The 230,686-nt window shown below is 47.1% G+C and carries 235 protein-coding genes, 3 tRNA genes and 2 other RNA genes (2 of these 240 only partly in view); 21 read left to right on the top strand and 219 right to left on the bottom strand.

Going from position 1 to position 230,686, the window contains the following annotated elements; all coding sequences use genetic code 11:
• The 3 genes from H8Z76_RS00270 to gpr form a co-directional block, all read right to left on the bottom strand.
• Positions 1-495: the beginning of an iron-containing alcohol dehydrogenase gene (locus H8Z76_RS00270; protein WP_147619111.1), read on the bottom strand. The gene continues 723 nt to the left of window position 1, outside the view; the window shows 495 of its 1,218 coding nt (coding positions 1-495); the start codon lies at positions 493-495; its stop codon lies beyond the left edge, outside the window.
• A gap of 89 nt (positions 496-584) precedes the next feature.
• Complete coding sequence (gene spoIIP, locus H8Z76_RS00275) at positions 585-1,856, bottom strand: stage II sporulation protein P (RefSeq protein ID WP_243240367.1); 1,272 nt, start codon at positions 1,854-1,856, stop codon at positions 585-587.
• A 59-nt stretch (positions 1,857-1,915) separates the two neighbouring features.
• Positions 1,916-2,875: a GPR endopeptidase gene (gpr, locus tag H8Z76_RS00280; protein WP_147619112.1), complete on the bottom strand. Its 960-nt coding sequence runs from the start codon at positions 2,873-2,875 to the stop codon at positions 1,916-1,918.
• Between the two features lie 190 nt (positions 2,876-3,065).
• On the opposite strand from gpr, the gene rpsT reads away from it, so the two are divergent.
• Positions 3,066-3,329: a 30S ribosomal protein S20 gene (gene rpsT / locus H8Z76_RS00285; protein ID WP_022516031.1), complete on the top strand. Its 264-nt coding sequence runs from the start codon at positions 3,066-3,068 to the stop codon at positions 3,327-3,329.
• 108 nt (positions 3,330-3,437) lie between these two features.
• Here the strand turns inward: rpsT and holA are convergent, their stop codons facing one another.
• From holA to argC, 12 genes are all read right to left on the bottom strand, one after another.
• Positions 3,438-4,424 (bottom strand): DNA polymerase III subunit delta, encoded by a 987-nt coding sequence (holA, locus tag H8Z76_RS00290; RefSeq protein WP_022516030.1) that lies wholly within the window; start codon positions 4,422-4,424, stop codon positions 3,438-3,440.
• A gap of 5 nt (positions 4,425-4,429) precedes the next feature.
• On the bottom strand, positions 4,430-6,727 hold the full coding sequence (locus H8Z76_RS00295; RefSeq protein WP_186981330.1) for a DNA internalization-related competence protein ComEC/Rec2: 2,298 nt from the start codon (positions 6,725-6,727) through the stop codon (positions 4,430-4,432).
• Positions 6,728-6,776: 49 nt separating this feature from the next.
• A complete protein-coding gene (locus tag H8Z76_RS00300) occupies positions 6,777-7,718 on the bottom strand; it encodes a GerMN domain-containing protein (RefSeq protein ID WP_147619116.1) in 942 nt (313 codons plus the stop codon).
• A 12-nt stretch (positions 7,719-7,730) separates the two neighbouring features.
• Positions 7,731-9,158 (bottom strand): sensor histidine kinase, encoded by a 1,428-nt coding sequence (locus tag H8Z76_RS00305; RefSeq protein ID WP_186981331.1) that lies wholly within the window; start codon positions 9,156-9,158, stop codon positions 7,731-7,733.
• 18 nt (positions 9,159-9,176) lie between these two features.
• Positions 9,177-9,866, bottom strand: a complete 690-nt coding sequence (locus H8Z76_RS00310) for a response regulator transcription factor (protein WP_022516026.1) — start codon at positions 9,864-9,866, stop codon at positions 9,177-9,179.
• Between the two features lie 9 nt (positions 9,867-9,875).
• Positions 9,876-10,502, bottom strand: a complete 627-nt coding sequence (locus H8Z76_RS00315) for a helix-hairpin-helix domain-containing protein (RefSeq protein WP_186981332.1) — start codon at positions 10,500-10,502, stop codon at positions 9,876-9,878.
• Positions 10,503-10,612: 110 nt separating this feature from the next.
• Positions 10,613-11,797, bottom strand: a complete 1,185-nt coding sequence (locus H8Z76_RS00320) for a type 2 periplasmic-binding domain-containing protein (protein WP_186981333.1) — start codon at positions 11,795-11,797, stop codon at positions 10,613-10,615.
• Between the two features lie 29 nt (positions 11,798-11,826).
• Positions 11,827-13,023, bottom strand: coding sequence for an aspartate aminotransferase family protein (locus tag H8Z76_RS00325; RefSeq protein ID WP_022516023.1), 1,197 nt, complete (start codon positions 13,021-13,023; stop codon positions 11,827-11,829).
• Entirely contained in the window at positions 13,016-13,915 is a 900-nt protein-coding gene (gene argB / locus H8Z76_RS00330; RefSeq protein WP_022516022.1) for an acetylglutamate kinase, read from the bottom strand. The genes H8Z76_RS00325 and argB overlap by 8 nt, the downstream gene beginning before the upstream one ends.
• 73 nt (positions 13,916-13,988) lie before the next feature.
• The gene (argJ, locus tag H8Z76_RS00335; protein WP_186981334.1) at positions 13,989-15,212 is read right to left on the bottom strand and encodes a bifunctional glutamate N-acetyltransferase/amino-acid acetyltransferase ArgJ; all 1,224 of its coding nucleotides are present in this window, start codon (positions 15,210-15,212) and stop codon (positions 13,989-13,991) included.
• 16 nt (positions 15,213-15,228) lie between these two features.
• A complete protein-coding gene (locus H8Z76_RS00340; protein WP_022516020.1) occupies positions 15,229-15,690 on the bottom strand; it encodes a GNAT family N-acetyltransferase in 462 nt (153 codons plus the stop codon).
• A gap of 30 nt (positions 15,691-15,720) precedes the next feature.
• Positions 15,721-16,776, bottom strand: coding sequence for an N-acetyl-gamma-glutamyl-phosphate reductase (argC, locus tag H8Z76_RS00345; protein WP_022516019.1), 1,056 nt, complete (start codon positions 16,774-16,776; stop codon positions 15,721-15,723).
• A 262-nt stretch (positions 16,777-17,038) separates the two neighbouring features.
• On the opposite strand from argC, the gene H8Z76_RS00350 reads away from it, so the two are divergent.
• Positions 17,039-18,265: an argininosuccinate synthase gene (locus tag H8Z76_RS00350; RefSeq protein WP_022516018.1), complete on the top strand. Its 1,227-nt coding sequence runs from the start codon at positions 17,039-17,041 to the stop codon at positions 18,263-18,265.
• 98 nt (positions 18,266-18,363) lie between these two features.
• On the opposite strand, the gene H8Z76_RS00355 is transcribed toward H8Z76_RS00350, so the two are convergent.
• The 8 genes from H8Z76_RS00355 to H8Z76_RS00390 form a co-directional block, all read right to left on the bottom strand.
• The gene (locus H8Z76_RS00355) at positions 18,364-19,539 is read right to left on the bottom strand and encodes a hypothetical protein (protein WP_022516017.1); all 1,176 of its coding nucleotides are present in this window, start codon (positions 19,537-19,539) and stop codon (positions 18,364-18,366) included.
• An 84-nt stretch (positions 19,540-19,623) separates the two neighbouring features.
• Positions 19,624-20,322, bottom strand: a complete 699-nt coding sequence (locus H8Z76_RS00360) for a hypothetical protein (RefSeq protein WP_186981335.1) — start codon at positions 20,320-20,322, stop codon at positions 19,624-19,626.
• Positions 20,323-20,404: 82 nt separating this feature from the next.
• Positions 20,405-21,826, bottom strand: coding sequence for a MocR-like pyridoxine biosynthesis transcription factor PdxR (gene pdxR, locus H8Z76_RS00365; RefSeq protein WP_186981336.1), 1,422 nt, complete (start codon positions 21,824-21,826; stop codon positions 20,405-20,407).
• A gap of 16 nt (positions 21,827-21,842) precedes the next feature.
• Positions 21,843-22,715 carry a DUF2225 domain-containing protein gene (locus tag H8Z76_RS00370; protein WP_186981337.1) on the bottom strand — a complete coding sequence of 291 codons (873 nt, stop codon included), beginning with the start codon at positions 22,713-22,715 and terminating at the stop codon, positions 21,843-21,845.
• A gap of 21 nt (positions 22,716-22,736) precedes the next feature.
• Positions 22,737-24,410, bottom strand: coding sequence for a glutamine--tRNA ligase/YqeY domain fusion protein (locus H8Z76_RS00375; RefSeq protein WP_022516013.1), 1,674 nt, complete (start codon positions 24,408-24,410; stop codon positions 22,737-22,739).
• Positions 24,411-24,501: 91 nt separating this feature from the next.
• Positions 24,502-25,476, bottom strand: coding sequence for an N-acetylmuramoyl-L-alanine amidase family protein (locus tag H8Z76_RS00380; RefSeq protein ID WP_022516012.1), 975 nt, complete (start codon positions 25,474-25,476; stop codon positions 24,502-24,504).
• A gap of 154 nt (positions 25,477-25,630) precedes the next feature.
• On the bottom strand, positions 25,631-26,542 hold the full coding sequence (locus H8Z76_RS00385; protein ID WP_186981338.1) for a rhomboid family intramembrane serine protease: 912 nt from the start codon (positions 26,540-26,542) through the stop codon (positions 25,631-25,633).
• 142 nt (positions 26,543-26,684) lie between these two features.
• The gene (locus H8Z76_RS00390; RefSeq protein ID WP_243240369.1) at positions 26,685-27,161 is read right to left on the bottom strand and encodes a LysM peptidoglycan-binding domain-containing protein; all 477 of its coding nucleotides are present in this window, start codon (positions 27,159-27,161) and stop codon (positions 26,685-26,687) included.
• A gap of 201 nt (positions 27,162-27,362) precedes the next feature.
• On the opposite strand from H8Z76_RS00390, the gene H8Z76_RS00395 reads away from it, so the two are divergent.
• A complete protein-coding gene (locus H8Z76_RS00395) occupies positions 27,363-31,619 on the top strand; it encodes a 2-hydroxyacyl-CoA dehydratase (RefSeq protein WP_186981339.1) in 4,257 nt (1,418 codons plus the stop codon).
• A 226-nt stretch (positions 31,620-31,845) separates the two neighbouring features.
• Positions 31,846-33,927: a molecular chaperone HtpG gene (gene htpG / locus H8Z76_RS00400; protein ID WP_186981340.1), complete on the top strand. Its 2,082-nt coding sequence runs from the start codon at positions 31,846-31,848 to the stop codon at positions 33,925-33,927.
• 57 nt (positions 33,928-33,984) lie between these two features.
• Here the strand turns inward: htpG and H8Z76_RS00405 are convergent, their stop codons facing one another.
• The 17 genes from H8Z76_RS00405 to H8Z76_RS00485 all read right to left on the bottom strand — a co-directional run bounded on the left by H8Z76_RS00405 (position 33,985) and on the right by H8Z76_RS00485 (position 56,170).
• The gene (locus H8Z76_RS00405; protein WP_243240371.1) at positions 33,985-34,971 is read right to left on the bottom strand and encodes a peptidylprolyl isomerase; all 987 of its coding nucleotides are present in this window, start codon (positions 34,969-34,971) and stop codon (positions 33,985-33,987) included.
• 21 nt (positions 34,972-34,992) lie between these two features.
• Positions 34,993-36,396 (bottom strand): NAD(P)/FAD-dependent oxidoreductase, encoded by a 1,404-nt coding sequence (locus H8Z76_RS00410; RefSeq protein ID WP_022516006.1) that lies wholly within the window; start codon positions 36,394-36,396, stop codon positions 34,993-34,995.
• A 32-nt stretch (positions 36,397-36,428) separates the two neighbouring features.
• Positions 36,429-36,689 (bottom strand): glyoxalase, encoded by a 261-nt coding sequence (locus H8Z76_RS00415; RefSeq protein WP_186981341.1) that lies wholly within the window; start codon positions 36,687-36,689, stop codon positions 36,429-36,431.
• 51 nt (positions 36,690-36,740) lie between these two features.
• Positions 36,741-37,331, bottom strand: a complete 591-nt coding sequence (locus H8Z76_RS00420; protein ID WP_186981342.1) for a Maf family protein — start codon at positions 37,329-37,331, stop codon at positions 36,741-36,743.
• A gap of 21 nt (positions 37,332-37,352) precedes the next feature.
• Positions 37,353-40,958 (bottom strand): helicase-exonuclease AddAB subunit AddA, encoded by a 3,606-nt coding sequence (gene addA / locus H8Z76_RS00425; protein WP_186981343.1) that lies wholly within the window; start codon positions 40,956-40,958, stop codon positions 37,353-37,355.
• Complete coding sequence (gene addB / locus H8Z76_RS00430; protein ID WP_186981344.1) at positions 40,918-44,364, bottom strand: helicase-exonuclease AddAB subunit AddB; 3,447 nt, start codon at positions 44,362-44,364, stop codon at positions 40,918-40,920. Before addB ends, addA begins: the two co-directional genes overlap by 41 nt.
• A gap of 15 nt (positions 44,365-44,379) precedes the next feature.
• Positions 44,380-45,201: an SGNH/GDSL hydrolase family protein gene (locus tag H8Z76_RS00435; protein WP_186981345.1), complete on the bottom strand. Its 822-nt coding sequence runs from the start codon at positions 45,199-45,201 to the stop codon at positions 44,380-44,382.
• A gap of 103 nt (positions 45,202-45,304) precedes the next feature.
• A complete protein-coding gene (locus H8Z76_RS00440) occupies positions 45,305-46,624 on the bottom strand; it encodes a sensor histidine kinase (protein WP_022516000.1) in 1,320 nt (439 codons plus the stop codon).
• Positions 46,625-46,628: 4 nt separating this feature from the next.
• Positions 46,629-47,300: a response regulator transcription factor gene (locus tag H8Z76_RS00445; protein ID WP_186981346.1), complete on the bottom strand. Its 672-nt coding sequence runs from the start codon at positions 47,298-47,300 to the stop codon at positions 46,629-46,631.
• Between the two features lie 11 nt (positions 47,301-47,311).
• Complete coding sequence (locus tag H8Z76_RS00450; protein ID WP_022515998.1) at positions 47,312-49,078, bottom strand: Na/Pi cotransporter family protein; 1,767 nt, start codon at positions 49,076-49,078, stop codon at positions 47,312-47,314.
• Positions 49,079-49,224: 146 nt separating this feature from the next.
• Positions 49,225-49,899 (bottom strand): phosphate signaling complex protein PhoU, encoded by a 675-nt coding sequence (gene phoU / locus H8Z76_RS00455; RefSeq protein WP_022515997.1) that lies wholly within the window; start codon positions 49,897-49,899, stop codon positions 49,225-49,227.
• 27 nt (positions 49,900-49,926) lie between these two features.
• On the bottom strand, positions 49,927-50,679 hold the full coding sequence (gene pstB, locus H8Z76_RS00460) for a phosphate ABC transporter ATP-binding protein PstB (RefSeq protein ID WP_147619130.1): 753 nt from the start codon (positions 50,677-50,679) through the stop codon (positions 49,927-49,929).
• Between the two features lie 36 nt (positions 50,680-50,715).
• On the bottom strand, positions 50,716-51,579 hold the full coding sequence (gene pstA, locus H8Z76_RS00465) for a phosphate ABC transporter permease PstA (RefSeq protein WP_186981347.1): 864 nt from the start codon (positions 51,577-51,579) through the stop codon (positions 50,716-50,718).
• On the bottom strand, positions 51,580-52,431 hold the full coding sequence (gene pstC / locus H8Z76_RS00470; protein WP_022515994.1) for a phosphate ABC transporter permease subunit PstC: 852 nt from the start codon (positions 52,429-52,431) through the stop codon (positions 51,580-51,582).
• Between the two features lie 107 nt (positions 52,432-52,538).
• Positions 52,539-53,462 carry a substrate-binding domain-containing protein gene (locus H8Z76_RS00475; protein ID WP_186981348.1) on the bottom strand — a complete coding sequence of 308 codons (924 nt, stop codon included), beginning with the start codon at positions 53,460-53,462 and terminating at the stop codon, positions 52,539-52,541.
• 188 nt (positions 53,463-53,650) lie between these two features.
• Positions 53,651-55,441, bottom strand: coding sequence for a HAMP domain-containing methyl-accepting chemotaxis protein (locus H8Z76_RS00480; protein ID WP_186981349.1), 1,791 nt, complete (start codon positions 55,439-55,441; stop codon positions 53,651-53,653).
• A 108-nt stretch (positions 55,442-55,549) separates the two neighbouring features.
• Positions 55,550-56,170 carry a ribonuclease H1 domain-containing protein gene (locus H8Z76_RS00485; protein WP_022515990.1) on the bottom strand — a complete coding sequence of 207 codons (621 nt, stop codon included), beginning with the start codon at positions 56,168-56,170 and terminating at the stop codon, positions 55,550-55,552.
• A gap of 150 nt (positions 56,171-56,320) precedes the next feature.
• Between H8Z76_RS00485 and H8Z76_RS00490 the strand changes: the two genes are divergently transcribed.
• Complete coding sequence (locus H8Z76_RS00490) at positions 56,321-56,929, top strand: hypothetical protein (protein WP_022515989.1); 609 nt, start codon at positions 56,321-56,323, stop codon at positions 56,927-56,929.
• Between the two features lie 69 nt (positions 56,930-56,998).
• On the opposite strand, the gene H8Z76_RS00495 is transcribed toward H8Z76_RS00490, so the two are convergent.
• The 62 genes from H8Z76_RS00495 to rho all read right to left on the bottom strand — a co-directional run bounded on the left by H8Z76_RS00495 (position 56,999) and on the right by rho (position 101,321).
• Positions 56,999-57,421 (bottom strand): hypothetical protein, encoded by a 423-nt coding sequence (locus H8Z76_RS00495; protein WP_186981350.1) that lies wholly within the window; start codon positions 57,419-57,421, stop codon positions 56,999-57,001.
• Positions 57,422-57,582: 161 nt separating this feature from the next.
• Complete coding sequence (locus tag H8Z76_RS00500; RefSeq protein WP_186981351.1) at positions 57,583-58,353, bottom strand: hypothetical protein; 771 nt, start codon at positions 58,351-58,353, stop codon at positions 57,583-57,585.
• A gap of 2 nt (positions 58,354-58,355) precedes the next feature.
• Positions 58,356-59,234, bottom strand: a complete 879-nt coding sequence (locus tag H8Z76_RS00505) for an ABC transporter ATP-binding protein (RefSeq protein ID WP_147618005.1) — start codon at positions 59,232-59,234, stop codon at positions 58,356-58,358.
• A gap of 202 nt (positions 59,235-59,436) precedes the next feature.
• A complete protein-coding gene (locus tag H8Z76_RS00510; protein WP_147618003.1) occupies positions 59,437-60,831 on the bottom strand; it encodes a sensor histidine kinase in 1,395 nt (464 codons plus the stop codon).
• Positions 60,821-61,510, bottom strand: a complete 690-nt coding sequence (locus H8Z76_RS00515; RefSeq protein ID WP_186981573.1) for a response regulator transcription factor — start codon at positions 61,508-61,510, stop codon at positions 60,821-60,823. Before H8Z76_RS00515 ends, H8Z76_RS00510 begins: the two co-directional genes overlap by 11 nt.
• A gap of 290 nt (positions 61,511-61,800) precedes the next feature.
• Complete coding sequence (gene prfA, locus H8Z76_RS00520) at positions 61,801-62,874, bottom strand: peptide chain release factor 1 (RefSeq protein WP_022515987.1); 1,074 nt, start codon at positions 62,872-62,874, stop codon at positions 61,801-61,803.
• A complete protein-coding gene (gene prmC, locus H8Z76_RS00525) occupies positions 62,867-63,706 on the bottom strand; it encodes a peptide chain release factor N(5)-glutamine methyltransferase (RefSeq protein ID WP_186981352.1) in 840 nt (279 codons plus the stop codon). Before prmC ends, prfA begins: the two co-directional genes overlap by 8 nt.
• Positions 63,703-64,650: a DUF1385 domain-containing protein gene (locus H8Z76_RS00530; RefSeq protein ID WP_186981353.1), complete on the bottom strand. Its 948-nt coding sequence runs from the start codon at positions 64,648-64,650 to the stop codon at positions 63,703-63,705. The genes prmC and H8Z76_RS00530 overlap by 4 nt, the downstream gene beginning before the upstream one ends.
• Positions 64,651-64,730: 80 nt before the next feature.
• Positions 64,731-64,931, bottom strand: coding sequence for a 50S ribosomal protein L31 (rpmE, locus tag H8Z76_RS00535; RefSeq protein ID WP_022515984.1), 201 nt, complete (start codon positions 64,929-64,931; stop codon positions 64,731-64,733).
• 255 nt (positions 64,932-65,186) lie between these two features.
• Positions 65,187-66,248 (bottom strand): IS30 family transposase, encoded by a 1,062-nt coding sequence (locus H8Z76_RS00540; RefSeq protein ID WP_186981354.1) that lies wholly within the window; start codon positions 66,246-66,248, stop codon positions 65,187-65,189.
• Between the two features lie 89 nt (positions 66,249-66,337).
• Positions 66,338-67,021, bottom strand: a complete 684-nt coding sequence (locus H8Z76_RS00545; protein WP_227069880.1) for a hypothetical protein — start codon at positions 67,019-67,021, stop codon at positions 66,338-66,340.
• A 21-nt stretch (positions 67,022-67,042) separates the two neighbouring features.
• Positions 67,043-67,240, bottom strand: coding sequence for a helix-turn-helix domain-containing protein (locus tag H8Z76_RS00550; RefSeq protein WP_002591290.1), 198 nt, complete (start codon positions 67,238-67,240; stop codon positions 67,043-67,045).
• A gap of 464 nt (positions 67,241-67,704) precedes the next feature.
• Positions 67,705-69,114: a phage tail tip lysozyme gene (locus tag H8Z76_RS00555; RefSeq protein ID WP_055056208.1), complete on the bottom strand. Its 1,410-nt coding sequence runs from the start codon at positions 69,112-69,114 to the stop codon at positions 67,705-67,707.
• 78 nt (positions 69,115-69,192) lie between these two features.
• Positions 69,193-69,675, bottom strand: coding sequence for a phage holin family protein (locus tag H8Z76_RS00560; RefSeq protein WP_002591287.1), 483 nt, complete (start codon positions 69,673-69,675; stop codon positions 69,193-69,195).
• A 2-nt stretch (positions 69,676-69,677) separates the two neighbouring features.
• Positions 69,678-69,857: a hypothetical protein gene (locus H8Z76_RS00565; protein ID WP_117553022.1), complete on the bottom strand. Its 180-nt coding sequence runs from the start codon at positions 69,855-69,857 to the stop codon at positions 69,678-69,680.
• Positions 69,858-69,881: 24 nt separating this feature from the next.
• Positions 69,882-70,943, bottom strand: a complete 1,062-nt coding sequence (locus H8Z76_RS00570; RefSeq protein ID WP_021870670.1) for a reverse transcriptase/maturase family protein — start codon at positions 70,941-70,943, stop codon at positions 69,882-69,884.
• Between the two features lie 326 nt (positions 70,944-71,269).
• Positions 71,270-71,626: a diversity-generating retroelement protein Avd gene (avd, locus tag H8Z76_RS00575; protein ID WP_002591284.1), complete on the bottom strand. Its 357-nt coding sequence runs from the start codon at positions 71,624-71,626 to the stop codon at positions 71,270-71,272.
• A 40-nt stretch (positions 71,627-71,666) separates the two neighbouring features.
• A complete protein-coding gene (locus tag H8Z76_RS00580; protein ID WP_186981355.1) occupies positions 71,667-72,809 on the bottom strand; it encodes a phage major tropism determinant in 1,143 nt (380 codons plus the stop codon).
• Entirely contained in the window at positions 72,802-73,239 is a 438-nt protein-coding gene (locus H8Z76_RS00585) for a hypothetical protein (RefSeq protein WP_055056154.1), read from the bottom strand. Before H8Z76_RS00585 ends, H8Z76_RS00580 begins: the two co-directional genes overlap by 8 nt.
• 14 nt (positions 73,240-73,253) lie before the next feature.
• Positions 73,254-74,390 carry a hypothetical protein gene (locus H8Z76_RS00590; protein WP_118652734.1) on the bottom strand — a complete coding sequence of 379 codons (1,137 nt, stop codon included), beginning with the start codon at positions 74,388-74,390 and terminating at the stop codon, positions 73,254-73,256.
• 5 nt (positions 74,391-74,395) lie between these two features.
• Complete coding sequence (locus H8Z76_RS00595) at positions 74,396-75,550, bottom strand: siphovirus ReqiPepy6 Gp37-like family protein (RefSeq protein ID WP_186981356.1); 1,155 nt, start codon at positions 75,548-75,550, stop codon at positions 74,396-74,398.
• A gap of 4 nt (positions 75,551-75,554) precedes the next feature.
• Positions 75,555-76,442 (bottom strand): phage tail family protein, encoded by an 888-nt coding sequence (locus H8Z76_RS00600; protein ID WP_003023324.1) that lies wholly within the window; start codon positions 76,440-76,442, stop codon positions 75,555-75,557.
• A gap of 3 nt (positions 76,443-76,445) precedes the next feature.
• Positions 76,446-79,577, bottom strand: a complete 3,132-nt coding sequence (locus H8Z76_RS00605; RefSeq protein WP_186981357.1) for a phage tail protein — start codon at positions 79,575-79,577, stop codon at positions 76,446-76,448.
• 205 nt (positions 79,578-79,782) lie between these two features.
• Positions 79,783-80,187, bottom strand: coding sequence for a hypothetical protein (locus H8Z76_RS00610; RefSeq protein ID WP_009297822.1), 405 nt, complete (start codon positions 80,185-80,187; stop codon positions 79,783-79,785).
• A gap of 49 nt (positions 80,188-80,236) precedes the next feature.
• A complete protein-coding gene (locus H8Z76_RS00615) occupies positions 80,237-80,800 on the bottom strand; it encodes a major tail protein (protein ID WP_002591275.1) in 564 nt (187 codons plus the stop codon).
• A 7-nt stretch (positions 80,801-80,807) separates the two neighbouring features.
• Positions 80,808-81,134, bottom strand: coding sequence for a hypothetical protein (locus tag H8Z76_RS00620; RefSeq protein ID WP_002591274.1), 327 nt, complete (start codon positions 81,132-81,134; stop codon positions 80,808-80,810).
• A complete protein-coding gene (locus tag H8Z76_RS00625) occupies positions 81,131-81,562 on the bottom strand; it encodes a hypothetical protein (protein ID WP_002591273.1) in 432 nt (143 codons plus the stop codon). Before H8Z76_RS00625 ends, H8Z76_RS00620 begins: the two co-directional genes overlap by 4 nt.
• Positions 81,563-81,564: 2 nt before the next feature.
• Entirely contained in the window at positions 81,565-81,903 is a 339-nt protein-coding gene (locus tag H8Z76_RS00630) for a hypothetical protein (RefSeq protein ID WP_227129905.1), read from the bottom strand.
• On the bottom strand, positions 81,893-82,228 hold the full coding sequence (locus H8Z76_RS00635) for a phage head-tail connector protein (RefSeq protein ID WP_118652724.1): 336 nt from the start codon (positions 82,226-82,228) through the stop codon (positions 81,893-81,895). Before H8Z76_RS00635 ends, H8Z76_RS00630 begins: the two co-directional genes overlap by 11 nt.
• Positions 82,229-82,245: 17 nt before the next feature.
• On the bottom strand, positions 82,246-82,626 hold the full coding sequence (locus H8Z76_RS00640; RefSeq protein ID WP_021904695.1) for a hypothetical protein: 381 nt from the start codon (positions 82,624-82,626) through the stop codon (positions 82,246-82,248).
• A gap of 52 nt (positions 82,627-82,678) precedes the next feature.
• Entirely contained in the window at positions 82,679-83,911 is a 1,233-nt protein-coding gene (locus H8Z76_RS00645; protein ID WP_009297817.1) for a phage major capsid protein, read from the bottom strand.
• A 28-nt stretch (positions 83,912-83,939) separates the two neighbouring features.
• Positions 83,940-84,536: an HK97 family phage prohead protease gene (locus H8Z76_RS00650; protein WP_021904694.1), complete on the bottom strand. Its 597-nt coding sequence runs from the start codon at positions 84,534-84,536 to the stop codon at positions 83,940-83,942.
• On the bottom strand, positions 84,526-85,806 hold the full coding sequence (locus H8Z76_RS00655) for a phage portal protein (RefSeq protein ID WP_186981358.1): 1,281 nt from the start codon (positions 85,804-85,806) through the stop codon (positions 84,526-84,528). Before H8Z76_RS00655 ends, H8Z76_RS00650 begins: the two co-directional genes overlap by 11 nt.
• Before the next feature lie 17 nt (positions 85,807-85,823).
• On the bottom strand, positions 85,824-87,479 hold the full coding sequence (locus H8Z76_RS00660; protein ID WP_002591266.1) for a terminase large subunit: 1,656 nt from the start codon (positions 87,477-87,479) through the stop codon (positions 85,824-85,826).
• Positions 87,480-87,485: 6 nt separating this feature from the next.
• Entirely contained in the window at positions 87,486-87,839 is a 354-nt protein-coding gene (locus H8Z76_RS00665; RefSeq protein ID WP_174805388.1) for a hypothetical protein, read from the bottom strand.
• Between the two features lie 105 nt (positions 87,840-87,944).
• Positions 87,945-88,244, bottom strand: coding sequence for an HNH endonuclease (locus H8Z76_RS00670; RefSeq protein WP_002591264.1), 300 nt, complete (start codon positions 88,242-88,244; stop codon positions 87,945-87,947).
• A 175-nt stretch (positions 88,245-88,419) separates the two neighbouring features.
• Positions 88,420-88,839: a hypothetical protein gene (locus H8Z76_RS00675; RefSeq protein ID WP_186981359.1), complete on the bottom strand. Its 420-nt coding sequence runs from the start codon at positions 88,837-88,839 to the stop codon at positions 88,420-88,422.
• Entirely contained in the window at positions 88,840-89,406 is a 567-nt protein-coding gene (locus H8Z76_RS00680; RefSeq protein ID WP_009297812.1) for a sigma-70 family RNA polymerase sigma factor, read from the bottom strand.
• A gap of 20 nt (positions 89,407-89,426) precedes the next feature.
• Complete coding sequence (locus tag H8Z76_RS00685; RefSeq protein WP_186981360.1) at positions 89,427-89,822, bottom strand: single-stranded DNA-binding protein; 396 nt, start codon at positions 89,820-89,822, stop codon at positions 89,427-89,429.
• A gap of 80 nt (positions 89,823-89,902) precedes the next feature.
• A complete protein-coding gene (locus H8Z76_RS13510) occupies positions 89,903-90,079 on the bottom strand; it encodes a hypothetical protein (RefSeq protein WP_243240373.1) in 177 nt (58 codons plus the stop codon).
• Between the two features lie 4 nt (positions 90,080-90,083).
• Positions 90,084-90,365 carry a hypothetical protein gene (locus tag H8Z76_RS00695; protein ID WP_009297809.1) on the bottom strand — a complete coding sequence of 94 codons (282 nt, stop codon included), beginning with the start codon at positions 90,363-90,365 and terminating at the stop codon, positions 90,084-90,086.
• Entirely contained in the window at positions 90,358-90,591 is a 234-nt protein-coding gene (locus H8Z76_RS00700; protein WP_021904690.1) for a hypothetical protein, read from the bottom strand. Before H8Z76_RS00700 ends, H8Z76_RS00695 begins: the two co-directional genes overlap by 8 nt.
• The gene (locus H8Z76_RS00705; RefSeq protein WP_186981362.1) at positions 90,584-91,852 is read right to left on the bottom strand and encodes a ParB/RepB/Spo0J family partition protein; all 1,269 of its coding nucleotides are present in this window, start codon (positions 91,850-91,852) and stop codon (positions 90,584-90,586) included. The genes H8Z76_RS00700 and H8Z76_RS00705 overlap by 8 nt, the downstream gene beginning before the upstream one ends.
• Before the next feature lie 384 nt (positions 91,853-92,236).
• On the bottom strand, positions 92,237-93,040 hold the full coding sequence (locus H8Z76_RS00710; RefSeq protein ID WP_138343658.1) for a ParA family protein: 804 nt from the start codon (positions 93,038-93,040) through the stop codon (positions 92,237-92,239).
• A gap of 27 nt (positions 93,041-93,067) precedes the next feature.
• On the bottom strand, positions 93,068-93,478 hold the full coding sequence (locus H8Z76_RS00715; RefSeq protein WP_003023388.1) for a VRR-NUC domain-containing protein: 411 nt from the start codon (positions 93,476-93,478) through the stop codon (positions 93,068-93,070).
• Positions 93,479-93,693: 215 nt separating this feature from the next.
• Positions 93,694-93,867, bottom strand: a complete 174-nt coding sequence (locus tag H8Z76_RS00720; protein WP_003023394.1) for a hypothetical protein — start codon at positions 93,865-93,867, stop codon at positions 93,694-93,696.
• 1 nt (position 93,868) lies between these two features.
• Positions 93,869-94,636 carry a rolling circle replication-associated protein gene (locus H8Z76_RS00725; RefSeq protein ID WP_022279754.1) on the bottom strand — a complete coding sequence of 256 codons (768 nt, stop codon included), beginning with the start codon at positions 94,634-94,636 and terminating at the stop codon, positions 93,869-93,871.
• Between the two features lie 171 nt (positions 94,637-94,807).
• Positions 94,808-95,314 (bottom strand): DUF7768 domain-containing protein, encoded by a 507-nt coding sequence (locus H8Z76_RS00730; RefSeq protein WP_186981363.1) that lies wholly within the window; start codon positions 95,312-95,314, stop codon positions 94,808-94,810.
• On the bottom strand, positions 95,311-95,631 hold the full coding sequence (locus H8Z76_RS00735) for a hypothetical protein (RefSeq protein WP_002591249.1): 321 nt from the start codon (positions 95,629-95,631) through the stop codon (positions 95,311-95,313). Before H8Z76_RS00735 ends, H8Z76_RS00730 begins: the two co-directional genes overlap by 4 nt.
• Positions 95,621-95,875: a hypothetical protein gene (locus H8Z76_RS00740; RefSeq protein ID WP_055056138.1), complete on the bottom strand. Its 255-nt coding sequence runs from the start codon at positions 95,873-95,875 to the stop codon at positions 95,621-95,623. Before H8Z76_RS00740 ends, H8Z76_RS00735 begins: the two co-directional genes overlap by 11 nt.
• Entirely contained in the window at positions 95,865-96,593 is a 729-nt protein-coding gene (locus H8Z76_RS00745) for a single-stranded DNA-binding protein (protein ID WP_055056137.1), read from the bottom strand. The genes H8Z76_RS00740 and H8Z76_RS00745 overlap by 11 nt, the downstream gene beginning before the upstream one ends.
• 20 nt (positions 96,594-96,613) lie before the next feature.
• Complete coding sequence (locus H8Z76_RS00750; RefSeq protein WP_002591246.1) at positions 96,614-96,913, bottom strand: hypothetical protein; 300 nt, start codon at positions 96,911-96,913, stop codon at positions 96,614-96,616.
• 12 nt (positions 96,914-96,925) lie between these two features.
• A complete protein-coding gene (locus tag H8Z76_RS00755) occupies positions 96,926-97,267 on the bottom strand; it encodes a hypothetical protein (RefSeq protein WP_002591245.1) in 342 nt (113 codons plus the stop codon).
• 5 nt (positions 97,268-97,272) lie between these two features.
• Positions 97,273-97,515 carry a defense against restriction DarA-related protein gene (locus tag H8Z76_RS00760; protein WP_002591244.1) on the bottom strand — a complete coding sequence of 81 codons (243 nt, stop codon included), beginning with the start codon at positions 97,513-97,515 and terminating at the stop codon, positions 97,273-97,275.
• Positions 97,512-97,871, bottom strand: a complete 360-nt coding sequence (locus tag H8Z76_RS00765; RefSeq protein ID WP_117469145.1) for a hypothetical protein — start codon at positions 97,869-97,871, stop codon at positions 97,512-97,514. Before H8Z76_RS00765 ends, H8Z76_RS00760 begins: the two co-directional genes overlap by 4 nt.
• On the bottom strand, positions 97,852-98,130 hold the full coding sequence (locus H8Z76_RS00770; protein WP_186981364.1) for a hypothetical protein: 279 nt from the start codon (positions 98,128-98,130) through the stop codon (positions 97,852-97,854). The genes H8Z76_RS00765 and H8Z76_RS00770 overlap by 20 nt, the downstream gene beginning before the upstream one ends.
• Entirely contained in the window at positions 98,131-98,580 is a 450-nt protein-coding gene (locus H8Z76_RS00775; RefSeq protein WP_055214515.1) for an XF1762 family protein, read from the bottom strand.
• Entirely contained in the window at positions 98,581-98,892 is a 312-nt protein-coding gene (locus H8Z76_RS00780) for a hypothetical protein (RefSeq protein WP_242856350.1), read from the bottom strand. It lies immediately after the preceding gene.
• 235 nt (positions 98,893-99,127) lie between these two features.
• Positions 99,128-99,200 (bottom strand) — tRNA-Ile (locus tag H8Z76_RS00785).
• A 19-nt stretch (positions 99,201-99,219) separates the two neighbouring features.
• Positions 99,220-99,609, bottom strand: coding sequence for a hypothetical protein (locus H8Z76_RS00790; protein ID WP_002591240.1), 390 nt, complete (start codon positions 99,607-99,609; stop codon positions 99,220-99,222).
• A 29-nt stretch (positions 99,610-99,638) separates the two neighbouring features.
• The gene (locus H8Z76_RS00795; protein ID WP_002591239.1) at positions 99,639-99,833 is read right to left on the bottom strand and encodes a helix-turn-helix domain-containing protein; all 195 of its coding nucleotides are present in this window, start codon (positions 99,831-99,833) and stop codon (positions 99,639-99,641) included.
• Positions 99,834-99,989: 156 nt separating this feature from the next.
• A complete protein-coding gene (gene rho, locus H8Z76_RS00800; RefSeq protein ID WP_186981365.1) occupies positions 99,990-101,321 on the bottom strand; it encodes a transcription termination factor Rho in 1,332 nt (443 codons plus the stop codon).
• Positions 101,322-101,557: 236 nt separating this feature from the next.
• On the opposite strand from rho, the gene H8Z76_RS00805 reads away from it, so the two are divergent.
• The 3 genes from H8Z76_RS00805 to H8Z76_RS00815 are packed head-to-tail and all read left to right on the top strand — an operon-like array spanning position 101,558 to position 104,191.
• Positions 101,558-102,712, top strand: a complete 1,155-nt coding sequence (locus H8Z76_RS00805) for an NAD(P)-dependent malic enzyme (RefSeq protein ID WP_186981366.1) — start codon at positions 101,558-101,560, stop codon at positions 102,710-102,712.
• Position 102,713: 1 nt separating this feature from the next.
• The gene (locus H8Z76_RS00810; RefSeq protein WP_147617998.1) at positions 102,714-103,658 is read left to right on the top strand and encodes a TIGR01212 family radical SAM protein; all 945 of its coding nucleotides are present in this window, start codon (positions 102,714-102,716) and stop codon (positions 103,656-103,658) included.
• A gap of 17 nt (positions 103,659-103,675) precedes the next feature.
• Entirely contained in the window at positions 103,676-104,191 is a 516-nt protein-coding gene (locus tag H8Z76_RS00815; RefSeq protein WP_022515980.1) for a DUF4364 family protein, read from the top strand.
• Positions 104,192-104,193: 2 nt separating this feature from the next.
• Here the strand turns inward: H8Z76_RS00815 and H8Z76_RS00820 are convergent, their stop codons facing one another.
• The 5 genes from H8Z76_RS00820 to nifJ all read right to left on the bottom strand — a co-directional run bounded on the left by H8Z76_RS00820 (position 104,194) and on the right by nifJ (position 111,759).
• Positions 104,194-104,778: a flavin reductase family protein gene (locus H8Z76_RS00820; protein ID WP_022515979.1), complete on the bottom strand. Its 585-nt coding sequence runs from the start codon at positions 104,776-104,778 to the stop codon at positions 104,194-104,196.
• A gap of 13 nt (positions 104,779-104,791) precedes the next feature.
• Positions 104,792-105,676, bottom strand: a complete 885-nt coding sequence (locus tag H8Z76_RS00825; protein ID WP_186981367.1) for a DMT family transporter — start codon at positions 105,674-105,676, stop codon at positions 104,792-104,794.
• 12 nt (positions 105,677-105,688) lie between these two features.
• Positions 105,689-107,332 (bottom strand): putative manganese-dependent inorganic diphosphatase, encoded by a 1,644-nt coding sequence (locus H8Z76_RS00830; protein ID WP_186981368.1) that lies wholly within the window; start codon positions 107,330-107,332, stop codon positions 105,689-105,691.
• A 94-nt stretch (positions 107,333-107,426) separates the two neighbouring features.
• Positions 107,427-108,086, bottom strand: a complete 660-nt coding sequence (locus tag H8Z76_RS00835) for a coiled-coil domain-containing protein (protein WP_186981369.1) — start codon at positions 108,084-108,086, stop codon at positions 107,427-107,429.
• A gap of 127 nt (positions 108,087-108,213) precedes the next feature.
• Complete coding sequence (gene nifJ, locus H8Z76_RS00840) at positions 108,214-111,759, bottom strand: pyruvate:ferredoxin (flavodoxin) oxidoreductase (RefSeq protein WP_147617996.1); 3,546 nt, start codon at positions 111,757-111,759, stop codon at positions 108,214-108,216.
• A gap of 230 nt (positions 111,760-111,989) precedes the next feature.
• On the opposite strand from nifJ, the gene H8Z76_RS00845 reads away from it, so the two are divergent.
• A complete protein-coding gene (locus H8Z76_RS00845; RefSeq protein ID WP_022514868.1) occupies positions 111,990-113,630 on the top strand; it encodes an ABC-F family ATP-binding cassette domain-containing protein in 1,641 nt (546 codons plus the stop codon).
• A gap of 159 nt (positions 113,631-113,789) precedes the next feature.
• Here H8Z76_RS00845 and H8Z76_RS00850 read toward each other — a convergent pair whose 3' ends face one another.
• From H8Z76_RS00850 to H8Z76_RS00915, 14 genes are all read right to left on the bottom strand, one after another.
• Positions 113,790-114,581: a hypothetical protein gene (locus H8Z76_RS00850; protein WP_243240374.1), complete on the bottom strand. Its 792-nt coding sequence runs from the start codon at positions 114,579-114,581 to the stop codon at positions 113,790-113,792.
• A 386-nt stretch (positions 114,582-114,967) separates the two neighbouring features.
• Positions 114,968-115,645: a uracil-DNA glycosylase gene (locus tag H8Z76_RS00855; RefSeq protein WP_186981370.1), complete on the bottom strand. Its 678-nt coding sequence runs from the start codon at positions 115,643-115,645 to the stop codon at positions 114,968-114,970.
• A gap of 79 nt (positions 115,646-115,724) precedes the next feature.
• Positions 115,725-116,486: an imidazole glycerol phosphate synthase subunit HisF gene (gene hisF, locus H8Z76_RS00860; RefSeq protein ID WP_022514871.1), complete on the bottom strand. Its 762-nt coding sequence runs from the start codon at positions 116,484-116,486 to the stop codon at positions 115,725-115,727.
• Positions 116,486-117,106 carry an imidazole glycerol phosphate synthase subunit HisH gene (gene hisH / locus H8Z76_RS00865; protein ID WP_022514872.1) on the bottom strand — a complete coding sequence of 207 codons (621 nt, stop codon included), beginning with the start codon at positions 117,104-117,106 and terminating at the stop codon, positions 116,486-116,488. Before hisH ends, hisF begins: the two co-directional genes overlap by 1 nt.
• An 8-nt stretch (positions 117,107-117,114) precedes the next feature.
• Positions 117,115-118,701, bottom strand: a complete 1,587-nt coding sequence (locus tag H8Z76_RS00870) for a hypothetical protein (RefSeq protein WP_147617992.1) — start codon at positions 118,699-118,701, stop codon at positions 117,115-117,117.
• Positions 118,702-118,784: 83 nt separating this feature from the next.
• Positions 118,785-119,693: a chemotaxis protein gene (locus H8Z76_RS00875; RefSeq protein ID WP_022514874.1), complete on the bottom strand. Its 909-nt coding sequence runs from the start codon at positions 119,691-119,693 to the stop codon at positions 118,785-118,787.
• A 106-nt stretch (positions 119,694-119,799) separates the two neighbouring features.
• Positions 119,800-120,525, bottom strand: coding sequence for a DUF4352 domain-containing protein (locus H8Z76_RS00880; RefSeq protein WP_186981371.1), 726 nt, complete (start codon positions 120,523-120,525; stop codon positions 119,800-119,802).
• A 71-nt stretch (positions 120,526-120,596) separates the two neighbouring features.
• Positions 120,597-122,093 carry a sensor histidine kinase gene (locus H8Z76_RS00885; protein WP_186981372.1) on the bottom strand — a complete coding sequence of 499 codons (1,497 nt, stop codon included), beginning with the start codon at positions 122,091-122,093 and terminating at the stop codon, positions 120,597-120,599.
• A gap of 34 nt (positions 122,094-122,127) precedes the next feature.
• Positions 122,128-122,811 (bottom strand): response regulator transcription factor, encoded by a 684-nt coding sequence (locus H8Z76_RS00890; RefSeq protein ID WP_022514877.1) that lies wholly within the window; start codon positions 122,809-122,811, stop codon positions 122,128-122,130.
• Between the two features lie 59 nt (positions 122,812-122,870).
• Entirely contained in the window at positions 122,871-123,392 is a 522-nt protein-coding gene (locus H8Z76_RS00895) for a hypothetical protein (protein ID WP_186981373.1), read from the bottom strand.
• Positions 123,383-123,904 carry an anaerobic ribonucleoside-triphosphate reductase activating protein gene (gene nrdG / locus H8Z76_RS00900; RefSeq protein ID WP_186981374.1) on the bottom strand — a complete coding sequence of 174 codons (522 nt, stop codon included), beginning with the start codon at positions 123,902-123,904 and terminating at the stop codon, positions 123,383-123,385. The genes H8Z76_RS00895 and nrdG overlap by 10 nt, the downstream gene beginning before the upstream one ends.
• 81 nt (positions 123,905-123,985) lie before the next feature.
• Positions 123,986-126,148, bottom strand: a complete 2,163-nt coding sequence (gene nrdD / locus H8Z76_RS00905) for an anaerobic ribonucleoside-triphosphate reductase (RefSeq protein ID WP_186981375.1) — start codon at positions 126,146-126,148, stop codon at positions 123,986-123,988.
• A gap of 23 nt (positions 126,149-126,171) precedes the next feature.
• Complete coding sequence (locus H8Z76_RS00910) at positions 126,172-126,639, bottom strand: C-GCAxxG-C-C family protein (RefSeq protein ID WP_022515249.1); 468 nt, start codon at positions 126,637-126,639, stop codon at positions 126,172-126,174.
• A gap of 21 nt (positions 126,640-126,660) precedes the next feature.
• Positions 126,661-127,752 carry an HD-GYP domain-containing protein gene (locus H8Z76_RS00915; RefSeq protein WP_022515248.1) on the bottom strand — a complete coding sequence of 364 codons (1,092 nt, stop codon included), beginning with the start codon at positions 127,750-127,752 and terminating at the stop codon, positions 126,661-126,663.
• 258 nt (positions 127,753-128,010) lie between these two features.
• Between H8Z76_RS00915 and H8Z76_RS00920 the strand changes: the two genes are divergently transcribed.
• A complete protein-coding gene (locus tag H8Z76_RS00920; protein ID WP_022515247.1) occupies positions 128,011-128,163 on the top strand; it encodes a hypothetical protein in 153 nt (50 codons plus the stop codon).
• Positions 128,164-128,234: 71 nt separating this feature from the next.
• Here the strand turns inward: H8Z76_RS00920 and H8Z76_RS00925 are convergent, their stop codons facing one another.
• From H8Z76_RS00925 to gap, 19 genes are all read right to left on the bottom strand, one after another.
• Positions 128,235-128,966 carry a glycerophosphodiester phosphodiesterase gene (locus H8Z76_RS00925; RefSeq protein ID WP_186981376.1) on the bottom strand — a complete coding sequence of 244 codons (732 nt, stop codon included), beginning with the start codon at positions 128,964-128,966 and terminating at the stop codon, positions 128,235-128,237.
• A 116-nt stretch (positions 128,967-129,082) separates the two neighbouring features.
• Positions 129,083-129,280, bottom strand: a complete 198-nt coding sequence (locus tag H8Z76_RS00930; RefSeq protein ID WP_022515245.1) for a helix-turn-helix domain-containing protein — start codon at positions 129,278-129,280, stop codon at positions 129,083-129,085.
• Positions 129,281-129,344: 64 nt separating this feature from the next.
• Positions 129,345-129,740: an NUDIX hydrolase gene (locus tag H8Z76_RS00935; protein WP_186981377.1), complete on the bottom strand. Its 396-nt coding sequence runs from the start codon at positions 129,738-129,740 to the stop codon at positions 129,345-129,347.
• A 201-nt stretch (positions 129,741-129,941) separates the two neighbouring features.
• Positions 129,942-130,291: a transfer-messenger RNA gene (gene ssrA, locus H8Z76_RS00940) on the bottom strand.
• 99 nt (positions 130,292-130,390) lie between these two features.
• Complete coding sequence (gene smpB, locus H8Z76_RS00945; protein ID WP_022515243.1) at positions 130,391-130,858, bottom strand: SsrA-binding protein SmpB; 468 nt, start codon at positions 130,856-130,858, stop codon at positions 130,391-130,393.
• 12 nt (positions 130,859-130,870) lie between these two features.
• Positions 130,871-132,991, bottom strand: coding sequence for a ribonuclease R (rnr, locus tag H8Z76_RS00950; RefSeq protein WP_186981378.1), 2,121 nt, complete (start codon positions 132,989-132,991; stop codon positions 130,871-130,873).
• A 57-nt stretch (positions 132,992-133,048) separates the two neighbouring features.
• A complete protein-coding gene (gene secG, locus H8Z76_RS00955; RefSeq protein ID WP_022515241.1) occupies positions 133,049-133,288 on the bottom strand; it encodes a preprotein translocase subunit SecG in 240 nt (79 codons plus the stop codon).
• A gap of 70 nt (positions 133,289-133,358) precedes the next feature.
• Positions 133,359-133,823 carry a threonine/serine exporter family protein gene (locus H8Z76_RS00960; RefSeq protein ID WP_022515240.1) on the bottom strand — a complete coding sequence of 155 codons (465 nt, stop codon included), beginning with the start codon at positions 133,821-133,823 and terminating at the stop codon, positions 133,359-133,361.
• On the bottom strand, positions 133,820-134,605 hold the full coding sequence (locus H8Z76_RS00965) for a threonine/serine exporter family protein (RefSeq protein WP_022515239.1): 786 nt from the start codon (positions 134,603-134,605) through the stop codon (positions 133,820-133,822). The genes H8Z76_RS00960 and H8Z76_RS00965 overlap by 4 nt, the downstream gene beginning before the upstream one ends.
• Before the next feature lie 18 nt (positions 134,606-134,623).
• Positions 134,624-136,387 (bottom strand): M3 family oligoendopeptidase, encoded by a 1,764-nt coding sequence (locus H8Z76_RS00970; RefSeq protein ID WP_186981379.1) that lies wholly within the window; start codon positions 136,385-136,387, stop codon positions 134,624-134,626.
• A 75-nt stretch (positions 136,388-136,462) separates the two neighbouring features.
• Entirely contained in the window at positions 136,463-137,737 is a 1,275-nt protein-coding gene (eno, locus tag H8Z76_RS00975) for a phosphopyruvate hydratase (RefSeq protein WP_186981380.1), read from the bottom strand.
• A gap of 152 nt (positions 137,738-137,889) precedes the next feature.
• Positions 137,890-139,344 carry an adenylosuccinate lyase gene (purB, locus tag H8Z76_RS00980; RefSeq protein WP_186981381.1) on the bottom strand — a complete coding sequence of 485 codons (1,455 nt, stop codon included), beginning with the start codon at positions 139,342-139,344 and terminating at the stop codon, positions 137,890-137,892.
• 32 nt (positions 139,345-139,376) lie between these two features.
• Entirely contained in the window at positions 139,377-140,828 is a 1,452-nt protein-coding gene (gene purF, locus H8Z76_RS00985; RefSeq protein WP_147617982.1) for an amidophosphoribosyltransferase, read from the bottom strand.
• 11 nt (positions 140,829-140,839) lie between these two features.
• Entirely contained in the window at positions 140,840-141,724 is an 885-nt protein-coding gene (locus tag H8Z76_RS00990) for a phosphoribosylaminoimidazolesuccinocarboxamide synthase (RefSeq protein WP_022515235.1), read from the bottom strand.
• A gap of 246 nt (positions 141,725-141,970) precedes the next feature.
• On the bottom strand, positions 141,971-142,204 hold the full coding sequence (locus H8Z76_RS00995; protein ID WP_022515234.1) for a hypothetical protein: 234 nt from the start codon (positions 142,202-142,204) through the stop codon (positions 141,971-141,973).
• Positions 142,205-142,226: 22 nt separating this feature from the next.
• Positions 142,227-143,768: a 2,3-bisphosphoglycerate-independent phosphoglycerate mutase gene (gene gpmI / locus H8Z76_RS01000; RefSeq protein ID WP_186981382.1), complete on the bottom strand. Its 1,542-nt coding sequence runs from the start codon at positions 143,766-143,768 to the stop codon at positions 142,227-142,229.
• Between the two features lie 205 nt (positions 143,769-143,973).
• Positions 143,974-144,723: a triose-phosphate isomerase gene (gene tpiA / locus H8Z76_RS01005; RefSeq protein WP_186981383.1), complete on the bottom strand. Its 750-nt coding sequence runs from the start codon at positions 144,721-144,723 to the stop codon at positions 143,974-143,976.
• A gap of 92 nt (positions 144,724-144,815) precedes the next feature.
• Entirely contained in the window at positions 144,816-146,027 is a 1,212-nt protein-coding gene (locus H8Z76_RS01010; RefSeq protein WP_022515231.1) for a phosphoglycerate kinase, read from the bottom strand.
• 159 nt (positions 146,028-146,186) lie between these two features.
• Complete coding sequence (gene gap, locus H8Z76_RS01015) at positions 146,187-147,203, bottom strand: type I glyceraldehyde-3-phosphate dehydrogenase (protein WP_147617980.1); 1,017 nt, start codon at positions 147,201-147,203, stop codon at positions 146,187-146,189.
• A 410-nt stretch (positions 147,204-147,613) separates the two neighbouring features.
• Here gap and H8Z76_RS01020 point away from each other — a divergent pair, with 410 nt between their 5' ends.
• Positions 147,614-148,417, top strand: coding sequence for a histidinol-phosphatase HisJ family protein (locus tag H8Z76_RS01020; RefSeq protein ID WP_186981384.1), 804 nt, complete (start codon positions 147,614-147,616; stop codon positions 148,415-148,417).
• A 47-nt stretch (positions 148,418-148,464) separates the two neighbouring features.
• On the opposite strand, the gene nifS is transcribed toward H8Z76_RS01020, so the two are convergent.
• Positions 148,465-149,646, bottom strand: coding sequence for a cysteine desulfurase NifS (gene nifS, locus H8Z76_RS01025; protein ID WP_147617978.1), 1,182 nt, complete (start codon positions 149,644-149,646; stop codon positions 148,465-148,467).
• Between the two features lie 100 nt (positions 149,647-149,746).
• On the opposite strand from nifS, the gene H8Z76_RS01030 reads away from it, so the two are divergent.
• Positions 149,747-151,081, top strand: coding sequence for a putative polysaccharide biosynthesis protein (locus H8Z76_RS01030; RefSeq protein ID WP_186981385.1), 1,335 nt, complete (start codon positions 149,747-149,749; stop codon positions 151,079-151,081).
• Between the two features lie 26 nt (positions 151,082-151,107).
• Here H8Z76_RS01030 and efp read toward each other — a convergent pair whose 3' ends face one another.
• The 19 genes from efp to priA all read right to left on the bottom strand — a co-directional run bounded on the left by efp (position 151,108) and on the right by priA (position 167,696).
• Positions 151,108-151,665: an elongation factor P gene (gene efp, locus H8Z76_RS01035; RefSeq protein ID WP_022515226.1), complete on the bottom strand. Its 558-nt coding sequence runs from the start codon at positions 151,663-151,665 to the stop codon at positions 151,108-151,110.
• Positions 151,666-151,762: 97 nt separating this feature from the next.
• Positions 151,763-152,203 (bottom strand): ribose 5-phosphate isomerase B, encoded by a 441-nt coding sequence (gene rpiB / locus H8Z76_RS01040; RefSeq protein WP_186981386.1) that lies wholly within the window; start codon positions 152,201-152,203, stop codon positions 151,763-151,765.
• A complete protein-coding gene (locus tag H8Z76_RS01045) occupies positions 152,200-152,718 on the bottom strand; it encodes a YqeG family HAD IIIA-type phosphatase (protein ID WP_022515224.1) in 519 nt (172 codons plus the stop codon). Before H8Z76_RS01045 ends, rpiB begins: the two co-directional genes overlap by 4 nt.
• Positions 152,719-152,731: 13 nt before the next feature.
• Positions 152,732-153,274, bottom strand: a complete 543-nt coding sequence (locus tag H8Z76_RS01050; RefSeq protein ID WP_186981387.1) for an isochorismatase family protein — start codon at positions 153,272-153,274, stop codon at positions 152,732-152,734.
• A gap of 51 nt (positions 153,275-153,325) precedes the next feature.
• The gene (locus H8Z76_RS01055; RefSeq protein WP_022515222.1) at positions 153,326-153,733 is read right to left on the bottom strand and encodes a hypothetical protein; all 408 of its coding nucleotides are present in this window, start codon (positions 153,731-153,733) and stop codon (positions 153,326-153,328) included.
• A gap of 36 nt (positions 153,734-153,769) precedes the next feature.
• Complete coding sequence (gene nrdR / locus H8Z76_RS01060) at positions 153,770-154,222, bottom strand: transcriptional regulator NrdR (protein WP_147617975.1); 453 nt, start codon at positions 154,220-154,222, stop codon at positions 153,770-153,772.
• A 109-nt stretch (positions 154,223-154,331) separates the two neighbouring features.
• On the bottom strand, positions 154,332-154,586 hold the full coding sequence (locus H8Z76_RS01065; RefSeq protein ID WP_186981388.1) for a YlmC/YmxH family sporulation protein: 255 nt from the start codon (positions 154,584-154,586) through the stop codon (positions 154,332-154,334).
• A 42-nt stretch (positions 154,587-154,628) separates the two neighbouring features.
• Positions 154,629-155,729, bottom strand: a complete 1,101-nt coding sequence (ychF, locus tag H8Z76_RS01070) for a redox-regulated ATPase YchF (protein ID WP_186981389.1) — start codon at positions 155,727-155,729, stop codon at positions 154,629-154,631.
• A gap of 70 nt (positions 155,730-155,799) precedes the next feature.
• Positions 155,800-156,447, bottom strand: coding sequence for a thiamine diphosphokinase (locus H8Z76_RS01075; protein WP_022515214.1), 648 nt, complete (start codon positions 156,445-156,447; stop codon positions 155,800-155,802).
• Between the two features lie 2 nt (positions 156,448-156,449).
• Positions 156,450-157,106, bottom strand: a complete 657-nt coding sequence (rpe, locus tag H8Z76_RS01080) for a ribulose-phosphate 3-epimerase (RefSeq protein WP_022515213.1) — start codon at positions 157,104-157,106, stop codon at positions 156,450-156,452.
• A gap of 21 nt (positions 157,107-157,127) precedes the next feature.
• Positions 157,128-158,006, bottom strand: a complete 879-nt coding sequence (gene rsgA / locus H8Z76_RS01085) for a ribosome small subunit-dependent GTPase A (protein ID WP_186981390.1) — start codon at positions 158,004-158,006, stop codon at positions 157,128-157,130.
• An 8-nt stretch (positions 158,007-158,014) separates the two neighbouring features.
• A complete protein-coding gene (gene pknB, locus H8Z76_RS01090) occupies positions 158,015-160,153 on the bottom strand; it encodes a Stk1 family PASTA domain-containing Ser/Thr kinase (RefSeq protein ID WP_186981391.1) in 2,139 nt (712 codons plus the stop codon).
• Positions 160,147-160,890 (bottom strand): Stp1/IreP family PP2C-type Ser/Thr phosphatase, encoded by a 744-nt coding sequence (locus H8Z76_RS01095; protein WP_022515210.1) that lies wholly within the window; start codon positions 160,888-160,890, stop codon positions 160,147-160,149. Before H8Z76_RS01095 ends, pknB begins: the two co-directional genes overlap by 7 nt.
• Before the next feature lie 8 nt (positions 160,891-160,898).
• Positions 160,899-161,933, bottom strand: a complete 1,035-nt coding sequence (gene rlmN, locus H8Z76_RS01100) for a 23S rRNA (adenine(2503)-C(2))-methyltransferase RlmN (RefSeq protein ID WP_147617973.1) — start codon at positions 161,931-161,933, stop codon at positions 160,899-160,901.
• Between the two features lie 3 nt (positions 161,934-161,936).
• Positions 161,937-163,259, bottom strand: coding sequence for a 16S rRNA (cytosine(967)-C(5))-methyltransferase RsmB (gene rsmB, locus H8Z76_RS01105; protein ID WP_186981392.1), 1,323 nt, complete (start codon positions 163,257-163,259; stop codon positions 161,937-161,939).
• Entirely contained in the window at positions 163,252-163,968 is a 717-nt protein-coding gene (locus H8Z76_RS01110) for a zinc metallopeptidase (protein WP_186981393.1), read from the bottom strand. Before H8Z76_RS01110 ends, rsmB begins: the two co-directional genes overlap by 8 nt.
• A gap of 12 nt (positions 163,969-163,980) precedes the next feature.
• Positions 163,981-164,910: a methionyl-tRNA formyltransferase gene (gene fmt / locus H8Z76_RS01115; RefSeq protein ID WP_022515206.1), complete on the bottom strand. Its 930-nt coding sequence runs from the start codon at positions 164,908-164,910 to the stop codon at positions 163,981-163,983.
• Positions 164,911-164,930: 20 nt separating this feature from the next.
• Positions 164,931-165,413, bottom strand: a complete 483-nt coding sequence (gene def, locus H8Z76_RS01120; protein WP_022515205.1) for a peptide deformylase — start codon at positions 165,411-165,413, stop codon at positions 164,931-164,933.
• Between the two features lie 51 nt (positions 165,414-165,464).
• Entirely contained in the window at positions 165,465-167,696 is a 2,232-nt protein-coding gene (gene priA / locus H8Z76_RS01125) for a replication restart helicase PriA (RefSeq protein WP_186981394.1), read from the bottom strand.
• Between the two features lie 88 nt (positions 167,697-167,784).
• On the opposite strand from priA, the gene H8Z76_RS01130 reads away from it, so the two are divergent.
• On the top strand, positions 167,785-168,183 hold the full coding sequence (locus H8Z76_RS01130) for a putative ABC transporter permease (RefSeq protein WP_147617972.1): 399 nt from the start codon (positions 167,785-167,787) through the stop codon (positions 168,181-168,183).
• Between the two features lie 3 nt (positions 168,184-168,186).
• On the opposite strand, the gene H8Z76_RS01135 is transcribed toward H8Z76_RS01130, so the two are convergent.
• Positions 168,187-168,591, bottom strand: coding sequence for a PH domain-containing protein (locus tag H8Z76_RS01135; protein WP_022515202.1), 405 nt, complete (start codon positions 168,589-168,591; stop codon positions 168,187-168,189).
• Between the two features lie 125 nt (positions 168,592-168,716).
• On the opposite strand from H8Z76_RS01135, the gene pyrB reads away from it, so the two are divergent.
• Both pyrB and H8Z76_RS01145 read left to right on the top strand, forming a co-directional pair.
• The gene (pyrB, locus tag H8Z76_RS01140) at positions 168,717-169,637 is read left to right on the top strand and encodes an aspartate carbamoyltransferase (RefSeq protein ID WP_022515201.1); all 921 of its coding nucleotides are present in this window, start codon (positions 168,717-168,719) and stop codon (positions 169,635-169,637) included.
• Between the two features lie 37 nt (positions 169,638-169,674).
• Positions 169,675-170,103, top strand: coding sequence for an aspartate carbamoyltransferase regulatory subunit (locus H8Z76_RS01145; RefSeq protein ID WP_022515200.1), 429 nt, complete (start codon positions 169,675-169,677; stop codon positions 170,101-170,103).
• Positions 170,104-170,130: 27 nt separating this feature from the next.
• On the opposite strand, the gene H8Z76_RS01150 is transcribed toward H8Z76_RS01145, so the two are convergent.
• The 14 genes from H8Z76_RS01150 to H8Z76_RS01215 form a co-directional block, all read right to left on the bottom strand.
• Positions 170,131-170,778, bottom strand: a complete 648-nt coding sequence (locus H8Z76_RS01150; RefSeq protein ID WP_147617971.1) for a DnaJ domain-containing protein — start codon at positions 170,776-170,778, stop codon at positions 170,131-170,133.
• Entirely contained in the window at positions 170,756-171,622 is an 867-nt protein-coding gene (locus tag H8Z76_RS01155) for a DUF5685 family protein (RefSeq protein WP_022515198.1), read from the bottom strand. The genes H8Z76_RS01150 and H8Z76_RS01155 overlap by 23 nt, the downstream gene beginning before the upstream one ends.
• A 25-nt stretch (positions 171,623-171,647) precedes the next feature.
• Complete coding sequence (locus H8Z76_RS01160; RefSeq protein ID WP_147617970.1) at positions 171,648-172,049, bottom strand: hypothetical protein; 402 nt, start codon at positions 172,047-172,049, stop codon at positions 171,648-171,650.
• Positions 172,050-172,197: 148 nt separating this feature from the next.
• Positions 172,198-172,543: RNase P RNA component class A (rnpB, locus tag H8Z76_RS01165), an RNA gene on the bottom strand.
• 66 nt (positions 172,544-172,609) lie between these two features.
• Complete coding sequence (locus tag H8Z76_RS01170) at positions 172,610-174,271, bottom strand: hypothetical protein (protein WP_330594914.1); 1,662 nt, start codon at positions 174,269-174,271, stop codon at positions 172,610-172,612.
• Between the two features lie 12 nt (positions 174,272-174,283).
• Complete coding sequence (locus H8Z76_RS01175; protein WP_022515291.1) at positions 174,284-175,066, bottom strand: Nif3-like dinuclear metal center hexameric protein; 783 nt, start codon at positions 175,064-175,066, stop codon at positions 174,284-174,286.
• Positions 175,063-175,773: a tRNA (adenine(22)-N(1))-methyltransferase gene (locus tag H8Z76_RS01180; protein WP_022515292.1), complete on the bottom strand. Its 711-nt coding sequence runs from the start codon at positions 175,771-175,773 to the stop codon at positions 175,063-175,065. Before H8Z76_RS01180 ends, H8Z76_RS01175 begins: the two co-directional genes overlap by 4 nt.
• A 4-nt stretch (positions 175,774-175,777) precedes the next feature.
• The gene (gene rpoD, locus H8Z76_RS01185; protein WP_022515293.1) at positions 175,778-177,064 is read right to left on the bottom strand and encodes an RNA polymerase sigma factor RpoD; all 1,287 of its coding nucleotides are present in this window, start codon (positions 177,062-177,064) and stop codon (positions 175,778-175,780) included.
• A 53-nt stretch (positions 177,065-177,117) separates the two neighbouring features.
• On the bottom strand, positions 177,118-178,896 hold the full coding sequence (gene dnaG, locus H8Z76_RS01190; protein ID WP_186981395.1) for a DNA primase: 1,779 nt from the start codon (positions 178,894-178,896) through the stop codon (positions 177,118-177,120).
• Positions 178,897-178,914: 18 nt separating this feature from the next.
• Complete coding sequence (locus tag H8Z76_RS01195) at positions 178,915-179,922, bottom strand: deoxyguanosinetriphosphate triphosphohydrolase (protein ID WP_186981396.1); 1,008 nt, start codon at positions 179,920-179,922, stop codon at positions 178,915-178,917.
• Positions 179,923-180,100: 178 nt separating this feature from the next.
• A complete protein-coding gene (locus tag H8Z76_RS01200) occupies positions 180,101-181,567 on the bottom strand; it encodes a methyl-accepting chemotaxis protein (RefSeq protein ID WP_186981397.1) in 1,467 nt (488 codons plus the stop codon).
• Positions 181,568-181,655: 88 nt separating this feature from the next.
• Positions 181,656-182,054: a DUF6198 family protein gene (locus H8Z76_RS01205; protein WP_186981398.1), complete on the bottom strand. Its 399-nt coding sequence runs from the start codon at positions 182,052-182,054 to the stop codon at positions 181,656-181,658.
• Between the two features lie 42 nt (positions 182,055-182,096).
• Positions 182,097-182,708: a GNAT family N-acetyltransferase gene (locus H8Z76_RS01210; RefSeq protein WP_186981399.1), complete on the bottom strand. Its 612-nt coding sequence runs from the start codon at positions 182,706-182,708 to the stop codon at positions 182,097-182,099.
• A gap of 71 nt (positions 182,709-182,779) precedes the next feature.
• Positions 182,780-182,863 (bottom strand) — tRNA-Leu (locus H8Z76_RS01215).
• Positions 182,864-183,042: 179 nt separating this feature from the next.
• Here H8Z76_RS01215 and H8Z76_RS01220 point away from each other — a divergent pair.
• Positions 183,043-183,127, top strand: a tRNA-Leu gene (locus tag H8Z76_RS01220).
• Between the two features lie 88 nt (positions 183,128-183,215).
• On the top strand, positions 183,216-183,734 hold the full coding sequence (locus H8Z76_RS01225; protein WP_022515298.1) for a DUF202 domain-containing protein: 519 nt from the start codon (positions 183,216-183,218) through the stop codon (positions 183,732-183,734).
• On the opposite strand, the gene H8Z76_RS01230 is transcribed toward H8Z76_RS01225, so the two are convergent.
• From H8Z76_RS01230 to H8Z76_RS01285, 12 genes are all read right to left on the bottom strand, one after another.
• Positions 183,735-184,385, bottom strand: a complete 651-nt coding sequence (locus tag H8Z76_RS01230; protein ID WP_186981400.1) for an endonuclease III domain-containing protein — start codon at positions 184,383-184,385, stop codon at positions 183,735-183,737.
• 69 nt (positions 184,386-184,454) lie between these two features.
• Entirely contained in the window at positions 184,455-185,420 is a 966-nt protein-coding gene (locus H8Z76_RS01235; protein WP_186981401.1) for a carbohydrate kinase family protein, read from the bottom strand.
• 18 nt (positions 185,421-185,438) lie between these two features.
• Positions 185,439-186,857: a glycoside hydrolase family 32 protein gene (locus H8Z76_RS01240; RefSeq protein ID WP_186981402.1), complete on the bottom strand. Its 1,419-nt coding sequence runs from the start codon at positions 186,855-186,857 to the stop codon at positions 185,439-185,441.
• A gap of 15 nt (positions 186,858-186,872) precedes the next feature.
• Entirely contained in the window at positions 186,873-188,762 is a 1,890-nt protein-coding gene (locus tag H8Z76_RS01245) for a PTS beta-glucoside transporter subunit IIBCA (protein WP_186981403.1), read from the bottom strand.
• 254 nt (positions 188,763-189,016) lie between these two features.
• The gene (locus H8Z76_RS01250) at positions 189,017-189,997 is read right to left on the bottom strand and encodes a LacI family DNA-binding transcriptional regulator (protein ID WP_186981404.1); all 981 of its coding nucleotides are present in this window, start codon (positions 189,995-189,997) and stop codon (positions 189,017-189,019) included.
• An 89-nt stretch (positions 189,998-190,086) separates the two neighbouring features.
• Entirely contained in the window at positions 190,087-190,821 is a 735-nt protein-coding gene (locus H8Z76_RS01255; protein WP_186981405.1) for an ATP-binding protein, read from the bottom strand.
• An 87-nt stretch (positions 190,822-190,908) separates the two neighbouring features.
• Entirely contained in the window at positions 190,909-191,595 is a 687-nt protein-coding gene (locus H8Z76_RS01260) for a Crp/Fnr family transcriptional regulator (protein WP_186981406.1), read from the bottom strand.
• On the bottom strand, positions 191,576-192,769 hold the full coding sequence (locus tag H8Z76_RS01265; RefSeq protein WP_186981407.1) for an MFS transporter: 1,194 nt from the start codon (positions 192,767-192,769) through the stop codon (positions 191,576-191,578). Before H8Z76_RS01265 ends, H8Z76_RS01260 begins: the two co-directional genes overlap by 20 nt.
• Complete coding sequence (locus tag H8Z76_RS01270; RefSeq protein WP_186981408.1) at positions 192,759-193,166, bottom strand: hypothetical protein; 408 nt, start codon at positions 193,164-193,166, stop codon at positions 192,759-192,761. The genes H8Z76_RS01265 and H8Z76_RS01270 overlap by 11 nt, the downstream gene beginning before the upstream one ends.
• 12 nt (positions 193,167-193,178) lie before the next feature.
• Positions 193,179-193,763, bottom strand: coding sequence for a type 1 glutamine amidotransferase family protein (locus tag H8Z76_RS01275; RefSeq protein WP_022516437.1), 585 nt, complete (start codon positions 193,761-193,763; stop codon positions 193,179-193,181).
• Positions 193,760-194,677 (bottom strand): helix-turn-helix transcriptional regulator, encoded by a 918-nt coding sequence (locus tag H8Z76_RS01280; protein WP_186981409.1) that lies wholly within the window; start codon positions 194,675-194,677, stop codon positions 193,760-193,762. Before H8Z76_RS01280 ends, H8Z76_RS01275 begins: the two co-directional genes overlap by 4 nt.
• A 104-nt stretch (positions 194,678-194,781) precedes the next feature.
• Positions 194,782-195,327, bottom strand: a complete 546-nt coding sequence (locus H8Z76_RS01285) for a ferritin-like domain-containing protein (RefSeq protein WP_022516439.1) — start codon at positions 195,325-195,327, stop codon at positions 194,782-194,784.
• Between the two features lie 118 nt (positions 195,328-195,445).
• On the opposite strand from H8Z76_RS01285, the gene H8Z76_RS01290 reads away from it, so the two are divergent.
• The gene (locus H8Z76_RS01290; protein WP_022516440.1) at positions 195,446-196,297 is read left to right on the top strand and encodes a patatin-like phospholipase family protein; all 852 of its coding nucleotides are present in this window, start codon (positions 195,446-195,448) and stop codon (positions 196,295-196,297) included.
• Between the two features lie 197 nt (positions 196,298-196,494).
• On the opposite strand, the gene H8Z76_RS13515 is transcribed toward H8Z76_RS01290, so the two are convergent.
• The 12 genes from H8Z76_RS13515 to H8Z76_RS01350 form a co-directional block, all read right to left on the bottom strand.
• Complete coding sequence (locus H8Z76_RS13515) at positions 196,495-197,436, bottom strand: BRO family protein (protein WP_243240375.1); 942 nt, start codon at positions 197,434-197,436, stop codon at positions 196,495-196,497.
• A gap of 44 nt (positions 197,437-197,480) precedes the next feature.
• A complete protein-coding gene (locus tag H8Z76_RS01300) occupies positions 197,481-197,774 on the bottom strand; it encodes a helix-turn-helix domain-containing protein (protein WP_186981410.1) in 294 nt (97 codons plus the stop codon).
• Positions 197,775-198,063: 289 nt separating this feature from the next.
• A complete protein-coding gene (gene rlmD, locus H8Z76_RS01305) occupies positions 198,064-199,494 on the bottom strand; it encodes a 23S rRNA (uracil(1939)-C(5))-methyltransferase RlmD (RefSeq protein WP_186981411.1) in 1,431 nt (476 codons plus the stop codon).
• A gap of 250 nt (positions 199,495-199,744) precedes the next feature.
• On the bottom strand, positions 199,745-200,506 hold the full coding sequence (locus H8Z76_RS01310; RefSeq protein WP_022516445.1) for an amino acid ABC transporter ATP-binding protein: 762 nt from the start codon (positions 200,504-200,506) through the stop codon (positions 199,745-199,747).
• Between the two features lie 11 nt (positions 200,507-200,517).
• A complete protein-coding gene (locus tag H8Z76_RS13520) occupies positions 200,518-201,168 on the bottom strand; it encodes an amino acid ABC transporter permease (protein ID WP_186981412.1) in 651 nt (216 codons plus the stop codon).
• Between the two features lie 24 nt (positions 201,169-201,192).
• Positions 201,193-202,095, bottom strand: a complete 903-nt coding sequence (locus tag H8Z76_RS13525; RefSeq protein ID WP_186981413.1) for a transporter substrate-binding domain-containing protein — start codon at positions 202,093-202,095, stop codon at positions 201,193-201,195.
• An 81-nt stretch (positions 202,096-202,176) separates the two neighbouring features.
• Complete coding sequence (locus tag H8Z76_RS01325; protein WP_186981414.1) at positions 202,177-203,547, bottom strand: MATE family efflux transporter; 1,371 nt, start codon at positions 203,545-203,547, stop codon at positions 202,177-202,179.
• On the bottom strand, positions 203,547-204,722 hold the full coding sequence (locus H8Z76_RS01330) for a DUF4317 domain-containing protein (RefSeq protein WP_186981415.1): 1,176 nt from the start codon (positions 204,720-204,722) through the stop codon (positions 203,547-203,549). Before H8Z76_RS01330 ends, H8Z76_RS01325 begins: the two co-directional genes overlap by 1 nt.
• A gap of 41 nt (positions 204,723-204,763) precedes the next feature.
• Positions 204,764-205,609 carry a deoxyribonuclease IV gene (locus H8Z76_RS01335; protein ID WP_186981416.1) on the bottom strand — a complete coding sequence of 282 codons (846 nt, stop codon included), beginning with the start codon at positions 205,607-205,609 and terminating at the stop codon, positions 204,764-204,766.
• Between the two features lie 169 nt (positions 205,610-205,778).
• Positions 205,779-206,210 carry a flavodoxin gene (locus tag H8Z76_RS01340; protein WP_186981417.1) on the bottom strand — a complete coding sequence of 144 codons (432 nt, stop codon included), beginning with the start codon at positions 206,208-206,210 and terminating at the stop codon, positions 205,779-205,781.
• Positions 206,211-206,222: 12 nt separating this feature from the next.
• Complete coding sequence (locus H8Z76_RS01345) at positions 206,223-206,843, bottom strand: DUF3793 family protein (RefSeq protein ID WP_186981418.1); 621 nt, start codon at positions 206,841-206,843, stop codon at positions 206,223-206,225.
• Positions 206,844-206,946: 103 nt separating this feature from the next.
• Positions 206,947-207,777 (bottom strand): ATP-binding protein, encoded by an 831-nt coding sequence (locus H8Z76_RS01350; protein ID WP_186981419.1) that lies wholly within the window; start codon positions 207,775-207,777, stop codon positions 206,947-206,949.
• A gap of 1,199 nt (positions 207,778-208,976) precedes the next feature.
• Here H8Z76_RS01350 and H8Z76_RS01355 point away from each other — a divergent pair.
• Entirely contained in the window at positions 208,977-209,843 is an 867-nt protein-coding gene (locus H8Z76_RS01355; protein ID WP_186981420.1) for an alpha/beta fold hydrolase, read from the top strand.
• A gap of 69 nt (positions 209,844-209,912) precedes the next feature.
• A complete protein-coding gene (locus tag H8Z76_RS01360) occupies positions 209,913-210,356 on the top strand; it encodes a GNAT family N-acetyltransferase (protein WP_186981421.1) in 444 nt (147 codons plus the stop codon).
• Positions 210,357-210,512: 156 nt separating this feature from the next.
• On the opposite strand, the gene H8Z76_RS01365 is transcribed toward H8Z76_RS01360, so the two are convergent.
• From H8Z76_RS01365 to H8Z76_RS01420, 12 genes are all read right to left on the bottom strand, one after another.
• The gene (locus tag H8Z76_RS01365; RefSeq protein WP_186981422.1) at positions 210,513-211,298 is read right to left on the bottom strand and encodes a sporulation initiation factor Spo0A C-terminal domain-containing protein; all 786 of its coding nucleotides are present in this window, start codon (positions 211,296-211,298) and stop codon (positions 210,513-210,515) included.
• A gap of 130 nt (positions 211,299-211,428) precedes the next feature.
• Positions 211,429-212,760: a serpin family protein gene (locus tag H8Z76_RS01370; protein WP_186981423.1), complete on the bottom strand. Its 1,332-nt coding sequence runs from the start codon at positions 212,758-212,760 to the stop codon at positions 211,429-211,431.
• Positions 212,761-212,867: 107 nt separating this feature from the next.
• Positions 212,868-214,946, bottom strand: coding sequence for a heavy metal translocating P-type ATPase (locus H8Z76_RS01375; RefSeq protein ID WP_186981424.1), 2,079 nt, complete (start codon positions 214,944-214,946; stop codon positions 212,868-212,870).
• Positions 214,947-215,020: 74 nt separating this feature from the next.
• Complete coding sequence (locus H8Z76_RS01380) at positions 215,021-215,326, bottom strand: DUF6110 family protein (RefSeq protein ID WP_186981425.1); 306 nt, start codon at positions 215,324-215,326, stop codon at positions 215,021-215,023.
• Positions 215,327-215,452: 126 nt separating this feature from the next.
• Positions 215,453-215,665 (bottom strand): hypothetical protein, encoded by a 213-nt coding sequence (locus tag H8Z76_RS01385; protein ID WP_186981426.1) that lies wholly within the window; start codon positions 215,663-215,665, stop codon positions 215,453-215,455.
• 22 nt (positions 215,666-215,687) lie between these two features.
• Positions 215,688-216,473, bottom strand: a complete 786-nt coding sequence (locus tag H8Z76_RS01390) for a ZIP family metal transporter (RefSeq protein WP_186981427.1) — start codon at positions 216,471-216,473, stop codon at positions 215,688-215,690.
• Positions 216,474-216,622: 149 nt separating this feature from the next.
• Positions 216,623-216,817, bottom strand: a complete 195-nt coding sequence (locus H8Z76_RS01395; protein ID WP_147617931.1) for a hypothetical protein — start codon at positions 216,815-216,817, stop codon at positions 216,623-216,625.
• Between the two features lie 110 nt (positions 216,818-216,927).
• Positions 216,928-217,290, bottom strand: coding sequence for an ArsR/SmtB family transcription factor (locus H8Z76_RS01400; protein ID WP_022516037.1), 363 nt, complete (start codon positions 217,288-217,290; stop codon positions 216,928-216,930).
• Positions 217,291-217,382: 92 nt separating this feature from the next.
• Positions 217,383-219,251, bottom strand: coding sequence for a heavy metal translocating P-type ATPase (locus tag H8Z76_RS01405; protein ID WP_147617929.1), 1,869 nt, complete (start codon positions 219,249-219,251; stop codon positions 217,383-217,385).
• Positions 219,252-219,300: 49 nt separating this feature from the next.
• Positions 219,301-219,519, bottom strand: a complete 219-nt coding sequence (locus H8Z76_RS01410) for a cation transporter (RefSeq protein ID WP_022516035.1) — start codon at positions 219,517-219,519, stop codon at positions 219,301-219,303.
• Between the two features lie 117 nt (positions 219,520-219,636).
• Positions 219,637-221,904: an ABC transporter permease gene (locus H8Z76_RS01415; RefSeq protein ID WP_186981428.1), complete on the bottom strand. Its 2,268-nt coding sequence runs from the start codon at positions 221,902-221,904 to the stop codon at positions 219,637-219,639.
• A gap of 13 nt (positions 221,905-221,917) precedes the next feature.
• Positions 221,918-222,616 (bottom strand): ABC transporter ATP-binding protein, encoded by a 699-nt coding sequence (locus H8Z76_RS01420; protein WP_022516512.1) that lies wholly within the window; start codon positions 222,614-222,616, stop codon positions 221,918-221,920.
• Between the two features lie 154 nt (positions 222,617-222,770).
• Between H8Z76_RS01420 and H8Z76_RS01425 the strand changes: the two genes are divergently transcribed.
• Positions 222,771-223,271, top strand: coding sequence for an NUDIX hydrolase (locus H8Z76_RS01425; protein WP_147617926.1), 501 nt, complete (start codon positions 222,771-222,773; stop codon positions 223,269-223,271).
• Between the two features lie 103 nt (positions 223,272-223,374).
• On the opposite strand, the gene eno (H8Z76_RS01430) is transcribed toward H8Z76_RS01425, so the two are convergent.
• The 8 genes from eno (H8Z76_RS01430) to pflB form a co-directional block, all read right to left on the bottom strand.
• The gene (eno, locus tag H8Z76_RS01430) at positions 223,375-224,673 is read right to left on the bottom strand and encodes a phosphopyruvate hydratase (RefSeq protein WP_022516510.1); all 1,299 of its coding nucleotides are present in this window, start codon (positions 224,671-224,673) and stop codon (positions 223,375-223,377) included.
• Between the two features lie 186 nt (positions 224,674-224,859).
• On the bottom strand, positions 224,860-225,216 hold the full coding sequence (locus tag H8Z76_RS01435) for a nitrous oxide-stimulated promoter family protein (RefSeq protein WP_147617925.1): 357 nt from the start codon (positions 225,214-225,216) through the stop codon (positions 224,860-224,862).
• Entirely contained in the window at positions 225,216-226,871 is a 1,656-nt protein-coding gene (locus tag H8Z76_RS01440) for an amino acid ABC transporter ATP-binding/permease protein (RefSeq protein ID WP_186981429.1), read from the bottom strand. The genes H8Z76_RS01435 and H8Z76_RS01440 overlap by 1 nt, the downstream gene beginning before the upstream one ends.
• The gene (locus tag H8Z76_RS01445) at positions 226,868-228,610 is read right to left on the bottom strand and encodes an ABC transporter ATP-binding protein/permease (protein ID WP_186981430.1); all 1,743 of its coding nucleotides are present in this window, start codon (positions 228,608-228,610) and stop codon (positions 226,868-226,870) included. Before H8Z76_RS01445 ends, H8Z76_RS01440 begins: the two co-directional genes overlap by 4 nt.
• 81 nt (positions 228,611-228,691) lie before the next feature.
• On the bottom strand, positions 228,692-228,928 hold the full coding sequence (locus H8Z76_RS01450) for a hypothetical protein (RefSeq protein WP_022515512.1): 237 nt from the start codon (positions 228,926-228,928) through the stop codon (positions 228,692-228,694).
• Positions 228,929-229,063: 135 nt separating this feature from the next.
• Complete coding sequence (locus H8Z76_RS01455; protein ID WP_186981431.1) at positions 229,064-229,312, bottom strand: heavy-metal-associated domain-containing protein; 249 nt, start codon at positions 229,310-229,312, stop codon at positions 229,064-229,066.
• Positions 229,313-229,341: 29 nt separating this feature from the next.
• A complete protein-coding gene (pflA, locus tag H8Z76_RS01460) occupies positions 229,342-230,100 on the bottom strand; it encodes a pyruvate formate-lyase-activating protein (protein WP_022515510.1) in 759 nt (252 codons plus the stop codon).
• Between the two features lie 31 nt (positions 230,101-230,131).
• A protein-coding gene (pflB, locus tag H8Z76_RS01465) for a formate C-acetyltransferase (RefSeq protein ID WP_022515509.1) crosses the window boundary here: on the bottom strand, positions 230,132-230,686 show its 3' portion. It continues 1,698 nt past the right edge of the window; the window shows 555 of its 2,253 coding nt (coding positions 1,699-2,253); the start codon falls outside the window, past its right edge; the stop codon is at positions 230,132-230,134.

Below are 230,686 nucleotides of genomic sequence, written 5' to 3' on the forward strand. Positions count from 1 at the left end.
CTCAAAATCCGCGATCGGATATTTGATTCCTTTTTCATAATCCGTGATAATGGAAAACGCGGTAACTTCCGTTGCCGTTCCAGACGTGGATGAGATTGCGCAGAAGTGTGCTTTCTGGCGCAGTTTCGGAAGCCCGAACACCTTGCACATATCCTCAAATGTCACATCCGGATACTCATATTTGATCCACATTGCTTTTGCTGCGTCGATCGGAGATCCGCCGCCCATCGCAACGATCCAGTCCGGCTGAAATTCCTGCATGACTGCCGCGCCCTTCATAACCGTATCCACAGACGGATCCGGCTCAATGCCTTCAAACAGCTTTACTTCCATACCTGCTTCTTCCAGATATTTCTGCGCTTTTTCAAGGAATCCGAAACGCTTCATCGATCCCCCGCCTACACAGATGATCGCTCTTTTTCCCTCGAAAGTCTTTAACGCCTCAAGCGCGCCTTTTCCGTGGTACAGATCTCTTGGTAATGTAAATCTTGCCATAATAAAAATCCTCCTTCTCCCAGCTTTTTTCTTATTTTCTGGATAAGTCCAGAATAACACATTCCCCATGGAAAAGGAACCGCTTTCCTCTAATTTCCAGTCAGTACACGGTATAAAATATCCGCAAGCGGTTCCATTGCGCTCATCGCCTCATCCACGGTATTCGTCTGCGCCCCGACCTCGACTAAAAGTGTCTTCGGACAGTAATGCATATTATAACGGTATCCCTTCAGATAGATTGACCGCGAGAATCCCGGATAATACTGTTTCGCCTTCAACTGCATCTGCAGCGAGAACGCCAGATTGTCCGAAAGATTCGGGTTGTAGAGGTAGGGGATATCCCCCGTTGCCGTGGTACGGCTTAACCCGTTAAAAAACATGATCGATGCCATCTGCTTTCCATTGACATCCGCAACCAGCCTTGTCGTGTCCGCAACCCCATCACGGTGCAGATCGATCACGACCTCAATGCCCGGATTTTCCGCAAGGATCTGCTCTAACGCCGGCCCCGCCTTCGCATAGGCATGATCTCTGTCATTCACATCGTATTCACCAGTATGATGAAGCACCGAAAGCCCATAGCGCTCCTGTAAAAGTTCGGTCAGATAATTGCCCACTCCGACCACTGTGGTGTTCGGATCCCCCGGCACGGAATCCGCATATCCCTCCTGGGAATGGGTATGGTAGATCAGTATCTGCGGCTGTCCGGTCGGTGCGGCCAACCTCATATCGCGCGCCAGAAGTTCCGATGCGTTTAACTGCTCCCCGGTAATTGTCGTTGTTTTATCTACAACATAAAAATTATGTATTAAATAATCAAAATCATTCAGTTTATCAAGCGGGATATCCGTTTTCGGCGCCTGACTCACCTGAAACTCCACGGTAGTCTGGCTGTTTGCCGCATTCTCCGCAGCCGTTGCCGTCCCGCTGCATCCTCCCGCACCTGCCGTCACGCCGGCTCCCCCATTTTCTTCGTTTAATGCGGTGCCATCTGCCGCATCCGGCTCATCCGAGGCCTCCATGGCAACGATCTCTTCATAGGAAAAATGACTTTCCACCTGCGTTTCATATCCATCTGCCGTATCTATGTATTCCGTAAGCGGAAACGGACGCCCGGAAAGCTCAAGCAATACCTGCGCCGCCGTCTTTTCCGTTCCGTCCTGTTCCATAATATAGCCGATCTGCATCGCGTACTGCCTGGCTGTCTGATGAAACAGCACGCGTTTCCCCTCACTTAGCGCCTGCTCAAAAAGAGTTTGATTCATCCCCTGATCTTTTATATGAAAGCACAAAAATACCATAAAAATCAGAACAGCTGCCGAAGCAAGCTGTCCCATCTTCTTTGTCCTGTCTTTTTGCATGCATCCTGATTCCCCTTTGTCTATCCGAAAATACTATATTATATGCATTCGATTTCTTCTTATGACATGCCCCCGTGTTTTTGGAACGCAAGATTTAACCCCTCCGACAGTGTCAGGCTGATCTGCCGGATCGACTCATCAATGTCCTTTGGTGTCACAAACATCGCATTCAGGGACGGCGAAAGCAGTTCCCGGAAAAGCGCATGTTTCTCGGACTCCTCCAGCGCATTTAAGGAATGTCCGATCCGTTTTAAGTGCTCCGCCTGCGTCATTGCCCCGATCAGACTGCTCATGGTGTCACTCACGATCGTTGCCGCATCGACCACCGTGGGCACTCCGATTGCGATCACCGGTACCCCGATGCTTTCTCTGTTGATCCCGTTTCTGTGGTTTCCGACACCGGATCCCGGATTGATCCCAGCATCTGTGATCTGTATGGTGCGGTTTAAGCGCTTTACACTCCGCGCCGCAAGCGCATCGATCACAAAAATGCAGTCCGGTTTTGTCTCTTTAGCCACCCCCTGCACGATCTCAAGGCTTTCCATACCGGTCTGTGCCATCACGCCCGGCACGATCCCGCTGATCTGGTTTGTGTGTTCCTCCCCTAGCGCGTATGTGCCAAATTCCCGGATCATATGGCGGGTGACAAACAGCTGATCTACCACATTCGGGCCCAACGCATCGGGTGTCACCTCACGGTTTCCAAGTCCCACGACCAAAAGCGACATGTCTTTTTGCTCCAGCGGCACCAGCTCCCGGATGATACGCGCAAGTTCCACTGAAATTTCCTTATGATACTCCTCATCCTCCTCCATCATATTCGGCGCCTCTAACGTGACATACGTTCCTTTTGGTTTTCCCATGCTTTTTGCCCCGTTTTCGGTCTCGATCACGACTTTTGAGATCAGCATGTCCTTTCCTGCTCTCTTTTCCTCCAACACAACACCTTTTATCTCGACGTTGTCTTCCTCAAATTTTTCTCTTGCCTCCAGCGCAAGGTCTGTTCTTATCTCGTACATCTTTTCACCACCTGTATTTTTTGCATATCAATCATCTGTATTTCTATTTTTTACAAAAAAAAACGAAAATATGTATTGACAGATCCTCTTACGAAAGCTACAATATCATAGTATGTTTATATCAGATCGTCCGTGTCCGGCTCTGATATAAGAAAATGATTTTATTTCACAATAATTGGAGGTGTACAGGTTGGCTAACATCAAATCTGCAAAGAAAAGAATTTTAGTAAATGAGACAAAGGCTGCCAGAAATAAGGCAATCAGATCCAGAGTTAAAACATCCATCAAGAAGGTTGAAGCTGCTGTAACAGCAAACGATAAGGCTGCTGCTCAGGCTGCTCTGATCGAAGCAATCGCTGAAATCAACAAGGCTGCTTCCAAGGGTGTATATCATAAAAACAATTCTTCCAGAAAGATTTCCCGTTTAACAAAAGCTGTTAACAAGATCGCTTAATCTGGGATGAACATATGGCAAAAGGCAAATGCTGCTGCTTTTTGCATCGGAATATCTGAATGAAAAAGAAACATCAGTACCGTCATACTGATGTTTCTTTTTTTGTTGTCATGCCATCGTCCCGCTGTACCGGATCAAAAACGTCTCCACTGCCAGCTGGTCTGTCATGCGCCCGGTCTTGGTATCCTCCTCCGCACGCACGCCATCTTCCAGTGCCGCCCGAAGTTCTTTCATCGAAAAGCTTTTCGCCTGCACCAGATTTCTCCTCACCGCGAACTCCGGTATTCCGGCTTTCGACGCGATCGATTTATTATCAAACCCAAGTCTGCGCAGATCTTTCACCTGCATCAGAATATGAAACTGCCTTGTGATCAGAAACAGGATCCGCATGGGCGGTTCCTTCAGTGCCAGCAGATCATAATATAAAGAAAGTGCCTTTTTCTGATTTTTTTCAGCAATGGCATTTACCATCTCAAAGATCTTGCTGGTCGTCTGTCCCACACAGACCGCTTCCACATCCGCAGCCTCGATCACATCTTTTCCCATCGTGTAACAGATCAGCTTTTCCAGCTCTCTGTCAATGTTTTCCATATCTGTTCCGGTACGGCTCAAAAATAGCTGCATGACCGGGGTGGTGATATTGCGTTTTTCCTTTTTTAACCGGCCCAGGATCCAGCGGATCAGGATCTCATCCGTCTGCTTTTTAAATTCCACAACGCTCCCTGTCTTCTGCGCCGCCTTATACATCTTTGAACGCTTATCAATTTCCTCTTCCACAAAAACAAGGCAGGTACTCTCCGGCAGTTCCGGAAGATACGCTGCCAGCTCCTCACAGGAATTTTTAAAAAAGCCGCTGTTCTCGATCAAGATCAGTCTTCGATCCGCGAAAAACGGAAGCGTTTCCGCCAGGTCGATAATGGCTTTGGGATTGGTATCCTTTCCCTCAAATGATGAAAAATTCATCGTATCATCCGAAGCGACCAACGCCTGCTTCAACTTCCGTTTATACTGATGCTTTAAGTATGCTTCCTCCCCAAATAACAGATATACCCTCTTAAATTGTCCGCTTTTAATATCTTCATCAATCGTTTTCATAAAATTTATTTTAGCACAGGATACACTTTTTCTTCAAGCGGCTTTCCATAGTTTTGTACCGCAAAGCCCTCTTTCGTCTTCCTTATTCGGATCCGCCCGCCTTTCATGGTGTAGCAGATCTCTGACGCATACGCTTCCATGTGTGCCACCGCGTCCTTTCCCGGATGTCCGTACCTGTTATTCGCGCCGCACGAAACTACACAGACTTCCGGTGAGAGCACCTTTAAAAAGTCTTCTGAATTGGAATAATTTGAGCCATGATGTGCCGCCTTATAAAAAAACAGCTCCGGCAGCTTTGTTTTCTCTGTAAGCCATTCTTCTTCTGCCTTTGAAATATCACCGGTAAAAAGACCACGGAACCCTTCTGTCTCATACAATAACACCATCGAACCGGCATTGGCATCCTCCACCGGATAATCTGCGGTTGGAAAAATACAGGTGATCCGGTCATTTTTCGTCCGCAGACTCTCCTTTGCTTTTAAATAGCATATCATAATTCCGTTTCTTTCAATCTCTTCCTCCAATTTTTCAAGGGAAGCATCCCGGTATCCATATTCCGGAAACACAACAGTCCCGATCGGGTAATCCAGCTGCAGGATCTCTTCCAGCCCATTGATATGATCTGCATCCGTATGGCTGACGAACCAGTAATCGATCCGCCTCACGCCTTTCGCTTTTAAAAACGGCAGGATCCGGTATGTGCCAACGCCGGACACACTGCTGCTGCCGCCATCGAAAAACATTGATATGCCATCGCTCGTGCAAAGATAAATGCCATCTCCCTGTCCGACATCCAAAACATCGATCTCCATCTGCTTTTTATGAGGAAAAAGCAGGATCCCAACGAGCAGCACCATGCCGCCACCCAGACACAGCCGTTTCCGCATCCCGGTACTTTTTTGTCCTTCTGTCCGCTTCCCTGCAGAAAAGAGCAGCACTGCAAGCAGGCCGTAATAAACGATCAGCCGCGCTCTCCCCGGACTTCCCGTGATCCATTGCGCACATGGAAGCGCCAGAAAGGCGCCACACACTTTTTCATAGAATAACAGTAAAAGATCGGGCAGCCACAGAATCAAATGCGCAAGCCTGGGCACTGCGGTACCAAGGATCCCGCCGATCAGTCCGCATCCCAACACGACTCCCATAAACGGAAGCAGGATCAGATTGATCCATACCGCATAGACCGGGATCTCATAATAAAAACTGCATACAAGCGGAAGCGTCATAAGCTGGATCCCTGCGCTGGTCAAAATATTTTTTAGCAGTGCATGTTCCGGCAAAAATCCGGCTGCCAATGCCTTTCCAGCGACAACTACACCCGTGACCGCCGCAAATGAGAACAAAAATCCGGGGTAAAAAAGCAGAAACGGATTTCCGCCAAGCAACAGCACCCCGGCTGCCGCAAGCGCCGTAAGCGAATCGTAGCTTCTCCCCATGCCATCCGCCGCAAGCAGGAAAAGAAACATCAAAAACGCCCGCCTGGCAGATACATCAAAGCCACTCATATACGCAAAACAAAATACCAGACTTCCCGCAAAAAGCCCTGCTCCACGATAGGTTCCACCCCGTTTTTTTAGGAAGCGGTAAGACGTCAGCCCGATGACCGACAAGTGCAGACCCGAAACACAGAGCACATGCGAGAGCCCGGACTTCTGATACATGGTTTTTATCTCTGAATCCAGCTGCGACTTGTCCCCGAGCACCATCCCCATCATCACACCGGCATTCTGCGGCGACATTTCTTTTTGATAGACACTCTTTAAGCGCTCCGCGAGTGCAAAAAGTTTCTCCGCAAACCAGTTCGTTTCTCCATAGATTCCAAGCAGCTTTGCCTGTTTTACCTTAAAATCAATCTGCTTTGCCCGGTAATAGGCCTTTTCATTAAAATTTCCTTCATTGCGCGCCTCCGAGAGCGGATACAGCACGCCTTTTACTACAATGGTTTTCCCGATCGGATACTGACCGGTGTCGAAATATACTAAGATATGATTACAAGAATAATTGACTGATTTCACCTGAAAGATACAATCTTTCAGATAGAGGACTGTCTGATCGTCTGTTACTTCTTTTCTGTAGATCCTGCCCTGACACGCCACAGGCTGCTTTTCCCCGATATACGCCTGATACGCCGCTATTTTGGTAAGCTCTCTGTCTGTCACCCGCATACCGGTAAGAAGCATCGCAAGAAACGCGCCACCCTGGATCAGCATGCGGGCAAACCGCCGTTTTCGGATCAGTTCAAAAGAAGCCATCACAGACAGGATCCCTGCCGCAAGCAGGATGTATTTTTCTTTTGTAAGCATATAACCCACTCCAAATACAAAGCCTGCCGCCGCCTGACACAATGGCCGTCTATTCAGTTTCGGTCTCCTCCTCCTTCTCTCCGGTGAGATAATCCAGATTCCGGTCGTACAGCGTATCAAACGCGTAATCATCCCGGTACTTTCCCTTGGTATCTCCGTTTACCGCTATCTGCACTTTACTGACGTAAGAAAGTTCCGAAAGGGAATCCACGATCGAATAGATGACCACCGGTTCTTTGATCTCATAATTCTGATTCAGAAATCCCTCATCAAAATTGACATAGCAGACACCATCCACTGTGGAAACACTGACTAACTTGGTTCCCTGCGGGATCGCAGACTGCTCTCCCTCCTCAAGCGGGCCCTCAAGCAGCCGCTCCACGACCAGTTTCTCCATGGAAATATTGCTGCTGTAATGCACTTTCTGTGTTTCACGCACAAGACCGTCTCCCGCCATATTCGCAAAATACAGCGTGATCGTTGCTTCCTGGATGGAATTGATCTGCTCACCCGGATTTTCCACAAAACTGTCATTGGTCATGACTCCGACTACATTTCCGTTTTTATCGGTGAGCGGTGCCCCATCCACATAAAAAGACACGCAGGAAATATCCTTTAACTGTGTCACCGTGCGGACTACCGCCGCCCTGCACAAGACCTCCGTCATGGCATCCATATGCAGATAATTTCCATCAAATCCGATCGACAGCTGCTCCCCGGACAACTCATACTCTGTCACCGTCACATCCGCCGGTATCGTCCGTTTGACATCGACTGCCCCGGTATCCTCCTGCAGCGCGGCAATCAGTTCCCTCATCTGCCCTTCACTGTCCTGCGCCTGCATTTCATAGTCCCGTCCTACAATCTTGGTTCCGTCTTTATTGATATAATAGATCTGATAACCGTTCTGCTGCTCCGCGTTCTCTCCCTTTCTGCCGCATCCGCAGAGTAAGAGAAGAAAGAGCAAAAACAATAATCCTGTCTTTTTCACATTTTTCTCCCTTTATGCAATGTAATTTAACGGAAGTCTGACATTAAAGATTGTTCCCTCTCCGACCGTACTGAATACTTTGATCGCTCCACGGTGCATCAGGATCGCATTCTGCGTGATCGCAAGTCCCAGTCCTGTTCCACCGATCTCTCTCGAATGGGATTTATCCACCCGGTAAAAACGTTCGTAAATATGTTCTAAGGATTCCTCCGGAATTCCGATCCCGGAATCCGATACCTTCAAATAACAGAACTGATGATCCGCATTGAGTGATACATGTACCCATCCGTCCGGTTTATTATACTTGATCCCGTTTTCAATAAGATTGGTGATCGCAAGTGTGATCTTGACCTCATCGACCTCGGCAGTTACCGGCCGGAAACTCTCAAGCACCAGATCCACATGCTGCTTCTCCGCGATCGGACGCAGCCGCTTTAAGATCTGCTCCAAGAGCTCATTCATATTGACCTGGGATATGTTTAAATCTGCCGCCGATTTATCCATTTTGACCAGCGAAAGCAGATCATTGATGATCTTGGTCTCCCGCTCGATCTCACCACCGATATCCTGCATAAATTCCCGATACAGCTCGATCGGCACATCTTCCTGCCCGTTTAATGAATCCGCAAGTACCTTCATCGAAGTCAGCGGTGTCTTTAATTCATGGGAGACATTGGATACGAACTCCTGTCTGGAATCGTCAAGCACCTTCATCCGCGCAGTCAGTTCGTTAAACTTGGTCGATATCTCCTGCGTTTCCGAAAAATCATCCACTTTAAGGTCACTGCTGCCATATCCGGTCTGGATCTCCTCGATGGATTTTGATATCTTAAGAAACGGTCTGGTCAGACATCCTGCCAGAAATACCGCTACTGCCAGGATCACCAGCGCGCTGATCACCTGTATCGTCAGAATACTGGTCTTTAAATAATCCAGGTTGGAAAGAATGCTGTCCGTTGACACACTTACAAGCATCACACCGACCACATCCTTGGTCCCGGCATCCGTAAGCGGGATCGTCATCTCGATATAACGGTTTTCCGAATCGTAGTTCGACATTTCCTTTCCGTAAAAACTCTGCATGACTTCCTCGGAAATGATCGTCTTATCCTGATCCAATCCATAGGTATCCTTCACGATCCGGAACGTATCATCGATCAGGATCACTCTGCCGTCATAGATCGTAGAAAGCTGGTCTAACTGCGCATTGATCACTTCCGATGTACTGTTGTGCAGATAATCGTCTGCCACCACGCGGTTCGCCAAAATCTTTGCCTGACTTAAAATATCAATGCTCCGGTTGGAAACCGCCTTTTTTTCATAGGCCTGAAGCATTCCCGCCCGAAGCAGGATCCCCGGCAGAATGCCAAAAAGCAGAAACAGTATGATAAGCCGGAACTTCAGGCTTTTAAAAAATGTCACAATCTTTTTCTTCGTCATCTTCTGGTTCCTCTGCCATTATCCCTGATAATAATAGCCTACGCCCCATTTGGTGTGTACATATTTCGGTTCACTCGGATTTTTTTCAATCTTTTCACGCAGTCTGCGCACATGCACGTCCACCGTTCGCACATCGCCCGGATACTCATATCCCCAGACAATGTTCAAAAGATTTTCTCTGCTGTACACTTTGCCCGGATTCATCACAAGCAGCTCTAAAAGGTCGAACTCTTTTGCGGTCAGATTGATCTCTTTTCCAAGGATAAAAAGCCGTCTGCTCTCACCGTCTAATTTCAGGTCTCCGCTTTCTATGACTTTTACCGCTTCTTCCTTTTCGCGCTTTCCGGATGTTCTGCGCATGATCGCCTTGATACGCGCCTTGACCTCAAGGATATTAAACGGTTTTGTGATATAGTCATCGGCACCGTAATCCAGTCCGAGGATCTTATCCATATCGTCTCCCTTTGCGGTCAGCATTACGATCGGCACATCCGAGAATCCCCGGATCTGCTGGCACACCTCAAACCCGTCCATCTTGGGGAGCATGATGTCCAGAAGGATCATATCATACTGATTCTCCGTTGCCAGCTTTAGCGCTTCCTCACCGTCATACGCACATTCCACTTCCATTCCGTCCTGTTCCAGACTGAACCGGATTCCCTTCACGATCAATTTTTCGTCATCTACTACAAGAACTTTCTTCGCCATTTTCCCACCTCAGTTGACTGCGATACTGTCTTTGATTTTTGAAAAGACACCTTCTTTGATGCCCTCTATTTTTTTGATATCTTCTATCGAAGAAAAACCGCCGTTTTTCTCCCGGTATGCAATGATACTGTCCGCTTTCGTTTCTCCGATCCCGGGCAGCGTCATAAGCTGTGTCTTTGTCGCAGTGTTGAGATCAACACGCCCGTCTGCCGTATCGCTCTTTTGCGTGTCATCTTTCTGTACCTGCTCATTCTGCATTTCTTCTTCCGTCAGAACAACGATCATCTGTCCGTCGTGTATCTCTTCCGCCTGATTCAGGCTCTCGTATGCCGCGTTTTCCTGCATACCGCCTGCCGCCGCGACCGCCTCACAGATCCGGCTCCCGCCAGGAAGCACATAGACTCCCGGTGTGACAACCGCACCGCATACATACACGGCGCATTCTGTATCCTGCTCCGCTTTCTCCTGCCCGGTATCCTGCCCCATGCTTTGTTCCACGCGCTCAGCCGCTTCTGTTTCTTCCTCCGTGGAGAGATATACTTTCTCTGTTTTTCCGCATCCGGTGATCACCATCAGCCACAGCGAGATCACGATCCAGACCGTTTTCTTTTTTCTTCTGCACTCTTTTGTTTGCATAAACATTGCTCCTTCATAATCTTATTTATGAAAGAGTTCCTCAATGTCCGACTATCCTATATTCTAACGAAATTTTGCCGTTATGACAAGTACATGTTTCTTAAATATTCCTAAACCGGCGCTCCATTCCAGACCGCTGTCATCCTGTTTTTCAGTTCCCGCAGAAAATCTTCCACATCCATCGTATTTGGAATCGATACCGAATTCTCATATGCATTATAAATGATACGGCTCGTTTCATCGGTGATCACGCTTCCCTTTACCGGGACATGCCCCGTCTGCGCTTCAAAATCTCCCATTGCCTCCGTCGTAACATAAGACGCGAAATCCGCCGCCTTTTTTTCTTTTTCCGTAAACGCATTGACCACAAGAAGTTCTGTGTAGGAACCGCCGCGCATGGAAAGCGTATCATTCATGGCAGGCAGTGCCGCCACCTGACAGGTATCACCATTTACCGCTCCAAGATCCCAGGAATCAATGATCGCGGAGAGTGTGGCACCGGAATTAAAATCGTCCAGCACCTGTTTTCTTGTCATCGTTTCCGTGTCCAGATCGATGGTCTCCGTCAGTCCGCCGAAAAAGGCAAGTTCCTCTGCGTAACGCGCTTCGTCTGTCGTCACGGAAAGCTTTCCCATATCGTTTTCGTCAAACGAAAAGCTTTCCCCGACAAACGGGAAATCATAAAATTCATCCGCCACATTCCACTCGATCAGATTTCCGGCGATCAGACCGAGTTCGTCATTCTGCGCCATCGCAAAAATCTGTTCCACGCTTGCCGGTGCCGTGGCAAAGACATCGGAACGGTATACAAAAACCGGTGTGTGGAAAGTAAGCGGGTATGCATACATTTTTCCACCACAAGAAGATGCAGTCACTGCATTTCCCGCGTCATCCGCGCGAAACACATCTGCATCTTCATTTTCTGCCGCCAGTCCATATAAGTACGCTTTTCCAAGAGAATCATTCTGAATCATGTAGATGTCGGGATATCCCGCGTCATCCATTGAGGTCTGGTAAATACTCTCCACAAATCCCAGACTGTCCTTTAAGACCACATCTACCGCAATGCCGCTCTCTTCATAATACTTTTTCGCACAGTCATACAGATAACCGGTCATGCTATCGTCCGTATACCATAACGTAAGTTCCGGCTGTGCCTGTTCATACTCCGCCGTCTCTTTTTCTTCCTGCGGTGCGGACGCCTTTTCCCCGTCCGCCACCGCAATGCCCGCCATACCGGCAAGGCAGATCAAAAGCACGGTTACAGAAAGCAGTTTCTTATTCTGTTTTTCCATCCTATTTCTCTCTTCTCATCTGTTTTTTTTTATTTCATCTTCTGAAAAACCTTCTCCAGTTTTTCCACCATCTCATCGACATGTTCTTTTTCAATAATGAGCGGCGGTACGATACGAAGTACATCGCTTCCTGCCGTAATAAGGATCAGTCCCTCTTCCAGCGCCTTTGCAGACACCTGTCCGACCGGTTTTTCGCAGACGATTCCCTGCATCAGTCCCATTCCACGGCGTGCCGTTAAAAAGTCATATTTTTCCACAAGTTCATCCAGGCGTTTTTCCAGATATGGTGCGATCTCCTTTACATGCTCGGTCAGATGCTCTTTTTCCATGAGTTCGAGCACCTTATCAACTGCCGCACCGACAAAAGGATTTCCACCGTAAGTTGTTCCGTGGTCTCCAGGTACCAGAGACTTCTCGGCAACACGCTCTGTCATTAAAAACGCTCCGACCGGCACACCACAACCAAGCGCCTTCGCGCTCGTCATGATATCCGGTTTCACCCCGTAATGCTGCCATGCGAACATCTCACCGCTGCGTGCCATACCGCACTGGATCTCGTCTAAGATCAGAAGGATGTCATGCTCATCGCAGAGTTTGCGCACACCTTTCATAAACTCTTCTGTTGCCGGATAGATTCCGCCCTCACCCTGGATCGTCTCAAAAAGGATCGCGCAGGTATTTTCATTGATCTGTGCTTCCACGCTGGAAAGGTCATTAAATGTCGCATATTTTACGCCCGGCATCAACGGCTCAAACGGCTCTCTGTAGTGCGCGTTTCCGGTCACAGACAGTGCTCCGATCGTTCTTCCGTGGAAAGAATGTTCCATCGCAATGATCTCATGACCCGCATGACCGTCTCTTGTATAAGCATATTTTTTTGCGGATTTGATAGCTCCCTCGATCGCCTCCGCGCCGCTGTTGGTAAAGAACACGCGATCCATGCCGGATGCCTTTAACACACGCTCTGCCGCATGGATGATCGGCACATTATAGTAGAGATTTGAAGTATGCATCAGCTTGTCGATCTGTGCCTTTAACGCGTCATTATATTCCTTCTTTCCGTAACCGAACGCCTGCACCGCGATCCCGGCTGCAAAATCAAGATATTTTTTTCCGTCCGTGTCATAGAGGTACACGCCCTCGCCCTTATCCAGCACGATCTGATAACGATTATAGGTATGTAACAGTTCTTTTTCCGCTTCGTCAATATATCCCTGTTTACTCATGATAGAATTTCGTCTCCTTATCTCCTAAAATGGCTGTTCCGATTCCTCTGTTTGTAAAGATTTCAAGCAGCAGACAGTGCGCAATACGTCCGTCTAAAATATGCACTCTGGATACTCCGTTTTCGATGGCATCGATACAGTTGTTTAACTTTGGAAGCATACCGCCGCCGATGTAGCCGTCCTCGATCAGCTTGCGCGCATCGGAAACCGGAAGCTCCGAGATCAGGGTATCCTTATCCTCCGGATCTTTGTATACACCCTCAATATCGGTAAGAAATGCCAGTTTTTCTGCTTTTACCGCTCTTGCGATCGCACATGCCGCGTCATCCGCATTGATGTTATAGGTATTGAATTCATCATCCATACCGACCGGGCATACGATCGGAAGGAAATCTTTCTCCAGCAGATCATAGAGGATCTTCGGATTGACTTCCTTTACGTCTCCGACAAATCCGATGTCCTGTCCGTTTGAAAGCTTTTTGTCTACCTTTAACAGTCCGCCGTCCTTGCCGCTGATACCGATCGCATTGACCCCTAAGGATTCTACCATCTGCACCAGAGACTTATTGACCTTGCCAAGTACCATCTCCGCGATCTCCATCGTTGCCGCATCGGTCTTTCTGAGTCCGTTGACAAATTCCGGTTCCATGCCGACCTTGCCGACCCATTTGCTGATCTCCTTGCCGCCGCCGTGAACGATGATCGGCTTAAATCCAACTAACTTTAAAAGTGTCACGTCCTGAATGACATTCTTTTTTAATTCTTCATCCACCATGGCACTTCCGCCATATTTTACTACAATGATCTTCCGGTTGAACCGCTGGATATACGGCAGTGCCTCGATCAGGACTTCCGCTTTTTCCATGATTTCTTTCATATTCTTTTCTTCCAACTTTACATCCTCCGTTGTTATCTGTTCCCCTTATTTTTCTGTGTTTCTGTCTGCTGTCGTTCCGACCCGCTTTTTAAGAACGGTAATCCGCATTGATCTTGACATAATCATAAGTCAGATCACAGCCCCATGCTGTCGCGGACGCATCGCCCATTTTGATATCTGCCGTTGCGGTCACTGCCTCTGCGGAGAGGATCTTTGTCGCCTCTTCCTCGGAATAGTCCAGAGCCACACCGTTTTCAATGATCTTGATCTCACCGTTTTTGCTGCTAAAATACAGATCGACTTTTTCCGGATCGAATACCGCGCCGGAGTAGCCCATTGCACAGAGGATCCTGCCCCAGTTCGCGTCATGTCCGTAGATTGCCGCCTTGGTAAGATTCGATGTAATAACCGATTTGCTAAGCACCTTTGCCTGCTCTTTGTCCTTCGCATGAATGACTTTCACTTCAAAGAGCGCGGTCGCGCCCTCTCCGTCTCCTGCCATCTGCTTTGCCAGTGTAGTGTTGACAAAATTTAATGCCTCCGCAAATTTGCGGTAATCCTCGTTTTTCTCCGAAATCTCAGCATTTCCCGCTTCCCCGTTTGCAAGAAGCAGGCAGGTATCATTTGTCGAAGTATCGCCGTCCACCGAGATCATGTTATAGGTATCTTTTACATCCTCGCTCAGCGCTTCCTGCAGCAGTTCTTTTGTGATCGCCGCATCTGTGGTCACAAAACTCAACATCGTACACATATTCGGATGGATCATTCCGGAGCCTTTGCACATGCCGCCGATCGTAACGGTCTTTCCGCCCAGCTCAATCTCAACTGCCACTTCTTTTTCATGTGTATCGGTCGTCATGATCGCAAGGGAAGCCTGGTGTCCCGCTTCGTTTGCATCCGAAAGTTCCGGGACCATTGCGGACACGCCGTCTTTGATGCGTTCCATCGGAAGCTGCATTCCGATCACCCCGGTAGATGCCACTAACACGCTGTCCGCCGGAATTTTCAATAGCTCTGCCGCATGATCCGCGGTCTGGCTGCAGTAATCCATGCCTTCCTGTCCGGTACAGGCGTTTGCGATCCCGGCATTCACCACAACCGCATGTGCGCACGCGCTCTCCGCCACGATCTTCTGATCCCACTTGACCGGCGCTGCCTTTACGATATTGGTTGTAAAGGTACCCGCCGCCTTACACGGTGTCTTTGAAAAAATAAGCGCCATATCTTTTCTGTCTTTATATTTGATCCCTGCTGCCGTAGATGCAGCGCAAAATCCTTTTGCTGCGGTAACTCCGCCACTGATCTGCTTCATATGATAAAGCTCCCTTCTACTTGTTAAAATTGGTGATATTTTCCTCATTCAATGTAAAATCGTAATAATTCAAATCCTCACGGAACGTCCAGCCCACACTCTTCCAGAAGCAGTTTCCGATCTCATTATCCTTAAACGCGATCAGGCAGACTTTATTGATCTTTTCTGCCTTGAGTGCACGCATCGCTGCCACTGCCATCGTCTTTCCGATCCCGTGCTTCCGGTACGCTTCCGCCACACAGACATGATAGAAGCATCCTCTTCTTCCGTCATGTCCGCAGAGGATCGATCCCACGATCTTTCCGTCTGCCTCTGCCACGATACTTGTCGTCGGGTTTCTTTTGATAAAACGTTCCACACCTTCTTTGGAATCATCGATCGTACGGATCCCAAATCCCTTGATCGTCATCCATAATTTATGTACCTCCGGGAAATCATCGATCGTCATTTCCCGGATCTCAAACTGCGGTTCTCCCATGTTATAAGACCTCTTTATCTTTTTATTTTTTTACGGGAACATCGGTACCAGATCGATACCTTCTGCCTCATCAAATCCAAACAGCAGATTCATGTTCTGTACTGCCTGTCCGGCTGCTCCCTTGACCAGATTATCAAGCGCTCCCATCATGACCACGCGTCCGGTTCTTTCGTCTACTTTGAAATTCACATCCACATAGTTGCTGCCTTCGACCCATTTCGTCTCCGGGCAGACACCATCCGGCAGAACTCGGACAAATTTTTCTTTCTTATAATATTTTTCATAGGCAGCGCGCAGATCCTCTGCTGTCGGCATCGTTCCATCCGCCTTTGGCACCAGAGACGCGTACTCTGTCGCAAGTATGCCACGGTTCATCGGTGCAAGATGCGGGGTAAATGTAACCGTAATATTTTTGCCCGCCGCATAGCCTAACTGCTCTTCGATCTCCGGCGTATGTCTGTGCGTTGTAACACCGTATGCTTTCATATTTTCATTGACCTCACAGTACAGATTCGGCACCTTTGCGCCTCTGCCGGCTCCGGAAGTACCGCTCTTTGCGTCGATGATCAGCGTATTCGGATCGATCAGCCCTTCCTTCACAAGCGGATATGCCGTTAAGATCGAGCAGGTCGTATAGCAGCCCGGATTTGCTACCAGTCTTGCTTTTTTCACCTGATCCCTGTTGACCTCACACAGTCCATAGACTGCCTCTTCAATAAACTGTGGACTCTTGTGCTCTAACTTATACCATTTCTCATAAACCGAAACATCTTTGATCCGGTAATCCGCGCTCAGGTCGATGATCTTTACCTTATTTAATATCTCCTCTGTGAGGATGCCTGCCAGATAGCCCTGCGGTGTCGCTGTAAAGATCACATCCACCGCGTCCGCGAGCTTTTCGATATTGTCATCCAGACATTTGTCTTCTACCAGTTCGAACATGTTCTGATATACTTCCGCATATTTTTTATCGATATAACTTCTTGAACCGTACCATTTTATTTCTACATCTCTATGTCTTAAAAGGATTCTGACCAGTTCGCCTCCCGCATATCCGGTTGCTCCTATAATTCCGACTTTTACCATATCAAACTTCCTCCTGTCATATGTTTCATAAAAAACCATTCTTTTCTATTTTAGCACAAATTCCTTATTCTTCTACCCTGTTTCCGTGATTTTTCATGTACTCTTTTTGATATTGCATAATTATACATTCATTTCTGTTTTTATGCAAGTCTTTTATGAATTTTTATTTATAATGTGTGTATATTTTTTCGCTTGCTTTTTTACAGATTATGGGGTATATTATTGCTAACGGTATGAAAAACCAACGAAAGGATGAATAAAAATGAAAGAAAAAGTTGTATTAGCCTATTCAGGCGGATTGGATACCACGGCGATCATCCCGTGGTTAAAAGAAAATTACGATTACGACGTCATCTGCTGCTGCGTAGACTGCGGACAGGGCGAAGAACTGGACGGACTGGAAGAAAGAGCAAAATTATCCGGTGCTTCCAAATTATATATTGAAGATATTGTAGATGAGTTCTGTGATGACTACATCGTTCCATGTGTACAGGCAGACGCTGTATACGAAAACAAATATCTGCTCGGTACTTCCATGGCACGTCCTGGCATCGCAAAAAAATTAGTAGAGATTGCCAGAAAAGAAGGCGCAGTTGCGATCTGCCACGGCGCTACCGGAAAAGGAAATGACCAGATCCGTTTCGAGCTTGCGATCAAGGCACTTGCTCCGGATGTAAAGATCATCGCTCCCTGGAGAAATGACAAATGGAACATGCAGTCCCGTGAAGATGAGATCGCATACTGCAAGGCACATGGCATCGATCTTCCGTTCTCCGCAGATTCCAGCTACAGCCGTGACCGTAACCTGTGGCACATCAGCCATGAAGGTCTTGAGCTTGAGGATCCGTCCTTAGAGCCAAACTACGATCATCTTCTGGTTCTTGGTGTTTCCCCGGAAAAAGCTCCGGATGAAGGCGAATATGTGACCATGACCTTTGAAGCCGGTGTTCCGACTTCCGTAAACGGCAAAAAGATGAAAGTTTCCGACATCATCCGTGAACTTAACACACTCGGCGGCAAACACGGAATCGGCATCATCGACATCGTGGAAAACCGTGTTGTCGGCATGAAATCCCGTGGTGTCTATGAAACTCCTGGCGGAACGATCCTGATGGAAGCACACAGACAGCTCGAAGAACTCGTTCTTGACCGTGATACCATGAACGCGAAAAAAGATATGGGCAACAAGATGGCTCAGCTCGTTTACGAAGGAAAATGGTTCACTCCGCTGCGCGAGGCAGTTCAGGCATTCGTAGAATCCACACAGAAATATGTGACCGGTGAAGTAAAATTCAAACTTTACAAAGGAAATATCATCAAAGCCGGCACTACTTCTCCGTATTCTTTATACAGTGAATCTCTCGCAAGCTTCACAACCGGAGATCTGTACGACCACCACGACGCAGAAGGCTTTATCACCTTATTCGGACTTCCGTTAAAAGTTCGTGCCATGAAGATGTTAGAGCTTGACAAAACAAATAAGAAATAAATATCCGGCATATCGTCATTAAAAAAAGTTCCTGCAGAATGTTCTGCGGGAACTTTTTTAATGAATCAAATCTACCTGATCGCTGACAGGTACAGCAATTACTGAACCGGGAACTGTCCCAGGTAATGTCCGTCCGTTTCATCCATGTTATAGTAATAAACGCCATCGGAGATCAGTCCTCTTGCTACCATACCATTCCACTGATAAAATACGACTCTTCCGTAAGGATCATAGCCCCATCCGTTGTTGACCAGTGTTCCATCCCAGTTTGCACAGCCATAGTCCTGTCCGTTTGCGAACTGGAACCAGCCTCCGTCTTCCATCTTGCCATTTGCATTCAGATAATACGGATGATCGTTCATAAAAGTGATCTGATCTTTGTACAGATATCCGTTGGAATCAAAATAGCAGGTGTAGCCTACACTTTCGCTGTACTGGAAGTTTGTAAACACTTCATGTCCATAGACATCCAGATAAATGATATGGATTCCGTCCGGATGATAGGTCAGACGATCCGCCATCGGCGTTCCGTCTGCCTGTAAATAATAAGTATAGCTTCCGTCAAAGAAAAACGCGTCTGTCACTGTTTTTCCGTTTAATACATAAGTATTGCCATTCCATGTTCCACCATTGTCTTTTATGCTGTAGAACGGAACCTGACGTCCGCCGCCATTGCCTACCGTAATATTCCATTTTGACAGATCCGCTGTCGGCCAGCTTGTCTTTGTTGATGCATCTTTTACATAGGAATACTTCGCTTCCGTCTGTGTGTCCAGCATCTGGATCGCGTACAGTTTCCATGTCTCTGCGGTTGCATCGGACGGGATCGTCATTTTGATCGTCCAGACACCGGTAGAGGAATCGTATGTGGATGTATTTCCGTTTTTTGCATCCCAGGTACCGGTATGTGTCTGGAATTTCTTCTCCACACCGTCTTTCGTATGGTAAATATAGTAAAAATGCAGTCTTGCTGTGTTGGCAGTCTTACAGGTGATGGTGATCGCATCCCCGGGATTTGCCGTATTCGCGCTCATACTGATCGAAGACAGATCGATGGTTCCCTGACCTGCTGTCGTGCTGGATGCCCCGTCAAGATCTTCCTCTGTTTCTAATATTTCCGCTTCCTCTGCTACTGCTGCATCCGCTTCATCCCCGGATGCGTCTGTAACTTCCGCCTGCGCCTGGGCAGCCGGCTGTTCTGCTGCATATACTGTCGTTCCGGCTGCGCAAAGCATTGTGGATGCCAACAGCATGCATAACAATTTTTTTCTCATTCTCCCTGTTCTCCTTTTTTGATTTGCATATAGTACTGCAAATACTATTTTAAGGATACCTGTCCTGACTGTCAACTACAGTTTTTACTGATAATATCCCAGCAGATGTCCGTCTGCCTGTAAGTAATAAGTATAATTTCCATCAAAGAAGAACGCATCTGTGATCGTCTTGCCGTTCAATACATAATGCTGTCCATTCCACTTACCGCCTTTTTCCAGCATATTATAATGCGGGACTACACGTCCGCCGGATGCCGGTGTGCTCGGTGAAACTGCCGCGCCGCCTACAGAAACATTACAGCAGGAAAGATCTGCCTGTCCAATCTCCGGTATCACAGCTGTATTCCATAGATAGGAATCCTCATTATAGCCGTCAAACATCTGAACCGTTTCAAGACGCCATACGCCAGCCGGCGCATTCGCCGGAACATGGATATTTGCACTCCAGTATCCTCCGTTATTTACCGTATCTTCCGATTTTGACTGATAAGTTTCCTCAGAACCGTCTGCCCCTGTATAACTGTAATAGAATACGACATCCACTGCATTGGGTGCTGAGCATCCCACCGTAAAGGTTCCGCCCGGATTTACCGTCTGTGTATTGACACCGAGCGTATTTAAGTCCACATATGCCTGTCCGGTAAATCCGTCCAGTTCCTGTGCCTCTTCCTCCATCTGGATCAGTTCCGCTCCTCTGTCCTGTGTCTCTGCCGCCGATACGGTAGTTCCCATAGACACTACCATCATTGCCATCAGCATAAATCCTACTACTTTTCTTTTCATTCCTCACTTTTTCTTAATTGACTGCCTCTTTTTTCGCAATCTGAATATAATACCCCTTTCCTTCCGGAAAGGTTCCAGATTTTTATATTTTTTTATTTTTTTCTTCGATCTGTTTTATCACATCCGTAATACACCTGACGCTCTCTTTCATCTCGTCCTCCGGCAGACTGCCATATCCGATCAAAAGCGTCGGCCATCCCCGTCCTTCCCTCTTTCCGATATAATTTGCGGAAAGTCCGTACAGACGGATGCCATGCGCTTTCCCGGTCTCGACCAGTTCTTCCTCCGATGCCTTCGTCTCAACCTCTACCAGAAAATGCAATCCCGCATTGTCCCCGTAAATCTTATGTACCCAAGTCTGCTTTTTTAATTCCTGGCTCATTCGGTCATGTTTGGCTCTGTATATTCCACGCATCCGGTTCAAATGCCGTTCAAAATATCCTTCCCGCATAAAGCGCGCCAGAACTTCCTGCTGTACCTTTGCAACCGTTGACGCGTAAAATCCACAGTTCTCATGATATTTTTTTAACAGACGTTTTGGCAGTACCATGTAACTGATTCGAAGCGCCGGCGCGATACTTTTGGAAAAGGTTCCAAGGTAGATCACACTTCCCGTCTTGTCATTTCCCTGCAAAGACGGGATCGGCTTTCCCTTATACCGGAATTCACTGTCATGATCGTCTTCTATGATATAGCGTTCGGGATGCGCCGCCGCCCAGCCGAGCAATTCCATCCTGCGCTTTAACGGCATAACGATACCGAGCGGATACTGGTGTGACGGCATGGTATAAACGATATCCGGCTCATGCTTCTGCACTTCCTGAAACGAGATCCCGTCTTTATCCATCGGAACGCCAAACACCGTGTAATGCATATTGCAAAACGTGCGGTATGCCTGCAGATAGGTCGGATTTTCCATGACAACCTTCTGATCCGGTCCTAAGATCTGCGCAAGCAAAAGCAGAAGGTACTCATTTCCGGCACCGATCACCACCTGTCCCAGCTCACAGTTGACCCCCCTCGCCTGATGCAGATAACGGGTCACCTCCCGGCGCAGTGCTTCCTCTCCGGACGCATTTCCTGCCCGGAACAGCTTTTCTTCCTCTAAGAGAACATTTTTATTTATCTTCCGCCACGCATTGTAGGGAAAGTATTTTAGATCCACCATATAAGGGGAAAAATCGTAACGATATTCTTTTTTTTCTTCCACCGCAACGGGTTCCGCTTCCTCACTGCTTCCAGCTTTATAAATATCCATAATATCGCAGACATAATAACCGCTGCACGGCCGCGTCTCCACATATCCCTCTGACACGAGCTGTTCGTACGCAAGTTCTACCGTACTGCGGCTCACCGAGAGATTTCCCGCCAATAAACGAGTAGACGGTAATTTTTCTCCCTGAGAAATCTTACCGTCTGCTATCTCATTTCTTATGTATTCATAAATCTGTTCATACAGTGCTCGCTTCCCATCGGGTTTTAACTCCATCATTATCTCGATCATGGGAACACCTGTCTTTTTATTTTACGGATTTATCCTTATGGATTGCTGCTACTACTTTCTCTTTCATATCAAGTGCCTTGTCCTTGATCTTGCGGTTGGCAGAAGCAGAAGTGATGACATTCGCAAGGCATTTGGATGCCACATCATACTGTTTAAAGTGGAACGCCATGCATGCAAGTAAGTAATCCACCGTACTCTGATCCATGCCGCACATCGGGAACATCTCTGTAGCAACCGCTTTCATAAAGCCTTCATACGCCTGTTTGTAAAATGCTTCCTCTTCCTGTGCGCACGCAGCTTTTTTTGCCTTGTTTTCCGGTGTATCCTCGGTAAGGCTTTCCTTCTGTGCGCGGAGCAGCCAGGAGATCACCAGACAGTTGTACGCTTTCTCACTGGTCTTTCCTTTTTTCGCGATCGCATTGAACAGGGAAAGCTTGTGCATTGCAACTGCGGTGTCATAATCATACGGCGCGGTCTCGCTTTCTTCCTTCTGCGGTTCTGCCTTGTAATTCTCGCAGATCTTTTCCTTTACCAGTTTTACCTGTCCGGCAGGAAGATGCTCAAAATAATTGTTGAGTGCCGTATAGCCGCAGAACGGGCAGGAAGTCACATTGTATTTTAAAGTATCGATATACTGAAAACGCGGGCGAAGGTCACGATCCGGCTCCTCGCGCTTTACACGTCCGTTCTTTACCATCTTACGCTTAAATACCTTGTCACAAACCGCGCAGCGCACTGCTTTTGCAAGTAAGAAGCTGTCCTCGGCCGGCACTTCCGCTTCCTTTGACACTTCTCCGCCTGCTCCTTTTTTCTTTTCTTCATCTGCGAAGAGATCCATCTCTCCATCTGTTTTTAAACCAAATTTTTCCAAACCTGAAAATAAGTTCATCTTCCCGTTCCCTCCAAATCTCTATTTTGTCTGTGTCGGCAGCTTATAAGAACTCTTAAGGGAAACGATACGGTTAAATACGAGCGCATCCTCTTTTGAATCCTTTGCGTCCACGCAGAAATATCCCTGACGTACAAACTGAAAACTGTCATAAGCTTTCGCGTCTGCCAGTGCCGGTTCTACATAACATTCTTTTAAAATCGTCAGCGAATTCGGGTTTAAATTCAAACTTCCGTCCTCATTATACACCCCAAGCTCTTCGTCGACAATATTTTCATACAAACGGATCTCTGCTTTTTTTGCATACGGAGCCGGAACCCAGTGGATCGTTCCCTTTACTTTTCTGCCATCCGGGCTGTTTCCACCCTTGGATGCCGGATCATAGGTACAGTGGATCTCAACCACTTTTCCGTTTTCATCCTTTTTATAATCCACACATTTTACGAAATACGCCTGCATCAGACGCACCTCATTTCCAGGGAACATGCGGAAATATTTTTTGGGCGGATCTTCCATAAAATCTTCTCTGTCAATATAAAGTTCGCGGCAGAACGGAACCGTGTGTGTTCCGAGTGCTTCGTTTTCCATGTTATTGACTACGGTCAGTTCTTCGACCTGTCCCTCCGGATAATTGTCGATGATGACTTTGATTGGATCAAGCACCGCCATCATACGGGCACGCTTTAATTTCAGATCTTCACGGATGCAGTATTCGAGCATCGCGTAATCCGTCACGGAATTTGCCTTTGAAATACCGCAGAGTTCCACAAACTGCTTGATGGATTCCGGGGTAAAACCTCTTCTGCGCAGTGCGGCGATCGAAACCAGACGCGGGTCATCCCATCCGTCTACGATCCCCTCTTCTACCAGTTTTTTGATGTAGCGCTTTCCGGTAACCACATTTTTTAAATACAGTTTTGCAAACTCGATCTGTTTTGGCGGATTTTCAAATTCCAGTTCGCGTACCACCCAGTCATAAAGCGGTCTGTGATCCTCAAATTCCAGGGTACAGATGGAATGTGTGATCCCCTCGATCGCATCTTCGATCGGATGTGCGAAATCATACATCGGATAGATACACCACTTGTCTCCGGTTCTGTGATGTGTCATATGCGCAACACGGTAGATGACCGGATCACGCATGTTGATATTCGGGGATGACATATCGATCCTTGCGCGAAGTACTTTCGTTCCGTCTTCGAATTTTCCGTTTTTCATATCCTCAAACAGCGCAAGGTTCTCTTCCACGCTCCGTCCCACCGACGGGTCTTCTTTTCCAGGCTCTGTCAGTGTACCACGGTACTCACGGATCTCATCCGCAGTCAGGTCTGACACATACGCCTTGCCCTTGCGGATCAGCTTTACCGCGCACTCGTACATCTGGTCGAAATAATCGGATGCGAAAAACAGTCTGTCCTCCCAGTCCGCGCCGAGCCATTTGATGTCTTCCTTGATCGCTTCCACGAATTCGTTTTTTTCCTTGGTCGGATTCGTATCGTCAAAACGCATGTTAAATTTTCCGCCGTATTCCTGCGCCAGTCCGTAATTTAAAAGGATGGACTTCGCATGTCCGATATGAAGGTAGCCGTTTGGCTCCGGCGGGAATCTAGTATGAACGGTCTTACAGTGACCCTCTTCTAAATCTTTATCAATGATCTGTTCAATGAAATTTCTGGAAACTGTTTCGTTTTCCATTGTATCTTCCTCCTGCTAAACTTACTCTATCACAATATTCTTATTATAAGGAAAATAATTTTGAAAAGCAACTGATAACTGCTAAAATCTTCTAATTATTTTCCGCGAAATAAGCGTCTATTCCATTCGCGATCCCGGCCGCGATCTTCGCCTGATAATCCGCTGTCGCCATACGCGTATCCTCTGCCGGATTGGTCATATATCCCATCTCGACGATCGTAACCGGAACCTGGCACCAGTTGATCCCGCTCATCGAATCTGTCTCCCAGACATACTCCTTTTTGCATCCGGTCGATGCCACCAGCGCATCCAGCACATGGGAGGAAAGACTTTTGCTCTTTGCGTAAAGGGAAGCATTGTACGGATTGGAGGATGTCTGGCAGATTGTCATCGCCCCGTTCGCATCCGCGTTTTCCGAACCGTTCGCGTGTATGCGCACAAACGCGTCCGCTCCCGCATTGTTTGCCACTGCCGCACGCTCGCTGTTGCTGATGTTTACATCATTGGACGTGCGCACCATGATAACGCGATAGCCCCGTCCTTCCAGCTCCGTCTGTAATTTTAATGCCACTTCAAGATTCAGCTCATACTCCGTCATTCCTGTGGTCGTCCCTGTCGTTCCACCGGCAACTTTCGCTTTCATCTCCGATGCCCCGGGTCCGACCGGCTCTTTTTCATTATTGCCCTTTGCCTGATGTCCCGCATCGATCACGACCAGCTTTCCTGCGGTACTCTGCTGCGCGTCCGCTGTCTCCTCGCTCTGCGGCTGTTCTTCCGCCGCCTGGGTCTCAGTCTCTTCTGTCTCCTCTGCCGCCGGATTTCCCTGAGCCTCCGTACTTTCCATTGTTTCCGTTTCTTCCGGAATTTCAGTGCCTGCGGTCTCCTCCGTCATTTCTTCCGGCATCTCCACTGCCTCCGTCTCCGTTTCTAATTCCACACCGGTTTCTGTTTCCCGGATCACCGCTTCTGTCGTTTCCGCTGCCGGCTCTGTCTTCTGTCCACATCCCGCGCAGCCGATAAGCATTCCCGTAATCAGAAGTAAGATCCCTGCCTGTTTTCTTTTCATGTTCTTCCCTCTCTCTTTCTTTTTACCTGCTCTCTATTTTATCAGTCCGGGCGCCATCTGTAAACAGAGACGGAATGCACTTTCCTCTGCCGCTTTTCCGCCGTTATAGCAAAACAGGCAGCTCCCTGCCCGGGAACCGCCTGTATCTGCTCCTTTAACTTCTGTGTACATGTTTATGCGTAAACAGATGATCCTGACAATATTCGTAATTTCCTTCACATTTGGAGCAGAAACGGAACTCCAGATTCGGATCGTCCAGTTCTGTTCTGCCGCAGATCGCGCATTTGTGCTTCGAGATCTTTGCCCCGCGTCTGCTCTCCCCGGTACTTGCCCGGTATGCCCTGCGCCGGTGTACCTCATGCGGCGTGTAACGCTGCAGATTTTTGGTAGACAGATAAAAGATCAGGAAGTTTAACAGGGATAAGAGGATCGTCACTAACATGATGATCGTCACCCACCATGCCATTGCCGTTCCAAGCACCGCATGGATACTGGCAAAGGTACGGATCAGATCATAGCCGATAAACGCCAGATATACCCATGCCATCCATTTCATCTTGATCGGAATGATAAAGTATAACATCACCTGCATGTCCGGATACATTGCCGCAAATGCCAGAAAGATCGACATATTGATGTAAGTCGTGCTGATGATGCCGCCCATCAGGCTGCTTGCCATATAAGCGGATGCCTGTCCGAAGATCAGATAGATCACACCATACATGAGAAGACTGCCGACAACGGTCAGCAGAATGCCTCCGAAAATATAAACATTAAACCGGAAGGTTCCCCAGGTATTCTCCAATACCCGGCCAAGCTGAAAATAAAACAACATCATGATGATCAGGAAAAACACATTGCTGTCCGTCGGCTGGAAGATCCAGGTGATGATCCGCCAGATCTGTCCGTGCAGTACATAGTACGGCTGCATATTCAGATATCCCAAAAGCGTCGGGCTTAAATACTGTAAGAAAAATCCGATGCAGTACGCTCCGATCAGATATATGATCAGGTTCGGAATCGCGTATCTGCCAAACTTCCGTTCCATTTTATTCAGAAAATCCATATTTCTCACTCCATTTTTCTTGATTTGATTAAGAAAGCAGCTGCCGCCATCCGCAGCAACTGCCAGCCTTTTTCTCATTATATGGTTCGGGAAAACTTTTGTCAATGAATGCACTGTTTCTTCATAAAAACTTTATAATTCTTTACAATTCACTGTCATCCATGATCTCATATTCCAGTCTGCTTCCCTGCATACGCATAATTTCCGGAGACTCCTGTTCTTCCACCGCTTCTTCCGCCATCACCCGGGACTGCGGTCGCTGCATAGTCCCTCCTCCCTGCATGTTCTGCGGCTGCTGCATAGTTTCTCCGCTCTGCATGTTCTGCGGCTGCTGCATAGTTCCTCCGCTCTGCATGTTCTGCGGCTGTCCTGCATTTGCTCCGGTCCGTGGTTCTTTTCCGCCGTTCCATGACATATTGTATACAGGAACACAGAGTTCATCCCCCACCTGCAGATTATAGATATTTACATAAGGGTTGGCATACATGAGTGCCGAGACACTGACTCCATGCATTTTCCCGATTTTATATAAAGTATCTCCTTCTTTTACTACGTGAATGATTCCGGTGCAGTTCGCCGTCATATACCGGTTATGCACCATATTTGCTCCCTGATCCATGATCCTTACTCCCGATTTCTTTCCCTTTATCTTATTCTGTTTTGGGCATTTTGTTCCCTTTTTACCGGAAAATCAGGGAAAATATAAACTATTTCTAAAATTAATTTTTCCTCGTTGTTTTTTGTATTTTCCTGTCGTATAATGTACCTTGTTCAATTTACAGTGATGTATATATATAATATGAAATAACAGGTGATATTTATGGAAAACAATAACTTGCACAAGCTTGGTATAGACATTGGTTCTACTACCGTAAAAGTTGCAGTCTTAAATGAAAAAGATGAACTTTTATTTTCAGATTACGAGAGACATTTCGCGAATATCCGTGAGACGTTGAAGTCACTGGTGGAAAAAATGCACCAGACCCTCGGCAATATCGCGCTCTCTCCGATGATCACCGGTTCCGGCGGACTTACCCTCGCAAAGCATCTGGGTATTCCGTTTGTCCAGGAGGTTATCTCTGTTTCTACCGCTCTGCAGCACTATGCGCCGCAGACGGACGTCGCCATCGAACTTGGCGGTGAGGATGCCAAGATCATCTATTTTGAAGGCGGTAACGTAGAACAACGTATGAATGGAATCTGTGCCGGTGGTACCGGCTCTTTTATTGACCAGATGGCTTCCCTTTTACAGACCGATGCCCCTGGTCTGAATGAGTATGCCAAAAATTACAAGGCGATCTACCCGATCGCTGCACGCTGTGGTGTATTTGCGAAGACAGATATCCAGCCGCTCATCAACGAAGGTGCGACCAGAGAGGATCTCTCCGCTTCCATCTTCCAGGCTGTCGTCAACCAGACCATCAGTGGTCTTGCCTGTGGAAAACCGATCCGCGGACACGTTGCTTTTCTCGGCGGTCCACTTCACTTTCTCTCAGAATTAAAGGCCACTTTCATCCGCACATTAAAGCTGGATGACGAGCATGCGATCACACCGGAAAATTCCCATCTTTTCGCTGCGATCGGATCTGCCTTAAACTATAAATCCGAAGTTACGACTACAACGGACGAGCTTCTTGAAAAGCTCTCATCCGACATTCATATGGAATTTGAAGTGGAACGTATGGAGCCTCTCTTTAAAGATCAGGCAGAGTACGATGCATTTTTAGACCGTCATAGCAACAACCATGTCACGACCGGTGATATCGCGTCCTACAAGGGCGACTGTTATCTCGGTATCGATGCCGGCTCTACCACGACCAAAGTCGCGCTGGTAGGCGAGGACGGCTCCCTGCTCTACTCTTTTTACAGCAACAACAACGGAAGCCCGCTCGCGACCTGTATCCGTTCGATCAAGGAGATCTACCGTCTTCTTCCTGCGGACGCGCATATCGTGCACTCCTGTTCTACCGGTTACGGCGAGGCTCTGATCAAAGCTGCCTTAATGCTGGATGAGGGAGAGGTTGAAACCGTTTCCCACTACTATGCCGCTGCATTCTTTGATCCGGAGGTTGACTGTATCCTCGACATCGGTGGTCAGGATATGAAATGCATCAAGATCAAGAATCAGACCGTAGACAGCGTCCAGTTGAACGAAGCCTGCTCCTCCGGCTGCGGTTCCTTCATCGAGACCTTTGCAAAATCCCTTAACTTCTCGGTACAGGACTTCGCGAAGGAAGCCCTGTTTGCGAAAAATCCGATCGATCTCGGAACACGCTGTACGGTATTTATGAATTCCAAGGTAAAACAGGCGCAGAAGGAAGGCGCTTCCGTTGCGGATATTTCCGCCGGACTTGCCTACTCCGTCATCAAGAATGCACTGTTTAAGGTTATCAAGCTTTCTGATCCGAGCGAACTCGGAAAAAATATCGTTGTACAGGGTGGTACTTTCTATAATGATGCTGTTTTGCGCAGCTTTGAAAAGATTTCCGGCTGCAAGGCAACCAGACCGGATATTGCAGGTATCATGGGTGCATTCGGTGCCGCTTTGATTGCCAGAGAACGTCACACCAAAGACTATACTTCCACTATGCTTGGCATCAATGATATCAACAAGCTGACCTTTGATACAAAGCTGACCCGCTGCCAGGGATGTACGAACCACTGTCTTTTAACGATCAACCTGTTTTCGGGCAACCGCCGCTATATTACCGGTAACCGCTGTGAACGCGGACTGGGCAAGGCAAAGAGCAGCGAAAATATCCCGAACCTGTTTGAATACAAAAACAAACGGATCTTTGACTATGAACCGCTCTCCGATGCGGAAGCGGTGCGTGGAGCCATCGGTATCCCGAGAGTATTAAATATGTACGAAAACTACCCGTTCTGGGCTACCTTCTTTAAAGCCCTGAAATTTAAGGTAGTGCTCTCCCCGCAGTCCACACGTTCCATTTACGAGCTTGGCATCGAATCGATCCCGAGTGAATCGGAATGTTATCCGGCGAAACTGGCGCACGGCCACGTTTCCTGGCTGATCCATCAGGGGATTGACTGCATTTTTTATCCGTGTATTCCATATGAGCGGAACGAATTTCCGGATTCCAACAACCACTACAACTGCCCGATCGTAACCTCCTACGCGGAAAACATCAAAAATAACGTGGACGAGATCACATCCGGACAGGTACGGTTCTTAAATCCGTTTATGTCTTTCACAAATAAAAAGGTTCTCTCCAGACGTCTCGAAGAGATCTTTAAAGAGGAATTTGACATTCCGGCATCGGAAGTGCACGCTGCCGCGGATGCCGCATGGCAGGAACTTTCCAATACCAGAGAGGAAATGAAGAAAAAGGGCGAAGAAGTCATCGCCTACTTAAAGAAGACCGGCAAACGCGGTATCGTCCTCGCCGGACGTCCTTACCATGTGGACCCGGAGATCAACCACGGTATCCCGGAACTGATCAACTCCTACGGTCTTGCAGTGCTGACCGAGGATTCCGTTGCGCATCTGGCAAAAGTGGAACGTCCGCTTATCGTTATGGATCAGTGGATGTACCACTCAAGACTCTACGCCGCTGCCAACTATGTAAAGACGACCGACAACCTGGATCTGATCCAGTTAAACTCTTTCGGCTGCGGTCTCGACGCCGTAACAACGGACTGTGTGAGCGACATTTTGACCAAATCCGGCAAGATCTACACCTGCTTAAAGATCGATGAGGTAAACAATCTCGGTGCCGCGCGTATCCGTGTACGCTCCTTACTCGCCGCGATCCGCGTGCGTGAAATGCGTAATACAGACAAAAACCGCAAGATCGTTCCGGCAAACTACAACCGGACCGTCTTTACCAAGGAAATGCGCAAAGATTATACGATCCTCTGCCCGCAGATGTCTCCGATCCATTTTGAGCTGCTACAGCCGGCTTTCCGCGCTGCCGGTTACAATCTGGTCGTTCTTGACAATGACAACCGGACGGCGATCAACGCAGGACTGAAATTCGTAAATAACGATGCCTGCTATCCGTCCCTGATGGTCGTAGGCCAGATCATGGATGCCGTCATGTCCGGCAAGTATGACATGACAAAGACGGCTGTCCTTATTTCCCAGACCGGTGGCGGATGCCGTGCCAGCAATTACATCGGTTTTATCCGCCGTGCGCTGGAAAAAGCCGGTTACCCGGATATTCCGGTCATTTCCATCAATTTAAGCGGACTGGAAAAGAACCCCGGCTTTAAATTTACTCCGGCTCTGATCCAGCATGGTCTTTACGCGCTGGAATTCGGCGACATCTTTATGCGCTGTCTGTACCGCACCAGACCGTACGAGGCAGTAAAGGGTTCCGCCAATGCCATGCATGAGAAATGGAAGAAAAGGGTCATTGCCTTTGTCACACAGGATAAGATCCTGTCACACAAGAAATATAAGCAGATGTGCCGCGATATCATCCGCGACTTTGACAATCTGCCGATGCTCGACATCAAAAAGCCGCGCGTCGGTGTCGTCGGCGAGATCCTGGTAAAATTCCTTCCTGCCGCAAACAATTATCTGGTTGACCTCTTAGAGGCGGAAGGTGCTGAGGCTGTTGTACCGGATCTTACAGACTTCCTGCTCTACTGCTTCTACAACCAGAATTTCAAGGCAGAAAACCTGGGCATGAGCCGCAAATCGCAGTTTACATCCAACATGGGCATCAAGTTCTTTGAATGGTTAAGAAGCGCTGCCAGAGACGAATTTGAAAAGAGCAAACACTTTGATCCGCCTGCGCACATTGAAACACTCGCGAAATACGCGGACGAGATCGTTTCCCACGGAAACCAGACCGGCGAAGGATGGTTCCTCACCGGCGAGATGTTAGAGCTGATCCACACCGGAACGAACAACATCGTTTGTACGCAGCCATTTGCCTGCCTGCCGAACCATATCGTAGGAAAAGGTGTTATTAAGAAGCTGCGCCACGAGTATCCGCTGTCCAACATCGTTGCGATCGATTATGACCCGGGTGCCAGCGAAGTAAACCAGCTCAACCGAATCAAGCTGATGCTTTCCACCGCGAACAAAAATCTCTCAAAGGAAGCATAGGTCTGATCCGCACCTTATGAGTTTATAAGAATTTAATAAATGGAGAATCCCTTATTTTATCTGGGGTTCTCCATTTTTATTAGCACTCATTTTGAAAGAGTGCTAATTTTCTATTGACTTTTGCGCAGACGAGTTATAATATTTTACTTGTAGATTTTAACTTATCTTTTGTATACGAGACGGGTTTCCGTCATCCGATCATGATTTATAAAGGAGTGTTGTATTTATGAGTAACAAACATGGAAGTCTTTCAATCGACAGCGATAATCTTTTTCCGATCATCAAGAAATGGCTCTATTCCGACCATGACATTTTCTACCGCGAGCTGATCAGTAACGGCTGTGACGCCATTACCAAATTGAAAAAGCTTGAAATGATGGGTGAATACGAGCTTCCGAAGGATTACAGACCAAAGATCGAGGTTATCGTAGATCCGGATGCAAAGACTTTGAAATTCATCGATAACGGTCTTGGTATGACTGCGGACGAAGTCGAAGAATATATCTGTCAGATCGCATTTTCCGGTGCTACTGACTTCATCGAAAAATACAAGGACAAGGCAAATGACGATCAGATCATCGGTCATTTCGGACTTGGCTTCTACTCTGCTTTTATGGTAGCGGATGAAGTTTCCATCGACACCTTATCTTATAAAGAAGGTTCCACTCCGGTTCACTGGACCTGCGACGGCGGTTCCGATTACGATATCACAGACGGCACCAAAGACACCGTTGGTACCGAGATCACACTCTTCTTAAACGAAGACTGTCTGGAATTTGCCAACGAATACCGTGCAAGAGAGATCATTGAAAAGTACTGCTCTTTCATGCCGACCGAAATCTATCTGACCAAGGCAAATGCCGAACCGGAATATGAGACGATCGACCCGGCAGACAAGCTTGATACCGATACTGTCATTGAGACTGTTGTGGAAGAAGCAAAAACCGAAGAAAAAGAAAATGAGAACGGAGAAAAAGAAGTCGTTGAAGTTTCTCCGCGCACCGAGAAATTAAAGATTTTAAAACGTCCGGTTCCGCTCAATGATACCAATCCGCTGTGGACCAAAAATCCAAAGGACTGTACCGATGAGGAATACAAAGCATTCTACCGCAAGGTATTTATGGATTACAAGGAGCCGTTATTCTGGATCCACCTCAACATGGACTATCCGTTCAATCTGAAAGGTATTTTGTACTTCCCTAAGATCAATACCGAGTACGATTCCATTGAAGGAACCATCAAGCTGTACAACAATCAGGTATTTATCGCAGACAATATCAAGGAAGTCATTCCGGAATTCCTGATGCTCTTAAAAGGTGTGATCGACTGCCCGGATCTTCCGCTCAATGTATCGAGAAGCGCGCTGCAGAACGATGGCTTTGTAAAGAAGATCTCCGATTACATCACCAAGAAAGTTGCTGACAAGCTGACCGGCATGTGCAAGACTGACAAGGAATCCTACGAGAAATACTGGGATGACATCAGCCCGTTCATCAAATTCGGCTGCTTAAAAGACGAAAAGTTCTGCGATAAGATGAACGATGCGATCCTCTTTAAGAACCTGGATCACAAATATCTCACACTTCCGGAATTATTAAAGAAGGAAGAAGAAAAGAACGCAGACGAAAATACAGATGCCGCTTCAGATACTGCTTCTTCCGATGACAAGGCAGCGGATGCCGCAGAAGAAAAAGATGAACGCAAAGTTGTCTACTATGTCACGGATGAGGCACAGCAGGGACAGTACATCAAACTCTTCGAAGAGCAGAACATGGATGCGGTGATCTTAAACCACAACATTGATACTTCTTTCATCTCCCAGCTTGAACGCAGAAATGACCAGTATAAGTTCATGCGTATCGATGCGGACGTAACCGAATCCTTAAAGGAAGATGTCCCGGAAGAGGATTTAAAAGCTGCTGCTGACAGCCTGACTGAGACTTTCCACAAGGCACTTGGCAATGACAAGTTAAATATCAAGGTTGAGAAGCTGAAAAACGCTGATATCTCCTCTATCCTCACACTCTCTGAGGAGGGAAGACGTATGCAGGATATGATGAAAATGTACGCTGCCGGTGGTATGGGCGGTATGGACGCTTCCATGTTTGCCGCTGACGCGACACTCACCTTAAACACCGGAAACGACCTTGTAAAATACATCTTGGAGCACAAAGATTCGGAACATGTTCCGATGTTCTGTGAACAGCTCTATGATCTCGCTGTTTTAAGCAATCATCCGCTCTCACCGGATGCAATGACCAAATTTGTTGCACGGAGCAACCAGATCATGATGCTGCTTGCAAAATAATATCAAGCAATCAAAAAGAAAAGGAAAAGCGCCTGACCGGCTCTTTTCCTTTTCTTTTTATTTACAGTACTGTGCGTAGACAGCAAAAAAACTGTTTGTTGTGATCGATCCATCCGTCACGATCTTTGTTTCATCCCAGAGTTTTTCATTCAACATGGAATCCTGCTCTTTCACAAACGCGTCATACGCATCATTAAACGCTGTCTTCTCACGCTCCTGCGCGATCTTAACCTTGTTTTCCTGCGTCAGCTCCTCATCATATTTGTTTACACATTTGATAAAATAATAGCCCTGGTCGGTCTCAATACAGGAGGATACCTCGCCGTCCTCCATCGAGAATGCCACTTTTTCTACCTCTTCCGGCACATCTCCGCGTCCGAACGTCACCTCAATATCCTGCCCTTCATTGTAATCACTCGCAAGCGAAGTAAAATCCTCACCTGCCGCCAGCCGCGCGGTAACGGCATCCGCGTTTTCTTTGTCTTTTACTACGATCTGCATCGCATGTATGATCCGCGCTTCATCATCACTGACTTCTTCGTTCACGCCCTCTGTCAATGTCGCGTAAAGCTTATCCGCCAGCGCATAATTTTGATACAGCGTCTCAATCGTCTCTTCCGTCACATCCATATAGGCAATCTCATCCTTACTTAAGGAAGAAAAGTACGCTTTCGCTGCCTCCGCCGCTTTCTTCTGCTCCTCCTCGCTGAGCGATATATCCTGCTCTTCTGCGAGCTGATCCATGCAGGTGATACGCGCCAACTCGGAAATCGTCATCTCCTTCACATACGAATCCAGCTGTTTCTTACTGGATGCCTGTTCCCAGAGGTTCAGTCCATATACCGATCCATAAATGTTCTGATAATTACACAGATACACCTTGGCCTCCGGCAGGGTGCATACGGTCTCTCCGATCCGGAACACATCCTTATTGCCGAGCCCTGTCGTAAATATGACTTTTCGTCCGGCGACCTCGCATCCGCCGCATACCAGCGATGCGCAGAGCACCGGTATCAACATTAGTTTCTTCGTTCGTATTTTCATGTTGTTTATCCCAAATTTTCCTTATTCTGCCTTAGACTTGTTTATGATACTTCTCGCAACGCTCAGTCCGTTTGCTGATGCCTGCTGCAGTCCTCTGGTAACTGATGCACCGTCTCCCATGGCACGCAGTCCCTTTACATTTGTCTCAAATTCCCTGTTCACCACAACTTTATTGGAGTAGAATTTGACCTCCACACCATATAACAGCGTCTCATCGCTGGCAATACCAGGTGTCACCTTATCCAGTGCCTCGATCATCTCCGCAATATCCACCATGATACGGTGTGGCAGTACTAACGAGAGATCTCCCGGCACTGCGTCCTTTAATGTAGGGATCAGATTGTTCCTGCAGAGGCGCTCCTCCGTCGTCCTTCTTCCACGTCTGAAATCTCCAAACGTCTGTACCATGATCTTGCCGTCACACAGCATATTGGAAAGCTGCGCGATCTGCTTGCCATATTCGATCGGTGTCTTAAACGGCTTCGTAAAATTTTTGGATACGAGCAGTGCAAAGTTGGTGTTATTCGTCTTCATATCCATGGATTTATACGCGTGTCCGTTTACGACCGCAAGTCCGCCATCGTAATACTCTGTCGCCACTTCTCCGGACGGATTCGTACAGAAGGTCCGCACTTTATCATCAAAGGTCGGTGTGTGGTAGACGAGTTTTGCCTCATACAGGTTTTTATTTAAAAAGTCCATGACTTCATCGCGGACTTCGACGCGGACACCGATATCCACCGTGCCGACTTCCGTCTCTATGCCGTGCTGTTTACAGATGTGGCTGAACCAGTCCGCACCCTCGCGGCCGACCGCAGAAACGATCTCATCCGCGAAATACGTCTCTCCTTTTTCTGTCACAACACCTTTTGCCTGTTCCTCCTCGATCAGGATATCCTCGATCATCGTATCAAAGAGGATCTCCACACCATGATCCAGCAGATCTTTCTGGAGTCTCGCGTAGATCTTGTATCCTTCCTCCGTACCCAGATGGCGGATCGGACATTCGATCAGCTTTAAATTGGCATTGATCGCTTTTCTGCGGATCTCACGGATCTCTTTTTCCTTGTCCACACCGTAAATATTCGTGTCAGCGCCAAATTTGAGATAGATTTCATCCGATTCGTGGATCAGCTTTACCGTTTCATCGTATCCTAAGATATCCGGCAGATTTCCGCCGACATCCGGGGAAAGGGACAGCTTTCCATCAGAAAAAGCGCCCGCGCCGGCAAATCCGGTCGTGATCGAACATGGCTTGCATCCCACACAGACCTTTGTCTTACGCTTTGGACATTGTCTGTTTTCTATTCTGCGTCCTTTCTCAATGATCAGCACCTTCATCTCCGGTCTTTTATGTATCAGCTCATAAGCGCAGAAGATCCCGGAAGGACCTGCACCTATAATTATCACATCATATTGATTCAATTTTATTCCTCTTTTCCGCTCTGCATTGCCCGTTATGCTTCTATGATCAGGTATCTTCCGTCACCGATCGCAAAAACTTCCTGCGCGCTTAAAATCTCATCCTGGCTCATGCCGGCGATATCCGCTCCGCTCTCTTCAAAATATTTTTTCACTTCATTCTTGTTTTTACAGACCACTGCCATGCAGTCCTCTAAGAACGCATCCGCCTCTTCCATGGTCTCTGCCACTTCCTCGGGAAACAGCTGATTTTGATGTTCCAGAAAATAAGTGAGACATGCTTTATCAAATTTCATATGATCTCTCCTTTTCCTTGTTTTCGCGTTTTACACAACGATTATATCATATTATGAAACGTGCAAAATATCAATGCCATTTTGCAGTAATTCCTGGTAGATACGGGCAACCGGAAGTCCTACCACATTGTTGTAATCCCCGGATATTTCCTTTATAAAAGCAGCGCATTTTCCCTGTATCCCATACGCGCCTGCCTTATCCATCGGTTCTCCTGTCCGGATATACGCCAGGATCTCTGTTTCCGTCATCGGATACATGGTAACCTCTGTTTTCTCCGCAAAGGTAAGCTTCTCCTTTTTCCCGGCACACGACCAGCACAGGGTCACGCCGGTATACACCTCATGCGTATTTCCCTCGAGCATGGCCAGCATGCGAAACGCGTTCTCCTCGCTCCCCGGTTTCCCGAGGATCTGTCCCTTACAGGAAACGACCGTATCCGCGCCGATCACAAGCCAGTCGCCCTCTTTTTGTGTGTCTGCCACTTCCGCCGCTTTCTGCGCGGAAAGCTCCTCCACTACTTTTTTCGGATCAGCGCTTGTGATCTTTTCCTCACCACATGCCGGCTGCACGGCAAAGCAGACTCCGATCTGATCCAATAACTCCCTGCGTCTCGGTGACGCACTCGCAAGTATGATCTTCATGTATCTCTTTTCTCCTTCTTCTTATGGCAAAATGATCTCTTTTTTTAAATGGAACGAGTAGATGATCTTCTCACGGATCTTTTTCCCGGTGGCCTCCTCCAGTGCTCTCGCATAGAGATCCAGCTGCGCCTGGTATCTCTGGAGCAGCTGTTCTGGCTTTTCTACCGAATCAGTCTTATAATCCATCAAGATGATATCTCCGTCCTCATAGAAGAACGCGTCCACGATTCCCTGCACCAGAACCAGTTCCCTGCTGTCGCAATCCCAGATCTCTCCCGCCGGGATACCAAGCACAAACGCCTTTTCCTTCCGCAGTTCTTCCCGCTGATCCGCCTGTACCATCCGCTTTCCAAGCGAGGATGCGAAGAAATCCACGATCATCGGGATACGCACCAGCTCATACATCGTCTCATCCAGTCTTCCCGCCTTTTTCAGCTTTTCCAGTTCTTCCGCGATCCATGCGTACATCTGCTTTCTGTTCCCGTCAGACGGCGAACCGGCAAACGGCAAACACTGCATGACCAGATGCATCGCGCTTCCGCGCAGCGCCCCACGGTTTACCCGGTCTCTCTTTTCAATAAAATCCGGTACAATCTCCTCGGTCTCCTCTTCGGCATACCATTGCACCGTCTCCATTTCCTCCGGTTCAAACTGCATCCGCTGATGCTTGATCTCCGACACGGACACTTTGGTCTTAATATCTTTTTCCGCCTCAAACGGATAAGCAAACGACAGCCGTTCTTCGATCTTTTCTAACAGCTCTTTATCTGCCGTTTGAACCGCTCTTTTGACCTGCTCTTTCGTGAGCAGGGTCCGTACCGCCTCCTTCAGGTGTCCCGCGCGCGCGTCCGTCTCCCCGAACACGCGTATTTCATATTTCTCAGGATAGGAATACAGCGCCGGGAGCACCCAGTCAAAATAGCAGTGCGCACTGCTGCGCGCAAGAAAACTTACCGGATGTTCCGTATCCGCATTCTGTCTGTATTCCCCGAATTTCTTCTCCACATCCTTCAGACAGCCGCAGAGGATCAGTTTCTCCTTCGCACGGGTGAGTGCCACATAAAGAACACGCAGCTCCTCTCCGAGGTTTTCCTCCTCCGTCTGTCTTGCCAATGTGCGCTTTAACAGTGTCGGTGTCTTTGTCCGGCGCACGGTATCCATACAGTCCAAGCCGATCCCAAGCTCAGGATGCAGAATCAGCCTGCTCCTTGTGTCCTGCGTGTTGAACGTCTTACCCATGCCTGCCGCAAATACCACCGGAAATTCCAGGCCTTTGCTCTTATGGATACTCATGATCCGCACCGCATTCTCATTTTCATTGATGATATCTGCCTCACCGTAGTCCACATCATATTTGCGTAGTTTTTCGATATAGCGGACGAAATGGAACAGACCTTTATAGCTCGTATCCTCATAATGGATCGCCTGCTCGATCAGCATCTGCACATTCGCGCACTTCTGCTCTCCCGCCGGCAGTGCGGTAATATAGGAAAGATAACCGGTTTCCTCAAGCAGTTCGGTGATCAGTTCATGCACCGGTGTATACGGCACTCTTTTCCGGAAAGCCTCCAGTTTTGCAAGGAAACCGCGCAGCCGCTCCCGCAGTTTTTGATCTGTTTCCTCTTCCGGCATCGTATCATACGTCAGTATGCTCTCATAAAAGGTCTTCTCCCCGGAAACTGCCCTTATCTTTGCAAGGTCTTCTCCCGAAAAGCCGCCGACTGGTGAATAGAGCACCGCTGCAAGCGGAATATCCTGCATCGGATTGTCGATCACGCGCAGCATATTTAAGACGGTCTGGATCTCCACCGTAGAAAAATAACCGGTGCGCGATGTGGTAAACGCAGGGATCCCTTCCTCTAACAGAACCTTTACAAAGGTATCCGCCATCCCGGAAACACTGCGCAGCAGGATGACAATATCGCGGTACTCCATCGGACGGAGCTCCCCGCTTTCCTTATCCGTCACCGTCTGGCCTTCTTTTCGCATTTCATGGATGCGCGACGCGATCATACGCGCTTCAAGTTCCACGCGTTCCATCTCCTCCGCACCACTCTCATCCGCCACAAGTACTTCCATCGCAAACATTGCAGGATCCATATCTTCTGGATAATCCGCTCCCGGATAAAGCGCCGCGTTTTCGTCATACACCACATTTCCAAGGTCTCTGCACATGATCTTATAAAAAATATCATTGACCCCGGAAAGCACTTCATCTCTGCTTCGGAAGTTCTTTTGCAGATCGATGCGCTCACATCCCGGCATTCCTGCGGCATAGGTGTCGAATTTTTCCATAAAAAGCTCCGGTCTCGCCAGACGGAAACGGTAAATACTCTGCTTTACATCCCCCACCATAAAAAGGTTATTCTGTCCAAACCGTTCTTTTGAGACCGCGCGAAGCAGTGTCTCCTGCACATAGTTACTGTCCTGATACTCATCGATCATGATCTCATCAAACAGCGCCGCGAACTCATCCGCAGTCTCCGTCGGCTCTTTGGTTGTCTGATCCACCAGGATCTTTAACGCAAAATGTTCCATGTCCGAGAAATCTACCAGATTCTTTCTCTTTTTCTCCGCCGCGAAGCATGATGCGAATTCCTCGGTGAGTGCGACCAGCATCTTTACTGCGGGTGCCGTCTTTTTCATATCGAGGAAGATCTCCTCCGGCTCCTTAAAAAAGAATTTGTCGCGCATATCCTTGATCTCTTTTTTCATTGCGTTCCGGATATTCTGCACGAGCTCTTTTTTTTCAACGCTTCCCTCAAATTTCCGTGCCGCCGCAAGCTTTGGAAATGCCTTCGCGTACGCGTTTATCTCCTCCCCGAACCGTGCATAGCTCCCGGATTCTCTGATCGCGTCCAGCCGCCGGATGTCCTCTTTTAACGCATCCGCATACATATAAGGCCCATCCGGCTCCTCACATACGTTAAGTGCCTCCCGCATCTGCGATCCACAGTCTGATACCGCAGTCACAAGCGAGTCCAGAAACTGTTTCATCCAGTCCGCCTGCTCCATATCCGCTTCCTCTTTAAGATCATACGCCTGTCCACAGGAAACGAGCCACTCATCCGGCCACGGATAACTCTGCGCGTAGGTATACATCTTTAAGATCATATCCTGGATCGCCTGATCGCTTTTGGCACTTCCGTACCCTGCCACAAAAGAAAGAAACGCTTCTTCCCCCGCCGCATAATGTGCTTCTAACAGCTTGCCCAAAACATCGGACCGCAAAAGTGACAGTTCCCCTTCGTCTGCTACCCTGAAATTCGGTTCCAGGTCGATCTTATAGAAGTAGTTCCGGATCACATACAGACAAAAACTGTCAATCGTTGTGATCTGCGCATTGTGTACCAGCGTAAACTGCCGCTGTAAATGAATATCCTCCGGTTCTTCTTCCAGCTTTTTTTCGATCGCGTCCCGGATACGTTCCCGCATCTCGGCAGCCGCCGCATTGGTAAAAGTTACAATGAGCAGTTTGTCGATATCCACTTTATCCTGCGTGATCTTTTGTATGATACGTTCTACCAGAACCGCCGTTTTTCCGGATCCTGCCGCCGCAGATACCAGAATATTCCGCTCTCTTCGGTCAATGACCTTTTTCTGGCTCTCCGTCCACGTCATGCCCATGAAACTCCTCCTTCCTCATCTGCGCAAAGATCTCCTCATCGGAATCAAATTTTTTCAGATTGCGGTACGAAAATCCCGGCATTTTTTCATCGAATCCGCACACTCCATGGTATGGACAGAACGCGCAGGCTTCCTTTTTGTCCAGCCGGTATGGCGCCGCATCAATGTTTCCCGCGAGAATGTCCGTACCGAGCTCCGCGATCTTATGATGTACAAACGCAGACAGTTCTCCAAACTCCTCCTGTCCCACCGCATGGGAACCTGCTTTTAAGGAACCGTCTTTTTTTCTTCCGACCGGCAGGACAACCGATGTCCCGGTCAGATCCCGGTCCATGGCATCGATCACTTCGGTCTTTGCGTTGACCAGTCCGTCCATCTTTAATTTTCCGAGGATCTCCTCATAGATCTCCTCCTCCGATCGTTCCTCTGACACATCAATATACGGATCATCCATATGATAATAAAAGATCCCGCCCGGAAGCACCTTTTTGCCCGGATAACGTTTCTGTATCAGCTCCAGCCCCGCATTCAAATACACGACTAACTGCAGCTGAAGTCCGTGATAGATCGACAGAAGCTCAAACTGCGTGCTTCCTCCTGATTTGTAATCCACGATCTTTACATAGATATCATCCTCATTTTTCCAGAGATCCATCCGGTCAATCCTGCCCTTTAAGCGCATCTTTTCCTGCTCACCAAGCGCGAAACTGACCGCGTCCAGATCCTCGGTAAACGAAAAGGAGACCTCATAATTTTCCGGCAGAAAGCTGCCTCGCTTGATCTGCTCAGTGATCGTTTTTACCGTACGGTTCAAAAGCGCATGCATCCGCTCTACCATATACGCATCCCTCGCGGTATCGTAAAGCGAGGTGTTTCGCATGGCTGCCACCGCGTCCTCAAGCGCCTGTCCTGCCATCCGCTCCATCTCTGCATCGGGAACGCTAAACCAGTCATACTCGCTTTTTTCCAGTGCTTTTGAATAGGTTTCCAGCGCCTGATGCAGTATATTTCCAAGATCCGGCGGCGTAAATTCACTGATCTCGCGTTCCGTGAGTCCCAGTCCGTAACTCAAAAAATGGGAAAACGCACAGGACGCAAAACGCTCCAGTCTGGTCACGCTGTTTGTAAGAACCGCTCCGTAAAGCGCACTTGCCGCGTCTTTGGTCAGCCGCTCACTGGCATGACAGTAAAAGGCAGCGTCCAGCAGTTTTTCCACTCTTCCTGCCCACTTCTCCTTCGATGCATACCATGCGTAAAGTGCTTTCCACTCTTCCTCCATCGTGCCTTCCCGTACCCCGGAAAGCCCGTCCAGAAAGATCTTCAGACTGCTCTCCGGCGTCACGAGCCGCAGATCGGATGCATTTTTTATCTCCTCCACCGCAAGCTTGGGGAACAGCTTGCTGACCGTCCCAACCAGATAGGAACGCCGCTGTGCTTTCCCGTCCATATTGACCTTCGCATAGGTGATATACAGTTTTTCGGATGGTTTTGTCATATTCAGATACAGATAAAATTTCTGGATAAACGCCCGTTCTCTGGCTGTCGGCGCAAGTTCGATGTGCTCCGCGAACAGCCTTTCCCGCTCCAGCTCCGAAATGATCCCGCCGTGGTTATCCGCCTTCGGGATCACACCGTCATTGACTCCGACAAAAAACAGGACACGGATATGCTCCAGTCTGGTTCTCTCAATATCTCCGATGACCACACGGTCATACCCCGGAGGGATCACGCCGACATTCGCCGCCTCAAATCCGGCATCCAGGATCTCCCGGTACTCACGCACAGAAAGACGTTCCTCTCCCAGGAGATCTACCATCTTTTCCAACAGATCCATGACGATCCCGTAAATCTGCTCATACTCCTTCGCCGTTGCGGCATCCCCGTTTTCCTCAAATGTCTTTTTGTATGCAGTCATCTTCTGCGCGATCTCATGCGCCCGGATAAACTCATAAAGTGCCACGGTCTTTTGCCGCAGATCCGCTGCCCGATCCCGGAAAACCTGATATAACGGTTCGATGTCCGCAAAAAAGACCTCCCGCATGCCGTTTACTTCTTCTAAAACCGCTTCCTCCCAGTTTTTCGGCAGACGCACCCACTTTTTCTCCCAGCCGGCATGTCCACGCACTCCTGTCGCAAGCACATAATTTTCCAAAAGATCTACTTTTTCTGTCGCAAGCCCGGTCAGCGCCGTGCGGAAATAGCGGAAAACACTTTCATAGGAAAAATCCTGCTCTATGATCTCAAGCACCGCCCGGATAAACTCCGGAAACGGATGAAACAGGATGTTTTTCTTATTATCCATAAACACCGGTATCCCGTACTCCGCAAAGATCTGCGGCGCATAGTTTCCATAGGTCGCGTCATCCCCGGATACGATCGCGAAATCCCGGTAGCGGTAGTGTTCTTCCCGCACCAGACGTCTGATCTCTCCCGCCGCAAAACACAGTTCCTCCCGTGCGTCATGCAGTGCGAAAACGCGGATGGCATCCTGCTCTTTCTCATAGGCTGTCTGTTTTCTGCGGAACAGATTCTGCTCCAAATGATAAAGCGCAGGTGCGTTTTTGTAGCGCTTACTTTCTCCGCCGCCCAAAACGACCGGCTCTTTGACACAGACACCGGTTTCCCTTGCGATCTCCATCAGGCTTCTTATCATCTTCCGGCTCATGTAAAACAGATCCTGCATCTGCGGTTTCGCGTAAAAATCCTCCCGCTCATCCATGGAGACTGTCACAAGGACATCTTTGACCAGTGGAAATAACACCGTAAGCAGCTTGTTCTGATTCGGGGTAAAGCCGGTGAAACCGTCAAATACCAGCGTACTGCCACGTAAAAGAGCGGAATCATCCGCAAGCTCCGCCAGAAGATCCAATATTTCCTCCGCTGTAATATAAGTGCCTTCCACATAATCCAGAAAGCCACGGTACATGGTAAGCACATCACGCATCTTATAGGAAAAAGAAGATGTCTTTCCTTCTCCGGTCAGTTCTTCCAACATTTCCGGGGTGACATTGTACTGCATGAACTCGGACAACAATGACTTTACCTCACTGATATAGCCCATCTTTTTTAAGTTGGCACCAAGTACCGGCAGCTCCTTCTTTTTTTCTCCCGCGACTTTCCGTAAGACCAGATTTTTTCCGGTCTCCTCAAGCACGACAAAATCTGTTTTTCCAAGTTCGTCAAACACACGAAACGCCAGACGGTTAAAACTGAGGACATCGATATTCATGATCGCATGCTTTGGATGCAGACTGACCAATTCCTTTTGTGTCTGCATGGTAAACTGCTCCGGAACCAGGATCAGGTAATTTTCCATCGGATGCGCCATAGACTCCTCGATCACTTTCTGATACAGGAAAGACGATTTTCCGCTTCCCGAATTTCCCAAAATAAACTGTAACGACATACTTTTCCTCTTTTTCTAATTCAGCCAGGTATCCACCGTCTGATCGATCCGGTCTGCGATCACCTGCATCCCGCTGTTATTCGGATGCGCTGCCACGACCTCATTGTTGATCGCATGCAGTTCTCCGTCATCCCCAAGTACCTGTGTTCCCATGCCTGCCTGATACTGCGCACCGGTACGCACATCATCCAGATTGATAAACGGGATCCCGTACTCTGCCGCCGCCTGCTGCTTGATGCTTTGCACCTCATCATTGTTCCACAGGATCTGTCCTAAAAATATGATTTTCGCGTCCGGTGCCTCTTTTTTCAGATAATCGATCAGATTGGTGTAATCTTTTACGGTCACCGGCGTATCTTCTGTAATGTTCTCGCCCAGCTGTACCGTGATCAGATCAAGATCTTCACTGAGCACATCATCCAGATCTTTCAGATAGCTGTCCCGGTCTCCTGCCTCGTTGGTCTCCCAGTCCTGAAAGCAGACCGACTGAAACTCCACATGATTTCTTTTTTCACTGAGATGCGCCGCCACCAGATGCACATAATCGTTCTCCGGCCGGTCCGCCGCCATGCCGTAATCACTCCACCAGATCTTGTTTCTCTCCTCCGGCTTTCCATCCCAGTGCGTGACCGAATTTCCGATCGCCAGATAATTGTATGGCGCAGAGTGCTGCAATTCGTTTTTCACGCCATCCTTTACCTCTGTCCCCGCCGTTTTCTGCGTGGACGATATTGTTCCTTTTCCATTGGTCTGTCCGCCATGCGCGCTTCCACATCCGGCGGTCAGTGCTATCATAATCGCAAACATTCCTGCCGCGAACATTCTCTTCTTTTTCATAATGCCTCCCTCATATCTGACACATTTTTTCCGTCCTTTATAATATAAGCGAAAAAGGATGTGCTGTCCATAAGCAGACTGCACATCCTCCAAAATTTCACATTTATTTAAGAAACCGTACCCGGATCTGTGTTCCGGCATCTTTCTCGCTCTCAAGTTCCAGATTTGCGTGATGCTGTGCCACGATATGTTTTACGATCGCAAGCCCCAGTCCCGTTCCTCCGGTCAACTTGGAACGGCTCCGGTCTACCCGGTAAAAGCGCTCAAAGATACGCTCCTGATGCTCTTTTGAGATTCCGATCCCGGTATCCTTCACCGACAGAACGACCTCTGTGTCCGTCTCCTCCACCGAGACATCCACTCTTCCGCCCTTTTTATTGTAACGGATCGCGTTATCGCACAGATTGTATAACAACTCATTCATCATTTCCCGGTTTGCGTTTACATACGCGCTCTTTCCGGACAGCTGCAATGTCACATCATGGTTTTCCGCGTTGACCTGAAGCATATCCACACACTTTTCTGCCATCGCATAGAGATCCAGCTGTTCATATACCACTTCCTGCGTAGATACGTCTAACTCGGATAAACGGATGATATCATTGATCAGTGTCAGAAGCCGGTTCGCGTTCTGGTGGATCTCGCCTGCAAAGCGGACAACATCCTCATCCGTTGCCATTCCGCTCTCGATCAGCTCGGAATACCCGGAGATCGATGTGAGCGGCGTTTTTAACTCATGCGATACATTCGCCGTAAACTCCTGCCGCATATCCGCGTTTTTCCGGATATCTTCGTGCTGCTTCTGGATTGTGGTGATGAACGGACGCAACTCTTTGTAGACCCGGATCGACTCAAGATGATCCATATCGTTTGCCATCTGTTCCACCGGTGCCACGATACTTTTGGTCAAAAGATGGGAAAACAGTGCGCCCACCGCGAACAGTACGACCGCCAGACCGAGCAATAATGGGAATGTAGACGACATAATGCTAAGCACATTATCCGATTCCTTTGCCACGCGCAGGACATTTCCATTATCCAGACGCACCGCATAATAAAACATGCTGCGCTCCAATGTGCTGGATCTGCGGATCGTGCTTCCCTCTCCGCTCTCGATCGCCGCCTCGATCTCCGGACGTTTCTCGTGGTTATCCATGTCACTGGCGTTGGCATTGCTGTCGTACTCGACGCTTCCATCCTCCGCGATCACCGTCACGCGAAGCCCGTCTTCCTTTGCATCATAGGAAATATGATCCATGTCTGAAAAAGCACCCGTCTCAACCAACACCCTGGCATAGGTATGCAGATCCTCCATCACCTCGTCCTTCAACACCTCATAACTCACTAACGTTGAAATGACGAGCGTCAGAATGATGGCTGTGACCGACATGATCAAAAACTGCAGATTGATCTTCTTTTTCATGGCACTACTCCAACCGGTATCCGACGTTGCGCACCGTCTTGATGCGGCTTCCGGATTCTCCGAGTTTCTGACGCAGGGTCTTTATGTGCATATCGAGTGTTCTGGACTCACCCTCGTAGTCCATTCCCCAGATATGAACCATGATCTCCTCACGCGGGATGACGATCCCGGCGTTTTGCATTAACATCTTTAAAAGTTCAAATTCCTTATAGGTCAGTTCACACGGCACATCATGTACATATACCATGCGCTTTTCATCATCGAGAAAAATATCTCCGATCGAAAGCAGTTTTTCCTCTGACATATGAAGGCTCCGTCTGAGCAGCGCTTTGGTTCTTGAGATCAGCTCCATCACGCCAAACGGTTTGGTCAGATAATCATCGGCACCGATATCGAGCCCCTTGACCTTGTCCATCTCAGAAGTTTTTGCGGTCACCATGATGATCGGCACCATGCGCGTCTCCGCTTTCTTTCTGAGTTTTTTCACAATTTCAAGCCCGTCCTCATCGGGAAGCATGATGTCCAACAAGACCAGATCCGGAACCTTGTCCCGTATCCTTGCGAAAAAATCTTTCGCACAGGCAAAATCTTCTATCATATACCCGGAATTTTTAAGCGCGAAACTCTCTATCTCCCGGATGTTCACATCATCTTCCACAATATATATCAGTGCCATTTTTTTCTCCTTTAATCGGGTAATGCATACTTCTTTCGATATTGATTATACATTACGTCAAAATCTTCGTTGTCTTCCTGTTTTACCTGATCTAAATATTCGTGGGTGTCTAACACATCTTCGTTGATCTGGATCATATATACCGCAATATTGGAGCAGTGATCCGCGATTCGCTCTAAGTTCATCGCGATATCAGACAGACAGAAACCGAGCTCAATGGTACATTTTTCTTTTCTGAGACGTTTCATATGACGTTTCTTTTCTTCCTTGTCGATATGATCGATCACTTCCTCAAGCGGCTCAACCATCTCTGCCTTCTTTAAATCTTCCTCTTCAAATGCCTGATAGGACATTGCGATGATCTCCCGGACAGCATCGGTATAGATCTTTAATTCCTCTACCGCCTTCTTGGAGAACTTGCCCTCTTTTTTCTGCATCTGGCGTGCTACTTCGCAGAGATTCATCGCGTGATCTGAGATCCGCTCGAAATCCCCGATACTGTGAAGCAGCATGGCAACCGTCTGGGAATCTTCTCTGGAGATCTGTCCTCCGCTGATCTGCATCAGATAAGTTCCGATCTCATCCTCGTAATGATCGACCTTCTGCTCGTATCTTTCCACCTGATCCGCTTTTTCCTCGTTAAAATCTGTCAGCAGATCCATTGCGGTAAACACCGCGCGTCTGGAAACTTCCGCCATATCCACAGCCGCATGTTTTGCCTGCTGAACCGCGAATGCCGGTTTTTCTAAGAAACGTACATCCAGTACATTTTCATCCTTCGCCGCAAGCGCAAGATCTTCTTCGCTGTCCGGCATGGTAAGACATGCCAGTTTTACCAGTCCTTTACGGAACGGTAACAGCATTACGGTCGCCACGATGTTAAATACACTGTGGATAACGGCGATACCCGCCGCATTCGCGCTGTGACCTAAAAATGAAAAATGAACTACTGCATTGATGCTGTAAAATGCGATCATAAAAACAAGTGTTCCAATGATATTAAAATACAGATGTACCAGGGCGGCACGCTTTGCATTCTTCTTTGCTCCGATCGATGAGATCATCGCCGTTACACAGGTACCGATGTTCTGACCCATGATGATCGGAAGCGCTGTCGCAAAACTGACCGATCCGGTCGCGCAGAGTGCCTGTAAGATACCGACAGATGCCGATGAGCTCTGGATCACCGCGGTAAGGACCGTACCTGCGATCAAACCTAAGATTGGATTGGAGAACATGGTAAGGATGTTGGTAAACTCCGGCACATCCGCAAGCGGTTCTACCGCCCCGCTCATCATTTCCATACCAAACATAAGGATCGCGAATCCAAGCATGATCGCGCCGATATCGTGCTTTTTCTCACTCTTTACAAACATGATCAGAATGACACCGATCAGTGCCAGTATCGGGGAAAAAGAGGTCGGCTTTAACAGCTGCATAAAGAAGTTGTCACTCTCTATCCCGGTAAGACTGAGCATCCAGGAGGTAACGGTCGTACCGATATTCGCTCCCATGATGACTCCGACTGCCTGCTCCAATTTCATAATTCCGGAATTGACAAATCCGACGACCATAACTGTCGTTGCGGAGGACGACTGGATCACTGCCGTAACTCCACATCCGAGAAGTACCGCCTTGATGGGACTTGAGGTCAGTTTTTCCAGAATACGCTCCAGCTTTCCGCCGGAAACCTTTGCGAGACCGTCTCCCATTGCGTTCATTCCATACAAAAATAGTGCTAATCCACCTAACATTGTCAAGATACTAAAAAAATCCATATTTTTCTCCTCGCATTTTCAACTTTTTTTGCGCCTATATTTCAATAGTATTATCTGCGATTGTAAAATGCAAGTATTATTTATGTAAAATCCTTGAAACTCCTTTTTCGATTTTTTCTGGTATCCTTACGCGAACCCGCCTGTTTTCAGGCTTTTTGTCCGTTTTTTTCCGTCTCATATGACTTGTGCTGTCCGGTGATGGAAAAGATTACCCACTCCGCGATGTTGGTCGCATGATCACCGATACGCTCTAAATATTTTGCGATCATAAGAAAATCTGCCGCCTGCGCTCCATTGTTGGTATCCTGATGGATCAGATCGATCAGCTCATCTTTGATTTCCGCAAACAGTTCATCCACACGGTCGTCCCTGCCGATCACCTCACCTGCCAGCACAATATCCTTATTTACGAACGCCTCAATGCTTTTTACCAGCATTACGGTCGCTTCTTTCGCCATCTCCTGCGTCCGTTCCAGTTCCTTGATATACTGCTGATCCGCAAGCTGGATCGTGATCTCCGAGATATCCGTCGCATGATCGCCGATCCGTTCCATATCCGTGATCATTTTCAGTGCCGCAGAGATCACACGCAGATCCCTTGCCACCGGCTGCTGCTGCAAAAGCAGCTTCAGACACAGATTCTCTATGGTGCGCTCCTGGTTATCAATCTCGGTATCCATCGCGATCGTTTTTTGCGCCAGCTCCGCGTCCTGCTTTACCAGCGCGGTAACTGCCATCTCGATCGCCTTTTCGATCAGACTTCCCATTTCGATCAGTTCATCATTCAACTGTACCAGTTCCCGGTCAAATCGATTTCTCATAAAAATATAACTCCCTTCTTTGTTTTATTATCCGAAACGTCCTGTAATATAATCTTCGGTACGTTTGTCCCTCGGCATCGAGAACAGTTTTTCTGTCTTATCCGCCTCGATGACCTCTCCCAGCAGGAAGAACACGGTATTGTCAGACACACGCGTTGCCTGCTGCATGTTATGTGTGACCATAACGATCGTATATTTTTCTTTCAGTTCCAGCACCAGATCCTCGATCTTTGATGTCGAGATCGGATCCAGCGCGGAAGTCGGCTCATCCATCAGAATGACTTCCGGTTCCACCGCGAGCGCCCGCGCAATGCAAAGCCTCTGCTGCTGTCCGCCGGAAAGTCCAAGCGCGCTCTTTTTTAACCGGTCTTTAAGTTCATCCCAGATTGCCGCCTGCTTTAACGACTTTTCCACAATGGCATCCAGCTTTACTTTGGAATGTATCCCATGGGTACGCGGTCCGTAAGCAATGTTATCATAGATGCTCATCGGAAACGGATTCGGGGACTGGAATACCATGCCGACCCGCTTCCGCAGATGATTGACATCCATGTTTCCATAGATATCTTCCCCGTCTAAAAGGACATCTCCTGTGATCTTACATCCCTCCACCAGATCATTCATCCGATTCAACGATTTTAAAAATGTGGATTTTCCGCATCCGCTCGGTCCGATAAACGCTGTGATCTCATTCTTTGGAATGTCCATATTTACATCTTTTAACGCATGAAAACTTCCATAATATAAATTCAGATTTCTGACTGTAATTTTATTTTCCATATATTTCTCCTGCTCTATTTTTTCTTCCGCTTTTCATCAGCGCTTTTCCAGTTTTTTCGCAACCGCGCCGGAAAGCATGTTGATGATGATCACGAGGATCAGAAGTACGACTGCTGTCGCGTACGCTTCATTGGTGTTCAGTCCCTCTTTGGAAAGATTGTACATATGTACCGACAGGGTACGCACGGAAGAGAACACATTTTCCGGTACTTTCGCCACGGTACCGGCGGTATAGATGAGTGCCGCCGTCTCTCCCACGATACGACCGATCGCAAGGATCACGCCTGCAAGGATTCCGGGAACCGCAGACGGAAGCACGATCTTAAACACCGTACGCAGTTTTCCTGCTCCAAGTCCGAAGCTTGCCTCCCGGTATGAATCCGGCACCGCGAGCAGCGCCTCCTCGGTCGTACGCATGATCACCGGCAAAACCATGATCGCCAGCGTAAATGCTCCAGACAGAAGCGAATATCCCCATTTGCAGGCTCCAACGAAAAACAGCATACCAAACAATCCATATACGATGGACGGGATTCCGGTCAGTGTCTCCGCCGTCACACGGACGGTCCCTACGATCTTATTGCCTTTCTTCGCATACTCTACCAGATAGACCGCCGCGAAAATACCAAGCGGTGCCGCAATGAGCAGTGTAAGTCCGGTCATCAAGATCGTATTGATGATACTCGGCATCATGGATACGTTGTTTGAGTCATACGTCCATGCGAATAATGACGGGGTCAGATGCGGCACACCCTTGATCAGAATGTAGATCACCAGAAATCCAAGTACACATATCGTGCAGACTGCCGCGAGCATTGTGATAAGCCACAGTAAGAAGGAACCCGGATGATGCCGAAACGACCGGAGCTTTTCCATTGTTTTTTTCTTAAATTCTGCCATCTATTCCACCGTCCTTCTCTTTAGTGCTGAAAACAGCAGGTTGATCAGTAAAATAAATACAAATAAGACCACGCCTGTCGCGATCAGCGCTTCTCTGTGAAGATCCGCCGCGTATCCCATTTCAATAACGATATTTGCGGTCAGTGTACGCACACCTTTTAAAACGCCTTTTGGCATTCTTGCCTGATTTCCCGCTACCATGATGACTGCCATCGTCTCTCCGATCGCTCTGCCGACGCCTAAGATCACGCCTGCGAGGATTCCGGATTTTGCCGCCGGGACCACGGTGAGGAACACACTTCTTTCATGCGTCGCGCCGAGCGCAAGCGCTCCTTCATAATATTTGTTCGGCACTGCCCGGATCGCCGATTCGGAAACTCCGATGATGCTTGGCAGGATCATGATACCAAGCAGAACCGATGCCGTTAAAATGCTGTTTCCATTTCCACCGAAGGTGCTTCTCACCCAGGGAACCAGCACACAGAGTCCGAAAAATCCATATACGACAGACGGGATTCCCGCGAGCAGATCCACGCCCGGTTTTACGATCTTATAGATCTTTTTCGGGCAGAACCGCGCCAGAAAGACGGCGGTCAGGATCCCGATCGGAACCCCGATGACCAACGCCCCCGCAGTGACATAGATACTGCCAAGGATCATCGGAAGTATGCCAAATATGTTATTTCCCGGTTTCCAGATCTTTCCACCTACGAAATTAAAAAATCCGATCTCCTTTATGGCCGGTATCCCGTTCATAAAAAGGAAAATACAGATCAGCGCAACGGAAAGGATGGAAACACATGCGGCGATCAGAAATACAATCTCCATTCCTTTTTCTTTTACCTTTTTCATACAGATGCAAATCCTTTTCTATTTTGATGTACTATGTGTTTGCAACCAGAGAAAGAGAGCTGTTTTCATCCAGCCCTCCTCTTTGGTCATTTCGTGTTACTCAGTCACTATTTTACTTCATCCCAGGTTGTTACTTCGCCACGGAAGATGCTGTTTACCTGATCTTTGGTAAGATCTTCGGTCGGATTGTTCTTGTTTACGATGATCGCAATACCGTCTTTTGCGATTACTGTTGCGGTAAGACCGCCATCGATCTCAGTGTCTTTCAGCTCTCTGGATGCCATTCCGATATCACAGGTTCCATCCATTGCCGCTGTCATACCGGTTGTGGAATCGCTTTCCTGGATCTCGATTTCAGCTCCGCTGTTGACTTTCTGATATGCCTCCTGCAGTTTTTCCATAACAGGTGTTACGGAAGAAGATCCTGCAACAACAATCTTTCCGGATGCACCGTTTGATTCAAACGCGCCTGCATCGGATGCCTTGATGTAACCATTATCCTCAATGATCTGCTGTCCATCCGCGCTCATGATATAGTTGATGAAATCCTGTGCCACGTCGCTCACATCACCTTTGGTTGCAATGTTAAACGGTCTGGAAATTGTGTAGCTTCCATTGTTGATGTTGTCCGCTGTCGGCTCCGCTCCATCGATCTTTACAGCCTTTACTGTGTCATTTAAAGAACCAAGAGAAGAATAACCGATCGCATAATCATCACCGGCAACTGTTGTCATAACGATCTCTGTGCTGTTTGCGATGATCGCTTCGTCTGTTGTGTAATCTACTTTATCGCCGTTTGCGTCTTTTTCTTCCACACCAAACAGTTCAATAAATGCGCCTCTGGTTCCGGATCCATCTTCTCTTGATACAACCGAGATATCGGATGACGTATCAAAATCTCCTGTCGCATCTGGTGCCGCATCTGTTGTGGTGTTTCCGGAATCTGTCGTTGTATCAGCAGAACTTCCACATCCTGTAAGGGCTCCTGCGGTCAGTAATCCGCACACGAATAAACACATAATTTTTTTCATATTGTTTTCCTCCATTTCGTTTTACAAACTCATTCTACCAACGCAATGTAAAATGTAAAATCTATGTAATGTAAAACTCATGTAAAATCTGTGTAAGCAAAAAAGTGCATTTTTACAGGGGAATAAATCCCAATCCCTGTAAAAATGCACTTTCTATATTTTACATAGCTGCGTTTGTTAAAAATTTATCACTCGTTTTCTTCGATCTTAAACAGATCTACATTCTTCTTTAACTCTTCTGCTGATGTTGCCGCATCTTTGGCACGATCCAAAACCTCAGAAGATCCGTTCGCGATGGAAACGGTACGCTGTGCGATATTTGTTGTACCGGCCGCTCCGTCGTTGGATGCGGATGAGATTCCTCCGATCGCTTCCATGATACCGTCGATCGAAGCCACCAGTTCTTCCGATGTCGCGCTGAAATCCGCTACCAGATCGTTGACTCTGGACGCGTCATCATTGTATGCGTCTGCCATCTCTTCAAACTTATTAAAGCTGTCCACGATATCCGTGTCCACAAAATCAAGTAACCGGTTGGAGTCTGTCGCAAGATTTCCTACCGCCTGGTTTACATTGTCGGTAACCGCCTGAATATTGGCAACTGCCTCTTTGGACTGCTCTGCCAGCATACGGATCTCATCTGCTACTACCGCAAATCCCTTGCCTGCTTCTCCGGCTCTTGCCGCTTCGATCGAAGCATTTAACGCAAGCAGATTGGTCTGCCCGGTAATATTTAATATGGATTCCGCCAGCACGCCGATCTGATCGACTACCTTTGCATCCTCCAATGCTTTCTCCAGGCTTTCTCGGATCTCAGAAAGCATCTTGGTCACCATTGCGCGGTTCTTTACGGTATTGTCCTTTGTCTCTCTCGCACGTTTATGGATCTCTTCTGCTTCGGTAGCTCCATCCTGTGCTCTTACCGCAATACCCTTTGCAGCGCCCTCGATCTCCTGTGACATGGTACTGATCTGCTCTGCGGAAGCTGCTGTCTCCTCCGTGCTTGCTGCCAGTTCTTCTGTCGTTGCGGATACATCTTCGATCTCTTCATTTAAGGTTGTCACATTGCTCTCGATATTCTGTACAACCGTATCGATATTGTCAGCCTCACCTTTTACTTTTACCAGTAATTCACGGACAGATTCACGCATCTTGTTCAAAGTTGCGGACAACTGTCCAAAATCATCTTTACGGTTCAGATAAGCCGCATCCATCGACTGTGCGAAATTTCCTTCCGCGATCACTTCGATATGGCCGGAGATCTTCTTTAATGCTCTGGTGATATCAACTGCGATCTGAATAACAAGCAGTGTAACGATGATCAGTAAAACGATGCAGATGCTGACTAACGTAATTGCCTTCTGTGTTGCGAAATCCGAATACTCCGCGTCCTGAGCCGCGATCTCATCATCAATGTAATCCGTGTAATTACCGGTTCCGACTACCCAGTCAAACGGCTCAAAGTATTCACTGTAAGAACGTTTCGGGGAGGACTCGGTCTCTCCCTCCTTCGGGAATACATAATCGGTATATCCGCCGCCGTCTTCTACCGCGACACGGATGATCTCTTTTACCATCTGATAACCGGCTGCATCTTTTGTTCCCATACGGTTGGTACCTTCGGTATCACTGCCAAGCAACACAACGTTTGTACCATCAGACTCGTCTACCCAGAAATAGCCGCTGTCACCATAGCGCATCTCGCGGACTTCATCCGCAGCTACTTTCTTTGCCTCATCCAGCGTATAGGTTCCATCTTCATACTCCTGGTTGATCTCTGTCAGAAGCGATATCACTGCCCCTACCTGCTCCTTGATGTTCTGGTCATAGCTCTGTCTGGTCGATGCCTCCATGCTCTCGATCGCTTTGTCCTTTACCTGATTTAAATTCCTTATGGACACAACACTCGCACCCAGGACCAGAATGATCACCAGTGCTATGATCATATTCAGTTTTGTTTTGACTTTTAAGTTTTTCATATAATCGCCCCTTTTGTCTGTTTTGTCCAACTTTGCACTATGATATAATTCAATTATAGTCATTTTAACCACATTCGTCAATCAAAAACTAGACATTCTTTTACCTTTTTATACAATTCCAACACTTTCTTTGGCAAGACGGTCCGCTTCCTCATTTCCCTCGATCCCGGAATGTCCCTTCACCTTGACAAACGTAAGTTTTAACTCCTTTTGTACTTCCGCCGCATAGTCATAATAAGCCATCGTTCCTTTTTTGTTGCGCTTCCACAGCCCTTTTGCCCACATTTCGATCCCCATATAGTCATAATAGATAACGAGTTCTTTCAATCCAAGCTCCACCGCTTTTTTCATTGCCGCCATACTGCCGCAGATCTCCCCAGCGACATTGCGCATGGATGCCATCTCAGCATCATTTCCGTTTCCCTGCAGGATCTCTCTTTTACCGTCATACACCAGAAAGCCGCCGTAACCGTAAACACCGGTCTTTGCGTGATAGGAACCATCCACAAACGCGTATGCCTTCGTCCCGTCTATATCCGTGGCTGCCTTTTCTTTCTTTTCTATTCCGGCAGCTCCGGAAACTCCGGCAAACGCCTCCGCTTCCTCCCGCGTCTTAAAACTCTTATACTGCGCACCCGGATATCCGTCGACCACTGCCTTGCATTCCTCCCAGGTGTTATAAATGCCGGGCTTTTTTCCTGTCCGGACTGCATAATATTTCTGTGCCATATCTTTTACCTCTTATACTTAGTATCTGCTGCTATTTTAACATTCCCCAAAAGAAATCACAACCGCCACCGTCCGGTCTTCTGCTTTCCGTTAAAATCCATTTTCCCCAAACTGCATATAATATCTGGAAAAGAAAAAACAGAGGTTCCCATGGATCATTTGGAACAAAATCTTTCAGACCCTATTGAAAATGCCGCTGTACCCTCTGCCCAGAATGCGATACGGGTATCAAACGCTGTCATTCAAAACATTTCCTATGATAAGGACACTGCATATGTAACGATCGCCTACAACAACTGTACCCGCTGCAACGCGCCGGAAATGCTTGTCACCCTGATCGTTTCGGGCAATACGATCCTCTTGGACGAAAACGGTGATCTGATCACCCCGGAAGACTTGCAGACCGGTATGATCGTCCATGCCACCTTCTCGACCAATATGACAAGAAGCAATCCGCCGCAGGCACAGGCATACCGGATCCGCATCTCCGGCCGCCCGGAGGTTGGAAACATAACCATCGGAAGAATCATCAACATTGACACCCGAAATCAGTTTTTCATTACCATGAGTGATGGAAATCCGGCCACCATGATACGATTCAACGTTTCCCCAAATACGGTCGTTTTAGATTCGATCGGACGGCAGATCAGTTTTTCGAGACTGGTGCCCGGTCTTCTGGTCAGCGTACAGCATGCTTCTTTCCTCACCGCAAGCATCCCGCCGCAGACAACCGCATTTGTCGTTCAGATCATGCGGTGATGGTTTTGTAAGCATATAAAAAACCCGGCAGAGCGATTTCTGCCGGGATTAAAATTCCCTGTTGGCATATTAGCCTTTCTTATTGCCTACTTTTTTCATTGCAAAATAATGAAGAGCGAACGAAACAATCGAAAATACAATAATAGAAAATATAGGTGAATTATTTTCCGAAACTGTTACATACTCCGAATTATATTTTTGACTAACTTCATAGATGTCATTTGCACCTGTAACTGCAGTAATACATATATATTCTACAACCAAACTTATAAAATTAAACCCAGAACAAATAGCTGCACATTGCAGATAATTGTCCTTTTCCGGATCTTTATCGCGATTTATTAATGTACTTACTATAATACTGAGTATGATTGGCACAAAAGAAAATAATAATTGCATAAACACATCCAATTGTTGAAGCATTAATAAAAAAATGCCTAAAACGAAAATATTAACACAAACACTTGCACACAGATTCTTTTTTATATTCATGTTTTCCCTCCTAAAGACTTCCTCTAAATTGCCACTATATGTCTCTGTCTGTACGGACAATAATACAATCGCTCTCATTTCATAATTTAAGAGCAAATATATATAACACTAAACAACAAATCATACATATTACACTATCTTATCAACACCCGTTTTCTTCATCATATATCACTCTTTTCAAATTTTTTTTTGCCCAGTATTATACCAAACACAGAATAAATAGAAACCAGCATAAGTAATACACCTAAGCATTTCCACTCACATTTTCCCACATCTGAGTTTACTATCTTTTCTACATAGTATATTGGGACAAAATATTTTACATAAGAAAACTCTTTTAAATACATGAAAGCCAACCACACAAAAATAAATATACCCATTGCCTGAAATGATTTTTTATACGCACCTAAAAACAATGAAATATTCACCGTAAATATGAAACATAGCAAAATTGCCAATATATTCACAAGGTAATATAGCAATTCTCCCTTCCTGCAAAACTCTGGAACTGCGATATCCGCTCTCCTTATCGTAAATAAATAGAAACATATAATTGAAGTTATAATAAAAATCAACGTCGTAATAACTGCTAATATAAGATATGCAGTATTTTTAGCCAGATATATTTTCTTTCTATTATTAATCCGTTGCGTATATAACTGGATACTTTTATTTTCTATTTCTCCCCTCAAAGATCTAATCACACAAACAGAGAGTATGATAAAATAGATAAAACACATATATACAAAAGTATACATTTCAGATGCAAAAGCTAAACCAGACACTTTCTGCCCTCCTACATAAGTAAAAGATTTTGAGTTCATGGCAAGCCCTATCGAATACATAATAGGAATAAACAACATAGAAACCATCAAAAGAAAATCTTTATGTTTAATAATTTTGATAAGCTCTATTTTCACTAAATCTTTCATTCTTATTCTCCCTTCAACATATTTTCCAGATCATTCTCCGAAGATTTAACAAATACAATTCTAGCGTGTGGTACAATTGCCGCAATAACTTGATGAAGATCTGTGTTATTATTAAAAGCAAGACTTGATTTCTCAGTGTCTATCTCAACTCCAGGTATCCCTGCCATAGCCTGTATCAATCCTTGGTTTACACTCTCTACTCCAATTTCATATTGTCCATCCTCTTCTAATCCTTTATCATAGATTTTTTTTCCATCTTTTATTACAATTACCCTTTCACATAAACTCCTGACTTCATCCAAATTGTGATCAGAAAATATCACGCCAATCTGCTTTTCTTTCACGATTTTCTTGATATATTCCTTCACCATTGCTCTGCCATTAATATCTAAGCCCACAAATGGCTCATCCAAAATCATAAATTTATATCCGTTTAACAAAGCCTGTGCGAACCCTAATCTTTGCTTCATTCCAAAGGAGAACGACTTCACAAATGTTTTCCCTTTACCTTCTAATCCAACTATTTTCAACACTTCATCCGACTGCTTACGTATCAACTTCTTATCCCATATTCCAACTGCATTCTGAAGTAACCTTAAATTGTCATAGGTATTCATATAATCTAAAAAACTAGGTTGAATTAAGATGCCAAACTCTTTACGTATTTCACAATTTACTAATAAGTCCTTATTCTCAAAACATATAGAACCCGCATCTGGAAAAATATTTCCTGCAATACAGTTTAATAAAGTCGTTTTTCCTGCTCCATTTTTTCCTATCAGGCCAACGATTTCTCCTTGATTAATCTGAAATGAAACGTCATCCAACGCTTTTTTCTCACCATAGTTCTTGGTCAATCCACTTACTTGCAAAGTCCTCATAAAATTCCTCCCAAATTTTTCTTCACCTCTATCATTAAGTCCTATGATATCTTCCAAACGTTAATATTTTGATTTCCAAATATTAAAAATACATAAATTTTTATCAGCCAATCTTTTCTTTTCCCTATTACAAGCGAATAAAATAAAAAAACATCTTTCTCCAAAACGAAAAAGATGTTTTTCCTAATATTTACTATATATTCTATGATAAATCAATAACAAATGCTTTAGTATATTCTTTCCATCCTTGTTCCAAATATAATCTCCCGTTATGCATTTCTACAATCTTTTTTGTTATTGACAGTCCCAGTCCACTATTGTGTTTTTCTGGATTTCTGGCTTTATCTCCACAAACAAAAGGATCAAATATTTTATCCTTAATTTCTTCTGGTATCAGTTCTCCACTATCGGCTATAATAATTTTTTTCTGATCGGTCAGACAAACCAAAGCATTTATTCCTGTTGGATTGTGCTGTATTATATTATTTAATAAATTTACAATCGCACGTTTTAATATCTTAAAATCAATTTCTGCTTCTACCTTTCGATTCGGTATATCAATTACAAGATTAATTTGATGTTCTTCAAACAATAGTATTTTCTCAGCAATAATCCGCCTTAAAAATTCTCCCAAATCATAATTTGTTAATGTTAGTTTATAATCTGCACAATCAAATCTTGTATAATCTAAAAGCAGTTCGATCAATTCTGCCAAATTAGTAGCATTTTCGTTGATAATCCGCATGCATTTTTCTTTATGCTCCTCTGTTACCCGCCCCTCTAATACCACTGAAGAATATCCTTGGATAATAGTAGTAGGTGTTTTTAAATCATGTCCGATATCTGTAAGTAACTGCTGCCGTTGTTGATATGAAACTCTTTTTTCTTCTTCCATATCAAATAATCTTTTAACCATACTATTAAATGAATCTCTTATTTCAACAAACTCTGTAACAGTATCAAAATCAACCCTTACCGAATAATTACCAGTACTAATTTCGTTGAATGCATTTATTAACATATAAATAGGATTCGTTAATTCTTTTTTCATGTAACAAGATAGTCCCCAAACCGCAAGTATATATCCGGCTATGATAACCAACATCCCTCCTATATATATAAGCAGTATGTTTCTAATACCGTACTTCATATTGGTGATAGTCACCGTTACTTGTACATATTTTGCAGGTATGCATACAATCCCCAATCGTTCTTCACCCTTCTCATCCGTGAAGTACTTCATACTGGCATAAACCTTTTCATCATTCCTAAGTAATTCACCTTTTGTAAGTTCAATTAGTTGTTGTTGCGTGTATGCTCCTACTTCTTCGTCATTCGTTGTATATATGACATGTAAGTCATCATCAAGTATACTCAGCCACCCTTCAATACTGCGAATATAATTTGTATCTATGCTTGAATATTCTTCAGATATCAAAGTATCTGCAAAATAATGCTGCGCCTCTGTTAATAAATACTTATCGCCCATCATCTGAATAAAAAAGTTCGCGCACAAAAAAACAACAAGTATAATCAAAGAGAATAAAATAAAATTTGTTTTAAGGAATTTACTAATATTTTTTCTTCTATTTTTCAAACCGATACCCCAATCCTCTTACAGTTTTTATCATTTGTGGATTCTTGGAATCATCTTCTATTTTATCACGCAACTTACTAATATAGACTACCACTGTATTATCTGTGTAATAATACTCACTTTCCCATACCAGCTCAAAAATTTGTGCTTTTGTGAATACTCTGCCCGGCTCAGTCATAAAAAGTTTTAATAGTTTGTATTCCATATACGTCAAATCAATTTCCTTATCCTTTTTATAAAGTTTACATTCACGTTGATCCAGCATCAAATCTCCGATAATAACTTTTTCATCTTGCTTTTCCTTTGAGCCGCCAAAATCATAAAAACGTCTCATTTGAGCGTTAATTCTCGCAACCAGTTCCAATGGATTAAACGGTTTGGCTAAATAATCATCTGCTCCCAAATTCAATCCCAAAATTTTATCCGCATCCTGGTTTTTAGCAGATAAAATAATAACCGGTACATTACTCCTCTTTCTTAGTCTTTTAATGACCTCATATCCATTTAACTTCGGAAGCATAATGTCCAAAACTACTAAATGAATTTCTTCTTTCTCAAAAATATTAATAGCTGATTCTCCATCACATGCCTCATAAATAGAATATTCTTCCTGCTCCAGGTATATTTTTATTAAATCTATAATTTCCTGAGAATCCTCTACAATCAAAATATTCTTCATACTCAAACTCCCTCTCCTTCATTTCTTAAAATTAATTATATCATAAATTGTTGATTCCTGTTTCAATACTTCAACCAAAACCTTCTTAACCGACGACAGAATCATACATACTTATTCTACTGTAGAAAAGTGCTCTAACGAAATCAACTCAATGGATACACTATATATGGCCTTTTGAGTCCAAAAAAACGGCCTTCTGACATGCGTCAAAGACCGTTTTTTTCACCATTTTATTTCATTCATGTATACAAATATTTTTCAAAAATCCAGTAGAAATCCAAATCTCCTGCTTATTCTTCATTCATATTCGCCAGTTTCTTCGCCTGGTCAGCCGCGATACATGCGTCAATGATCTCCTGGATATCTCCGTTCATGATCTTATCCAACTTATACAGGGTCAGACCGATTCTGTGGTCAGTCACACGTCCCTGCGGGAAGTTATAGGTACGGATCTTCTCGGAGCGGTCTCCGGTTCCGATCTGGCTGCGCCGGTCGGCCGCCTCTGCATCCTGACGTTTCTGTAATTCCATATCATAAAGCTTTGCTCTAAGAAGTGCAAACGCTTTCGCTTTATTCTGGATCTGTGATTTCTCTGTCTGGCTGTAGATCACGATTCCGGTCGGATAATGTGTCAGTCGTACCGCAGAATCGGTTGTGTTGACACACTGACCACCGTTTCCGGAAGCACGCATAACATCGATACGGATATCCTTGTCCTCGATCTCCACATCAAATTCTTCCGCCTCCGGCATCACTGCGACACTGATCGTGGATGTGTGGATACGTCCGCCGGATTCTGTCTCCGGGATACGCTGTACACGATGTACACCGGATTCATATTTCATCACGGAATAAGCGCCCTGACCGGTGATCATAAAGTTCACCTTTTTCATTCCGCCGATTCCGATCTCCTCGCACTCAAGTGTTTCGACTTTCCAGCGTTTGCTTTCCGCATAATGCATATACATACGATAAATCTCTGCCGCGAAAAGTGCCGCCTCGTCTCCGCCTGCGCCGGCACGGATCTCAACGATAACGTTCTTATCATCATTCGGGTCCTTCGGCAGTAACAGGATCTTCAATTTTTCCTCGAGTTCTTCTACTTTTGCGCGGGACTCGTTCAGCTCTTCCTTCGCGAGCTCACGCATTTCCTCATCGCTCTCCTCCTTGAGCAGCTCCAGGGACTCCTCAATGTTTTGCTTATTCTGCTTATATTCGCGGTAAGTTTCCACTAACGGAGTCAGATCGCTCTGCTCCTTCATCAGGCGCTTGAAACGATTCGGATCATTTGCGACATCCGGTTCGCTCAGTTCATTCATCAATTCTTCATAGCGCGCCACGGTATCTTCTAATTTATCAAACATGCTCTTTTTTCCTTCCTTTTACAACACGGTCATTTCCCGCAAGATCTTTGATCACTTCCACCTGCGTATATCCACACTGACGCATCATGGCGGAAACCGCCTCTCCCTGGTCATAACCGATCTCAAAATATAAATAGCCGTCCGAAGTCAGATACTCCGGACTTTTTTCTGTGATGATACGATAAAAATAAAGTCCATCCTCTTTTCCGTCCAGTGCATCCACCGGCTCAAAATCCCGCACTTCCGGCATCAGCCCCGGGATCTCACCCGTAGGAATATAAGGCGGATTGGAAACGATCAGATCAAACGTGCCGGAAATATTTTCAAACAGGTCACTGCGCTCCCATTCCACTTCAACTTCATTGGCTTTCGCGTTTTCTTTTGCCACAAGAAGCGCCTGCTTTGAAATATCGCTTCCCGTGCATGAAATATCCGCAACATTTTTTGCCAGACTGATGATAATACATCCGCTTCCGGTACACAGATCGAGCACCCGCATTCCCGGCTCCACGACACGCAGTGCTTCTTCCACCAGTGTCTCCGTGTCCTGCCTCGGGATCAGCACATTGGAATTGACCTTAAATTTCAGTCCCATAAATTCCTGCTCTCCGATGATGTACTGTAACGGCACATGCTCCGCGCGCTTATGAACCGTGCTCTCATATTCACTCTGCTGCTCTGCCGTCAGCTCATCCTCTTCATGCAGATAATAAAAATTCCGGTCGATCTTACATGCCATCTGAAGCAGATACCATGCATCTATCTTTGCATCCGCAATATTTTCTTTTTGTAATATCCTGGTTCCGGTCTCGATTGCTTCGCGATATGTCATACCTGCCCCTTCTTATTTTCTGTATCCGTCCACGCAAATTCTACCGCGAGATATGCTCTCCAGTCAAAGATCGCCTCCACCGACGCAATGCCGACTTCGATCATCGCATCGTCCGGCTCTCTGGTCGTAAGCCCCTGGAGCATCAACCCCGGCTTGCTGATCAGATTCACAAATCCATTGTCACTTCTGCCGGCAAGACGTATCAGCTCATAGGACACGCCTGCGATCACCGGGATCAGCGCAAGTCTTAAAAACAGACGAAGTACCGGGGAATCCACACGGATAAACGCAAAAAAGATAATACTGACGATCATGACAAACAGTAAAAAACTGGTTCCGCAGCGCTTATGCTGTCTGGAACTTTTTCGCACATTTTCCACGGTAAGTTCCATCCCATGCTCGATACAGTTGATACATTTATGCTCCGCGCCATGATACATAAACACCCGCTTAATATCCTCCATACAGGAAATTAACAGGATATAACCGATGAAGATCGCAAGCCGGATCACACCCTCGATCAGCGCAAGTACCGTCTGTGATGCCACAAAACGGCGAAAGACCAGCGAAAGGTAATAGGGTAACACCATAAATACCGCGACTGCCACGATGACAGAGAACGCTACCGTGATCCCCATTTCTCTTTTTTCTTTCTTTTCGGCCTTCGCCGGATCTTCTTCCTTCTTTTTTTTATCTTCTTCCTCGAAAAAAGATGCCGAGTATGTCAGACTGCGCATTCCCAGTACCAGGGAATCTATAAAATTAAGTACACCGCGAATCACCGGTGCATTTTTTAACGTCTTATTTTTTACCAGACCCGGATAGTCAAATGTCTGCGCACAGATCTCCCCATCCGGTTTTCGGACAGCAACCGCATAGCGGTCCTGGTTTTTCATCATGACACCTTCCATGACTGCCTGCCCGCCGATTCCTGAATATCGCATGAACCGCTCCTTTTCATTGCTTGTCTCAAAAAAAGGTTGAGATTTCACAACCTCAACCTTATCTTTCCACAATCTGTTACTTATTTCATGCCGTATTTCTTATTGAACTGCTCAATACGTCCACGCGCCTGATTTGCTTTCTGCTGTCCTGTATAGAAAGGATGGCATTTGGAGCAAATTTCAACGTGAAGTTCCTGTTTGGTAGAACCTGTAACGAATGTATTTCCACAGTTACATGTAACAGTTGCCTGATAATAATCCGGATGTATTCCTTCTCTCATGATTTTCACCTCTTCATTTTACTTTCCGATAAACAGCTTTATTATTGTATCACAGGATTTTTTATTATGCAAGTATTTTTATATAATTTTCGTTTTCTTAAAAATGTCAACATTAAATTCGACATTTTTTCATGTTTTTATCGTTTTGCCGTTTTGCACAATACGTAGCCTGTTTTATTGTATATTTTCACTTTTAGGCAGCGCAATAGTAAGGCTGCCACTGCTGCCAGCCTCTCACGCTCCCTATTTCCGTTCTTATGCAAGCTGCTTTACCTCTTCCTCGAATAGTTCCCCTGCTGAATGATAGCCATGTATTTTGCGTGGGTATCCGTTTATCCAGTTCTCTATACTCTCTACCTCTTCCTCTGTCCTGTCGTCAAAATTTGTGCCTTTCGGTATCTTCCGGCGTATCATCTTATTTGTTACCTCATTTGTGCCACGCTCCCAGCTGCTGTACGGGTGGCAGTAATATACCTTTGTCCGCTTTTCTCCCTCGTTGATAATAGAACGCTGTAAGCCCTCTGCATCTGCAAACTCGCTGCCGTTGTCTACTGTGATTGTCTTAAATACCCGCTTAAACATATCAGCGCCCCATTTTCTTTCTAATCTATCCAGTGCCGCTACTACTGCCTCGTCTGTATGGTCTGACAGTTTAAATATAATCTCGTTTCTGGTTTTCCGCTCTGTCAGTACCAGCAACGTATTTTTTGACTTTCCCCGCTTACCTAAAACGCTGTCCATTTCCCAGTTGCCGAACTCTTCCCGTGTATCTATCTCTTTCGGGCGTTTGTCTATACTCTCTCCTGCTGCCGCCCTTTTCTGTTGCCTCTGTACTTTCTTATAATTTCTCTTCTTATTCTTCTTTACTGGCAAATTCTTATTAGACAACTTAAGGAAAATACCCTTATCAATGTAGCTGTATAAGGTCGTTACGCATACTGTTACGGAAAAGTCCCCCTCTTTCCCCTGTGCTTTCAATTCTCCCAGTACCGCAGCTGGGCTGTAATCTTCATTTACTATTTTATCCTCTATATAATTTGCGTATGCAATATCGTTTCCTATTTTAAGTTGTGTACCCCTTGCCTTTAAATTTTCCTCTGCTTTCATTTGTGCCTTGTTTGGGCTATAACTTAATGTTTCTGTATAGTCGCTATTTCTGTGTATATATTCCCCTCGCTTAAGCTCATTGTATATAGTGCTGCGGTGTACGCCCAGCTGTTCTGCTATCTCTATCACGCTATGCCCTGCTTTTTTCAATGCCTCAATACTTATACGGTCTGTCCATGTCAGCTGTCGGCTGCCTTTCTTATTCGCCATTTCTGCTACCTCTCTTTCGTTCCTGTTCTTTCCCCATATACGACGAAAAGCCGCAAACTCTTTTACAAGTCTGCGGCTTATGCCTTTACCTATTTACAACACTTTTTACAAGCGGTGTATTTCTTCTTTGCTTGGCTTAGCGGTATGCTCTTTGGGTTTTTCATTCCCGAACAGTTAGGCTTACTATGGTATTTTTTGTTGCTACGGTCTACATATACTGTAGTTTCTCCCGTATGCTGGCTTACGCTGGGCGTTGCGTCCTCGATTACGTCAAGCTCTATATTGCACCCGAACGTCTGTACCCCCCCCCCAGAAATTTCCAGTATTTCTGCGGTGTAGCGGGCTTTCGGGTACTTTCTCGCTAAGTCCCCCGCCAGTTCTGCCGATAGATTGCCTATTACCTTATCGCCCCACTTTACGTATGCGGCAGGCTCTCCGTTGTATGTGTACTTTTCTACTGTAATATCTTCACTACCGGACATTTTGCTTAAAATATCCTGCCTGTTTTCTCCGTCCTCATTATTGAACGTCACGCCTACTACTTTCGTTCTGATTGTATCTAAAACCCTGCTACCAGATGCGGCGGCAGGCGCTGGTGTTCTGTTTCCGTTCTCTTTTCCTGCGCTTTTCTTTTTCAGTCCAAAATAGGCGCATACTGCCGCAATCACAATACAACCCACCCCACCTGTTATATTTCCAGACGGCAGCGCCGTTAAACCGCTTACTGCAAATAATGCAGCCACTACCAATAAAATTACCTTTTTCTTTGTCATAGTAAGCCCTCGCTTTCGTTTCTACTTCAATTCTAAAATTTCATCAGCAGAGGCGTTAAGCTCTCTGCAAATTTTCGCAAGTGTTATTGCGTTTGGCGTAAGCTCGTTGTTTTCCCAGCGGCTTATATCTTTCTGGTATACTTGCAGGCGCTCTGCAAGTTCCTTTTGCGTCACGCCTGCCGCTTTTCGTGCTTTTTTAATGTTTTCGCCTAAATTCATGCCTTACCTCTCTTTTCTCTTGCCCTCAAAATGAAAGCAACCAGCAGCTTTACCAGTCCTACTGCTACTAAAAATACTCCTAATTTTAAAAGCATACTCTTTACTCGGCTTTGGGTTTGTGTTATATTTCTTATAGGCGGCGGGCTTATCGCCCGCCTGTTGGTTAGGGCTTTCGCCCTAACCTATGTACTTACCAATTATGATAAGTATTGTTCCTATGATTAAGTCTATCACTGCACTGATTGCCAATTCTTGCCAGTTGATAGGCTTTTTCTTTTGTTTCTTTTTCTTACCCATTGTGCCGTTTCTCCTTTCCAGTGGCTTTACCTCTTATTTGTTCTTATCTCCTTTCCATGATTTTATTATATACCTTTTTCGGTATATTGTCAACGCTTTTATGCAGAAAATCCTATAAAATTGCAAAAAAATAGAGGGCAGACAGCGAACCGCCCACCCTCGAAAACTTAAGCTAATCTTGTGGCATAATCTAAGCTAATCCAGCCTGCGCCACTCTTCAAGCGTCCCCAGCCAACGCTTGCACCCTGTCCGGCTTTCACTTCCACAATGGTAAATACTCCCTTTCCTGTGGTTTCTCCCGTCTTTGCATAGTTCGTGCCTGCTCCTGTTCTGATATTAAGGTCTAAAATATCTACCTGTACGCTAAACGGAACGCCTGCGCTTGCCTGCTGCCCTGCTGCGGTATATACCGCCTTGCCGTTATCATCATATACAGTATAGCCCGCCTTGCAAGCGCTCTTTGCATTTTCCAGCGACGTAAACGCCCCCAGCTGGCTTGCTGCGTCCGTCCAGCTCTTGCGCACTCTGTAATACTTTGTACCGTTTCCTGCTGCATACTTTTTATAGTATCCCTCGCCGTACTCTGCACGCTTTTTCTTTACTGTTTCGCTCTGGTCTGCTGGCTTTTCATATCCAGTAAGAACGGCATCAGATGCAGCACGCACGCTGCCCGCCTTTTTCAGTGCGTCCATTACTGCTGTGTATCCCTGCAATTCTTCCCATAAAAAGCCCAGCTGCATATTAAGGTCTGCAATGGATGCGCCCGCCTGTTTTGCATGATTAAGCAACGCCTGCTTTCTGCTCCAATACGTCCACTGCGCCAGCCCATAGCCTGCACTGTCCTTTACAAAATTGCCATAGCTGCCATTATCCACCGCTGCTGTATATTCTGCGTCCGTCTTACCCAGCTTATTGTTATAGGTGTTCTGTAAGTTGTTCGGCATAAGCCCGCTTTCAGCATACAGATTACCCATAATACCAGCCACGGCATAAGCATTTAAGCCCTTTCCTGTAAGAAAATTCCAGATTGTTTTTTCATTGCCGCCCTGCGGTGTTTCTGCCTGCCCGCTGATTTTACGCTTAAACTCGTCCCATGTGTGGGCGCTGGTGTTATATACATACGGGTTAGGGCAAATCTTGCCCGTTACGTCGTAATGTCTGATTACATGAGATGCAGGCACGCCGTATTTATTCATAAGGTAACGGGTAAGCTCTGCCGCTGCCTCTACTGTTGCGTCCTCAAAATACCAGTCTTTATCTGTTGCGCCCATGCTCTTTGTGTTTTTCTTCCTTACGCACATTTCAATACCGATACTATTAGCGTTTCGGCACTCTGCGTGCTTATAGCTCGACGCTCCGCAATGCCACGCTATATTAGCGTCCTCTACGCACTGCCATACCTCGCCGTTAAATCCTACAAAGTAATGCGCCGACGCATTTCTATTGCCGCCGCCATAATATCGGCAGTTGTCCTCTGCGCCGCCCAGTGCGCCTACATAATGGATAACAATATACTTAATTCTGGAAACGCTGCCCTTATTGAAATTGTACTTACTTATCTTTCTGTTAATGTTCATATTTCCTGCCTTTCCGCATACAAAATAAGCGCCTGCGGTGTCCCGCAAGCGCTCTTTGCTGCTATGTCCTTATTATTCTTATCTTTCCTGTGTCCTGTGTTCCTCTACGTTGCCTGTGGTGCTGTCCCCGTCCAGTTCGTCTGTGTCCGGCAGTTCGTCCGTATACTTCGCCAGAAACTCCCGCACCTTTTCCCATACCTTTTTTACGGGCAGCCCGCATAATGCCATATTCTTAAAAATACTCACTACCTCATAGGCAATGTAAAGCAATGCGAAAAATTCAGCCACGCCCACGGTATCAAGCCCTAAATATGTACGTGCCTGCTCCGGTATAAATCCGATTAAGTTAATCTTAATCAGTACGTCGATTGCCAGCATGAATACCAGAGAAATAAGCATACCTACTTTTCTGATAGCCCCGTCAATGCCTGCGCAGCTGTTAAATTTCTTCTCTTTGATTGCACGCAGCACGCCAAAAACCGTGTCGCACACAATCGCCAATACTACCAGCTGGATAATTTTGTTATGTGCCGCCGCCTCAATAAATTCTGTAATAGTCATGTTCATAAATCCTGCCTTTCTCTTAATTGCAAATCTTTTGCCCGCTCTTTCAGCTCTGCGCCGTCGTAGCCTGCTGTCTGCTCCCAGCTTTCCAGAGTGGCTATTAAATCAGCAATAAGCCTGCTTTGCTTTTCTATGGTTTCCTGTTGTTCTTGTACTACCCTTAGTAAATTGCTACTCATGTACTCGCTCCTGCATTCTGCCGCTTAAGCAGCCTTTTCTATGGCTGCCTCTGCCAGCGTTTCTATTTTCTTTCGTAGGTTGTAGCTGTCGGCGTGTCCTGCGTGTCCCGTCCAGCTCTGTATGCTCTTTTGTAACTGCTCTTTTGTGATTTTCCCGCTCTCGCACTTCTTGATAGTACGCTTTATGCGCTTTATGCTGTCCTTTCGTACTTTCCTGTGCGTTGCCCTGTGTTTGTAGCCTACAAAGTCTATACCGTTCTTTGCTGCCAGCATGGTAGTTTTCGGGTTAAACTCTAACTTAAGCTCTTCCCGTAAGAATTGCTCTATCCGTGCAAGCCAGTTGCGCAACTGTTCCTTGTCTGGGCTTAATATTACAAAGTCGTCCATATATCGTATGTACGCCTCTACGCCCAGCTCATGCTTAATAAACTGGTCTAATGCGTCCAGATAGATATTTGCAAATAACTGACTGGTAAGGTTTCCTACTGGTATCCCTACGCCGTCCGGCATATTGCCGTTGTGGTCTATTATCCTGTCCAGCAATGCCAGTACCCCAGCGTCTTTTATAACCTTACGTATTTCAGTTTTTAATACCGCATGGTCTATGCTCTGGAAATAGTGGTGTATATCTGCCTTGATAGCATAAAGCGGCTGGTCTGGGTGGTATTTGTTCCACTCATACAGCCACTCTTTTAGCGTATCAGACGCAGCGTGCATACCTTTACCTTTCCGGCAGGCGTAAGACTGCGATATAAACCGCTTATCAAATATAGGCTCTAACACGTTGTTTATGGCGTGCTGTACCACCCTGTCATAGAACGGCAGCGCCATTATCTGCCGCTCTTTCGGTTCGTACACCTTAAAGTAATGGTATTTGCTTGGCTCATAGGCAAGGTTTATAATATCTTCCCGCACCTTGTCTAAGTTTTCCTCTTTGTCTTTCGTAAAAATCAGTACGTCTTTTCTGTGGCGTTTACACTTTCTGGCTTTGTTATAGGCTTTCTGTATGTTTCCATAGTCACCCATAGCCTCTAAAAGCGTAATGCGCCGCCCGTCCTTATCGGTAATGTATCCTACTCTCTTCAAGTATTAAGCTCCTGCCTTTCGCCGTAGCTACTAACCAGCAGCCGTATTTTTTCTCTTTGCCTCACGGCGGGACAGCCACTCTGACTATAGGATATTAAACACTCGGTCTTATCCCTTTCTAAGTCCTTGCCAGTATTCCGTAGAACTCTGTGCCTGTAATGTTCTCACTAAGTCACACGCCCCACGAGCGCCAATGTTCGTATTGACATTCCACGGGTAATTGTTGCAATTCACGGCACGAGCGCCGCAATTCGCCCCATTGTTCCAGTTGCCGCCCGCTATCAGCGCCGCCAGAGGCTGTAAGTAAGCAGCTGCCCCATATCCTGCTATTTTCTGGTCTTTACCTCTTCTATCAGTTCGCCCAGCATAACGCCTATTTCTTTCAGCTTGCGGCAGCTCTCGCCGTAGTGCCGTGCGTTCATAGCGCTATACTTCAAGTCATGCGCCAGCCGCAGCAATTCTTTACTTTCTTGCAATGCCGTATCTACCGTGTATAAGTGGCTTTTCGTTGCCGTCTTATCCCACTTTATAACCTCTTGCAGCATTTCAAGAATTGCGTTTCTTGTCGCCGTCTGTAAACTGAATTTCTCATACTTTGGGTACTTCGTAAGCAGAGGGTAAATATATAGCAGAAAATCGTATATTTTCTGGTGTATAATATCTGTTTTTGTCTGTATGTCCATGCCTTACCCCCGTTTATCCGGCTGGGCTTTCGCCCGCCGTCTACAGAGAGTCACACGCCCCACGAGCGCCAACGGCCGTAGAGACACTCCACGGGCAAACGCTGCAACGCACGGCACGAGCGCCGCAACGCGCCCCATCGCTCCAGCTGCCGCCCGCTACCAGCGCCGCCAGAGAATATGCGTAATACTGGTAAATGTTACCAACGTCGTAAGACTTCTCGCCTGTGTTCAATGGGCTTTTCTTGTCCCAGCCCCACGCTACGCTTGCGTGGTAGTCTGCATTTGTGGCGTGTTCCGCTCTTGTAATAAGCTCGTCCAGCCACTCCCAGACACGCCCCACGGCATCTACAACGCCCACGGAAGAAACGGCATTTACCACACTGCCTGTTACGCCCCTACCTGTGTTGCTGGTGGCGCTCCATGCGTTTGTATTTGCGTTATCCAGTCCGGCAGGGCTACCAAAAGCATAAGCGCAAAATTCCGCATAGTTCGGCAGACGCTTACCGCTCTTTGCCAGACGTTCTACAAAGTTGTACCAGTTCATGCTTTCTGTACCCGTCATAGGTGCGCAGCCGTACTCTGATTTCAAGCCCTTTGCTCCGTCGTCAGAATTAAGGTAAATATCTACCCATGTGCCGCCGCCTAAATATACCATACCCTCTGGGCTGCATTTCGGGCGGTGTCCCAGTGTCCATACAGAACGTGGTACAATGCCGTTGCTTACTGCACTTTCCCAGCCAGTGCCAAAAATAACACTGCTGCCATTAAGTGGCTGTAAATTGCTGTCTACCTTGCGGCAGCGTCCATAATGAAAGCCGCCGATTTTACGGCTATTTGTAGCGTTCCAGCCTGTCGGGTATGTAGAGTTAAGGGAAATTACGTATTTCTCGTCTGCGCTGTCAATTCTGCTGTCACAGATATATACGTAATAGTCCTTACCTACCGCAAAAGCGCTGCCTGCGTCCAGATTAGCAGCCGTAAGAATTGTATTTGCTGTCTTGAAAATTCCAGCGCCGCCCACGGCAATTACGCAACCCTCTACTACGGTCAGCTCATTTGCTCCGCTGGCGTAAATGTACTCATTGCTCGGTGCTACAATATCGCTGATTGTAGCCATTTTATTTACGTTCAAAAGCGCCCTTGCGTCGGTCTTTGTAACGTCGTCCACTAATAATCTACTCATACTGCTTTAATACTCCTTTCAGTGCTGCAATGTCGTCTGTTGTCATTCCTGCCACGGTGTCTGTGCGTTCCAGCGCAATTACCTTGCAGCCCGCTTTTACCGCTTTGGAAAGTGTAAGGGCTGTTCTGTCGTTTCCCGCCTCTCCTGCTGCCGCTGCCTCGTCGGTCTGGATATGTGTTACTCCCTGCACCGTGCCGGATACGTCGCCCGCTACAAATTTCATACCTACCGCTGCCTCGTCGCAGTAATATACCGTAACCGCCTTTTTCTCTTCCTCTACAGCTGCTACGCCGCACTCAATATAACGCTGATTCTCTGCGCTCTCGATTTTTGCCAGCAAATCCGCTGCCGCCAGTTCTCCGCTTGCTACCATAGCAAGGCAGTTGTAATAGTCCTCTTTTGTCTTTAATACTTTAGGAAATCCTTTCATGGTCTGCCGCCTTTCTAAAATGTATTTGCAAGATAGGAATTACCCACGTAGGTAGCCCCTAACACTGCCGTTTCTACTGTTCTTTCGTAATGCTGGCTCATGTATGCCGCACCCATGTAACACAATCCCAGTACAGCATCATGCTTATAGTCAATGCCCCAGCCGCTTTCTACTCTCTTAAGCCGCTCGTCCAGCGCTGCTATTGCCTCTTTGGTTTCTTTCGTGCCAGCCTCTGCCTGCTTTTTCACTTCCTGCATGGCTGCTGCCAGCTCTTCAATTTGCAGTTGCAGGCTGCCTGCTATGTCCTCGCCCAACTTGTCCTTGATACTCTCAAACCATGTGTTAAATTCGTTTTCAGCGTCCGACTGGAATAGCTTAATTTTTGCCATAAAGTCTGTATAGGCGCTTAAAAGTTCCTTATCCCAGTTGTCAAGCGTGTTTTCAAAACTGCTGTATCTTTCGTTAAACTGGCTTTCATACTGCGCAAATAAGCCCTCTGTCTTGCTTACGTAGCTGTCATATACGCCCGCAATCTCTGCAAGGTACTTTTCCATATTCTGCTTATATGCGCTGAACTCGTCCAGCACGGCTGCGCTATAGGTGTTGAAAAAGTCCGTAAACTGTTTTGTAAGCACGCTTGCGTCTATCTCTTCCACCGTTCCCGTTACGATACCGCAGACTGCGCTATTAAACCGCTGGTCTGTGATATTCTGCGTCTGTATCCTTGTTACGCCCTTGCCTACGTAAATATCTGCAAGCGCAAGCTCCCATATTTCCGTAGTGCGGGTTACTGCCGTTGCTGTCGGCTTTGCAGACGGTGTGCCTTTCAGCACCGCAATATACATATCTCTTTGCGGCAAATCCCAGCGAACTACTACCCTGTCTACCCTGTTAAGCGCTCCCTCTGCCGTATCCAGTGTTACGCTAAGCGTTGCGGGATTTCTAAAGGCGTAGCCGTTTATAAAGGCATAGCCCGCATTTACTCTTATTTCCATGCCGCTGTAAGCTACCACCTGTAGCCCGTCGCTCGGCTTTGGAAAAATGCCGTTTGCAATGAAAGTAGCAAAGTACCACGCCCAATCCTCGGCTTTATATACCCTGTCGTACTCTCCGTCTACTGCCACGGCATTAAACGGTAAGCTGTTTGCCATTTCCGCTACCTCACTTTCCTAATCTGGTCTACCAGCGTCGGCAGGCTGTCGCCAAAAGTCGCCTCTACGGTTTCCTTGCCTTTCTGGTATGTTTCTGTTACTTCTGTAATACGTGCATCTATCTGTATGCCCCACTTGGTCTCTTTGCAAGTAATGCGGTCGCCTAAATCAAAATCAGCCTTAAATTTCAAGTTTGAATTTGTATTTATGGTACTTACAAAATTTATATTCTTTCCGTAGTTTTCCAGCTCTGCGCTGCCTCTCGTTTTCAGCATTGCAATATAGGTATCCAGCGGTATTGTTACCTCTGTTTCCCCCTGCTGGTACTTTCTGGCAATATCCGTAGCGTCACAGAATACCTCTACCAAATCCAGCCCCGTTGCGCCCTCGCCGTCCACTGTGGTTACCGGCTGGCTGCCGTCGTCGTCAGCTGCTCCCTGCACATAAATAAAGTTGCCGCAGTTCTCTATACTGGCTGTATATTCCTGCTCGTTGACATTATCAAAATCTCTTGAAAATATGCAGGGTGTGTTACCCTCGGTATTTGTGGCTGTAAGGTCATTGCCCTTATACAGATAAAAGCCAAACAGTCTCTCTCTTTCGTTAAGCAGAATGTCATAGCCCAGCTTTCCAGCCTGCGCCCTTGCCTTTACTTCCTGCCCCAGTTGTGCGTATACCTCGTTTGCATATTCAACCGCCACGCCGTCTATGGTTTCCTGCGCCAGAAATGCAAGCAATGGAAAACGCCGCTTTGTTCCTGCTGCGTTGCCGCAGTTGTTCTTTACCATAAGGTTTATAAGATACTGGTTTGTACCTGTCGCCACAATCTGCGGATAAATGCAGCGCTTATTAAGCCACCAGCTAAGCATATAGCCTTGTGCCTCTAACTGCTCTAAGCCGTTCTCGTCTTTGGTAATGTGTACGTAGGTTATCTGCGCTGCCCTGCGCCATACGCCGCCGTCAGCGGTCTTTACTTCCTTTTTTTCGTCGTGCTTGGTTATTAAGTTACCCTCTACCAGCAAACGGCTGTTATTGTCCGTAATCGGCGCAAGCAGGCTAAAAGTTCCTACGTCAAAATACTTTGTATGCCATAGCAGGCTTGCCAGCTCGTCTATAGCTCCCAGCGGCTGTACTGTCTTGTCGAATACTCTAAGCTCCATACCGTCACACTCCTAAAAATTCCTTGCTGTAGAATATGGATACTTCCAGAGAATTTACGCCGCTGGCTGCATCATACCTAAACATATTGTCGCCTATGGCAAGCTGCATAAATGTACTGTCTACATCAATGTAGCGGAAATAGTCGGTTTCTACGCCGTCCCTTATCAGCTTAGCGCCCTTGCTGCCGTACTTCGTGTTAATCTCTATCACGTCGCCCGTTTTCATAGTGGCGTTAATCTGTATAAATTCCTCGGTATCCACATTAAGCAGTATCGGGTTTGAAACTGTCCCCAGTGCTGTAAACCTTATCCTCATTCCTGTTGATACGTCGCCCTCGTTGTAGCAGTCCACTATTACGCTTTCCGCTCGGTATCCGTATATCATGCTCTTTGTGCTGTCCTTTTCGATAACGCAAGGGAAATGCCACGCAGCCACCCAGCTTGCTATATCCTCTTTTGTTTCTTCCTCTTCCCGCCAGAACGGGTTAAGGCACTCTATTTGTAAATCAAACTCATAAAGTACCTCTTTCTTTAGTATCTTAGGCTCTCCATACGCCCTGCAATCAATCACACGCTTAAAGCCGCCGTACTCATACACCAGCGTAGCGCTAAGCTCTGGGTTAAATATCTTAAGCATACGGCGGCGCAGTTCCAATGCCTGCGCCTTGTCCCGTGTGTTGATATGTCCCACTACGTCTATGTCCCTCGCCTCGATACGCTGCCCTACGTAGGTGTCGCCGTGCTGTCCCATACTGTTTGTGCTGTAAATGACGCTCGTAACGCCGGAAATGCCCTCTACGTCTTTACTTATATTGCAATGGTATACGCTGTCTACTCCCAGCTCTAACCGCTCGCCCCTTGAATTTATGTAAGTCAGTTTTTCATTTTCCATGTGTTACACCGTCCTTGCTATCATTCTGAACTGTCGGGCTGCCTCTTTCTGCTGTTTTGCATAGTCCGTGGTATTCGCATAAATATACTGATTGACAACTACGCCGCCTGCTGCACTGCCGCCGCCTCTCGGCTTTGGCTTTTTGTCGTCGTTATCATACTTAAATTCATTGCCTACATTTACCTTTGCGTCTACGTCAAACTCCTGCGGTACGCTGTCCTCAATCATTTTCTTAACGCCGCCGATTTCATTAGAAAAGCCAACGCCGATACCCTGCGCCAGATATACGCCGATTTCGTCACGCATCAGCTTAGACGGGCTGGCAATTCCAAATAAATCCTTAAGGAAGTCGGTAACATTGCCTACCCAGCCGCTTATTTTGTCCTTTATCCACTGCGTAGCTCCGTTTATGCCGTTCCAGATGCCCTCTACCATGTTTTTACCGAACCCAGCAAACGTACTGCCAATATTCTTAAATACGTCTGTTATTCCAGTAATTACATTTTTCATGCCCTCTACGGCTTTGTTCTTTACTTCTGTACCCCATGTAGCCACTTTGGTAATTGCACTAGAAATGCTGTTATAAATCTTTTGCGGTATTTCCTTAACAATCGTAACAATGCCCGTTACCATGGCATTCATTACCTCTTTGGCTTTCGTAAGCATATTGTTACCCCACGTAGCCACTTTGGTAACTGCCCCTACTATGCTGTTCCAGATTTTCTGCGGCAATTCCTTAACAATCGTAATAACGCCTGTTACCATGGCATTCATTACCTCTTTGGCTTTCGTAAGCATATTGTTACCCCACGTAGCCACTTTGGTAACTGCCCCTACTATGCTGTTCCAGATTTTCTGCGGCAGTTCCTTAACAATCGTAATAACGCCTGTTACCATGGCATTCATTACCTCTTTGGCTTTCGTAAGCATATTGTTACCCCACGTAGCCACTCTGGTTACTGCCCCTACTATACTGTTCCAGATTTTAGCAGGCGTTTCTTTCACAATCGTTACAATGTTCGTAAGCATTGTGTTCATTACTTCTTTGGCTTTGGTCTGCATATTTGCGCCCCACGTAGCCACTCTGGTTACTGCGCTTACTATACTGTTCCAGATTTTCTGCGGCAGCTCCTTAACAATATCTATAACTTTCGTTACAAAATTTGTTATAACTGTGCCGCCTTTTTCCTGCATATTTGCGCCCCACTCTGCTATTTTCTCAACGCCCGCAGCGATTGCCTGCGGTATCAGAGTAGGTAGCTCTTTTATTTTATTTATGATTGTCGTTACCAGTTTGCCTGCCGCCGTCAAAATCTTAGGCAGCCCCGTAATCAGTCCTGTTACAATGGCTGCTATAATCTGCGGTATGGCTGCGATTAAAAGCGGTATTGCATCTATGATGCCGTCAATCAATGCAACTATAATATCGCCCGCACTTTCAATAATAAGCGGTATGCCCTCAACCAGTGCATTTATGATAGCCGTTATGATTTCCGGCAGCGCCTCAATCAGTACAGGCAGCGCTGCTACCAGCCCCTGTGCCAGCCCCGTAAGCAGCTGTAATGCTGCTGTAATCAGCAACGGTATATTTTCTATCAGCATGGTTACAATGTTCGTAACCACCGTTACGATTGTTGGCAGCAATGTAGGTAACGCTTGTGCGATACCTTGCGCCAATTCCGTAATAATCTGTACGCCTGCCTCTAAAAGCTGCGGTAATATAGTAAGCAGCGTATCTATGATTGTCGGTATAATCTGCCCGATTATGCTTATCATTTCCGGCAGCATTCCAACCAGCGTATTAAGCAAGTCCTGTACGCCGCTCATTAAAGGCGGTAATAACTCCTGTATAACTTGTGGTATATACGTTGCAAGCTGCTCTACGATTTCTCCCAGTCCGCTTACCAGCCTCGGCACTGTTTCTATTACCCTCGGTGCTATATTCCCTACCACTGTTACAATACTGTCTACCAGATTGCTTGTAAGCTGTGAGAAATTCGCCTCGCTGTCTGCCATTCCAGCTACCCAGTTGTCCCACGCTGAACTCATAGAACTAACCGAACCCTCTATTGTTGTACTTGCCTCTTTTGCCGTTGTCCCTGTTATGCCCATTTCCGTCTGTACGACGTGAATAGCGTCTACAACGTCTGAATATGATGAAATATCATACTTAATGCCGGATAGCTTGCTTGCATCATCAAGCAGTCGCTGCATTTCCTCTTTTGTACCGCCATATCCCAGTTTTAAGTTATCCAGCATGGTATAATTCTGCTTTGCAAAACCGTTATAGGCGTTCTGTATAAGCGATATATCAGTACCCATTTTATTTGCATTGTCTGACATATCCGTAATTGCCACGTTTGCCTTTTCTGCTGCCGCTGCCGTGTCATTATTCATACTGGCAAGCAGCGACGCTGAAAAGCTGGTAACTGTTTCCATGTACTCATTTGCAGACATTCCGGCTGTTTTATATGCGTCGTTTGCATAACCAACAACCGTATCAGACGACGTTTTGAAAAGAGTTTCTACACCGCCTACAAGCTGTTCCTGTGCTGCGTATCCCTCTATCGCTTTTGTGGTAAGCGCTCCTATGGCTGTTGCCGCTCCCGCAACTGCTGCCGCCGTCGCCGCTGCTGCTGCTTTAAGCGCTGTACCCATTCCGCTTAGCACGCTTGTAAATCCAGAAAATTTTCCCTTTGCGTCGTCTGCCTGTTCCCCGCTGTCTTTTATTTCCTTTCCCATTTCGTCAGCGGCTTTTTCTGCTTTTTCCATTTCGTCAGTCGTTTTGCCTAATTCCTGCTCTGTCTTTACAAGCGCTGCTTTCTGGTAATTTAACTGAGTTTCAAGTTTTTTACTTTCTTCGCTATTGTCTCCTGTTGCCTTGCGACATTTTTCTAAAGCCGCCTCGGTTTCTTTTACCTTTTTTGCCTGCTCGTCGTATGTTTTCTGTAGTACCGCCTGCTTTGCTTTCAGCGCATCTACGCTGCTTGCATTGTCCTTATATTCAGCTGTTACAAGTTTCATTTCAGAATTAAGCACTTTAAGGGTGCTGTTAATTTCCTTGCAGGCTGCTTTATACTCTGCCTCTCCGTCAAAACTTAACCTTGTTTTGACGTTCTGCGTCTTATCTGCCATAATTAAAAGCCCCCTAACGCTATGTCTATATCGTCCATGTTTTCTGTAGCTGCTGGTGTTCCCGCCTGTTCCTGTCGGAAAATGTGCGGGTTATATTCCTTGTGATATTTAAACAGTGTCGTTATCTGGTATGGTGTTTTTCTCCATGCCTCACGTTCCCTGTATCTCAAAAGCACTACTGCAATATACAAAAGCCGTGCAGTATCTAATTTTCCTGCACGGCTGCCCTGTTTCCCTCTTCTGTTGTTTCTTCTCCGTCGTTTTCGTTCTCTGTGTCGCTGTTGTCTCCCGCAGTTCCTCTGTAGAACGATTTAAAAATAGCGTTCTGTACTTCCTGCAAATTTCCTGCGTGTATCAGTCTGCCTACCCTCTTCTCTTCAAGCAGCTGGGCGTTTTCGTCCTCTGCTAAAAGTGCCTCGTTAATAAGCAGCGTAAGTAACCACCTTGTATCTTTAAAAAGGTTTGGGTTATCTTTATTGAATACCTCACTTAATTTGTCGTAGCCCCCAAACTTTTCCTGCACTTCGTCTAATGCGTTCAGTGAAAAAAGTAAACCATATTCTTTGCCGTTCAGCTCTACGGGAAAAGCCCCGCTCTTTAATGCTCCCATGATATAAAATTAAGGCGCAGCCCATGCTACGCCTCTCTCCTTTCCTGTTTTATACACTTTCCATTGCTGCTGCCTTTTCCGGCACTGCTGTAAACCACGTTTTAGCCGCTGCGCTTTCCTCTGTTCCCACAAAGTCTGCTTTCCACAAGTTATCTTTCTTTCTTGTTGTAAAAGATGCCTCAATGTCCGGCGTGTTAAACTTGATACTCTCGCCCTTTGTTTCGTACTTTTCAGACGGTACTTTAAATTTTGCTTTAAGCAGCCATACGTAACGGTATTTACCACCCGTTTTCTTAGCTCTGAACCCTACAGCAACATACGGCGGCTCGTCCTCTTTTCCCGCCCATACTACGCTGTTCTTATCTACTGCCTGCCCCAGCAGCTCTGCCAGCACTTCCGGCGTAAGGTCTTTAATTCCCAGCTTAAGCGTTCCGCTTGCAAACTCCGTGACGCTCTCGCTTAATGTGTCGTCTGCATACAAGCTGCCGTCTGCTGTCTTTACGGATAAATCGGCGCTCATTGCCTCTGCCATTTTCTTAGGTGTCCCGTAGCTCTCTGCTCCGTCTGCCTCTGTGCATACGGCGTAATATAAATCTTTCAGTCCCAGTGTCATTGTTTAATCACTCCTCTTTCAAAATCTCGACTGTGATAGGCACTAACCAGTACCCCGTTTCTGTTTCGTAGCTTTCTGCGTCTATGCTGTTGATATAAACGCCTGCTGCTTTCAATACCTCTTTTGTCTTATCAAGCTGCGCCTCAAAATCGCCCTTATGGAAAAGCGTAACTCTATACATTTCCCTGCGCTCTTTCTCTTCGTCGTCTGCATTTACCGCAGGCGTACCCAGCAGCCGCAGAAACGTATAATATGCGTCTGGCTTATCCCGCCCAGTGTAAACGCCTCTCTGGGCTGGCAACCCTGCGCTTTCTAAAATCTCCTGTATACTCATTCGCCTGTTTCACTCTCCCATATACTGCGCTGTGCCTCTACTACCTTTTCGTGCGCCTTTTCGTTTGCCACTGTCATATAAGGGCGTGCAGCGTGGCTACTTGTGCCGTACTCTGCCACAAAGCCGATTGTTGCATAGCGCACCTTGCTTTTATCTCCTTTTCTGTCGTTTCCATGCTTTGCCCGTCCCTGTGGGTATATCTCTACGTATTTCTCCGTATCGTCGCCCTTTACGTCCGTAGCTTTTATGGAATTGATAAAACCGCCCGTTTCATTCAGTCCCATTGCCTGTGCCTCTGCTCTCTGTGCCTCTATCAGCACATCAGCACCAGCTTTAAGCATTTTTGGGACTGCCTCAACTGTAGCCGCCTCTCTCCGGCTGAAAGCGTCTATAATATCTTCCAGCCCGACTGTGTTAAACTCTCCCATGCTTACACCTCGTTTCTGTGGCGTAAATCTGTAAGCGTAAGCTCTATGGTGTCTGTTCCTGTATCGTAGGTCTTAAGTACAAAATAGCGCCGCCCGTTTACTTCTACTACGTCCTCGCCGCCATAATCTGCCTTGTGTACCTCGTACTTTGCCTCTACCAGTTTTCCTGTCTGCTGGCTCTTAAAATATTCACTGTACCCTACTGATTTTTTGTTACAGAATACAGTGCGGGTGCTTTCTTCCGGCTTTACTGCAAAGCCGTTTTTATTTACCCTGTTTTCTGCTGTTGTTTCTGCAATAAGTGTTAATTCGTCCAGCCACTCCACCGCTTTACACCCCACTTTCTGTGCTGTTGGTGTCCGTTTCGGACACTTGCGGCGCTGTGTTGTATTCTGCTGATAAAGATAAGCGCATTTTAAGTGCGTCGTATGACTTTCTAAATTGTTCCGCAGCATTGTTAAAACCAAACTCTGCCTTGCAATACAGTGTAATTGCTCTGATAATCAACCCGTCTGTCTCTTTTATCACTTTTACGCCGTCGTTTTTCATATCAGCTTTGCAGGCGGCTATACAGTCGTTTATTTCCTCTGTGATTTTCTCACTGGTGCTGCTGATACGCAGCGCCGCCCGCATTTTCTCGGTTAATGTTGTGGTATCTGCTGCCATAGCCTGCACCCTCTTTCTTACTCTTCTATTACTGCTGCTACGCCTGCCTCTTCCAGAACTGCTGCACGTTCTCTGCTTACTGCGTATTCGTCCCCAGTATCCTTAATCTGGTTTAATTCCTTGTCAAGGAAACGGCGCTGTGCTTTTACTTTTACAAGTTCTGTGGCTGCCTCTTCCTCTTCGGCTTTCGCTGCTGCCTCTGCTGCCGCCTCTTCCGCTGCTCTTTTATCCTCTTCTGTAAGCTCGCTTTCGTCCGGTATGTCTACCTCAACCGCTGCGCAGCGTGTAGCAATTTCTTTCTTTGTTCCCTCTGCATCTACACCCAGCTGCTTTGCCAGTTCCTGCAAATCTTCTTTCTTGTAGCTTTCCAGTTCTTTAGCGTCTAAATACCCTTTCATGGTCTACCTCGCTTTCTGGCAGCCAGTGTTTATACACCAGCTGCCTTGTTAATTACACTGCCTCGATTTTCTTTACAACTACAAGGCTGTTTTTGTCTACTACCTTGCCGTCTACAAGCATAATGCCCTTTGTAATCTGGTCGTCTGTGTCGTTGTCCTCATACTTCTTTACGCCCATAGAGTAGTTTGTATTAAGCACGTAGTCCTTGAAATTGAAAAGGAATGCAAAAATTGTATCTTTCGCAAGTGCTGCGCTGTAGCTTGCTACGTAATCGCAAAGTACAACTGTTCTGCCTAAAAGCGTTCTCTCCGGCTTTCCAGATGTTCCATAGTTCACTTTTGCGATAGGCTGCCCGTTCTTATCTGTCATGCCTACATACTCCATAAAGGTCTTTTTACTCATGCACCACACAGCGCCATTTTCATAAGCCATAGGTAAAGCACCCTCTGCCTTAATCAAATCACTGTAAGACGGTGCGGCGCTCTCGATTGTCTGCCCGTCGGCTGGTGTCTCTGCTAAAATTCCTTTCGGTTTTCCTGTTCCGTTTCCGTCAATGATTGCCTGCTCTAACGCTTTTGTCATTGCCTCAACAATATTGTTAATAAGCAGTGTTTCAAAAGCGCTGATTGCCATTGTATCTACTTCCAGAGATACGGCTACTGCACAGCGCAGCTTATGGTATGCAAAAGTAATCATTCCGTCTTTTGCAATATTCTTTTTCTGCTTGTCGCTGCCTGCTCCCTCATTTACCCATGTTGCAGTAGGCTTTACAGTAGATACGGGGATAGAAACGCCGCCCTTGTATGCAGTTCTGGTTACAAGGGCTAAAATCATACCTGTGCTTTCCAGCTTTTCTACAATCTGGTTAAGCACTGTAGTAGGGATAACTGCGCCTACGTCTGTGCTTTTGCTTACCGCATCTGCTCTGTACTCTTTCGGCAGCGCCTCGCCTCTGCATACATATTTCATAAATGCTTTGCGGTATTCCATGCTGCCGTATTTGTCGTCGTTATCGCCCTCGCCAGCTGCTCCCTTGAAATTTCTAAGCACTCTCTGCTGTCCGCTGCCGTCTCCCTCTCCGTCGCCTACGCTTTCGCCTGCTGCAATTCTCGCAAGCAGTGCGCTACGCTTTTCTGCTGCTGCCTTAATTGCCGCTCTCTCTTCCTGTAAAGCTGTTACCTCATTCTCCAGCGCTGTAATTTCTTCCTCTTTCAGCTCCGCTGCTCTTGTGGTAAGCTCGTTTTTAATTGCTGCTAATCTTTCCTCAATTTCTTTTAATCTCATTGTTATGTTTCCTTTCTGGTCTTGGATTTTATAAGCTCGCTCTAATCTTTAGTATTGCTGCCCGCCTCTTAAGCAGCTCCTGCCTCTCCTGCTCGTAACTCCTACTCGCAAAAGCACGGGCGCTTATTTCAGTATCGCCGTTTGCTGGAATGCTCACGGCTGATACATCATAAACTTTCTTGATTTTCAAAATCGTCCTTGTGTGTGTTTCTCTGTCGTAGCTTTCCTCTGCTACGCTAAAAGCCCACGACATTTTATTTATCATGCCTGCCTCTATGTCTTGGTATAGCCCACGGGCTAAATCTGTCTTGCCTAAATCAGCCGCCACCTTAAGCCCTTTATAGTCCGGCTGTAAAATCAGCGTCTTGTTTGACTGTCTGGCAAATACCCTGCCCTCATGGTCGTACTGCATGATAACGTCGCTCATGTCTGCACCGTCTAAAGCGTGTGCGTCTATTCTTTCGTAAATCTTTGTGCCGTCCTCAAATTCATACAGCAAATACGGCGCATCAAACGTAGTGGCGTAACCCTCTACGTAATACTCCGTCTGTATCAATTTCGTTGCACTCTGCGCTGTCAATGGCGCTGCCAGCGCCCTATATTCCCGCTCTTTCTTAATCGGCATTATTTACACCCTCTTTCTCTCCCAGCCCGCCTGCTGGTTCTCCTGCTGCCGCTGGCGGTGTCTGCTGCGGCTCTGCCTGCTGCCCTGTTGCTATGGGCGCTTGCTGTATAATTATCTGTGGCTTTCCATTACTGTTTTGCAGTTCGCTTACCTCGGTATACTCTTTGCGGATATAATACTTTTCCCCGTCCTCAACGTGTGCCATGTTCCATATATCCATAACACCGTTTCTGTTCAATAGCGCACGGTCAAAAAGCTGTGTGCTTACGCTTAACTTTGTGGCGTTGCTGGCATATTGCAGGCGGTTTGCTGAAAAGAAAATAGCATTACCGCAAGCTCTTTCTCTCTCGGTAAAACTCATATTTGTCATAACAAGCGATAGCTGTATTGCAAACGGTTCTATTTTCCCCTCGTAGTAAGCATTCCACGTATTTTCATCAAATTTATTTTGTAAAATATCCATGTTTGTACCAAAATGCGTGCATACATTTTCCTGTATATTCTGCATCTGCAATGCGTTTGGCGTGTATGGTTTGCTCTCTACCTGTTTCAGCTCACTAAACTTGTTATCATAAATTATCATGCCGCTATCGTTGTCGGCGGTTAAGTTATCCTCGGTAAAACGCTGTCGCTCTTTCTTTATGTCCTCTGGTTTCAGCATATTTGCCACCTTTGCCAGAAAGCGGATATTTGCAGAATTTTTGACAGCGTTTATAATTCCCTCGTTTTGCGTATGTATCAGCTGCATTGTTGGCTTAAGTGTTCTGTTGTCCTCTCCGAAAAGGTCGTCTGTGTATTCAAAATCTGTCATAATGCCTACACGTTCAAACTCTATAGCTCCATGCTCGCCATTTGCAAACAGATACCGTAAATACACCTGCCCTGCTGCCTCTACGACTTCGCAGCGTTGCGCCCTCAATGGATACCAGCCACAAAGCCGCCCGTACTCGTCCTCGATAGGTATAATAAAAGCGGTGTGTTCCACCGCTACATACGTTGCCAGACGCTTAATAAACTTTGTTGTGTCCATAAAATAGTTGGGCTTATGCTGTAGTGTCTTTTCCAGTGACTTAAGGGCGCTGCCCTCAATCTCCGGCTTAAGTTTACTGCAATGTGTCGCAAAGCTGTTTACTGCCGTTCTGGTTAAATCCATTTCATATACGCCGCCGTTATAACTGGTAAACGTCGGGCTGTATCCGTTCAGCATTTTAAAATAGCTGTCGATATATCGCAGCTCTTTACCATGAAAAAGATAATCTAAAAATTTCATGCCGTTTACTCTCCTTTCTATGCGGCATTTTTAAGCAGCTCGCCGCACTCTTCCCAGTATTTCTGTCGCACGGTCATTGCATCTATGACAGATACAAAGCCGTCGATATGCGCCCGCTGCTCGATTTTTATAGGTCTGAATTTTCTTGTTTCCATGTTGTGCTTAAGCGCAACATTTAAGAAATGTGTCTTTAGTAAATTGTTGTCGGCTATCTTAAAATCGCCGTCTTTTATGATGCCCTCAAACTCCCTTATAACTGGTGTAAGGTTTTCGCCTTGGTAAACGTCGTCCATGTGAAAACCATAATTTGCCATATCGGTAATAAGGTACTGGGCGCTGTATCTGTCGTAGCCGATTTTTAAAGGTCGTATTCCGTAATCTTCCAGTAACATAGTAAACCAGCCGTAAACGTCGTGGTAGTCTACGTAATTCTCGCCGCTTAAGGTTATCAGCCCCTTTTTAACAAATATGTCATACGGCACGCCGTCCGTAGCCTGTAAGTATTCCAGCCTGCCCCGTGGCATAAAGAACTGCGTAAACGCATACAGTGTGCCGTCTTTCTGAATAACCACACTGGCTGCCGTTAAGTCCGTTGTCTGGCTTAAGTCAATACCGCCCACTGCGTAGCAGTCCCTAAAGTCCTCTAAGGTCTTTTCTACTCCGGCGTTCTCTACTGTCTGATATTCCAGCCATGCAATAGAGCTGTTCTGCTTGATATTGCAATACTTTGTAAGGAACTCTGCTTTTTTACTTAAGCTGCCCTCTGCTACGGCTATCTCGTCCATAAAGAAACTTTCTTTTACGGATACGCCCATGTTAGGGTTAGCCTTTTTCAGTTCGTCTATGTCGTTCCACTTCTCCACATCATCAATCATGTAAAGGAATGGTAATAGCCTGCGCTCTTTGCTGTTTCCTTTCAAGAAACTTGTGCTACGTTTCATTAGTTCATCATAAATACTGTCGTTGATATATCCGGCAGTGCTTATGCTCAATATCATAGGTTGAGTACGTGCGCCTAAAGCGGATTTCATAACCTCATACTGCTTTAGTCCAGCGTCCCCGCTCCATGCTGCCATTTCATCACATACCACAAGCTGCGGGTTAAATCCGTCTGACTTCTTGGCATTAAAAGCAATCGGTTTTATTACCGTGTTGCTCTCCGCAATATAAATATCGCTGCGCCGTTTCTTTGCCAGCTCTGCTAACTCGTCCTCTGCCTGTACCATTTGATAAAATCCGTCATACACCAGCGCTGCTTGGTCTAATTTTGGAGCTAAGCAGTATATTTCTTGTCCGTACTCCGGCTCTAAGTACGCCATGTATGCAATAATCGCAGATGCAAATAAACTTTTTCCATTTTTTCTGCCAATTACAATAAAAATTTCACGGAAAATACGTATTTTTTCTGCGTCCTGTATGCCAAAAATAACAGAAACTATGGCTTTCTGCCATAGCTCCAACTTGATTAAATCATTACGCCCCTTGCTGTGGTGGCAAAAGTTCTCTATGAACCGTATAGCCTTATTCGCAGCCTTTGCATTAAAAAAATACTCCTGCTTTTGCAGCCCGTTTATAATGATTTCGTATATTTTCTTTATCCATTTTCCCGCTATGATTTCGCCGCTTGTAATCTTTGCGTGGTACTCATAGATATAATTTCGATAAGGCGGCAATATTGCTTACTCTTCCCGCAAAGCCGCCAGCCTGCTTGTCTTTCGTTTCGCAGCTGGTACTAATTCCGTAAGCTGCTTAATCACTGCTGCATAGTTCTTACTAAGCGCTATGTAGGTTTCTGCCTCTGGGCTTTTCTTTGTTCCCCACTGGTTCTGCCCGTTCTGGTACTCACTCGTCCAGCCGTCTTTTTCAAGTTTCGCCTGCAAGTCGTCCAGCTCAATGCTCATAAATGCAGCCTTTTCTATCAGCGGCGTTACTAATTTTCTTTTGTTTTCGTCTAAGTCCTTGAAAATTCCCTTAAGTCTGGTCTTTTCGGTCTTTATCCTCTGTTCTTTGGTTTTCTCTTTCTTTGTTGCCATTCCTTTACCCCGCTTTCCATTCCTGCGCCGCACCACACCCCCTACACCACCCGTGCGCACGCCCGTAGGGTAATTTTAGGGTATCCCCCTCGGTATTTGCCCCCTTTAATTATTTTTCTGATATGGGGGGAGTATGCCGCCGTTCTCGTCGAACCGATACCGCTTATGTCTCTCCTGTTTGTGGTGTTCCTTGTTATGGCAGTCTTGGCACAACGCCTCTAAGTTATCCCAGCACAACGTAACGCTTATGTCGTTTATGTTCTCTCTGTTAAGCCAGCGCTTATGATGCACTATCTTTGCTGGTTGCCCGCAGCGTTCACAAATATAATCTTGTGACATTAAATAAGCGGCTCTGGTTTTTTCCCATGCCGCTGATAAATAAAAACTCTTAGCCCATGCTTTCATACTGTCCCCTCTCTTTCTTCATTCCCCAGCGCCCTAAGTTTCATGCGCTGGGTGGAGGCTAAAGAATGAATAGAAAAAGAGTAGGCAACTGCTGCCGCACATGGCTTAAGCTATCGCCTACTCATTTCATGCTACCATTGTATCTCTTTTGTTTTCCCATGTAAACACCACGTTTTTACCACGATATTACCCGCTGCTGCTCTGTTATCATTTCTCTTACTGGCACGCCTGCTGCTCTTAGCTGCTCGTATATACTCCTTATCTCGTGCCTAAACCAGCCTACATACTGCATGGGTACTGGCTGATATTGCCGCCCCATAAATGGGTTATCTGCATACGCTGTCACCTGCGAAAACTCATATAGCAGCAGTGGCTTACTCTGGTCTAATAATAGCCGCAATATATATGCTGTCGTTCTTCCGTGTAGCCGTCCCTCTGGCGGCTGCCATATCCCAGTTATTATATATAACCTCTGCCACTCGTAAAGCTCAAATCCTAACGCCTGCTCTATATGCTTTATCAACCTGTCTGCCGCCTGCTGTTCTCTCGCTGTTTCCCGCTTTCTTTTTATCCATGCTTTTATTTTTTCAAACACTTACTTTACCCTCTCTTCGTCAATCCCCCACAATAATACTGACAGCTCGTTTATGATGCCCGTAACCCAGCGCCTCGGTGTGTTCTTTCCTGTATCCAGTTCCTCTGCGATTTCCGCATAGTCCATGCCCTGCATGAAATACATTTCAAAAGCCTTGTACTCTACACCTCTGCCTGCTGCCTCTCTGCGGCGCTCTATCTCTTCTACCGCTTTGTCTATATGCGCTGTCATTATCAACGTCTTAAAGCGTGTGCGTCTGATACTCTCTAAGTATGTACGCTGCTGCTCGTCCGTCATGCCTTTAAGTTCTAACTGCTGCCCGTCGCTTATTGCGTTCTCGATATGAAAAGCCATATCACGGTAACATTTCATAAGCGTAAAAGTGTTGTGGTATTTCTCTTTCTTCCTCTCCTGTTTTTCCTGTCGTTTCAGTTCCGTTATTGCAGCCTTTGCCTGTTTCTGCATCAGCTCTGTTAATTCGCTTTCATGCAGTTGTACCCAGCTTTCAGCCTCTGGCGGCATTTCTACCCCTGCCGCCGCTGTTGTCTTTGTTTCTTCCTGCTCCATGTTCTGTACCTCGCTTTCTGTTAATTAAACGGCAGCTCTTCGGCTGCGCCCTCTGGAATATTCATAAACCCGTCACTCTCCGGCAGCTGCTGCCCTCTCGCCTCTGCCTCTGCTTTGCTCTCTCCAAAACCTACGTTATTCGCCACAACCTCTGTGTAATATACCTTACTACCCGTGCGCTGGCTCTCGTAGCTGCCTGTTTTAATCTTGCCCGTAACCTCTGCCTTGCTGCCTTTGCTTAACCACTTCTGTGCCCATTCCGCAGTACGTCCGAAACACTTAATATTTATAAAATCTGTGTCTTTCCCGTCGTCTACCGCAAGTGTAAAACGGGTAATAGTTGTGCTATTGTCCTGCCCGCCATATCTAAGCTCCGGCTCTCTTGTAAGCCGCCCTGTAAGTGATACGTTATTCATGCTTTCTGCTCCCCTCTTCCAGTTTGTCCAGCTTTGAAAATATAGCCAGCAATTCCAGTGCTATAATTCCCAGTAAAATATTAGTCATTTTCTACCGCCTCGCTTTCTTCTCTCAATCCTGCCGCAACATTGCTAAACGCTGCCGCCATGTTCTCGCATAATGTCGCCAGTGCTGGCTTTATACTCTGTACCCAGCTGTTAAGTGCTGCCGCCAATGTTTCTGCTGCTGCCGCCAATGTTTCTGCTGCTGTTGGCAATGTTTTATTTATCTGCCTTGCCCTTTTTCTTGCAAGCCTGCGCTGTTTTCGCTTGTCCAACTCTAACGGCGGGTTTACTCCATGTTTTTTCTTGTAGTTCTTTTTCCACTGTCTGTATTTCACTGCTTACGCCCTTTCTCCATATCGCATACGGCAATATCCATACTGGCGCTGTTATTATCAACACCGCTTTTGCTGTGCATATCGTCACAAATACTGCTACGTCTACTGCTGCCTGTCCAATTTCTTCCACTGCATCTACTATGCCGTCCATATACTCAAACATTTACTACCCCGTTTTCCTGCTTAATCTCAATATTTCTGCCGCCTCGCTGCTTTATGATTGCCTCTACGTGCAAGTATGCAGGCAGCATAACCACGCTGCCTGTTCGTAACTGATATTCTACGCCTTTCCGCATCTTCTCGTATTGCTCTGCCTTGCAAAATGCCGTACAACCCAGAATAATTGTAAATACCTGTGCTTTCTTCTTTTTCCGCTGCCGTCTATTCATGTTCTGCCCCGCTTTCCGTGTCCGTTTCGGACACCTTACCTGTATAGTCTGTTACTCTGATACCCAGAATACAGTAGCCCTCTGTAAGCCCTGTATAATCTTCCAGCATATAAATAATATCTGCATCAATCGTGCGCCCTGTGTGCTTACCGTCCTTAAATTCCAGCATTTTAAGGCTGTCGCCCTGTTTGTATCCTCTGTCATTCTTCCGCAGCTCAAAGCTCTTTTTCCCGCTTATTACGTCCTCGTAATAAGATGCCACTATCTTTAATTCATGTTGCTTATGCTCTATATTCCCCTCGCTTGGCAGATGCTCCATTTTTTCTGTGTCTGCCCGCTCCTGCAATTTTTTCTTTGTCTGGCGGTCTATAGCGTCCTGCTCTTCGCTGTATCGCTGTTCGTCTGTCTTTTCAGCCTCTGCCTTATTTATGTACTGGTCGCATTTCTGGCACGTTCCCGTTTTTACGTTACAGTCCTTGTATTTCTGGCAGGAATAGCACAAAGATGTTATGCTTTCTGGGTGCGGTGTTTCGTAATCGTCCCCCGCCTTTTTCTCTGCTACCTTTTCCGCTATTTCCTTTGCCCTCACATTTTCGCCCGCTGCTGCTTTTTTCGCTATTTCTTTCTGCTCGTCCTCGTCCAGCTTGGCTGCCTCGTATGCAGCAGTGATACCTAAATTACCCTCTTTCAGCTGCTCTTTAATCTCCGGCGTGGCGTTGTTGTTGATTGCGTCCATTCTGGCTACGTTTGTGCTGCTCTCATTTATCATAGCCGCCACTAAATCACGCATTTTGCCCTGTATCTCTAAGCCGTCCTCTTCCTTGGCTCTGATAAGCGCCGCTTTGGTACGCTCTACTAATCTGGTTTTTTCATAGGCTGTAAGTTCCTGCGTATATCCGTTGCCAGCCAATAAGCGCAGCTCATACATTGCCTCGCTCATGTCCATAAAGCGGTAAAGCACTTTCTCATACTCTTTATGCCCCCGCTCTAAGTTCAAAATATTTGCCGCATTACGTCTGTGTCCGTCGATTATACGGTATTCCCCGTTTACTCTCGCCAATACTGTAGGCTGTTCCTGTCCTACGTGTAAAAAGCTGTCTGCCAGCTCTTCTATGTTCTCTAATCTCTGGTGCGTATTCTCCTGCGCTGCCTTTACCTCGTAAGGGCTTAAATAAATCTCTTTGTATCCCTCTGTCTGTGCCTGCTGCCCTGCTGCTTTCGTCTTTGCGTTCAGAATGTCATTGATACCAAACTTTGCCATTTTCTTAGCCTCTCTTTCCCTAAATGTATCTAAAATAAATCAAATATATTTTCTGTTCATAGGTTAAGCCGTCGTCATAAAGCATACGGTTAAACTCATTTTCTGATAAAGCCCGCACTTTGCTTTTTAATCTATGCAGAAAAAGCCAGATGCTAAAAACCATTTCAAGAGCTGTCATAATCTACCTCGCTTTCTCAATCCTTTGTTTTTTCTTACACTGTCCCATTACTCCGTTGCACATTTCGCACGTTCTCCAATGCTCGCAAGCGTCGCTTTGCGGGCATTTCTTCCCTGCATATCTGCTGCCCCAGTTCCAGCACTCCGTACCGCCAGTCCTGCTGCAATGCCAGTAAGCGCATACTCTCTCTTTATGTGCCACGCTTGCTACCTCGCTTTCCCTGTATACGCTGTTACAAATTTCTTGTACCCCTGCGCCGCTCCGCAGCATGGGCTATACTCATAAATCGGCTTACGCATGAAAGTATTTTCTGCTACTTTCTTGGAATACCGAATAATACCCAAAATATTAAAATCTGTCTTTTGTTCCAGCCACTCTACGCCTGCTGCCTCGCCGTCTGTGTTCTGGTATGACGTAATCAGTACGCCTGCCAGCTTTAATGTCTGGTTAAACGCCTTTGCGTCCTCTATCTGCTCTGTCACAATGTCCAGCCCCTCTAAAGCGTCCTCGTCCACCTTTACGGGTACTATTACCTCGTCCGTGATTGCCAGCGCATTTACAACATTAAGCCCAATATCCGGCGGGTTATCAATGATGCAGTAATCATACGCCCGCTCTGTTTCTATGTAGTCAAATTTTGCATACCCGAACCCCAGCACTTTCGCTGTTACCAGCGCTTTGTATCTCTCTATCTGGTTTTCGCTGTCCTCTTTGGTTAAATTCCATGTAGCCCCAAATAGTGACATATTCGCCGTTACAATGTCGATACCCTCATACTCCGTATGCTGTATCAGCTCGTCTGCGTTTTCCCAGTCCCCAGCCAGTAGCCTTGTGGCTGGTGCTACGTTCTCTGCATCATATCTGCTGTACGCCTTGCTTAAGTTTCCCTGCTTATCGTTGTCAATCAGCAGCACCTTATAACCTCGCCTGTAAAGCTCATACGCCATGTTTGCCGCTGTAAAAGTCTTGGCTACGCCGCCCTTTAAGTTCAAAATGCTTATTGTTTTCATTCTTTGCCTCTCTTTCCTGCGTCGCCTCTAACGCATGGTTACTGTTTCCTGCTCTTTTGTAAGCTCGTCTGAATGTAATAAATACTGCTCTATCAGCTGCGCTGCTGGCTGCCAGCCGTAGCAGACGGCTGTATAATAGCCCTGCTGCCGCAGATACTCTAACCACTCTTTCTGTTTCTTGGTCGTCGTGTTCTCGCCTGCCTTAAGCTCTATGTAAAGCCCATGATACCCAGCCCTTGCAGCTGGTAGCATAATATCCGGCACGCCAGCCTTTACGCCCTGCCTCTTAAGCACCGCTGCTGTTGCTTTATCACGTTTGCCGCCGTTTGGCACATGATACATATATTGCAGTTCCGGCATAATCTCTGTTCTGTATGCAGCCCAGCTAAATAATGCCTCTTGATGCCCGCTTTCGTCGTCCAGTCTAAAGTTTCTCATTTTCTCGCCTCGCTCTCTGCTTAAATTCTACATACTGGCAAATTCTGAAAAGCAGCCCGTCCTTATGCGGCTTGCTGTTCTCTATCGCCAAAAGCGTTATTGTTTCCTCGCTTTGTAGTCCTGCATTTCCCAGTACGTCCCAGCGGCATATATCGTAGTATCTGCACCGCAGGCAGCAGCGCTTACAGTCCTTGTCTTTCTGGAATAACCAGTATTTAATTTTTTCTATCATGTTTTCTGCCCTTTCTGCTGCCGCTGTCTTTCCAGCTCTCCTGCTGTTCAAAAATAGCCGCCGCAATTCTAAACGCCAGATATGCTGCCACAATCAGTGCCAGCAGTCCGGCTATTATCAACACTGCTGCAATGGCAATGCCCTTGATTATCTGCATTTCAGCCCCCCCTATCTGTTATTTTTACTAAGGTGTATCTTAAATACCCATAGCCGTAATACTCTGGGCTGTGTACCCCCATGCTTACGCTGTTCTTGTCCACGTAATAGCCCTTTATTGCTTTTGGCTCTTTCTTGAAATACTCACGGTCTGAAATTATGTGATACTCTGGCTCTGGTCTTACTAAATTCTTACTGCAATTCCAGCGCTTACCCTGTAATGCTCCGTCAGTACCCTTTTTATGCGTTCCTGTGTACTTGATTAAATAACTTGCCAGCTCCGCATAGTTGCCGCTGTCGTCCAGCGGGAATACCTTAACCCTGTTATGCCCCTCGTATGCCTTATACCAGCAGCGCTGTAAAATCTCTGTGTCAATTTTATTTACTACAAGATGGTGATGCCTCGCACCTTTCTTGCCTATCTCCATAACGTGTATGTATTTGAACTCTAACCCTGCTTTTCTGTACTCCTTTCTGCACTCCCTCAAAAATACGTCTATGTCCTGCCGCATCTGCTCCGGCGTTCTGTCCGGCTCTCCTTTCCTGCGGATATAGTCAAGCACTAAATGGTAGTCCCCATAGCCATAGTTTGCATTTATGAGTATCCTTAACTTTCTCTCTGCCTGTCTGGTGTTTACTTTCTCCTGCTCTTCTTTTGTTGGCTTTACTTTATCCCCTCTGCTGATACCTTTCTTTTTGTATCTGCTGGTAAAGTACCTCTCTATCTCTATCGTATTTCCCGCTTTTGTTACCCTCTCTACGTATGGCATATATCTACCTCTCTGTCGGTTCGTTAATACTTTTATCAAGTGTTAAAACGGGCTGCCTGCCCGTTAAATTTCTTGACTTTGCGCCATACATAGCTTATAATTTTTATAGTATTTCAAAGCTGTATAGCTTAGCGCCTATGGTGTTTCCCCACCGTAGGCGCTTTTATTTTTTCATGTTTCCTGCCGCTCTCTTATGCGGCTTAAGGCATACTCATAAGCCCGTTTGTACGGCTCTCTGCAATCGTAGCCCGTGCAGCTGTATAATTTGCTGCCCTTGCAAAATTCGCAGCTATGCAGCTTTGCGTAATCGCTCGCCGCCCTCTCCTGTCGCTTTTCCTCATATTCCAGATGCCGTTTAATCTGGTTTGCATCTATAACCGCAATTCCCAGCATATTTGCTGTATGTATTTCTCTGTCCATTCCCTCTGTTATGCCGTATTTCACACCAGCAATAACAAAATCGCAGCCTTTCAGCAGCGCAAGCCCCGCAGCCATGCCCCTTGCCCGCTCTTCCGGCTTTTTATCGTCCATGCACTGCGTCATATATAAATGCGGCGTAATGGGTGCTAAGCCCGCCTCTAACGCCTGCCGTGTCAGCTGCTGCGCATAATCTATGTTTCTGTCCAGCTCTGCGCCGTCTTTCGCCCTGTATGGGCTGCATATATAAACCTTTCTCATGCCTTTTTACCCGCTTTCTGTTGTGCCTCTGCCCGTGCCTGTTCATTTCCTGCCAGATATGCTGCTAAGCACATCAGCTCGTCTGCTCCCTTTTGGTCTATAAAATTACAATCAACGCAGCATTTACAGTACCCCGTAATCTGTAAATATCTGTCGTATACTTCCTGTGGTGTCTGGCACTGCTTTAAGCTGTCCACCATGCCTGCAAGCTGCTGTATTGCCTTTATGCCTGCCTCGCCGCCCTTTCCGTGTATCCCTACTGTAATCTGCCGCATTTTTGTTGCGCCGTCTGCTCCTAAAATTGTTTTACTCTTCATTCTGTGCCTCGCTTTCTTCCTTAAACCCAGCCAAAAGCATAGTCATTGCATCTATCGCTGTATCAAAATGTTTTCCCAGCTCTGCTGCGTCAATAAGCCCCTGCTTTGTGTTTCTTCCGTTCCCTTTCATTACTTGCGTTTGCAAAATAGGTTTTAACTGGCTAAGCCCAGCTATGCTGTTCTCTAACTCTTCCTCACTCACGCAGATTTTTACATAGCCCTTGCCGATATGTTCAACACTCATTTTCTGCCTCTTCCTTTCTTCTAATCAGTCGTACCGATACCTCATAAGCTGTGCGCTGTTCTCTTTCTCCTGTGGCTGCATCAAGCACCTTTTCATACTGGCGGCTCTGATACCGTCCCAGCAGCTCTACAGTGTCGCCCTGCTGCCACTGCGCCGCCTCGTCTGCCTGTTCCTGCCAGCAGATGCACGGTAAAAAGCAGCTGCCGCCTGTAAGCTCATTTCTTACCTTTACCGTAATATCAGTAATGCGCTTGCCTCTCGGTGTTTCTCTGTATGTTGGCTTATTCGCTATAACGCCTCTTACTGCTGCCTCGTCCTGCTCTACTGCCTTTTCCGATACCGCCACAAAATCTGCCAGAATATATACCAGCAGTCTACCGCTCTGGAAGTCCTTAAGCGTCTGCACCTTACCTGTCAGTAAAAGCCTGCTGCCCTCTACAAATTCCTGCATAACGTCAAATTCTATGCCGTTGCAAGCCCTGTATGGTACGTCCTCTGCAAATACTACCGTTACCTCGTCCGGCACGCCGCTTGGTCTTACCGTTTCCAACTTTGCCATATAACCGCAAAACGGCAGCCCGCATAGCTGCTTAATTTCCTTAATCTGTGTAAGCGTTCCTACCAGTCCCGCTGCATTTCCCTTGATACCGCCACCTGTAAGCTCGTCCATGATTGCAGTATCTAAATCCCGTAAAAAATCCGGCTTTTTCTTTGTCATACTTCCTGCCCTTTCCTTTCTTATATGTAAATGGTGTAGTAAAGCGACATCTGCAAATCACTAAACTTATACTGTGCTGTCTGGTCTGGCTCTAATGGTTTCATAAGCCCCAGCTCTTTCCAGCGTCTGTGCGTTATCTCCGGCACTGCTCTAAACTTCTTTACCTCATGCCCGCTGTATTTTCGGTATTCCTCGCTTATCTCATGGTCTGCAAACGGTTTGAACGCTGCCAGATACCCTACGTAAACCTCTGCTTTGCCCTCGATAATGCGCAGGCGGTCTGAACTCTCCAGCGTGCCTATAAATTCCTTTACTGTCACTGTCTGCCTCTCCTACTTCTCTGGCATTTCGTACAGCCTCGGTATTACTGCTGCAAACGGCTGTACGTCCATGCCGCCCCTTATTACAGCTGCACCGCCAGCCGTAAACAGATAGCTTACGCACGCTTTCTGTATCTCGTCCAGCACCTCTAAGCAACGCTCTTTTGTGGCATACTCTCCGATTTCCTCTAAACACCCGTCACTTATGCAAATTACGTGTCGCTTTTTGTCTGCCTCTGCGCCGCCTCTCTTTTTCTTTATGTCCTCGTACTCTCCATACTCTACGCAGGCGTAATTACCGCCCAGCCTATACAGCTTTTCTTTATTCTGGCTGCGTATATATACCTCGCTCATTGCCTTTATCTCCTTGCCTCTATGTTTTCCATTTCAGAAATGCAGTTTGACGGTATCAGCTCATAAGCTGCCGCCTCTATTTCTGTAAGCGCCTCTTTATACTCAATGTATCCCCACGCCTGCCGTGCTATCTCTGGTACGTTCTGCCGTTCCTCAAAATTTTCTATATGTAAAATCTCGTTTCCCTGCGGCTTTGGAAATGTTCCCAGTGATAACGGGCGTAAAGGGCTGTAATATCTGTGGCTCATTCTCTCGCCCCGCTTTCCTCTTTATGTTCTTGGTAGCCCTCTAAGTATCCTATTGCCTCTACGTCAATGTCCTTGCCGTCCTTACCGTCGTTGTTTATCCGAATTTTGCCGTAGTAGGCATAAATACAGCAGCCGTCATAGTCGTATACTCTTATGCTGCCCTCTGCGGCTGCCTCTGGTGTTTCAATAACCAGCGGCTCTGCCTGCTGCATCTGCGCTGCTACCTGTTCGTCTGTTACTGGCTCGCTGTTCTTTCCTCTACACCAGATAGCCAGCATAAACAAGATAATTGCCAGCACGCCTGCTGCTATAATGGCTACGCACTGTATCAGTTTCTTAACTGTCTGTCGTTTCATTATCCTTTTTACCTTTCTGCTTTTCCTGCTCTTCCTCTGCGCACCGTATAAACGCCTCAATGTTGGCAATTTTCTTGTTATGTGTGTTAATAGCTTTTTTGGCTTTTTCATACAGCCAATACCATTGCGCAATTTCCTTATTTTCTTTCTCTTTCTGTAAATCCCTTTTTGCTTTTTCTATTGCATCTTTCAGATTTCCAGAGTATGTAAAATGCCGCATATTTTTTGTTTCTCTGATTTTATAGCTTGCTTTTTCCAATTACTCGCCCCCTTTTTCTACCTCAAAACGTAATTTCATTTGTGCCGGGTACAAATCTACCTTTGGTGCGCTGCGCCCGTTCCAGCGTTTCCCGCCGCACTCTCCTACACATTTCCAGCCAGCCGCTTTAAGACTGCTGCCTGTTTCGGATACTAAAATATAAGTAATCAGTTTTTTGTATCCTAAATTTCTTGCCGCTCTCCATGCTGCCGAATACAAAAAACTGCACGCATTTCTTGTACCGTCTGTGCAAAGTCTATTTACTTCCAGCGTTAGCCCGTTATCCAAATATCTGCTTACTGGTCTACCCACAATAGCCACGCCTACTATTTTCTCTCCGTCGCTTGCCGCAATGCTGAATTTATGCCCCACTACTGGCTTATGGTGTCTATGGTATCTCTCAACAAAAGCATTAGCCTCTTTTAACGTAATTGGTACTAATTCAAGCATTTACTGCCGCCTCTCTTCCGTAGCAAAATAGTAGTTATCTACTATCAGCATTTGTTTACTGAAAAGACACATAAGCCCCAGCGGTACGGTAATAACCGCTATTGTTATGTCGCCCTCTGTCGCCCATACTGCCAGCACGGTAACTACCAGCATTGCAAGCCCATAGGCTTTCTGCTTAATGAAATACCAGCGGCGGGCTTTCTTTTCCTGCTCCCGCTGTCGCCTCTGCTCTTTTTTCTTTCGCATATCTGCCATTGCATCTGCGTAGCCTTTCTGGTATGCGTCCTCTACTATCAATGCCTCTGCTGCCATTCTCTGCCTCTCTTCCTTTCGGCGGCGCTCTCTGTCTTTCCATGTGTGCCGCTCTCCTGTTCTGGCGTTTGGTTTTACCGTGCGGGCTGCTTTTCGCATTAAAAAGCAACTGAAAACCTGTTGACTGTCCACATACTTTCTGGCTGGTATGACCGCCGCTATTTTTCCACGGTATACAGATTGCAGCTATTAGCCTGCTGCCCTCTGCCGCAGGCTCGCCATGCCTGCTACACAATGTGCCGTGTGGGATTTGAACCCACGACTTGCCGCTTATGAGACGGCTGCTCTAACCGCTGAACTAACGGCACTCGTGGCGGCTGCTGCCGCCTACTCATTAAATAAAAAGCCTTTTTCTATTAAAAACCTTATCCAATCGCAGCCCGTTACGTCGTCCCGCTCAATGAATTTGTAAAAGCTCTCTGCGTCCTCTATTCCGTATTTCTTCAAAATGTTTCTTGCGTTCTTTGCTGCTGGCGTAGTAAAAACATTCTCTGCGTAAAATGTAGCCTCTATAGTCCCGTAGCTGTTCTTTCCTGCTGGTGTTCTCATTTCCACTACGACTACATTCTTTTTGCTTTTTCTTCCTACGCCCTTTCTTATTACTACTGCCTCACTGAATAACCAGCCATTCCAGCCTCTACGCATAGGTGCAAACTGTGTGCGTGGCACTTCTACTAAGTCGCCTGCCTGCAATTTATTAAAATCTACTTTTTTCATGTGTCTTACCTCTCTTTTGTTATTCTTGTTTATAACGCCTGCTGCCCTGCTGCCGCCGTGTAGGTTTTCAGTGTGGCGTTGCAGCGTTTGAACTCCCTATAAATTGTGTCCCTATGCGTTCCCAGTGCCTCTGCAATATCACTTACACTGCTGCCCTGCTTACTCATAGCCTCTATGGTCTGCCTGTCCTCGTAATGCAGACGCTTGTACTTTCGTTTCGCCATGTTCTATGCTCCTTTCCGTCCTCATTTGCTTTTATGGTAAAAAAAATAAGCGTGTCAGAGTTTTTACGCTCTGCACGCTCTTCTTTTCTGCTGTTTCCTATAAAAAAGAAAATCGGCAGAGGCTTTATAACCTCTTGTCGATTTTCATTCTAAAACTTATCTAATTTTCGTTTTCTTTACCATCTGCACATATTCCCTGTTATTCTTGGTGCGGACAAACATATTTAAGATGCTTTCCACCGCCTCATCGGTGCGCATTCCATTGATCGCTTTCCGCATGATATAGACTGCTTCCTGCTCTTCACGGTCAAGCAGCAGATCCTCCCGTCTCGTACCGGATTTTGTGATGTCGATCGCCGGGAACACACGTTTCTCCGAGAGCTTGCGGTCTAAGACAAGTTCCATGTTACCGGTTCCCTTAAATTCCTCGTATACCACATCATCCATCTTGCTTCCGGTATCCACAAGCGCCGTTGCGAGGATCGTAAGGCTTCCGCCCTCCCGCATATTTCGCGCCGCGCCGAAGAAACGCTTTGGCATATGCAGTGCCGCCGGGTCAAGACCGCCGGAAAGCGTACGTCCGCTTGGCGGAACCGTAAGGTTGTAGGCTCTCGCAAGTCTTGTAATGCTGTCTAATAAGATCATAACGTCTTTTTTATGTTCCACAAGACGTTTTGCCCTTTCGATGACCATCTCGGAAACACGTTTGTGATGTTCCGGAAGTTCATCAAAGGTGGAATAGATAACTTCCACATTCTTCCCTTCGATCGCTTCCTTGATATCCGTAACCTCCTCCGGTCTCTCATCGATCAAAAGGATGATCACATGCATATCCGGGTTATTGCGCACGATCGATTTTGCCACTTCTTTTAACAGCGTCGTCTTTCCTGCCTTTGGCGGGGAAACGATCATGCCTCGCTGTCCTTTTCCGATCGGGGAAACCAGATCCGTGATACGCATCGCCACACTGCCTCCCGGTGTTTCCAGGCGCAGGCGCTCATTTGGAAATACCGGTGTCAGGTCTTCAAAATTCTTTCTCTTCATCGCTTCGGACGGATGTAAGTCATTGATCGAAGTGATGTAAAGCAGCGCGCTGAACTTTTCTCCCTGCGTCTTGATCCTGGTATTTCCGGCAATGATGTCGCCAGTCTTTAAGTTAAATTTACGGATCTGAGACGGAGATACATAGACATCGTTTTCTCCTGGGAGATAATTCTCACACCGGATAAATCCATAGCCGTCCGGCATAACCTCTAAGATTCCATGTGCTTTTACTCCACTGTCGAGTTCTTTTGTATCGTCCCGTCCATTTTCACGTCCGCTTGTCTGCTTTTCCTCTTTTGCCTTCTGCGCTTCTACTCTCTCATCCTCTGCCAGCATGAGTTCCACGAGCTCCGCTTTCTTGAGTCCGGACAGATTTTTCAGGCCTCTTGACTTTGCGAGGTCACGCAAAACAACAGCCGACAGGCTTTCATATTTTTCTCTCATTCTCTATCTCCTTTTTTCGTTTCATGGTATATATGGGATTCAAAAAAGATGTTCTCTAAGATTTGATAGTCTTTATTATACAACTTTCCTGTCTAAATAGAAAGCCTTATTTTTCTTGATTTGTTATTTTCTTAATGATATGATAATTTTATTGCATACAAAGTTACATATTAAATATGAAGACATTGTTACAAATTTAAAAGTTACCTATCAAATACATAAAGGAGCCTGAAGTTATGGACAACAAAGAAAAAGCACTCGAAATGCACAGAAAATGGAACGGAAAACTGGAAACCGTATCCAAGACCCCGGTAAAGACCAGAGAAGACCTTGCAATCGCCTACACCCCCGGTGTTGCGGAACCATGTAAAGTGATCGCCGAAGATCCGTCTGCCGCTTATACCTATACCATGAAGGCAAACACCGTTGCCGTAGTATCCGACGGAAGCGCTGTTCTGGGTCTCGGAAACATCGGACCTTACGCTGCCATGCCTGTTATGGAAGGAAAATGCGTACTTTTTAAAGAGTTCGGTGATGTGAACGCTGTCCCGATCTGTCTGGACACCCAGGATACCGAGGAGATCATCACTGCCGTAAAAAATATCGCGCCGGCATTCGGCGGCATCAACTTAGAGGACATCTCCGCTCCGCGCTGTTTCAAGATTGAGACCAGATTAAATGAAATGCTTGACATTCCCGTATTTCATGATGACCAGCACGGAACCGCCATCGTTGTCCTCGCCGGTATCATCAATGGTCTGCGTGTGACCGGAAAGAAGAAAGAGGACTGTAAGGTCGTTGTAAACGGAGCCGGTTCTGCCGGAGTCGCGATCACCAAGCTGCTCCTCACTTACGGTTTCAAGGATGTGACCATGTGCGACCGTCTGGGCATCATCGGACCGGACTATCCGGATCTCAACTGGATGCAGAAAGAAATGACCAAAGTGACCAATCTTTCCCATGCAGCCGGAACTCTCGCCGATGCCTTAAAAGGCGCTGATATCTTTGTCGGTGTCTCCGCTCCGAACATCGTATCGCCGGAAATGGTATCTTCCATGAATTCCGATGCCATCCTCTTTGCCATGGCAAATCCGGTTCCTGAGATCATGCCGGATGTCGCAAGAGCAGCCGGAGCCCGTGTCGTCGGTACCGGACGCAGTGATTTCCCGAATCAGGTCAACAACGTCGTTGCCTTCCCGGGTATTTTCCGCGGCGCTCTGGAAGGACACGCAAAACAGATCACGGAAGAAATGAAACTGGCTGCTGCGGAAGCGATCGCAGGTCTTGTTTCCGACGAAGAATTATGCGACGAATTTATCATGCCGGAAGCATTTGATCCGCGCGTTGCCGAAGTGGTAAGCCAGGCAGTCAAATCTCATATCAGAGCATAAGATGACCGCCAGTTTTCCCGATTTCTGGAACGGAAAAAGATATTATTCGCTGGATGCTTATTTAAAACATACCTACGGCGAAAAAATGTACAAGCTCTCCTTAAACGGCGGTATGACCTGCCCGAACCGTGACGGAACGCTTGGTACACGCGGCTGTATTTTCTGCAGCGAGGGAGGCAGCGGTGATTTTGCCGCTTCCTCCTCCCTTACTGTTTCCGCACAGCTTACAGAGGCACGGGAACGGATCGCCGGCAAAACATCCTGTACACATTACATTGCGTATTTTCAGGCTTTTACAAATACCTATGCACCGGTCTCCTATCTGCGGCGTATTTTTATGGAAGCGATCGAAAATCCCGATGTTGCCATCCTGTCGATCGCGACAAGGCCGGACTGTCTCTCCGATGAAGTCCTTGATCTGCTCCTGGAATTAAACCAGATCAAACCGGTCTGGATCGAGCTCGGACTTCAGACGATCCATCCGGAAACGCTTGCGTTTATCCGCAGCGGTTTTGCGCTGTCAGATTTTGACCGTGCTGTCACCGAACTGCACAAGCGTGGCATCAAAGTCATTGTTCATCTGATCCTTGGTCTTCCGGGCGAAACAAAGGAGATGATGCGCGCTTCCGTTTCTTATGCTGCCGCGCTTCCTGTTTTTGGAATGAAACTACAGCTTTTGCATATTTTAAAAGGGACAGACCTTCATACCTATTACGAAAGCCATCCGTTTGACACCTTTACCCTGGATGACTATTGTGATTTTGTAACAGAATGCGTCGCGCTGCTGCCGCCGGATATCGTCATACACCGGCTCACCGGTGACGGCCCGAAAAAACTGCTTGCTGCTCCTCTCTGGAGTGCTGACAAAAAGCGGGTCTTAAACCAGCTGCAGCGAACCTTCCGCGAGAAAGATATCTGGCAGGGGAAATATTATCCGCAATCATAAAAAAGGAGTTGTGATCTATGGCAGAACCATTTACACTTTACAAACTAATCGTTTTATATATGTTAGAAAAGGTTGATTTTCCACTAAGTAACACACAGATTTCCGATTTCTTTCTGGAAAAGGAATATACCAACTATTTTACCGTACAGCAGGTCGTACATGATCTCATCGAAACCGATCTGATCAGCACAGAATCCACGCACAGCAATACGCAGTACAGTATCACTGCCGCCGGCAAAGAGACACTGCAGTTTTTCCATGACAAGATCTCTCCGGCTATCCAGAATGATATCCTGCACTATTTTGACAAACACAAAGTGGAATTAAAAAATGAAAATTCTGTTTTATCTGACTACTATAAGACAACCAACAACGAATTTGCGGTTCGCTGCCGTTTAAAAGAGCACGGCAATCCCATGATCGACCTCACGCTCACCGTACATACAAAAGAACAGGCGGAGGCCATCTGTGCCAACTGGAAAGATCAGACAGCAGAGGTCTACGCCTATTTAATGGAACTACTGTTAAAATAATTTTATTTCCGCTTTTTCTTTGCTTTCTTCTTTTGAATGCTGTAGCCAAACCTGCCTAATTTTTTCCCGAGGGAGAAATACTCTCCATGCGAATAGGCAAGCAGACCTGCAGCATTTAAATCAAATTTTCCCTTCTCATCCAGATATGCCTCATCCACATGTACCGCAAGTACATCCGCAAGAAACATATGGTGCGATCCTAGCTCCATGCACTCTCTCACCCGGCATTCAATATTGACCGGGCTCTCAGCGATCATCGGTGCTCCCACCTGATCCGCCGCTTCCTTGTTCAAATGCATCACTTCAAACTTGTCAACATCCCGTCCTGACTTCACGCCGCAGTAATCCGTTGCAAACGCCAGCTTCTCTGTCGTTAAATTTATCACAAATTCTCCGGTTTCCTTTAACATCTGATACGAATGGCGTTCCGGGCGCACCGAGACGGATACCATCGGCGGATTCGTACACACCGTCCCCGTCCATGCCACCGTAATAATATTGTCATTTCCCGCCTTATCCCTGACGCTTAGCATCACTGCCGGAAGCGGATAAAGCATATTTCCCGGTTTCCATGTCTGTTTTGCCATAGAAAAACTCCTTTTACTTTGCAGTTTTTGATGGAAGCTGCGCCAGAATGATCGCCGCAAACATCACGACACATCCCGCGATCTCACGTCCGCTCAGATGCTGTCCCAGGACAAGCCATCCCGCGATCGCGGAAATCACGGATTCCAGGCTCATGATCAGAGACGCGATCACCGGATTTAAACTGGTCTGCGCAACCACCTGAAGCGTATATGCCACCCCACAGGAGAGAATCCCCGCGTAAAGGATCGGCTGCCACGCCGTCATGACTGCCGCCATGCTTGGATGCTCTGTAAGCACCATCATGAGAAATGACAGCAGGCTGCAGACGAGAAACTGGATGCATGACAGCTTGACCGGATCCACTTTTGGTGAAAAATGATCTACGCACAGGATCTGCACGGCAAATGACGCCGCACAAAGCAACAGGATGACATCATAGTGGTTGATGGAAAAATGCTCGGTATTCATACACAAAAGATACAAACCGAAAATCGCCACCAGTACGCTGAGCCACAGCCTGATTCCGGCTTTTTTGTGCAGGAACACGCCAAATACCGGAACCAGCACAATGTAAAGCGCTGTAATAAATCCTGTTTTCCCTACAGTCGTACCCTGAATTCCTAGCTGCTGGAACGCGGATGCAATGCAAAGAACGATCCCGCAAAGGATCCCGCCCTTCCATAACAGCTTTTTATCACCCGTTTCTGTCCTACGCTCTCTGCGGCTTCGCAGCGCGATGAGCGGCAGCAATACTACGCCGCCAAGCAAAAAACGGCTCGCATTAAAGGTAAACGGCTCAATATAATCCATGGCGACACTCTGGGCAACAAATGCCGTTCCCCAGATCATCGCCGTCAAAAGAAGAAGCAGCGAACTCTGTAACTGTTTTTTCTTCATCGCTCCGCCTTTTTACTGAAGTACACTCATAAATGGTGGAATGATCTGTTTCTTACGGGAAACCACACCTTTTAAGACATAATAATCGCCGTCTTTTTCCTGCTTAAATGCTTCCTCCGCGACCTGGTCAGCTCCGGTTCCCGCGCATAACAGGTAAGTTGTCTCCTCTAAAATATCTGTCAGCATGATAAATACCATGTTTAACTTCTTCTCAGTCAGAACAGTATCCATATATGCCACGATCTGGTCTTTGATGCCAAGCAGTTCTTCTGCGCCCATTGCACTGATCTGGCCTACGCCGAAATCTTTGTCTGCCGCGGTAAACTTCTTGAAATCCTGGAAAAAGATCTCTTCGATCGTTTTGTTTTTGAAATTGCTTCCCGCGCGGAACATATTCTTTGCGTGTGTTTCGATATCCACCTCCGCGATCTTTGCAAGTTCCTCTGCCGCCGCTTTATCTACCGGTGTGCAGGTCGGGGAACGGAACATCAGTGTATCGGAAAGGATTGCAGATAAAAGAAGTCCCGCTACCTTTTTGGTGATCTCCTCATTCTGCTCCTGATACATCTGGTAAATGATCGTTCCGGTACAACCGAGTGGCTGATTGCGGAAAAATACCGGTGCAACGGTCTCCAGATTTCCGATTCTGTGGTGATCGATGATCTCTAAGATCTCAGCTCCATCGATTCCATCCACTGCCTGTGTCTTTTCGTTATGATCCACAAGGATCACCTGTTTCTTTTTCATATTTAAGAGATTTCTTCTGGAAATCATTCCTACATAGTTTCCGTTCTCATCAAGAACCGGGAAATCTCTGTGACGTACTTTTGCCATTTCTTCTTTGACATCATCCACATAATCTTCCAGTTCAAAAGTAACGAGGTTGTCCTTTTTCATGAAATATTTGATCGGCATACTCTGGTTGATCAGACGTGCTGCGGTAAATGAATCAAACGGTGTACGAATGACCACACAGTCACGCTCTTTTGCCATCGCAAGGATCTCCTCAGAAACCTCTGTTCCGGTGCATACTACGATGCAGCTCGCATTCAGTTCCAGTGCGCAGCGCTGGGATTCCGGACGGTTTGCAAGAATAACAAGGTCATCTTCCTCGATATATTCCTTCATCACTTCGTCGTCTCCGGACGCAACCACTACTTTTCCTTTTACAAAGTATCCATGCTCATTTCCGGTCAGCAGTTCGCCATCCATGGTTTCTACGATGTTGCGATACTGGGTACGCGCAGTTGCGAGTACACGGTTGTCATACACATCCATATAGGATGTCGCGATATCACCGGTAACGATAAGCCCCTCAAGTTTATTCTTCGCATTGACGATCGGCAGGGTCACAACGCCGGAATCCTTCATCATTTCCCATGCATGTTTTAAGGACATATGGCTGCATACGCCTTTGGTCTCACGGATCTCAATATCCTTGACCTGCGCGCCCGCATCCTTTACGAGTTCCGGTTCTTTTACATCAAAATAATCCAGCACATAGCGTGTCTCCTCACTTACCGCGCCTGCGCGTTTTGCAACGTATCTGCCGTCTTCCTTGCGATTTTTTAATTCTGCATACGCAAGAGCCGCACAGATGGAATCCGTATCCGGATTCTTATGGCCTACGACCCAAACTTTCTTTTCTGCATTCATTTTCTTTTACCTCTTTTGCTTTATCAATTCATTATTTTTTACACAACAAAAAGCCTTTCAGTAACTCCAGGCTTTTCATTTATATACTTATTCATTAAAAAAACACACCAAGCTGATACAGGATAAATCCGATCAGCACGATAAAATTCACGATTGAAAACCAGGATAAACATTTTACATAGGATTTGATACTCTTCACTCCGGAATCCAGATTCTCCACTTTATCGACCTTTTCTCCGAAATCGTCGAACAGGGTCTGAATATTGCGGTAGCAGGTGACATTTTCCTCATGGATCTTGTCACTGAGTTCTGTCTTAGTCTTCTGGAGAAGTTCCTTCATCTCAAGAAGTGCCTCTTTCATCTCCTCTGTTTTTGCGGCAACCGCCTCTTCACTTTCAGACGCCGACTTTGTCAGCTCTCCGCCAAGCTCTGTGATCTTGGTCTCCACATTTGAGATCAATCCATCGATCTGCTCCTGCACAGTCTGATTCAGCTTGTCCGCTTCCTGTTTGCGCTCATTTAAAATATTCTGCAGCTTTGCTGCTCTGCCCTCGCGTTCATCCACAAGGCTCTGTAACTCTCTTACTTTGCTCTCTTTGGAGCTTACCAAAGCCTGAAGCTGCTTCGCCTTCTCTCTGAATTCATCGATCTGGCTTAATAAGAAGTCTTCTTTTTCCATCTGCGTTGGTACCCTCTTTTCTTTCTGTTTCATCTGACGGTAACTGCTCTTTCCTCTTCCAGGAAAACGCATCATACGCGATTCCTCCCCGCTTACCTTCTATGACACATTTTTTTTATTTTAACATTATCCCTTTCTTTTGTAAACACAAAAAAGCCGACGCACCTTTCGGTACGCCGACTTTCTCATTTACACAAAGATATTATTTGTAGAGTTCTACTAATCTCTCTAAGTGCTCATAACGTTTCTTAGCTGCTTCTTCAGATTCCTTGAAGAGTCTTTCAGCTCTTTCAGGGAAGGATCTGGTCAGACGGCTGTAACGTGTCTCGTTCTTTAAGAAATCCTGGTAAGAACCATCACCCGGTTTGGAAACTAAGGTGAACGGATTCTTTCCTTCTGCCTTTAATTCCGGATTGAAGGAGAAGAGGTTCCAGTAACCAGCAGCTACTGCTTTCTTCATTTCATCCTGGCAGTGGTTCATTCCACCCTTAACACCGTGTAACTCACATGGAGCATATCCGATGATAAGTGACGGTCCGTTGTAAGCTTCTGCTTCTGCAAGAACCTTAACAGCCTGAGCCATGTTTGCACCAAGAGCGATCTGTGCTACATATACATAGCCATAGCTCATAGCGATCTCAGCAAGGCTCTTCTTGCCTACTTCTTTACCGGAAGCTGCGAACTGGCAAACTTCACCGATGTTGGAAGCCTTAGAAGCCTGTCCACCGGTATTGGAGTACATTTCTGTATCGAATACCATAACGTTTACGTTGTTTCCGGAAGCAAGTACATGGTCTAATCCGCCGAAGCCGATATCATAAGCCCATCCGTCACCACCGAAGATCCATACAGACTTCTTAGCAAGGTAATCTTTCTTCTCCAGAGCTGCTGCTGCATCCGGGCATCCGGCTGCTGCTGCTTTCTCCAGTTCTACGATAAGATCTTTTGCTGCAGGTGTATTTGCTTTTGTATCATTCTTTGTTTCTTCAAATTTAGCGAATGCTGCTTTTAATTCAGCACCAGCTTTGTCGGACTCAGCACATTTCTTTGCGCTTGCGATAGCCTGGTCACGAAGAACCTGCTGTCCGATTTCCATACCAAGACCATGCTCAGCGTTATCCTCGAATAAGGAGTTTGCCCATGCCGGACCCTGTTTGGAGTCTTTGTTTACTGTGTACGGTGAAGTTGCTGCAGGACCACCCCAGATAGAAGAACATCCTGTTGCGTTTGAAATATACATATGTTCACCGAACAGCTGCGTGATCAGACGAGCGTAAGAAGTTTCTGCACATCCTGCACAGGAGCCTGAGAACTCAAGCAGCGGCTGGTTGAACTGAGATCCTTTTACGGTGTTGTCTGCCGGTACGCCAGGTTTCTTGCCAACATTTGCTACCAGGTAATCGAATACCGGCTGCTCTGCTGCCTGAGATTCCTGCGGAACCATTTCGATTGCGCCAACCGGACAAACAGTGATACACTCGCCGCATCCCATACAGTCTAACGGAGATACGCTCATGGTGTATTTGTATTCGCCAGCTTTTGGCTTTGTATCTGCAAGTTTGATGTTGGACGGAGCAGCTTTTACTTCTGCGTCATCTAACATAAACGGACGGATTGTCGCATGTGAACATACGAATGCACACTGGTTACACTGGATACATTTCTCTGCATCCCAGGTCGGAACTGTTACGGCTGTACCACGTTTCTCGTATGCAGCTGCACCAAGTTCGAACTGTCCATCCGGATTTTCTGTAAATGCGGAAACCGGAAGGCTGTCACCATCCATTAAGGAGATCGGTCTCATAAGGTCATTTACCATCTTAACAACTTCCGGACGGCCTGTGATCTCTTTTGCAGGAGCATCTGCTGCCGGGTTTGCCCATGATGCCGGTACTTCTACCTTATGTACTGCATCTACACCTGCATCGATTGCCTTGTAGTTCATTTCTACGACTGCATCACCCTTCTTACCATAGGATTTCTTTGCAGCAGCTTTCATGAAGTCTACAGCCTGTTCGATCGGCATAACGTTTGCAAGTTTGAAGAATGCGGACTGGAGAATCGTGTTGGTACGTTTGCCCATTCCGATTTCGATTGCCTTGTCGATTGCGTTGATGGTGTAAAGCTGGATGTTGTTGTCAGCGATGTATTTCTTAGCTTCTGCATTTAAATGCTCTTCTAATTCTTCATCACTCCACTGGCAGTTGATCATGAATACTCCGCCCGGTTTTACATCCTGAACCATCTTGAATCCCTGATTTACATAAGCCGGGTTATGACAGGCTACGAAGTCTGCCTGGTTGATGTAATACGGGCTTCTGATCGGCTTATCACCAAATCTTAAGTGGGAAATGGTAACACCACCGGTCTTTTTGGAGTCATACTGGAAGTATGCCTGGATATATTTATCGGTATGATCACCAATGATCTTGGTTGAGTTCTTGTTTGCACCTACAGTACCATCTCCGCCAAGTCCCCAGAACTTACATTCTACAGTACCCGGAGTAGCTGTGATCGGAGCCGGTTTTACTTCCGGTAAGCTTAAGTTTGTAACGTCATCGACGATACCTACTGTGAATCTTGCCTTCGGAGCATCCTTCTCTAATTCTTTGTAGATTGCGAATACAGATGATGGAGGAGTGTCTTTGGAACCTAAGCCGTAACGTCCGCCTGTTAATACAACCGTATCAAGACCTGCTTCACGAAGTGTGGTAGCAACATCAAGGTATAACGGCTCACCAAGAGAACCCGGCTCTTTTGTTCTGTCAAGTACAGCAACCTTCTTAGCAGTCTTCGGCAGTGCCTTTAAGAATGCGTCAGATACCCAAGGACGATATAAACGAACCTTAACAAGTCCGACTTTTTCTCCCTTAGCGGTCAGGTAATCGATAACTTCTTCTGCTACGTCGTTGATAGATCCCATAGCAACGATAACGCGTTCTGCGTCCGGTGCTCCGTAGTAGTTGAATAAATCATAATCTGTACCTAATTTCTCGTTTACTTTCTTCATGTATTTGGAAACGATTTCCGGTAATGCATCATAAGCAGAGTTACATGCTTCACGATGCTGGAAGAATACGTCTCCGTTTTCATGAGAGCCACGCATAGCCGGATGTTCCGGATTCAGAGCATGTGCACGGAATTCTTTTACTGCATCCATATTGCACATTTCTTTTAAGTCTGCGTAATCCCATTTCTCGATCTTCTGGATCTCGTGAGATGTACGGAATCCGTCGAAGAAGTTGATGAACGGAACTTTGCCTTCGATTGTTGCAAGATGTGCAACCGGGCTTAAGTCCATAACTTCCTGCGGATTGGTCTCGCATAACATAGCGAAACCGGTCTGACGACAGGCGTAAACATCGCTGTGATCACCGAAGATATTCAGTGACTGTGTTGCAACTGTACGCGCGGATACGTCAAATACGCAAGGAAGCTGCTCACCTGCGATTTTATACATATTCGGGATCATAAGTAAAAGTCCCTGAGAAGCTGTAAATGTTGTTGTTAAAGCACCTGCGGCAAGAGAACCGTGAACTGCACCTGCAGCACCCGCCTCTGATTCCATTTCTACAACCTTAACCTGGTTGCCGAAAATATTCTCCTGTCCTGCTGCTGACCACTGGTCGACAGTATCTGCCATTGGGCTGGACGGGGTGATTGGGTAAATTGCTGCAACATCTGTAAACGCATAGGCTACATGAGCTGCGGCGGTGTTACCGTCCATAGACTGTTTTGCTCTAGACATTTGTTTTCCTCCTTTTATATAGCTTTAATTAATGATAAAAATTAATTAAAATGTCTTTTCGACCTATGGTCTTATTTTAGCATTTAATTTGTCGAATGTAAAGCATTCTGCTGTACGAAACAAGATACAATTTACGGTTTTTTTATTGCTTTTCTCAGAGTTTTTTAGTATGATACGAGTTAGCATGATTACACGCAGTATAAGCGAAAAGAGTGAGGAGAAACAAGAATATGATCAGTGCAAATAATATCACTTTACGAATTGGGAAAAAAGCCCTCTTTGAGGACGTAAACATTAAATTCACCGAGGGAAACTGTTACGGTCTGATCGGTGCGAACGGTGCCGGAAAATCCACTTTTTTAAAGATCTTATCCGGACAGCTGGAACCGACAAGCGGTGACGTGGTCATCACCCCGGGGCAGCGTCTTTCCTTCCTGCAGCAGGATCACTTTAAATATGATGATTTCACCGTGCTTGACACTGTCATCATGGGAAACAAACGCCTGTATGATATTATGAAGGAAAAGGACGCGATCTACGCCAAAGAGGATTTCTCGGATGAGGACGGTATCCGCGCCAGCGAACTGGAAGGCGAATTCGCGGAAATGGACGGATGGAACGCAGAATCCGATGCTGCCATGCTCTTAAACGGTCTTGGTATCGACACCGATCTCCACTATACCGTCATGAGCGAGCTTCCGGGCGCGTTAAAAGTCAAGGTGCTGCTTGCGCAGGCACTCTTCGGCAATCCGGATATCCTGCTTCTCGACGAGCCGACCAACCATTTGGATCTCGATGCGATCGCATGGCTTGAAGAATTTTTGATCAACTTTGAGAACACCGTTATCGTTGTATCCCATGACCGTTACTTCTTAAATAAAGTATGTACTAACATTGCGGACATCGATTACGGCAAGATCCAGCTCTATGCCGGAAACTACGATTTCTGGTATGAATCCAGCCAGCTTCTGATCAAGCAGATGAAAGAAGCCAATAAAAAGAAAGAGGAAAAGATCAAGGAGTTACAGGACTTCATCTCCCGCTTCTCCGCGAACGCTTCCAAATCCAAACAGGCTACTTCCCGAAAGAAAGCGCTTGAAAAGATCGAGCTTGACGAGATCAAACCGTCCAGCCGGAAATATCCGTACATCGATTTCCGTCCGAACCGCGAGATCGGAAACGAAGTGCTTACGGTCACCGATCTTTCCAAGACCATCGATGGCGTAAAAGTCCTCGACAATGTTTCCTTTATTCTCGGACGTGAAGACAAGGTTGCGTTTGTCGGCGGAAACGAGCTTGCAAAGAGTACGCTCTTTAAGATCCTCGCAGGAGAAATGGAACCGGATTCCGGAAGCTACAAATGGGGCGTTACCACCTCCCAGTCCTACTTCCCGAAAGATAATACCGCGATCTTCGACACCGATCTCTCGATCGTGGAATGGCTGACACAGTTCTCCGAGATCAAGGACGCCACCTATGTCCGCGGCTTCCTCGGCAGAATGCTCTTTGCCGGAGATGACGGTGTAAAGAAAATGCGTGTCCTTTCCGGTGGTGAGAAAGTGCGTGTTCTCTTCTCCCGCATGATGATCGAGGGATCCAATGTCCTGATCATCGATGAGCCGACTGACCACCTTGACATGGAATCCATCACCGCTGTCAACAACGGTATGATCAAATTCCCGGGTGTCATCCTGCTCTCCTGCCGTGACCACCAGGTCGTACAGACCACCGCAAACCGCATTATGGAAATCCTGCCGGACGGTTCCATGATCGACAAGATCACAACCTACGACGAATATCTGGAAAATGCGGATGCCAGAAAGCGTCAGGCTGTATACTCCACCACAGAGGACGAGGAAAACGACGATTGATCCGTCGGATCCCCTCCTATCAAAAAGCCCAAAAAGGCAGCTCCCCCAAAAAGGGAACTGCCTTTTATTTATGATCCTTTCTTCCGCTTATATGACCATCTGAAATACATTTCTTAACACTTCCACACACCTTTTTCTGTATTCTTACGTTTTTACATGCTAAATTCCCGTATCATACAGATTTCCGCTCTGATAATTGTATGTGTATGTTCCGTTTGCCCCATAGGTGGATGCCTGTGAAGCCGCCCGTTCTGCATAAAACGAAAGCATGGACGCATTTGCCGATGTCTGATATCCGAAGGACGCCGTTTTATTGAAAAGAGATTTTACGGTATCCATATCGGCAGCTTTAAACTTATCCGCATCAATCAACAGTTTGTTGTCGGAACCGATCATAATGCCGATGCTGTTTAACGCGTCCTCGTTCTTTTTGGTATTCTGAACCGCGGACAGTGTCGTTTTCAGCACACGCTCGTTCTCCGAGTCGCCGCCCCTGTCGATCATGGTATTGTAACTGCTCACGAATTTATCCACCGCTTTATAGATCGCATCCGTATCATATCCCAATGTGGTCTTTCCATCGGCTCCCGTCTTTTCCACTTTATGGAAGACAGACTTATTTCCCTGGGTCAGAAGCGCATCCGCCGCGTCTTTTACATCATCCGCCGCATTTTCTACTCTCGTCAGCTCCTCCACCTTTTCCTTCTGTGTCGTCTGGGTATTCTTTTTGGAAGAACTATCCGTCTTTTTATCATCATCCGGGACATTCTCATAATAAGCTTTTAAAAGCTTGTGATAGGCTCCACTTTTGATTGACGCGTAATCGCTGAGATTGATGCCCAGATTGGCATCCTGTCCGAACATGGTCTGGCTGCTGTTAGCGCTGTTTTGACTATTCCATCCAAAAATACCGGAAAAAAGACTATTCATGCTGTTAATTGTCATTGACATATGATCACTCCTTTGAAATCAACGCATCCTGCTTTTTATTGCTTTCTATATTTTATATCGGCAATATTACCTGCTTTTTTTACATTTTTATTCTATTTTTTACATTTTTCTCTATACATCCTGCACTTTATTTCTTTTTCGCTTTTCGTTTTTGTGTATATTTTATAGTATTTATCTGGTTTGCAAATCATTTTTGTATGTTTTTCACAGTATGTTAAAGTTTTATTCATACTTTGTTCATATTCGTTTGCTATGATAGAACCATCGAAAGAGAAATAAAACATATAACTTACGGCATTATCAATTGATTAATTTTTTCATAATAGCCCCGGTATCCGAAAGGATGTCGGGGCACTCCTCATTTTATCGGGTATTTTCCCGTTCTCTCAGATGTTTTCAATCTGCCAGTCGATCGGTTCCACACCGTTTTTTTTCAAAAATTCATTTGTCTGGCTGAAATGTTTACAGCCGAAAAATCCACGGTACGCGGAGAGCGGGCTCGGATGCGGCGCTGTCAGGATCAGATGTTTCGGATTATTTAACATCGACTTTTTCATCTGCGCCGGTCTGCCCCAGAGCAGGTATACGATCGGGCGGTCCTGTTCATTGACCGCGCGGATGATCGCGTCGGTGAACTCCTCCCATCCTCTGCCCTGATGTGAGTTTGCCTGGTGCGCACGCACTGTAAGTACCGTGTTTAAGAGCAGCACGCCCTGATCCGCCCATTTTTTCAGATAACCGTTGTTCGGGATGTAGCATCCCAGATCATCATGCAGCTCCTTGTAAATATTCTGCAAAGAAGGCGGGATCTCCTTTTGCTCCGGAAGCACCGAAAAACTCAGGCCATGCGCCTGATTGACATTGTGATACGGATCCTGCCCCAGAAGAAGCACCTTCACCTTGCCAAGCGGTGTAAAATGAAACGCGTTAAAAATGTCCTCTGCCGGCGGATACACCGTCGTCTTACTGTATTCTTCCCGCACAAAATTATAAAGCTCCCGGTAATACGGCTTTTTAAATTCTCCGGATATGGCATCCAGCCAGTCATTTGTGATCATTCCCATATTCTTTCATCTCCTGCAAAAGGAGATTTGCGTCACCGCAAATCTCCCGTTTTTATTTCCATCTGCTTCATCCGACATGCTATCTGCGCACAGATACGCCTTTGTCTGCCAGATAATTTTTTAAATCCATGATTTCAAGTTCTTTGTAATGGAACAGTGATGCCGCAAGTGCTGCATCCGCTTTTCCCTCGGTAAGCGCTTCATAAAAGTGCTCCTTTGTTCCCGCACCGCCGGAAGCGATGACCGGAACAGAGACATTCTCTGCGATCTGTCTGGTAAGTTCCAGATCATAGCCTGCTTTCGTTCCATCGCAGTCCATACTGGTCAGAAGGATCTCACCTGCGCCAAGGGCATCTGCTTTCATCGCCCATTCCACAGCATCCAGACCGGTATCGATCCTTCCGCCGTTTTTGTATACATTCCAGCCGGAACCATCCGCCCGTCTTCTCGCATCGATCGCGACCACCACACACTGGCTTCCAAATTTGTCTGCCGCATCCGTGATCAGGTTTGGTGTGTTGATCGCCGAGGAGTTGATCGATATCTTATCCGCGCCTTCGCGAAGCAGCACCTTAAAATCTTCCACGGTGCGGATCCCTCCGCCAACCGTAAACGGGATAAATACCTTCTCCGCCACGCGCCGTACCATATCCACAACCGTTCCACGCGCATCCGAAGACGCCGTGATGTCCAGAAACACCACTTCATCCGCTCCCGCCTTATCATAAGCCGCCGCGATCTCAACCGGGTCTCCGGCATCCCTTAAATTTACAAAATTAACGCCCTTTACCACTCTTCCGTTGTTGACATCCAGACACGGAATGATTCTTTTTGTAAACATCAGCAGACACCTCCCTCTGTCTTCGCAAAGTTTTTCAAAATGGAAAGACCGGTCGTGCCGCTTTTTTCCGGATGGAACTGGCATGCGAATACGTTATCTTTTTCTACGGACGCATGGATCCCGGTCGCATACTCCGTGACTGCCTTTACGATCGTTTCATCTTTCGCTTTCAGATAATAAGAATGTACAAAATAGACATAAGGTGTTTCCGTAAGACCGGAAAACAGCCGTCCGTTATTTTTAAGTGTCAGCGAATTCCAGCCGATATGCGGGATCTTAAGCCCCGGTGTGTCCGGGATCCTTAAAATGTCACCATCAAGGATTCCAAGTCCTTCCACGCCTTCGCTCTCTTCACTGCCGTTAAACAACAGCTGCAGTCCAAGACAGATACCAAGAAACGGTTTCCCGGAAGCGGTCACCTCTTTTACCACCTTATCCAGCTCATATTTCTTTAAGTTGTCCATCGCCGCTCCAAAAGAACCGACTCCCGGCAGAATCACCTTGTCCGCCTTTTCAATCTCCTTAAAATCTCTGGTGATCACCGACTCTTCCTGTAAATAAGCCAGTGCCTTTTCCACACTCTTTAAATTTCCAGCGTCATAATCCACAATCGCTATCATATAAACTCCTATTCCATGCCCGATGCTTTCAGTATTTTTTTCAGTTCCAGTGTATAATCTGTACGGTCACGCTGTCCATATACCTCTAACGCCTGCTGTTCATCCACACCAAAGGTGTCTGTCAGTGTCTGGGTCATCTGATTCTTTAACTCATCCACCTCTGCCGTCACACCGTATTCTTCTGCCTTTTCCGCATGATTATCGCATCTTCCGACGCCACGGATCAGGCAGTCGAGTGCCATCTCTGTTTTCCCTATCTGCATCATGCTCTGATAAGAATCATATTCTTCCTGTATTGCTGCGAGAAGCGCTGTTCTGTTGTAAAAATCTTCGTCCGCCGATTTGATCTTCGCGCCTTCCAGTTTTGCGTACGCTGTCACATAATCTCCCTGTTTGTAAGAGTCCTGCGCCTCTCCTTTAAACACGGAATATCCCACCGCGCTGCTTCCAAGCTGGATCAGCGCGAAAATGGAAATCGCCAGTACTGCGATCAGGATCACCGGTTTTTTCGGCAATGGCGGCGTATTGTCCTTTTCTTTCGGCTTCTTTTCTTTCTTCGGTTTGTTTGCCGCTTTTTGTGCTTTCTCGGCTTTCTTTGCCTCTTTTTCCTTTTTCTTCTGTTCCTGCTTTTCGGCTTTTTCCCGTTTCTTTTTCGCCTTTTTATCTTCCGGTTTTACCGCACCGGAATCTGTCTCTCCGGCAGCGTCCAGTTCCTTTAACAGCTTTTTGTTTTCGTCATCCGCCGAAAGCTCGTCTTCTTCTTCGTCCTCGCCAAACAGGATCAGGGAAAGTTTCTGAAGGAATCCGCCTTTTTTCTTTTCGCCCTTTTCCTCTTTTTTTGCTTTTCCAGTCTCTTTTTCCTGCGGCGCTTCGTCTGCTTCCGCACTATCTTCCGTTGCAGCCGGTTCATCGTCTCCGAAAATACCGCCGTCTCCGAGGCCGTCCAGTCCATCCAGGCCAAACAGGTCATCCGATGTGTCCAATGCACCCGCTTCCGGTTCCGACTCTTCCTGTGGCTCCTGCGGCGCGGCTCCGGGTATCTCCGGTTCTGCCCCGGCATCTGCCAGCTCATCACTTCCTGTCATTCCGGACAAAAGTGCCATCAGATCTTCATCGGTACCCTCCGGTGCTGCTTCCGGCTGAACCTCCGGTGCCACTTCCGGCTGAACCTCCGGTGCCTCTGGCGCCTGCGGTGCTTCCGCCTCTGCCTGGATCTCCGGTTCCTCCACCGCGTCAGGTGTCGGTTCCTCGAACCCGCCATCACTGTCTCCGTTTAATATATCATCCAGATCGTTGATCAGTGCCTGTGTATCATCCGATACCGCTTCTTCTTTATTTCCCTGATCTGCGCCCAGCTCCTGTTCAAACTGCTGCATCAGATCATCCTGTGAAGTTCCTGCAAGCTCCTGCTCAAACTGTTTTAAAAATTCTTCATCCTCAGCCGAAGTTCCTTCCAGATCCATGATATCCGACGCATCATTGTCTTCCGGCGTTACTTCTGGTGTCTCTTCTGCTGTGGTTTCTGCTTCCTCTTTCTTTTCGCCGTCAGAAAGCGATCCCAGCAAATCATCCAAATATTCTTCCGTGTTGCTCACAAACAGCACCCCCGTTTTTCTCTAATACTCATTAGGGGATGTGACTGTTCAAATCACATCCCCTATTTAACCTCTAAAAAAGCTTACTTTACATGCTTATCAATCAGATCATCGATCGCTGATACCAGCTTTCCGATCTCAGGCTTTGTAAGCTGTGCGTCCGCTCCAAGCGCTTCACCTTTTCTGCGCATTTCTTCGTTTACCAGAGATGAGAAGATGATAAGCGGTATCTTCTGTAAATCTTCATCGCTCTTTACCAGCTTTGTAAGACGGTGTCCGTCCATACGCGGCATCTCGATATCTGTAATAATGCAATGTACTCTGTCGAATACGTCGCCTTCCTTCTGATATTCCTGAAGCTTGTCCCATGCTTCCTGTCCGTCCATCGTAACAATCAGGTTTGTATATCCCGCTTTCTTTAAGCTGTCTGTGATCAGCTTGCTTAAAAGGTGGGAATCTTCCGCGATCAGGATCGGGGAATCGCTTCTGTTTCTTCTCTCACCGAGTTCATCAATATCCGATACCTTCAGTCCTGTCTCCGGGCTGATATCTGTTACGATCTTTTCAAAGTCAAGGATTACGACCAGCTTGTCGTCCATCTTGATCACGCCGGTAGAAACACCGCTCTCAGTTGCGTTGATCGTAGAATCCGGTTTGATGATCTCCGCCCAGGAAACTCTGTGTATTCCGACTACTGTATCTACATGAAACGCGATATTTAATTTATTAAAGTTTGTAATGATGAACAGTCCCTGTTCGTCCGTTTCCGGCAGACCAAGGCTCTTCTTCAGACTGATTACCGTGATCATGGTGTCACGCGGCATAAAAATACCTTCCACGCTCTCGTGTGCGTTCGGCACCGGTGTAACTGGCTGATAAGATAAGATTTCACGAATCTTGGCAACATTTATTCCGTAATGATTATCATTAAGCGTAAACTCTAATACTTCCAGCTCATTTGTTCCGTTTTCCAATAAAATATTTGTCTCCATCGACATTTCCTCCCGAAGTACTCTTGTATAACTGAATTTATTATAGCATAATACGACTTATTCTGCACCGTTTTTTTCACAGAATCTGGTTTTTTCCGGATTCCGCTTACAGACAGGGGATCGTATAACTGTTCCCGTTCCATGTAAGGTCAAGTGTCAGCGTATCCACCTGTGTCACGCCATCCGCCGGAACCTGGAATAAAAGGGCCGTATCCACACTGCTGCCTGCCGCAAGTGTTCCCTGATAGGTTGCAAGGTCGTTGGACAGCACCGTCATCTCCGCAGAAACCGCTCCGGCGCCATTGACCTCCGCCCCGAACTGCGGCTGTCCCGAAAGCAGATCAACGCTTATATCTTCCGCCGTCTGATTGCTCAGCGTCACATGCACGACAAGGAACGTCTTTCCCGCGGAAGCATCCATTGCGTAATAGTCGCCCTCTTCATACGAAGGTCTGAGTTCTGTGGAAGTCACCTGCGCGTCCACCCCGGCAATCTGAAGTGCTTCGGTCAGTGTCATGGAAACCGGCTGTGCCTCCTCCTGCGCCTGTCCGTCATTCTGTTCCATCTGCGAAACAGCATCCTGTTCTGTCGTCTCTTCTTCTGCTCCTGTTTCGACCGGTTCTTCGCTCTCTTCCTCTTCCTGCGAAGTATCGACATAAACCAGTCCGTCCGGCTGTCTGGTATTAAACTTCGACACCACATGTGCCGTGTAATCCACGATCAGCCCCTCTTCTTCGTCCGTGAGCTGAATTGCCTTCTCGCCACACCCGGTCGTCAACACAAGTGCCGAAAACAGCAAACCCATACCCAGCTTTGCTCTTAACTTTTTCATACCATCTCTCCTTGAGAAATAACTGTTAATACTTTTAACAGTATAGCATTTTTCAAACAACGAAACAACTGTTATTTGCTATTTATATCCAATTCCAGCCAAAATTCAACACCATTCTCGTGGTTGATCACACCGCACTCCCGGTGCAGGGAATCCATGATCGCCTTCACGATGGAAAGTCCGATCCCGCTTCCTCCGTATTCTCTGGTCCTTGCCTTGTCCACTTTGTAAAATTTGATCCAAAGATTCGGGAGATCCTCCTCCGGGATCGGCGTTCCCGTATTGAACACACTGATCCGCAGACAGTCTTCTTTTCTGGTATAAAATACAGAGATCTTCTTTTCAAAATCAGCATGATGGATCGCATTGCTCAGATAATTGGTCATAACCTCTTCGATCTTAAATTCATCCGCCCAGACATACGCAGACTCCGTCTCCGCAAATTCGGCGGTGATCCCGTTTTGTTCGAGCAGGATCGCAGAGGAGCCAAGCACTCCACGGATCAATTCGGTCATATCAAACCGCTCGATCGTCACCGTGTCATTTCCAAACTCAAGCTGGTTTAACGTCAGCAGTTTTTTTACCATCTGATTCATCTTATCCGCCTCATCGATAATGACATCACAGTAAAAATTCCTGCTCTCCGCATCATCATTGATGCACTCCTGCAGTCCTTCGGCGTATCCCTGGATCAGCGCAAGCGGCGTCTTTAATTCATGAGAGACATTGGATAAAAATTCCTTGCGCATCTCATCAATCTCTGTCTTTCTTTCGTTATCCAGTTTCAGCTCATTGTTGGCGCTCTTTAACTCCGATATCGTGCGTTCCAGTGTCTCCGAGAGCTGGTTCATATGCTCCCCGAGCTGGTCGAGCTCATTTTTCCCGTTTCCATGATATTTCGCGTCAAAATCCAGCCCGATCATGCGTCTGGATATTTCCGTGAGCTCTAACACCGGCATCGTGACACGTTTCGTCACAAAGACAACCGTCACCGCGCTCAAAATGACCGCAATAATCCCGACATACGTCAGGAAACGGTTCGATATCGTCACGCTCTCCCTGATACTTTCAAGCGGAGTACGCATCATGATCAGGTTTCCGTCCGGCAGGATCCCCCAGAGGACATAGTATTCGGTCTGTAATCTGTCATCCGTCTGGCGTATGATCTTGTAATCCTCTCCCGACGCAATGTTATTTGCCGCTCCGTTCACGGTTCCGAAGATTGCCGCGATAAACTGGTCATGCATCGTCTCGGTATCCCGCGCCGAGGATTTCACCACGTTCCCGTCCGAATCGATGATCATGATCGTGATGTTGCTGTTGGAACAGATCTTGTCAAATTCAATGGCAAAATCCGCTGACTGCAGCTTGTCATCCTCGCATGCCCGGTCGATCCTGGTAAATCCGTTGATCAGAAGCTTCTGTTTGCTCCTCACATAATAGCTTTCCAGGAACACGGTATTGAGCAGCCAGCAGAGCACTACCGTACCGGTCACAAGTCCGATAATAATGCCCGCGATCTGCCCTGTGATCGAATTTCTCGCCTTTAACGTTTTTTCTTCCTTCATTTCCGACCTCCCGCTCATCCGAATTTCTGCCGCGTTATTCCGGATCAACGGAGAATTTGTAGCCCATGCCCCAGATTGTCTTGATATATTCGCCTTTTTCGCCCATTTTGTTCCTGAGTTTTTTTACATGGGTATCGATCGTGCGGGCATCTCCGAAATAATCATAGTTCCACACATGGTTTAAGATCTTTTCCCTTGAGAGCGCAATTCCTTCGTTTTCCATGAAATATGCTAACAGTTCAAATTCCTTAAAGCTTAGATCTACATGCGCGCCGTCCACCGTGACCATATGTGCCGTTTTATCCATGCGGATCCCGCCGGTCTCAAGAATCTCCTCTCCTGCCGCTTTGTTGGTACGTCTTAAAATAGCCTCCACGCGCGCCACGAGGATCTTCGGGCTGAACGGTTTGGAGATATATTCATCCACCCCAAGATCAAATCCCTGCAATTCGTCACTCTCATCGCTCTTCGCGGTCAGCATGATGATCGGTACTTTTGAAGTTTCCCGGATCTCCCTGCACACTTCCCATCCATTCATCTTTGGCATCATAACATCCAGTATGATAAGTGCGATATCCTTATCCTGATAAAACAGATTTAACGCTTCCTCGCCGTCTCCCGCTTCCACCACTTCAAAATTCTGCTTCACCAGGAAATCCCGCACCAGTTTGCGCATTCTGCTCTCGTCATCCACAACTAAAATTTTCAATTTATTCATCATCCGTCACCTCATTTTGTAGATACTATATCAGTTATTTATGTCAAATCTGTGTTCTTTTATTTTTGTGTTTTCGCATCCAGTTCCTGCTCCCGCGCATCCAGTTCCTGTTCCCATGCTTCATAACGGTTCACGATCTTTTTCTCATAATCAAGGATTGTCGGGGAATCACTCGTAAGCGTGATCGCAAACATGGACACCACCATAATCACCAACAGCGCGCAGATCACAGTCAAGGTCTGATACCGCTTTTTGAAGTCCGTCTTTTCTTTTTGTTCTTTTGGTTTTGTATCGGCGTTCCCACTTTTTACCGGGATCGGCAGGATGTCCTTTTCCGCGATATAGGGGATCTTTCTCAGGTACTGCTGCAATTCCCGCATATAGGAAAGTCCCACCGGCGTTTCAAACAGATTTTCTTCCACTGTCTTATTGTAAACAGAAAGCACCGCCTCCGGCTGATTCTTATCGATCTTTGCCTTCAGATACTCCACGCCCGCCGCCTCTTTTTTTGCCTGCTCCGCCTCTTTTTTTCCGTAAAATATAAAACCGTCTATCTGATAAATCTGCTCTTTTACTGCCATAAGGTCTCGATCACGCCCTCCTTACAGAATTTTTTCAAATCGATCACACGCTGATTGGAAGATCCCTTGAATTTTAATGTGATGTCCTTTTTTTCTTCCACAAACGGGCCGTCCACCAGCACATCGATCCGCTTTAACATCTCCGGTGTGTCTTTTGTACAGCATTTTCCGCCCTCCGTCAGATCCCGGTCTAAAATGTACCCCGTATATGCCCAGATATTTTTCTCCGGGAACTGTTCTTTTACCCTTTTTAAAAACGGAACCAGTGCCTCCTGATTTTCCGGTTCAAACGGATCGCCGCCAAGCAGGGTCAGTCCCTTGATATAATCCGGTTTTAACGATTCTAAGATCTCATTTTCCACCGTGGGATCAAATGGTTTTCCATGGCAGAAATCCCAGGTTTCCGGCTGAAAGCAGCCTTTGCAGTGATTTCTGCAGCCGGAGACAAACAGCGATGTGCGCACTCCAAGCCCGTTTGCGATATCGTAATATTTAACTGCCGAATAGTTCATGTCTTCTCCTTTCCGTCCGATCAGCCGCATTTTCTTTCGTGTAAAAAGAGGATTACCGTCCGATAATCCCCTTTGTATCTTTTATAAGTGCAGTACGCGTTCCCTGATCTCCTGGGTTCTTCCCTGATTCCAGTACTGGCTGCCGATGTAGCCGCAGGTTCTTCTTGCCACGTTCATTTTTGCCTGATCGGTGTTATGACAGTTTGGACATTCCCAGATCAGCTTGCCTTCCTCATTCGGCACGACCCGGATCTCTCCGTCATAACCGCACACCTGACAGTAATCGCTCTTGGTATTAAGCTCCGCATACATGATATTGTTGTATATGAATTTCATGATATCAAGCACCGCCTCGATATTGTCCTGCATATTCGGCACTTCCACATAGCTCACCGCACCGCCGGTAGACAGTGCCTGGAACTGTGACTCGAATTTCAGTTTGGAGAACGCATCGATATCTTCTGTCACATGTACATGATAACTGTTTGTAATATAATTTTTGTCCGTGACGCCCTTCACGATACCAAACCGTTTCTGCAGGCACTTCGCGAATTTATACGTCGTGCTCTCTAACGGTGTCCCGTAAATGCTGAATCCGATGTTCGTCTCGTTTTTCCATCGTTCACAGGCCTTATTCATATATTCCATGACTTTAAGCGCAAACGGTGTCGCACTCGGATCTGTATGGGATTTTCCGGTCATATACCGGGTACATTCGCAAAGTCCCGCATAGCCAAGCGAGATCGTGGAGTAGCCGCCATATAAAAGCCGGTCGATCGTCTCACCTTTTTTCAGACGCGCAAGCGCCCCATGCTGCCACAGGATCGGTGCCACATCCGATACCGTTCCCTTCAGCCGTTCATGCCGGATCATCAGCGCACGGTAACACAGATCCAGCCGTTCATCAAATATCTTCCAGAATTTTTCGAAATCTCCCTCTGCGGAAAGCGCGATGTCCACAAGATTTAATGTGACTACGCCCTGGTTGAAACGACCGTAAAATTTCGGTTTCCCCGTTTCATCTTTCCACACACTGAGTGCGCTGCGGCAGCCCATGACCGGGAAGCAGTTGCCTTCTTTTAATTCCTTCATCTTTTTCTCGGAAATATAATCCGGCACCATACGTTTTGCTGTACAGCGTGCCGCTTTCTTCGTCAGATAATAATATTTGGAATCTTCGTGGATATTATCTTCCTCAAGCACATAGATCAGTTTCGGGAACGCCGGTGTCACCCAGACACCGTCCTCATTTTTGACGCCCTGATAACGCTGTTCCAACACTTCGTCGATGATCAGCGCAAGATCCGCTTTTTCCCGCTCATCTTTCGCCTCGTTGAGATACATAAACACCGTAACAAACGGTGACTGTCCGTTCGTTGTCATCAGTGTCACCACCTGATACTGGATCGTCTGTACCCCTTTCTGGATCTCCTTGCGCAGTCTGCGCTCCACGATCCGTTCGATCTTCTCCTCGGAAAGCTCACTTCCGGATTCCTCTAACGTCTCAAGGACTTCCGCACGGATCTTCTGTCTGCTCACATCCACGAACGGCACCAGATGCGCCAGCGAGATGCTCTGTCCGCCATACTGGGAACTTGCCACCTGCGCAATGATCTGGGTCGCGATATTGCAGGCAATGGAAAAAGAGTGCGGCCGGTCGATCCTTGTCCCGCTGATCACCGTTCCGTTCTGCAGCATGTCCTCAAGATTGACCAGATCACAGTTGTGCATATGCTGCGCAAAATAATCCGCATCATGGAAATGGATGATCCCCTGTTCGTGCGCCTGCACAATATCACGCGGCAGTAAAAAACGTCTTGTGATATCCTTGCTCACTTCGCCCGCCATATAATCTCTCTGCACGCTGTTGACCGTTGAGTTTTTATTGGAATTTTCCTGTTTGACCTCTTCGTTATTGCACTCGATCAGACTTAAGATCTGCTCATCGGTCGAATTGGACTTGCGCACCAGCGCTCTCTGATAGCGGTATGTGATATATTTGCGCGCAACCGAAAAAGCACGCTTGTCCATGATACGGTCCTCGACCAGATCCTGGATCTCCTCCACATTCAGCGAGCGTCTCATATCCGCGCCGGCATCCTCAATGTACTGCGCGATATCATGGATCTCTTCCATGGTCAGCCGTTCTCCCTGTACCACTTCATGATTCGCCTTGTCGATCGCGGTAATGATCTTTGAAATATCAAATACTGCCTCCGCACCGCTTCTTTTTATAATCTTCATACTCTTTCTCCTGCCCCTATCTGTTATTTACCCTCATTTGCTTTGTCCCATTCCAGCATTTCCGCTTCCAGGATCTCTGCCGCCATTCCGACTAACTCCTTACATGGGCGTTTTTTATAGTACTCCGCTGTTCTAAGCTCCGGTGTCTGGCGGTTCGCACCGCCGTCCAGTCCAAGCAGCTCCCGACAGACGATCGATCCGTTCTGTTCTTTGAATTTTGCCGCAAGCTCCTGGATCTTTCCGTAATGCTCCTTTTTCTCTTCCGGTGCCTTCGGATCATCATAGCCGTATAACATACCTGTCACCATGAACATTCCGCTGACCGCGCCACAGACCTCACGCAGACATCCCATGCCTCCGCCAAAAGATGACGCAAGCTTTGCCGCTGTTTTCTCATCCATGTCCATACGATCCGCATACGCCAAAAATACCGCCTGCGCACAGTTATACCCCTGTGTGAACAATTCTTCCGCTTTTTCTTTCCGTCCCATAAACAGACTCCTCTCTTTTATCTATCTTGTTCTAAGCTGCTCGTTTAAATCTTTCCGTTCCTGTTCGATCCGCTCGATCTCCTCCGCTGTCAGCGCTTCCTCATCATGCTGCTTTAGGATCGTAAGTGTGCTGTACCGCTCCACATCCATCAGATCGATCTCCTCACCGTTGACCAGCCGGATCCGTGGTCTCAAACTGGATCCCTTGTTATTCTCACAGATCACACCCTCTCTTCCGTCAGAAAGGATCACACCCATTCCTCTCGGATAGATCGGAACATATTTCATAAACACATTGATGACATTTTCATCAAACATGGACATGCTTCCACCCATCAGATACTCCAGTGCCTCTGATCTGGCATATGCCTTTTTATAGGGGCGTTTGCTCGAAAGTGCGTCATACACATCCACAACATGAAGGATCTTTGCGAACGGATGTATCTTGTCCCCTGTCAGTCCAAGCGGATAACCGGTCCCGTCTTCGTTTTCATGGTGGCAGAGCACACCCATTTTTATATTTGAAGTAATATCCAGCCGGTCACTCAAGAAATCATAGGATTTCTGCGGATGTTCTTTTATGATCGCAAATTCTTCCGGTGTGATCTTCCCCGGCTTGTTGATGATCTCCTGCGGGATAAACTGTTTTCCAATATCGTGAAACATGCCTGCTATACACAACGCCTGCAGATCTTCTTCGGAATATTCCATCCCCATTCCGACGATCGTCGCGAGCACCGCCACATTCAGCGAATGGTAATAGGTATAATCGTCAAACGAGCGCAGATCGATCATATCCAGTGACACTGTCCCGGACTGTAAGATACCGTCCACGATCTCCTTTGCGATATCCCGCACACCGTCCACATCCAGTTTTTCAATGGCAGCCAGCGCTTTTGTGCGCAGTTCCATACTTATAATTTCTTCGATCTCCAGATCTTTTGTCAGTTCATCATCAATATAAACGCCCTGATAGCCGTAATCCTGAAGACGCAGGATCAGATGTTCCGTCAGTGCTTTCCCCCTATGTAAGAGAATCTTGTCGGTAAAATCATACATATCCCGCCCAAGGATCATTCCCGTCTTTACTTGATTGATCGGTAAATAATGCATCCATACCCCTCACAGTAATACCAAAAAAATAAGATATAAGAACCGCCCCTGTATCGGTCACAGAGCCGGCTCATGTATCACATATTCTTTATATAATGTATCATCCCCTCTGTCATTTTGCAATATTCAGATGATTTTTTTCACGGATTTTCCATGCCCGATTTTCCTTGGAATTGTAAAGTCACTTCCTTTCTTCTTCACTTTATTGTATAATAAAGGAAATACTGGTTTAGATCATGCATAAGGAGGGTATTTCACATGGACGAAAAAACATATAAGACGATCGGATCCACCGGTGCTTCTTCTCTGGTCATCGGGATCTGCGTGTTAGCCGGAGGCATCGCTGCCGGAATTCTTTTGATCATAAACGGCGCAAGACTGCTTGGCAGCCGTTCCAACCACATTATTTAAGCCAAACGAAAATCCAAAAGACGCATGTGCTTTCTTTCCACATGTGTCTTTTTTCCCGTCTTTTTCTTTCGCTATTTTTGCAGCTGATCTCTGATCTTTCCCGCCTTATCCGGATAGTTGGTGATCAGGGCATCCACGCCCAGTTCACAGAATTTTTTCATGTATTTTTCTTTGTTCACGGTCCACACATGCACCTTCAACTGTTTCGTCCGGCAGTCTTCCAGAAAATTCGGATACTGTAAATTATAAAGTGCCGGATGGAGCGCATCCACGCCGAGTGCCGCGCCGTAGATCGGCATATCGATGTAGCCGTCGGCATAGAGCAGTCCGGTCTTCGCTTTTTTATCTGATTTTTTGATATCACGGATGGTATAGTGGTTAAATGAGGAATAGATCACCCGCTCCTCCATCCCCGCTTCTTTTACGAGCGCAAGCGTTTTTTCTGCCAACCCCTCATAAAAGAACACGCCCGTCTTCAACTCGATATTCACCGTCATGGACGTCGTCTTCACATAAGCAAGCACTTCTTTTAACGTCGGGATCACCGCGTCTTTGTACTCCGGATGTGTTTTGGAAAAACGGAACTTTTTTAACTCTGCCAGTGTATAATCTCTCGCGTATCCCCTGCCGTTGCTCACCCGGTCGATCTTCTCATCATGCAGTACGACGACCTCGCCGTCTTTGGTCAGCTGAACATCAAGCTCGATGCCGTCCGCTTTCATCTCATCCGCCAGCCGGAATGCTTCCATCGTGTTTTCCGGCGCGTAACCGGATGCGCCGCGATGTGCCCAGATTTTTGTCATAGATCTGCCTCTCCATTCCTGTTTTATTGTGACCAGGTTATTATATGCGGTTTATGTAAATTCTGATAGCACATATGTGTAAAAAGCAGGTAAAAAATGCCGAAAGCATCCTCTTTCTACTTATACTCAGATTCGTATAAATCCGAGATTCTTATGTTCAGCGCCTTTGCCACTTTCTCCATGACATCCATCGTCGGAGACGTTTGTCCATTCTCAATTCTATTCAGCGTGGCTTTGCTTACACCGCTTTTCTTTTCCAGCTGTTCCAGCACCCATCCTTTATTGGTTCGTGCCTGCCATAATAGTATTTCCATTTTCTCACATATCCTCCGATCATCCTCTGTTTTATGATACAATTAGGAAATAATAAACTTGAATTTATAGAAAGCCCCTTCGTTCAGCCTCTTTTATCAATTTTGGCTGAATTAAAGGATATGTCCATTCTGTTGGAAGTTCATCGAGTTTGAACACCTTTTCTATCTCGCTATGTAATTGTGATTCAAATTCTGTTATTTTAGCAAAATACAACATTCCATACGATTCTTCTCCAGTATCATTGACTCTGGTCTTGCCGATGACGGAGTATATGCAAACAGGCTCTATTGTATAAACTACCGCTCCTGTTTCCTCGTACAACTCCCTCTTTGCGGTATCAAGAATGGATTCTCCATGCTCCCTGTGGCCACCGGGCACTTCAAAGGTATTTCGTTCCTTGTGTTTGCAAAACACCCATTTATTGTCAGACTTTGAGATGATAACGGCAAATTTAAGCAAAGAATTATCCGCTTGACTTCTAACATTGTCCCACCTCCGTTAAATTCCGATTTATTAAATTCATATCCGCATTATACAATAAAAATAACGGCACTGCATATCACTATCAATATACAATGCCGTTATCTTTATTTCCTTCAATGCACCAGGCTGATTCTTCCATATGACAATATCATATCGGACGTCCCAACTGCCTGGTTTAGATGGAGTAGACGGGAATCGAACCCGTGTCCAAAGACCTATCCCCTGTACTTCTACGAGCGTAGTCTATATATTAACATTCCCTCCGGCAGTCCCGTACAGACACGGTACTGCTTTTAGTAGCTTCATCATACGCCCGTATGCGCAAAGCTTAGCATACGTCGTTTCCTACATCGTTGATGCCTGACTTCTAATGTGTAGGTGCACTAGAGCAGACACATGCTGCAATTAGGCAGCAAGAGCTAATTCTTTATTATTGTTAGCGTTTAATTTTAATTTTGGAATTTAACGCATCACCCTGCGGCTCGCTTCTCCAGCTTCAAAACCCCTGTCGAAACCTTTACTACCCCTGATAAAATTTTACCAGAAGCCCTCTTATTTATTATATCGGCATTCCCCGTCTCCGTCAATAGTCCGGTACCGATTTTCTTTCTGCTTTTTTCGCGGGATCATCCAAGATTCCGCACTTTGAAGTCGCGCTCCGCTTCTCTGCGCTGATCCTTCTTTGCGATGTCCTGCCGCTTGTCGTAAAGTTTCTTACCTTTTGCCAGCGCGATCTGCACTTTGACCAGGCTTCCCTTAAAATATACCTGCACCGGAACGATCGTATAACCCTTTTCTTTCATCTTGCCCTGCAGTTTTAAGATCTCCTTTTTGTGCATCAGAAGCTTTTTCGGGCGCAGCGGATCTTTGTTGAAGATATTTCCCTTTTCGTAAGGGCTGATATGCATCCCGTAAAGGATGACCTCTCCGTTTTCAATATGGATAAATGCCTCCTTGATGCTGCATTTTCCCATACGGAGCGACTTGACTTCTGTTCCGTGCAGACTGATGCCTGCCTCATAGGTTTCCTCTAAAAAGTAATCATGACGCGCTTTTTTGTTGTTCGCGATCAGTTTAAAATTGTCCTTTGCCATCGGTCTCCCCCCTTATGCGAGTTTAAAGTCAATGGTGCGCATGACCTCATCCACATCCACCGCAATGACCGTTACGGTCTGTCCCAGTTTGTAATGGATATTCGTATGCTCACCGATCAATTCATAGGTTTCTTCCGAGAACTGGAAATAATCTCCCTCCAGCGCGGTCACATGCACCAGTCCCTCGATCGTGTTTGGCAGTTCCACATAAAATCCCCAGGAGGTTACACCGGAGATCACACCGGTAAATTCCTGTCCCAGACGTTCTTTCATATACTGCACTTTCTTTAACTTGTCGGTCTCACGCTCTGCCTCGTCCGCGCGCCGCTCCATCTCACTTGCGTGTTTCGCGACTTCCGGCAGGATCTTCTCATAATGCTCTGCCTTTTTCGCGTTCATCCGTCCTCTCAGACAATCCTTGATGATACGGTGGATCTGCAGATCCGGATAACGGCGGATCGGCGATGTGAAATGGCAGTAATAATTGGTCGCCAGTCCGAAGTGTCCCGTACACTCTGTGGTATATTTCGCCTGCTTCATGGAGCGCAGGGTCAGACGGCTGATCAACGGCTCTTCCTCTGTGCCCTCGATCTTTGAAAGCAGTTTCTGCAATTCCTTCGGATGCACTTCATCCGAACCGATATGCAGGGTATATCCGAAATTATTGATAAACGTGGAGAGCTTTTTGATCTTCTCCTCATCCGGATTTTCATGCGTACGGTACACAAACGGAACTTCCTGCCAGAAATAATCCTGTGCCACCGTCTCGTTCGCGATCAGCATAAAATCCTCGATCATCCGCGTCGCCACATTGCGCTCGTACGGTTTTATGTCAACCGGCCGGCCGCTTTTATCCAAAATGATCTTGGTCTCCGGGAAATCAAAATCGATCGAGCCGCGCTTCATGCGCTTCTTTCGGAGGATCGCCGCCACATGCTCCATCATTTCAAACATCGGAACCAGTTCTTTATACTCCGCGCGTTCTGCTTTATCCTGATCCGCAAGGATCTTCTTCACGCTCGTATAACTCATTCTGCGGTCTACTTTGATGACCGTCTCCGCGATCTTGTGGTCAACGACTTTTCCCTTTTCATCGATCATCATGATACAGCTTAACGCCAGACGGTTTTCTCCCGCGTTTAACGAACAGATCCCGTTCGAAAGCTTGTGCGGAAGCATTGGGATCACACGGTCTACCAGATAAACACTGGTTCCGCGGTCTTCGGCTTCCACATCCAACGCGCTGTGCTCCTGCACATAATTGCTCACGTCCGCGATATGAACGCCGAGGCGGTACAGATCTCCCTCTTTGGTCAGGGAAACCGCATCATCGAGATCCTTTGCGTCCTCACCGTCGATCGTCACCATCTGCCAGTCCCGCAGATCCAGGCGTCCCGCCATGTCCGCCTCACTCACCTCGTTCGAGACATTTTCAACCTGACGCATGATCTTTGGAGAAAACTCCACAGGAATATTATACGCTTTTACGAGCGACATGATATCCACACCCGGATCATTGATATGACCGATGATCTCGGTCACCTTTCCCTCCGGCTTCTTTCCGTCTTTTCCGTAATCCGTGATCGCCACGATCACCTTATGTCCGGTCACGGCTCCCATGGAACGTTCTTTCGGGATAAAGATATCCTTCGCGATCTTCGGATTGTCCGGCACTACAAAGCCAAATGTCTTATTATCCTCATAGGTTCCGACCACTTCATTCATACCGTGGGAAAGGATCTTTGTGATCGTTCCCTCTCTGCGTTTTCCGCCTGTTGTCGGAGAGATGACAAGCTGCACGGTATCCATGTGCATGGCTCCGTTCACCTGTTCCGCCGGAATAAAGATGTCCTCATCCATACCCTCGATGGTAACAAAACCGAATCCCTTCGGATGGCTGGTGAAAACACCGGTCTCGTATTTTTTTTCGGATTTTATATATTTGCCCTTTTTCGTGAGTTCGACTTTTCCGTCCTCTACCAGCGCATCCATCACGTGCGTAAGCTCGGCACGGTCACGCTTTGGCACCTGCATCAAGATTGCAAGTTCCTTTAGCTTCATCGGAACGTATAGCTCATCACATATAAAATCATAGATCATCCGTTTTCTCTGTTCAAACAGTTCATTATCCATCTGCTGTCCTCTCCATTACAAAAATAAGCTGCCGCTTCTGCGACAGCTTTCTTATGTTTAGAAACTTCCGATATTCAGCACTGCTGCAAGTACAAGGAATAAGATCACTCCAAGTCTTGTAAGCTTCACTAACATGCCTTCCATCGAACGTCCTTTATTCTTTCCCCAATAAGTATCTGCCGCGCCGCTGATCGCGCCGAGTCCTGCAGATTTTCCTTCCTGAAGTAAGATTACCACTGTCAAAAAAATACAAACGATTATAAATACAACTTCAACGATTGTCTTTAATACTGCCACGAATCACACCTCCTGCATCACGCATAAATTACCGCAACTTTGCTTATTATAGCATAAGCCATGCCTGTTTTCAACATTTTTTCGCAGGTCTGTGCTTTACCGCCCGCGTGACCAGCGAAAACAGATCCAGGAGCATGATAACGATCGTGATCCCCATGGCGATCGCAAGCGCTAACATCGCGGTTTCCGCCGCTTTGCTCCTCATCATTTCCATGTCTTTCTGCATCAGGTATTCCATCGTGTAATAAAGGCTGCCTCCAGGTATGAGCGGGATCAGCGCCGTGATCACAAAGATCGTCGCCGGAGCCTTTTTTACACGCGCCATGAGCTCCGCGTAAAATGTCGCAAACACTGTCGCAAGAAAATATGCCGCAAACTCACCGTTGACCCGATGTACCACCAAAAGATAAAAGAGCCAGGTCAGCCCTCCGCCGACCGAAGCCACGATAAGCTTGTCCCTTTTCAAATGAAAGATAAAAGAAAATCCGAACGAACCGATCACCGCGCAGATCACCTGTATGATCTCTGTCCTCATCCTTTGATCCCTCCCATCAGAAATATGGCTGCGACCGTTCCTGCCGCGATCATCCCAGCCATCAGAAGTGATTCGCAAAGCCGAAGCATCCCCGATATCGTATCACCGGAAAAAATATCACGCACAGCGTTCGTCATAAGAAGCCCCGGGATCAGAAGCATGATATCCCCGATCATGATCTTATCCGCGTGAAACGGCAGCCCCGTGAATTTGAAACTCATCGCAAGCGTTCCCATGATAAATGCCGCAAACAGCAGATACATCATCTGGCTCGGCACGATCTTTCTGAAATAAAGGTCTAAAAACCAGATCGCGACCGCGATCAGTGCCGCCGCGCATCCATCCCACATATTTCCTCCAAAAAATATGGCAAACGCGCATGCGGCGATCAGATAGCCAAACAGCATCTTGGCCGCTCGTTTTGTCTGTTCCTTCTGCTGTATACTTTCCTTATAGATTGCCGCGATCTCATCCACCGGCGGCGTATGGCTGCACAGATAACGGGACAGCTCGTTTAGTTCTTCGAGTCCCGTAAAATCTGTCGCGCTGCGGTTGATCCGCCTGGTCTGGGTCACCGCGTCCCCGTCCGTAAGCTGAAGCGTGATGACTATACTCGATGTGATAACAAACGGATTCACCCGCGCCACACCGTAACTTGTACAAATCCTCTGCATGGTATCCTCCACGCGGCTTACTTCTCCACCGCAGATCAGCATGGATTCTCCGATATCCAAAACCGTACCAAGCAGTTTTTCGGCATCTTTTCGCGTAAGTTCTCCCACTGTTTTATCCTCTTTTGTCTATGCGTTTTTTATTAACTGCTCAAATTCATCGATCTCTGCGTCATAGGAATGCAGGCTCATCATCCAGAATTCTTTATCCGTCAGATCAATGCCGCAGATCTTTGCCACATCTTCCACGGACATGACCGGCGTATTTTTTAACATCTTTTTGTAGTTCTCCACAAACGCGCTGCCCTCTTTTTTGTATTTCGCATACAGCCCGCGCGCAAAGAGACCGCCAAACGCGTACGGATAATTGTAAAAACCGAGATCCGCACTGTAATAATGGCTTTTGCACACCCACATATACGGATGCAGGCAGTTTTCATCCAGCCCGTTTCCATAGGCTTTCTTCTGCGCATCCAGCATGATCTCATTCAGCTCATCGGCAAAAAGGAAGCTTTCCCTGCGCCGCTCTACCACTTCCGACTCAAACAGGAATCTCGAATAGATATCGCACATGATCTGCGCCGTATCACTGAGCTGGCTTTCGATCAGGGCGAGCTTTTCTTCCTCATCTCCGGTATGGTCGATCGCATAGCCTGTGATCACATTTTCATTGAAAGTGGACGCTGTCTCCGCCACCGGCATGGAATACTCCATATTGAGCGGCTCATTGTCATGCACCATGAAATCATGATAGCCGTGTCCGAGTTCATGCGCCAGTGTCACCAGATCCGAAAAAGAGCCGGAGAAGTTGGTCAGCACACGAAATTCCTTTTTGCTGTTCAGCGCCTCACAGAACGCGCCGCCCACTTTGCCGTTTCTCGGATAAAAATCGATCCAGTCCTCCGCGAAGGCGCGCTTCATCATCTCCGCCATATCCGGCGAGAAGGAGGAAAATACCGTGATCAGGCAGTCCCTTGCCTCCTCTGTGGTATAACGCTTTGTACTCTTTCCAAGCGGCGCAAACAGTTCATACCACGGCAGTCCGTCTGCATAACCGAGTTTTTCCGCTTTTAAGCGCAGATACCGCCAGAACTGCGGCATATATTCCGTCATTGCCTCAAGCAGGGCATTTAATGTCTCTTCTTTCATTCTAGCATAATACAGTGTCTTTGCAAGCGGAGACGCAAACCCGCGCAGCTCACACTCACTGATGTCCTGCATTTTGATACTGTTTAGGGCATACGCCACCGAATCCTTTATTTTATCATAGCAGGCAAGCTCCGCCTCATAGGCTGCTTTCCGTTCTTCCCTGCTCGGACTGTACGCCAGGTTTCTCACTTCGGAAAGCGTCAGTTTCTTTCCACCGAGATCCGCTTCCACCGAAGACGTCAGATACCCCTGCAGGCTGCTCCATGCCGCACCACCGCTGATATCCATCTTTGCCAGCGCCTCCTCGACATCCCCGGACAGCAGATGGCGGTTATCCTCTGCCATGTTGCGCAGCAGATATGCGTAGGACGTAAGGAATGCATCCTCTTTTATATCCTGCTCCAGATTTTTCCGTGCTGCCACATATTCCGCGAATTTTGTTTCCGCTGCCCTTGTCCGGTTCCGCTTCTGGCTGAGCACCCCTTCATAAGACATACTGTCCTTATCGCGGGTGTCTGCCGCACCGCGCAGCTCGCAGAAGATCATCATCTGCGCAGAAAGACCCTCCAGCTCTTCCAAGAGCTTCAATCCCTCTTTTATCGTCTCTTTTTCGTTCTCATCGGACAATTTTGCGGCAAATGACAGAAATTTCTCCACACAGTCATCCAGCTTCTTTAAATCTTCACTCCAGCGTTTATCATCAAATCCTGTATACAATACATCCAAAGACCAGGTATCTCTCATATCTTTCCCTCCGTTTTTCCTGTTTTTCCTTCTTGTTCCCAAACAATTATATACGCATTTGTCAAATTATTCCAGTTAAATTGCCTCGTATCTTCCAAGCCCGTCCAGTTCTTCCTCAATACGGAGCAGTTCATTGTATTTTGCGGTACGCTCCGCGCGACACGGTGCTCCGGTCTTGATCTGTCCGGCATTCACCGCGACTGCGATATCCGCGATGATGGCATCCTCGGTCTCCCCGGACCGATGACTGATCACGGTCGTGTAGCCCGCGCTTTTTGCCATGTCGATCGCGTGAAACGCCTCGGTCAGCGTTCCGATCTGGTTTACTTTGATGAGGATGGAATTTGCGACACCCATGTCAATTCCGCATTTTAAGCGTTTCACATTGGTCACAAACAGATCATCCCCGACTAACTGCACTTTTTTTCCAAGGCGTCCGGTCAGACGTTTCCAGCCCTCCCAGTCCTCTTCATCGAGTCCGTCCTCGATCGAGACGATCGGATATTTTTTACAGAGTGCCTCATAATAATCGATCAGTTCATCGCTTGAGCGGCAGACATCTTCTCCTGTAAAATCATAGCAGTCTTTTTCGGCATCATAAAGTTCACTCGCCGCCGCGTCCATGGCGAACATGATATCTTTTCCCGGCTCATACCCGGCTTTTTCCACAGCGCGCATCAGATAACGGAACACCTCATCCGCATTGGAAAGATCCGGCGCAAAACCGCCCTCATCACCGACACTGGTCGAATATCCCTCCTTGTCCAGGATCTGGCGCAGGAAATGGTAGACTTCCGTTCCCATCCGCAGTCCGTCATGAAAAGTCTCAGCTCCGACCGGCATGATCATAAATTCCTGAAAATCCACACTGTTGTTCGCGTGTTTTCCGCCGTTTAGGATATTCATCATCGGCACCGGCAGTTTTCTCGTATAACTTCCGCCCAGATAACGGTAAAGCGGCATCTGAAGCGCCACTGCCGCCGCTCTTGCGACTGCCATGGACACGGAAAGGATCGCGTTCGCTCCGAGATGTTCCTTGTTTTCCGTTCCGTCCAACTGGATCAGCAGGGAATCGATCTCCAACTGCTGCAGCGCATTTTTCCCGATCAGCTCCTTCGCGATCTTGTCATTCACATTACATACCGCCTGCTGTACACCCAGTCCGAAATAACGCTCCCTTCCGTCTCTTAACTCCACTGCCTCAAATTTTCCGGTACTCGCGCCGGACGGAACGCTCGCCCGCGCCGAGATCCCGTGCTCTAAAGTCACTACGGTCTCCACCGTAGGATTTCCGCGGGAATCTAAGATCTCTCTTGCATGTACATTTGTGATTTTCAAATTTAAACTCATAATTGCCTCCATTTGCCTTTTTTCATAGTTTCTGTAAATGAGGCTTTTTTATACATGCTTTGTGACCGGTAGATACCAAAAAAGCCGCATGCTTAACAAAAAGCATACGGCTCTCTTTCTTCTGTTCTTTTTTTATGGATCAAAAAAAGCTTTTATACATTGATCTCTGCTTTAACGCCAAGCAGTTCTTTGTTTGTATCCAGGATCGGATTGACCACATCACGCAAAAATACATTGACCTGATATGGTGCTCTGCCGACATATTTTGCCGGTTCCATGTTTGCTTCGAGTTCTTCCAGAGTAAGGTTGAACGACGGATCTGCCGCGATCAGCTCAAGCAGATTGTTTTCTTTTCCTTCCTGCTTTACATTCTTTCCTGCTTCCATGGAAAGCTGACGGATCTTTTCATGCAGCTCCTGACGGTCTCCGCCTTTCTTTACTGCGTCCATCATGATGTTTTCGGTCGCCATGAACGGCAGCTCTGCCATCATGTGTTTGCGGATGACCTTATCGTATACGACAAGTCCGTCCACAACATTTAAGCAAAGATCCAGAATACCGTCGATCGCAAGGAATCCTTCCGGAATGGAAAGACGTTTGTTGGCGGAATCATCCAGGGTACGCTCAAACCACTGTGTTGCGGAAGTGATCGCCGGATTTAACGCGTCCACCATTACATAGCGGGAAAGAGAAGCAATTCTCTCACTGCGCATCGGGTTTCTCTTGTATGCCATCGCAGAGGAACCGATCTGGTTCTTTTCAAACGGCTCTTCCACTTCTTTTAAGTGCTGCAGCAGACGGATGTCATTGGACATCTTGTGTGCGCTTGCCGCAATGCCCGCAAGAACATTTGCCACACGGGTATCTACTTTTCTGGAATAGGTCTGTCCGGATACCGGATAGCACTCCTTAAATCCCATCTTTGCCGCGATCATCGGATCGATCTTGTCGATCGTCTCCTGATCTCCGTCAAACAGTTCAAGGAAACTTGCCTGTGTACCGGTCGTTCCCTTAGAGCCGAGAAGCTTTAAGCTGTCGAGCACATAGTCAAGATCCTCTAAATCCATCAGGAATTCCTGTGTCCAGAGTGTTGCGCGCTTTCCTACGGTTGTCGGCTGTGCCGGCTGGAAATGCGTAAACGCAAGGGTCGGAAGTTCTTTATACTGATCCGCGAATTTTGCAAGTTCCGCAATGACATTGACCAGTTTTTTGCGCACCAGAAGCAGCGCTTCTTTCATGATGATGATATCGGTGTTATCTCCGACATAGCAGGATGTCGCGCCAAGATGGATGATACCCTTTGCTTTCGGGCACTGTTTTCCGAATGCGTACACATGGGACATAACATCATGACGTACCTGTTTTTCCCGTTCCTTCGCAACATCATAATTGATGTCATAGATATGCGCCTTCATCTCATCGATCTGATCCTGCGTGATCTCCGGCTCTCCCTTTTCATTTTTAAGTCCAAGCTCCATCTCTGTCTCTGCCAGAGCGATCCACAGTTTTCTCCATGTGGAAAACTTCATATCCTGTGAAAAAATGTGCTGCATTTCTTTACTTGCGTAACGCTCGGAAAGCGGACTGCTGTAACCATCTGTATTCATATCTTTTCCCTCACTTTTGTCTTCGTAGCTTCTTATTTTTCGTAACTTCCGCGGATATCTTCCTTCGGCGGTTCCAACGGATATATTCCGTTAAAGCAGCCTTTGCAGATGGAAAGCCCCTCGGAAAGTTCCTCCAGACGCTCCACATCCAGATATCCGAGAGAATCTGCACCGATAATCTCACGGATCTCATCGATCGTACGGTTGTAGGCGATCAGCTGTTCCCGTTCCGGGATATCCGTTCCAAAATAGCACGGCCATAAGAATGGTGGCGAACTGATCCTTACATGTACTTCTGTCGCTCCGGCATCTCTTAACATCTTCACGATACGGTCGGATGTCGTACCACGCACGATGGAATCATCGATCATGATGATACGCTTGCCCGCAACCGCTTCTTTTAATACGTTTAATTTTACACGCACACTGGATTCGCGGCTGCTCTGCTTTGGTTTGATAAAGGTTCTTCCCACATAGCTGTTTTTGACAAACGCCGTTCCATAAGGGATCCCGGACTGCAGGGAATAACCGAGTGCTGCAGCATTTCCGGATTCCGGAACACCGACTACCAGATCCGCATCCACCGGTGAATCCATGGCAAGGAAACGTCCCGCCTTGATTCTGGAACCATAAACACTGACACCGTCGATATGGCTGTCCGGTCTTGCAAAATATATATATTCAAAAATACAGCGTGCCTCTTTTTCCGGAGCAAGCGCAAGGGACATATCGGACTGGATGCCGCCTTCCGGTGAGATCGTAACTACCTCGCCCGGACGGACATCACGGATAAATTCCGCTCCGATGGTCTCCAGTGCGCAGGTCTCGGATGTGAGAATATAGGCATTGTCTCTCTTTCCGATGCAAAGCGGTTTGAATCCGAACGGATCTCTCGCTCCGATCAGCTTACGCGGACTTGCCACAACTAAGGAGAATGCCCCCTTCAACTTGGCAACCGCGCGTCTTACCGCTTCCTCCGCTGTCTTTGAATTCAGACGCTCACGCGCGATATGATAAGCGATCACTTCCGTATCGATCGTTGTCTGGAAGATTGCTCCGGTATACTCCAGGTCATGGCGCAGTTCATTCGCGTTGATCAGGTTTCCGTTATGCGCCAGCGCAAGTGTTCCCTTGACATAATTTAAGACCAGCGGCTGGGCATTCTCCCTTGTGGAAGCTCCTGCGGTAGAATAGCGGACATGTCCCACACCAATATCCCCGTTTAATTTGCCAAGGATCTCCGGTGTAAACACTTCATTGACCAGTCCCATGTCCTTATAGGACTGCACTCTTCCCTTCGGGCCACTCGTATCACTGACCGCGATACCACAGCTCTCCTGTCCTCTGTGCTGCAGTGCAAACAGGCCGTAATAGATCGTAGAAGCAACATCGCCGCCGTCAAAATCATACATTCCGAATACGCCGCATTCCTCATGCAGCCCGTCAAACGGCATCGGATTTTTTTCCATTTCCTTTGTATTCATGGGTTCTCCTATTATCTTGTAAATTTCTTTCCGGTCAGCAGTTCAAATGCTTCTTTATATTTGTCAACGGTCTTTGTCACGATCTCTTCCGGAAGCAGACCTTCATTGTCCGGATTTGCTTTTAACCAGTCTCTTACAAACTGTTTGTCGAAGGATGGCTGTGATTTTCCTGCTTCGTATCCTTCGAGCGGCCAGAATCTGGAGCTGTCCGGTGTGAGCATTTCATCTCCGAGCACAACATTTCCGTTTTCATCCAGACCGAACTCAAACTTGGTGTCCGCAATGATGATGCCTTTGCTCAATGCGTACTCTGCGCATTTTTTGTAAAGCGCGATCGTGTATTCTTTGATCTTTGCAGCGTATTCCGCTCCTTTTTCGGCTCCGTAGATCTTTTCCAAGACCTTAACGCTCTCCTCGTAGGAGATATTTTCGTCATGCAGGCCAAGCTCCGCCTTGGTACTCGGTGTGTAGATCGGCTCCGGCAGCTTGTCCGATTCCTTTAAGCCTTCCGGCAGTCTGATTCCGCAGACTGTACCGTTTTCCTGATAGCTCTTCCAGCCGCTTCCGGTTATGTATCCACGGACGATGCACTCGATCGGAAGCATCTCCAGTTTGCGGCATTCCATGCTGTTGCCGTCAAATTCCGGTTTGCGGAAGAACTCCGGCATATCCTTAACATCTGTAGAAAGCATATGGTTTGGAACAATATCCTTTGTATAATCGAACCAGAACTTCGACATCTGTGTCAAAATTGCCCCTTTGTCAGTAATCTTATTCTTTAAAATAACATCAAACGCAGAGATACGGTCTGTTGCAACAATGATCAGACTGTCTCCATTATCATAGACCTCTCGTACTTTTCCCTCTTTAATTGGTTTAAATTCCTGATTGCTCATCTTTGTCCTCCATTCAATGCTTGCTAAGATAATTTATCCATTGTTAAAATTATAATACACCCGTTTCCTTTTCGTCAATGCGAAGCGCCCGAATCCACTTCTTTTGCATGTAGAAAAAAGATGTTCTTTTATTAATATTTTTGTATAATTTCATTGTTTCATTAGTTTTTCTTATAATTGAGAAGTGTTTTCATAATAGAAAGAGAAAGCACGATCCACTCGCTTTCAAGTGAACCGTGCTTTCTTTTATTTTTGCTTTTCTTTTTCCTTCTCGGACTCCTCCGCTTCACGCCGGATCTCGAAATAACCGCGCACAAACAGGATGACCGACACCAGTACCACGATCGCCGGTATCAGAATACCGAGCGTTAATGCCATACCGGAAACGGATCTCGCCGCGCAGATGATCGCAAATGCCGCAAAATAGAAACTACAGCAGATCGTTAAAGCCAAAGGGATCAGCACTTTCTTTAACTTCATACGTTCCTCCGGAATGTCTGTGCTATTTGCGGATCAGAAGGGACTCGCCTGTCATTTCTGCCGGCTTCTCCATTCCCATCATATCGATCATGGTCGGGATAATGTCCGCAAGACGTCCTTCTTCTTTTAACGTATATGCAGGATCTGCGTTGATCAGAATAAACGGAACCGGATTGGTCGTATGTGCGGTAAACGGAGCGCCTGTCTCGTAATCGATGAGCTGCTCTGCGTTTCCGTGGTCTGCGCATAAGAATGCCTGTCCGCCGACTTCTTTTAATGCTTCTACTGCTTTTCCAACACAGGTATCTACGGTTTCAACTGCCTTAATTGCAGCTTCCATGATTCCGGTATGGCCTACCATATCCGGGTTTGCGAAATTTACAATGATGACATCATACTTATCAGAACGGATCGCTGCACACAGTTTGTCGCATACTTCCGGTGCGCTCATTTCCGGCTGAAGATCATAGGTAGCAACCTTCGGGGATTTTACCAGAATACGGTCTTCGCCCTGATTCGGTTCTTCCACACCGCCGTTAAAGAAGAATGTAACGTGCGCATACTTCTCTGTCTCAGCGATTCTTGCCTGTGTCTTGCCATTCTTTGCAAGATATTCACCAAAGGTATTGGTCAGATGAACCTTCTTGAAAGCGATCTCTTTGTTCGGAATGGTCTCGTCATACTCGGTAAAGCAAACGAATTTTACATTCTTTCTTGCTCCACGGTCGAATCCGTCAAATTCATCCGCGCAGAATGCTCTTGTCATCTCTCTTGCGCGGTCCGGACGGAAGTTATAGAAAATAATGGAATCTCTGTCATTTACCGTTGCAACCGGTTTTCCGTCTTTTTCGATCACGGTCGGAACTACGAACTCATCAGTTACATCCTTTGCGTAGGAAGCATCCAGTGCTGCCAGTGCGTCTTCTGCCTTTTCTCCCTGGCCTTCCGCAACTGCGCGGTATGCTTTTTCCACACGATCCCAGCGGTTATCACGATCCATCGCATAGTAACGTCCCTCTAAGGAAGCGATCTCGCCAACACCGATCTCTTTCATTTTTGCCTGAAGTTCTTCTACATATCCCTTTGCGGAAGTCGGTGCTGTATCACGTCCGTCAAGGAAGCAGTGTACATATACTTTCTCAACGCCTTCTCTTTTTGCCATCTCAAGCAGACCATACAGGTGTGTATTGTGGCTGTGTACACCACCATCGGATAACAGTCCGAACAGATGAAGCGCAGAACCGTTTTTCTTTGCATTCTGCATGCCGTCTAACAGTGCTTCGTTCTTAAAGAAATCGCCATCTCCGATCTCTTTTGTGATTCTGGTCAGTTCCTGATATACGATTCTTCCTGCGCCCATGTTCATATGACCTACTTCAGAGTTTCCCATCTGGCCTTCCGGAAGTCCTACTGCAAGTCCGCTGGCATATCCCTTTACGAACGGATAGTCTTTCATGAGTTTGTCAATGACCGGTGTGTTCGCCTGTGCGACAGCATTTCCCTCTGTCTTGTCATTTAAGCCGAATCCGTCTAAGATCATCAATACGGTTGGTTTTTTGCTCATAATCTTTTTCCTCTTTTCTTTGATCGTTGTTTTATGGTTCTCCCGGCACATAATGTCCGGTACTGTTTAAACTACTTTTTGATTACCGCAAACATTATACACTATTGTCAAGGATTTCACAATATTTTATTCACAAAACCAAAGAGGATAACCGAGTTTCCCCGGTTATCCTCTTTTTTATTTTTTACATGACAGTAATTTTTCTTTATTTGTAGTTTACGATCTTACCAAAATCAGCCTTTAAGGAAGCTCCACCAACTAATCCGCCATCGATATCCGGTTTTGCGAATAATTCAGCTGCATTTCCTGCATTTACAGATCCGCCGTACTGGATACGAACTGCTTCTGCTGTTGCTTCGCCGTATACTTCTTTGATGCATGCACGGATTGCGCCGCAAACTTCTTCTGCCTGATCAGAAGTAGCAGTCTTTCCGGTTCCGATTGCCCAGATCGGCTCATATGCGATAACCATGGATGCAACCTGCTCTGCTGTAACGCCTGCAAGGTCAGATTTGATCTGCATACGGATCCAGTCTAAGGTAATGCCCATTTCTCTCTGCTCTAAAGATTCTCCACAGCAAAGGATCGGAGTAAGTCCGACTTCCAGCGCTTTCTTTACTTTCTTGTTGATCATGCAGTCACACTCTTTGAAGTAATCACGTCTCTCAGAATGTCCTAATACTACATATTTTACGCCAGCGTCAACTAACATTTCCGCAGAGATTTCTCCGGTGTAAGCACCTTTCTCTTCGAAATACATGTTTTCTGCACCAACTGCAACGTTTGTTCCTTTTACAGCTTCTACAACCGGAACAATGTCGATTGCAGGTACACAGTAAACAACGTCTACGTCATCGCTCTTTACTAATGGTTTTAATTCTTCTACTAATTTCACTGCCTGGCTTGGAGTCATGTTCATTTTCCAGTTGCCGGCTACAATTTTCTTTCTTGCCATTTTTGTTTCTCCTTAATACACTGAATATATTGTCAATAAGGCTGGAAGTTCTGCCTGCGCCTGCGGCTTGTCAATCACTAAGTGCTTCCGGCCTACTTATCGTTTGCTGCTGCAACACCCGGTAATTCCTTACCTTCCAGGAACTCTAAGGATGCACCACCACCTGTGGAGATGTGGCTCATCTTGTCACCGAATCCAAGCTGGTTTACTGCTGCTGCGGAGTCACCACCACCGATGATCGTAGTAGCGTCTGTATCAGCAAGTGCCTGAGCTACAGCGATGGTACCTTTTGCAAGGATCGGGTTCTCGAAGATTCCCATCGGTCCGTTCCATACAACAGTCTTTGCTGACTTAACAGCGTCTGCATATAATTCAGCAGTTTTCGGTCCGATATCAAATCCAGCCATGTCTGCCGGCATCTTATCTGCATCATATACTGCTACATCGATCTTTGCGTCGATCGGATCCGGGAATGCTGCTGCTACAACAGAATCTACCGGAAGAAGTAATTTCTTTCCAAGTTTTTCTGCTTTTTCCATCATTTCCTTGCAGTAATCGATCTTGGTATCATCTACTAAAGATTTTCCGATCTCATATCCTTTTGCTTTTAAGAATGTATAAGCCATACCACCACCGATGATCAGGGTATCGCATTTCTCAAGCAGGTTGGAGATAACGTTTAACTTATCTGCAACTTTTGCGCCACCGAGGATCGCAACGAACGGTCTGACCGGATTCTCTACTGCATTTCCAAGGAAATCGATCTCTTTCTGCATCAGGTAACCTACAACTGCAGTGTCAACTAAAGCTGCAACACCTACGTTAGAGCAGTGTGCTCTGTGTGCGGTACCGAATGCATCGTTTACGAATACATCACAGATAGAAGCAAGATCTTTGGAGAATGCTTCGCCGTTCTTTGTCTCTTCCGCTCTGAAACGTGTATTCTCAAGTAAGATCACTTCTCCGTCTTTCATTGCTTCAACAGCAGCCTTTGCGTTCGGGCCTACTACTTCCGGATCTGCTACGAATTTTACTTCCTGTCCTAATAATTCGGAAAGTCTTACTGCTACCGGAGCAAGTGTCTTTGTCTTTTTATCTTCTTCTGTTTTTACTTTTCCAAGATGGGAGCAAAGGATAACCTTTCCGCCGTCTGCGATCAGTTTCTTGATGGTCGGAAGTGCTGCAACCAGACGGTTTTCATCTGTGATCTTTCCATCCTTTAACGGAACGTTGAAATCACATCTGCAAAGAACTCTTTTTCCCTTTACATTGATATCATCTACTGATTTTTTGTTTAATGACATACTATGTCCTCCTTTTAACCTGACAGGCTCTGCCTGAAATTTTCTTTTTTACAGACAACAACGCAGGCTCCGGTCCCAAAAAGACCGGACCCTGCGTTGAGTCTTATCCGCATGAATGAATTCTCATTCCGCGACGTTATTCCGCAATTTGCAGATTGATTATGCTAATTCAGAGAAGTATTTGATTGTACGAACCATCTGAGATGTGTAGCTGTTCTCGTTGTCATACCAAGAAACAACCTGTACTTCGTATAAATCATCACCAACTTTAGAAACCATTGTCTGAGTAGCATCAAATAATGAGCCATATCTCATTCCAACGATATCAGAAGATACGATGAGGTCTTCGTTGTATCCGAAGGATTCGTTAGCTGCTGCTTTCATAGCTGCATTGATTGCGTCAACAGTTACATCTGCTTTCTTAACAACTGCTGTTAAGATTGTAGTAGAACCAGTCGGAACCGGAACACGCTGAGCAGATCCGATTAATTTTCCGTTTAATTCCGGAATAACAAGTCCGATTGCTTTTGCAGCACCGGTGCTGTTCGGAACGATGTTTACTGCTGCTGCTCTTGATCTTCTTAAATCGCCTTTTCTCTGCGGTCCGTCAAGAGTCATCTGATCACCAGTGTAAGCATGGATTGTTACCATGATACCAGACTGGATCGGAGCAAATTTATTTAATGCGTCAGCCATAGGTGCTAAGCAGTTTGTTGTACAAGAAGCTGCAGAAATGATAGTATCTGTTGCTTTCAGTGTCTCATGGTTTGTATTGTAAACGATGGTAGGAAGGTCATTTCCAGCCGGAGCTGAGATAACAACTTTACGAGCACCAGCATTGATGTGAGCCTGTGCTTTTTCTTTGCTTGTATAGAAGCCGGAGCACTCTAATACAACGTCTACTTTTAATTCTCCCCATGGGCAGTTGTTTGCATCCGGGAAAGCGTAGATCTTGATTTCTTTTCCATCAACAGTGATAGAATCTTCACCAGCAGATACCTTGTCTGCTAATTCATATTTACCCTGAGATGAATCATATTTTAATAAATGTGCTAACATCTTCGGGCTTGTTAAATCGTTGATTGCTACTACTTCGTATCCTTCTGCTCCAAACATCTGTCTGAATGCAAGACGACCGATACGGCCGAAACCATTAATTGCTACTCTTACTGCCATGTCTTAATTCCTCCTAAATTTTGATTAAGATTCTTTTTCTTTGGACTTGTCCGCCCAACTGCTATTATTCTAACTAATTTCACCGCAAAATTCAAGTGGGTTTCTACACTTTGTTAATTTTTTCACCATTTCTTTTCTTCCCAATTCGTATTCTAACAGATTTTACAAGTATTTATTCCATATTCCCTGTTTATTTTGACAAAATGTTAAAATAGTTGTTCCTTTTTCTGTATAATGTGTATAAGGAATTGTTTTTCCACAAATACAATTTCCTTTTTTTGTTGGAACAATCGTGCAAAAATTGCCTGTATCCGCTGTTTTTTCGGGATTCCTATTGAAATCCGCTTTCTTTTCTTTCTATAATAAGATTATCTGATACCTGTTATATGGACTACTAAGGAGGATACTCTATGCTTTGGGATACACATATGCACTGCGCTTTTTCCGGTGACAGTGACGCCGACCCGGAACTCATGATACAAAGCGCCATCGAGAAACAGTTGGACGGCATCTGCTTTACCGATCATCTGGATTACGACTACCCGGAAGAACCGGAACTTTTTCTTTTGGATTTTCCCGCCTACCAGGAACGCATTTTTTCCTTAAAAGAAAAATATAAAAAAAAGATCTCCGTTCTGTGGGGCATCGAGCTCGGACTTCAGCCGCATCTGGCAAAAAGGCTCTCCGATGTGACGGACGGATATCCTTTTGATTTTGTGATCGGTTCTTCCCATGTGGTACACGGAAAAGATCCCTATTACTTTTCCTTTTTCGATGGCAAGACAGAACAGGAAGCCTACACCGAATATTTTGTTTCCATTCTGGAGAATTTAGACGCGTTTACCGATTTTGACGTTTACGGCCACATTGATTACGTCGTCCGCTACGGTCCGAACCGCAACGCCGACTACACCTATGCGAAATACGCCGACGTGCTTGACGAGATCTTAAAAAAGCTGATCTTCCTCGGCAGAGGCATTGAGATCAACACCGGCGGTTTTAAATACGGGCTTGGCCACCCGAATCCTTCCGAGGAGATTTTAAGCCGCTACCATGAGCTTGGCGGCGAGATCTTGACGATCGGTGCGGACGCGCACCAGCCGGAGCATGTCGCGTATGATTTTAAGACGGTACCGGATCTGTTAAAAGCATGCGGTTTTTCCTATTATACCGTCTTCCAAAACCGGAAACCGGAATTTTATAAGCTCCCGTGATACAAAGATCAGGGCAGACCTGTTTCGTCTGTCCTGATCTTTTTCTTTCACCGCAGGGTCTTTTCGTACTCTTTATACGCAAGTGATTTTTCCCGGAGTTTTCTGACACATTCTTTCAAACATTCCACGGTATAGGCGATCTCTTCGGGTGTCGTATTCTTTCCGAGCGTAAGACGGAGCGATCCCGCCGCGATCTCCTCCGGCACTCCGATCGCTTTTAACACATGAGACACCGGTTTTTCTCCCGCGGAACAGGCGGATGCAGTAGATGCGCAGATTCCTTTCATATCAAGAAGAACTAACAGGTTTCCTCCCTCCACAAACTGAAAACAGAAGTTCGCGTTGTTGGGCAGCCGGTTCTCTCTCCCTCCGTTCAACCGTGTATACGGGATCTCACGCAGTACATTTTTTATCAGTTCATCCCGCAGTCTCGTCTCCCGCGCTATCCGGTACGGCATTTCGATCCGTGCAAGCTCCGATGCCTTCCCAAAGCCAACAATCCCCGGAACATTCTCGGTTCCCGCACGTTTTCCCCGTTCCTGTCCACCTCCGTCAATGTAGGATTTTAACGGCGTTCCCTCTCTGATATATAAGCATCCGACTCCTTTTGGCCCATAGAGTTTATGGCTGCTCGTGCTCAGCATATCAAGCGGTGTCTGCTGCACCGAGATCGGGATCTGCCCATACGCCTGCACCGCATCCGTATGGAACAGGATCCTTCTTGCTTTCGCGATCTTCGCGATCTCATCGATCGGCTGTATCGTTCCGATCTCATTGTTCGCGTACATGACAGAGATCAGGATCGTATTCGGCCGGATCGCCCGCTTTAATTCTTCTGTTCTTACTCTTCCCTCTTCATCCACATTCAGATAAGTGACCGAAAAGCCCTCCTCCTCGAGTGCCTTACAGCTGTTTAAAACCGCATGATGCTCTATCTTTGTCGTAATGATATGGTTTCCTCTTCTCCGGTACATCCTGGCAGCTGTTTTTAACGCCCAGTTGTCTGCCTCGCTTCCGCCCGACGTAAAATAAATTTCCTCCGGTTTTGCCCCGATCACATCCGCAGCCTGCCTGCGCGCATGTTCCACCGCCTCTTTGCTGATCTTGCCAAGATCATACAGTGTGGATGCGTTTCCGTATTTTCCAAATAAAAAAGGCTGCATTGCTTCCAGTACTTCCGGAGCGATCTGCGTGGTAGCCGCATGGTCCAGATATATCATTCCCGGCATTTGATTCCCTCCAATTTTGCCTTACATTTTGTTCTTTCTCTTTCTTGCGCCACATATATTAAAGAAAATCCGACCAGCTTTTTTCAAAGGAGGTCTTTTCTTGAAACACAGCCTGCCCCTTAAAAATTCACTTGTCGCAGGGACCCTGCTCCTTACCCTTGCAGGATCCCTAAGCAGGGTAATCGGTTTCTTCTATAGAATATTCCTGAGCCGTACGATTGGTGCGGAGGGAATCGGAATTTACCAGCTTATTTTTCCTCTTTTAGCGCTCTGTATCTCACTTACTTCTTCCGGTATCCAGACCGCAGTCTCTAAATTTACCGCGGAAAAATACGGCAGCGGGCGCACCGGCGAGGCATTTCTCTGCCTGTACGCAGGTTTTTTCCTTTCCATCGCCAGTTCCCTGTCTGCCTGCACTTTTTTATGCCGGTATGCCGATGCACTCGCCGCAGGCTATCTGGATGAACCACGCTGCGCGCCACTCATCCGGATCATGGCCTACTCGCTTCCTTTTTCCGCGGTTCACGCCTGCGCAAACGGTTACTACTATGGTATGAAAAAAGCCGCCGTCCCGGCCGTTTCCCAGCTGTTAGAACAGGTCGTGCGGGTAGCGTCCGTCTATGTCATCGCTCTGATCTATACCGAAAAGGGTGCCGCGCTCTCTGCCGATATCGCAGTCTGGGGCATTGTCTGCGGGGAGATCTTTTCCGCTCTTTTTTGCATCACAGTCCTGCCTTTCCAAAAGAAACAGGGGCATTTTATCGGAATGCTAAAAAACATTGCGCTTTTTTCGCTTCCGCTCACCGCAAACCGCGTCGCCCTAAATTTTTTCCAGAGCCTCGAAGCACTCATGATCCCGTCCAGGCTGCGTCTTTTTGGCTACACACAGTCTGAGGCGCTAAGCGTCTTTGGTATTTTGACCGGAATGGCGCTGCCCATGATCCTGTTTCCCAATGTCGTGACCAATTCCGTCTCCGTCATGCTGCTGCCCGCCATTTCCGAAGCGAGGGCAAAGCGCGATCATCTCCGCATCCAGAAGGCAATCAAAAAGACCATCGAATCCTGTATGATCCTTGGTCTTATGAGTACACTGTTTTTTCTGTTGTCCGGCCGCTTCATCGGCGAATATGTTTTCGGAAACACACTTGCGGGAACTTTTATCTGCACACTCAGCTGGATCTGCCCTTTTTTGTTTCTGTCCACCACGCTGACCAGCATCCTGCACGGCCTCGGCAGGCCTACCACTACTTTTTTGCTCAATCTGCTCAGCAGCGGTATCCGCATTCTCGGCATCTACGCGTTTATTCCCAAGTTCGGCATCCGCTCCTATCTGATGGCAATGCTGCTTTCCCAGCTGTTTCTTGCCGGCAGTGCCACGTTTTTGCTCGTCCGTTTCTGCAAAAAAAGCCGCCATGCTATGGTTCTGTCACCATAAACATGACGGCTTTTCATCTATCCGGCTTATACTCTGGATAAATATTCTCCGGTTCTGGTATCGATCTTGATCACGTCATCCTGCTCTACGAATAACGGTACGCTTACTGTTGCTCCTGTTTCTACAGTTGCCGGCTTTGTAGCACCTGTTGCGGTGTCTCCCTTGAAGCCCGGTTCTGTCTCTGTGATCTGTAATTCTACGAACAGAGGCGGTTCTACTGCAAATACGTTTCCATTGTGGGAGCATACTTTACACATTTCGTTTTCTTTTACGAATTTAAGTGCATCACCGATCGTGTTGGAATCAAGCGCTACCTGATCGTATGTCTCTACATCCATGAAGTAGTATAAATCTCCATCTTTGTATAAATACTGCATATCTTTTCTGTCAATACGCGCCTGCGGACATTTTTCGGTCGGGCGGAATGTCTTCTCCACTACACCACCGTTGATGATATTTTTTAACTTTGTGCGGACGAAAGCTGCACCTTTACCTGGTTTTACATGCTGAAATTCAATAATCTGATAAATGTTTCCTTCATATTCGATCGTAATTCCGTTTCTAAAATCTCCTGCTGAAATCATTCGATATTCCTCCTTAAATCTGTCTGGGAATGTCACCCACTCGTTTTATTCTATAATAAATAAGCCTACATTTCAACCTTTTTTTTACGGTTCTGCCTTATCTTTCCTCAATTTCATGGATCATAGCCACGCGCTTTTCGTGTCTGCCTCCCAGAAATTCCGCATCGAGATATGCTTTTACGATGTCTTTTGCTGTTTCTACTCCTACGATTCTTGCGCCAAACGCAATGATATTCGCGTTGTTGTGCTCCTTGACCAGATGCGCGGTCGTCACATCCGAGCACACCGCCGCACGCACGCCTTTTACCTTGTTGGCAGCGATGGAGATTCCAACACCGGTACCACAGATCAGTACGCCGCAGTCTGCCTCGCCTACCGCAACTGCTTTGCCGACCTTCTCGCCGTATACCGGATAGTCGCAGCTGTCATTGCTGTCCGTTCCGTAATTTACGACCTCATGTCCGAGCTCTTCCAGATATTTTTTGATCTCCTGTTTCATTTCTACTGCTGCATGATCATTTCCGATTGCGATTTTCATTTTCTTTCCTCCTGATTTTTCTTTACATAACGTTTATAAAAAAATAATACGATCTTTTCCAGATATCGTTTTAACACGATCTGTATTTCTTCTTTCGGATGGATCGGCTTTACCAGGATCGTCCGTATCCCGGCACGGTTCGCGCCATACACATCCGTAAAGATCTGATCCCCGACAAACAGCGTATTTTTCTCATCGGTTCCCATCTTTTCCATTGCCTTTTTGTAATTTCTGACCGACGGTTTTCCCGCCTTAAAAATATAATTCACCTGCACGTCATCATTAAACATTTTCACGCGCGGTTCCTTGTTGTTCGATAACAGGCAGCAGGTGTAACCAAGCTCTTTTAAATGCGCGAACAGCTTTTTTGCCCGTTCGTCTGCCCTTGCCCCATGCGGCACGAGCGTATTGTCGATATCAAAGATCAGTCCCCGATATCCTTCTGCATAGAGCTTATCAAAATCGATCACATATGTGGAATCCACATAGTCTCCCGGATAAAATTTCTGTAACATGACTTCCCCCGTTTTATGCTTTTATGATCGCCGATATCCGCTTAAAGGACGGCGTTCCTGCCACTTCGGAAAGTTCATACAGGATAGACTCATAGGTGGAAAATGTCACGCCCTCCATCTGCGCCCGCAGAAAAGCAGTCTGCTTGTCCGCCAGATCCCGTGCCGTGATACAGTCCGCAATAAGCACCGGCCGATAGCCCGCTTCTTTTAAGTCAAGTGCGGTCTGCAGCACACAGATATGTGCCTCCATGCCACAGATGATGATATTTTTGCAGTTCTCTGGCACGGCGTCGCGCACGGCTTTTTCTCCCCATGCGCTGAAACTCAGCTTGTCAAACTCCTCTGCTTCCCCGGCAGCTTCTTTTATTCTTTCGATATTGTCACCCAGTCCCTTTTTGTACTGTGTGGTCAGTATCCTTTTGACGCCGAGCACCTGCATGCCATGTAAGAGTTTTTCGGATTTTGCCAGAAATTTTTCCCGCTCCGCAACTGCAGGAACCAGTTTTTCCTGATAATCGATCACCATACATACGGATTCTTCCGGTCGGATTCTCATCGTTTTCCTCCTCAAAAAAAGGGCTATGCCTCGCACATAAGCCCCCTGTTTTTATTGAATTTCGAAATTTTCACTGGTGCGGATCTTCTCCCAGTCAATACCGGTATTGGTCACACTGCCGTTTCCAAGATTCTCCCCCACGAAAAACTGATACTGCTGAAGCACCTGATCCCGTTTCATATCCGAGATCGCTTTTTCAACATCCAGGCTCATCAAATCACTGTCTGTTCCCTTCAGTTCGTATTCCGCCTTCGGATCATACTGCCCCGCATAGTCAAAAGACGTCTGTTTCTCTGCCTGTTTTGGCTTCGCGTAACTGCTTTCTGCTTCGGCACTCCGGCTCTGCTGCCCGTTTTCCTGTGCCGCATTCGCTGTGGATTCTGCCTGTAACGGCTCTAATCTTCGTATGGAGTTGTAATTATCAATATCAGTAATCGGATGTATTCCTGTTATATTCATTACCCACCAGCTCTTTTATCGTTTCGTATTTTTCTGCTACTTATCCAGGATCTTCTTCAACTCATTCATAAATGTATTGACATCTTTGAATTCCCGGTAAACGGAAGCAAACCGCACATAGGCGACTGCCTCTAAATCTTTTAATTTGTCCATCACGAGTTCCCCGATCACGGAAGTCTGGATCTCTTTTTCCTCGAGATTAAAGATCTCGGTCTCCACTTCATCCACCAGTTCATTGATCTGCTGGACGGGAACCGGACGCTTATGGCACGCGCGCAGAACTCCTGCCATAATCTTTGAACGGTCATACTGCTCTCTGCTGTTGTCCTTTTTTATGACCACAAGTGGAATCGTCTCCACCTTCTCATAGGTCGTAAATCGCTTCTTGCAGTCATCACACAGACGTCTGCGCCGGATCGACGTATTGTCGTCTGCCGGTCTCGAATCGATGACCCTGGTCTCGTCACTGCCGCAAAACGGACATTTCATGTCGTTTTCCTCCCACACGCGGACAGGATTTCCCTGTCACGGACTTACTGCTTCTAAGTATAACTTTCCGTGTGGCTCTTGTCAACTGATATCCGCCATTCCGCCGCATTTATAACTTGTGTTTCGCGTCATCCAGACAAACGTCCACAAGTATGATATCCCGCCCGATGCATTTGATATTTTTCCACGGGATAAAATACTCAAAATCCCGGAAAAACATACCAAACCATCTGCATGGCTGCGGTACGATCAATGCGCGGATACATCCTGTTTTCTCATCGATATCCAGATCACAGACATTGCCGAGAAAACAGCAGTCCGCCACATTGATCACATCTTTTTCCTGCAGTTCACAAAAACGCATTCCGCATCATCCCAAAACCGCTCTTTCTATTATCTTATGCAGTTACACGTTGAAACGGAATACAATAATATCTCCGTCTTTTACCACATACTCTTTTCCTTCCAGACGCACCAGCCCTTTTTCTTTTGCTGCTACCATGCTGCCACACGCCATCAGATCCTGATATGCGACCACTTCCGCGCGGATAAATCCACGCTCAAAGTCCGTATGGATCTTTCCTGCCGCCTGCGGCGCTTTTGTTCCGTTTTTGATCGTCCATGCTCTTGTCTCATCCTCTCCGGAGGTAAGGAAGCTGATCAGTCCGAGGAGTTTGTAGCTTGCGCGGATCAGTTTTTCCAGACCGGATTCTTTTAATCCGAGTTCTTCTAAGAACATTGCCTTCTCATCATCTTCCAGTTCTGCCATCTCCTGCTCGATCTGCGCACAGATCACAAAGACTTCGCTGTTTTCTTTTTCTGCCAGTTCTCTTACATTTTTTACATGCGGATTGGCTGCCCCGTCATCCGCCAGATCATCTTCCGATACGTTTGCGGCATAGATGACCGGTTTTGCGGTGAGAAGGTTGTAGGAACGATACCACTCGATCTCATCCTCATCTTCGGAAAGTTCAAAGGTCTTTGCCATGTTTCCTTCCTCAAGATGCGCCTTTAAAACCTCTAACAGTTTTAATTCTTTTGCGAGTGTCTTATCCATTCTCGCCTGCTTTGCCACTTTTGCGATACGACGCTCCAGGATCTCGACGTCGGAAAAGATCAGTTCCAGATTGATCGTCTCGATATCTCTTGCAGGATCTACGCTTCCGTCTACATGGACAACGTTGGTATCCTCGAAGCAGCGTACCACATGAACGATAGCATCTACTTCACGGATATTTGCGAGGAACTGGTTTCCAAGTCCCTCTCCCTTGCTGGCGCCTTTTACAAGACCCGCGATATCTACAAATTCGATCACTGCCGGTGTCACCTTTTTGGAGTGATACATCTCACCGAGTTTGGTCAGACGCTCGTCCGGAACGGTTACGACACCCACGTTCGGGTCGATCGTACAGAACGGGTAATTCGCCGATTCCGCGCCGGCTTTGGTCAGTGAGTTGAATAATGTACTTTTTCCTACATTTGGAAGTCCTACGATTCCTAATTTCATTTTATCTTTTACCTATCCGAAAATCCCTGTATTAAAAGTATTTTCGCCTTTCTATATTATTTTTCATCCATCAGTCTTTTGATTCGATCATGATAAGGATTCCTTTCTTTACCGTGATCCGCGCTGTCTCTTCTGTGATCTCATTGCTGACACCAAGGGAATTATCGCTCGTCATACAATATTCCTTCAACGGATATTTGAATCCCTCAAGCGTAACCCCTTCTGCCTGTGTCGTCAGCGGGAGAAGCGATACATAAGTTCCAAACTGGTCTGCTTTTTGCATCGTAAGTTGTTTGTCCACCAGCCGGATCCGGTTGGTCGGATCTACCAGCATGCATGGTATGTGATGCGCCAGTGGTTTACATAACAGTTGAATATTTCCTAACACATGATCGACCCGGTTTCCGGTTGCCCCAAGCACACAGATCTCATCCGGCGCAAGTGATATTGCAAGCCTTAACGCCAGCTCCGTATCGGTCTCATCCTTTTCCGGCTGAAACTCTAAAAACTGGATCCCGCTTTTTCCCCGGAAAAAGGAAAGGATCTCCGGCTTCGCGGAATCAAAATCCCCTACGATATGATGTGGCTGTATCCCGGCCCGGTAAAAAAATTCCATACCGGAATCCGCCGCAATCAGGCAGTCAAATTTTTCTTTTTTTATATAAGCAAGCGCAAAATCATCCTGAATGTTTCCGCCTGTCGCAATTAATATCTTCATTCTTACACTTCCCGCATTTTTTCCAGAAAACAGCTGACATTCTCACTGATGTCACCGTGAAATACCGCGCTGCCCGCAACGATGATATTCGCGCCCGCATCCATGACACGCTCGACATTTTCCAGATTGATGCCGCCATCCACTTCGATATCCGTCTTTAATCCTTTTTTATCGATCATCCGCTTTAAGTCGCGTACTTTATCCAGCGTATATGGGATAAATTTCTGTCCGCCAAATCCCGGATTGACCGTCATGATAAGAACCATATCAATGTTTGGCAGGACATATTCGATCGCACTGAGCGGTGTCGCCGGATTTAACGCTACTCCGCAGAGGATCCCCTTGTCCCGGATCGCCTGTATGGTCCGGTCAAGATGCGCGCAGCTCTCCGCATGCACGGTTATGAGATCGGCGCCGCATGCCACAAATTCATCGATATACCGGATCGGCTCATCGATCATCAGATGTACATCAAAGATACGGTCTGTCAGTCCACGGATCGATTTTATGATCGGAAATCCAAACGAGATACTCGGCACAAAGCTCCCATCCATAACATCGATATGCACATACTGTGCTCCGCACTCATCCAAAAGCCGGACCTGATCGCCCAGATTTGCGAAATCCGCAGATAAAATAGACGGTGATAAACAGTTCATAAACGTTCCTCCTGCCAAAAATCAATACTTTTTCTGGTCTTTTAATTCTTCATACAGTAATTTGTAATTCTCATAACGCACCGGATGGATCTTTCCCTCCGCCAATGCTTCTTTCACCCGGCAGTCCGGCTCACTGATATGGCTGCATCCCGCAAAACGGCAATACGGCGCAAGCGGGACAAATTCCGGATAACAGTCAGAGAGATCTTCTTTTTCAAATCCCGGAATGGACAGTGAACTGAAGCCCGGCGTGTCCATAATATAAGTCCCGGGCTCGACCGGAATGATCTCGGAATGTCTGGTCGTGTGCCTGCCTCGCTCAATCTTGCGGCTGATCGCCCCTGTCTCCATGGATGCCTCCGGCTGAAGCAGATTGATCAGTGATGACTTTCCGACACCGGAAGGTCCTGCAACCGCCGCTGTCTTTCCTCTCAGCTCTTCTCTTAAAAGATCGATCCCTTCTTCTTTTTTCGCACTGGTAAAAAGCACCCGGCTCCCGCAGCCCGCATAAATCTCTTTTAATTCTGCGAGCTGTTCTCCTGCTGCAAGATCCGCCTTGTTAAAACAGATCGTGACCGGAACGCCCTGATACCGCATCATGATCAAAAAGCGGTCCAGCAGATTAAAATTCGGCTTCGGACTGACTGCCGCGAATATCAGAAGCGCCAGGTCAATGTTTGACACCGCCGGACGGATCAGTTCATTTTTTCGCGGAAGTATCTTCTCCACATTTCCGATCTTTTCCTCTTCATTTAAGACCGCAATCTCCACATTATCGCCCACAAGCGGTTTGATCTTCTGATTTCGGAAAATTCCTTTTGCCTTACACTCATAAATTCCGGATTCCGCTACATGAACGTAGTAGAATCCGGAAATTCCTTTTACAATCTTTCCCTGCATATATTATCCTAGTTTATCTGTGTAAACGATACACTCTGTGTCTGATCGCTCTGGGTTCCGTTGTTTAAATTCCAGGTAATCTTCAGTGTACCGGAATCGCTGCCCGTAATACCGGTCTTTTCCAATGTATATGGGAAAGAACTGATATCCACAGACTGTGAAAACAGTGTATTTCCATTGGAATCGGTCAGCGTGATATCTGCGCTCACCACATAGGTGTCTCCGGAAGCGGAAGGCGCTGTGATCGTCGCCTTATAACCATAGGACGGCTCTCCCTTGCTGATCGCGATCGTAACCATCGTGCCAGAAGTGACACGCACACCCGGATCGATACTCTGTCCGACTACTTTTCCGGCCTCCTGGGTCGTATTATATTCTGTATTGACATTCACAGAACAGCCCATGGAATTTAAGGTACTCTTTGCCTGTTCCTCGGTCTGTCCGATCAGGTTCGGCATTTCCGTTCCTTCCGGTCCACGACTCAGGTAGATCGTTACCGTCTCCCCCTTCTGTGCGGATGTGCCTGCGGATGGCGCAGTCTCTACGACCTTGCCCTGCGCTACCGTATCGCTGTATTTATAGTCGGTGCTTACTTTAAATCCTTCTGCTTCCAGCTTTGATGTTGCATCATCGGAAGATTTTCCGCTGACATCCGGTACCGGAACGCTTCCTTTTCCGCTGCTGATCACAACCTTGACGGTCGTGTTCTTATCGACCTTTTCCCCTTTTTCCACATCCTGGGAAACGATCTCTCCTTCCGCGTAATCATCGGAAGACTGGGTTCCATTTTTAAAGATACCAAGTCCGACCTTGTTGAGCGCATCCTTGGCATCATCATAGGTCATACCTCTGACATCGATCATGGTTACCTTATCCGCGTCATCTTCTTCGGATTCGCTGTCACTTTCTGTCTGAACCTGTGTCTGCGTCTCTGTCTGTGTGTCCGCCTTTTTGGAGGAACCGAATTTAAACAGTCCAAAGAAACTTCCCACCAGGTAAATGATGATAAAAACAATGATGATCGCAACGACGATCCCCATGATCGTGATCGCCTTTTCCATTTTCGGATTCAGGCCATTGCCGGCATTCTCATCCTCGTAGTCTTCATCCTCATAATCATCTTCGTATTCTCCGTCTTCATCGCCATCATATTCATCATAGCCGTCATCGTCATAGCCATCGTCGTCATACTCATCTTCATATGTATCGTCATAGTTATCCGCATATTCGTCTTCCTGCTTGCGCTTGATCTGATTTAATTCCTGCTCGGAGATCACTCTGGTCTTATCCTGATTCATCAACGGCACTACCGTGACGAAGTCTTCATTCGGATGAACCAGTGCCTTCTTCAGATCCTGGATCAGATCTCCGATATTCTGATATCGGCGGCTCGGGCTCTTCTGCGTACATTTTAAGATGATCTTTTCCAGACTGATCGGCAGATCCGGCGCGTAAGCACTCGGTGGAACCATTTCTTCCTGCAAATGCTGGATCGCTATGGATACTGTGGTATCCCCGTCAAACGGCACACGTCCGGTGACCATCTCATACATCACGATCCCGAGTGAGTAGATATCGCTCTTTCCATCGATAAATCCGTTTCTTGCCTGTTCCGGAGAGGAATAATGCACGGAGCCCATCACATCCGAATGGATCGTATTGCTTGTCGCTGCACGCGCGATTCCAAAATCCATGACCTTTACCTTTCCCTCGGTGGAGATCATGATATTCTGCGGTTTGATATCGCGGTGAACGATATTTTTATTATGTGCTGCTTCAATTCCCCTTCCGACCTGGATCGCAATGCTGACCGCCTCTTTAAATGTAAGGCGTCCCTTCTTCTCTATATAGGTCTTTAAGGTAATTCCCTCGATATATTCCATGACGATATAGTGCAGTCCGTCCTCGCTGCCGACATCATAAATATTTACGATATTCGGATGCTCCAGCCCTGCCGCAGACTGCGCCTCGGTATGAAATTTGCTTACAAATCCGACATCCTCGCTGAATTCCGGTTTTAAGACTTTTATGGCTACAAAACGTCCGAGGACATGATCTTTCGCTTTATAGACATCCGACATTCCGCCGGCACCGATTTTACTTATGACCTCATAACGGTCCGCAATAAACATTCCTTCTGTTAACATTTTTTCACCTCATCAGAAAACGGTTCTATTACTACAACCGTAATATTATCTTTCCCGCCGTTTCGATTGGCAGTCTCTACAAGTTTCTCGGCCTTCTCCGCGATGTCCCGCTGACCTTTTATGATATTTCTTATGGAATCATCTTCCACCATATTGGTAAGTCCGTCCGAACACATCAAAACAAAATCACCGTGTCTGACTTCCTCTTCAAAGAAATCGATCGCGACTTCCTCTCCGACGCCGATGGCACGGGTGATAATATTTTTGTCCGGATGATCCTTCGCCATTTCCGCATCGATCTCTCCCATACGAACCATTTCCTGAACATAGGAGTGATCTCTTGTGATCTGTCTGATCCCGTCATTTACGATATATAACCTGCTGTCGCCGACATTGGCAACCACAAGCCTGTTGTCACAAACAGCCAGAACCACCACAGTAGTTCCCATTCCTTTTCTTGTAATATCTTCGTTTGCACGCGCGAGCAGCATGGTGTTTGCCTGCTCTATGCCTTCTCTTATGATCTTTGCCGGATCGGTCTCCTTCGACTGCCCGACCACGGAAACGATCTGTTCTACCGTATATCTGGATGCATAGTCGCCGGCATTATGACCGCCCATTCCATCTGCCACAATAAAAAGGTTTGGTAAATTTCCGACTGGATTTTCAGACGTATAAAAATAATCCTGATTCGTATCTCTGAGCTGTCCGATATCCGATATGGAAAAAGTTTTCATTCTTACGCCTACCTTTCTATATATCTCTTCCGCAACTGTCCACAGGCGCCGTCTATATCCCGGCCCATTTCCCTTCTAATAGTAACATTTATTCCGTTTTTTTCAAGTTTATTTTTGAAATCGAGCACGCGATCCCTTGATGGCTGGACGAAATCACGCTCCTTGATCGGGTTGACCGGAATCAGATTGATGTGGCAGTTCATGCCACGGACAAGCGCCTGAAGTTCCGCTGCGTCCGTGTCTGTATCGTTGACTCCCGCTACCAGACTGTACTCAAAGGTCACCCTGCGCCCGGTCTTTTCAAAATAGTAACGACAGGCGTCGATCACTTCCGAAAGTTCATATTTATTCGCCACCGGCATCAGCGCAAGCCGCTTTTCCTGTGAGGAAGCATGCAGCGACAATGCCAGGGTAATTTGAAGTTTTTTCTCCGCAAGTTCCCGCATGCGCGGTACGATCCCACAGGTAGATACCGTAAGATTCCGCTGACTGATATTTAATCCGTTCTCATCGGTTAAAAGTTCAATAAACTTTAACAGATTATCGTAATTATCAAGCGGTTCTCCGGTTCCCATCACCACTACATTGGAAATGCGCTCTCCGATGTCCGCTCCGATACGGTAGATCTGTTCTAACATTTCAGACGGAAGAAGATCCCGCACCTTTCCGTCAAGCGTGGACGCGCAGAAACGGCAGCCCATGCGGCAGCCCACCTGCGATGAGATGCACACGGAATTTCCATGTTTATACCGCATCAGCACACTCTCAATGACGTTGCCGTCCGCAAGCGCGAACAGGTATTTTCTGGTTCCGTCGATCTTTGAGATCTGTACGGTCACCTGTTTTAATACGGTAAGCGGATATTTCTCCCGCAGCTCTTCTTTTAATTTTTTTGATATGTTGGTCATTTCCTCATAGTCCGTGACCTGCTTCTGATGCAGCCATTCGTAGATCTGTTTCGCGCGAAACGGCTTTTCTCCGAGTTCACTGACTACTCCCGTCAGTTCTTTTAAATTCAATGACTTAATATCGGTCTGTTCCATAGATTACTCTGCTTTCTGTTCGTTCTTTCTTTTTAATTTTGCAAGGAAGAATCCATCACATCTTCCCGCCTGTGGCAGGATCTGTTCCATTGATACGAGGCTAAATTCCGGATGCTCACGCAAAAAACACGCGACATTCTCTTCATTCTCCTCCCGGTTTATGGTACAGGTACTGTAGATCAGCGTTCCTCCCGGTTTTATATACGCATGCACAACAGAGAGGATCTCTCTTTGCAGTACCGCCAGATCCTTTTGCTTTTCCGGTGTCATCTTGTATTTGATATCTTTTTTCTTCTGAATGACCCCAAGCCCCGAGCAGGGCAGATCCGCGATCACGATATCTGCTTTCTGCACAGACGCTTCGTCTCTTATCCGCGCATCCATGCAGACTGCCGACATGTTTTTCGTTTCACAGCGTCTGATGTTTTCTTCGATCAGTCCCACTTTATACGGCGTCAGGTCTCTTGCTTCCACATGACCCGTTCCATGCATCTTTTCCGCAATATGTATGCTTTTTCCTCCGGGAGCCGCGCAGACATCGATCACAAAATCTCCGTCCTCTGGCTGCGCAAGTTCCGCAACACGCATCGAGCTCTCATCCTGCACATAAAAAAGGCCTTCTTCAAAAGACGGCAGTGCTCTTAAATGGTCAAAACCCGAAATGAAAAAGGCATACGGCAGTGTCTCGTTCTGCCGCACCGTCACACCTTCTGTCTCCAGACGTGTCTTTAAATCCCCTGGAGTGATCTTCCCCTCATTTACACGGATGGACAACTCCGGCTCACTCAAAAGCGCCTGTAACATTTCTTCGGTTTTTGATATGCCATAGTCTTTTTCCCATACCTTTACGATCCACTCCGGCATGGAATAGCTCACACTCAGATATGGGATTTCCCCATCCTCGCGCTTTGGCATTTTTATATTTTCCATATTTCTGCTGATATTGCGAAGCACACCGTTCACAAAACCTTTCAGGCTGCGAAAGCCTTTGCGCTCCGCAAGCTTTACCGCTTCATTACATGCCGCGGAAGCCGGTACGGTATCCATGTGTTTCAGCTGATAGACACCCATGCGCAGGATATTTCGGATCACCGGTTTTTGTTTGCGCACCGGAACTTTGGAAAACTGATCGATGATATGATCCAGCTCGATCATCCGCTCCAGCGTTCCCTCGCTCAGCCTTGTGATAAACGCGCGGCTGTTTTTTTCGAGATACTGGTATTTGTCCAGTACGTTCTTTAAGGCTATGTGGCTGTACTCGCCATCCCGCGTCACCGCAAGCAGGATCTCAAGTACCAGCTCCCGTTCATTTATGTGCTCAGTCACGGTCGTTTCCTCTTTCTCCGAATAAAAGTATGATACGAAGAAGCTGTAAGATCGCTGCGGCTGCGCTGGCAACATAGGTAAGCGCGGCTGCGCCAAGCACCTTCTTCGTATACGGCAGCTCCTGGCTGTTTAAGATGCCGGTCTCCCCCAGGATACGCACTGCGCGCGCTGACGCGTCAAATTCGACCGGAAGCGTCACAAGCTGAAAAAGTACCGCAAGAGAAAAAAGTAAAATTCCGATATGGATCAAAAGATTTCCGGTATTGCTGGTAAAAAACAGACCGAGGACAATGATCGGCCATGCCAGTGCCGAGCCGAAATTGGCTGCCGGAACCAGTGCCGAACGTATTTTTAATGGCAGGTATTCTTTCTGGTGCTGGATCGCGTGCCCGCATTCATGTGCCGCAACGCCGACCGCAGCCACTGAGGTGGAACCGTATACACTGTCCGAAAGATTTAAGGTCTTATTTGCCGGATTGTAATGATCCGTCAGGTTTCCGGAAATATGCTGTACCCTCACATCATAGATCCCTGCGCTGTTTAAAATACGCTGTGCCGCCTGTGCGCCGGTCATGCCGGACATACTGCGGTAAGCCGCGTATTTGTTAAACGTTGATTTTACCCTCGCGGACGCGATCAGACAGATGACCGCCCCAATAATCACCAGAAAATAAGTCGGATCCCACCAACTGTAATACATTCCATACATAAGCTTTACCTCCTATCCCAATTCCGTGCCAGCCGAAACCGGAAATCCGCGCAGAAAAGCATCCACGCTCATACGTTTTTTCCCTTCTAACTGAATTTCCTGCAGGATTAAAATATCCTTTCCGGTCTGCACTCCGATGCTGTTTTTATCTGCCAGCACGATCTTTCCGGCATCTGCCGGATCACCGCCCGGCTGTACCGATGCCTTCCATATCTTTAGTGTTTTCCCATTCAGGGAAGTATATGCACTTGGCCATGGATTTAAGCCACGGATCAACCGCTCGATCTCCTCCGCCGGCTTTGTCCAGTCAATTTTGCCAAACTGTTTTTTTAACATACCGACATGGGTCGCGAGCGTCTCATCCTGTCTGGTATAGACTGCGCGTCCGGCTTCTATCTCCGCCATGGTATGCACGCAGAGATCCGCTCCCACTTCTGCCAGATGGTCAAACAGGCTTCCGCCCGTCTCGTCCGGCGCAAGCTCATATTCTGCCTGCTCGATGATGTCTCCGGTATCGATCCCTTCATCCATGCGCATGGTCGTGACGCCGGAAACGCGGTCTCCGTTGATCACCGCCCACTGGATCGGTGCCGCACCACGGTATTTCGGAAGCAGTGACGCATGCACATTGACGCATCCGTATTTTGGCATCTGAAGGATCTCTGTCGAAAGGATCTGACCGAATGCGACCACGATGATCATATCCGGCTCATACTGTCTCAGATGCGCAACACATTCCGGCTCCCGCACACGCTTTGGCTGATAAACTTCGATGCCATACTCAAGCGCCTTTTCTTTCACCGGAGGAAACTGTACGGCGTTTCCCCTGCCCTTTGGCTTATCCGGCTGTGTAACCGCAAGTACCACTTCATGTCCGGCTTTTACAACAGCCTCTAACGTTCCCACGGCAAAATCCGGTGTTCCCATAAAAATTACACGCATTGATCTCCCTCGCTTTTTTCTTATTCTTCATCCTCGTCGGAAACAGCTCCCACATCATGGAGACCGCCTTCTACTTTTTCGGTATACATATGTCCGTCCAGATGATCGATCTCATGGCAGAATGCTCTCGCAAGCAGTTCCTCGCCTTCCAGTTCGATCCGGTTCATATCCTCGTCAAATGCCTGTACCTTGACATAATTCGGCCGTGTCACAACTCCTGCTTTTCCAGGGAGGCTCAGGCAGCCCTCATCTCCGGTCTGTTCCCCGCTTGTCTCAACGATCTTCGGATTGATCAAAACGATCGGTCCCTCTCCGACATCGATGACAACAATACGTTTTAAGATTCCTACCTGCGGTGCCGCAAGTCCGACTCCATTTGCCTCGTACATCGTCTCAAACATATCATCTATCAATTCTGTAATCTTTGGTGTTACCTCTGTCACTTCCCTGCATACCTTTGTCAGTACAGGATCGCCCATCACACGAATTTCTCTTAATGCCATTTTTATTCCTCCATCTTTTCATTTCGTATCTGCTTATTACTATACTATATTTTAAAATCCATTCATAGGATTAAAATCAAATTGTACCACAATATTCTTTAATTCTCTATTCCCATTGATAAAATGTTCCAGCCTGTCCTTCACATCCACAAGCACCGCATAATCCGCATGTTTTAAATACAGCACCTTTTTGTAGATGTCATTTACCTTTGCCACCGCCGTATCCGCAGGACCGACCACAAAGAGATTCTGGTAGCCAAGCGCTGCGATCACCCGTTTCATGCGCTCGGATGCCTGGTAGGCAAGCTCCTCGTTTTTTGCTGCGGAAAGGATCAGCAACATATTCCATACCGGCGGGTAACAGAGCATCCTGCGGTATTCCATCTCATGCGCGTAGAAAGACGCATAGTCCTGTGCCGCAGCCGCGACGATGCTGTAATGCTCGGGCTGATAGGTCTGTATCACGACCTCTCCCGGCCTGTCGCCTCTGCCGGCGCGTCCCGCCGCCTGTGTCAGCAGCTGAAACGTCCGCTCCGATGCGCGGTAATCACTGACGCCAAGGGACAGATCCGCCGCCAGCACTCCGACCAGCGTGACATTCGGGAAGTCATGCCCCTTTACGATCATCTGGGTACCGACCAGGATATCCGCTTCATGATTGGCAAACGCGGAAAGGATCTTCTCATAGCTCTCTTTTTTTCTGGTCGTATCAAAATCCATCCGAAGCACCCGTGCCTTCGGGAAACGCTTTTTTACCAGCATCTCGATCTTCTGCGTCCCTGCCTTGAACCCGCTGATGTAGCGTGAGCCGCATTCGGGACATACATGCGCTTCCGGTTCCTCATAACCGCAGTAATGGCAGATCATCTTTCCGTTGCTGTGCCAGCTTAGGGATACGTCGCAGTGCGGGCACTTGATCACATGCCCGCAGGAACGGCAGGATACAAAGCCTGACATTCCACGCCGGTTTAAAAAGAGCATGATCTGTTCCTGTTTTGCCAGCCGCTCCTCCATCAGTTCCTGTAATTTTCTGCTTAGTATCGAACGGTTGCCCGTTTTTAATTCCTCGCGCAGATCCACCGTATAGCAGGTCGGAAGCGGTCTTTTCGATATCCGTTCTTTCATCTCAAGCAGATGATACTCTCCGTTTTGTGCCTTCGTATAACTCTCGATCGAAGGTGTTGCGGAGCCAAGGATCACGCTCGCCCCTGTCATCCCTGCCCGCTCGATCGCGGTCTCTCTCGCGTGATAGCGCGGCACGGTCTCACTTTTGTAGGAGCTTTCATGTTCTTCGTCTATGATTATAAGACCAAGATTTGAAAAAGGTGTGAACAACGCAGATCTCGGTCCGATCATAATGTCGATCTCTCCTCTTTTCGCCCGGAGAAACTGATCGTAGCGCTCCCCTGCGGAAAGTCTGGAATTTAAAATGGACACCCGATTTCCGAAGCGGTCATAAAAACGCCGGACCGTCTGATAGGTCAACGCAATCTCCGGGATCAGAACGATCGCCTGTTTTCCCTCTGCAATGTTATGTGCGATGAGCTCCATATACACTTCGGTCTTTCCGCTTCCCGTCACGCCATGCAAAAGATAGATTCCCTGCCTCTGTTCCCTGCGGTCTCTCAAAACGGCATCCACCGCCGCCTGCTGACTTTCACTCAAAAGGAACTTTCTTTCCTCCCGCTCCCGCTGCCGCACCGGATTCCGGTAGTCCTGCTCCGTCCGGATCTTTAGGATCCCCAGTTTTTCCATTGCCCGCACGACATTCAGTCCGACATTCAGCTCTTCTTTCACCACATCACCGGAAAGTTCCCGCTCCCGGATCAGTGCCTCTAAAAGACGCGCCCGCGCCACATTGTGTTTCCGCCGGAATTCCGCAAGCTGCTCTTCTGCCGTTTTTTCATCGGCCGCAAGTACCAGGATCCGTTTTTCCTTTGCCGCCGTCTTCTGTTTGATCGGGATCACCGTCTTTAATGCCTGGTTCATGGTTCCGCCATAATTCTTTTTCATCCAGAACGCAAGCGCGATCAGCTGGGATTCGATCGCAACGCTGTCTTTGCAGATCTCCGTAATTTCTTTTATTTTTCGCACATCGTACTCCGCCTGATCGGTAAGCTCGATCACATAGCCGCACAGCTTCCGCCCGCCGCTTCCAAACGGCACCAGCACCTGCATTCCGATCTTTAGCACCGGCTTTAGTTCTTCCGGGACACGATACTGGAATAGCCGGTCTAATTTTTCATGTGAGATATCTATAATAATATTGGCATACAACGCCATTTGTATTTCAACTCCTCCAAAAAACGCATATTTTTTATTATATGTCATTGCCTGTATAAAAAGCAACGGGCGTGGGCACACTTTTTCCATGAGAAAAAATTTTTTTATCTGCGGACTGACCGGATGGTGCATGGAAATTTTATTTACTTCTTTTGGATCGCTCCGGAAAAAAAATAAAAAACTGATCGGACAGACTTCTGTCTGGATGTTTCCCATATATGGCATGGCTGCCGTGATCGAACCGGTCTACCGGCACATAAAGGGGATCCCTCTGTTTTTCCGGGGGATCATCTACTCCGCCGGAATCCTCGCCTGTGAATTTGTCAGTGGAAGTCTGTTAAAGAAGCACGACCTCTGTCCCTGGGATTACAGTCATGCCAAACTGAATGTCCGCGGCGTCATCCGTCTGGACTACGCGCCTTTGTGGATGGCCGCGGGACTGATCTTTGAAAAACTGATGTGCCATGCAGACGGCAGAAAACTTTAAACCTTAAAGTTCTTCTGCCTCTACGCTCTCCGCGCCGATATTCTGCATATTTAAGGTGCGGCGCTTAAGTCTTGCCTGTTCGGATTCTTCCAACAGGTATTCTTTGATCTCTTTTGCGTGTTTTACATGTTCCAGAACAAGCTCCGGGTTTGTGACATCTCCTGTATAGCAGATAATGGTTCCCAGTCCGAACATGCGCTCGAACAGGGAACGCTTTAACGTTACATCCTGTATCTTATACATGTAACAGTCATTTTCCTCCCGGTTAAAGAATCCGGTGTCAACGGTTACAACCACATTGCTTGCTGTATAAACCGTAAATGTAAACGGCAGTCCGAAAAAAAGGATGCGTTTCCGCTCCCGGAATGCCACTGTTTTTTCTTCTTTGATCACCTTGGTATTGTCCATAAAATTCCTCCTGATTTTTCTATCGCCTATTATAATACATTTTTGCATTTTTTTCACAAAATATTTCTTGAAATTTGTAATTTATTATTATATGATAGTAAAAATGTCTAGAGGAGGAAAATACAATGCGACATTTAATGAGCCCGTTGGACTTGTCCGTGGAAGAGTTGGACAAGCTGCTTACACTGGCTAATGATATTGAAAAGAACCCGAAAAAATATGCGCATGCATGTGACGGGAAAAAATTAGCCACACTTTTTTATGAACCCAGTACCAGAACAAGACTTAGTTTTGAAACTGCCATGTTGAACCTCGGCGGTTCCGTCATCGGTTTTTCCAGTGCCGACAGCAGTTCAGCTGCCAAAGGCGAAAGTGTTTCTGATACCATTCGAGTTATTTCCTGCTTCGCAGATATCTGTGCGATGCGTCATCCAAAAGAGGGAGCTCCTCTCGTTGCTTCCTTAAAATCCAGTATTCCAGTCATCAATGCCGGAGACGGCGGTCATCAACATCCCACCCAGACACTTGCGGATCTGCTTACCATCCGCTCTTTAAAGGGCAGATTATCCAATTTAAAGATCGGTCTGTGCGGAGATTTAAAATTCGGCCGTACCGTACACTCCTTAATCAATGCGCTGATCCGCTATCCGAACGTGGAATTCGTACTGATCTCCCCGAAGGAACTGCGCGTACCGGAATACATAAGGGAAGACGTCCTGGTTGCGAACAACATCCCATTCACTGAGGTGGAACGTTTAGAGGACGCGATCCCGGATCTGGATATCCTCTATATGACGCGTGTACAGAAGGAACGCTTCTTCAACGAAGAAGATTACATCCGTATGAAAGACTTCTATATTCTCGATAAAGAGAAAATGGCACTGGCAAAGGATGATATGCTTGTGCTCCACCCGCTTCCGCGTGTCAACGAGATCTCTGTGGAAGTCGATGATGATCCGAGAGCTGTATACTTTAAGCAGGTACAATACGGTGTCTATGTCCGCATGGCATTGATCCTGACACTGCTCGGCATCGAAGTACAATAAATCATATGCAAACCGAATGTAAGGAAGGAACAAATCAATGTTAAATATCAGTGGAATTCAGGAAGGATTTGTGCTCGACCATATCAAAGCCGGCATGAGCCTTTCCATCTATCATTACTTGAAACTGGACCAGTTAGACTGCTGTGTCGCGATCATCAAAAATGCGCGCAGCAAAAAAATGGGAAAAAAGGACATGATAAAAGTAGAATGCCCGATTGACAAACTTGATCTTGATATTTTAGGTTTCATAGACCACAATATCACCGTCAATATCATCAAAGGCGACCAGATCGTGGAGAAACGCTCCCTGCGTCTGCCGAAAAAAATCAAAAATGTCATTAAATGTAAAAATCCGAGATGTATTTCCTCCATCGAACAGGAACTTGACCAGATCTTCGTTCTGACTGATGAAGCAAACGAGGTCTATCGCTGCAAATACTGTGAAGAAAAATACGAAAGAAAGTAGTAACCAAAACTGCGTTCCGCCCGCAGCTTAAAACGGGCGGAAGCAGCAACAGTTGCACAGAAGATTTAACAGAAGGAAACTCAAACAATAACCACTGGAACCCGAATAAGGACGTCCGTAGGACTCTCCCATATTCTGATACCAGTTTCCGCCAAACTCAAGCTGCTGCTTCAGCTGGCGGTATTCCATATTGCTCGGCTCCATTGCCACCGCACGGTCGGCATGGTCCCGGGCAATAATATTATTCCCGACTCCCGCGTTCGCAAGCCCACTGTAATAATACCATCTGGCATTCCGCTCGGATGCCGCCATACTGTTTAACACATTAAGCGCCTCTTTAAAGCACCGGTTCGCGATATAGTTGGCCGCCGCCTGCATCTCTACCGAACCCGCATTCTGCGTACCGCCTCCATAGTAAGACTGTCTGTTCCAGGAGGAGGAATTTCCATATCCGCCATAGCTTCCATAGGTATAACCCTGCTGCTTTTCCTTCATGATCTGGTCATACGCCTGCTGTACTTCCTTGAAGCGTTCCTCCGCCTCCGCCTTATTCGGACTGTTGATGTTGGCATCCGGGTGATATTTGCGGCTCAGTGCCCGATATGCTTTTTTTATTTCCTCGTCTGTCGCTGCCGGCGACACGCCAAGTACTTCATACGGATTTCGGTTTCCCATCCGACGATCCCCTCCCTTTCTGTTTCCTCTTCTGGATATATTCATATCTCGACCACACGCCCGAATACAGGACATTTCTCAAAATGTCCGCATGCAGCAGAACCGGCAGACGCTCAAAAGATTTCGCGCACTCTGACATCATGCTGGTCAGAATCAGTTTGCATAAGGTCTCAAAATCTGCCTCGTTCTCCTGTTCCATCGCGATTAACGGATTAAACGCCGCCTTCTTCTCATCGCTCTTTCGATCCTCATACGCGTCCATGATATAGATGAATTTTCCCATATAAAAGCCAAGGCATTTTAATTCCTCCGCCCACATATCCTCTTTCCATGCAAAGATCTCGCCGAGCAGCTCTCCGGTAAGTCCCGCGACCACATCAAGGTTTGTTTCCTTTCTGGTCTCCGCATCCGCCTGCTTTTTCATATAATCCTCAACCGCCTGCACTTGTCTCGGATACACACCGCGGATTCTCTCGTAATCTTTCTCGAACATCTTCATAAATGTCCGTTTCGCGTAGGAGCGGTCATCCTTCCAGTCATCCTCAAAGTTCTGGTAAGACAAAATAACATTCATATCCGCCGCGTAATCAGTCGCCTCGTTCAGATACGCCATCTGCTTTCTGGTCGGATGCAGACCGCAGGTAAACGAAATCTCTTCATTCGCAAGTTCATACAGACCTGTCAGCAGAACGACCAGAAATGTCATATCGTAATTTAACAGCATCTGCCCTTTTGTCCCGCAGTTTTCCTTTAATTTCCGGCAGAGACCGCAGTAATATGCCTGATACGCTTTTTTATTTTCATCGGAAAGTTCCTCTCTGTTGATATTGATATACCCAAACATATCTCTCAGTCTCTCTTTCTGCTTCTCAACTTCTCTTAATGAATTCTTCCCTGCACTTCGGACAGGTGATACAGATCTTTCCCCTGCCCCGCGGCACACGCACCCGCTGACGGCATTTCGGACAGCGGAAAAAGCGATATTCTCTGCGCTGCGCAAAGCGCTTCTTCGCATTGTTCCATCTGACAGTCAGTTTATAACGAAAATTCAGGTATTTCTGATTCTGCGCGTACATCTTTGATATATCGCGTGAAAATATGCGGTAATAGGTATACCCTAACAGCAGCAGCGCGACCAGATCCAGTACCGGCACCGCCCTGCGGAAAAACAGCGCGATCACAAGAAGGACCAGTACGATCATCAGATACGCCCGGGACAGCTGATCCACTCCATATCTTCCTGTCATAAAACGTCTGAACTTTTCTCTCATCTACATACACCTCGTCCTTTTTTCTATCTTCTTAGATGTTAAGCCCTGCGTTTTCCGGTGTCAACCGATGTACCATTCATTTAAGAAACATTTTAGAAAGTTTACAGATCTATTACAAAAAAATACCCCATTGTAACATGGAGTATTGATATTAAGCAGGACGGTAAGCCGGGTTATGTCATTGGATGATCATCTATCTAGAATGGCTGTTGCCAGTCATTTCAAGCGACCTACCTAAAGCTGGCGGGCCACGTCAACGCTTTTGTTCGGTCTTGCTTCGAATGGGGTTTACATGTGCCCTCCCTGTTACCAGGAAGGCGGTAGTCTCTTACACTGCCCTTCCACCCTTACCGCTTGCGCGGCGGTATATTTCTGTTGCACTTTCCTTGGAGTCACCTCCACCGGACGTTATCCGGCATCCTGCCCTGTGAAGCCCGGACTTTCCTCACCTGCGGTCTTTCGACACCTGCAGCCGCGATCATCTGTCCTACTTAATCTTTTACTATTATAACTTGTTCCCTTACAATTTCAACTGTTTCTTTTAAATTTTTTTATGCGGTTCAGACATGAAAACAGCTTCCGCCAATAAATTCACGGATGATCGAGTTGCTTCCGATCACATCCGCAGGGATCGGCAGGAAGTAATCCAGCACCTTCAAAAGCCGGTTTGCCTCCAGGTATTCCGGCGTATTCTGCTCTATGCCAAACAAAAGCGGTTCCACATACTGTTTTAACACAGACATCTCATAGATCAGCGCCGAATTGAACATGACATCCGCCTCTTCCTGAAATGGGAAAATATATTTTTCTTCCCCTCTGCGCACGGAATTCCACATTCCGATCGTGGATGCTGCCGATGATCCCCTGGTTCTCGCGTCACGCACGATCCGGCGGATCAGTCTTACATCTGTCGTGGACAGATTGTTGTGCTCATCGATATCGAGCTGTGTCAGCGCACTGATGTAGATCTTGAATTTCTTTTCTTTCGGAATCGAATAGGAAAGTTTGTCATTCAGCCCGTGAATGCCCTCGATCACGAGAAGATCATCTTTTCCGAGCTGCATCATCTTTCCCTTCGTCTCACGCTTTCCAGTCTTGAAATTATAAACCGGGATCTCCACTTCCCGTCCGGTCAGAAGCTCGTTCATATCCTGATTGAACCGCTCCACATCCAGCGCCTCAAGGCACTCGTAATTCGGCTGTCCGTTTTCATCAAGCGGTGTATACTCGTGATCCAGATAATAATCGTCAAGCGGGAACGGATGCGGCTTTAAGCCGAGCGCGGAAAGCTGGATCGACAGCCGGTGCGAGAACGTGGTCTTACCGGAGGAAGACGGTCCCGCGATCATGACAAATTTGCGGTCGCCGTTGTCCTTTATCATCTGCGCGAGCTGCCCGATCTTTTTTTCCATCAATGCTTCCTGGATCAGAATAATCTCCTGGCTGCGCCCGGACGCGATCGCGTCATCCAACGCCCCGATCGTTCCGATCCCCATGAGATCTCCCCAGCGTGAAGATTCATCGAGCGTATGGAACAACTGATCGGACGGGACAAATTCCGCCACTTTTCTGGAATCCTGATTCGGATAAAGCAGCATAAATCCATCCTGATATAATTTCAGGTCAAAATATTTGAGATATCCGGTCGAAGCCACCATATATCCGTAGAAATAATCCTTATAGCCATCCAGATCATAAATATTGACCGTGGAGCTTCTGCGGTATTTAAACAGCTGTTCTTTGTCTGTCATGCCAAAGGAGTGGAACATTGCGCGCGCCTCATTGGTGCTGACGGTCTCTTTCATGAGCGGTATGTTCTTTTCCGCCAGACGGAGCATTTCCTCCTTGATCTCAAGAAGAACCGCCTCATTTAACTCCGGTCCTCCGGTCAGCTTGCAGAAATACCCCTGTCTGATCGAATGCAGTACCCGCGCGCGGACATTCTTTCTGCCATAAAGATTGTAAACCGCCTTCTGCATCAGAAGGATCACGCTTCTGCGGTATACCTTTTTTCCGACATTATCCGCCGTCGTCACAAACGAGATCTCCCCGTCTTTTTTCAGACGTTTATGCAGTTCCCGCAGTTTCCGGTTAAACATGACCAGCACGATATCGTCTTTGTAATTTTTCTGATAATCCTTTACAATCTCTAGGAAAGGCGTCCCGCAGGGATAGCTTTTCTCTTCCCCGTCAATCCTTACATTACACATCTGATTTGCCACAAAAAACACCTCCTATACCACTTCAAACGGAAAGATATCTTCCCGCATAATGACCTCGACCTGTCTGCATCTGGTATCTAAATATTCTTTCATATATGGAACAAAAATATGCTCAAGTCCATAATGTCCGGCATCGATCACGCAAAGTCCCTGCGCCACCGCATCGATCCCGTCATGATGATCGATATCTCCGGTGATCAATACCTCTGCTCCTTTTTGTAAGGCAAACGGGATTTCACTTTTTCCCGATCCCGGGCAGACCGCCGCACGTTTTACTTTTTGTTTCGGATTGCCAAACACTTTCACCGCCGGAATCTCAAACGCTTTCTTTACAAACTGCGCGCAGGACGCGAGTGTCATCTCCTGCGCAAGATTCCCGATCTTTCCAATGCCCTTTGTTTCGCCGTCTTCCTCAAACATCTCTTCAAGCGCCTGCGGTGCGACGAATCCTAATCTCTCCGCTGCCAGATCTGCCATCTTCGACACATCAAAACTGGTATGCATCGCATAATAGGAAATATCATGCGCGATCAGCTTTTGGACTCTCCGTCCGATAAAATCTTCATCTGTCACCCGCTTTAATCCCGAAAAGATAAGCGGATGATGAGTCACAAGCAGATCTGCCCCACAGGAAACCGCCTGTTCCACCACTTCATCTGTCGCGTCTAACGCCAGATAGATCCGTTTTACTTCTTTTTTACTGCTGCCGACAAGCAGACCGACATTATCCCATGCGCAGGCATAATGCTCCGGTGCCGCCTGTCTCAAAATTGCAAGAACTTCTTCACCTTTCATGATCCATGCATCTCCATTTTCGCCTGTTCTATCACCGCAAGCCGTTCTTTGATCTCATCAAGCCGTGCCCGGATCCGTTCTTTCTCCTGCCCTGGCAGAAGCTTTTTTTGGATTTCGCGCACTTCACGTTCTTCTTTTTCCAGATACCTCAAAAGCACCTCGTTCTTTTCCCGGATCAGCCAGCCGCCATACTTAAAATAGGACTCCGGATACACCGTATCGTCCCTGCCAGGTACGGCATGCATCATCGGATAATATTTGCCATCCTCAAAGACCATTTCCTCCGCTGTGATATGATATCCACTTTCATAAAGGAAATGGCGCACTTTTTCCACCTCGGACTGTGGCTGCAAAATGAGTTCCTTTACATTTCGCAGTCTTTCGCGTCCCTCGGACAGGATCTTTATCACGAGCGCCCCGCCCATCCCGGCAATGATCACGGAGTCTGCCTCTCCATCCTGTAAGGCAAGTACTCCGTCCGACTGCCGCGCAGTTATGTATTTTTCCAGTCCGTGCTCTTTGATATGTTCCTCTGCCGCAAGAAGCGGACCTTTTCCGATATCCATCGCGAGCGCGCTGGGCACGATCTTATGTTCCATCAGATAGATCGGAACAAACGCGTGATCCGTCCCGATATCCGCAACCCGGCTGCCCGGCGTCACAAACCCGGCCACCGCAAGCAGACGCTTACTCAAGGTCGTTTTCATATTTTTACTCCAGATAATCCTTTAATTTGCGGCTTCTGCTCGGATGACGCAGTTTGCGCAGTGCCTTTGCCTCGATCTGACGGATACGCTCGCGTGTTACATTAAATTCTTTTCCTACTTCTTCCAGTGTGCGCGCACGGCCGTCCTCCAAACCGAAACGCAGCGTGAGAACCTTCTGTTCACGTTCTGTCAGCGTTCCAAGCACTTCCTCAAGCTGTTCTTTTAACAGGGTAAACGCCGCCGCGTCTGCCGGAACCGGCACATTGTCATCCTGGATGAAATCACCAAGGTGGCTGTCTTCCTCCTCACCGATCGGGGTCTCCAAAGACACCGGCTCCTGGGATATTTTTAAGATCTCACGCACACGCTCTACCGGCATGTTCATTTCTTCCGCGATCTCTTCCGGAGTCGGTTCACGTCCGAGTTCCTGCAGTAACTGTCTGGAAACACGGATCAGTTTGTTGATCGTTTCAACCATATGCACCGGAATACGGATCGTTCTCGCCTGATCGGCGATCGCTCTTGTGATCGCCTGACGGATCCACCAGGTCGCATATGTGGAGAACTTATAACCCTTGCGGTAATCAAATTTTTCGACAGCCTTAATAAGACCCAGATTTCCCTCCTGGATCAGATCAAGGAAAAGCATACCACGGCCAACATAACGTTTTGCAATGGATACTACCAGTCGTAAGTTTGCTTCCGCCAGACGTTTCTTTGCCTCATCTCCGGCATCCTGGGTCTTTGTGAGTGCCTTAATCTCCTCATCCAGCTCTGCCTGTTCTTCCTCCGCTGCCTCTTCCTTACGTTTCTTTAAAATCGCGATCTTTTCTTTCGCAACCGCTCCCTCTTCCATCTTCTGGGCAAGGTCGATCTCTTCCTCCGCGCTGAGCAACGGAACCTTTCCGATCTCTTTTAAATACATACGGACCGGATCTTCGATAGAAACACCGTCCGGCACGGAAAGATCGATATTTTCCACCTCGATCTCTTCCTCGTCGTCATTTAACAGGAGTTCCTCATCTACCTCATCATCATCTTCGGTAATTCTTAAGACGTCGATATTGTTTGCTTCCAGGAAATCCAGGATCTTCTCAAACTGCTCCGCGTTCAGCTCAAGTTCACGGAAATAATCATTGATCTCCTGATACTCCAGCATGTTCTTTTTCTTTTTCGCGACCGCGAGGAGTCCCTGCAGTTTTTCCATGAATTTTGCTTCTTTTTCCGCAGAAGCTGCTTCCTCCGCTGTCTTTTTTGCAGTTTTTGCCTTTTTTTCGAGTTTTTCTTCCATCTTAATTTCATCCTCTCATGGTTTGTATTCCAAAATCTGTTACTATTTTGTCCTTAATTGATAGAAATATGCAGTTTCCGCAATGCCTCAAGCTGCCTTTTGTCATCGATCAGCTTTTGTGTGCCTGCGATGTCCGTGACCGCAATATGCGCCGCACGGTAATTATAACTGTTTTCTTTCACCCGCAGAATGGTCTCTTTTAATGCTTTCTCCCGTTCCTGCTTTCCATCGATCTCGTGGATCCTTGCGTTAAACAAAGCGGCGATCTCCCGCTGTTCTTCCTCATTCTGAAACATGCTTACGATTTTCCCCGGATTTAGCGCGCCTTCCGCAAACTGGGCATACAAAATCTCTGCCGCCTTTTTATAGATCTCTTCTGTAAAATCCTCCGGCGTGATGTACTGCTTTACAATATCAAACAGCCCGGTATCTTCGATCAGCCAGGTTAAAAGCAGTTTCTGCGACTGCTTCATGCCGTCTTCTTTTTTTTTGACCTCACGCGTGGCAGATTTTAATTTCACCGGCTCGCGCGCAAGCCCGCCCTGCGCGCCATATTGATTGACCAGCTTCCGCAGGTTCTCATAACCCATCCGGTAGTGCTCCGCGACTGCCTCAATGTAGTTATTCCGTTCCATCTCCTCCGGGAACTGCGCCAGCTTCTTTGCGGTCTCATGCTGAAACGCCGTCTTTCCCTCCGGATCTTTCATGTCATAATCCTGCTGTAAGATGCGGATCTCAAACATAAAACTGTTTTCCGCCTGGTCGATCCGCTCCTGATACGCCTCCGCCCCGAGTGCCTTGATAAATTCATCCGGGTCTTTGTAAGGTTTCATATTGATGACTTTGGCGGAAAGTCCGACTTCTTTTAAGATCGGGATCGCGCGCAGTGCCGCCTTGATCCCCGCCCCGTCACTGTCAAACGTAAGATAGACCTCTTTCGTATAACGTTTTAAAAGACTGGCATGTCCACTCGTAAACGAGGTTCCAAGGGACGCCACCGCATTGTCAAATCCCGCCTGATGCAGCGCTATGACATCCATATAGCCCTCGCAGAGCAGCATATATGGACGTTTGGACTGCCTTGCGAAATTTAAGGCGTACAGATTCCGGCTCTTGTCAAAGATCTTTGTCTCCTGGGAATTCAGGTATTTCGGTTCCCCGTCTCCCATGACACGGCCGCCGAAGCCGATCACCTTATTATGGATATCCATGATCGGAAACATCGCACGGTTCCAGAATTTGTCATGACCGCCTCTCTTTTCATCGAAGCCGACCAGACCGGAGTCTTTTAAAATCTCATCTTCATACCCCTTGCTCTTTAAATACCGGTAAAGATCATCGCTGTATTTATCCGAATAACCCAGTCCGAATTTCTGCATCGTCGCATCTGACAGTTCTCTTTTCCGGAAATAGGAAAGCGCCTGTGCGCCGCGTTCATTGCGCAGCAGGGTATAGTAGTATTTTCCCGCTTCTTTATTGATCTCGAGCAGTCTTGATCTTTTGTCCGATTCCCGTTTTGCTTCTCCGCTCAGCTCCTGTTTGGGCAGATCTATCCCTGCCCGGTCCGCCAGCGCCTGCATTGCTTCCGGGAATGTAAAATTCTCATATTCCATCAGGAAAGTAAATACATTTCCTCCCGCTCCGCATCCGAAGCAGTAATACATCTGTTTCGCCGGAGAAACGGAGAAAGAACCTGTCTTTTCATTATGGAAAGGACATAAGCCGAAATAGGTACTTCCTTTTTTCTGCAGACGGACATAACCGGATATCACATCCACAATATCATTCCTTGAGCGCACTTCTTCTATCAGTTCATCTGAATAATATGGCATTTTCTTCTCCTTTCCCGCTTATTCGACCGACCACGCCATCGGCACAAAATACTGTTTGAATTTTTCGATCGCGTACTGATCCGTCATACCGGCAATATAATCACAGACAACCCGTTCTCTCTTTTCGCCCTCGTCTAACATCCGGCGAAACGCCTCCGGGATCTCCTCCACATGATCCATGTAAAAATAAAACAGCCGCTCTACCAGTTCCTGCGCCTTGGATTCCTCTCCTTTTGCTGCCGGATTGGTATAGACATGCACAAACATGAACTGGCGCAGATCCTGCATCGCCCGCTCGATCTCCGGTTCCATCTTTATATCATTCTGATCCATACTGGTCATAATGATATTGTGGATCAGTTTGTTCAGACGTTCCCTCGATGTATAGCCGAGTGTTTCCCGCAGATCCGACGGAATGTCTTCCTCCGTCAGGATATGACCGCGGATCGCGTCATCGATATCATGATTGATATAAGCGATCTTGTCGGAAAAACGGACGATCTTTCCCTCCAGGGTATGCGGCATGGTACTGGTCTGATGGTTTAAGATCCCATCCCGCACTTCCCAGGTAAGGTTTAAGCCCTTGCCGTCTTTTTCCAGCTTCTCTACGATACGCACACTCTGCTCGTTGTGCTTGAACCCGTCTGTACACAGGCGGTTCAATACACTCTCGCCGGCATGGCCAAACGGCGTATGCCCCAGGTCATGCCCGAGCGCGATCGCCTCCACCAGACTCTCATTCATGCGAAGCGCCCGCGCGATCGTCCGCGCATTCTGGGAAACCTCGAGCGTATGGGAGAGCCTCGTGCGGTAATGATCCCCTTTGGGCTCCAAAAATACCTGTGTTTTATTTTTCAGGCGCCGGAACGCCTTGCTATGTACGATCCTGTCTCTGTCTCGTTGGAACACCGGACGTATATCACACTGTGGTTCCGGATCATCGCGTCCGACGGAATTTTTGCTGAGCGTCGCATAGGGGCTAAGCGAAGCATGTTCCATCTGTTCCAGACTTTCCCGAATTGTCATGTAATGCCCTCTTTCCTGATACACCGGCTGCCAAAAACAGCCTCTATATATATTATTCTGCGTCTAAGACACATTTCCTTTATTTTTTACAAAATTTACGCCGACAACAAAATAAGGAAACCTCTTTTTGCAAAGTTTCCTTATTTTTTATGCACCGCTATTTACTTTTCTTTTTGCATTAAACCGACTCTCTTAAATCCTGTGCCAGCATGTAAATATCTTCGAGGATCTTTCTGCAGTTCTTCATATCTTCTACGGTAGAATCCGCAGTGCGCAGTCCTTCTGTGGAAGAAGCCGCAACCTCTTCTCCGGTTGCTGACAGCTGTGTGATATTATCTGAAATAATACCGGTTGCATCCAGGATCTTTTTGATGCTCGCCTCCGCCTCGTTGATATTGGTGGTAAGCGCCTCTACTTCCTCGCCGACTTTTCCGAATTTTTCTCTTGTATTTTCGATCAGTTCATTCTGTTTTTCCACAGAAGCGACCGAATTGGTAATGCTGTCATTTGCCCGTTTGGTGTCATCATTTAATTTGTTGATGATCTCGGTAATGTTATTGGACGCCTCTTTCGTCTGCTCTGAAAGCTGACGGATCTCCTCCGCTACGACCGCGAAACCTTTTCCGGCTTCTCCGGCACGCGCCGCCTCGATAGAAGCATTTAACGCAAGCAGGTTGGTCTGGCTTGAGATATTGATGATCGTACCGACAAAGTTCTGTACTTCTTCTACCTTTGATGTCAGGCTCTGGATTACTTCTACCGTAATGTTGCTTGCGTCCGCTACGTTGTGTGCCTGCTCTTTCAGTTCACGCACAACGCCCGCTCCTGCTTTTACCGTCTCATCGGTACGGCGGGAAGCCTCAATCATCTCATGAATACCGTTTTCGGCAGCATCCGTATTTCCCTGGATATCCGAACACATTACGGCCTGTTTCTGGATCGCCTCCGCGGTACTCTCCGTACTCTCGGCAATATTATTAATGGAAGTATGGCTGACATCAATACTGTTTTCAAGATTGTCCAGCATGCTCATCGCATTGTCAAAATGTTTCATGACATTGTCCGCGACCAAAACCATCTTCTTATTGCTTTCTTCCTGAACCTGCGCTGCTTTTTCGATCTCTTCCATATTCTCTTCATTAAACCTGATCAGAAGTTTTGTCACGCTGATGGAAGCGTAGGCAACCAGACAGAGGATAAATACCGCAAGCACATTCTCCCCCGTACGCGTAGAATTGGACAGATCAAACTGGATCACCAGACGGAGCAGGTTTACACCGATCACCACGATATTTCCGCCAACCATCAGGCGATAATCCAGATACGCAAACGTAGCGAGTAACATCGGAAGCGCATACGCCCATGTTCCACTTGTAGAATTTACCAGCATGATCACCACATAACCGGCTGCCAGACTGGTGCATATCATGATCGCGCCCTGCCTTGTTCCTCCTTTTGCTGCATTTGCAAAGGCAGAAACCGCGATCACCGCAGCCGCCGTTATCAGCTGTAAAATGGTTTTTCCCACGCTTGCATCCTTATTTGCCCCAAGATAGGCAAGCATTGTCAATATTACATAGCCATATACAATGGCAACGACCAGAAATACCTTCTTGCTCGCTCTTTTATACTGTTGTTCTGTCATACTTTATCTCCCTCTCTTTCGCAGATTTCGCATTACTAACGCTAGTATACCGCTCTGATTTTATTTTGTCAAAACATATCCGTATTTTTTAGTCTTTTTTAGTTTCTCCTGCCTCCACGCATTCCGGCTGTAAAACCGATACGAAGCTGACCTTACGGTCGATCCGGTTTCCGACGATCGCAATGCCCTTTCCCATTGTAAATGCCGCTACGATCGTGCCGACTCCGAGCCCCAGGATACGTCCGAGGAAAAAGCACGTCATGCACGCCGTGACAAGCAGACAGATCACATCAAAACCGATCTTGATCCTCGCATACGGCTTTCCGGTAATATCCGCGACCTCCCGCGGAAACAGATCTGTCGGGATGATCGGCAGTTTACAGCGGTTTGACAGTGCGATCCGCACACAGATGATCAGATAGCTCAGCACGAAATATAAGATTCTCAGCGGAATCGTAAGCGGCAGCACAATCTTTTTCTGATTCATTTTTGTCCAACTCTTTTCTCATTTGTTTTTTCCAACAGAGTATTATATATCAGAATTTTTCCTAAAACAATATTCAATTTCAAACTGTTTTTTGATTTCCGGAAATCTCTTCACCGCCGCCGGATGCGCCGTGTGCTCTCCCAAGAATTTTTCCATCCATATCATGTCATACCAGCGCCCGAACTTGTAACCGCACGCACAGAATTTCCCGACCAGACGGTATCCCATATGTTCATGGAACTGCGCGCTGTTTTTTGTCACATATTCGTCTTCCTTCTCTATATAAGTAATGCAGGCGTTCACATTCAGGATATGCTGCATGTTCAGTGCCTGTTCTAACGCCTCAGAGAGCTTCCTCCCCACGCCATGCTTCTTTTTATCCTTTCGCAGATAGATCGATGTCTCAACCGCCCAGTCATACGCGGCACGCTCCTTAAATGCTCCGGCATACGCGTATCCGATGACCGCGCCATCCGCTTCCGCGACCAGATACGGATATTTTTCCAGAACATGTGTGATCCGCGCCCGGAACTCCTCCACCGACGGCACTTCATATTCGAATGTAATCGCTGTTCCTGTCACATACGGTACGTAAATATCTAACAGTTCCTCTGCATCCTCCGGTTTTGCGACCCGTATTCTCAAATCCTCCATCTCTGTCATCCTCCGTGTTTTTCTACATACAGAAAAATCCGAAAGCCATAGGCTTCCGGATCTCTAAGTTATGCAGGAAAAGGGACTTGAACCCTCACGATATTGCTACCACAGGCACCTGAAGCCTGCGCGTCTGCCAATTCCGCCATTCCTGCTCAAAACTGACAATTGTTATTCTAACGTGTTTATTTTAAAATGTCAAGGAGATTTTTTAATTTTTTTCAAAAATTTTAAAAATAAAAAAAATTAGAAAAATTTCAAAAATAGCATTGACAAGATCACATCCATTTGCTATTATAACTAAGTCGCGTGTGAGCGACAGCAAATAAGAAATGCGGAAGTGTCGGAACTGGCAGACGAGCAAGACTAAGGATCTTGTGGCTATTGCAGTCGTGTGGGTTCAAGTCCCATCTTCCGCATTATTTTTTTAGAAGTCCTGAGTTTTCAGGGCTTTTTCTTTTATGTTATCATAAATGCCATACAACAGATTACGAATGAGAGGTCCCTATGTTTACACCAAAGAATCATCACTCCACTTCCAATATCAACCTGAATATCGAAATAGATCCCGGCATCTCCCGTGAGATACCGGAATCCATGGATACCAATGATGCACTTGCTTTCAACCAGAACAGCCTTGCAGTGGAACGCACCGAATTCGCCAAGATCCGTACCGATCTCGCGCTCACAAATTCCATGCTCGCCGTCAACCGGACACATCTTTCTTATTTAAGAACCGTTGTCTCCCTGGTCGGAAGCGGTGCCACACTCTACAAAGCCCTCCCCCTGATCGGCGTGGGCGTTCGTTTCACCACACTGCTCTGCGGCTTTTTGTTTCTCGCAGCCATCTACTTCGCCTACAAGGATGCAGCCACCTATCCGGGCATGAAACGGAAACTGCACGATATGGAAACACGTGCTGAGGAGCTTGCCAAAAAGGCTGAAAGCCAGGTCTTCCGCGTGGATGATGTTTTCGCAGAAGACGATGCTTCCAGCCTTGATAGTGATGACAGCAGCAATATTTAATCAGTTTACGCCAATTTTCGGACAGATATCGCCAAGACAGCATCTGTCACAATACGGAGTTGTGCGCGCTGTACAGATCTCACGCCCGTGATACACCAGCCTGTGGCAGAAATCACTGCCCTCCTCCGGCGGGATCAGTTTCCAGAGCGCCATCTCCACCTTCTTCGGATCTTTGATCCGATCTACCAGCCCCATCCGGTTCGTCAGGCGGATGCAGTGTGTATCCGTCACGATCGCCGGTTTGCCGAACACATCCCCCATGATCAGGTTCGCGCTCTTTCTCCCCACCCCGGGAAGTTTTAACAATGCGTCAAAATCATCCGGTACTTTTCCACCGTACTCTTCTTTTAACATCTTCATACAGGCACTGATATCCCTTGCCTTGCTGTGTCCGAGCCCGCATGGCTTTACGATCGCCTCGATATCCGCCACATCCGCCTCCGCAAGCGCCGCAACGCTCGGATATTTATCATACAGTCCCTGCACGACCACATTGACCCGCGCATCCGTACACTGCGCCGCCAGACGTACACTCACAAGCAGTTTCCATGCCTCATTGTAATCCAACGTACAGCCCGCGTCCGGATATTCCTCTTTTAACCGCTCTATAATAAGAAGCGCCCGCTCCTTTTTCTTCTTTTCTGTTTCCATGCTTTTTCTCCTTTTTGCTATCTTAACACACTTTTTTCGAATCCGCCATGGAAATCTCTGCAATATACTCTAACTTCTTTCCGCGATCAGCGCCTTGATCTCTTCCGGTTTCGGCATCACGCGGAGTGCTCCTTTTTTTGTTGTAATAAGGGATGCCGCCGCATTGGCAAATACAAGCATTTCCCTCAAGTCCTCTTTTGTAAGATCGAGTGTTCCCTTCTTTAAGATCTGATGCAGCATGCATCCCATAAAGGTGTCACCCGCTCCGGTCGTCTCGATCGTCCCTTCCTGCAAAAACGGTTCCACCGTCACCGCGGTCTCACCGCAATATGCCTGGCTTCCCTTGCTTCCAAGCGACACAAAGACAAGCGGAATGTCATATTCGCTCTGCAGCCTGCGCGCCGCCTTCTCATAGTCCGTCTCTCCGGTAAACCAGGTGATCTCATCATCCGAGATCTTTAAGATCTGACTCTGTTTCATCCCATACGCGATCTGTTCCTTTGCCGCATCGAGGGAATCCCAGAGCGGCGGACGCAGATTCGGATCGAATGAGATGAGCGCCCCTGCCTCTTTTGCCACCTGTACGGCATGTTTTGTCGCAGCGCGCACCCCTTCATCCGTCATGGATAAGGAACCAAAATGGAAGATCCGGCAGTCCGAAAGCAGTTCCGGCCGAACTTCTTTTTCCGTCAGCATCATATCCGCACCCGGTTTCCGGTAAAATGAAAAGTCACGGTCCCCGTCCGCTTTCGTCTGTACGATCGCAAGTGTGGTATGCACCGCATCATCCATACAAAGTCCTTCGGTTCCGATGCCCACTTCCGCAAGTGCCTGTTTTAACTGATGTCCGAATCCGTCATTTCCGACTTTTCCAATGAACGCCGTACGGTCACCAAGCCCGGTCAGCATTGCGAGCACATTACAGGGCGCGCCACCCGGATTTGCCTCAAACAGTGGATTTCCCTGCGGGCTCAATCCGTTTTGTGTAAAATCGATCAACAGTTCTCCCAATGCTACTACATCATATTGTTTCATACCATTTCTCCTTTTCTCTCACAATGCCAGTTCAAAGATCTTTCCGGTTCCGTCTGCCTCCACACGGATGCTTCTGTTACTTCCGTCCGGATAATACCGCGTGGTAAACACCGTTTCCCCGCCATTTACATAAATTTCAAGCAGTGACTCGTCCGACAGGATACGCACTTCCCGCAAGTGTTCGATTCTTGCCCTTCTTGCCTTTCTGCCGCAGCCGATATCCGTGTCTGCCCCTGGCTGGAATTCAAGTGTAAAAACACCATTCTGATAACCGATCACGCACTCCTTTTCCAGTGTGATACACATCGGCGCATCCGAGAACACCGTAAGCTCCAGGTCAAAGCAGCCACCGGAAATCTCCGTCTCTTTTCCGCATTCGACCGAGATCTCTTTTTTCCGAAGCGCAGCCACTTCTTCGACCGGAGTCTGCACCACCCTGCCGTTTCTCACTGACAACTCACGCGGTGTTGTAAGCACATGCTGCCAGCCGAGTGCAACGGTCGGATTCTGGTATTCCGCTTCCACATCCGGAAGTCCTGCCCAGCCGACCAGGATTCTTCTGCCCTTTTCATCCAAAAACGTCTGCGGTGCGTAAAAGTCAAATCCCATGTCCCACTCCACAAACATATCCGCGCTCGGTGTTTTTCCATCCTTTAACAGAAAATATCCGGACTGATAGACATTCTGGTTTTTGAACGCCTCACGCGCAAGTCCCTGCGGAGATACGGAGAGCACTTTATTTTCATCGAGTGAAAACAGATCCGGACACTCCCACATGTATCCAAACGTGTCCGCTGTCTGAAATTCCTCTTTCAATGTCCAGTGCATTTTGTCCGCAGACTCATAAAGAAGCGCCGCACCCGCATCGTTTTTCTTTCTTCCTCCAAGCAGCATATAATATCTGCCGTTTTCCCGAAACACCTTCGGATCCCGCACATGCCTGGTATAATCCTCCGGATAATCCGCCGATGTGAGCAGGCATTTTTTCGCGGTAAAATGAATGCCATCCTGACTTGCCGTATAGATCACATTCGCTTCCCTGCCATCCAAAACATAGTCATAATCGCCATCCAGCTTGACATTTCCGGTGTAGAACAGCTCCATCTGTCCGTCCTCCGTAAACGCTGAGCCGGAATACACCCCGTGGCAGTCATACGGACTGTCCGGAAAAAGCGGCACACCCTCGTAGGTCCAATGCAGCATGTCTTTACTTTTCATATGCCCCCAGAATTTCAGTCCTCCCTTCGCGTCAAAAGGCGCGTACTGAAAGAAGAAATGATAGTCGCCATTATAGTAGCAAAGTCCGTTCGGATCGTTCAGCCACCCCACCGGAGGCATGATATGAAAACGTGTGCTCCACTTTGCGTCTTTTAAATCTTTTCCCTTCTTTTCCTGTTCCTGTATCCACGGAACCATTACTTCTGCCATTACATTCATTTTACCTGCACCACCTTACTCTACGGTAATTATTTTCTCCAGTACCATCGTATTTCCGGTTTTTTCCGCGCGCACATCACTCCAGTCATCCGAATTGGTCACGATCACCGGTGTCGTCAGATCATAGCCCGCGTTTTTGATTCCTTCCATGTCAAATGATAAAAGCTTCTGTCCTGCCTTTATCGCATCTCCACTGTTTACATATGTCTCATAAAATCTGCCGTCCAGTTCCACGGTATTTAATCCGACATGGATCAGAAGTTCGATCCCTTTGCCGTTGTTTAAGCCGAGCGCATGTTTGGTATCAAACACCATCTCTGCCACTCCGTCAAACGGTGCGTAGACCACGCCTTCCTCCGGCACGATCGCAACTCCTTTTCCCAGTGCTTCGGATGCAAAGGTTTCGTCCTTTACTTCTGAAAGTGGGATCACATTTCCTTTTACCGGGCAGTATACCGCATGTTCCTCAAATTTTTGTTCCGTTTCCGGTTCTGTTGCCTGTTCTGTTGTCTGTTCTTTTTCCGGTTCCTCCGATGAGCTCTTATCATCGCGGAAAAACAGCCAGGATAACGCAAACGCTGTCGCAAACGCAGCTACGATGACCAGTGTATACTGCCATACATAATCTGTCGTGATCAGATAGCCGAACAGACCCGTGATTCCATAAGCGGTAGAACCGACACCGGTGATGCCTGCTACCAGTCCTCCGACCGCGCCGCCGATGCAGCCTGCTACAAAGCATTTGATATAACGAAGGTTGACACCAAAGATCGCCGGTTCTGTGATACCAAGGAATGCGGAGAGTGAAGCCGGAAGCGCCATTCCCTTTAATTTCTGATCCTTTGTTTTTACTGCAAGCGCAAGCGCTGCCGCACCCTGTGCAACATTGGCAGCCGTAGCGATCGGCATCCAGATATCAAGTCCGTCCGCGCTGAGCATCCCGGCTTCCAGTGCATTGTACATATGATGTACACCAGCCACAACAGTCGGCGCGTAAACCGCTCCCGCAAGTGCGGATCCGATACCAAGCGGCATTGTGATCAGTGTTTTTACCCCGGCGAGCACGCCATTTTCCACCCAGGAAAATACCGGTCCGAAGATCGTCAGTGTACAATATCCGGTCACAAGCACAGTTACGAGCGGTGTCACAAACAGATCGATCATTTCTGGAACGATCTTATGCAGCTTTTTCTCCAGCATGGACATAAACCACACCGCGATCACCACCGGGATCACATGCCCCTGGTAGCCGACAAGTCTTATGCTGTAAAGACCGAACCACGCTTCCGCTGTCGGAATTGAATCCGCTGTCGCGACCGACCAGGCATTTAAAAGATCCGTATGGATCATGATCATACCAATAACCGCACCGAGGAAAATATTTCCGCCAAATACCCGTGCCGCGCTGATTCCGATCAGGATCGGTAAGAATACGAATGCCGCATTGCTGAACAGATGGATGATCGTATACGATCCGGAATTTGCCATCGCCGGAAACATTTTGCTCAAGCCTTCCAGCAGTCCCATTAAAAGACCACTCGCAACGATCGCCGGAATGATCGGCACAAACACATCTCCGAGTGTTTTGATCATCCGTTTAAAAATATTCTGTTTCGCGGTTGCCGCCTGCTTTACTTCTTCCTTGGTTGCCGCTGTAATGCCGGCGATCGCGATAAACTCATCATAAACCTTGTTTACCGTTCCGGTTCCAAGAATGATCTGAAGTTGTCCGGAAGCCTCGAACACGCCTTTTACCCCATCAATATTTTCGAGTTCCTTTTTGGAACATTTCGCGTTATCCGCAATGACCAGGCGTAGTCTGGTCGCACAGTGTGCTGCGGATACAATGTTTTCCCGTCCGCCAATGCATTTGTAAATGTCATTTGCCACACTTCTGTAATCCATACACTTTCCCTCTCTTTCTGTTATCGTTCTTACTTGATTTTCGCCTGTTTTTTTTCTGCCATTCCATGTAAGTATGTGTTCTCTATATGGAATCGTTCTCACATCTTGATTTTATTATAGCGACAAAAGCCTCTCCTGTAAATTGATATCTTTCACAAATTATCCGTCCCAAATTCATACACAATATCCAAAAAAGGAGCCGTGCATCCCTGCCGTCCCCAAGGGACAGCCCGGAATCACACAACTCCTTCTTCTTATAAAACAGATGCTTTCTTTTTGATCTCAAATCCCATTTTCAGTTCCCGGCTGACCGCATCTTCTTTCTCCATATGCTCAACCAGCATGGCTGCCGCTTCCGCTCCCGCAGTCTTATAATACAGATGCACTGTAGCAAGCGCCGGTTCCACCAATCCTGCGAGCGGTGTATCTCCGATCCCCGCAAGCTCCACATCGTGTGGGATCGATTTCCCAATTTCTTTTAAGTACCGCATGGCTCCGATCGCGATATTATCGGTCGCGCAGAATACCGCATCGATCTTTGGTTCACGCTTTAGCAGCTCCTTCATCTTATCATAACCGGATTCCATGGTAAACTGCGCCTCTGCCATCCGCTCCGGCGGGCAGTCCAGCTTCTTTGCCCGGACTGCTGCCTCAAATCCCTTTTTCCGGTTTAAGCCCGCCGCCTCATCTTTTGTCGTGACACCGATGAAGCCCGGAACTTTCCCATGCTCTAACAAAAGCTCCGTGATCTGCTCTGCCGCATGATAATCATCATGGTATACGCACGAATACCCGTCCAGATGCTGTCCCAAAATGACAACCGGCACCTGACAGGCTTTTAACAGTTTCTTGTGCCGCGCTGTAAGGATCGTCGCTATAAACAGAATGCCATCCACCTGACGATCTTTAAACAGGTTTAAGTATTTCAGTTCTTCCGCAATATCGTTGTTGGTATTGGCAAGCAAAAGCTGATAACCGTTTTTTGAAAGGACATCGCTGATCCCCGCCACCATCCGGCTGACCGTATCTGAATTGATCTTCGGAAGGATCACCCCGACCAGCCGCGTCTTTTTCGTCCGGAGCGTCTGTGCCTGCGTCGATGGCTGATAACCGGTCTTTTCGATCACCGCCCGGATCCGCTCCTTTTTTTCTTCGCTGACATAACCCTCGTTCAGATAACGGGAGACGGTAGCCCGGGACACTCCTGCCAATTTTGCTATTTCATTGATATTCAAGATCTCTTTCCTCCGCCCGTTTCCGCTTTTTCTGTTCTCATCTTACATCAAAAAACGGCATCTGAAAAGAGCCAAAAATCAGATTTGACCTATGGCATGGTCGTTGCTTCGCCATCACAGGTGATGACCACTACCTGCCACGGGATCATTTTCCCGCTGTTTTGCATGGCACGGATCACCGCATTTTCCAGTCCGCCGCAGCACGGAACCTCCATGCGGACGATCTTGATGCTGTGGATATCATTATTCTTTATAATTTCCGTTAATTTTTCCGCATAATCGCAGTCATCTAATTTCGGACAGCCGATCAGCGTGATACGGTTTTTGATAAACTCCTGATGGAAGGATGCGTAAGCATATGCCGTACAGTCCGCGGCGACAAGCAGATCCGCCCCCTCAAAATACGGTGCGCGTGTCGGAACCAGTTTGATCTGTACCGGCCACTGACGCAGTTCTGACTGCTGTTTTCCTGCCGGTGCCGCCGTATCCGTCTTTTCTGCCGCGTGCCGGTTCATCTGGCGCATTCTGGTACCCGGGCATCCGCCCTGCGGCATCATGCCATGCGCTCCCTGGGCTTCTTTTTTCTTTGCTTCCATACGCTCTTTGACCGCCGCCTCATCATAATCTGCCGCCTCGCGCTCAATGATATGGATCGCGTTGGTCGGACAGGCCGGCAGACAGTCTCCGAGTCCGTCGCAGTAATCATCCTTGATCAGTTTCGCCTTGCCGTCTACCATGGCGATCGCACCCTCGTGACAGGCATTTGCGCAGGCTCCACATCCGTTGCATAAGTTTTCATCAATATTTACGATTTTTCTGACCATTCTATATTCTCCTTTGCTTTTTGCTCATTTCCTGTAATTGTACTTTATCGGAAATCACCGCAAAAGTCCGTAACATTTGTTACAAAATCACAAATATTCTTCCAACCTTTTCTGATCTTTGATCTGTATCTGTCTTCGTTTCAGCGAAATGATCCCCTCTTTTTGCATTTTTCCAAGCTCCCTTGACAGTGACGGACGTGCCACGTTCAGATAATCCGCCATCTCCTCTCTGGAAAAACTGCTGTTTATCCTGCCTTCCTTATCCTGCTGTTCGACCAGAAAACAGGCGATCTTTTCCCGGATAACGCCGCCGCCAAGCACACGAAGCTTCTGGTTCATCCGGTACGCCTTGTTCGCAAAAACCGTAAGCAGGTTATTGCGCATCTTCTGCACCGCGCGTGGCTGGCAGACGTCTTCTCCGAAAAAGATATCATTATCCACGATGAGTACCGAGGTATCCTCCGCAGCCTCAGCATACATCGGATAACACGCTTTTCCCAAAAACGCGTATACCTCCCCGAACATCTCCCCGCTCTGTTCGATCCTGGTGATCAGGATACGCTTTCCGGAAAGTGTGCCCTTCGCGATCACAACCTTCCCGTCAAGCAGCACATACACCTGTCCCGGCCGGTCAAGCTCTTTAAATATAAAAGCTCCCTTGGGAAAGTGACGGATCACGCTCCGCTCATCCGAGAGCAGCCAGTTTATGTCCGCATCCGACATTCCACGAAAGAGACTGCTCGTTTTTAAGATCTCAAGCTCGCTTTTTTGCATCTTTTTCCCTCCCAAGCACCTTTACCGCGGCAAGAAGCAGCAACGGAAATATGATCACCGCCAGGATACCGGCTTTTAAATTATCGGATGCCGCACTCGAAACACCGCCGACCAGTGTCGGGCCGCCCGAGCATCCCAGATCTCCCGCCAGTGCCAGCATTGCAAACATCACTGTGCCTCCGTTCTTTAAGGCGGCAGACGCCTTGCTGAATGTGCCAGGCCACATGATGCCAACCGACAGCCCGCATAACGCACATCCAAACAGTGACACAGCTGTGCCAGGTGCCAGTGAGATACAAAGATAAGCGATCACACAGAGGATACTGCTGCCGGTCATGAAACGATCCAGATCCATTTTATCTCCGAATTTTCCATAAAACGCCCTGGCACTTCCCATCAGCACCGCAAACGCCATCGGGCCCGCAAGGTCACCGACCATTTTACTCACGCCAAGCCCCTGTTCCGCGAAGGTCGATGCCCACTGGCTGACCGACTGTTCGCTTGCTCCCGCGCAGAGCATCATGAGCATCAGAAGCCAGAAAACCTTCTGTCTGCACAGATCACGCAAAGACAGTCCGCTTTCTCCTTCCTCCACCAGCGGCGCCATCGGCGCTTTGAGAAACGCAAACACATTGACCACCGGAACGATCACCCAAAGGCAGGTCAGCACCTTCCAGTGTTCGATGCCAAACACCTTAAAAAACAGCGTGGAGATCAGGACAACCGCCACATGTCCCCAACAGTAAAAAGAATGTAACAGACTCATCGCCTTTTCCTTATTATCGGTCGGACAGCTTTCCATGATCGGGCTGATCAGCACCTCGATCAGTCCGCCACCGATCGCATAGATCACAACTGCGGTCAGAAGTCCGGCAAACGCGTTCGGAAACAGCTCCGGCAGAACCGCAAGCCCCAAAAGCCCGAGTGCCGCAAACACATGCGCGATCAAAATCGATGCCCGATACCCGATCCGATCCACAAATCCCGCAGACAGCAGATCGATACAAAGCTGGATCCCGAAGTTGATCGTGATGAGCATTGTGATCTGACCAAGCGGGATCTGGTATGTCTTTTCAAACGTAAGAAAAAGTAATGGTGCGAAGTTATTTACGATCGCCTGGACAATGTAACCGGTAAAGCAGGCGTAAATGGTCGTCTGAAATTTATGCTGCATATGGGAATACCTCCTGTATCTTTTTTAAAAACAGATGCTGGAACAGCGCGATCACTCTACCGACTTCTTTCCCGCTGACATCCGAGATCGTCTGGACGATCCCGGTCAGGCATACCGCGATCAGCAAAAACAGCATTCTGCCCGCGAAGGTTCCGGGAAAAGTGCCCTTACAGTCTGTCGCGAAATTCGGGATCACAGCGACATAGAGGTTCATAAACCTTGTAAATACGATACTGAGCGGGATCTGAAGCACGGTGTTTCCGAAATCGGTACCCCAGAGCTCCGAAACCGCAATGATCGGCGATACTCCAAGTCCTGTTTTCGTATTTAATGTAATGCCAAGGGCTAAAATTGCAAGCCCCGCCAGATAAATGATCCCTCTTGTCAGCTGTTTCATCCTTATTCCCTTCTACTCTTTGTATAATCCGTTCTTAAAAAAAGCGTATGAATCCATAATACTTTTTTCATCCGCTATGTCAAGCGCAAAGAGAATTTCCCGCGCAAATTCCAGTGCCGCGGTTCCATTTGCCGTAACAATATTCTGATCCCGCACCGCCTGCTTTTTCTGATGAAGCGCACTTCCGGTGTACGCGTCCTTTGCCCATGCTTCCATATCCTTCAAATCATTACAGGTGTGCTTTACCGTATTTAAAACACCAAGCGTTCCAAGAAATGACGCCGCATCACAGATCCCGCCAAGCACCCTGCCTTTTTCCACGCACTGCAAAACGAGTGGCGCTATCTTTCCCGCATCCGGCTTTCTCCAGCCGGTTCCGCCGATCAGAATAAGCGCCTCATACGTTTCCGGCACCTCGTCCAGCCCATAATCCGGCACGACCCGAAACCCTCCGATGGAGCGCACCGTTTCTTTGTTTAAGGAAACGGTCTCCACCACATAGTTTCCTTTTCCAAGCTCCAGGATCTGGGACGACAGATACGCCGCCTCCCAGTCCGCAAATTCTTCTTTGAGCACGAGCAGTATTCTTTTTTTCATGTTTGTTCTCCTTTATAAATTTTCGTCAGATTTTCTGCTATTTCAAGGAGTTTTTTCTGGATATATTCCGGTTCCAGCACATATGCCTGGTTCTGAAACGTGAGGATCCAGTTTATCATGCTCTCGTCATCCGCGTATTCCTTCCGGAAAAGCAGTGTCCCATCCGGTCTTACCTCATAACAGTCCGGCCCGCATTCCTCGATCAGCCGCCATTTCACCTCCGGCCGGAAGATCACGGTTATCCTTTTTTCGGGCGGAAAGATCTTTTCATTGGCAAGATCCGGCGCCGGTACCTGACGCGCCTCATAGGAAACATCCGTAATTTCCATTCGTTCCATACGGTTTAGCTTGAACATCCGAAAATCTTTTCTCAGCCGGCACCAGCCCCATACATACCAGCTTGCCCATTTAAAAATGAGAAAATACGGCTCTATCCTCCTCTCGCTCTCTCCTTTGGGCGCATAATACTGAAACGACACGATCCGCCTTTGTTCGATCGCCGCCTGTATGATCTCGATCTTCGGGGTCAGGGACGCTTTGTGCCAGGAAGAAAGATCGATCAGGATCGAATCTCCTGCGCTTATCAGCTCCGATGACCCCGCCTTTAGCTTTTCCATCAGTTGTCCGTAGTAATTGCTGCCGCTTACGCTGTCCATGCTTCGGATGCCCGCCAAAATGATCTGCATGTCTTTGGACGTCAAAAGCGTCCGGTCCATCCGGTAACCCTCCATGATCCGGATACCGCCGCCGCTTCCCTGTATCGTCTGGATTGGGATTCCCGCTTTGCAGAGCGATTCGATATCACGGTTGATGGTCCTTCTGGATACCTCAAATTTTTCCGCCAGTTCAGGCGCTGTTGTATTTTCTTTCTGCAGAAGCACAGAAAGAATTCCGATCATTCTGTCCAGTTTCATATAAACTCCTTATCCGCATCTTAGCAAAACAAACACGTCAGCTGTATGTCATGTTTATTGTAGCACTTTATCGCCGGAATTTACATTGCCCCTCTGCCGTCTCCCTAGAGCAATGCCTGCAACGTCATAATGTGGTACTCCTCGTCCCGGATGATCCTTGCAAGCACTGCGTTGACATATGGATCCCGGATCCTTCGCATATGCATCCGGTATTGATTGATGGCTGCTTTTTCCGATTCGATATCCGCCAGGACCATGTTTCTCGCGTTCTCCGGCGTTTTTAAGTACTCCGGCGTCCACAGCTGTCTCTTTCCCCCACGTTGTCTGACCGAAAAATCAATGGTTCCTCCGAGTAAAAAGATTAACTGCCCCAGCTTCTGCATATGGATCATCTCCGCCATCGCGATCCCGAGAATCACCTTCGCGAGACTGCATTTTCCACAGGAGAGACGGTTCTCATTGTTGATATACTGGGTGATCGCCGACATTTCCGACACCGAGCCGCAATAATCAAACTTAAGCAGTTCCGCATACTCGCTGTTTTTGCCCGCAACCTGTACCGGCGGATACGGCAGTGCCATCATAATCGGCTGTACACCCCGGAAATCACAGGTATCCAGCCGAACTGCTTTCTTTTCCTGTTCCTGCATAAAAGTACCTCCAACCTAGATTCTGTATCATACTATATGCGCATTCTTTCTCATGTGTGAAATTGACAAGGTTTTAAAAAGTGCTACAATTTATATTAAAAAAAGGAGCAAACTTCCTATGAAAACAGGACTTGTAGTAGAGGGCGGCGGTATGAAATGCGCATACAGCGCAGGCATTCTCGACCGTTTTCTGGATGAACATATTACGTTTGACTACTGTATCGGTGTGTCCGCGGGATCTGCCAATACCGCAAGCTACCTTGCCGGTCAGCGCGGGCGTAACCGCCGTTTCTATGTAGAACATCTGATGGAACCGGGATACATGGGTGTGAAAAATCTTTTGCGTACCGGACAGTTTTTCGGTCTTCAGTATATCTATGCGACACTGACCAATTCCGATGGTGCGGATCCGATCGACTACCCTGCCATTGCGGCAAATTCCGCTGAATTTGAACTGGTTGCCACAGATGCCGCAACCGGAAAGGCAGCCTATTTTAACAAAGATGATATGAAACAGGATGACTACCGCGCTATCATGGCTAGCTGCGCCCTGCCTGTCATGTGCCGTCCGATTTCTTTCCACGACAAAACCTATTTTGACGGAGGCTTATCGGATTCTATTCCGGTCGAACGAGCTTTCCGCAAAGGATGTGACCGTGTGGTTGTGATCTTAAGCAAACCGCGCAGCTTTGTAAAACAGCCGGAAGACTTCCGGCATATTTACCGCCATGCCCTGCGCAAATATCCAAAGACCATTGCGGCACTCGACAACCGGCATCTTATGTACCGTCAGAATATTGCCGATGTAAAAAAACACGAAGCAGCCGGAGAAGCACTTGTCTTCGCGCCTTCGAAAGAGTTAAAAATGAGTACCTATGCCCGCAACATAAAACTGGAAGAGGAATTATATGATCTGGGCATCTCGGACTTTGACGCACGGCTTGAGGAACTGCATGCCTTCCTGTCCTGATTAAGACGGGATGGATGCATTCCGCATTCCGCTTTGAGCTGCATGATCTTTGGATTGCTATAATCTTTCAAAGGTTTGATATCATACACCATAATATTCATGGATAGCTTTTCCTATCGTTGCAGTTACCCCAACACCATAAAGACCATCCAGAACTTGCTCTGTTTTATCATTTGCCAAATATCCCTCTGCTATTTTTAACAAAATATATCTTGCATTTGCAGTTCGGTACATCTTTTTGTATTATCTTCCAAGCGTTTTACAATTTCTAACATTTCACTGTTCTCTCCAGCAGAATCCCTGAACAAAAAATAAATATTCTTTAATTCCTCTTGCAGTTTTTCAGTAACTTCGGGATGCTGTTCACTTTCCTCTACGGCACTTAAATATTTTTCTCTACTGCCATATATCTGTAACAACTCATTACCGACTTTTCCATCAACCATGTTGCTTTTTACAAGCTCGCTTATTCCGGAAATTGCAGAATCATCGATATCTCGACCGCTCACTATTGTCTCTGTTACTTTCTCTGCATCCTCCACCTGAAATGCCTCAAAACTAAGAGGCGCATCCTCAAATTCCATACCGTCCACAACTCCAAGTAAACCTATTTCATCATAATACCTCAATGCCCGGATACGTCCAAATCCAGCATCATCTACTCCACGTTCATATATATTTTGAGACAATCGTTTTTCAGATTCTCGAAGCTTTCCTCTTGCCTCAGTTCTTTCAATATAAGAAATTCTTTCTTCTATCAATTCCTGCTTTCTGGTTTGAACTGCAAAATAGCTTTGTGCAAAAGCAATCTGTTCTTTACGAGGATCTCCGTTCTCTGCGATAAGATAACATGCATAACGAGTAAGCATATAATCTTCTACTTCACGACGTGCTCCATTTCCAACCGCAATGGTACTGTTAATTTTTGAAAAATGGTTTTCTATTAAATTACCATTATTTTCACAAGAAAGCATTGCTTTATTTACAGCATTATCAAAATTTCTCCATTGAACATAGTCCAATAACTTCATTAATTCTCTTGCATACCAATACTCGATACCATCTGATTCATGTCGAATATCATCAAATTTTTTTCTATAGTCTTCTTTTCCATACGCTTCATCTCCTATAATGAACATATTGCTGACGTCAGCAATATGCTCATTATTATTATTTTATTACTTCAGTTCATCATTTTCTTTTCATCTGCAATTTTCATTTTGTCATAATATGCTTTATACCTATAAATCGTCCTCTCACTGACATTGTTCCGCTTTGCAATTTCTACCATTGTCATGCCGCTCTCATACCCAACAACAAAATCATTGTAAATTGCCATCCACTTGGCATTATGTTTCTGCCGACCGCTTAGTTTACGGTTTCTGTAATACTCCAATTCCTTTCGAAGTTCTGCATTCTCTTTTTCCAGCTCCTCAATTCTTTTTAATGCCTCTTCAAGTGTTGCAGATTTCCCCATTACCCTGTCCTCCGTTCATGTCATTCTCGTTTTGTCTATATTATAAATATCTGTGCCTTATTGTCAATCCGATTGTGTCATGTTGTGTCATTTTTTACAATATCTTTCATACAGTCGAAATACCGCCGCTATTGCTTGCAGACTTCTATCATGTAAGCACGGCGTCCATTTTCCTCGTCGCCATTACATAAAAATAAGTCAGTATCCGAACTGCATCTCAATGATGATGCAGTTCAAATACTGACTGATGAAAAATATAATCCACTTTTACTTATCTTGTGTCGGTCATTCACTTGGAAAGCAAGACAACCGTCTCTATATTCCCGGTAAATGGGAACATGTCTACGCAGCACATCCGCTTCACCGCATATCCGCGCGCCTGCAGCACTTCCAGATCTCTGGCGAGGCTGGTCGGTTTGCAGGAAATATAGATCATCCGATCCACACCGTAGGAAATAATCTTTTCCAGGGCTTTCGGATGAATGCCGTCACGCGGCGGATCGAGCACGATAAAATCCGGTTTTTCTTCGATCCCGTCCAACACCTTTAAGACATCCCCCGCAATAAACTCACAGTTATCCAGTCCGTTCAATCCTGCATTTTCCTTTGCAGCTTCCACTGCCTCGGAAACGATCTCCACTCCGATCACCTTCTCCGCAACCGGCGCAAGCATCTGGGCTATGGTTCCCGTTCCGCTGTAAAGATCATAGATCACTTTATTTTTCAGACCGTCCAGACCATTTTCCTTCTGAAACGCATCCCGGATAAATTCCCTTGCCGTTTCATAAAGCACTTCCGCGCCGAGAGAATTTGTCTGGAAAAACGAAAACGGAGAGATCTTAAATTTCAGTCCAAGCAGTTCCTCATAAAAATAGTCCTGTCCATACAAAATATCCGTACCCTCATTTGCGACCACGTCCGCCACACTGTCGTTTTTGGTATGCAGGATACCCACGATCTTTCCATCCAGCGGAAGAATTTTCAACATTTCGGTGAACGCGTTTAACAGAGCCGCTTCCTCGCACGGTGCTCCATCCTTTCGGATCTCCTGCGTTGTTGTGACAAGGTCGATCAGAATCTCCTCTGTCTTTACCGCTTTTCGCACCAAAAGGTGGCGCAGATAGCCCTCATGCCGCAGTCTGTGATAAAAGGACGCCTCTTTTTCCTGAAAGAAATCCAGCACCCCACGCAGTATTTTATTGTAATCCTCATCCACGATCTTACAGGAATCTACAGTCACGATGTCGTAAAAGCTGCCGCGCTTATGCATACCGAGGGAAAGCGGACCGTCCTTGCAGGAATCTCCGAAGGAAAACTCCATCTTATTACGGTACGCAAGCGGACGCGGGCTTGACTTCACACCCTCAAACACCTCGTCAAACACACAGGTCTGCCCTGCCACTTCCGCGAGAAGTTCCCGGATCTGGCTCTCCTTTAACGCAATCTGGTCTTCGTAGCTCAAATTCAAAAAGATACATCCACCACAGGCGCCAAAATGCGGACATACCGTTTCCGTCAACTCATTCTCCGCCTTTTTTACCACCTCAAGAAGCCGTCCTTCTGCCTTGCCTTTTCGTACCTTCTGGATACAGACAGATACCGTCTGCCCCGGAATCGTATTTTTTACGATCACTGTTCTTCCTTCTTCTGTTGTAAACATCCCCTTATTCGGGAACGCCACCTTTTCTATGGTTCCGGTTATGATCTGTCCTTTTTTCATCTATCTTCCTGCCTTTTTCTCATTTTTCATTCTTCCTACTACTATACCGAAATTTTGTCCGTTTGCAAAGTCCTAAAATGCAATTACAGAGACGAAATACGCTATGCGTATTCCGCTCTGATCAGCAGTCGTCAAATGAATGCCCATGCAAGCATGGCATTCATTTTCCTCGTTGCTCGTAGTACAAAAAGAGCCGGTACACAAAACAGTCGGATTTTTTTCGACTCATTTTGTGACCAGCTCTTTTTCATCAACTGGAAAACCGCGCCAGAAACTGTCTGGTTCGTTCTTCCTTCGGGTGCTCGATCACTTCCCTCGGATCGCCCTCCTCGATGATATAGCCGCCATCCATAAAGATCACACGATCCGCGACATCACGCGCAAATGCCATCTCATGTGTGACGATGACCATCGTCATATTCTCTTCCGCAAGCTGTCTTATGACCTTTAAAATTTCACCGGTCAGCTCCGGGTCAAGCGCTGAAGTCGGCTCGTCAAAAAACAGTACCGACGGATGCAGGGCAAGCGCTCTCGCGATCGCCACTCGCTGCTTCTGCCCACCGGAAAGCTGACACGGATAATAGTTTTCCTTATCCTCGAGCCCCATCTTCTTTAACAGGATACGCGCTTCCTTTATGGCTTCTTCCTTGTCCCGTTTCTGTACATGAACCGGCGCATCGATAATGTTTTTTAACACGGAATAATGCGGAAACAGGTTAAAATTCTGAAATACCAGACCAAAATATCCCTGGATCTCCTTTAATTCCTTCGGAGATGCATAGACTGCATGTCCTCCCGCCTTACTTGTCGCCGCGCACTTTCCGAGATAAGTAAGCTCCCCTTCGTCCATACGCTCGAGCATCGTCGCGCAGCGAAGCAGCGTAGACTTTCCGGAGCCGGACGGGCCGATGATCGCCACGACTTCCCCCTCTTTGACCGAAAGAGAAATGTCATGCAGCACATCCAGATTTTCAAAGCTCTTTTTTAAATGACTGATCTCCAATAAATTCATATGCCGCTCCTCTACTGATAATAGCTCATCCGCTTTTCAAGATATTCCATCCCGACTGCCACGATCAGGTTAAAGATATAATAAAACAGACCTGCCACAAATAACGGCATCATGGTCGTCTGGGCCGCCGCGATCTGTTTCGCGATCGTGAACATCTCCGCGTAAGCAAGCACAAACGCAAGTGAGGTGTCCTTTACCAACGTGATCACTTCATTTGTGACCGACGGAAGCACCCGTTTTACCATCTGCGGAAATATGATCTTAAAAAACGTCTGGTTTTTCGTGTATCCGAGCACCTTCGCCGCTTCCCGCTGACCTTCCGGGATCGACTGGATCCCCGATCGGTAGATCTCCGCGAAATACGCCGCATAATTGACCGCAAACCCGATGATCGTTGCAGTAAAGCGGTAGCTTGTGGACAGCCGCATTCCAAACAGATAATACGGCCCGAAATAAACCACCAGAAGCTGTAACATCAGCGGTGTACCGCGCATGATGGAAATATAGATCTTGGTGATAAGCTGCACCGGCTTTATTTTTGACATCCGCCCAAATGCCACAAGCAGTCCGAGCGGCAGGGAAAATACCAGCGTCAGCACAAAGATCTCACAGGTCGCAAGCATGCCGGAGGCAAGTTGTCCAATCATACTCATGGTTGACATAACATTTCTCCTTTCGGATCTTTCTTATTTTCCGAGGCAGAGCATATCCGGTACATTGTAGTCCGCATAATTTGCCGCGATCTTGTCTATCGTTCCGTCTGCCTGCATTTCATCCAGAGTAGCCTGCACCTTGTCACACAGCGCGGTATTTCCTTTTTTGAATCCGACTGCGTACTGTTCGCTGCTCACCTGCTCATCTAACATCTTAAACGCGTCCCCGCGGGAGCTTACCTGATATTTCGCAACTCCAATATCAACTGCGATCGCGTCCACCGCGCCGGATTCCAGATTCATAAATGCCGTATTATAATCTGCCACCTGCTGTAAATCCGCAAAAGAAGCGGTGAGCGCAAGATTGTCCGCATTGTCCTCGCTGTCATCGGTAAGCGCCGCAAGCGCGGATGAATCCGCCTGGGTTACGACCACTTTTCCCGCAAGATCCGAAAGGGAAGAAATATCAGAATCCGCATTTACCACGATCACAATACTGTTGTCCACATACGGTTTACTCCAGGTGTAGGCATCCTCACGTCCGGTCATCGTAAATCCGTTCCAGATGCAGTCGATCGAACCGGAATTCAATTCCATGTCCTTGGAATCCCAGTCGATCGGCTGTTTTACCAGTTCCCATCCGTTTCTGTCGCACACTTCTTTTGCCAGATCCAGATCAAATCCGACATATTCTCCATTGTCATCCATATATCCGTAAGGCGGATACTCCGCATCAAATCCAACGATCAGCTGTGTACGGTCTGCTTCGTCCGAAGCATCTCCTGCTTCCGTTCCCTCTGTATCCACACCGGCATCTGCCGCACTGCCATCCGCTGTCTTACCGTCTGCTGTGGCTGTTTTACTGCTTCCGCATCCGGCTGCCGCTACACAGGTCAATGCCAGAAAAAGTGCCAGAAATCTCATTCTTTTTTTCATAGTAGTATCCTCCGCGATTTATGTATTTTTCGAAATTATCACTTTACCATACTACCATGATGAAACAATAATGTAAACATTTTAAATTACTTTTTTCTGAAGCCATTTACCGCTTAAGAACCTGCCTGTAAAAATAATTCCGCGCAGTGTCCAGTCCGCAAACATACCGATCCAGACTGCCATCGGTCCAAATCCCCAGACACGGCTCAGATAAATACAGAGCGCCACACGCATGCACCACATGGTGAGCATCGAAAGGATCATGGAAAACTTCACATCGCCCGCCGCGCGCATACCATACGCCGGGATAAACGAAAGCACCCAGACGATCGGTTTTACGATCGTGATCGCGACCACCATGCGAAAACACATATCCGCGCTCGCAGTTTCCATATGCGCAATCCATACGACCGGCTTGGTGATCGCAAGTACAAACAGGCAGGAAATGATGATCGCCACCTCCGCGATCGCTGTGAGCTTTACAATGTAATACTTTGCTTCTTCTTTTCTTCCTGCGCCGATACACTGTCCGACGACCGTCATAAGCCCGATCCCGATTCCGATCCCGGCGATCCCGTTTAACATCTCCAAAATATTGGTCATCGCCTGTGCCGCGATCGCAACGGTTCCCATTGCGGAAACCGTTGACTGGATCGCCAGCTTACCGAACTGGAACATTCCATTTTCAATGCCGGACGGAACACCGATCGCGAGGATCTTCTTGATCAGCGGCATATCCGGGCGGATCGTAAAATAATTCCGCAGCACGATCTGCTGTCTGTCCCTTCGCAGCGCATAAAATACCACGCACATGCTGAACACACGGGATAAGAGCGTAGAGATCGCTGCTCCCGCCACACCGGCGTGGAATCCAAAGATCAGGATCGCGTTTCCCGCAATATTTAACACATTTGAGATTACAGACACCGTCATCGGGAATCTGGAATTTCCGCCCGCCCGGAAAAATGCCGATCCCACATCAAACAGCGCCAGAAACGGATACGATATCACTGTGATCAGAAAATAGATCTGTGAATCTGCCATAACCTCCGCCGTCACTTTTCCAAAAATAAAGGAAAGCAATGGTTTGCGGAAGATCAGACACGGGATCATCACACCGACCGAGATCGCGAATACCGCAAGAAACACCTGCTTCGCCGCGCGGTTTGCCCCTTTTAGGTCTTCTCTTCCGATATACTGGGAGCAGATGATCGCCGCTCCTGTGGTCAGTGCCGCAAAGATCTGTATCACCAGGTTGTTGATGGAATCCACCAGTGAGATGGCTGAAATCGCCGCGCTTCCCACGTTGCTCACCATCATGGTATCCGCCATACCCATAAAGGAATTTAAAAGCTGCTCCAGAACAATCGGTAACAGCAAAACAAAAAGATCATGATTGGAGAACAGCAGGTTCTCCTTCTTTACTATCGTTCGATCATAAAGTTTCCACATTACAACAACTCTTCTTCCTCATCCATATTCGGATCGGTGATCGTCCGTTTCGGAACGGTGCGCACACTGATCCCGTTGACCTCCACATGATCATCCACCGCAATGACCAGACACTGTCTGCCATCGATCAGTTTGGTTTCGATCAGATCCGTGCGCTCCGGATTGACTTTGATCACAATGTCCGGTGTCTCAATGTCAAAACGCTTGGTATTTGTAATATTCGTCGCGAGCAGCTCCGTCTTATCTCCCGCTTTCTCGGCAAATACCTGCTCAAATGTCTCCATATTTTTCTCCGGGACTCCGCTGTTTTCCAGCAGTTTTTTCACTTCCGTCTTAGAAAGGGTGAGCGGTTCCGGATTGTCTTTGTTTTCCTCGATCATCTCGCTTAAATTTTCGTGGATGCTCTTTACGACCTCGTAGTCGCCATCTTCCTCCAGCGTTTCCGACAGGATGCTCTGGAACGTTTCTTTCTGTGTCGCCGGAGTGAGCGGCATCACGCTGCCGAGTACCGTCTCGATCAGACCAGGCTGCTCGATCTCTGGGTTCTTTGCATATGTAAGCACACTGTGTATGTCGGAAGATCGGTCATTAAACGCCGGGAAAAGGAATCCGTTGACCGGCTGTTCCACCACCCAGTCACGCACCCGGTCCGCAATACTGTTTGTAACCGCATTATAGGAAAGCCCTGCCTTCGACATCTTGACCGGACAGATACTGCACATGATATGCGCATACACTTCGTCCGATGCGTCAAACATCTCATCACCGGCGGTTGATTTCCCCGGAATATCATAAACGGAATGAATTAAGATAATGTAATAATTTTCTCCGTAGTCATAATTTTCGATGATCTTTTCATAAAACTCCTGCACCAGCGCGTCATCTTCCAGCCTGGTATCCCGCAGCTTTAAAAGGAATTCCTGTGTTCCACCCGCTTCTTCCTGCTCGAGCGGGAACTCCATGCCCACCAGATTTTTGCCGAGTGTTCCGGAAAGTGTATGGCGGAAGATCTCAAAATATTTGAATTCTTCCTCCTCCGGGAGCGACAAAAACGCGTCCTTTGATTCAAGTATGATATTTTTCTCATGATCCACATAACAGCCACAGATGCGCGTGATCGCGCAGTTATCCGGTGTAAACTGTTTTCTGATCTCCAAGACTTCTTTTTTGTTCATTGCTCCAAACCTTCTTTATTTCTTTTTCTATTCCGCAAAAGTCACGCACCTGCATGCTCCGCTAATTTTTCCCGCAGCATACGGATCTCCGCGGCATGTCCCGCGTCATCAAACGGCGTCTCTAAATAAAACGGAAGCCCTTTTAATGCCGGATGCTCCAATACCCGAAGCAGCGCAGGAAATCCGATCTCACCCGCACCGAGCGCCGCATGTCGGTCTTTGTTTGAGCCAAACGGCATCATGCTGTCATTCAGATGCACCGCGCGAAGGAGCGAAAGCCCGAGCACCCGGTCAAACTCCGAAAGAACCTCATCCAAATGCTCTACAATGTCGTATCCCGCCGCAAATACATGGCAGGTATCCAGACAGATCCCGATCTTCTCCGGATGCGCGCATCCCTCGCGGATCTCTTTTAATTCCTCAAAACGGGAACCGATCTCCGTTCCTTTTCCAGACATCGTCTCAAGGAGCACCATGATATGCTCCTCTCCGGTGAGTGCCTGATCCAGGCCGGCAATGATGTTTTTTATCCCTGCCTGAACGCCGATCCCGGTATGACTGCCCGGATGGAACACGATATTTTCAATCCCGAGCGCATCCATACGCACCACGTCCTCACGGATCACCGTGTTGGCAAATTCATAGACTTCTTCTTTCGCACTCGCCAGATTCATGGTATACGGCGCATGCGCAAGAACCGTTTTCATGCCGTTTTCCTCACGGATCTTCTGAAAACGCGAAATTTCCTCTTTTGTATAATCTTTATAACTGGATCCCCTCGGATTGCGGCTGAATATCTGCATGGTATCTGCTCCCATTCCTGCCGCGTTTTCGGCTGCTTTATCCAGCCCTTTCGCGATTGACATATGCGTTCCGATCGTTTGCATTTCTTTCCTCCGTTTCCGGTTTCATCCTTCAGATGTAACCTTTATTCTAACATATTTTTTCCCGGTTTACTACAAAAAAACCGCCTTTGCGATCGTTATGATCCACAAAAGCGGTTTCCTGCTGTGATATGATTTATTTCATGCGAAATGCACGGTCTGTCAGTTCTTATCAAACTGCTGCAAGCTGTTTTCCAAGGCTCTCGCACTCTGCGATCGCACCGTCATCCGGTGTTTCCTGGCAGATCAGGCCTTCTCCGTTTACAACCTTTGCGCCTGCTGCGTTCATGCGGTCAACCCAGTCTCTCATCCACTGTCCGTCTCCCCATCCGTAAGAACCGAACAATGCGATCGTCTTTCCTGCCGCAAAGCCTTCTACTTCAGAAACGAACGGATCCATCTCTGCCTCTTCCAAGACTTCCGCACCCATAGCCGGGCATCCCAAAGCGAATACGGTTTCTTTTTTCAGATCGTCCAGAGAAACGCTGGAAACATCAACGACTTCCGCTTCTTTTCCGGCTGCCTTGATCCCGTTTCCGATCGCTTCTGCCATCGCCTGTGTATTTCCTGTCTGTGACCAATAAACTACGCTGATTTTACTCATTCTTTTTTCCTCCTAAACTGCTGCCTGTTTCGGCTCATTTTCGTCCTTATAAATATCCAGAATATCCTGAATGCCCACCCCATAGGAAAGCAGCTGAATCACAGTCTCCTTGGCATTCTCGAACTTTTGGAACAGCCTTCTTTTTTCTTCCACATCCGCATATACCTTCCAGTAACCGGAATACAGAAAATTCTTTCCCTCATTTTCCACGAAGCCTTTCACATCCTCAGCCGGATAACCCAGCAAAAGCCCCATCTCATGTGGGAAACGGCCGCCTGCGCTCATGTAATGCGCATAACGTTTCTGAAACGTGCTTAAAATATTACCCAGTGAAAGCTCTGCATATCCCGCTTCTGCAAGCATGGTCTCAACTTCCTGCTGTTTTAAATATGCCTCTAACGGGTTTTTGCGGAACAAAAGGAAAGTCACCTTCTCTCCGGTTCGAAGCAGCCGAAAGAAAGAAATTCCGGATCTTCGCAGAATGACCCGTACCAGTGCTTCATCTTCAGCGGAAATGATCAAAAGATTGGATACTTTTAACCCGCTGATCAACGGTGCGCACTGAAGGGCGATCTGTGTCTCGATACTCTTTAAGTCCATTCCCTGAACAAGTTCAAATACCTCCTGGCTCATGCTACCTCCTTTGAGTTAGTCTTGTTTAACTCAAATTTATAGTAACTAATTATCAGGGAATAGTCAACTCTTTTCTTTTATATTATCAGCGTTTTTTTCTCAACTATTCTGTGAGCTCTTTGATATCCCAGTAATCATTCTGTCTGAGTGCCAGTTCGTCCGCGCGCCAGGTGATGAGCTCCCTCCTGTTTTTCCCGTCAAAGACAAGCAGAAAGCCCTTGGTGTAGGTGCTGTTCTCTCCTGCATTTTCACGGATCACAAGCGAAATATTTTCCGCGGCCAGCATCTCCACCAGATCCGCCAGTCCGTTTCCGGTGCCGCCTGTGGTCACGCCCCGCGTTCCAAATCGCTCAAGCACTTCAAGCGGCAGATTCGCCCCGTTATCAAAAATATCGATCTCGACGGTCTCATTCTTTTTTCCTACAATGACCAGTATCTTTCCGTCTGTTCTCCCGTCACGCGTGATCGCACGGATCGCGTTTCGCAGCAGATCTCCCACCACATTATGCACCATGAGCTGTGCGATCCCCATTTCATGGATCTGCTTTGCAATCGGTTCCGAAGCAAACACATCCATCACGATTCCCTTTTTGTTACATTCCAGAATATAATGCTGTAACTGGGCATCCAGCAATTTTATTCCCGTTGTTCCCAATAATTTGTAATTCATACTGTCCTTTCTTCCCGCAATCATCTGCTCGGAATAAATCTGATTGAACTCCTCCACCAGCTGTGGATCCAAAAGCCCTTCGTTTTCGTTGACCACTGAGATCAAAAGCGGCATCAGTTCCTTTGTCTTATGCAGGCTGGTGTTCATTCTTCGGTTATCCTGCTCTACTTTCAGTTTGCCTGCGGCAAGACGGTAATGATCCAGAAGCCAGAGGATGCCGATGATGATTGTAAAAATAAGAAAGTTTGCGATTAAAATACTCAAATTCCTATACTGACTTTGCGCTAAATGAAATCCGATCTGTTGCAAAACAATGATGCATATTCCTACAGCTGTAGTGATAAATCGAATTCCTCTATTGTCAAATACTTTATACAATGGCAACTTTTGTCCATGATGTTCGATAAGAACACTTGTTATTATGTATACCACCATAAAAAATATTCTCACCACTTTCATATTTCTGTTTCCCGCTATCCATAGACATAAATATGAACTTGGCAGTGTCAAAAGTACTGCGTAAATTGTATCTATTACAACGGTAGCTATAGTCATAGAAAATTTATAAAGTAAACCCTGACTATGATCTGTAACGCATAAATAGATAAACATCCACACAAGACATAGCATAACAAAAATTGTCTTTCCAACTGCATCCTCTTCTCCGATATTTTTTATCAGTATCATTTCCATAGCTACAAGTATTGCACCACATGTCAAACTTACCCCTCTTTTTTTCTTTATTCTCCCCAACGTAATCCAATCTAATGTAACAAAATATAAAAGTACTTCTGTTATAATATAGCAAAGTTTAAACATCATATCTTTTCCTTCTTTCATTATCTATATTATAACAAACAAAAAAAACATGGCAAATATTTGCCATGCTTTCTTTTTACGGAATAGGACTTAATATCTTCCAAAAATAATCCCAGAAACCCATTTCCTGCCGCCTCCTCTGTTTTTGATAACCAAAAACTATCAAAATCAGGAGGCGGAAACTGTCGGCCAATCCCGCGGTTTTCTACGATTTCCGTCGATTTTTTACGACCGGATTTTTCCTTTCCCTTGCTGTTTCTCTTATGCGTCTTTCGATTTTTGTCGAAAAATATTGTATGACTTTTTCATCCCATTCCGGTCAATGGGACGAACACATCGCGAGAAAGTCTCTGCATTTGTCCGAATTTTATAGTATAATGACTGACAGATGTCATTTCATTTTGAAATCCCTATTTTTTTATAAAAGGTAAATGGTTTCTCACGGCTCTGCTATTACCGACCGCAATAAAAGGATATTATCTTTTGTTTATTCCGGAAGAATATGTTTCATCAGAAACGAATAAAGAACAGGTTTTGCAGGCTTTGTGGAGGAAATGGTATTTCAATGCATCTTTCTTCATTTTATTGAAAGCGCATGGAAAGACAGATCACGAATAATCAAATTTCGAAGATGAGAAAGACTTATGGAAAAAACGAAAAATTTCAAGACAGAATATCAGGCTTTTTTACAGCAGTACCCTTACCGGACCATCGAGGTCGACGGCACAAGGATCCGGTATCAGTACGGCGAAAAAGAGGGCGCACCCGTCCTTTTATTCTTTCACGGACTGGAAATGCAGGAAACATGGATGCCCTATGCGCTGCATTTTGGCCAAAACTACCGGTTTCTGATCTATGAATATCCACTCCACATCACCAACGTGGATGAGCAGATGGCATTTACCTTCGCCTTATTAAAAGCGCTTGCGATCAGACAGGTGATCCTGATCGGATGCAGCGACGGCGGAGTCCACGCACAGATCTTTGCAAAAAACTATCCCGAGGTCGTAACGAAAATGATCCTGATCACAACGCTGACTCTGGATTCCGATTATCTCCGCCATATCAAAAAAGCATGGTTCGTCACACCACTTCTTTTACTTTTTCTCAAGCTGATTCCGGCAAAAACAGAAATGAATCTTCTGCTCAAAAAGTGCCAGGGCTTTTTAACCTGCGAATCACCGGAAGGTCAGGCATACGGCAGAACGTTTTATGAGACAGTGACTTCTGACCTGTGCTATAAGCAGCGCTATATCCACAGTGTGAAGTGTGTCTCCCTGTTGAAAGATTATCCGGTATTTGATCCGACGGATTTTGCGTATCTGCGTGGAAAGATCCAGGTTCTTATCCCAGAAAATGACATTTTCACAAAAGAAGACCAGGCACGGCTGTCCGCTCTGTTTGAGAAGTTGGATGCCGAAATCCTGCGTGCACCCGGCGGACATATGGGCTTTGTCGTTCAGGCAGAAGATTATATGGAAAAAATAGAGAAGTTTCTGGCACGCCAATAGAATTTTTGACATTATGATAGGTATGACCGGTATCAGATTTGAACTCGTAAATGAGGAAGGATGGATGACATGGAAATATATGAAGTTGAAAAAAGAACAGCGCAGCTTTTGACAAGCCTTTTAGACATTTGGGAAGGATCGGTTCGCGCAACCCATCATTTTCTTTCGGACGCGGAAATTGACCGGATCAGGGAATACGTTCCACAGGCTCTCACCAGCGTCAAACATCTGATCGTTGCAAAAAATGACCGGGGTGAACCAGTCGCTTTTATGGGAACAGAACAGAGCCGTCTGGAAATGCTCTTTCTCTCTGCGTCAGAACGTGGAAAAGGAATTGGAACCAGACTGCTGCAATATGGCGTTCAAAATTATGGGATCCGGGAAGTTACGGTCAACGAGCAGAATCCGCAGGCGGTAGGATTTTATGAACATTTCGGCTTTCAGACCTATAAAAGAACGGATCTCGATGAGCAGGGAGATCCGTATCCGCTTTTGTATATGAAGCTGATGTGAAACAGAGACGGAATGCGTTCCACATCCCGCTCTGATCAGTGGTCGTCAAATGGACGCTCGTGCAAGCACGGCGTCCGTTTTCTTCGTCGCCATTACACAAACAGCAGTGTATCCTTATTCGAAAAGATACACTGCTGCATTTTTTTGTTCTTATTTTTATTTCAGTTCAAAACGCTCGACCATGTTTGAGACAAACTCGGCGTTCGTCGGACGTCCGATCTCCTCACTCCAGGTAAACGGATAATACCGCACCAGATTTGCCAGATTCGCATCCCGCCAGGCATGTTCGATCGCGTCACGGATGCTCTTCTCCACACCGCCGATGGACACACCGTTTTGTTCCGCCACGACCGGATAGATGTCATTGGTGATCTGTAATTTCCGGTGTTCTTTATTTTCCAGTCCCATGCAGATCGCGTCTGCCAGAAAATAAGTTCCTCTTTTCTGCGCCGTAAATCCCATTTTTTCCAGTTCCCGGCGTATGTAGACGCGCTGATATTCCCTTTCCTTTTCCATGCTGTACTCTGCAGCAAGCACCTGTGTCTGATCCGCCGTCTTATTCTGATAGTACGGAAATGTCATCTGAATGATCTCCAACACATTTTCCGGCGAATACGCGCCATTATGTTTCTGATATACAAAATCCGAACCCAGTTCGCGCACGCAGCTCAAAACGGATTCCGAGCTCGTATTCGTGACGGTGATGATCTCCGGAAGCCTTTCTAACTTCGCCCGCATTTCCTCCAGCAGGTGCATGCCATCGCCCTCATCCAGTTCCAGATCCAAAAGCATCACATCCACATCAAAGGAAAGAAGCATCTGCATCGCCTCTTTCTGGCTGCCGGTTTTTCCTACCAGCGAAAATGCCGCGTTATTCCGTATTGCCACCTGAAAAGACCGGCAAACCATTTCATCGTCCTCTACCATTAAAATCTTTATCATTCCTGTTTCATTTCTCTTTCTTACATACTCCTTAATCCCCGTATACTATAAACATTGTACGCAAGAAGCATATGCCCTTCTCTATGCTTTTTGCGTATTTTTCCGGTTTCCATGCATATACGGCACCGGCTTACTTTCCAATGTCTTCCACCGTTCCGATGAACACCGGCAGATTTGTATCATCTTCCACGATCGCATAGACAAACGGGCGATCCAGATACACTTCCTTCGGTTCTTCGTCCGGATCCTGTGGTGCCGCGGATTCTGTCATGATCTCTACCACGGTCGCCGCCCCTGCTTTGGTTCCGCGCGCGTCCACACAGATATGCGTTTTATGCAGCACTCTGCCGATCCATACCGGAACGTCCGACTCCTCAAAGATCCCCGGAAATTCCGCCTGATCTTTGTCAAACGCGAGCGGCATGCCAAGTGCCTTTAATGTGTCGGAAAGCTCGAATCCGGTATCACTCTCGAACGCCGGAAGCATCGTATAGACGGTTTCTTCCTGTGCTTCCTCCATCAGTTTCAGGAACGTTGCTCCGTCCAGTTGATTTACATAATCATTGATTTCAATTCCCTCATTTGGCAGGAGCGCCACAAAGGAATAGCCTTCTTTGTATGCTTTCCGGAATCCGGTTTCCTTTTCCCCGCACAGGTACTCCCTCTCTGTCGCTTCCATCAGATCGACGTTCTTTTTGGTTCCGTCCGCGCAGGTAAATTCCTGGTCTTTTAAGATATCGCTTTCCTCATATTCGTTTTCCCATTCCGCATCAAAAGACGAAGCATTGATCAGATACATATCAGCGCCTTCCGGTATCTCATCAAGTATTTTTTTCACATTTCCATCGGTCTTTTTTTCTACCCACTGATTGATGGCATCTACCGTATCGTTTCCAAAAGAAGTCTCAATAATATCCGCGTCAAGATCCGCTCCGTTGCTCTCTAAAAAAACCTGTTTTGGCGTTCTGTCCGCTGCTTCGCGAAACCAGATCGAATTTGCTCCGATGTAAGACGCGTCCTTCTCATCCGGAAGTCCGTCGGTAAAGCGCATCAGATCCGTGCGCCCCTCCTCGCCGGACATTCCGCCATATAAGACCTGTTCCATCTGCTTTCCGGTATTGCCGTCTGCGCCGTATCTGCTCATCTCAAGCGCCGTCATGACGGAAAGCGGTGACACCATCGTATTCTTTCCCTCCGCGTCTGCCATTGCCCGGCTCTCTCTTAACAGGTTTACGGAAAAATCCGCATATGCCGCGCGAAACGCGTCTGAGACCTCGCCCTTTGCTACGGTCTTCTCCTTTTGATACTGCACGGAAAGGTTCTGCGTCTCCCCGCTTTTTTTGCTTTCCCCATGATTATCATCTTCCTGCTTTGTCACAGCGCATCCGGTCAGACATGCCGCAAGGCACATACCTGCCGCCACAGCTCCGAAGATCTCTTTTTTTCTCTTTTCCTTTTTCATAACTTTTACCTCGTGCCATAAAAAAACAGGCCTATTGCACTTTGTCTCTGTTACCTAAATTATAGCGTAACACAAGCACTTTCGCAATAAGCCTGTCCTGTTTTCAATTAGTCTGTCAGCAAATTCTGCATGCTCTTTAAGCCGATCAGAAGTGTTGATGCATTATGAAGCAGCGCTGAAGTCGCCGGCTGTAAAATACCGCCCACGCCAAGCACGATAAGACCCGTATTGAATCCCACGATCGTACGGTAATTCTTATGGATCCGTTTCATAAGGCTGTCACTGAGAAGCTTTAACGTCACGATCTGATACAGATTGTCCGCGCCAATGGTAATGTCTGCGATCTCTTTTGCGATCTCCGCGCCATCACGGATGGCGATTCCTACGTTTGCCGCAGAAAGTGCCGGAGAATCGTTGATTCCGTCACCGATCATAATGACTTTTCTTCCCTTTTCTTTTTCCTTTTCGACATAGCCGACTTTATCCTCCGGAAGGACTTCGGAATAATACTCATCCACGCCTACCCGCTTCGCGATCGCGCGCGCGGTACGCTCACTGTCTCCGGTCATCATAACTACTTTGGAAATTCCGGCTTTCTTTAAGGAATTGACCACTGCCTCTGCCTCTTCTCTGAGCGGATCTTCGACACAGATGACTGCCGCAAGTTCCCCTTCGATCGCAAGATACAGATGGGAGTATTCTTTTGGAAGCTCGTCAAACTGCTGCTGCATTCCCTCCGGAATCCGGCAGTTTTCATCTTCAAAGACAAAGTGATGGCTTCCGATAATTGCGCGTTTTCCGTTGATTGAAGTGGAAATTCCATGCGCAACAATATATTCTACCTTTGTATGCATCTCTTCATGCGCAAGATTTCTCTGTTCCGCCGCGTCCACAACCGCTTTTGCCATGGAGTGCGGGAAATGCTCTTCCAGACACGCCGCGATACGGAGCAGTTCATCCGTGGACTGTCCGTTGAAAGATACCACCTTCGCAACGGTCGGCTCAGCCTTTGTGAGCGTACCTGTCTTGTCAAAGACAATGGTATCCGCTTCCGCGATCGCTTCCAGATATTTTCCGCCTTTTACCGTAATATTGTAAAGGCTTGCTTCACGGATCGCGGAAAGTACCGAGATCGGCATCGCAAGTTTTAACGCACAGGAGAAGTCAACCATCAGAACCGAAAGCGCCTTGGTCACATTTCTGGTAAACAGATATACGAGACCGGTACCCGCAAGCGTGTACGGCACAAGACGGTCTGCAAGATGCTCCGCTCTGCCTTCAGATGCGGATTTTAATTTTTCGGATTCTTCGATCATGGTAACGATCTTCTCGAAGCGGCTGGAACCACCGACTTCTTTTACTCTGACCGTCACTTCTCCTTCCTCTACAACGGTTCCCGCATATACGGAACTCTCTACGGTCTTCCGCACCGGAACGGATTCTCCGGTCAGGGATGCCTGATTGATCATTGCCTCACCGTCTGTTACGAGGCCGTCAAACGGAATGACATTTCCCATATGTACAATGACCTGGTCTCCTTCTTTGATGTCGGATACCGGAACCAGGATCTCCTGATCTTCGGTCTTTAACCAGACTTTACTTACATTTAAGGACATGGTTCTTGCCAGGTCGTCTACCGACTTTTTGTGTGTCCACTCGCCAAGCAGTTCTCCGATGCCAAGTAAGAACATTACGGATCCCGCGGTATTAAAATCTCCGCGCAGCATGGAGATGCTGATCGCTGTCGCGTCTAAGACCGGTACCTCGATCTTTTGCGCCGCAAGTGTCTGTAATCCTTCTTTGATATATTTTATGGATGTAAGTCCTGTATAGCATACCCGGAGCGGATATGGCAGAAGGAATTTTCTCGCGTAATGGAAAAGTACCTTATAGACCAGCTTGTCCTGATACTCCTGGTTTACTTTTCTTCCTGAATTTTCGATCAGACCTTCCGGCATCTCCACATCTTCATAGTGGAATTTTCTGAGCCGGTCTATGATCGCTTCTCTGTCACCGACATAGCAGATGATCGCGTCGCCGGTGCGTTCCCTTACCTGCACGGATGTCACATATTTGAAACTGTGCAGATAATATAACAGCGTGTCTGCCTGCGCAAAGGTCATTCGCTTCTGCGCCATATGTACACGCATACGTCCCTTGATCTCATGCTTGATTTGAAATTTCAAATTGATTCACTCCTTAGAAAAACACCTGCAGGATCCTGCAGGCGTTCTTTATTTTTTCAGATCAGTCACTTATCTTATTCTTCTGTTGTGTCCGCTTCTGCTTCTTCTTCCACGTCCTCAACTGCTTCTGCTTCTGCGGCTGCTGCACGTTCTTCATTCTGCTGTTTTGCTTCTGCGTAGATATCTCCCGCATTCTCCTGAACGGTAGCTGCTGTCTTCATCACGCAGTCCTTTGCTCTTAAAAATGCTGCGGTGCATCCGGTATAAACCTTCTTCGCGTCATCACTGGAAAGTGCTTTGATACCTGCGGTACCAAACAGAACTCCTGCTGCAAAAATACCTGTCTTCGCCCAATTAATCTTTTCAAAACACTTTAACATTTCTTTTACCTCCGTAACTTTTCTCTACAGTTTTTATCATATATTAGTTCGCCTGGTTTACATTTTCAAGACTTTTTTCACTAATGATAATTTTTATCAGTTCCCAGTTCTTTAATATATATTTTCCTATAACAGGATCATACATCGTTCCGAGGTTTTTTCAATCTCTTTGTAGCAATATTTGAGATCGTGCCTGATCCGTCTGCACACCGCAAGCGCCATATCGCTCACCCGCTTGGAGTGTCCTGCGGTATAAGGGCTTTTCGCATCCAGCGCGCTGACCAGGCACTCGATGATCTCGTGGTAATCAATATCTCCGTAATAAAAATTGTCTTTCATTTTCTGTCTGCCTCCATATTTCCTACCCCAATGCCACATCGAGCATCATCATGACCGTGAATCCTGCCGCGAAAAGAAGTGTTCCCACATTGGAGTGCGCCCCTTCGGACATCTCCGGGATCAGTTCTTCCACCACCACATAGATCATGGCTCCCGCCGCGAAGCTTAACAAATACGGCAGTACCGGAACGATAAAACCTGCCGCCGCCACGGTAAGGAGCGCGCCGATCGGTTCCACGATACCGGAAAGTACACCACAGATGAACGCCTTCCCCTTGCTCATCCCTTCTGACCGGAGCGGCATCGATATGATCGCTCCCTCCGGAAGATTCTGGATCGCGATTCCAAGCGCGAGCGCGAACGCTCCCATCGCCGTGATATCACCATTCCCCATGCGATACCCGGCGTATACCACACCAACTGCCATTCCTTCCGGAATGTTGTGAAGCGTCACCGCGAGCACCAGCATAGTCGTCCGCTTCAGCTGTGTATGCAGCCCTTCCGCGGTCTCTGCTCCCATGTGCAGATGCGGTATGATATGATCCAGAAAAAGTAAAAATAAAATACCAAGCCAGAATCCGACTGCCGCAGGGAGAAACGCAAGTTTCCCAAGCTCTGCCGACTGATTCATCGCCGGTATCAAAAGACTCCAGATGGATGCTGCTACCATGACTCCCGCCGCGAAACCGGTGAGTGCCTTCTGTACAATGCGGTTCATGCTGTTTCTTCTCATAACAAACACGCATGCCGCACCAAGTGATGTTCCCGCAAACGGGATCAGGATCCCGCTTAATATATCAGTTGTCATAATCCATCCTCCTCTCTGTTAGTTGCATCTAACTCCATCCTGTGTTATTGTACTATACTTTTGCGAAAAAAAACAGTATGCGCGCAGAATTTTTTTCTGCACACATACTGCTCTTGCACTGACAGACCTATGGTAAGCCACACGCGGTCTTATTCAAAAGAAACACTTAACGGATCGGTGTCAAAAATTGTATCATAAGTATCCGTATCAAATACATGGAACGTAAATTCCACATTCTGGATCTGCCTGATCCCTGCCTGATCTAAATCACTGCTGAGCAATGTGATCCCATCATTTGCGGTTTTTCCCGCAGCCACATCGCAGGAGAAAACACTCTGCGTCATGATCCCGTTGACGGCTGCTCCGACAGCCTCATTATTTTTGCCCTGCAGCGGAATTACTCCATTGCCGACGTAAATGAACTGCTCTTTGAAAAAGGCTTTTCCTTTTTACATTAATTTTCCTCGATGTGATCGCAGCCCTGGGCTATGATCGTCCGCACATGATCATCCGCGAGAGAATAGAAAATGGATTTTCCCTCCCTGCGGCTCTTCACCAGCTTGTTCTGTTTTAAGATCTTAAGCTGATGTGAGATGGCCGACTGCGTCATCTGCAGCACCTGCGCCAGATCACACACGCACACCTCCGCTTCAAACAAAACAAATAAGATCCGGATCCGTGTAGAATCTCCAAATACTTTAAAAAGCTCTGCGAGATCGTATAACTCTGTCTCCTCCGGCATCGTCTCATTTACAATTTTAAGCAGATTTTCATGCACTTCCACCGCATCACAACACTCTACTTCTTTTTCTGCCATTTTATCACCCGCTTTTTCTTTCTTATGAAAAATCAGATCCTGTACCGGTCCGGCACAGGATCTTTCATTCGCCGCTTTTCAGTCTAACACACTTACAGCTTTTTTACAAATAATACCCGGATTGCGTTTAATACCGCGAGCACCATAACTCCTACGTCCGCGAAGATTGCAAGCCACATATTGGCGATACCGAGTGCTCCGAGGATCAGGCACAAGACCTTGATACCGATCGCGAAGTAAATATTTTCGTAAACAATACGCATACATTTTCTTGCGATACGGATCGCTTTTGAGATTTTTAACGGATCATCATCCATCAGGACAACATCTGCCGCTTCGATCGCCGCGTCGGAACCGAGCGCTCCCATTGCGATTCCGATATCCGCTCTGGAAAGTACCGGCGCGTCATTGATACCATCTCCGACAAAGACAAGTTTTGCCTTTGCGTTCTTCTCTTTTAAGAGTTCTTCGACTTTGGATACCTTGTCAGCCGGAAGCAGTTCACTGTAAACCTCTCCGATGCCAAGTTCCTTTGCCACCTGATCCGCAACTTTCTTTGAGTCACCGGTCAGCATGACTGTCTTTTCGATCCCTGCATGCTTTAAGCTCGTGATCGCTTCTTTCGCATTCGGTTTTAAGAGATCGGAAATCAGGATATGTCCCGCATATGCGCCATTCACTGCCATGTGAACAACGGTTCCGACATGATGGCATTCCTTATATGGAATTCCAAGACGCTCCATCAGTTTTGCGTTTCCGGCAGCAACCGGGATCCCATCGATCTTTGCAGTCACACCGTTTCCGCTGATCTCTTCAATATCGGTCACGCGGCTGCGGTCGATCGCCTTGCCGTACGCTTTCTGCAGGCTCTTGCTGATCGGATGGGAGGAAGCGCTCTCTGCTAATGCCGCATACTCCAAAAGTCTGGCTTCTTCCATCTCATTATGATGTACCCCGCTTACCTCAAACACACCCTGTGTCATGGTACCGGTCTTATCGAAAACCACATATCTGGTCTGGGCAAGTGTCTCTAAGTAGTTGGAACCTTTGACTAAAATACCCTCTCTGCTCGCTCCGCCGATCCCGGCAAAGAAGCTGAGCGGAATACTGATGACCAGCGCGCACGGGCAGCTGATAACCAGGAAGGTAAGCGCACGGTAGATCCAGTTGCCCCACTCCGGTGCAAGCCCCATGGCAAGCATCCGGACAAGCGGCGGCAGGACAGCCAGCGCAAGCGCTCCGTAACATACTGCCGGTGTATAGTATCTTGCGAACTTGGAGATAAAATGCTCGGATCTTGATTTCTTGGAGCTGGAATTTTCCACCAGATCCAGGATCTTTGATACCGTAGATTCCCCAAATTCTTTTGTGGTCCGGATCTTTAACACACCCGTCATATTGATGCATCCGCTGATGACTTCATCTCCCGGCGCAACCTCACGCGGAAGACTCTCGCCCGTCAGCGCACTGGTATTTAACGTTGTCTTTCCCTCGGTGACCACACCGTCGATCGGGATCTTTTCACCCGGCTGTACCACGATGACCGAACCGATCTCAACTTCATCCGGGTCTACCTTTTCCAGTTTTCCATCCCGCTCGATGTTTGCGTAATCCGGGCGGATGTCCATCAGCTCACTGATGTTCCTGCGGCTCTTTCCGACCGCATAGCTCTGGAACAGTTCCCCGATCTGGTAAAACAGCATAACCGCAACGCCCTCGGTATAATTTCCAAGTACAATGGCACCGACCGTTGCAACTGCCATCAGGAAGTTCTCATCAAAGACCTGTCTGTTTAAAATTCCCTTAAACGCCTTTTTCAAAATGTCATATCCGATAACCAGATATGGGATCATAAACAGCAGAAATCTTACATATCCTTCCACCGGGAGCTGTGAAAACACGATCATCAGCACCGCTGCCACAAGAATCCGGATAAGAACTTTTTTCTGTTTCTTATTCATAGCGTTCCCTCCTCTTTTTCCTTAACTGCTGCATCGCGCAGCCTGTTTTTTAGAAAAAGATCTCGCAATCGTCTTCTACTTTTTTGCAGTTCTTTAAAACATCCTGCATTACTTCTTTCGGATCTTTTCCCTCTTCAAACTCTACGTTCATTTTTAAGGTCATGAAGTTTACGGTAGCATCCTTTACACCTGCGGTGTTCTTTGCTGCTTCTTCCATTTTGTTTGCACAGTTTGCACAGTCTACATCGATCTTATAAGTTTTTTTCATGGTATGATTCCTCACTTTTCTCTTTTTATTTTTGTCTCAAACATATGAACATTTATTCATATGTTTGAGTTTATTATAGCACCGCCACCGGCATTGTCAATAGGTTTTCACCATTTTTTATTCTACATTTTTCAAAGCCTCATCCATCGGGATTTTGCGGATGCGCGCCATCTGGAAGAACGCCACGACAAAGTAAACGATCAGTCCGAGTACGAACATCTCTCCGTATACCTTCGGCGCGACATACATCATAAGCCAGCCGTGGAAGTCCGCCATCATACTGCGGTAAATAAGTTCGATCAATAGATACGACAGTGGGATGCTCACAGCGATACTGCACACCACGACCCAGGTCGTCGCCGTAAGATACAGTTTTCCGATCTCCCGGTTGTCATACCCCAGTATTTTTACCATAGAGATCGATATCGTATTCTTCTCAATGATCAGTTTGGTCAGAAGATATACAAGCAGGGCAAACATCACTATGGCAAATACGTTGATCACCTGGAACATATCTCCCATGGAAACATCAAGCTGTCTTGAGATCTTGGTCAGATCATCCTCCGTCACGGTCGATACGATATTTTCCTTCGGGATATCCGTTAACTTTTCATCCGAAAAATATCCGTTAAAATAGTCCGCGTCCTTTTCAAACACATCCCGGTATTCATCGATATCCATAAAGATACAGATCCCCGCCGGGTAAGTATAGATCCCTTTTACCTCAAACTCGAACTTTTTATTTCCATATGCCTCTTTTAAACGGATCGTATCCCCTTCTTTTATGCGGTACTTATCCGCATAGCTGTCAGAGATAAACACGCCATCTTCCGGCAGTTTGGCATCCACATACGCACTGTCCGGTTCAATTCCGTATGCCGTCACTTCGTCGCTCTCTTTATCTTCAAATACCGTTTTTAATGTGGATACACAGTAGGTCTCCGCCGCGTCATTTCCCGTCTCCGCCGGAGTTTTTAAGATGTACTGGTAATCCGCGATCATATGGTCTAAAACTTCATCCTGATAATGATTCAAAAGCGGAACCATCATAAGGCCGAACATTAAAAGGATATTGGCAAATAAGATCCCGACCGCAAGTGTCACATAGCTCGCGCTGTTCTGGAAAATGATCCGCAGGCGGAAACGGTTGAAAAATTTAAAGTGCGGCAGGCGCACTGCTTTTTTCCGCCTTGTCTTTCTTAAATCACGCCGCAGGAAGTTAAGCGGGGATAACTGCAGTTTGTGGGCGATCAGCGCAACGTTTACTAAGAGCATGATAATAAGCGGCACAACCGTTGTCAGCACAAACGCCTGCGCATTCCATCTGGTTACATAGGTCGGCAGACTGTAGCTGTTATAATATACCCCCGCAAACACATCCTTAAACACACTGTATCCGAGTATATTTCCGATGATCGCGGCGATAAAAGTCACAAGGATCGGAAGGCTGATATAATGTCTTAACAGTTCGCCTTTCGTATAACCGGACGCACGGAGCGTTCCGATCACGCCCGCTTCTTTTACGATCGTATTGTTCGTCGTCACGCCGAAAACAAATGCCATGATCACGATCACAATGTAGAGCAGCGTGAGGATCATCGAGCGGTCGCCGCCAATATCATCGCCGGTAAAATGAATGGCGGAATTGGTGTACGCCGGCAGGAATCCGGTCAGGGCATTTCCATCCATCGCGGCGGCTGTCGCCACATCTTCCATCAGATCGGTACCCATATCTTTCGCCTTTGTATCATTTTTCGGTGCTTTGTCATATTTCCATGCGTAATTGTAGCGGATCGTATCCGAATCAAAACTGTCAAATCCGTCCTCCGTCACGATCGCGACACCGAATTTCACCGCGTCAAACATCATATCCCCGTTGTTTGAAAAAAGCGCGCTGTAATCCGAAAGTGCCACCAGCCCGGAGATCGTATACTCCGTGCCGCCTATGGTGACCGCATCCCCGATCGCGAGATCATTGTTTTTGGCATACATGCGGTCAAGCGCAATCTCATCTTCGGATGCCGGCATTTCCCCGTCCATCAGGCACACCAGATCTACCTTATCTCTCTCTTTAAAAATGCGCAGGGTACTGTCTACCCCTTTTTCCGTCTTCTGTTCCAGATAAAAATGCTCGCAGACCGTGACATCTGATTTTTCGATCTCATCGATCAGGGCATCATCCGCTTCTGCCGCAAGCGTAAAGTTTCCGTCTTCAATGTTGTATTTTTCAAAACTCTCATCGTACGCCTGTAACATGCTGTCGTCCGCCACAAGGAATCCGGAGATCATGCCGATCGTGAGCGTCATAAATAAAAATACGACCAGATATTTTGAAAGATCACCGACCAGTTCCCTGGGCAGGCGTTTGCGTAATGGATTTTTCATACGTTCTCCCCCTTTACCATTCCAGATCTTCTGCCGCGATCTTTGTCTCGTTGCAGTAATTTTTCCGTATCGCGCCATCACGCAGTTTGACTACGCGGTCTGCCATATTTTTGATCGCGTCATTGTGCGTTACCATGATGACCGTATTTCCGTATTTTTGATTGACATCCCCGATCAGTTTTAAGATTTCCTTTGACGTGTGGTAGTCAAGCGCTCCGGTCGGCTCATCGCAGAGCAGGATATCCGGATTTTTGACGATCGCACGCCCGATCGAGGTACGCTGCTGCTGTCCGCCGGAAAGCTGGTTCGGCAGCTTGTGTCTGTGCTCATACAGCCCCAGGGTGTGGAGCAGGTCGTCAATGTCAAGCGGACTGTCACTTAAATAAGCGCCGACCTCGATATTCTCCTTCACATTCAGATTCGGGATCAGATTGTACATCTGAAATACATAGCCCAGATGTTTTCTGCGATAACGTGTCAGTGTCTTTTCGCTCATATCTCTGGTCTTTTCTCCATTGACCGATACATAGCCGCTGTCCGCCGTATCGATCCCTCCTATAATATTAAGCAGCGTGGATTTTCCCGAACCGGAAGGCCCGAGCAGCACACAGATCTCACCTTTGTTCACCGTAAAATCAATGCCCTGCAGTACCTCCGTGCGGTTCTCACCGCTTCCGTAACCTTTTTTTAATTCATGAATCTCCAAAAACATAATTAGCTCTCCCTTCTATATGTTTTTATATATGAATAATTGTTCATATGTTTATATATATTATAGCAAAAATACAACCGTTGTCAATTCCTAAAAATACTGTTAAAATTATTTATAGTGTTTCGCAATCATTTACAGCAAAGGAAAAAGAAAAATGGAATTATGGGATATTTATAATGAAAACAAAGAAAAGACCGGCCGCACGATGAAACGCAACGACTGGAATATGAAGCCGGATGAATTTCACCTGACCGTGCTCGGTGTGATAAAGCGCCCGGACGGCACCTATCTGATCACCCGCCGCAAGCTCGATAAGGAATGGGCAGCCGGCTGGTGGGAAGTCCCGGGCGGCGGTGTCGTTGCCGGTGAAAGCTCCGCGGATGCCGTAAAGCGTGAGATCCTCGAGGAGACCGGCATTGATGTGACCGGTGCGGACGGCGGCTACGCGTTTTCCTACAAGCGGGTCAACCCGGAAGAAAAAAACAACTATTTTGTGGATGTCTACAAATTTACCATGGACATCGATACCTCTGATGTAAAACTGCAGGAGGCCGAAACCTCCGGTTTTTCTTTCGCCACGCTCTCTGAGATCAGTGACTACGCAAAACAGGGCATCTTTTTACATTACGACAGTATCAAAGCGGTTTTTGACTGATCTTTGTTTTTATCAAAGAAGCAGTAAGAAAGCAAATCTGCTTTCCTACTGCTTCTTTTTTATCTGTTACCCATCAAATCTTTTTCATCATCCCATAAATAAATTAGTTGTTTACGTTGAATGCGCCCATGCCCGGATATACTGCCGCTGCGCCAAGCTCTTCTTCGATGCGTAAAAGCTGGTTGTATTTTGCGACACGCTCGGTTCTGCTCGGTGCGCCTGTCTTGATCTGGCAGGTATTTAACGCTACCGCAAGATCTGCGATCGTAGTATCCTCTGTCTCGCCGGAACGGTGGGAAGCGATCGCTGTGTAGCCTGCCTTGTGTGCCATCTTGATTGCTTCCAGTGTCTCAGATACGGAACCGATCTGATTTAACTTGATCAGGATGGAATTTCCGCAGCCAAGGGAAATACCCTTTGCAAGACGCTCGGTATTGGTAACGAACAAGTCATCGCCGACTAACTGAACCTTATCGCCAAGCTCTGCGGTAAGCTTCTTCCAGCCTTCCCAGTCTTCCTCGTCCAGTGCGTCTTCAATGGAGATGATCGGATATTTTTCTACCAGACCTTTCCAGTGTGCGATCAGTTCATCAGATGTAAATACCGTACCTGCCTTCGGCAGCTTGTATTCACCGACTTTTCCGGTCTTCCACTCGGAAGAAGCCGCATCCATCGCGATCTTGAAATCTTTGCCAGGTTCATAACCGGCTTTCTTTACTGCCTCGAGGATCGTCTCGATCGCTTCTTCATCTGATTTCAGTGCCGGTGCGAAACCACCTTCATCACCAACGGATGTTGCAAGTCCTCTGTCTTTTAAGATCGCTGCCAGTGCGTGGAATACTTCCGCACACCATCTTAAGCATTCTTTGAAAGAAGGTGCACCAACCGGCATGATCATGAATTCCTGTACGTCAAGTCCGGATGAAAGCGCATGGCATCCTCCGTTTACGATGTTCATCATCGGTACCGGAAGTCTGTTTCCGGAGATTCCGCCGAAGAAACGGTAAAGCGGAATGTCAAGTGATTCTGCTGCCGCTCTTGCACATGCAATGGAAACTGCAAGGATCGCGTTTGCTCCGAGTTTGGATTTGTCCTTGGTTCCGTCTGCTTTAAACATAGCAGCATCTACTGCATAGATGTCAGATGCGTCCATGCCGCAGAGTGTATCGTTAATGATCGTGTTGATATTATTTACAGCCTTCTCCACGCCCTTGCCAAGATATCTTGCCTTGTCACCGTCACGCAGTTCCAATGCTTCGAATTCTCCGGTAGAAGCTCCACTCGGTGCCATTCCTCTGCCGATCGTTCCATCGACCAGTGTTACCTCAGCCTCTACGGTTGGGTTTCCTCTGGAGTCTAAAATTTCGCGTCCGATTACTTTCTCGATTTCAAGATAATTCATTCTAAAATACTCCTTCCGTTATTGACAGAAATCCTCCCGCCGGGAAGCTCCAATTCCCGGCGGAAAGGAAAGTATTCAGCAGTTACTCTCCCGGAGTCTGTCATATGATTTACGCTCTTTTGTTAGCCTTTGCTAACTTAGATTAGAGTATCAAAACCTCTAAAAAAAATCAAGCGACGGTAATAGCTATTTTTTATCATCTTTTCTGCTTTCGATCACATGGCGCAGTGCCATAACGGGATGATAAAAAAGCATCCTCGGCCCGCTAAAGCGCATGACTTCACGGATCTTTTCCCGCATTTCCGGTTTATAACAGTGTACCCTGCAGTTCGAGCAGAAGGTCTTGGTCTCCATAAACGGACATTTGTCACTGCGCGCACACGCATACTCTGACAGTGCCAGACATTCCGGGCAGAGCTCCTCTTTGTGCGATCCGTCTTTTTTTCGTGTGATCTTCGTGTGATGTTTCTTTTTGCAGTAAAGCGCGATCATTTCAGAAACCATCTTCTTTTCGCGCTCACGCTTGCTCTCCTTGTCGCGCATCAGCTCATCCTCCCGTTTTCTACCGAATAGACCTGGTCGGCGATCCTCATGGTGGACGGCCGGTGTGACACTAATACCATTGTCTTTTTGCCGCGCTCTTTTGCGAGCGACTGTAAGATCACTGCCTCATTTAAGCTGTCCAGATTGCTGGTCGGCTCATCCAGCAGGATAAATGGTGCGTCATGTAAAAAAGCCCTTGCAAGTCCGATCCTTTGTCTTTCCCCACCGGATAACGTATCCCCAAGTTCCCCGACTTCGGTGTCATATCCCTCTGGCAGGCTCATGATAAAATCATGGATGGACGCTTTTTTACACGCCGCGGTCAGTTCTTCTTCGGTCGCGTCCGGCTTTGCCACCTTCAGATTATTCGCAATGCTGTCGTGAAACAGACTGGTCTCCTGCGTCATATAGCTCTCCATCGCACGGAGGTCCGAAGTGTTTATGTCTGCCACCGGCACACCGGAAATTTTAATCTCTCCCTGTTTTACTTCAAAGAAACGCAAAAACAGCTTTAACAGTGTGGATTTTCCGCTTCCGCTTTTTCCGATGATACCGGTCACGGTATTCGCAGGTATTTTGCAGGAGACATCCGAAAGGATCGTTTCCGATCCATAGGAAAACGTCACCTGTTCTGCCCCGGCATCCCGGAATGTGACCTGTTCTTTTCCGGTTACCTCTTCGACCTGTGGTTTTTCTTCCAGAATATCAAGCACACGGTTTCCCGCCGCAAAAGTATTCTGCAATGTGCTACCGAGATTTGCCAGCGCGACCACCGGCCCAAAGGAACTCATAAGCGCAAACGTCGGGATGAGCACTCCGTCAAATCCGACTGCCCCGCCCTGATACAGGAAGGACGCGCAGACGAGCATGACAAGATCCGCTGTTAAGATCACGGCACCGGTCACTGCCGTACCGCGCCCCGCCAGACGTTTCATGCGCGCTTCATCCTCCGCGAGCGCGTCTGTCTGTTCGTTCATCCGGCGCAGGCGCTCCGCTCCCTGTCCGTACTGGATCGTCTCCGAAAGTCCGCGCAGACTGTCTAAGACAAAGCCGCTTAACGCGCCGGACCGTTCCCGGAAGCGCAGACCGTTATCCCCGTTTGCTTTTGATAAGAGAAACGGCACAAGAAGCCCGACGGTAAGATACGCCACAAGCGCGACCACCCCAAGCAGTGGATGAAAGCTTCCGATAAACACACACGCGGTCACGGTAAAGAGAAACGCGATCACTGCCGGAGAGATCGTGTGGGCGTAAAACACTTCCAGAAGTTCGATATCCGATGTGATGACCGCGATCAGGTCGCCCCGGTCACGCCCTTCGAGTTTCGCCGGACTAAGCTTCCGCAGCGCAAAAAATACACGGTTGCGCAAAAGCGCAAGCAGTTTAAACGCAATGAAATGATTACAGGACTGTTCCCCGTAGCGCAAAAATCCACGCGCAAATGCACACACCAGAAGCAGGGTAAAAACAAAACCGGTCGGAACTTTGTAAACACCTGCGATGCCAAGCAGCGCATAGCCGCCAAAAACGGTAAGCAAAGACGCGCAGAGATGTCCGAGCAGTCCAAGGAAAATGGCAAGGATCATATATCCTGTGAGCGGTCTTACCAGCCCGATCAGTTTTGCCATTACGGTAATATTACTTCTCTTTTTCATGCCGTCTCCTCCTTTTCTATATGTTCCAATGCCTGCTGTGTATTCCAGAGTGACGCGTACACGCCACGCTTTTCCAGCAGCTTTTCGTGTGTGCCCCGCTCTGCCAGTTTTCCGTCCGCAAGCACATAGATCCGGTCTGCGGTTACCGTATTCGCAAGCCGGTGTGAGATCACGATCACGGTCTTTTTTTGTGCCAGCGCAATGATCTGTTCCATAATGTCATTCTCGCTCTCGACATCGATGTTGGAAGTCGCCTCGTCGAACAGATAGACCGGGCTGTCATGCAAAAGTGCCCGCGCAAGCGCAAGTCTCTGCCGCTGTCCACCCGAGAGATTGGATGCCTGCGCGGTAAGCACGGTATCCAGTCCCTGCTCGCTTTTTAAGAAATCCGAGAGCTTTGTCTGCTCCAAAACCCGCCAGAGTTCTTCCTCCGATGCATCCGGCTTTGCCATAAGGAGATTGTCACGCACCGTCCCGCCAAACAGATAACTGTTGTGGCTGACGTAGGTGATATGCCGCATCCTGCTTTCCTCTGAAATGTCATCAAAATCCACGCCGCCGATCGTAAGCGTTCCTTTCCTTCTTTTGTTCTGTCCGGTCAAAACGGACGCAAGCGTGGACTTTCCACTGCCGCTTTCTCCCACGATTGCCGTAAAGCTGCCCGGTTTTAATTCCATGGAAATATCATGCAGGATCTCCCGTCCAGGCTCATAGGAAAAGCAGACCTCGTCCAGCCGGATCAGCGCCTCTGTATCCGGGATCTCCTGTTTTTTCTCCTGCGGTTCCTCTTTTAATTCCAGAAGCCGGAACATCTTTCCGCTCGCCGCCATCCCGTTCATCGCAATGTGGAAGAAGCTGCCAAGCTGCCGCATCGGGAGAAAGAAATCCGCAGACAGAAGGATGATGAGCAGACATCCCCCAAACCCGGTATGCCCGCCACGGTACTGTAACAGCGCCACAACAATACCAAGCGCGGCTCCGCCGTATGCGACGATGTCCATGATCGTGATCGAATTCAACTGCATAGTAAGCACCTTCATCGTGATCTTCCGGAATTTTTCGGATTCCTCGTTCATTTTTGCGTGGCGTATTCCGTCCGTCTGATAGACCTTTAACGTGGTGAGCCCCTGCAGATTTTCCAAAAACGTATCTCCGAGCGCCGTATACTGATCCCAGTATCTGGACAGCAGTTTCTTTGCCCAGGTCTGGACGAGCGCGATCGCAACCGGGATGAGCGGCACGCAGACAAACAGAAGCACCGCCGCCGGAACACTCACCGACAGCAGCACGATAAAAAGCGTGAGCGGTGCTGCCATCGCATAGAAAAACTGCGGCAGATACGCGCCAAAATAGGTTTCCAGCTGCTCAACTCCCTCAACCGCCACCTGCACGATCTCGGATGTTTTTAACTCTTCCCGGTAGGACATTCCCAGTTTTAAAAGCTTCTGATAGATCTGTTCGCGCAGCGTCTTTTTTACCGCGCGGACGGACAGATAACTCATCCGGCTTGCCCCGGTCGTAAGAAAATAACGCGCCACATTGACTGCTGCCACAAGACCGGCAAAGAGAACGATGTCCCGGCTGTCCGCAGTTTTAAAAAAAAGTTTCTGTAACAGTAAGGCGATCCCTGACATCATAACGATATTTGCCACCAGGGAGCACCACATGAGCACTACATTCCCCGCAATGTATTTTTTGCTGTCCGGCACCATTCCCACCAGACGTTTGTCGATCATCATCCTGTTTCCTCCTGATTTTTCTTCTCATAAACGAAAGAAAGCCCCGGAGCATAATGTTCCGGGACTTTCCTTCGTCTCTAACTACTGTATCCCAAACTTCGCAAAGGATATCTCACACCCATGTGCGATTCTGCTGCAAATATTTACTGCTGCGCTCATGACTCCGCTATAAATATCATCCAGGGTCTCTACTTCCAGGTATGCGCGGTCCTCTGTGATCTCTGCCATCTTAATGTCTTCTAAATCCCGCATTTCTTTTAAGATCTCCGCGGATTCTTCATCCGATACGGGTTTTGAAAAACGATAATATCTGGCCATGTTCCTCATCCTTTCCATTTCTTGGTAGTTTATTCTAACAGTTATTAGTGTTTTGTAACTGTTTTTATCATACTACCTTTTCCGGAAAAATGGGAGTAGCTAATTGATACTTTTTTTCAGTTATTCTGTTAATTTTTACCGGTGAAACAGTCCTTTTTTCTGATACGGCGCACTGCTTACGGATGTCACCTCATAGCCGATCTTCTTTACGGCCTCTTTTAACGCTTCCTCCGGGATCTCCTCCTCGGAAAGGATCACTGCCTGACCCTTCTTGTGGGAAGCGCTCACTTTCTTTACCGGAAATGCCGCGCGGATCGTGTCATTTACATGCGTCTCACACATTCCGCACTGCATGCCATCTATTCCTACTGTAGTCTCGATCATACATCATTCCTCCTTTTTCACGTTTGCCCTTATACCGTTTTCTGACCTGCCGCCGCATGTAAGATCGTCTCTGCGTTTTTGATGCGCTCCGCGCTTGGCGGATCGATCCCCTCCAATGGATACGGGATCCCGAGCTGTTCCCACTTGAATACCCCAAGGGTATGATAAGGAAGCACCTCTACGCGCTCCACATTTTTTAAGGTGCGGATAAAATCCGCAAGCCGGTTAAGATATTCATCTTTATCGTTTCGTTCCGGCACAAGCACATGACGGATCCAGACCGGTTTGTTCATCTCGGACAGAAGTGTCGCCATGTCAAGAATGTTCTTGTTGGTCTGTCCGGTTAAGATCCGGTGCTGCTCTTCATCGATATGCTTGATGTCCAAAAGAAGCAGGTCTGTATACTTCATCAGTTCCTGCCATTTTGAGAAAAACGGCTCCTCCCTCGTAAAAGGATTCCCGCTGGTATCCAAGGTGGTATGAATGCCCATTTCTTTTGCCCTGCGAAAAAGCTCCGTCAGAAAATCGATCTGAAGGAGCGGTTCACCTCCGCTTACAGTAATACCGCCCTTACTTCCCCAGTAAGAGCGGTACTTACAGGCTTTTTCCAGCAGCGCCCCAGCCTCATAGGGCGTGCCGGAATTCCTGTCCCAGGTGTCCGGATTGTGACAGAACTGACAGCGCATCGCGCAGCCGGATAAAAATATCACATACCGGACTCCCGGACCATCTACGGAACCAAAGCTTTCAAGCGAATGGACATAACCTATATTCTTTTCGCCTGTCATAGTTGTTCCTCTTTTTCTTTTACTTTTCTGCTTACATTCTCTCGTGGCAGGTTCTGGAGATAACGTCCATCTGCTGCTCTTTGGTCAGGTCAATGAACTTAACTGCGTAACCGGATACACGGATCGTGAAGTTTGCATACTCTTCTTTTTCCGGATGCTCCATAGCGTCAATGAGTTTTTCTTTTCCGAATACATTGACATTTAAGTGGTGCGCACCCTGATCGAAGTAACCATCCAGTACCTGAACGAGGTTCTGTACACGTTCATCCGCATCATGTCCGAGCGCACCCGGGTTGATGGTCTGTGTATTGGAGATACCGTCTAATGCTTCCTCGTAAGGAAGTTTTGCTACAGAGTTCAAGGAAGCAAGAAGTCCGTTGTTCTCTGCGCCGTAGGACGGGTTTGCTCCAGGAGATAACGGTTCTCCTGCTTTTCTTCCATCCGGAAGAGATCCGGTTGCCTTACCGTATACAACGTTGGATGTAATGGTAAGGATGGAAGTTGTCGGCTCAGAATCACGGTAAGTATGGCAGCTTCTTAATTTGTCCATGAATGTGCGTAACAGCCATACCGCGATCTCATCGGC

The organism is Roseburia yibonii, from assembly GCF_014297335.1.
Classification (GTDB): domain Bacteria; phylum Bacillota; class Clostridia; order Lachnospirales; family Lachnospiraceae; genus Roseburia_D; species Roseburia_D yibonii.

What these genes read in the sequence shown, in the direction of transcription:
- spoIIP (WP_243240367.1), bottom strand. Translation starts at nt 1,856, where the DNA reads ATGCAAAAAGACAGGACAAAGAAGATGGGACAGCTTGCTTCGGCAGCT.
- gpr (WP_147619112.1), bottom strand. Translation starts at nt 2,875, where the DNA reads ATGTACGAGATAAGAACAGACCTTGCGCTGGAGGCAAGAGAAAAATTT.
- holA (WP_022516030.1), bottom strand. Translation starts at nt 4,424, where the DNA reads ATGAAAACGATTGATGAAGATATTAAAAGCGGACAATTTAAGAGGGTA.
- H8Z76_RS00295 (WP_186981330.1), bottom strand. Translation starts at nt 6,727, where the DNA reads ATGCTTACAAAAGAAAAATACATCCTGCTTGCGGCAGGGATCCTGTCT.
- H8Z76_RS00305 (WP_186981331.1), bottom strand. Translation starts at nt 9,158, where the DNA reads ATGACGAAGAAAAAGATTGTGACATTTTTTAAAAGCCTGAAGTTCCGG.
- H8Z76_RS00310 (WP_022516026.1), bottom strand. Translation starts at nt 9,866, where the DNA reads ATGGCGAAGAAAGTTCTTGTAGTAGATGACGAAAAATTGATCGTGAAG.
- H8Z76_RS00315 (WP_186981332.1), bottom strand. Translation starts at nt 10,502, where the DNA reads ATGCAAACAAAAGAGTGCAGAAGAAAAAAGAAAACGGTCTGGATCGTG.
- H8Z76_RS00320 (WP_186981333.1), bottom strand. Translation starts at nt 11,797, where the DNA reads ATGGAAAAACAGAATAAGAAACTGCTTTCTGTAACCGTGCTTTTGATC.
- H8Z76_RS00325 (WP_022516023.1), bottom strand. Translation starts at nt 13,023, where the DNA reads ATGAGTAAACAGGGATATATTGACGAAGCGGAAAAAGAACTGTTACAT.
- argJ (WP_186981334.1), bottom strand. Translation starts at nt 15,212, where the DNA reads ATGAAGCAGATCAGTGGCGGAGTTACCGCAGCAAAAGGATTTTGCGCT.
- H8Z76_RS00340 (WP_022516020.1), bottom strand. Translation starts at nt 15,690, where the DNA reads ATGGGAGAACCGCAGTTTGAGATCCGGGAAATGACGATCGATGATTTC.
- argC (WP_022516019.1), bottom strand. Translation starts at nt 16,776, where the DNA reads ATGGTAAAAGTCGGAATTATAGGAGCAACCGGATATGCGGGAGGCGAA.
- H8Z76_RS00350 (WP_022516018.1), top strand. Translation starts at nt 17,039, where the DNA reads ATGAAAGAAAAAGTTGTATTAGCCTATTCAGGCGGATTGGATACCACG.
- H8Z76_RS00355 (WP_022516017.1), bottom strand. Translation starts at nt 19,539, where the DNA reads ATGAGAAAAAAATTGTTATGCATGCTGTTGGCATCCACAATGCTTTGC.
- H8Z76_RS00360 (WP_186981335.1), bottom strand. Translation starts at nt 20,322, where the DNA reads ATGAAAAGAAAAGTAGTAGGATTTATGCTGATGGCAATGATGGTAGTG.
- pdxR (WP_186981336.1), bottom strand. Translation starts at nt 21,826, where the DNA reads ATGATCGAGATAATGATGGAGTTAAAACCCGATGGGAAGCGAGCACTG.
- H8Z76_RS00370 (WP_186981337.1), bottom strand. Translation starts at nt 22,715, where the DNA reads ATGAACTTATTTTCAGGTTTGGAAAAATTTGGTTTAAAAACAGATGGA.
- H8Z76_RS00375 (WP_022516013.1), bottom strand. Translation starts at nt 24,410, where the DNA reads ATGGAAAACGAAACAGTTTCCAGAAATTTCATTGAACAGATCATTGAT.
- H8Z76_RS00380 (WP_022516012.1), bottom strand. Translation starts at nt 25,476, where the DNA reads ATGAAAAGAAAACAGGCAGGGATCTTACTTCTGATTACGGGAATGCTT.
- H8Z76_RS00385 (WP_186981338.1), bottom strand. Translation starts at nt 26,542, where the DNA reads ATGGATTTTCTGAATAAAATGGAACGGAAGTTTGGCAGATACGCGATT.
- H8Z76_RS00390 (WP_243240369.1), bottom strand. Translation starts at nt 27,161, where the DNA reads ATGGATCAGGGAGCAAATATGGTGCATAACCGGTATATGACGGCGAAC.
- H8Z76_RS00395 (WP_186981339.1), top strand. Translation starts at nt 27,363, where the DNA reads ATGGAAAACAATAACTTGCACAAGCTTGGTATAGACATTGGTTCTACT.
- htpG (WP_186981340.1), top strand. Translation starts at nt 31,846, where the DNA reads ATGAGTAACAAACATGGAAGTCTTTCAATCGACAGCGATAATCTTTTT.
- H8Z76_RS00405 (WP_243240371.1), bottom strand. Translation starts at nt 34,971, where the DNA reads ATGAAAATACGAACGAAGAAACTAATGTTGATACCGGTGCTCTGCGCA.
- H8Z76_RS00415 (WP_186981341.1), bottom strand. Translation starts at nt 36,689, where the DNA reads ATGAAATTTGATAAAGCATGTCTCACTTATTTTCTGGAACATCAAAAT.
- H8Z76_RS00420 (WP_186981342.1), bottom strand. Translation starts at nt 37,331, where the DNA reads ATGAAGATCATACTTGCGAGTGCGTCACCGAGACGCAGGGAGTTATTG.
- addA (WP_186981343.1), bottom strand. Translation starts at nt 40,958, where the DNA reads ATGGGCATGACGTGGACGGAGAGCCAGAAAAAGGTCATTGACCGAAGA.
- addB (WP_186981344.1), bottom strand. Translation starts at nt 44,364, where the DNA reads ATGTCGTTACAGTTTATTTTGGGAAATTCGGGAAGCGGAAAATCGTCT.
- H8Z76_RS00435 (WP_186981345.1), bottom strand. Translation starts at nt 45,201, where the DNA reads ATGAAAAAGAAGAGAATGTTCGCGGCAGGAATGTTTGCGATTATGATA.
- H8Z76_RS00440 (WP_022516000.1), bottom strand. Translation starts at nt 46,624, where the DNA reads ATGAAAAAGAAGATCAATCTGCAGTTTTTGATCATGTCGGTCACAGCC.
- H8Z76_RS00445 (WP_186981346.1), bottom strand. Translation starts at nt 47,300, where the DNA reads ATGGCACTGATATATATTGTGGAAGATGATGTGAACATCCGGGAGATA.
- H8Z76_RS00450 (WP_022515998.1), bottom strand. Translation starts at nt 49,078, where the DNA reads ATGGATTTTTTTAGTATCTTGACAATGTTAGGTGGATTAGCACTATTT.
- phoU (WP_022515997.1), bottom strand. Translation starts at nt 49,899, where the DNA reads ATGAGAAATCGATTTGACCGGGAACTGGTACAGTTGAATGATGAACTG.
- pstB (WP_147619130.1), bottom strand. Translation starts at nt 50,679, where the DNA reads ATGGAAAATAAAATTACAGTCAGAAATCTGAATTTATATTATGGAAGT.
- pstA (WP_186981347.1), bottom strand. Translation starts at nt 51,579, where the DNA reads ATGGCAGAATTTAAGAAAAAAACAATGGAAAAGCTCCGGTCGTTTCGG.
- pstC (WP_022515994.1), bottom strand. Translation starts at nt 52,431, where the DNA reads ATGAAAAAGGTAAAAGAAAAAGGAATGGAGATTGTATTTCTGATCGCC.
- H8Z76_RS00475 (WP_186981348.1), bottom strand. Translation starts at nt 53,462, where the DNA reads ATGAAAAAAATTATGTGTTTATTCGTGTGCGGATTACTGACCGCAGGA.
- H8Z76_RS00480 (WP_186981349.1), bottom strand. Translation starts at nt 55,441, where the DNA reads ATGAAAAACTTAAAAGTCAAAACAAAACTGAATATGATCATAGCACTG.
- H8Z76_RS00485 (WP_022515990.1), bottom strand. Translation starts at nt 56,170, where the DNA reads ATGGCACAGAAATATTATGCAGTCCGGACAGGAAAAAAGCCCGGCATT.
- H8Z76_RS00490 (WP_022515989.1), top strand. Translation starts at nt 56,321, where the DNA reads ATGGATCATTTGGAACAAAATCTTTCAGACCCTATTGAAAATGCCGCT.
- H8Z76_RS00495 (WP_186981350.1), bottom strand. Translation starts at nt 57,421, where the DNA reads ATGAATATAAAAAAGAATCTGTGTGCAAGTGTTTGTGTTAATATTTTC.
- H8Z76_RS00500 (WP_186981351.1), bottom strand. Translation starts at nt 58,353, where the DNA reads ATGAAAGATTTAGTGAAAATAGAGCTTATCAAAATTATTAAACATAAA.
- H8Z76_RS00505 (WP_147618005.1), bottom strand. Translation starts at nt 59,234, where the DNA reads ATGAGGACTTTGCAAGTAAGTGGATTGACCAAGAACTATGGTGAGAAA.
- H8Z76_RS00515 (WP_186981573.1), bottom strand. Translation starts at nt 61,510, where the DNA reads ATGAAGAATATTTTGATTGTAGAGGATTCTCAGGAAATTATAGATTTA.
- prfA (WP_022515987.1), bottom strand. Translation starts at nt 62,874, where the DNA reads ATGTTTGATAAATTAGAAGATACCGTGGCGCGCTATGAAGAATTGATG.
- prmC (WP_186981352.1), bottom strand. Translation starts at nt 63,706, where the DNA reads ATGACATATCGCGAAGCAATCGAGACCGGAACCAGGATATTACAAAAA.
- H8Z76_RS00530 (WP_186981353.1), bottom strand. Translation starts at nt 64,650, where the DNA reads ATGCGATATTCAGGAATCGGCGGGCAGGCAGTCATGGAAGGTGTCATG.
- rpmE (WP_022515984.1), bottom strand. Translation starts at nt 64,931, where the DNA reads ATGAGAGAAGGAATACATCCGGATTATTATCAGGCAACTGTTACATGT.
- H8Z76_RS00540 (WP_186981354.1), bottom strand. Translation starts at nt 66,248, where the DNA reads ATGGCGAATAAGAAAGGCAGCCGACAGCTGACATGGACAGACCGTATA.
- H8Z76_RS00545 (WP_227069880.1), bottom strand. Translation starts at nt 67,021, where the DNA reads ATGACAAAGAAAAAGGTAATTTTATTGGTAGTGGCTGCATTATTTGCA.
- H8Z76_RS00550 (WP_002591290.1), bottom strand. Translation starts at nt 67,240, where the DNA reads ATGAATTTAGGCGAAAACATTAAAAAAGCACGAAAAGCGGCAGGCGTG.
- H8Z76_RS00555 (WP_055056208.1), bottom strand. Translation starts at nt 69,114, where the DNA reads ATGAACATTAACAGAAAGATAAGTAAGTACAATTTCAATAAGGGCAGC.
- H8Z76_RS00560 (WP_002591287.1), bottom strand. Translation starts at nt 69,675, where the DNA reads ATGACTATTACAGAATTTATTGAGGCGGCGGCACATAACAAAATTATC.
- H8Z76_RS00565 (WP_117553022.1), bottom strand. Translation starts at nt 69,857, where the DNA reads ATGAGTAGCAATTTACTAAGGGTAGTACAAGAACAACAGGAAACCATA.
- avd (WP_002591284.1), bottom strand. Translation starts at nt 71,626, where the DNA reads ATGGACATACAGACAAAAACAGATATTATACACCAGAAAATATACGAT.
- H8Z76_RS00580 (WP_186981355.1), bottom strand. Translation starts at nt 72,809, where the DNA reads ATGAGTAGATTATTAGTGGACGACGTTACAAAGACCGACGCAAGGGCG.
- H8Z76_RS00585 (WP_055056154.1), bottom strand. Translation starts at nt 73,239, where the DNA reads ATGAAAGGATTTCCTAAAGTATTAAAGACAAAAGAGGACTATTACAAC.
- H8Z76_RS00590 (WP_118652734.1), bottom strand. Translation starts at nt 74,390, where the DNA reads ATGGCAAACAGCTTACCGTTTAATGCCGTGGCAGTAGACGGAGAGTAC.
- H8Z76_RS00595 (WP_186981356.1), bottom strand. Translation starts at nt 75,550, where the DNA reads ATGGAGCTTAGAGTATTCGACAAGACAGTACAGCCGCTGGGAGCTATA.
- H8Z76_RS00600 (WP_003023324.1), bottom strand. Translation starts at nt 76,442, where the DNA reads ATGGAAAATGAAAAACTGACTTACATAAATTCAAGGGGCGAGCGGTTA.
- H8Z76_RS00605 (WP_186981357.1), bottom strand. Translation starts at nt 79,577, where the DNA reads ATGGCAGATAAGACGCAGAACGTCAAAACAAGGTTAAGTTTTGACGGA.
- H8Z76_RS00610 (WP_009297822.1), bottom strand. Translation starts at nt 80,187, where the DNA reads ATGGGAGCATTAAAGAGCGGGGCTTTTCCCGTAGAGCTGAACGGCAAA.
- H8Z76_RS00615 (WP_002591275.1), bottom strand. Translation starts at nt 80,800, where the DNA reads ATGACACTGGGACTGAAAGATTTATATTACGCCGTATGCACAGAGGCA.
- H8Z76_RS00620 (WP_002591274.1), bottom strand. Translation starts at nt 81,134, where the DNA reads ATGAGTATACAGGAGATTTTAGAAAGCGCAGGGTTGCCAGCCCAGAGA.
- H8Z76_RS00625 (WP_002591273.1), bottom strand. Translation starts at nt 81,562, where the DNA reads ATGGGAGAGTTTAACACAGTCGGGCTGGAAGATATTATAGACGCTTTC.
- H8Z76_RS00635 (WP_118652724.1), bottom strand. Translation starts at nt 82,228, where the DNA reads ATGGCAGCAGATACCACAACATTAACCGAGAAAATGCGGGCGGCGCTG.
- H8Z76_RS00640 (WP_021904695.1), bottom strand. Translation starts at nt 82,626, where the DNA reads ATGAAAGGGTATTTAGACGCTAAAGAACTGGAAAGCTACAAGAAAGAA.
- H8Z76_RS00645 (WP_009297817.1), bottom strand. Translation starts at nt 83,911, where the DNA reads ATGAGATTAAAAGAAATTGAGGAAAGATTAGCAGCAATTAAAAACGAG.
- H8Z76_RS00650 (WP_021904694.1), bottom strand. Translation starts at nt 84,536, where the DNA reads ATGCCGATTAAGAAAGAGCGGGAATATAGGGCGCTGGCAGCGCCATTG.
- H8Z76_RS00655 (WP_186981358.1), bottom strand. Translation starts at nt 85,806, where the DNA reads ATGAAATTTTTAGATTATCTTTTTCATGGTAAAGAGCTGCGATATATC.
- H8Z76_RS00665 (WP_174805388.1), bottom strand. Translation starts at nt 87,839, where the DNA reads ATGGCAACAAAGAAAGAGAAAACCAAAGAACAGAGGATAAAGACCGAA.
- H8Z76_RS00670 (WP_002591264.1), bottom strand. Translation starts at nt 88,244, where the DNA reads ATGAAAGCATGGGCTAAGAGTTTTTATTTATCAGCGGCATGGGAAAAA.
- H8Z76_RS00680 (WP_009297812.1), bottom strand. Translation starts at nt 89,406, where the DNA reads ATGGAGCAGGAAGAAACAAAGACAACAGCGGCGGCAGGGGTAGAAATG.
- H8Z76_RS00685 (WP_186981360.1), bottom strand. Translation starts at nt 89,822, where the DNA reads ATGAATAACGTATCACTTACAGGGCGGCTTACAAGAGAGCCGGAGCTT.
- H8Z76_RS00695 (WP_009297809.1), bottom strand. Translation starts at nt 90,365, where the DNA reads ATGTTTGAGTATATGGACGGCATAGTAGATGCAGTGGAAGAAATTGGA.
- H8Z76_RS00700 (WP_021904690.1), bottom strand. Translation starts at nt 90,591, where the DNA reads ATGAATAGACGGCAGCGGAAAAAGAAGAAAGCACAGGTATTTACAATT.
- H8Z76_RS00705 (WP_186981362.1), bottom strand. Translation starts at nt 91,852, where the DNA reads ATGGCAAAGTTTGGTATCAATGACATTCTGAACGCAAAGACGAAAGCA.
- H8Z76_RS00710 (WP_138343658.1), bottom strand. Translation starts at nt 93,040, where the DNA reads ATGAAAACAATAAGCATTTTGAACTTAAAGGGCGGCGTAGCCAAGACT.
- H8Z76_RS00715 (WP_003023388.1), bottom strand. Translation starts at nt 93,478, where the DNA reads ATGAGAAACTTTAGACTGGACGACGAAAGCGGGCATCAAGAGGCATTA.
- H8Z76_RS00720 (WP_003023394.1), bottom strand. Translation starts at nt 93,867, where the DNA reads ATGCAGATAATCAAGGGCATTGCCATTGCAGCAGTGTTGATAATAGCC.
- H8Z76_RS00725 (WP_022279754.1), bottom strand. Translation starts at nt 94,636, where the DNA reads ATGCCATACGTAGAGAGGGTAACAAAAGCGGGAAATACGATAGAGATA.
- H8Z76_RS00730 (WP_186981363.1), bottom strand. Translation starts at nt 95,314, where the DNA reads ATGAGAAAGGTTTATATATGCAGCCCATACAGGGCGAAAGACGGCGCA.
- H8Z76_RS00735 (WP_002591249.1), bottom strand. Translation starts at nt 95,631, where the DNA reads ATGAAGAGTAAAACAATTTTAGGAGCAGACGGCGCAACAAAAATGCGG.
- H8Z76_RS00740 (WP_055056138.1), bottom strand. Translation starts at nt 95,875, where the DNA reads ATGAGTGTTGAACATATCGGCAAGGGCTATGTAAAAATCTGCGTGAGT.
- H8Z76_RS00745 (WP_055056137.1), bottom strand. Translation starts at nt 96,593, where the DNA reads ATGACAAAGAAAAAGCCGGATTTTTTACGGGATTTAGATACTGCAATC.
- H8Z76_RS00755 (WP_002591245.1), bottom strand. Translation starts at nt 97,267, where the DNA reads ATGAGCGAGGTATATATACGCAGCCAGAATAAAGAAAAGCTGTATAGG.
- H8Z76_RS00760 (WP_002591244.1), bottom strand. Translation starts at nt 97,515, where the DNA reads ATGAGCCACAGATATTACAGCCCTTTACGCCCGTTATCACTGGGAACA.
- H8Z76_RS00765 (WP_117469145.1), bottom strand. Translation starts at nt 97,871, where the DNA reads ATGAAACGACAGACAGTTAAGAAACTGATACAGTGCGTAGCCATTATA.
- H8Z76_RS00775 (WP_055214515.1), bottom strand. Translation starts at nt 98,580, where the DNA reads ATGCTTGAATTAGTACCAATTACGTTAAAAGAGGCTAATGCTTTTGTT.
- H8Z76_RS00780 (WP_242856350.1), bottom strand. Translation starts at nt 98,892, where the DNA reads ATGGCAGCAGAGGCATTGATAGTAGAGGACGCATACCAGAAAGGCTAC.
- H8Z76_RS00790 (WP_002591240.1), bottom strand. Translation starts at nt 99,609, where the DNA reads ATGAAAAAAGTAGATTTTAATAAATTGCAGGCAGGCGACTTAGTAGAA.
- H8Z76_RS00795 (WP_002591239.1), bottom strand. Translation starts at nt 99,833, where the DNA reads ATGGCGAAACGAAAGTACAAGCGTCTGCATTACGAGGACAGGCAGACC.
- rho (WP_186981365.1), bottom strand. Translation starts at nt 101,321, where the DNA reads ATGAGAGAAAAATATGAAAGCCTGTCGGCTGTTGTTTTGCGTGACCTC.
- H8Z76_RS00805 (WP_186981366.1), top strand. Translation starts at nt 101,558, where the DNA reads ATGGACAACAAAGAAAAAGCACTCGAAATGCACAGAAAATGGAACGGA.
- H8Z76_RS00810 (WP_147617998.1), top strand. Translation starts at nt 102,714, where the DNA reads ATGACCGCCAGTTTTCCCGATTTCTGGAACGGAAAAAGATATTATTCG.
- H8Z76_RS00815 (WP_022515980.1), top strand. Translation starts at nt 103,676, where the DNA reads ATGGCAGAACCATTTACACTTTACAAACTAATCGTTTTATATATGTTA.
- H8Z76_RS00820 (WP_022515979.1), bottom strand. Translation starts at nt 104,778, where the DNA reads ATGGCAAAACAGACATGGAAACCGGGAAATATGCTTTATCCGCTTCCG.
- H8Z76_RS00825 (WP_186981367.1), bottom strand. Translation starts at nt 105,676, where the DNA reads ATGAAGAAAAAACAGTTACAGAGTTCGCTGCTTCTTCTTTTGACGGCG.
- H8Z76_RS00830 (WP_186981368.1), bottom strand. Translation starts at nt 107,332, where the DNA reads ATGAATGCAGAAAAGAAAGTTTGGGTCGTAGGCCATAAGAATCCGGAT.
- H8Z76_RS00835 (WP_186981369.1), bottom strand. Translation starts at nt 108,086, where the DNA reads ATGATGCGTTTTCCTGGAAGAGGAAAGAGCAGTTACCGTCAGATGAAA.
- nifJ (WP_147617996.1), bottom strand. Translation starts at nt 111,759, where the DNA reads ATGTCTAGAGCAAAACAGTCTATGGACGGTAACACCGCCGCAGCTCAT.
- H8Z76_RS00845 (WP_022514868.1), top strand. Translation starts at nt 111,990, where the DNA reads ATGATCAGTGCAAATAATATCACTTTACGAATTGGGAAAAAAGCCCTC.
- H8Z76_RS00850 (WP_243240374.1), bottom strand. Translation starts at nt 114,581, where the DNA reads ATGTCAATGACAATTAACAGCATGAATAGTCTTTTTTCCGGTATTTTT.
- H8Z76_RS00855 (WP_186981370.1), bottom strand. Translation starts at nt 115,645, where the DNA reads ATGGGAATGATCACAAATGACTGGCTGGATGCCATATCCGGAGAATTT.
- hisF (WP_022514871.1), bottom strand. Translation starts at nt 116,486, where the DNA reads ATGTTTACAAAAAGAATCATTCCGTGTCTGGATGTCAACAACGGAAGA.
- hisH (WP_022514872.1), bottom strand. Translation starts at nt 117,106, where the DNA reads ATGATAGCGATTGTGGATTATGACGCTGGAAATTTAAAGAGTGTGGAA.
- H8Z76_RS00875 (WP_022514874.1), bottom strand. Translation starts at nt 119,693, where the DNA reads ATGGAGACAAATATTTTATTGGAAAACGGAACAAATGAGCTGGAAGTA.
- H8Z76_RS00880 (WP_186981371.1), bottom strand. Translation starts at nt 120,525, where the DNA reads ATGAAAAAGTTAAGAGCAAAGCTGGGTATGGGTTTGCTGTTTTCGGCA.
- H8Z76_RS00885 (WP_186981372.1), bottom strand. Translation starts at nt 122,093, where the DNA reads ATGAAGGAAGAAAAAACGTTAAAGGCGAGAAATTCGATCACAGGGCAG.
- H8Z76_RS00890 (WP_022514877.1), bottom strand. Translation starts at nt 122,811, where the DNA reads ATGAATAAATTGAAAATTTTAGTTGTGGATGACGAGAGCAGAATGCGC.
- H8Z76_RS00895 (WP_186981373.1), bottom strand. Translation starts at nt 123,392, where the DNA reads ATGGCAGTAAAAGAGCAGATTTATCAGATAGACGGTTTTATATTTTAC.
- nrdG (WP_186981374.1), bottom strand. Translation starts at nt 123,904, where the DNA reads ATGAACTATTCGGCAGTTAAATATTACGATATCGCAAACGGGCTTGGA.
- nrdD (WP_186981375.1), bottom strand. Translation starts at nt 126,148, where the DNA reads ATGAAGATTATAAAAAGAAGCGGTGCGGAGGCAGTATTTGATATTTCA.
- H8Z76_RS00910 (WP_022515249.1), bottom strand. Translation starts at nt 126,639, where the DNA reads ATGGGACGGAAAGAAAAAGCGGAAGAATTGTTCACACAGGGGTATAAC.
- H8Z76_RS00915 (WP_022515248.1), bottom strand. Translation starts at nt 127,752, where the DNA reads ATGCATTATTTACCGATCAATCAAGTAAAGACGGGAATGATCCTTGGG.
- H8Z76_RS00920 (WP_022515247.1), top strand. Translation starts at nt 128,011, where the DNA reads ATGGACGAAAAAACATATAAGACGATCGGATCCACCGGTGCTTCTTCT.
- H8Z76_RS00925 (WP_186981376.1), bottom strand. Translation starts at nt 128,966, where the DNA reads ATGACAAAAATCTGGGCACATCGCGGCGCATCCGGTTACGCGCCGGAA.
- H8Z76_RS00930 (WP_022515245.1), bottom strand. Translation starts at nt 129,280, where the DNA reads ATGGAAATACTATTATGGCAGGCACGAACCAATAAAGGATGGGTGCTG.
- smpB (WP_022515243.1), bottom strand. Translation starts at nt 130,858, where the DNA reads ATGGCAAAGGACAATTTTAAACTGATCGCGAACAACAAAAAAGCGCGT.
- rnr (WP_186981378.1), bottom strand. Translation starts at nt 132,991, where the DNA reads ATGGATAATGAACTGTTTGAACAGAGAAAACGGATGATCTATGATTTT.
- H8Z76_RS00960 (WP_022515240.1), bottom strand. Translation starts at nt 133,823, where the DNA reads ATGAGGACAGAGATCATACAGGTGATCTGCGCGGTGATCGGTTCGTTC.
- H8Z76_RS00970 (WP_186981379.1), bottom strand. Translation starts at nt 136,387, where the DNA reads ATGAGAGATACCTGGTCTTTGGATGTATTGTATACAGGATTTGATGAT.
- eno (WP_186981380.1), bottom strand. Translation starts at nt 137,737, where the DNA reads ATGAGTTTAAATTTGAAAATCACAAATGTACATGCAAGAGAGATCTTA.
- purB (WP_186981381.1), bottom strand. Translation starts at nt 139,344, where the DNA reads ATGAATACAGATGGTTACAGCAGTCCGCTTTCCGAGCGTTACGCAAGT.
- purF (WP_147617982.1), bottom strand. Translation starts at nt 140,828, where the DNA reads ATGAATACAAAGGAAATGGAAAAAAATCCGATGCCGTTTGACGGGCTG.
- H8Z76_RS00990 (WP_022515235.1), bottom strand. Translation starts at nt 141,724, where the DNA reads ATGAGCAATCAGGAATTTAAACCAATTAAAGAGGGAAAAGTACGAGAG.
- H8Z76_RS00995 (WP_022515234.1), bottom strand. Translation starts at nt 142,204, where the DNA reads ATGAAGTTAAAGAAAGTGCTGATCCCTTTGGCTTTAACGATCTGCTGT.
- gpmI (WP_186981382.1), bottom strand. Translation starts at nt 143,768, where the DNA reads ATGAGCAAAAAACCAACCGTATTGATGATCTTAGACGGATTCGGCTTA.
- tpiA (WP_186981383.1), bottom strand. Translation starts at nt 144,723, where the DNA reads ATGGCAAGAAAGAAAATTGTAGCCGGCAACTGGAAAATGAACATGACT.
- H8Z76_RS01010 (WP_022515231.1), bottom strand. Translation starts at nt 146,027, where the DNA reads ATGTCATTAAACAAAAAATCAGTAGATGATATCAATGTAAAGGGAAAA.
- gap (WP_147617980.1), bottom strand. Translation starts at nt 147,203, where the DNA reads ATGGCAGTAAGAGTAGCAATTAATGGTTTCGGCCGTATCGGTCGTCTT.
- H8Z76_RS01020 (WP_186981384.1), top strand. Translation starts at nt 147,614, where the DNA reads ATGCTTTGGGATACACATATGCACTGCGCTTTTTCCGGTGACAGTGAC.
- nifS (WP_147617978.1), bottom strand. Translation starts at nt 149,646, where the DNA reads ATGCCGGGAATGATATATCTGGACCATGCGGCTACCACGCAGATCGCT.
- efp (WP_022515226.1), bottom strand. Translation starts at nt 151,665, where the DNA reads ATGATTTCAGCAGGAGATTTTAGAAACGGAATTACGATCGAATATGAA.
- rpiB (WP_186981386.1), bottom strand. Translation starts at nt 152,203, where the DNA reads ATGAAAATCGCAATCGGAAATGATCATGCAGCAGTAGAAATGAAACAG.
- H8Z76_RS01045 (WP_022515224.1), bottom strand. Translation starts at nt 152,718, where the DNA reads ATGTTACAGAAATTTTATCCGGGAGACTATGTGGATTCCACATATGTG.
- H8Z76_RS01050 (WP_186981387.1), bottom strand. Translation starts at nt 153,274, where the DNA reads ATGAGAATCCGACCGGAAGAATCCGTATGTATGGTGATCGATTATCAG.
- H8Z76_RS01055 (WP_022515222.1), bottom strand. Translation starts at nt 153,733, where the DNA reads ATGAATATAACAGGAATACATCCGATTACTGATATTGATAATTACAAC.
- nrdR (WP_147617975.1), bottom strand. Translation starts at nt 154,222, where the DNA reads ATGAAATGTCCGTTTTGCGGCAGTGACGAGACCAGGGTCATCGATTCG.
- H8Z76_RS01065 (WP_186981388.1), bottom strand. Translation starts at nt 154,586, where the DNA reads ATGCGTTTTTGTGAACTGCAGGAAAAAGATGTGATCAATGTGGCGGAC.
- ychF (WP_186981389.1), bottom strand. Translation starts at nt 155,729, where the DNA reads ATGAAATTAGGAATCGTAGGACTTCCAAATGTAGGAAAAAGTACATTA.
- H8Z76_RS01075 (WP_022515214.1), bottom strand. Translation starts at nt 156,447, where the DNA reads ATGAAGATATTAATTGCGACAGGCGGAAACATTCAGGATGATTTTGCG.
- rpe (WP_022515213.1), bottom strand. Translation starts at nt 157,106, where the DNA reads ATGAACTGTTTATCACCGTCTATTTTATCTGCGGATTTCGCAAATCTG.
- rsgA (WP_186981390.1), bottom strand. Translation starts at nt 158,006, where the DNA reads ATGCAGGGAAAGATTGTAAAAGGAATTTCCGGATTCTACTACGTTCAT.
- pknB (WP_186981391.1), bottom strand. Translation starts at nt 160,153, where the DNA reads ATGTTAACAGAAGGAATGTTTATTGCGGACCGTTATGAGGTCATAAGT.
- H8Z76_RS01095 (WP_022515210.1), bottom strand. Translation starts at nt 160,890, where the DNA reads ATGAAAACTTTTTCCATATCGGATATCGGACAGCTCAGAGATACGAAT.
- rlmN (WP_147617973.1), bottom strand. Translation starts at nt 161,933, where the DNA reads ATGGAACAGACCGATATTAAGTCATTGAATTTAAAAGAACTGACGGGA.
- H8Z76_RS01110 (WP_186981393.1), bottom strand. Translation starts at nt 163,968, where the DNA reads ATGTATGGAATGTATTACAGTTGGTGGGATCCGACTTATTTTCTGGTG.
- fmt (WP_022515206.1), bottom strand. Translation starts at nt 164,910, where the DNA reads ATGCGTGTAATTTTTATGGGAACACCGGATTTTGCCGTGGGAACGTTA.
- def (WP_022515205.1), bottom strand. Translation starts at nt 165,413, where the DNA reads ATGGCATTAAGAGAAATTCGTGTGATGGGCGATCCTGTACTGACAAAG.
- priA (WP_186981394.1), bottom strand. Translation starts at nt 167,696, where the DNA reads ATGGCGTTGTATGCCAATATTATTATAGATATCTCACATGAAAAATTA.
- H8Z76_RS01130 (WP_147617972.1), top strand. Translation starts at nt 167,785, where the DNA reads ATGAGAAAAAATTTTTTTATCTGCGGACTGACCGGATGGTGCATGGAA.
- H8Z76_RS01135 (WP_022515202.1), bottom strand. Translation starts at nt 168,591, where the DNA reads ATGGACAATACCAAGGTGATCAAAGAAGAAAAAACAGTGGCATTCCGG.
- pyrB (WP_022515201.1), top strand. Translation starts at nt 168,717, where the DNA reads ATGCGACATTTAATGAGCCCGTTGGACTTGTCCGTGGAAGAGTTGGAC.
- H8Z76_RS01145 (WP_022515200.1), top strand. Translation starts at nt 169,675, where the DNA reads ATGTTAAATATCAGTGGAATTCAGGAAGGATTTGTGCTCGACCATATC.
- H8Z76_RS01150 (WP_147617971.1), bottom strand. Translation starts at nt 170,778, where the DNA reads ATGGGAAACCGAAATCCGTATGAAGTACTTGGCGTGTCGCCGGCAGCG.
- H8Z76_RS01155 (WP_022515198.1), bottom strand. Translation starts at nt 171,622, where the DNA reads ATGTTTGGGTATATCAATATCAACAGAGAGGAACTTTCCGATGAAAAT.
- H8Z76_RS01160 (WP_147617970.1), bottom strand. Translation starts at nt 172,049, where the DNA reads ATGAGAGAAAAGTTCAGACGTTTTATGACAGGAAGATATGGAGTGGAT.
- H8Z76_RS01175 (WP_022515291.1), bottom strand. Translation starts at nt 175,066, where the DNA reads ATGAAAGGTGAAGAAGTTCTTGCAATTTTGAGACAGGCGGCACCGGAG.
- H8Z76_RS01180 (WP_022515292.1), bottom strand. Translation starts at nt 175,773, where the DNA reads ATGAAAACGACCTTGAGTAAGCGTCTGCTTGCGGTGGCCGGGTTTGTG.
- rpoD (WP_022515293.1), bottom strand. Translation starts at nt 177,064, where the DNA reads ATGGAAGAAAAACTCGAAAAAAAGGCAAAAACTGCAAAAAAGACAGCG.
- dnaG (WP_186981395.1), bottom strand. Translation starts at nt 178,896, where the DNA reads ATGCCATATTATTCAGATGAACTGATAGAAGAAGTGCGCTCAAGGAAT.
- H8Z76_RS01195 (WP_186981396.1), bottom strand. Translation starts at nt 179,922, where the DNA reads ATGACAATTCGGGAAAGTCTGGAACAGATGGAACATGCTTCGCTTAGC.
- H8Z76_RS01200 (WP_186981397.1), bottom strand. Translation starts at nt 181,567, where the DNA reads ATGACAGAACAACAGTATAAAAGAGCGAGCAAGAAGGTATTTCTGGTC.
- H8Z76_RS01205 (WP_186981398.1), bottom strand. Translation starts at nt 182,054, where the DNA reads ATGAATCAGAAAAAGATTGTGCTGCCGCTTACGATTCCGCTGAGAATC.
- H8Z76_RS01210 (WP_186981399.1), bottom strand. Translation starts at nt 182,708, where the DNA reads ATGGAGGATTTGAGAATACGGGTCGCAAAACCGGAGGATGCAGAGGAA.
- H8Z76_RS01225 (WP_022515298.1), top strand. Translation starts at nt 183,216, where the DNA reads ATGTTTACACCAAAGAATCATCACTCCACTTCCAATATCAACCTGAAT.
- H8Z76_RS01230 (WP_186981400.1), bottom strand. Translation starts at nt 184,385, where the DNA reads ATGGAAACAGAAAAGAAGAAAAAGGAGCGGGCGCTTCTTATTATAGAG.
- H8Z76_RS01235 (WP_186981401.1), bottom strand. Translation starts at nt 185,420, where the DNA reads ATGAAACAATATGATGTAGTAGCATTGGGAGAACTGTTGATCGATTTT.
- H8Z76_RS01240 (WP_186981402.1), bottom strand. Translation starts at nt 186,857, where the DNA reads ATGAATGTAATGGCAGAAGTAATGGTTCCGTGGATACAGGAACAGGAA.
- H8Z76_RS01245 (WP_186981403.1), bottom strand. Translation starts at nt 188,762, where the DNA reads ATGGATTACAGAAGTGTGGCAAATGACATTTACAAATGCATTGGCGGA.
- H8Z76_RS01255 (WP_186981405.1), bottom strand. Translation starts at nt 190,821, where the DNA reads ATGGTCAGAAAAATCGTAAATATTGATGAAAACTTATGCAACGGATGT.
- H8Z76_RS01260 (WP_186981406.1), bottom strand. Translation starts at nt 191,595, where the DNA reads ATGCAAAAAAGCGAGCTTGAGATCTTAAAAACGAGCAGTCTCTTTCGT.
- H8Z76_RS01265 (WP_186981407.1), bottom strand. Translation starts at nt 192,769, where the DNA reads ATGCAGCATAAATTTCAGACGACCATTTACGCCTGCTTTACCGGTTAC.
- H8Z76_RS01270 (WP_186981408.1), bottom strand. Translation starts at nt 193,166, where the DNA reads ATGAAACAGCTGACAAGAGGGATCATTTATCTGGCGGGGCTTGCAATT.
- H8Z76_RS01275 (WP_022516437.1), bottom strand. Translation starts at nt 193,763, where the DNA reads ATGAAAAAAAGAATACTGCTCGTGCTCAAAGAAGAATTTGCGGACTGG.
- H8Z76_RS01280 (WP_186981409.1), bottom strand. Translation starts at nt 194,677, where the DNA reads ATGAAACTGGACAGAATGATCGGAATTCTTTCTGTGCTTCTGCAGAAA.
- H8Z76_RS01285 (WP_022516439.1), bottom strand. Translation starts at nt 195,327, where the DNA reads ATGCAGGAACAGGAAAAGAAAGCAGTTCGGCTGGATACCTGTGATTTC.
- H8Z76_RS01290 (WP_022516440.1), top strand. Translation starts at nt 195,446, where the DNA reads ATGAAAACAGGACTTGTAGTAGAGGGCGGCGGTATGAAATGCGCATAC.
- H8Z76_RS13515 (WP_243240375.1), bottom strand. Translation starts at nt 197,436, where the DNA reads ATGTTCATTATAGGAGATGAAGCGTATGGAAAAGAAGACTATAGAAAA.
- H8Z76_RS01300 (WP_186981410.1), bottom strand. Translation starts at nt 197,774, where the DNA reads ATGGGGAAATCTGCAACACTTGAAGAGGCATTAAAAAGAATTGAGGAG.
- rlmD (WP_186981411.1), bottom strand. Translation starts at nt 199,494, where the DNA reads ATGAAAAAAGGACAGATCATAACCGGAACCATAGAAAAGGTGGCGTTC.
- H8Z76_RS01310 (WP_022516445.1), bottom strand. Translation starts at nt 200,506, where the DNA reads ATGAATTTATTGGAGATCAGTCATTTAAAAAAGAGCTTTGAAAATCTG.
- H8Z76_RS13520 (WP_186981412.1), bottom strand. Translation starts at nt 201,168, where the DNA reads ATGTCAACCATGAGTATGATTGGACAACTTGCCTCCGGCATGCTTGCG.
- H8Z76_RS13525 (WP_186981413.1), bottom strand. Translation starts at nt 202,095, where the DNA reads ATGAAAAAAAGAATGAGATTTCTGGCACTTTTTCTGGCATTGACCTGT.
- H8Z76_RS01325 (WP_186981414.1), bottom strand. Translation starts at nt 203,547, where the DNA reads ATGTGGAAACTTTATGATCGAACGATAGTAAAGAAGGAGAACCTGCTG.
- H8Z76_RS01330 (WP_186981415.1), bottom strand. Translation starts at nt 204,722, where the DNA reads ATGAACAAAAAAGAAGTCTTGGAGATCAGAAAACAGTTTACACCGGAT.
- H8Z76_RS01335 (WP_186981416.1), bottom strand. Translation starts at nt 205,609, where the DNA reads ATGCAAACGATCGGAACGCATATGTCAATCGCGAAAGGGCTGGATAAA.
- H8Z76_RS01340 (WP_186981417.1), bottom strand. Translation starts at nt 206,210, where the DNA reads ATGAGTAAAATCAGCGTAGTTTATTGGTCACAGACAGGAAATACACAG.
- H8Z76_RS01345 (WP_186981418.1), bottom strand. Translation starts at nt 206,843, where the DNA reads ATGAGCCAGGAGGTATTTGAACTTGTTCAGGGAATGGACTTAAAGAGT.
- H8Z76_RS01355 (WP_186981420.1), top strand. Translation starts at nt 208,977, where the DNA reads ATGGAAAAAACGAAAAATTTCAAGACAGAATATCAGGCTTTTTTACAG.
- H8Z76_RS01360 (WP_186981421.1), top strand. Translation starts at nt 209,913, where the DNA reads ATGGAAATATATGAAGTTGAAAAAAGAACAGCGCAGCTTTTGACAAGC.
- H8Z76_RS01365 (WP_186981422.1), bottom strand. Translation starts at nt 211,298, where the DNA reads ATGATAAAGATTTTAATGGTAGAGGACGATGAAATGGTTTGCCGGTCT.
- H8Z76_RS01370 (WP_186981423.1), bottom strand. Translation starts at nt 212,760, where the DNA reads ATGAAAAAGGAAAAGAGAAAAAAAGAGATCTTCGGAGCTGTGGCGGCA.
- H8Z76_RS01380 (WP_186981425.1), bottom strand. Translation starts at nt 215,326, where the DNA reads ATGTTAAAGTGTTTTGAAAAGATTAATTGGGCGAAGACAGGTATTTTT.
- H8Z76_RS01385 (WP_186981426.1), bottom strand. Translation starts at nt 215,665, where the DNA reads ATGAAAGACAATTTTTATTACGGAGATATTGATTACCACGAGATCATC.
- H8Z76_RS01390 (WP_186981427.1), bottom strand. Translation starts at nt 216,473, where the DNA reads ATGACAACTGATATATTAAGCGGGATCCTGATCCCGTTTGCGGGAACA.
- H8Z76_RS01395 (WP_147617931.1), bottom strand. Translation starts at nt 216,817, where the DNA reads ATGACGCAGAGTGTTTTCTCCTGCGATGTGGCTGCGGGAAAAACCGCA.
- H8Z76_RS01400 (WP_022516037.1), bottom strand. Translation starts at nt 217,290, where the DNA reads ATGGCAGAAAAAGAAGTAGAGTGTTGTGATGCGGTGGAAGTGCATGAA.
- H8Z76_RS01405 (WP_147617929.1), bottom strand. Translation starts at nt 219,251, where the DNA reads ATGAATAAGAAACAGAAAAAAGTTCTTATCCGGATTCTTGTGGCAGCG.
- H8Z76_RS01410 (WP_022516035.1), bottom strand. Translation starts at nt 219,519, where the DNA reads ATGAAAAAAACTTATAAGATCGATGTAGACTGTGCAAACTGTGCAAAC.
- H8Z76_RS01415 (WP_186981428.1), bottom strand. Translation starts at nt 221,904, where the DNA reads ATGAAAAATCCATTACGCAAACGCCTGCCCAGGGAACTGGTCGGTGAT.
- H8Z76_RS01420 (WP_022516512.1), bottom strand. Translation starts at nt 222,616, where the DNA reads ATGTTTTTGGAGATTCATGAATTAAAAAAAGGTTACGGAAGCGGTGAG.
- H8Z76_RS01425 (WP_147617926.1), top strand. Translation starts at nt 222,771, where the DNA reads ATGGAATTATGGGATATTTATAATGAAAACAAAGAAAAGACCGGCCGC.
- eno (WP_022516510.1), bottom strand. Translation starts at nt 224,673, where the DNA reads ATGAATTATCTTGAAATCGAGAAAGTAATCGGACGCGAAATTTTAGAC.
- H8Z76_RS01435 (WP_147617925.1), bottom strand. Translation starts at nt 225,216, where the DNA reads ATGCGCGACAAGGAGAGCAAGCGTGAGCGCGAAAAGAAGATGGTTTCT.
- H8Z76_RS01440 (WP_186981429.1), bottom strand. Translation starts at nt 226,871, where the DNA reads ATGAAAAAGAGAAGTAATATTACCGTAATGGCAAAACTGATCGGGCTG.
- H8Z76_RS01445 (WP_186981430.1), bottom strand. Translation starts at nt 228,610, where the DNA reads ATGATGATCGACAAACGTCTGGTGGGAATGGTGCCGGACAGCAAAAAA.
- H8Z76_RS01450 (WP_022515512.1), bottom strand. Translation starts at nt 228,928, where the DNA reads ATGGCCAGATATTATCGTTTTTCAAAACCCGTATCGGATGAAGAATCC.
- H8Z76_RS01455 (WP_186981431.1), bottom strand. Translation starts at nt 229,312, where the DNA reads ATGATCGAGACTACAGTAGGAATAGATGGCATGCAGTGCGGAATGTGT.
- pflA (WP_022515510.1), bottom strand. Translation starts at nt 230,100, where the DNA reads ATGACAGGCGAAAAGAATATAGGTTATGTCCATTCGCTTGAAAGCTTT.